Source organism: Brevibacterium sp. UCMA 11752, assembly GCF_021532235.1.
In the GTDB taxonomy this organism is placed as follows: domain Bacteria; phylum Actinomycetota; class Actinomycetes; order Actinomycetales; family Brevibacteriaceae; genus Brevibacterium; species Brevibacterium antiquum.
In genome coordinates, this window is sequence record NZ_JACBOS010000003.1 from 573,649 (window position 1) to 804,334 (window position 230,686).

The 230,686-nt window shown below is 64.1% G+C and carries 205 protein-coding genes and 1 tRNA gene (2 of these 206 running past the window's edge); 90 read left to right on the top strand and 116 right to left on the bottom strand.

Annotated features, from left to right (window positions below):
- From phnC to HU144_RS02620, 7 genes are all read left to right on the top strand, one after another.
- Positions 1-89, top strand: the final stretch of a protein-coding gene (phnC, locus tag HU144_RS02590; protein ID WP_235350008.1) for a phosphonate ABC transporter ATP-binding protein. Its footprint begins 781 nt before the window's first position; only the last 89 of its 870 coding nucleotides appear in the window; its start codon lies beyond the left edge, outside the window; its stop codon occupies positions 87-89.
- A complete protein-coding gene (gene phnE / locus HU144_RS02595) occupies positions 89-1,768 on the top strand; it encodes a phosphonate ABC transporter, permease protein PhnE (protein WP_235350009.1) in 1,680 nt (559 codons plus the stop codon). The genes phnC and phnE overlap by 1 nt, the downstream gene beginning before the upstream one ends.
- Positions 1,769-1,830: 62 nt before the next feature.
- Complete coding sequence (locus HU144_RS02600; RefSeq protein ID WP_235350010.1) at positions 1,831-2,538, top strand: phosphonatase-like hydrolase; 708 nt, start codon at positions 1,831-1,833, stop codon at positions 2,536-2,538.
- Entirely contained in the window at positions 2,535-3,653 is a 1,119-nt protein-coding gene (locus tag HU144_RS02605; protein ID WP_235350011.1) for an alcohol dehydrogenase catalytic domain-containing protein, read from the top strand. The genes HU144_RS02600 and HU144_RS02605 overlap by 4 nt, the downstream gene beginning before the upstream one ends.
- 92 nt (positions 3,654-3,745) lie before the next feature.
- The gene (locus HU144_RS02610; RefSeq protein ID WP_235350012.1) at positions 3,746-4,624 is read left to right on the top strand and encodes a LysR family transcriptional regulator; all 879 of its coding nucleotides are present in this window, start codon (positions 3,746-3,748) and stop codon (positions 4,622-4,624) included.
- Positions 4,625-4,730: 106 nt separating this feature from the next.
- Positions 4,731-5,678: a 5-dehydro-4-deoxyglucarate dehydratase gene (kdgD, locus tag HU144_RS02615; RefSeq protein WP_235350013.1), complete on the top strand. Its 948-nt coding sequence runs from the start codon at positions 4,731-4,733 to the stop codon at positions 5,676-5,678.
- A 118-nt stretch (positions 5,679-5,796) separates the two neighbouring features.
- Complete coding sequence (locus HU144_RS02620) at positions 5,797-7,950, top strand: aldehyde dehydrogenase family protein (RefSeq protein WP_328284267.1); 2,154 nt, start codon at positions 5,797-5,799, stop codon at positions 7,948-7,950.
- 160 nt (positions 7,951-8,110) lie between these two features.
- On the opposite strand, the gene HU144_RS02630 is transcribed toward HU144_RS02620, so the two are convergent.
- From HU144_RS02630 to HU144_RS02665, 8 genes are all read right to left on the bottom strand, one after another.
- The gene (locus tag HU144_RS02630) at positions 8,111-9,760 is read right to left on the bottom strand and encodes a M24 family metallopeptidase (RefSeq protein ID WP_235350014.1); all 1,650 of its coding nucleotides are present in this window, start codon (positions 9,758-9,760) and stop codon (positions 8,111-8,113) included.
- Positions 9,761-9,902: 142 nt separating this feature from the next.
- A complete protein-coding gene (locus HU144_RS02635) occupies positions 9,903-10,682 on the bottom strand; it encodes an ABC transporter ATP-binding protein (protein WP_232488535.1) in 780 nt (259 codons plus the stop codon).
- 13 nt (positions 10,683-10,695) lie between these two features.
- Positions 10,696-11,715, bottom strand: a complete 1,020-nt coding sequence (locus HU144_RS02640) for an ABC transporter substrate-binding protein (protein ID WP_235350015.1) — start codon at positions 11,713-11,715, stop codon at positions 10,696-10,698.
- A gap of 20 nt (positions 11,716-11,735) precedes the next feature.
- The gene (locus HU144_RS02645) at positions 11,736-12,593 is read right to left on the bottom strand and encodes an ABC transporter permease (RefSeq protein WP_235350016.1); all 858 of its coding nucleotides are present in this window, start codon (positions 12,591-12,593) and stop codon (positions 11,736-11,738) included.
- A gap of 271 nt (positions 12,594-12,864) precedes the next feature.
- Positions 12,865-13,623 (bottom strand): HpcH/HpaI aldolase family protein, encoded by a 759-nt coding sequence (locus HU144_RS02650; protein WP_235350017.1) that lies wholly within the window; start codon positions 13,621-13,623, stop codon positions 12,865-12,867.
- A 70-nt stretch (positions 13,624-13,693) separates the two neighbouring features.
- A complete protein-coding gene (locus HU144_RS02655; protein WP_235350018.1) occupies positions 13,694-16,600 on the bottom strand; it encodes an FAD-binding and (Fe-S)-binding domain-containing protein in 2,907 nt (968 codons plus the stop codon).
- A gap of 11 nt (positions 16,601-16,611) precedes the next feature.
- Positions 16,612-18,213 (bottom strand): GMC family oxidoreductase, encoded by a 1,602-nt coding sequence (locus HU144_RS02660; RefSeq protein ID WP_101557391.1) that lies wholly within the window; start codon positions 18,211-18,213, stop codon positions 16,612-16,614.
- Positions 18,213-18,788, bottom strand: a complete 576-nt coding sequence (locus HU144_RS02665; protein ID WP_092104744.1) for a hypothetical protein — start codon at positions 18,786-18,788, stop codon at positions 18,213-18,215. Before HU144_RS02665 ends, HU144_RS02660 begins: the two co-directional genes overlap by 1 nt.
- A gap of 150 nt (positions 18,789-18,938) precedes the next feature.
- Between HU144_RS02665 and HU144_RS02670 the strand changes: the two genes are divergently transcribed.
- From HU144_RS02670 to HU144_RS02680, 3 genes are all read left to right on the top strand, one after another.
- The gene (locus tag HU144_RS02670) at positions 18,939-19,709 is read left to right on the top strand and encodes an IclR family transcriptional regulator (protein WP_235350019.1); all 771 of its coding nucleotides are present in this window, start codon (positions 18,939-18,941) and stop codon (positions 19,707-19,709) included.
- Positions 19,710-19,818: 109 nt separating this feature from the next.
- Complete coding sequence (locus HU144_RS02675) at positions 19,819-20,604, top strand: acetoin reductase (protein ID WP_235350020.1); 786 nt, start codon at positions 19,819-19,821, stop codon at positions 20,602-20,604.
- 73 nt (positions 20,605-20,677) lie between these two features.
- On the top strand, positions 20,678-21,007 hold the full coding sequence (locus HU144_RS02680) for a putative quinol monooxygenase (RefSeq protein WP_092104748.1): 330 nt from the start codon (positions 20,678-20,680) through the stop codon (positions 21,005-21,007).
- Positions 21,008-21,056: 49 nt separating this feature from the next.
- Here HU144_RS02680 and HU144_RS02685 read toward each other — a convergent pair whose 3' ends face one another.
- The 12 genes from HU144_RS02685 to HU144_RS02740 all read right to left on the bottom strand — a co-directional run bounded on the left by HU144_RS02685 (position 21,057) and on the right by HU144_RS02740 (position 34,010).
- Positions 21,057-21,569: an NADPH-dependent FMN reductase gene (locus tag HU144_RS02685; RefSeq protein ID WP_235350021.1), complete on the bottom strand. Its 513-nt coding sequence runs from the start codon at positions 21,567-21,569 to the stop codon at positions 21,057-21,059.
- A 206-nt stretch (positions 21,570-21,775) separates the two neighbouring features.
- Positions 21,776-22,525 carry a helix-turn-helix domain-containing protein gene (locus HU144_RS02690; protein WP_235350022.1) on the bottom strand — a complete coding sequence of 250 codons (750 nt, stop codon included), beginning with the start codon at positions 22,523-22,525 and terminating at the stop codon, positions 21,776-21,778.
- 11 nt (positions 22,526-22,536) lie between these two features.
- Positions 22,537-24,051 carry a tripartite tricarboxylate transporter permease gene (locus tag HU144_RS02695; protein WP_235350023.1) on the bottom strand — a complete coding sequence of 505 codons (1,515 nt, stop codon included), beginning with the start codon at positions 24,049-24,051 and terminating at the stop codon, positions 22,537-22,539.
- 9 nt (positions 24,052-24,060) lie between these two features.
- Positions 24,061-24,663: a tripartite tricarboxylate transporter TctB family protein gene (locus tag HU144_RS02700; protein WP_235350024.1), complete on the bottom strand. Its 603-nt coding sequence runs from the start codon at positions 24,661-24,663 to the stop codon at positions 24,061-24,063.
- Complete coding sequence (locus HU144_RS02705) at positions 24,660-25,721, bottom strand: Bug family tripartite tricarboxylate transporter substrate binding protein (protein WP_235350025.1); 1,062 nt, start codon at positions 25,719-25,721, stop codon at positions 24,660-24,662. Before HU144_RS02705 ends, HU144_RS02700 begins: the two co-directional genes overlap by 4 nt.
- Before the next feature lie 121 nt (positions 25,722-25,842).
- Complete coding sequence (locus HU144_RS02710) at positions 25,843-27,096, bottom strand: CaiB/BaiF CoA transferase family protein (RefSeq protein WP_235350026.1); 1,254 nt, start codon at positions 27,094-27,096, stop codon at positions 25,843-25,845.
- Positions 27,089-28,009 (bottom strand): hydroxymethylglutaryl-CoA lyase, encoded by a 921-nt coding sequence (locus HU144_RS02715; protein ID WP_235345503.1) that lies wholly within the window; start codon positions 28,007-28,009, stop codon positions 27,089-27,091. Before HU144_RS02715 ends, HU144_RS02710 begins: the two co-directional genes overlap by 8 nt.
- A 263-nt stretch (positions 28,010-28,272) precedes the next feature.
- The gene (locus HU144_RS02720) at positions 28,273-29,520 is read right to left on the bottom strand and encodes a CaiB/BaiF CoA transferase family protein (RefSeq protein WP_204235522.1); all 1,248 of its coding nucleotides are present in this window, start codon (positions 29,518-29,520) and stop codon (positions 28,273-28,275) included.
- A 418-nt stretch (positions 29,521-29,938) separates the two neighbouring features.
- Positions 29,939-30,553 carry a hypothetical protein gene (locus tag HU144_RS02725; RefSeq protein ID WP_235350027.1) on the bottom strand — a complete coding sequence of 205 codons (615 nt, stop codon included), beginning with the start codon at positions 30,551-30,553 and terminating at the stop codon, positions 29,939-29,941.
- A 15-nt stretch (positions 30,554-30,568) separates the two neighbouring features.
- Positions 30,569-31,420: a fumarylacetoacetate hydrolase family protein gene (locus tag HU144_RS02730; protein WP_235350028.1), complete on the bottom strand. Its 852-nt coding sequence runs from the start codon at positions 31,418-31,420 to the stop codon at positions 30,569-30,571.
- A 230-nt stretch (positions 31,421-31,650) separates the two neighbouring features.
- Positions 31,651-32,565: a universal stress protein gene (locus tag HU144_RS02735; RefSeq protein ID WP_235350029.1), complete on the bottom strand. Its 915-nt coding sequence runs from the start codon at positions 32,563-32,565 to the stop codon at positions 31,651-31,653.
- The gene (locus HU144_RS02740; RefSeq protein WP_235350030.1) at positions 32,562-34,010 is read right to left on the bottom strand and encodes an APC family permease; all 1,449 of its coding nucleotides are present in this window, start codon (positions 34,008-34,010) and stop codon (positions 32,562-32,564) included. The genes HU144_RS02735 and HU144_RS02740 overlap by 4 nt, the downstream gene beginning before the upstream one ends.
- Before the next feature lie 324 nt (positions 34,011-34,334).
- On the opposite strand from HU144_RS02740, the gene HU144_RS02745 reads away from it, so the two are divergent.
- From HU144_RS02745 to HU144_RS02755, 3 genes are all read left to right on the top strand, one after another.
- Positions 34,335-34,706 carry an ArsR/SmtB family transcription factor gene (locus HU144_RS02745; protein WP_235350031.1) on the top strand — a complete coding sequence of 124 codons (372 nt, stop codon included), beginning with the start codon at positions 34,335-34,337 and terminating at the stop codon, positions 34,704-34,706.
- 1 nt (position 34,707) lies between these two features.
- Positions 34,708-35,205: an SRPBCC family protein gene (locus HU144_RS02750; RefSeq protein ID WP_235350032.1), complete on the top strand. Its 498-nt coding sequence runs from the start codon at positions 34,708-34,710 to the stop codon at positions 35,203-35,205.
- 71 nt (positions 35,206-35,276) lie between these two features.
- Positions 35,277-36,401, top strand: coding sequence for a PLP-dependent cysteine synthase family protein (locus HU144_RS02755; RefSeq protein WP_235352643.1), 1,125 nt, complete (start codon positions 35,277-35,279; stop codon positions 36,399-36,401).
- Positions 36,402-36,424: 23 nt separating this feature from the next.
- Here HU144_RS02755 and HU144_RS02760 read toward each other — a convergent pair whose 3' ends face one another.
- Genes HU144_RS02760 through HU144_RS02785 form a run of 6 tightly spaced genes read right to left on the bottom strand, consistent with a single transcriptional unit; the run spans position 36,425 to position 44,130 of the window.
- On the bottom strand, positions 36,425-37,156 hold the full coding sequence (locus tag HU144_RS02760; RefSeq protein WP_235350033.1) for a GntR family transcriptional regulator: 732 nt from the start codon (positions 37,154-37,156) through the stop codon (positions 36,425-36,427).
- On the bottom strand, positions 37,149-38,846 hold the full coding sequence (locus HU144_RS02765) for a dipeptide ABC transporter ATP-binding protein (RefSeq protein ID WP_235350034.1): 1,698 nt from the start codon (positions 38,844-38,846) through the stop codon (positions 37,149-37,151). Before HU144_RS02765 ends, HU144_RS02760 begins: the two co-directional genes overlap by 8 nt.
- Positions 38,846-40,651: a gamma-glutamyltransferase family protein gene (locus HU144_RS02770; RefSeq protein ID WP_235350035.1), complete on the bottom strand. Its 1,806-nt coding sequence runs from the start codon at positions 40,649-40,651 to the stop codon at positions 38,846-38,848. Before HU144_RS02770 ends, HU144_RS02765 begins: the two co-directional genes overlap by 1 nt.
- Before the next feature lies 1 nt (position 40,652).
- A complete protein-coding gene (locus HU144_RS02775; protein ID WP_235350036.1) occupies positions 40,653-41,567 on the bottom strand; it encodes an ABC transporter permease in 915 nt (304 codons plus the stop codon).
- Positions 41,564-42,520, bottom strand: a complete 957-nt coding sequence (locus HU144_RS02780; RefSeq protein ID WP_235350037.1) for an ABC transporter permease — start codon at positions 42,518-42,520, stop codon at positions 41,564-41,566. Before HU144_RS02780 ends, HU144_RS02775 begins: the two co-directional genes overlap by 4 nt.
- Entirely contained in the window at positions 42,517-44,130 is a 1,614-nt protein-coding gene (locus HU144_RS02785; RefSeq protein WP_235350038.1) for an ABC transporter substrate-binding protein, read from the bottom strand. Before HU144_RS02785 ends, HU144_RS02780 begins: the two co-directional genes overlap by 4 nt.
- Positions 44,131-44,327: 197 nt before the next feature.
- Between HU144_RS02785 and HU144_RS02790 the strand changes: the two genes are divergently transcribed.
- Positions 44,328-45,023: a YoaK family protein gene (locus HU144_RS02790; RefSeq protein ID WP_235350039.1), complete on the top strand. Its 696-nt coding sequence runs from the start codon at positions 44,328-44,330 to the stop codon at positions 45,021-45,023.
- A 38-nt stretch (positions 45,024-45,061) separates the two neighbouring features.
- Here the strand turns inward: HU144_RS02790 and HU144_RS19340 are convergent, their stop codons facing one another.
- The 3 genes from HU144_RS19340 to HU144_RS02805 all read right to left on the bottom strand — a co-directional run bounded on the left by HU144_RS19340 (position 45,062) and on the right by HU144_RS02805 (position 48,744).
- Positions 45,062-46,099: an FUSC family protein gene (locus HU144_RS19340; RefSeq protein ID WP_235350040.1), complete on the bottom strand. Its 1,038-nt coding sequence runs from the start codon at positions 46,097-46,099 to the stop codon at positions 45,062-45,064.
- A 92-nt stretch (positions 46,100-46,191) separates the two neighbouring features.
- Positions 46,192-46,740, bottom strand: a complete 549-nt coding sequence (locus HU144_RS02800; RefSeq protein WP_235350041.1) for a MarR family winged helix-turn-helix transcriptional regulator — start codon at positions 46,738-46,740, stop codon at positions 46,192-46,194.
- Between the two features lie 381 nt (positions 46,741-47,121).
- Positions 47,122-48,744, bottom strand: a complete 1,623-nt coding sequence (locus HU144_RS02805) for a M20/M25/M40 family metallo-hydrolase (RefSeq protein WP_235350042.1) — start codon at positions 48,742-48,744, stop codon at positions 47,122-47,124.
- 114 nt (positions 48,745-48,858) lie between these two features.
- On the opposite strand from HU144_RS02805, the gene HU144_RS02810 reads away from it, so the two are divergent.
- The 3 genes from HU144_RS02810 (at position 48,859) to HU144_RS02820 (ending at position 51,735) form a co-directional block, all read left to right on the top strand.
- Positions 48,859-49,767 (top strand): LysR family transcriptional regulator, encoded by a 909-nt coding sequence (locus tag HU144_RS02810; protein WP_235350043.1) that lies wholly within the window; start codon positions 48,859-48,861, stop codon positions 49,765-49,767.
- A gap of 73 nt (positions 49,768-49,840) precedes the next feature.
- Complete coding sequence (locus HU144_RS02815; RefSeq protein ID WP_235350044.1) at positions 49,841-50,740, top strand: IclR family transcriptional regulator; 900 nt, start codon at positions 49,841-49,843, stop codon at positions 50,738-50,740.
- On the top strand, positions 50,737-51,735 hold the full coding sequence (locus HU144_RS02820; protein WP_235350045.1) for a PCC domain-containing protein: 999 nt from the start codon (positions 50,737-50,739) through the stop codon (positions 51,733-51,735). Before HU144_RS02815 ends, HU144_RS02820 begins: the two co-directional genes overlap by 4 nt.
- A 42-nt stretch (positions 51,736-51,777) precedes the next feature.
- On the opposite strand, the gene HU144_RS19345 is transcribed toward HU144_RS02820, so the two are convergent.
- The 14 genes from HU144_RS19345 to HU144_RS02890 all read right to left on the bottom strand — a co-directional run bounded on the left by HU144_RS19345 (position 51,778) and on the right by HU144_RS02890 (position 69,232).
- A complete protein-coding gene (locus HU144_RS19345) occupies positions 51,778-52,563 on the bottom strand; it encodes an MOSC domain-containing protein (protein ID WP_235350046.1) in 786 nt (261 codons plus the stop codon).
- Entirely contained in the window at positions 52,560-53,327 is a 768-nt protein-coding gene (locus HU144_RS02830; RefSeq protein WP_235350047.1) for an SDR family NAD(P)-dependent oxidoreductase, read from the bottom strand. The genes HU144_RS19345 and HU144_RS02830 overlap by 4 nt, the downstream gene beginning before the upstream one ends.
- Before the next feature lie 44 nt (positions 53,328-53,371).
- Entirely contained in the window at positions 53,372-54,949 is a 1,578-nt protein-coding gene (locus HU144_RS02835; protein WP_235350048.1) for a TRAP transporter large permease, read from the bottom strand.
- Positions 54,946-55,509 carry a TRAP transporter small permease gene (locus HU144_RS02840; RefSeq protein ID WP_198397305.1) on the bottom strand — a complete coding sequence of 188 codons (564 nt, stop codon included), beginning with the start codon at positions 55,507-55,509 and terminating at the stop codon, positions 54,946-54,948. The genes HU144_RS02835 and HU144_RS02840 overlap by 4 nt, the downstream gene beginning before the upstream one ends.
- 1 nt (position 55,510) lies before the next feature.
- Complete coding sequence (locus HU144_RS02845; protein WP_235350049.1) at positions 55,511-56,563, bottom strand: DctP family TRAP transporter solute-binding subunit; 1,053 nt, start codon at positions 56,561-56,563, stop codon at positions 55,511-55,513.
- A 123-nt stretch (positions 56,564-56,686) separates the two neighbouring features.
- Positions 56,687-57,553: an SDR family NAD(P)-dependent oxidoreductase gene (locus HU144_RS02850; RefSeq protein ID WP_235350050.1), complete on the bottom strand. Its 867-nt coding sequence runs from the start codon at positions 57,551-57,553 to the stop codon at positions 56,687-56,689.
- On the bottom strand, positions 57,550-59,373 hold the full coding sequence (locus tag HU144_RS02855) for an AMP-binding protein (RefSeq protein ID WP_235350051.1): 1,824 nt from the start codon (positions 59,371-59,373) through the stop codon (positions 57,550-57,552). Before HU144_RS02855 ends, HU144_RS02850 begins: the two co-directional genes overlap by 4 nt.
- Positions 59,373-60,536, bottom strand: coding sequence for a thiolase domain-containing protein (locus tag HU144_RS02860; RefSeq protein WP_235350052.1), 1,164 nt, complete (start codon positions 60,534-60,536; stop codon positions 59,373-59,375). Before HU144_RS02860 ends, HU144_RS02855 begins: the two co-directional genes overlap by 1 nt.
- A gap of 205 nt (positions 60,537-60,741) precedes the next feature.
- A complete protein-coding gene (locus tag HU144_RS02865; RefSeq protein WP_143924383.1) occupies positions 60,742-61,083 on the bottom strand; it encodes a DUF1330 domain-containing protein in 342 nt (113 codons plus the stop codon).
- A 147-nt stretch (positions 61,084-61,230) separates the two neighbouring features.
- On the bottom strand, positions 61,231-62,436 hold the full coding sequence (locus HU144_RS02870) for an MFS transporter (RefSeq protein WP_235350053.1): 1,206 nt from the start codon (positions 62,434-62,436) through the stop codon (positions 61,231-61,233).
- Complete coding sequence (locus HU144_RS02875) at positions 62,436-63,284, bottom strand: hypothetical protein (protein WP_235350054.1); 849 nt, start codon at positions 63,282-63,284, stop codon at positions 62,436-62,438. The genes HU144_RS02870 and HU144_RS02875 overlap by 1 nt, the downstream gene beginning before the upstream one ends.
- 418 nt (positions 63,285-63,702) lie before the next feature.
- Positions 63,703-66,291, bottom strand: a complete 2,589-nt coding sequence (locus tag HU144_RS02880; protein WP_235350055.1) for a GcvT family protein — start codon at positions 66,289-66,291, stop codon at positions 63,703-63,705.
- A gap of 110 nt (positions 66,292-66,401) precedes the next feature.
- A complete protein-coding gene (locus HU144_RS02885; protein ID WP_235350056.1) occupies positions 66,402-67,931 on the bottom strand; it encodes a flavin reductase family protein in 1,530 nt (509 codons plus the stop codon).
- On the bottom strand, positions 67,928-69,232 hold the full coding sequence (locus HU144_RS02890) for an aromatic ring-hydroxylating oxygenase subunit alpha (RefSeq protein ID WP_235350057.1): 1,305 nt from the start codon (positions 69,230-69,232) through the stop codon (positions 67,928-67,930). Before HU144_RS02890 ends, HU144_RS02885 begins: the two co-directional genes overlap by 4 nt.
- A gap of 119 nt (positions 69,233-69,351) precedes the next feature.
- Between HU144_RS02890 and HU144_RS02895 the strand changes: the two genes are divergently transcribed.
- Together HU144_RS02895 and fdhA are read left to right on the top strand one after the other, a co-directional pair.
- Positions 69,352-70,293 carry a LysR family transcriptional regulator gene (locus tag HU144_RS02895; RefSeq protein ID WP_235350058.1) on the top strand — a complete coding sequence of 314 codons (942 nt, stop codon included), beginning with the start codon at positions 69,352-69,354 and terminating at the stop codon, positions 70,291-70,293.
- A gap of 194 nt (positions 70,294-70,487) precedes the next feature.
- Positions 70,488-71,702: a formaldehyde dehydrogenase, glutathione-independent gene (fdhA, locus tag HU144_RS02900; RefSeq protein ID WP_235350059.1), complete on the top strand. Its 1,215-nt coding sequence runs from the start codon at positions 70,488-70,490 to the stop codon at positions 71,700-71,702.
- A gap of 251 nt (positions 71,703-71,953) precedes the next feature.
- On the opposite strand, the gene HU144_RS02905 is transcribed toward fdhA, so the two are convergent.
- Complete coding sequence (locus tag HU144_RS02905) at positions 71,954-73,168, bottom strand: M20 metallopeptidase family protein (protein WP_235350060.1); 1,215 nt, start codon at positions 73,166-73,168, stop codon at positions 71,954-71,956.
- A 166-nt stretch (positions 73,169-73,334) separates the two neighbouring features.
- Between HU144_RS02905 and HU144_RS02910 the strand changes: the two genes are divergently transcribed.
- A complete protein-coding gene (locus tag HU144_RS02910; protein WP_235352644.1) occupies positions 73,335-73,880 on the top strand; it encodes a dihydrofolate reductase family protein in 546 nt (181 codons plus the stop codon).
- Between the two features lie 6 nt (positions 73,881-73,886).
- Here the strand turns inward: HU144_RS02910 and HU144_RS02915 are convergent, their stop codons facing one another.
- Positions 73,887-74,243, bottom strand: a complete 357-nt coding sequence (locus tag HU144_RS02915) for a VOC family protein (protein ID WP_235350061.1) — start codon at positions 74,241-74,243, stop codon at positions 73,887-73,889.
- Between the two features lie 297 nt (positions 74,244-74,540).
- Between HU144_RS02915 and HU144_RS02920 the strand changes: the two genes are divergently transcribed.
- From HU144_RS02920 to HU144_RS02935, 4 genes are all read left to right on the top strand, one after another.
- Positions 74,541-75,335 carry a SurA N-terminal domain-containing protein gene (locus HU144_RS02920; protein ID WP_235350062.1) on the top strand — a complete coding sequence of 265 codons (795 nt, stop codon included), beginning with the start codon at positions 74,541-74,543 and terminating at the stop codon, positions 75,333-75,335.
- Between the two features lie 224 nt (positions 75,336-75,559).
- The gene (locus HU144_RS02925; RefSeq protein WP_235350063.1) at positions 75,560-76,933 is read left to right on the top strand and encodes an L-lactate MFS transporter; all 1,374 of its coding nucleotides are present in this window, start codon (positions 75,560-75,562) and stop codon (positions 76,931-76,933) included.
- A gap of 19 nt (positions 76,934-76,952) precedes the next feature.
- Complete coding sequence (locus tag HU144_RS02930) at positions 76,953-77,123, top strand: hypothetical protein (RefSeq protein WP_193078751.1); 171 nt, start codon at positions 76,953-76,955, stop codon at positions 77,121-77,123.
- Between the two features lie 95 nt (positions 77,124-77,218).
- Complete coding sequence (locus tag HU144_RS02935; protein ID WP_193078750.1) at positions 77,219-77,959, top strand: TVP38/TMEM64 family protein; 741 nt, start codon at positions 77,219-77,221, stop codon at positions 77,957-77,959.
- Between the two features lie 27 nt (positions 77,960-77,986).
- Here HU144_RS02935 and HU144_RS02940 read toward each other — a convergent pair whose 3' ends face one another.
- The gene (locus HU144_RS02940) at positions 77,987-78,490 is read right to left on the bottom strand and encodes a CueP family metal-binding protein (protein WP_235350064.1); all 504 of its coding nucleotides are present in this window, start codon (positions 78,488-78,490) and stop codon (positions 77,987-77,989) included.
- Positions 78,491-78,589: 99 nt separating this feature from the next.
- On the opposite strand from HU144_RS02940, the gene HU144_RS02945 reads away from it, so the two are divergent.
- Positions 78,590-79,183 carry a YdhK family protein gene (locus HU144_RS02945; protein ID WP_235350065.1) on the top strand — a complete coding sequence of 198 codons (594 nt, stop codon included), beginning with the start codon at positions 78,590-78,592 and terminating at the stop codon, positions 79,181-79,183.
- A 33-nt stretch (positions 79,184-79,216) separates the two neighbouring features.
- Here the strand turns inward: HU144_RS02945 and HU144_RS02950 are convergent, their stop codons facing one another.
- The 9 genes from HU144_RS02950 to paaA all read right to left on the bottom strand — a co-directional run bounded on the left by HU144_RS02950 (position 79,217) and on the right by paaA (position 87,102).
- The gene (locus HU144_RS02950) at positions 79,217-79,993 is read right to left on the bottom strand and encodes an enoyl-CoA hydratase/isomerase family protein (RefSeq protein WP_235350066.1); all 777 of its coding nucleotides are present in this window, start codon (positions 79,991-79,993) and stop codon (positions 79,217-79,219) included.
- A 67-nt stretch (positions 79,994-80,060) separates the two neighbouring features.
- Positions 80,061-80,957: a 3-hydroxyacyl-CoA dehydrogenase family protein gene (locus tag HU144_RS02955; RefSeq protein WP_101557331.1), complete on the bottom strand. Its 897-nt coding sequence runs from the start codon at positions 80,955-80,957 to the stop codon at positions 80,061-80,063.
- Positions 80,954-81,829 carry an enoyl-CoA hydratase/isomerase family protein gene (locus HU144_RS02960; protein WP_235350067.1) on the bottom strand — a complete coding sequence of 292 codons (876 nt, stop codon included), beginning with the start codon at positions 81,827-81,829 and terminating at the stop codon, positions 80,954-80,956. The genes HU144_RS02955 and HU144_RS02960 overlap by 4 nt, the downstream gene beginning before the upstream one ends.
- Positions 81,826-82,992 carry a thiolase family protein gene (locus HU144_RS02965; protein ID WP_235350068.1) on the bottom strand — a complete coding sequence of 389 codons (1,167 nt, stop codon included), beginning with the start codon at positions 82,990-82,992 and terminating at the stop codon, positions 81,826-81,828. The genes HU144_RS02960 and HU144_RS02965 overlap by 4 nt, the downstream gene beginning before the upstream one ends.
- 102 nt (positions 82,993-83,094) lie before the next feature.
- Positions 83,095-84,213 carry a 1,2-phenylacetyl-CoA epoxidase subunit PaaE gene (paaE, locus tag HU144_RS02970; RefSeq protein WP_235350069.1) on the bottom strand — a complete coding sequence of 373 codons (1,119 nt, stop codon included), beginning with the start codon at positions 84,211-84,213 and terminating at the stop codon, positions 83,095-83,097.
- Between the two features lies 1 nt (position 84,214).
- Entirely contained in the window at positions 84,215-84,730 is a 516-nt protein-coding gene (gene paaD, locus HU144_RS02975) for a 1,2-phenylacetyl-CoA epoxidase subunit PaaD (protein ID WP_235352645.1), read from the bottom strand.
- 74 nt (positions 84,731-84,804) lie between these two features.
- Positions 84,805-85,773 carry a 1,2-phenylacetyl-CoA epoxidase subunit PaaC gene (gene paaC, locus HU144_RS02980; protein ID WP_235350070.1) on the bottom strand — a complete coding sequence of 323 codons (969 nt, stop codon included), beginning with the start codon at positions 85,771-85,773 and terminating at the stop codon, positions 84,805-84,807.
- Positions 85,774-85,786: 13 nt separating this feature from the next.
- A complete protein-coding gene (paaB, locus tag HU144_RS02985) occupies positions 85,787-86,098 on the bottom strand; it encodes a 1,2-phenylacetyl-CoA epoxidase subunit PaaB (RefSeq protein WP_235350071.1) in 312 nt (103 codons plus the stop codon).
- Complete coding sequence (paaA, locus tag HU144_RS02990) at positions 86,095-87,102, bottom strand: 1,2-phenylacetyl-CoA epoxidase subunit PaaA (RefSeq protein WP_235350072.1); 1,008 nt, start codon at positions 87,100-87,102, stop codon at positions 86,095-86,097. The genes paaB and paaA overlap by 4 nt, the downstream gene beginning before the upstream one ends.
- 482 nt (positions 87,103-87,584) lie before the next feature.
- Between paaA and paaI the strand changes: the two genes are divergently transcribed.
- The 3 genes from paaI to HU144_RS03005 all read left to right on the top strand — a co-directional run bounded on the left by paaI (position 87,585) and on the right by HU144_RS03005 (position 90,244).
- Positions 87,585-88,037: a hydroxyphenylacetyl-CoA thioesterase PaaI gene (paaI, locus tag HU144_RS02995; protein ID WP_235350073.1), complete on the top strand. Its 453-nt coding sequence runs from the start codon at positions 87,585-87,587 to the stop codon at positions 88,035-88,037.
- Between the two features lie 140 nt (positions 88,038-88,177).
- The gene (locus tag HU144_RS03000) at positions 88,178-89,473 is read left to right on the top strand and encodes an AMP-binding protein (protein ID WP_235350074.1); all 1,296 of its coding nucleotides are present in this window, start codon (positions 88,178-88,180) and stop codon (positions 89,471-89,473) included.
- A gap of 69 nt (positions 89,474-89,542) precedes the next feature.
- Positions 89,543-90,244, top strand: coding sequence for a TetR/AcrR family transcriptional regulator (locus HU144_RS03005; RefSeq protein ID WP_235350075.1), 702 nt, complete (start codon positions 89,543-89,545; stop codon positions 90,242-90,244).
- A 17-nt stretch (positions 90,245-90,261) separates the two neighbouring features.
- Here the strand turns inward: HU144_RS03005 and HU144_RS03010 are convergent, their stop codons facing one another.
- The 3 genes from HU144_RS03010 to HU144_RS03020 form a co-directional block, all read right to left on the bottom strand.
- The gene (locus HU144_RS03010; RefSeq protein ID WP_235350076.1) at positions 90,262-91,104 is read right to left on the bottom strand and encodes an SMP-30/gluconolactonase/LRE family protein; all 843 of its coding nucleotides are present in this window, start codon (positions 91,102-91,104) and stop codon (positions 90,262-90,264) included.
- Positions 91,101-92,519 (bottom strand): glucose-6-phosphate dehydrogenase, encoded by a 1,419-nt coding sequence (locus tag HU144_RS19350; protein ID WP_235350077.1) that lies wholly within the window; start codon positions 92,517-92,519, stop codon positions 91,101-91,103. The genes HU144_RS03010 and HU144_RS19350 overlap by 4 nt, the downstream gene beginning before the upstream one ends.
- 145 nt (positions 92,520-92,664) lie before the next feature.
- On the bottom strand, positions 92,665-93,294 hold the full coding sequence (locus HU144_RS03020; protein WP_235350078.1) for a TetR/AcrR family transcriptional regulator: 630 nt from the start codon (positions 93,292-93,294) through the stop codon (positions 92,665-92,667).
- Positions 93,295-93,361: 67 nt separating this feature from the next.
- Here HU144_RS03020 and HU144_RS03025 point away from each other — a divergent pair, with 67 nt between their 5' ends.
- From HU144_RS03025 to HU144_RS03035, 3 genes are read left to right on the top strand one after another with little or no spacing between them, the layout of a single operon-like run.
- The gene (locus HU144_RS03025; RefSeq protein ID WP_235350079.1) at positions 93,362-94,927 is read left to right on the top strand and encodes a glycerol-3-phosphate dehydrogenase/oxidase; all 1,566 of its coding nucleotides are present in this window, start codon (positions 93,362-93,364) and stop codon (positions 94,925-94,927) included.
- A 5-nt stretch (positions 94,928-94,932) separates the two neighbouring features.
- Positions 94,933-96,585, top strand: coding sequence for an FAD-binding oxidoreductase (locus HU144_RS03030; protein WP_235350080.1), 1,653 nt, complete (start codon positions 94,933-94,935; stop codon positions 96,583-96,585).
- Positions 96,582-97,493 carry a diacylglycerol/lipid kinase family protein gene (locus HU144_RS03035; RefSeq protein WP_235350081.1) on the top strand — a complete coding sequence of 304 codons (912 nt, stop codon included), beginning with the start codon at positions 96,582-96,584 and terminating at the stop codon, positions 97,491-97,493. Before HU144_RS03030 ends, HU144_RS03035 begins: the two co-directional genes overlap by 4 nt.
- A gap of 115 nt (positions 97,494-97,608) precedes the next feature.
- Here HU144_RS03035 and paaZ read toward each other — a convergent pair whose 3' ends face one another.
- A complete protein-coding gene (gene paaZ, locus HU144_RS03040) occupies positions 97,609-99,645 on the bottom strand; it encodes a phenylacetic acid degradation bifunctional protein PaaZ (RefSeq protein ID WP_235350082.1) in 2,037 nt (678 codons plus the stop codon).
- 291 nt (positions 99,646-99,936) lie between these two features.
- Here paaZ and HU144_RS03045 point away from each other — a divergent pair, with 291 nt between their 5' ends.
- Together HU144_RS03045 and HU144_RS03050 are read left to right on the top strand one after the other, a co-directional pair.
- Positions 99,937-101,289 carry an MFS transporter gene (locus HU144_RS03045; protein WP_235350083.1) on the top strand — a complete coding sequence of 451 codons (1,353 nt, stop codon included), beginning with the start codon at positions 99,937-99,939 and terminating at the stop codon, positions 101,287-101,289.
- A 138-nt stretch (positions 101,290-101,427) separates the two neighbouring features.
- A complete protein-coding gene (locus tag HU144_RS03050; protein ID WP_235350084.1) occupies positions 101,428-102,438 on the top strand; it encodes a threonine/serine dehydratase in 1,011 nt (336 codons plus the stop codon).
- Positions 102,439-102,450: 12 nt separating this feature from the next.
- Here the strand turns inward: HU144_RS03050 and HU144_RS03055 are convergent, their stop codons facing one another.
- The 3 genes from HU144_RS03055 to HU144_RS03065 form a co-directional block, all read right to left on the bottom strand.
- A complete protein-coding gene (locus tag HU144_RS03055) occupies positions 102,451-102,630 on the bottom strand; it encodes a hypothetical protein (protein ID WP_235350085.1) in 180 nt (59 codons plus the stop codon).
- A gap of 70 nt (positions 102,631-102,700) precedes the next feature.
- The gene (locus HU144_RS03060; protein WP_235350086.1) at positions 102,701-103,531 is read right to left on the bottom strand and encodes an ABC transporter ATP-binding protein; all 831 of its coding nucleotides are present in this window, start codon (positions 103,529-103,531) and stop codon (positions 102,701-102,703) included.
- 278 nt (positions 103,532-103,809) lie between these two features.
- Positions 103,810-104,391, bottom strand: a complete 582-nt coding sequence (locus HU144_RS03065; protein ID WP_235350087.1) for a dihydrofolate reductase family protein — start codon at positions 104,389-104,391, stop codon at positions 103,810-103,812.
- 239 nt (positions 104,392-104,630) lie between these two features.
- Between HU144_RS03065 and HU144_RS03070 the strand changes: the two genes are divergently transcribed.
- Entirely contained in the window at positions 104,631-105,521 is an 891-nt protein-coding gene (locus HU144_RS03070; protein ID WP_235350088.1) for an IclR family transcriptional regulator, read from the top strand.
- Positions 105,522-105,838: 317 nt separating this feature from the next.
- Here HU144_RS03070 and HU144_RS03075 read toward each other — a convergent pair whose 3' ends face one another.
- Complete coding sequence (locus HU144_RS03075; protein WP_235350089.1) at positions 105,839-106,753, bottom strand: LysR family transcriptional regulator; 915 nt, start codon at positions 106,751-106,753, stop codon at positions 105,839-105,841.
- Between the two features lie 74 nt (positions 106,754-106,827).
- Here HU144_RS03075 and HU144_RS03080 point away from each other — a divergent pair, with 74 nt between their 5' ends.
- Positions 106,828-108,423, top strand: coding sequence for an aminotransferase class I/II-fold pyridoxal phosphate-dependent enzyme (locus HU144_RS03080; protein ID WP_235350090.1), 1,596 nt, complete (start codon positions 106,828-106,830; stop codon positions 108,421-108,423).
- Positions 108,424-108,467: 44 nt separating this feature from the next.
- Entirely contained in the window at positions 108,468-109,457 is a 990-nt protein-coding gene (locus HU144_RS03085; protein ID WP_235350091.1) for an Ldh family oxidoreductase, read from the top strand.
- A gap of 172 nt (positions 109,458-109,629) precedes the next feature.
- Here HU144_RS03085 and purU read toward each other — a convergent pair whose 3' ends face one another.
- The 6 genes from purU to glyA all read right to left on the bottom strand — a co-directional run bounded on the left by purU (position 109,630) and on the right by glyA (position 117,232).
- Positions 109,630-110,484, bottom strand: a complete 855-nt coding sequence (gene purU / locus HU144_RS03090; RefSeq protein WP_235352646.1) for a formyltetrahydrofolate deformylase — start codon at positions 110,482-110,484, stop codon at positions 109,630-109,632.
- A 120-nt stretch (positions 110,485-110,604) separates the two neighbouring features.
- Positions 110,605-111,267 (bottom strand): sarcosine oxidase subunit gamma, encoded by a 663-nt coding sequence (locus tag HU144_RS03095; RefSeq protein WP_235350092.1) that lies wholly within the window; start codon positions 111,265-111,267, stop codon positions 110,605-110,607.
- Positions 111,260-114,226: a 2Fe-2S iron-sulfur cluster-binding protein gene (locus tag HU144_RS03100; protein ID WP_235350093.1), complete on the bottom strand. Its 2,967-nt coding sequence runs from the start codon at positions 114,224-114,226 to the stop codon at positions 111,260-111,262. Before HU144_RS03100 ends, HU144_RS03095 begins: the two co-directional genes overlap by 8 nt.
- Positions 114,223-114,585, bottom strand: coding sequence for a sarcosine oxidase subunit delta (locus tag HU144_RS03105; protein ID WP_235350094.1), 363 nt, complete (start codon positions 114,583-114,585; stop codon positions 114,223-114,225). The genes HU144_RS03100 and HU144_RS03105 overlap by 4 nt, the downstream gene beginning before the upstream one ends.
- 26 nt (positions 114,586-114,611) lie before the next feature.
- A complete protein-coding gene (locus HU144_RS03110) occupies positions 114,612-115,829 on the bottom strand; it encodes a sarcosine oxidase subunit beta family protein (RefSeq protein ID WP_235350095.1) in 1,218 nt (405 codons plus the stop codon).
- Positions 115,829-117,232, bottom strand: coding sequence for a serine hydroxymethyltransferase (gene glyA / locus HU144_RS03115; RefSeq protein ID WP_328284269.1), 1,404 nt, complete (start codon positions 117,230-117,232; stop codon positions 115,829-115,831). The genes HU144_RS03110 and glyA overlap by 1 nt, the downstream gene beginning before the upstream one ends.
- Positions 117,233-117,338: 106 nt before the next feature.
- On the opposite strand from glyA, the gene HU144_RS03120 reads away from it, so the two are divergent.
- Positions 117,339-118,001, top strand: coding sequence for a GntR family transcriptional regulator (locus tag HU144_RS03120; protein WP_235350096.1), 663 nt, complete (start codon positions 117,339-117,341; stop codon positions 117,999-118,001).
- Positions 118,002-118,010: 9 nt separating this feature from the next.
- Here the strand turns inward: HU144_RS03120 and HU144_RS03125 are convergent, their stop codons facing one another.
- The 3 genes from HU144_RS03125 to HU144_RS03135 form a co-directional block, all read right to left on the bottom strand.
- Positions 118,011-118,787 (bottom strand): IclR family transcriptional regulator, encoded by a 777-nt coding sequence (locus HU144_RS03125; RefSeq protein WP_235350097.1) that lies wholly within the window; start codon positions 118,785-118,787, stop codon positions 118,011-118,013.
- Positions 118,788-118,894: 107 nt separating this feature from the next.
- Positions 118,895-120,145, bottom strand: coding sequence for an aminopeptidase P family protein (locus tag HU144_RS03130; protein WP_235350098.1), 1,251 nt, complete (start codon positions 120,143-120,145; stop codon positions 118,895-118,897).
- Between the two features lie 80 nt (positions 120,146-120,225).
- Positions 120,226-121,539, bottom strand: a complete 1,314-nt coding sequence (locus HU144_RS03135) for an MFS transporter (RefSeq protein WP_235352648.1) — start codon at positions 121,537-121,539, stop codon at positions 120,226-120,228.
- Between the two features lie 261 nt (positions 121,540-121,800).
- Between HU144_RS03135 and HU144_RS03140 the strand changes: the two genes are divergently transcribed.
- Positions 121,801-122,484 carry a haloacid dehalogenase type II gene (locus HU144_RS03140; protein WP_235350099.1) on the top strand — a complete coding sequence of 228 codons (684 nt, stop codon included), beginning with the start codon at positions 121,801-121,803 and terminating at the stop codon, positions 122,482-122,484.
- A gap of 184 nt (positions 122,485-122,668) precedes the next feature.
- Entirely contained in the window at positions 122,669-123,406 is a 738-nt protein-coding gene (locus tag HU144_RS03145) for a mycothiol-dependent nitroreductase Rv2466c family protein (protein ID WP_235350100.1), read from the top strand.
- A 387-nt stretch (positions 123,407-123,793) separates the two neighbouring features.
- Here the strand turns inward: HU144_RS03145 and HU144_RS03150 are convergent, their stop codons facing one another.
- The 3 genes from HU144_RS03150 to HU144_RS03160 are packed head-to-tail and all read right to left on the bottom strand — an operon-like array spanning position 123,794 to position 128,119.
- Entirely contained in the window at positions 123,794-126,343 is a 2,550-nt protein-coding gene (locus HU144_RS03150) for a cytochrome b/b6 domain-containing protein (protein ID WP_235350101.1), read from the bottom strand.
- Between the two features lies 1 nt (position 126,344).
- Positions 126,345-127,331 (bottom strand): electron transfer flavoprotein subunit alpha/FixB family protein, encoded by a 987-nt coding sequence (locus HU144_RS03155; RefSeq protein WP_235350102.1) that lies wholly within the window; start codon positions 127,329-127,331, stop codon positions 126,345-126,347.
- 11 nt (positions 127,332-127,342) lie between these two features.
- Complete coding sequence (locus HU144_RS03160) at positions 127,343-128,119, bottom strand: electron transfer flavoprotein subunit beta/FixA family protein (protein ID WP_235350103.1); 777 nt, start codon at positions 128,117-128,119, stop codon at positions 127,343-127,345.
- Between the two features lie 390 nt (positions 128,120-128,509).
- Between HU144_RS03160 and HU144_RS03165 the strand changes: the two genes are divergently transcribed.
- Entirely contained in the window at positions 128,510-128,968 is a 459-nt protein-coding gene (locus tag HU144_RS03165) for an Lrp/AsnC family transcriptional regulator (protein ID WP_198397359.1), read from the top strand.
- Between the two features lie 24 nt (positions 128,969-128,992).
- Here the strand turns inward: HU144_RS03165 and HU144_RS03170 are convergent, their stop codons facing one another.
- The 3 genes from HU144_RS03170 to HU144_RS03180 form a co-directional block, all read right to left on the bottom strand.
- Complete coding sequence (locus HU144_RS03170; protein ID WP_235350104.1) at positions 128,993-130,006, bottom strand: ABC transporter substrate-binding protein; 1,014 nt, start codon at positions 130,004-130,006, stop codon at positions 128,993-128,995.
- A 78-nt stretch (positions 130,007-130,084) separates the two neighbouring features.
- Positions 130,085-131,944: a siderophore-interacting protein gene (locus HU144_RS03175; protein WP_235350105.1), complete on the bottom strand. Its 1,860-nt coding sequence runs from the start codon at positions 131,942-131,944 to the stop codon at positions 130,085-130,087.
- 204 nt (positions 131,945-132,148) lie between these two features.
- Positions 132,149-132,799, bottom strand: coding sequence for a TetR/AcrR family transcriptional regulator (locus HU144_RS03180; protein ID WP_235350106.1), 651 nt, complete (start codon positions 132,797-132,799; stop codon positions 132,149-132,151).
- Positions 132,800-132,995: 196 nt separating this feature from the next.
- Here HU144_RS03180 and HU144_RS03185 point away from each other — a divergent pair, with 196 nt between their 5' ends.
- The 6 genes from HU144_RS03185 to HU144_RS03210 all read left to right on the top strand — a co-directional run bounded on the left by HU144_RS03185 (position 132,996) and on the right by HU144_RS03210 (position 139,338).
- The gene (locus HU144_RS03185; protein WP_235350107.1) at positions 132,996-133,556 is read left to right on the top strand and encodes a YqeB family protein; all 561 of its coding nucleotides are present in this window, start codon (positions 132,996-132,998) and stop codon (positions 133,554-133,556) included.
- Positions 133,557-133,689: 133 nt separating this feature from the next.
- Positions 133,690-134,796, top strand: coding sequence for a pyruvate dehydrogenase (acetyl-transferring) E1 component subunit alpha (gene pdhA / locus HU144_RS03190; protein WP_235350108.1), 1,107 nt, complete (start codon positions 133,690-133,692; stop codon positions 134,794-134,796).
- Positions 134,793-135,812 (top strand): alpha-ketoacid dehydrogenase subunit beta, encoded by a 1,020-nt coding sequence (locus HU144_RS03195; protein ID WP_235350109.1) that lies wholly within the window; start codon positions 134,793-134,795, stop codon positions 135,810-135,812. The genes pdhA and HU144_RS03195 overlap by 4 nt, the downstream gene beginning before the upstream one ends.
- The gene (locus HU144_RS03200; RefSeq protein WP_235350110.1) at positions 135,812-137,374 is read left to right on the top strand and encodes a dihydrolipoamide acetyltransferase family protein; all 1,563 of its coding nucleotides are present in this window, start codon (positions 135,812-135,814) and stop codon (positions 137,372-137,374) included. The genes HU144_RS03195 and HU144_RS03200 overlap by 1 nt, the downstream gene beginning before the upstream one ends.
- Before the next feature lie 114 nt (positions 137,375-137,488).
- Positions 137,489-137,839 (top strand): DUF3311 domain-containing protein, encoded by a 351-nt coding sequence (locus tag HU144_RS03205; RefSeq protein WP_235350111.1) that lies wholly within the window; start codon positions 137,489-137,491, stop codon positions 137,837-137,839.
- Positions 137,836-139,338 carry a sodium:solute symporter family protein gene (locus HU144_RS03210; protein WP_235350112.1) on the top strand — a complete coding sequence of 501 codons (1,503 nt, stop codon included), beginning with the start codon at positions 137,836-137,838 and terminating at the stop codon, positions 139,336-139,338. Before HU144_RS03205 ends, HU144_RS03210 begins: the two co-directional genes overlap by 4 nt.
- A gap of 418 nt (positions 139,339-139,756) precedes the next feature.
- Here the strand turns inward: HU144_RS03210 and HU144_RS03215 are convergent, their stop codons facing one another.
- From HU144_RS03215 to HU144_RS03240, 6 genes are all read right to left on the bottom strand, one after another.
- Positions 139,757-140,383: a DUF4238 domain-containing protein gene (locus HU144_RS03215; RefSeq protein WP_235350113.1), complete on the bottom strand. Its 627-nt coding sequence runs from the start codon at positions 140,381-140,383 to the stop codon at positions 139,757-139,759.
- Positions 140,384-140,528: 145 nt separating this feature from the next.
- The gene (locus HU144_RS03220; protein WP_235350114.1) at positions 140,529-142,160 is read right to left on the bottom strand and encodes an amidohydrolase; all 1,632 of its coding nucleotides are present in this window, start codon (positions 142,158-142,160) and stop codon (positions 140,529-140,531) included.
- A 262-nt stretch (positions 142,161-142,422) separates the two neighbouring features.
- On the bottom strand, positions 142,423-143,628 hold the full coding sequence (locus HU144_RS03225) for an acyl-CoA dehydrogenase family protein (RefSeq protein WP_235350115.1): 1,206 nt from the start codon (positions 143,626-143,628) through the stop codon (positions 142,423-142,425).
- A 69-nt stretch (positions 143,629-143,697) separates the two neighbouring features.
- Positions 143,698-145,062 carry a beta-ketoacyl-[acyl-carrier-protein] synthase family protein gene (locus HU144_RS03230; RefSeq protein WP_328284270.1) on the bottom strand — a complete coding sequence of 455 codons (1,365 nt, stop codon included), beginning with the start codon at positions 145,060-145,062 and terminating at the stop codon, positions 143,698-143,700.
- On the bottom strand, positions 145,059-146,582 hold the full coding sequence (locus tag HU144_RS03235; RefSeq protein ID WP_235350116.1) for a class I adenylate-forming enzyme family protein: 1,524 nt from the start codon (positions 146,580-146,582) through the stop codon (positions 145,059-145,061). Before HU144_RS03235 ends, HU144_RS03230 begins: the two co-directional genes overlap by 4 nt.
- 616 nt (positions 146,583-147,198) lie before the next feature.
- On the bottom strand, positions 147,199-148,140 hold the full coding sequence (locus HU144_RS03240; RefSeq protein WP_204233663.1) for a GlxA family transcriptional regulator: 942 nt from the start codon (positions 148,138-148,140) through the stop codon (positions 147,199-147,201).
- 107 nt (positions 148,141-148,247) lie between these two features.
- On the opposite strand from HU144_RS03240, the gene HU144_RS03245 reads away from it, so the two are divergent.
- The 6 genes from HU144_RS03245 to HU144_RS03270 all read left to right on the top strand — a co-directional run bounded on the left by HU144_RS03245 (position 148,248) and on the right by HU144_RS03270 (position 153,125).
- Positions 148,248-148,559: a putative quinol monooxygenase gene (locus tag HU144_RS03245; protein WP_075846768.1), complete on the top strand. Its 312-nt coding sequence runs from the start codon at positions 148,248-148,250 to the stop codon at positions 148,557-148,559.
- Positions 148,560-149,188: 629 nt separating this feature from the next.
- A complete protein-coding gene (locus HU144_RS03250; RefSeq protein WP_235350117.1) occupies positions 149,189-150,514 on the top strand; it encodes an ISL3-like element ISPfr2 family transposase in 1,326 nt (441 codons plus the stop codon).
- Positions 150,515-150,789: 275 nt separating this feature from the next.
- Complete coding sequence (locus HU144_RS03255) at positions 150,790-151,572, top strand: MFS transporter (RefSeq protein WP_235350118.1); 783 nt, start codon at positions 150,790-150,792, stop codon at positions 151,570-151,572.
- Positions 151,573-151,717: 145 nt separating this feature from the next.
- Entirely contained in the window at positions 151,718-152,377 is a 660-nt protein-coding gene (locus HU144_RS03260) for a TetR/AcrR family transcriptional regulator (protein WP_235350119.1), read from the top strand.
- Positions 152,374-152,715, top strand: a complete 342-nt coding sequence (locus HU144_RS03265) for a DUF6204 family protein (protein WP_235350120.1) — start codon at positions 152,374-152,376, stop codon at positions 152,713-152,715. Before HU144_RS03260 ends, HU144_RS03265 begins: the two co-directional genes overlap by 4 nt.
- On the top strand, positions 152,712-153,125 hold the full coding sequence (locus HU144_RS03270; protein ID WP_235350121.1) for a MarR family winged helix-turn-helix transcriptional regulator: 414 nt from the start codon (positions 152,712-152,714) through the stop codon (positions 153,123-153,125). The genes HU144_RS03265 and HU144_RS03270 overlap by 4 nt, the downstream gene beginning before the upstream one ends.
- 28 nt (positions 153,126-153,153) lie before the next feature.
- On the opposite strand, the gene HU144_RS03275 is transcribed toward HU144_RS03270, so the two are convergent.
- From HU144_RS03275 to HU144_RS03285, 3 genes are all read right to left on the bottom strand, one after another.
- Positions 153,154-154,347 carry an MFS transporter gene (locus HU144_RS03275; protein WP_235350122.1) on the bottom strand — a complete coding sequence of 398 codons (1,194 nt, stop codon included), beginning with the start codon at positions 154,345-154,347 and terminating at the stop codon, positions 153,154-153,156.
- Positions 154,348-154,603: 256 nt separating this feature from the next.
- Positions 154,604-155,998: an NAD-dependent succinate-semialdehyde dehydrogenase gene (locus HU144_RS03280; RefSeq protein ID WP_235350123.1), complete on the bottom strand. Its 1,395-nt coding sequence runs from the start codon at positions 155,996-155,998 to the stop codon at positions 154,604-154,606.
- A gap of 364 nt (positions 155,999-156,362) precedes the next feature.
- Complete coding sequence (locus HU144_RS03285; protein ID WP_235350124.1) at positions 156,363-157,433, bottom strand: 1-aminocyclopropane-1-carboxylate deaminase; 1,071 nt, start codon at positions 157,431-157,433, stop codon at positions 156,363-156,365.
- A gap of 204 nt (positions 157,434-157,637) precedes the next feature.
- Here HU144_RS03285 and HU144_RS03290 point away from each other — a divergent pair, with 204 nt between their 5' ends.
- From HU144_RS03290 to HU144_RS03325, 8 genes are all read left to right on the top strand, one after another.
- Complete coding sequence (locus HU144_RS03290; protein WP_235350125.1) at positions 157,638-158,291, top strand: GntR family transcriptional regulator; 654 nt, start codon at positions 157,638-157,640, stop codon at positions 158,289-158,291.
- Positions 158,292-158,413: 122 nt separating this feature from the next.
- Positions 158,414-159,367: an alpha/beta hydrolase family esterase gene (locus tag HU144_RS03295; protein WP_235350126.1), complete on the top strand. Its 954-nt coding sequence runs from the start codon at positions 158,414-158,416 to the stop codon at positions 159,365-159,367.
- Positions 159,368-159,425: 58 nt separating this feature from the next.
- Positions 159,426-160,172, top strand: a complete 747-nt coding sequence (locus HU144_RS03300) for a FadR/GntR family transcriptional regulator (protein WP_235350127.1) — start codon at positions 159,426-159,428, stop codon at positions 160,170-160,172.
- Complete coding sequence (locus tag HU144_RS03305) at positions 160,169-161,017, top strand: creatininase family protein (protein WP_235350128.1); 849 nt, start codon at positions 160,169-160,171, stop codon at positions 161,015-161,017. The genes HU144_RS03300 and HU144_RS03305 overlap by 4 nt, the downstream gene beginning before the upstream one ends.
- A 162-nt stretch (positions 161,018-161,179) precedes the next feature.
- A complete protein-coding gene (locus HU144_RS03310) occupies positions 161,180-162,712 on the top strand; it encodes an AbgT family transporter (protein WP_235350129.1) in 1,533 nt (510 codons plus the stop codon).
- A 403-nt stretch (positions 162,713-163,115) separates the two neighbouring features.
- Complete coding sequence (locus HU144_RS03315; protein WP_235350130.1) at positions 163,116-163,733, top strand: DUF6230 family protein; 618 nt, start codon at positions 163,116-163,118, stop codon at positions 163,731-163,733.
- Positions 163,733-164,413: a DUF6114 domain-containing protein gene (locus tag HU144_RS03320; RefSeq protein ID WP_235350131.1), complete on the top strand. Its 681-nt coding sequence runs from the start codon at positions 163,733-163,735 to the stop codon at positions 164,411-164,413. The genes HU144_RS03315 and HU144_RS03320 overlap by 1 nt, the downstream gene beginning before the upstream one ends.
- Positions 164,410-165,255 (top strand): hypothetical protein, encoded by an 846-nt coding sequence (locus HU144_RS03325; RefSeq protein ID WP_235350132.1) that lies wholly within the window; start codon positions 164,410-164,412, stop codon positions 165,253-165,255. The genes HU144_RS03320 and HU144_RS03325 overlap by 4 nt, the downstream gene beginning before the upstream one ends.
- Positions 165,256-165,402: 147 nt before the next feature.
- Here HU144_RS03325 and HU144_RS03330 read toward each other — a convergent pair whose 3' ends face one another.
- The 3 genes from HU144_RS03330 to HU144_RS03340 all read right to left on the bottom strand — a co-directional run bounded on the left by HU144_RS03330 (position 165,403) and on the right by HU144_RS03340 (position 168,802).
- A complete protein-coding gene (locus HU144_RS03330) occupies positions 165,403-167,148 on the bottom strand; it encodes an alanine/glycine:cation symporter family protein (RefSeq protein ID WP_235352650.1) in 1,746 nt (581 codons plus the stop codon).
- Between the two features lie 159 nt (positions 167,149-167,307).
- Positions 167,308-168,060: a type 1 glutamine amidotransferase gene (locus tag HU144_RS03335; protein WP_235350133.1), complete on the bottom strand. Its 753-nt coding sequence runs from the start codon at positions 168,058-168,060 to the stop codon at positions 167,308-167,310.
- A gap of 292 nt (positions 168,061-168,352) precedes the next feature.
- Positions 168,353-168,802, bottom strand: a complete 450-nt coding sequence (locus tag HU144_RS03340) for a DUF2871 domain-containing protein (protein WP_235350134.1) — start codon at positions 168,800-168,802, stop codon at positions 168,353-168,355.
- Positions 168,803-168,947: 145 nt separating this feature from the next.
- Between HU144_RS03340 and HU144_RS03345 the strand changes: the two genes are divergently transcribed.
- A complete protein-coding gene (locus tag HU144_RS03345; RefSeq protein WP_235345373.1) occupies positions 168,948-169,433 on the top strand; it encodes a hypothetical protein in 486 nt (161 codons plus the stop codon).
- Between the two features lie 86 nt (positions 169,434-169,519).
- On the opposite strand, the gene HU144_RS03350 is transcribed toward HU144_RS03345, so the two are convergent.
- Positions 169,520-170,899, bottom strand: coding sequence for an 8-oxoguanine deaminase (locus tag HU144_RS03350; RefSeq protein WP_235352651.1), 1,380 nt, complete (start codon positions 170,897-170,899; stop codon positions 169,520-169,522).
- Positions 170,900-171,466: 567 nt separating this feature from the next.
- Between HU144_RS03350 and HU144_RS03355 the strand changes: the two genes are divergently transcribed.
- The gene (locus tag HU144_RS03355) at positions 171,467-173,062 is read left to right on the top strand and encodes a nucleobase:cation symporter-2 family protein (protein WP_235350135.1); all 1,596 of its coding nucleotides are present in this window, start codon (positions 171,467-171,469) and stop codon (positions 173,060-173,062) included.
- A gap of 117 nt (positions 173,063-173,179) precedes the next feature.
- On the opposite strand, the gene HU144_RS03360 is transcribed toward HU144_RS03355, so the two are convergent.
- The 3 genes from HU144_RS03360 to HU144_RS03370 form a co-directional block, all read right to left on the bottom strand.
- Complete coding sequence (locus HU144_RS03360; protein WP_235350136.1) at positions 173,180-175,348, bottom strand: HNH endonuclease signature motif containing protein; 2,169 nt, start codon at positions 175,346-175,348, stop codon at positions 173,180-173,182.
- A 156-nt stretch (positions 175,349-175,504) separates the two neighbouring features.
- A complete protein-coding gene (locus HU144_RS03365; RefSeq protein WP_235350137.1) occupies positions 175,505-176,182 on the bottom strand; it encodes an HAD family hydrolase in 678 nt (225 codons plus the stop codon).
- A gap of 153 nt (positions 176,183-176,335) precedes the next feature.
- Entirely contained in the window at positions 176,336-177,085 is a 750-nt protein-coding gene (locus tag HU144_RS03370; RefSeq protein WP_235350138.1) for a M50 family metallopeptidase, read from the bottom strand.
- A 285-nt stretch (positions 177,086-177,370) separates the two neighbouring features.
- Here HU144_RS03370 and HU144_RS03375 point away from each other — a divergent pair, with 285 nt between their 5' ends.
- A complete protein-coding gene (locus HU144_RS03375; RefSeq protein ID WP_235350139.1) occupies positions 177,371-178,051 on the top strand; it encodes a LysE family translocator in 681 nt (226 codons plus the stop codon).
- A 134-nt stretch (positions 178,052-178,185) separates the two neighbouring features.
- Here HU144_RS03375 and HU144_RS03380 read toward each other — a convergent pair whose 3' ends face one another.
- From HU144_RS03380 to HU144_RS03410, 7 genes are all read right to left on the bottom strand, one after another.
- Entirely contained in the window at positions 178,186-179,199 is a 1,014-nt protein-coding gene (locus HU144_RS03380; RefSeq protein WP_235350140.1) for a sugar phosphate isomerase/epimerase family protein, read from the bottom strand.
- The gene (locus HU144_RS03385; RefSeq protein ID WP_235350141.1) at positions 179,196-180,143 is read right to left on the bottom strand and encodes a sugar phosphate isomerase/epimerase family protein; all 948 of its coding nucleotides are present in this window, start codon (positions 180,141-180,143) and stop codon (positions 179,196-179,198) included. Before HU144_RS03385 ends, HU144_RS03380 begins: the two co-directional genes overlap by 4 nt.
- 116 nt (positions 180,144-180,259) lie before the next feature.
- Positions 180,260-181,471 (bottom strand): substrate-binding domain-containing protein, encoded by a 1,212-nt coding sequence (locus tag HU144_RS03390; protein ID WP_235350142.1) that lies wholly within the window; start codon positions 181,469-181,471, stop codon positions 180,260-180,262.
- A gap of 16 nt (positions 181,472-181,487) precedes the next feature.
- Positions 181,488-182,609 (bottom strand): ABC transporter permease, encoded by a 1,122-nt coding sequence (locus HU144_RS03395; protein WP_235350143.1) that lies wholly within the window; start codon positions 182,607-182,609, stop codon positions 181,488-181,490.
- Positions 182,606-183,733: an ABC transporter permease gene (locus tag HU144_RS03400; protein ID WP_235350144.1), complete on the bottom strand. Its 1,128-nt coding sequence runs from the start codon at positions 183,731-183,733 to the stop codon at positions 182,606-182,608. The genes HU144_RS03395 and HU144_RS03400 overlap by 4 nt, the downstream gene beginning before the upstream one ends.
- Entirely contained in the window at positions 183,730-185,232 is a 1,503-nt protein-coding gene (locus tag HU144_RS03405; RefSeq protein ID WP_235350145.1) for a sugar ABC transporter ATP-binding protein, read from the bottom strand. Before HU144_RS03405 ends, HU144_RS03400 begins: the two co-directional genes overlap by 4 nt.
- The gene (locus HU144_RS03410) at positions 185,229-186,329 is read right to left on the bottom strand and encodes a Gfo/Idh/MocA family protein (RefSeq protein ID WP_235350146.1); all 1,101 of its coding nucleotides are present in this window, start codon (positions 186,327-186,329) and stop codon (positions 185,229-185,231) included. Before HU144_RS03410 ends, HU144_RS03405 begins: the two co-directional genes overlap by 4 nt.
- A 109-nt stretch (positions 186,330-186,438) precedes the next feature.
- On the opposite strand from HU144_RS03410, the gene HU144_RS03415 reads away from it, so the two are divergent.
- The 4 genes from HU144_RS03415 (at position 186,439) to HU144_RS03430 (ending at position 190,232) form a co-directional block, all read left to right on the top strand.
- Complete coding sequence (locus tag HU144_RS03415; protein WP_235350147.1) at positions 186,439-187,626, top strand: ROK family transcriptional regulator; 1,188 nt, start codon at positions 186,439-186,441, stop codon at positions 187,624-187,626.
- Between the two features lie 187 nt (positions 187,627-187,813).
- On the top strand, positions 187,814-188,653 hold the full coding sequence (locus tag HU144_RS03420) for a PhzF family phenazine biosynthesis protein (protein ID WP_235350148.1): 840 nt from the start codon (positions 187,814-187,816) through the stop codon (positions 188,651-188,653).
- Positions 188,650-189,768, top strand: a complete 1,119-nt coding sequence (locus tag HU144_RS03425; RefSeq protein WP_235350149.1) for a methyltransferase family protein — start codon at positions 188,650-188,652, stop codon at positions 189,766-189,768. Before HU144_RS03420 ends, HU144_RS03425 begins: the two co-directional genes overlap by 4 nt.
- Before the next feature lie 32 nt (positions 189,769-189,800).
- Entirely contained in the window at positions 189,801-190,232 is a 432-nt protein-coding gene (locus tag HU144_RS03430; protein ID WP_235350150.1) for a YdeI/OmpD-associated family protein, read from the top strand.
- A 113-nt stretch (positions 190,233-190,345) separates the two neighbouring features.
- On the opposite strand, the gene HU144_RS03435 is transcribed toward HU144_RS03430, so the two are convergent.
- Complete coding sequence (locus HU144_RS03435; RefSeq protein WP_235350151.1) at positions 190,346-190,714, bottom strand: VOC family protein; 369 nt, start codon at positions 190,712-190,714, stop codon at positions 190,346-190,348.
- Positions 190,715-190,787: 73 nt separating this feature from the next.
- On the opposite strand from HU144_RS03435, the gene HU144_RS03440 reads away from it, so the two are divergent.
- Positions 190,788-191,261, top strand: a complete 474-nt coding sequence (locus HU144_RS03440; RefSeq protein ID WP_235350152.1) for a MarR family winged helix-turn-helix transcriptional regulator — start codon at positions 190,788-190,790, stop codon at positions 191,259-191,261.
- Positions 191,262-191,282: 21 nt separating this feature from the next.
- Here the strand turns inward: HU144_RS03440 and HU144_RS03445 are convergent, their stop codons facing one another.
- Both HU144_RS03445 and HU144_RS03450 read right to left on the bottom strand, forming a co-directional pair.
- A complete protein-coding gene (locus tag HU144_RS03445) occupies positions 191,283-191,750 on the bottom strand; it encodes a VanZ family protein (protein ID WP_235350153.1) in 468 nt (155 codons plus the stop codon).
- Between the two features lie 73 nt (positions 191,751-191,823).
- Positions 191,824-192,429, bottom strand: coding sequence for a TetR/AcrR family transcriptional regulator (locus tag HU144_RS03450; protein WP_235350154.1), 606 nt, complete (start codon positions 192,427-192,429; stop codon positions 191,824-191,826).
- An 84-nt stretch (positions 192,430-192,513) separates the two neighbouring features.
- Between HU144_RS03450 and HU144_RS03455 the strand changes: the two genes are divergently transcribed.
- On the top strand, positions 192,514-192,966 hold the full coding sequence (locus HU144_RS03455; protein WP_235350155.1) for a DUF1772 domain-containing protein: 453 nt from the start codon (positions 192,514-192,516) through the stop codon (positions 192,964-192,966).
- Positions 192,967-193,056: 90 nt separating this feature from the next.
- Here HU144_RS03455 and HU144_RS03460 read toward each other — a convergent pair whose 3' ends face one another.
- Both HU144_RS03460 and HU144_RS03465 read right to left on the bottom strand, forming a co-directional pair.
- Positions 193,057-194,142: an NAD(P)-dependent alcohol dehydrogenase gene (locus HU144_RS03460; RefSeq protein WP_235350156.1), complete on the bottom strand. Its 1,086-nt coding sequence runs from the start codon at positions 194,140-194,142 to the stop codon at positions 193,057-193,059.
- Between the two features lie 165 nt (positions 194,143-194,307).
- Entirely contained in the window at positions 194,308-196,083 is a 1,776-nt protein-coding gene (locus HU144_RS03465) for a bifunctional 3'-5' exonuclease/DNA polymerase (RefSeq protein ID WP_235350157.1), read from the bottom strand.
- Between the two features lie 157 nt (positions 196,084-196,240).
- Between HU144_RS03465 and HU144_RS19110 the strand changes: the two genes are divergently transcribed.
- From HU144_RS19110 to fni, 7 genes are all read left to right on the top strand, one after another.
- A complete protein-coding gene (locus tag HU144_RS19110; protein WP_268825795.1) occupies positions 196,241-196,372 on the top strand; it encodes a hypothetical protein in 132 nt (43 codons plus the stop codon).
- Positions 196,373-196,494: 122 nt separating this feature from the next.
- Positions 196,495-196,878: a Cd(II)/Pb(II)-sensing metalloregulatory transcriptional regulator CmtR gene (gene cmtR / locus HU144_RS03470; RefSeq protein ID WP_235350158.1), complete on the top strand. Its 384-nt coding sequence runs from the start codon at positions 196,495-196,497 to the stop codon at positions 196,876-196,878.
- The gene (locus HU144_RS03475) at positions 196,875-197,564 is read left to right on the top strand and encodes a cation transporter (protein ID WP_235350159.1); all 690 of its coding nucleotides are present in this window, start codon (positions 196,875-196,877) and stop codon (positions 197,562-197,564) included. Before cmtR ends, HU144_RS03475 begins: the two co-directional genes overlap by 4 nt.
- Before the next feature lie 304 nt (positions 197,565-197,868).
- Positions 197,869-198,861, top strand: coding sequence for a mevalonate kinase (gene mvk / locus HU144_RS03480; protein ID WP_235350160.1), 993 nt, complete (start codon positions 197,869-197,871; stop codon positions 198,859-198,861).
- Positions 198,858-199,850 (top strand): diphosphomevalonate decarboxylase, encoded by a 993-nt coding sequence (gene mvaD, locus HU144_RS03485; protein ID WP_235350161.1) that lies wholly within the window; start codon positions 198,858-198,860, stop codon positions 199,848-199,850. The genes mvk and mvaD overlap by 4 nt, the downstream gene beginning before the upstream one ends.
- Positions 199,847-200,938, top strand: coding sequence for a phosphomevalonate kinase (locus tag HU144_RS03490; RefSeq protein WP_235350162.1), 1,092 nt, complete (start codon positions 199,847-199,849; stop codon positions 200,936-200,938). The genes mvaD and HU144_RS03490 overlap by 4 nt, the downstream gene beginning before the upstream one ends.
- On the top strand, positions 200,928-202,013 hold the full coding sequence (gene fni, locus HU144_RS03495; protein ID WP_235350163.1) for a type 2 isopentenyl-diphosphate Delta-isomerase: 1,086 nt from the start codon (positions 200,928-200,930) through the stop codon (positions 202,011-202,013). The genes HU144_RS03490 and fni overlap by 11 nt, the downstream gene beginning before the upstream one ends.
- A gap of 105 nt (positions 202,014-202,118) precedes the next feature.
- Here the strand turns inward: fni and HU144_RS03500 are convergent.
- A tRNA-Leu gene (locus HU144_RS03500) sits at positions 202,119-202,202 on the bottom strand.
- A 398-nt stretch (positions 202,203-202,600) separates the two neighbouring features.
- On the opposite strand from HU144_RS03500, the gene HU144_RS03505 reads away from it, so the two are divergent.
- From HU144_RS03505 to pknB, 7 genes are all read left to right on the top strand, one after another.
- Positions 202,601-203,443 carry an FhaA domain-containing protein gene (locus HU144_RS03505; RefSeq protein ID WP_204235377.1) on the top strand — a complete coding sequence of 281 codons (843 nt, stop codon included), beginning with the start codon at positions 202,601-202,603 and terminating at the stop codon, positions 203,441-203,443.
- Positions 203,440-203,958 (top strand): FHA domain-containing protein FhaB/FipA, encoded by a 519-nt coding sequence (locus HU144_RS19355; protein ID WP_235350164.1) that lies wholly within the window; start codon positions 203,440-203,442, stop codon positions 203,956-203,958. The genes HU144_RS03505 and HU144_RS19355 overlap by 4 nt, the downstream gene beginning before the upstream one ends.
- Positions 203,955-205,409 carry a PP2C family protein-serine/threonine phosphatase gene (locus HU144_RS03515; protein WP_235350165.1) on the top strand — a complete coding sequence of 485 codons (1,455 nt, stop codon included), beginning with the start codon at positions 203,955-203,957 and terminating at the stop codon, positions 205,407-205,409. The genes HU144_RS19355 and HU144_RS03515 overlap by 4 nt, the downstream gene beginning before the upstream one ends.
- Positions 205,409-206,995 (top strand): FtsW/RodA/SpoVE family cell cycle protein, encoded by a 1,587-nt coding sequence (locus HU144_RS03520; protein WP_235350166.1) that lies wholly within the window; start codon positions 205,409-205,411, stop codon positions 206,993-206,995. Before HU144_RS03515 ends, HU144_RS03520 begins: the two co-directional genes overlap by 1 nt.
- Entirely contained in the window at positions 206,992-208,461 is a 1,470-nt protein-coding gene (locus HU144_RS03525) for a peptidoglycan D,D-transpeptidase FtsI family protein (protein ID WP_235350167.1), read from the top strand. Before HU144_RS03520 ends, HU144_RS03525 begins: the two co-directional genes overlap by 4 nt.
- A gap of 20 nt (positions 208,462-208,481) precedes the next feature.
- Positions 208,482-210,305, top strand: a complete 1,824-nt coding sequence (locus HU144_RS03530) for a protein kinase domain-containing protein (RefSeq protein WP_235350168.1) — start codon at positions 208,482-208,484, stop codon at positions 210,303-210,305.
- An 83-nt stretch (positions 210,306-210,388) separates the two neighbouring features.
- Positions 210,389-212,317 (top strand): Stk1 family PASTA domain-containing Ser/Thr kinase, encoded by a 1,929-nt coding sequence (gene pknB, locus HU144_RS03535; RefSeq protein ID WP_235350169.1) that lies wholly within the window; start codon positions 210,389-210,391, stop codon positions 212,315-212,317.
- Between the two features lie 79 nt (positions 212,318-212,396).
- Here the strand turns inward: pknB and HU144_RS03540 are convergent, their stop codons facing one another.
- The 4 genes from HU144_RS03540 to HU144_RS03555 form a co-directional block, all read right to left on the bottom strand.
- Positions 212,397-212,909 (bottom strand): GyrI-like domain-containing protein, encoded by a 513-nt coding sequence (locus HU144_RS03540; RefSeq protein WP_235350170.1) that lies wholly within the window; start codon positions 212,907-212,909, stop codon positions 212,397-212,399.
- Positions 212,910-213,112: 203 nt separating this feature from the next.
- Positions 213,113-213,787, bottom strand: a complete 675-nt coding sequence (locus tag HU144_RS03545) for an anthranilate synthase component II (RefSeq protein ID WP_235350171.1) — start codon at positions 213,785-213,787, stop codon at positions 213,113-213,115.
- The gene (locus tag HU144_RS03550; RefSeq protein WP_186293079.1) at positions 213,784-213,957 is read right to left on the bottom strand and encodes a hypothetical protein; all 174 of its coding nucleotides are present in this window, start codon (positions 213,955-213,957) and stop codon (positions 213,784-213,786) included. Before HU144_RS03550 ends, HU144_RS03545 begins: the two co-directional genes overlap by 4 nt.
- A gap of 2 nt (positions 213,958-213,959) precedes the next feature.
- Positions 213,960-215,063, bottom strand: a complete 1,104-nt coding sequence (locus HU144_RS03555) for a class E sortase (protein ID WP_235350172.1) — start codon at positions 215,061-215,063, stop codon at positions 213,960-213,962.
- 380 nt (positions 215,064-215,443) lie between these two features.
- Between HU144_RS03555 and HU144_RS03560 the strand changes: the two genes are divergently transcribed.
- Positions 215,444-216,322 carry a cell division protein CrgA gene (locus HU144_RS03560; RefSeq protein ID WP_235350173.1) on the top strand — a complete coding sequence of 293 codons (879 nt, stop codon included), beginning with the start codon at positions 215,444-215,446 and terminating at the stop codon, positions 216,320-216,322.
- Positions 216,323-216,771: 449 nt separating this feature from the next.
- Here the strand turns inward: HU144_RS03560 and HU144_RS03565 are convergent, their stop codons facing one another.
- Both HU144_RS03565 and HU144_RS03570 read right to left on the bottom strand, forming a co-directional pair.
- Positions 216,772-217,479 carry a rhomboid family intramembrane serine protease gene (locus HU144_RS03565; RefSeq protein WP_235350174.1) on the bottom strand — a complete coding sequence of 236 codons (708 nt, stop codon included), beginning with the start codon at positions 217,477-217,479 and terminating at the stop codon, positions 216,772-216,774.
- A gap of 76 nt (positions 217,480-217,555) precedes the next feature.
- A complete protein-coding gene (locus tag HU144_RS03570; protein WP_235350175.1) occupies positions 217,556-218,095 on the bottom strand; it encodes a peptidylprolyl isomerase in 540 nt (179 codons plus the stop codon).
- Between the two features lie 172 nt (positions 218,096-218,267).
- Between HU144_RS03570 and HU144_RS03575 the strand changes: the two genes are divergently transcribed.
- Positions 218,268-219,155, top strand: a complete 888-nt coding sequence (locus HU144_RS03575) for a hypothetical protein (RefSeq protein ID WP_235350176.1) — start codon at positions 218,268-218,270, stop codon at positions 219,153-219,155.
- A gap of 168 nt (positions 219,156-219,323) precedes the next feature.
- Here HU144_RS03575 and HU144_RS03580 read toward each other — a convergent pair whose 3' ends face one another.
- Positions 219,324-220,595 (bottom strand): MFS transporter, encoded by a 1,272-nt coding sequence (locus HU144_RS03580; protein WP_235350177.1) that lies wholly within the window; start codon positions 220,593-220,595, stop codon positions 219,324-219,326.
- Entirely contained in the window at positions 220,592-222,316 is a 1,725-nt protein-coding gene (gene argS, locus HU144_RS03585) for an arginine--tRNA ligase (RefSeq protein WP_235350178.1), read from the bottom strand. Before argS ends, HU144_RS03580 begins: the two co-directional genes overlap by 4 nt.
- A 36-nt stretch (positions 222,317-222,352) precedes the next feature.
- Here argS and HU144_RS03590 point away from each other — a divergent pair, with 36 nt between their 5' ends.
- Positions 222,353-225,778: a S41 family peptidase gene (locus tag HU144_RS03590; protein ID WP_235350179.1), complete on the top strand. Its 3,426-nt coding sequence runs from the start codon at positions 222,353-222,355 to the stop codon at positions 225,776-225,778.
- A 303-nt stretch (positions 225,779-226,081) separates the two neighbouring features.
- Here HU144_RS03590 and HU144_RS03595 read toward each other — a convergent pair whose 3' ends face one another.
- Complete coding sequence (locus HU144_RS03595) at positions 226,082-226,738, bottom strand: hypothetical protein (RefSeq protein WP_235350180.1); 657 nt, start codon at positions 226,736-226,738, stop codon at positions 226,082-226,084.
- A gap of 263 nt (positions 226,739-227,001) precedes the next feature.
- On the opposite strand from HU144_RS03595, the gene HU144_RS03600 reads away from it, so the two are divergent.
- The 4 genes from HU144_RS03600 to HU144_RS03615 all read left to right on the top strand — a co-directional run.
- Positions 227,002-227,829, top strand: coding sequence for an enoyl-CoA hydratase-related protein (locus tag HU144_RS03600; protein WP_235350181.1), 828 nt, complete (start codon positions 227,002-227,004; stop codon positions 227,827-227,829).
- A gap of 46 nt (positions 227,830-227,875) precedes the next feature.
- Positions 227,876-229,021: an acyl-CoA dehydrogenase family protein gene (locus HU144_RS03605; protein WP_235350182.1), complete on the top strand. Its 1,146-nt coding sequence runs from the start codon at positions 227,876-227,878 to the stop codon at positions 229,019-229,021.
- Positions 229,022-229,108: 87 nt separating this feature from the next.
- Complete coding sequence (locus HU144_RS03610) at positions 229,109-229,855, top strand: SDR family NAD(P)-dependent oxidoreductase (RefSeq protein WP_235350183.1); 747 nt, start codon at positions 229,109-229,111, stop codon at positions 229,853-229,855.
- Between the two features lie 69 nt (positions 229,856-229,924).
- Positions 229,925-230,686: the beginning of an AMP-binding protein gene (locus HU144_RS03615; protein ID WP_235350184.1), read on the top strand. It continues 936 nt past the right edge of the window; only the first 762 of its 1,698 coding nucleotides appear in the window; it begins with the start codon at positions 229,925-229,927; its stop codon lies off the right edge, out of view.

Genomic DNA, 230,686 nt, shown 5'->3' on the forward strand with positions numbered 1-230,686 from the left:
CGTCGACGATCTATTCGAGCGTCTCCGGAATGGACCTCGCCGAGGCGGCGGTCGATCCCCGAGCGGCCGCGTCAGGTGTGACTCGCTGATGCCCACGCTCGTCGAGATCCCGCCCGAGGCTCCGACGCCACCGGCGCGTCCGCGTCCCGCCGGGCACAGCATCGCCGCCGTCCTCGTGATGATCGCCTTGGTCATCGGGGGCGTGTGGTCGATCGGTTCTCTCGGCATCGATCTGGGCACCATCATCGACTCCGTCGACAACGCGGGACGCTTCCTTGCACGCGTCTTCCCTCTCGACTTCCCGCCTGCGTCAGAGACTCTCTCGCTGGTGTTCGAGACCTTGGCCATCGTCTTCCTCGCCACACTGCTCTCGGTCGCACTCTCCGTTCCGGTGTCTCTGGCCGCCGCCAGACCGACCCGCTGGGGAGTCACCTCGCAGTGGGTCGCGCGCGCTCTGACCGTGCTGGCTCGGGCAATCCCCGATCTGGTGCTCGCGATCATCTTCCTGCGCATGTTCGGCCTCGGAGCCACCGCCGGCATCATCGCCATGGGCATCCACTCGGTCGGCATGATCGCCAAGCTCTACGCCGATGCAATCGAGGAACTCGACGACGGCCCACGTGAGTCGATGGAGTCCCTCGGTGCCGGCCGTGCTCAGCAGATCATGGCGGCCATTCCACAGACACTGATGCCGCAGCTCATCGCGACGGCACTGCACCGGTTCGACATCAATCTGCGCACCTCGGTGCTGCTGGGCTACGTCGGCGTCGGAGGCATCGGCCTGGCGATCGCCGATTCCCTGCGGACTCTGGACTACCAGCGAGGCATGGCCCTGGCCGTGCTGGTCCTGCTGCTGTGCATCGGCCTCGAACTGCTCTCTGGAGCGATCCGGGCAGCGCTGATGAGATCGGCGGGACAGAGGATCACCGGCGGCACCTGGGTCGATCGCCTGTTCAACCGCGGTCGCGAATCTGGTGTCAACGATCTCCACCTGACACCGCCGTGGAGCTCGGCCCGGTTCAAGCGCTTCCTCTCAATTGCGCTCATTGTGATCTTCACTGTTGCGGCCCTGTGGCGCGTGGATGTGTCCTGGTCGGCACTCATGCAGGGGCTTCTCAGCCTGCCGAAGACCCTGGCGCTGTTCTTCCCACCATCGGCCGGCGGGTCCATGTCCAACCTCTTTGAACAGCTGTTGGTGACTATCCAGATCTCGCTCGCGGCCACCCTCATCGGTGCCGTCCTCGCGATACCAATCGGCATCCTCGCCGCCCGCAATGCCGTCGCGAACGTCTATGTGCACCAAAGTTTCCGCGTGATCATCGTGATCGTGCGCGGCATTCCCGAGCTCATTCTCGCGATCATCTTCGTCGTCATCTCCGGCCTGGGCGAGGTCGCCGGCACCCTGGCGCTATCCATCGGGGCGATCGGCCTGCTCTCGAAGCTCATCGCCGATTCGCTCGAGGAGACGGACACTCACGCGCAGGAGGCACTGCGGGCGACCGGCGCCAGCGAGGCGCAGGTGTTCTTCTCGGCCACACTGCGCCAGGCGGCCCCGGCGTTCGTTGCCCACACGATGTACCTGCTCGACAACAACATCCGCTCAGCCACACTCCTCGGAGTCGTCGGAGCCGGAGGCATCGGATTCCTGCTGCTCAACGCTTCGCGGGTCAACCAGTTCGATGTGGTCACCATGGTGCTCATCCTCATGGTCACCGTCGTCCTCGCGGTTGAAGCACTGTCGATGTGGCTGCGCCAGGCCGTTCGCTGACAGTCCCGTCATTTCACACATCCCACCTGCACGCATTGATCCACCACAGAAGGAGAAACACCATGATTGAACTCGCCGTCTTCGACATGGCCGGCACCACCATCGACGACCGAGACGAGGTCTACCGCGTTCTGCGGGAGGCCACGGAACGCGAAGGTGCGAACTACACGGACGAGGTGTTCCAGAAGTGGATGGGCACTGAGAAGAAGTGGGCGATCGAAAACCTGCTCCGGCTCGGCGGGGTCGACGTCGATGACGAACTCCACGAGAAGACCTGGGAATGGTTCCGACAGGAACTGCGCCGCACCTATACCGACAATCCGCCGAAGCCTCTGCCCGGGATCGAGGAAGCATTGACGACTCTGCGCGAACAAGGCATCAAGGTCGCCCTGACGACCGGGTTCGCCCGGGAGATCGCCGATCTCATCTTCGCTTCCATGGGATGGGAGCAGGGCGAGACCTTCGAGGCTTCTGCCTGCGGCGACGAGGTCGAGGCCGGTCGGCCGGCACCCGACATGATCGAGAGGGTCATGAAGGAACTCGGCGTGAAGGACACGGCAGCGGTCGTCAGCGTCGGCGACACCTCGGCGGATGTGCAGTCGGCCCTTCGCGCCGGAGTCACCTCGGTCGGTGTGCTCACCGGCCACCTGGGCCAGCAGGACTTCGCCGCCGAAGGTGCCCACCTCGTTCTCGATTCCGCTGCGGAGCTTCCCGACGCGCTTGCCGACCTGCCGTCGTCAGCCGCAATCTCAGCCGGGGTGAACCAGTGACGGCGCAGGTTCAATCGCGGGTTCAGCCACAGTCTCCGGTTCAAGCTTCCCCGGCAGACACCTCGGCGAAGGCGAAGGCCTCGGCGAATGTTGAGGTCGTCGCGGACACAGTCCAGGCAGTCGTCTGGCTCGGCGGGGATCAATTCGAGACCCGGTCATTCGACCGCCCCGACCTTGCCGCGGGCGAGAGCCTCATCCGCCTGAGCACTGCCACCGTCTGCGGCTCAGATCGGCACACCGTGCGCGGGCGTCGCCCCGGAGCATGCCCCTCCGTGCTCGGCCACGAGGGCGTCGGCGTGGTCGAAGATTCGCGGGCGGGCCTCCCGCTCGGCCAGCGCGTGGTCTTCTCTGTCACCTCGGTGTGCGGGGAATGCGAGAACTGCAGGCGCGGATTCAGCGCAAAATGCGAGTCGGTGGCCAAGGTCGGTCACGAATCCACCGACAGCGGCTGGGCACTGTCCGGCACCTACGCCTCACACATCCACCTGCCCAGGGGCGTGGCAGCCGTCCCGGTGCCGGATTCGGTGCCCGACGCCGTGGCCTCCACGGCAGGGTGTGCCGTCGCCACCGTCATGGCGATGCTGGAGGCCGCCGGGGATCTGCGAGGCCGCCGGGTCTTCGTCAACGGGCTCGGAATGTTGGGGCTCACGGCGGTCGCCGCCGCCCAGTCCCGGGGTGCCGCCGAGGTGCTCGCCTTCGACCCTACGCCGCGGCGACAGGATCTTGCTCTATTCGCAGGGGCGAGCACGATCATGGAAGACGAAATGCCTGCGGATGTCGATGTTGCTCTCGAGCTCTCCGGCACCCCCTCGGGCGTAGAGACCTGTGTTGCCAGCCTGGGAATCGGCGGAACCGCAGTTCTCGCCGGAAGCGTGAGCCCGGGACCGAACATCGAGATCAGCCCCGAACAGCTCGTGCGAGGTTGGCGCACCATCACAGGTGTGCACAACTTCGAACCCCACCACCTGCAGGAAGCCGTCGACTTCCTGGCGATTGACGGCGGTGATATGCCGTGGGAGAACATCCTGGGCGGCCCGATCGAGCTGGCCGAACTGGCTCAGGAGTTTGCAGAGCCGAGTCCGGGGCTGCGGACCGTGGTGCACATCGACGGGTGAGAGGCTGTGCTCGCAGCAAGGTGAGAGGTGGGGTCGGCGGATACACTGCAGAACAGCAGCGGCACGAGACCCCGAAAGAAATCGAGCGAGCAATGCAGTTCACCCTAGCCCAGGTCACCGGCTTCATCGCTGTGGCCGAAAATCTCCACTTCGGACGCGCCGCTGAGGAGCTCAATATGACTCAGCCGCCGCTGAGTCGGCAGATACAGAAACTCGAGAAGTCCATCGGTGTCCATCTCTTCGAACGCAACAACCGCACGGTGACCCTGACGCCAGCGGGGGAGGCCTTCCTCGCAGAAGCCTACGGCCTGCTTGCCTCTGTCGAACGCGCACCTCGGCGCGCACAGAAGATCGCCGAGGGATCGTGGGGGCAGATCACCATCGGCTGCACAGCAGTCTCGACCTTCGGCGTCCTCGGCAGTTTGGTGTCGACACTGGCGCAGCGGCTTCCGGGCGTCAGCGTCGAGATCGCTGAAATGGTCACGGCTGAGCAGATCAAGGCACTGTCGGAAGGTCGGATCGATATCGGCCTGGGCCGGGTGGGCAGAATACCGGAGACCATCGACGCTGCCCTTGTTCTCTCGGAACAGCTGGTCCTCGCAGTCCCATCGGATCACGAATTCGCCGCACGGGAGTCGATTGCGACGAAGGACATCTCCGGGCAGAGGCTGCTCATGCATGATGCCACGAAAGCTCGATACTTCTACGACCTCACCGTTCGCTACATTGATGTCGAGGCCAATGAGGTCGCCCATTCCCTCAGCCAGATTCTCACAATCGTCAATCTCGTGGCCGCTGGCCGAGGTATCGCCGTCGTCTCCGAATCCGCTGCGCACCTCGGCGTGGAAGGCGTGACATACGTGCCGCTGCGAGGCGCCCCACGTGATGTCGTGGAGTTGCACGCGATCTGGAATCCCGAGTCGCGCAACCCCGCGCTGAAGGAAGTCCTCAGCCTCATCCGCGACGAATAGAAGCGATACTTTTAGAGCATCAATGCATATATAAATAATCTTGGACAGGAATCACTCGGCGTTCCTACAGTGGGATCATCATCCCGACTAACAAGGACGTCATTCCGTGGCCAACTACCTGCCTCAAGAACTCGCCGACCACCTCAAGGACGGTCTCCTCTCCTTCCCCGCAACCGCCTTCACCTCCGATCTGACGATCGATGCCTCTGCCTACACCGACCACATCGCCTGGCAGTCAAGTTTCGATGTCGCTGGACTCTTCGCGGCCGGCGGTACCGGAGAGGGCTTCAGTCTCACTCCTGCTGAAGCCAAGGAAGTCGTCAGCTTGGCCGTCTCGACCTCCCGCCAGGAGGTGCCGGTGCTCGCCTCTGCCGGCGGGGCCACCGTCCAAGCTGTGCAGAACGCGATCGACGCTGAGGCGGTTGGTGCCGAAGGCCTCCTCGTCCTCCCGCCCTACCTCACCGAGTGCAGTCAAGATGGCCTCTTCGAACATGTGTCAGCCATCTGTGCGGCCACGAAGATCGGCGTCATCGTCTACAACCGAGCCAACGCCATCTACTCACCCGAGACCGTCGAACGACTCGCCGACACCCATGAGAACTTCATCGGCTTCAAGGACGCCATCGGTGACATCGAACAGCTGACCAAGGTCTACGCCCGCACCGGCGACCGCCTCTTCTATCTCGGCGGCCTGCCCACAGCCGAGGTCTACGCCTTGCCTCTGCTCCAGCTCGGGATGAGCACCTACTCGTCGGCGATGTTCAACTTCGCGCCTGAGTTCGCCCTTGACTTCTACTCCGCGGTCCGCCGCCAGGATCGTGCTGCAGTCACGGAAAAGCTCAATTCATTCGTACTCCCCTACTCGAAGATCCGAGATCGTGTCGCGGGCTACGGCGTCTCCATCGTCAAGGGCGGCCTCAAGGTCATCGGCCGAGACTGCGGCCCGGTCCGGCCTCCCCTGCAGAACCTCACACAGACCGACCTACGGGATCTCGAACAGGTGATGGCTGCTGCCGGAATTCAACTCGACCGCACCACCTCCGCGGTCGCCTGACCTGCACCAGACTGCAGGCACCAACTCGCCAACGCACCACAGCTACACAACCACAGATCGGCGCCGATCGGCTTGAGCCGGTCGGCGCCGACATCGCTCACACGAACAGAGGTCACTCATGACGACTCAGCTCACCGACACGAAGACCACAACAAATACCGATACCCCAACCTCAACCCCGCCGATCTTCGGCTCCTCGATCGTCGCCGGCACGAAGACACTTGGAGAGGGCGGGACCGCGCGCGCGGTCAATCCTGCGACCGGCGAGGAACTGGAACCCGCGTTCACGCTTCTGAGCGAGGAGCAGGTCTCTGCCGCCATCGCTGAGGCACACGCAGCCTTCGCCTCCTACCGGAGCATCTCCCCCGCACTCCGGGCGAAGTTCCTCACAGACATTGCGGTGAACATCGAAGCCGCTGCGGACGTCATCGTCGAACGGGCAGGCCAGGAGACCGGACTTCCCGTCGGACGATTGAACGGAGAAGTCACCAGAACGGCCAATCAGCTGCGCCTCTTCGCATCGGTCGTCCTCCTCGGCGATGCCCACGGTGTGCGCATTGATCCTGCACTTCCGGATCGCGCACCACTGCCTCGACCCGATATCCGTCAGCGTCAGGTGCCGCTGGGCCCGGTTGCCGTCTTCGGAGCCAGCAACTTCCCACTCGCGTTCTCCACGGCAGGCGGAGACACCGCTTCAGCACTGGCCGCCGGCTGTCCGGTCATCGTCAAGGCACACAACGCTCACCCCGGGACCAACGAACTGGTCGGAGCAGCGATCTCCCGCGCCGTTGTCGACAATGATCTCAACCCCGGTGTCTTCTCGCTTGTCTACGGTTCCGGCGCACAGGTCGGCCAGCAGCTGGCAGCCGATCCTCGGATCGCCGCAGTGGGATTCACCGGCTCCAGGACTGCGGGCCTGGCTCTGTCCGCCACCGCTGCCGCGAGGCCAGTGCCGGTCCCCGTGTATGCGGAGATGAGCTCGATCAACCCCGTCTTCGTGCTCCCCGGTGCGATCGCCGATGACGTCGCCGAGGTGGCTCGGGGGTTCTTCACAGCCGTGACCGGTTCTTCGGGGCAGTTGTGCACCTCCCCAGGGATTCTCTTCGTCCCCAATGGCGCTCGTGGAGATGTGCTGACCGCGCACATTGCAAAGGAGTTCTCGGAGGCCACGGGGCAGACGATGCTCACCCCGTCCATCGCCGAAGCTTGGCAGCGAGGCGTCGACCAGCTTGCGGCTCAACCTGGCGTCACGGCCTTAGCACAGGGGGCTGACGGCAAGACTCTCAACGCCCCAGGCCCCGCCGTCTTCACCGTCTCGGTCAAGGACTTCGCCTCGAACGCAGAGCTGCAGAATGAAATCTTCGGATCGGCCGCTCTCATCGTGCGCTACGAGACCACCGACCAGCTGGCTCTTGTCGTCACGGAACTCGAAGGACAGCTGAGCGCGACGCTGCAGATGAGCGAACAGGACATCGAAACCGCGAACGCGTTGGTGCCAGAGCTCGAGCTCAAAGTCGGTCGGATCATCGTCAATGGCTGGCCGACCGGCGTCGATGTGGGTCATGCGATGATCCACGGCGGACCGTTCCCTGCGACTTCGGCTCCCCAGACCACCTCGGTGGGTGCCACCGCGATCGAGCGCTTCCTTCGGCCTGTTGCCTATCAGAACATTCCCGATGCGATTCTGCCGTCAGTTCTCCAGCAGTCGAATCCCTTGAGAATCGGTCGCGCCGTGGACGGCAAGTACACCACCGGGCAGGGTGGGGACCAACAAGGGAACTCCCTTGCGAACGCTGCGAGGGAGTCGATCTCCGACAGAGTACGTCGTCGCCTCGGCGATCTCGGCTTCGACCTTCCCGAGGCGAATCCGGCCAGCTACAGTTACAAGACGGTCACCGTCGCGGGAGATCTCGCCTTCGTTTCAGGTCAGATCGCCAAACAAGGCGGCGTGGTCCCGGTCCAAGGTGTCGTCGGTGATGACCTGAGCGTCGAGGACGGTATCGCAGCGGCTCAGCTGTGCGCGGTTAACCTCATCGCTCAACTGGAAACGAACCTCGGTCTTGAGAACGTCGAGAGCATCGCCAAACTCAACGTCTATGTGGCCAGCCCAGCCGACTTCAGCAAGCATCCGATCGTCGCGGAGGGTGCGTCGAAGCTCCTCGTCGACGCACTCGGTGAAGTCGGCAGGCACGCAAGGACCGCACTGGGAGTTCCCCGCCTCCCTGCGAACTCACCGGTCGAGATCGAAGCAGTCATCAAACTCAAAGGCTGAGAGCACAACAGCACAGCGGCCCGGTCGATGCCACGGCCGGGCCGCTTCATTTGTGCCTTGGTACCTGGTGACAGGTCTTCCTCTGCACATTCTCAACGCAATAGGGCGGGCACTTCCTATTCGGAAGTACCCGCCCTATTGTGCCTGCGAGGAGCCTGTCTCAGCGCTTCGAGAGGATATACGTGCGATCGTTGCCGACGTACCAGAGATCCTCTGTGCCGATTGCGACGTCGCCATAGCGCCATGGAATCTCCGCTGCTCCGAAGGATCCGACCTGCAGCACGTGCTTGTACCCGGGCCGCAGTTCATTGGCGAACGATTCCTGCTTGCCCATGAGGTGTCCGACATTGCGCTTGCGGTACTCCGTGTTGAAGTCCACGTCTTCTCCGAGCATGCCGATTTCGACCATGCGCTCGAGGTGAGGTGCCAGGTAGTCCAAGGTCCCTTCGTGGACGTCTTCGCAGACCACCCCGGGCTTCAGTTGACCGATGATGCCCTCACGCACGACATCGAAGAAGAACTCATAGGCCTGTATCGCACCCTCGGTGCGCGGCAGCGAGCGTGCCATGTCAGATGTCGCAACGGTGACACCGTCGAAGGTGATGCGCACACCGGCGTCGAGCTGAATGCACTTGGTGTCGTCGTTGATCGGGAAATCGACCGGAGGCCCAGGGAAGAGCATCCGGTTCGATGAGTGCAGATTCGTGAAATAGGGCTCGATCGCGAAGGGAATCGCATTGTCCGTCCGGAACTCGACGATCTTATCGACGTAACGCGCATAGATGTCCAGCTCGGTGAATTCCTCGCCTGCTGCCAAAGAGTCCTTGGCCCAACTCAGCGCCTCCTCGATGGCGAAGACGCTGCACCTGGCAGCGACGACCTGGAATCCCAGATCTTCGTGATCGCGGATGTCCCGCCAGTGTCCGAGCGGAGTCGAGAGCTCGCTCACGTCGGCACCTTCGGATTCCAGTTCCAGCACCAGTCCGGTCGGAATCCATTCTTCCTCGACGCCGATCTTAGTGCCGTGTGCAAGTGCCACAGCGCCGGCGCCGTACCCGGCGAACCGACCAACCGGAGTGCCTCCCACGCCATGAGCGGTTTCGGGTGCGAGCACATAGAGCTTTTCATCGCGTGCAGACCATAGGGCCAGCTGGTCCCCGCCCTGCCGAGCCCCGACGACTTCGCTGAAGTTCGGGGGCGCTGAGATGAGGACGGCGTCGAGACTCTCGTTCTTCGCCAGAGACTGCAATGCCTCATAGCGTGTATCGGTCTCTGATTGGATCTCCTTGGCGAGATCCGAAAGATGGTCGACGTCCTGGATGAGCCTCTTGGCGGTCTCGGCTCCGAGCCTGCGCCACTGTGCGAACCGTTCGAGCACAGCCTCGGTGTCAACCTCATAGGCCACGACCGGAGTGGTCGGCTGCTTGTCGGCAACGACGTCGAGGCTCTTCGATAGGGCCGAGTAGTGCTTCATGACGACATCGGACGCAAGACCGACCTGTTCGCCATCAGCCAGCTCGCCCACCAGGGTTGTCAGTGATGCAGATGCGGGGGTGTCGGCGACGATCCGCGGATCGATCGTCACCCATGGCGCATAGAACCTCATTCGATCCTTCGGAACTCCGGCGGACAGCGCATTTCCCTGTTCCTGCTGACGTACGAGCAGAACCTCACCCTCGGAGGTATCAGCGACGATCGGGGCGACCAGAGGGCTCGAATCAAGCCGAATCGCAGAGAACAGCAGACTCTTCTGGGCATTCAGTCCGAAGGAATCCGCCAGGCGCGCCTTGTCTGTTGTCAGTTTGATCATTGTGTATCCAACTCCATATGTTTTTCGTGAGACTCGTTCGTCTCTTGCGGTGCGAATGGCATCCGAAGTCGAATGGATTTCGGGCGGTCGGCCATCCGTCAGGTGTTTTCGTCGAGCTGAGAAGGCTGAGCGGGCAGCCCGCTCAGCTGATTCCTGCCGTCACTCCGATGTGTGATTCGATTTCCGCGACATAGTGGGCGAAGTCCTCCGAGAACTTGTGCTCCTTCGCGCGCGGACGTTCGATGTCGATCTTGACGTCGGCGATGATTCGTCCGGGCCGGTCTCCGACAACCACAACGCGGTCTCCCAACCACACCGCCTCGGAGATGCTGTGGGTGACGAAGAGGACACTGCAGCCCGTGCGGCGCCAAATGCGTTGGATCTCGAAATTCATCGAATCTCGTGTCATGGCGTCGAGGGCGCCGAAGGGCTCGTCCATGAGCAGGATCTCCGGGCGCGAAACCAATGCCCGGCAGATAGCGACTCGCTGCTGCATGCCACCACTGAGTTCGTAGGAGTATCGGGTCGCCTTCTCCCCAAGTCCGACCATGTGCAGCAGTTCCATGGCATGCTCCTTGGACTCCGGAGTGACGGAATCACGAAACTCCAGGGGCAACAGCACGTTGTCGAGGTTGTTGCGCCATGGCAGGAGCACCGGGCTCTGAAACACCATGCCGATATCCTTGAGAGCCTCGCTGATCTCGCGACCACGGATGAGGATCTCTCCCTCCGTGGCGTCTTGGAGTCCGGAGATGGTGTTGAGCAGTGTGGTCTTTCCACTGCCTGACTGCCCGACGATCGAAACGAACTCTCCGGGGTTGACGTGGAAATCGAGATCTTTGAGGACCACGTTCTCCTGACCGTCTCGGGAGGTGTAGGTCTTGCCGACGTTATTGACTGAAATCGCGTAATCAGCGGTCATGGTCATTCTCCATTCACTTGGTGGGGGCCGCTACGTCTTCGTCGTGGCGAATCGGATCGATGTAGTCATTGGAATAGATGTCATCGACCGTGAGCTCGGTCGAATCCTCGAGGCCCAGGAAGTCGGTGGCCACGGTAAGCATCTGCTGGACGCCGTCGTCACTCATCGTGCCGAACTGATCATCGGCATCTCCGGTGGCCCAGTTGAGTTCGCACTGAGACTTGAGCGCATAGGTCACAGTGTCTGCTTCATAGCCCTGGACTTCCTTTGTGAAGTCTTCGGCGGTCTGATCTGGGTTCTCACATGCCCAGAGGAAACCCTTCTGCATGGCCCTGTTGAACCTCTTAACTCGGTCAGGGTCGTTGCCGAGAGCCTCGTCTGAGACCACGATTCCGTTGCCATAGAGATCAATTCCGACATCGGACCACTTGAGTATGTTCGCCTTCTCACCGAGCGCCATGAGCGCTGGCTCATCCGACACGTAGAGGGCAAGGTTCGCATCCCACCGGTCTGCCAGGAGTCCGGGTATCTTCGACTCACCTGTTGCGTGGACGACGTTGACGTCTTCCTCTTTGAGTCCACTCCGTTCGATCGCGAGTGGCCACATGGCCGTCATGGCTCCGGCACCTTCGGTGGCTACGGTTTTGCCCTTCATGTCCTCCCAGGATTCGATGCCTGAGCTTTCGAGGGCAATCGTCGCGTAGGCCGAGCGCGCCTGGAGCAGGTTCACCTGTTTGACCTGTGCCCCTTTGCCTTGGCTGAGGATCGTGGCGCCGAAGTCGGCCCAACCGGCATCGACTCGCCCCGTCTCGACCGAGGTCACCGTGTTCGTCGAACCCGACCCGGGCATGAGCGAGACGTCGAAGCCTTCTTCTTCAAAGAACCCCTCCGCCTCGGCGGCGAAGAACGGTGCGTGCTTGGGCAGATAGGCGACGTCGACCATGAGGTTGAAGTCATCGAGACCGTCCTCCGGTGCACAACCTGCCAGACCCACGACGGAAAGGAGGAGCGGAGCAACAAGAAGCTTCTTCATGATATGCATCGTTCCGCGCCTCATTTCGTGTAGTTCTTCCACGGCAGCAACTTCTTCGACACGAGGTCGATGATGAAGAAGAGCAGAAGAGCAATGGCTGCAAGGACAATGAAGGCTGCGAACATCGACGGCAGGTCCACCTGGGCGTTGGCCAGCAGAATGACGTAGCCGAGTCCCTTGGAGCCCGCAATGAACTCACCGACGACTGCACCGCCGACGGCAAGCGAGATTGAGATCTTCGCGCCAGTGAAGATCGAGGGGAGCGCATAGATGAAGTCGATCTTCATCATCTTCTTCAGCTTCGATGCACGGTTGATACGCGCCAGATCCTGAAGTTCGTGGGGTACCGAGTTCAGCCCGTCGAATGTATTGATGACGAGCGGGAAGAATGCGATGGCCATCGCCACAAAGGCCTTCGATTCGAAGCCGAAGCCGAACCACACGATGAATAGGGGCGCCAGCGCGACCTTAGGAATCGTATCGATGGCGATGAGTGCCGGGTAGAGGAAGGGCCGCAGGAACGAAGCATAGTAGAGCAGCGCCCCGCAAAGAACACCCAGTGCTGTACCGAGAGCGAAGCCCGCGAGCCCCTCTTGCAGTGTGGTCAGTGCGTTGAGCGCGAAATAGCCGGGATTAGTGAATAGTTCTTCGAATGCAGAGACCGGACCGACGAGCAGATACTTCGGGAATTTGAAGATGAAAACCACTAGTTCCCATAGCGCGAACAGCGCGACGAGTCCCACAACTGCCTTGATGCCTGCAGAGACTGACTCAGACTTGATCAGTGACTGCTTCGGTTGTTTCCGCGGACTCACCGGAGGAGGGCCGGCCTCCACGTGTCGAACTGCATCGGCTTCGATGCGAGGTGTGGTGGTCATCGGCGATCCCTCCATTGGGTCGTGGTCCATGAACAAAATTGGCAGTGCGTATGTGACGTGGAACAACTGTGGTGCGTTCCAGTATTCGTGAATTAGTAATGCCTGTCCAAGATTGTTTTCGCATGTTTCAATACCCTGAAGGAATCACTGAGTGCCGACTCCTCACCACGAATGCCGCCTTTTCATCGACGAGACAGAAGGTCGGGGAGCTCGAACTGTGCCCCGAGATCCCCGACCTTCTGCTGACGTTATGCATAAGACGCCATTAGGCTCAGCCCCGCGCTGTCGCCAAGTCCTCCCGGAAGGCACGGCCGGCTGCGCCGATGTCCCCCGCCGAGGTGATGAAGCGGAAACCCTGTTCCTTGCGAGTCCTGGCCTCCGCACCATCACCGCAGTGGATGCCTGGGATGATGCCGGCTTTGTCAGCTGCCGTGCGGATCCGGGCGACCGCCTCGGCGTGGGCGTCATTGGGCTGACCGGGCAGAGCATCGACGGCGAAGGCGAGGTCTGCGGGGCCGACATAGACGCCGTCGATTCCGGGAGTCTCACAGATCTTCTCGACGTTCGCCAGGCCTTCCTTGTTCTCGATCATGACGATGAGCAGTGGCCGCTCGTCGCGGGTGTCCTGCACCGCGTTGTGCATGAGTTCAGCGGTCGGGCCCCAGGAACGGTCGCCTCCTCGGCTCGGGTAATCGAGGGCGGCAACGGCAGCCTCCGCATCAGCGACTGAGGACACCAGCGGCACGATGACCGCCTCGACGCCGGCGTCGGCGAGCATCCCGATCTCGGTGAAGCGGTTCGCCGCAACTCGGGCAGTGACCAGGGCGGATCCGCTGGCACGGATGGCATCTGTGAGCCGCAGAACATCGGTGGCTCGGGTGAAGCCGTGCTGCATGTCGAGGCACACATAGTCGTAGCCTGCGGCCGATCCGATCTTCGCGAGCTCCTGGCTCGTCGACATCATCCACAGTCCGTTGTAGATCTCTCCGGCGGCGAGGCGAGCGCGGTGGGCTTCCAATGCTTCAGTCATATGTGCATCGAATCACACGCGGCTCGCCGTTGCCAGGGATGCCCGGCATCCGGATCATCCCGGTACTGCATCAAATACTCGACTGTCCCACGAGATCGTCGAGTGCTTCGAGGATGTGGCGATACGGCTTCCCTGTCGCCCGTGTCATCCCGATCTCACACGTCCGATTCGTCGAGGCGTGGACGTCCGCGCTGATCGATTCGACCTCGGCTGCTTCGTCCTTCGTCGCCGAGGCGGTGAGTTCGGGATGGAGCATGCCCCGATCCCCGGCGAAGGCACAGCACCCCCAGGAATCGGGCACGCTGACCTCATCGGCGATGGACCCGGCGAGCGCGCTCAGGTCCTCGTTGATTCCCAGCTGGGTCGACGAGCATGTCGGGTGGAGGATGATCGACGGCAGACGATGCCCCGTCGAGAGCACACCTCGGTCCTGCAATGCAGGGAGCAGCGTCTGCTTGGCGAAGGCCACCGCATCGATGATCTCGAAGTCCTCCGTCGCGTCGCCACCATCGCCGCTTACGTCGCCATCGCCGCTGTCGGTCGACCCGGTCGAGTCGCCGAGGAGCACGCGCAACCCCTCCGTGCATGAGGACGCATCACAGACGACGGGGATTCGTCCACCGTCGGTGGCCTCCCACAGCTCTCTGCGGACGTACTTGCGCATCGTGGCAAATCCCTCGGCCATCCCCTTCGACTTCCACGGGGTGCCGCAGCACAGGGAGGGAATGCCCCGCGGCGTGCGCAACGAGATCCCGGCTCGTTCGCACAGGCGACGGAAGGCACCGGCAACCCCATCACCTCTGCCGCCGTCTTCGGGCCCGAACATCGTGTTCGTGCAGCTGGAGAACCACACGACGTCCGGATTCGACGCCGAGACGGCCACACGCTTAGACCCTCCGGCCGGAAGATCAGCGGAGTAGCTGGGCACAGTGTCATCACCCAGAAGTCTGCGACCGATGCCCGTGGCCGTCGCGGGAAGCTGCGCAGGCATCGCCTTCGCGGAGCTCAATGCAACTCCCCCAACAGAGCTGACCAGCCCCCACGCTTTGGCGGCAGTGTTCCAGCCCGTCTCTTCGATCGCGTTCGTGTTCTCCTGCCGCAGCCTGCGCACAAGATCCCCGGTGTTGATGAAGACCGGGCACGCCGTTTGGCACATGCCGTCGACGGCGCAGGTGTCGACCCCGTCGTAGTCGTATTCACTGCGCAGGGTCCGGGTCAGCTCCTCGTCCCCTGCCGCCTCGGCGCGGGCGATCTCGCGTCGCAGAACGATGCGTTCGCGCGGGGTCAGCGTGAGATCGCGGCTGGGACACACGGGTTCGCAGTACCCACATTCGACGCAGCGGTCGACCTCCGCCTCGGTGGTCGGTGTGGTCTTGAGATCGCGCAGATGCGCCTTCGGGTCGTCGCTGAGCAGGACACCCGGGTTGAGCAGGGACTGCGGATCGACCAGCTCCTTGACCCGTGTCATCACTGCGTAGAGATCGTCACCGACCTGGCGCCTGACGAACGGTGCCATGATCCTCCCGGTGCCGTGTTCGGCCTTGAGCGTTCCCCCACGTGAGAGGACGAGGTCGACCATCTCCTCGGTGAATGCCGCGTACCGACCGAGGTCGAAGTCCTCGCCGCCGGTTCCACTCCCGAATTCCTCGGTGATCATGAAGTGGATGTTGCCGTCCTTCGCGTGCCCGAAGATCACGGCATCGGCGTAGTCGTACTGGTCGAACAGCTCGCTCAGAGCAGTGCAGGTCTCGCCGAGGCGGTCGACCGGAACCGCGATGTCCTCAAGCAGTGCAGCGGTGCCCGAGGGACGGTTGCCGGCGACTGCTGTGAACAGCCCTTTGCGGGTGTGCCACAGCGCCGATCGCCGTCGCGGATCGATCGTGAGCTCGGCTGGTCGGCTCAGTGAGAATGTGTCGAAGACCGGAAACGCCGCAGACACGACCCGGCCGAGGCCTTCCTCCGTCTCTTCCTGGAATTCGACGAGCAGGGCGCAGTGCGAGTCCACGTCGAGGTCCCTGATCTCCTCCGGACATTTCTCGTCTCGTTGGGCGACCCGCAGACTCGTGGCGTCGAGGAGCTCAACGGTGGCAGCACCGGTGGCGATGATCTCCGGGAGCACCGAGGTGGCCGTGGGCAGATCGTCGAAGACGAGCAGACCTGTCGAGGCGTGGGCCAGCAGCGGCACGGTGCGGAAGGTCGCCTCGGCGACGAAGGCGAGTGTCCCCTCGCTGCCGATGACCAGATGTTCGAGGATGCGCACCGGGTCATCATGGTCGAGGAACGAGTTGAGGCCGTAGCCCATGGTGTTCTTGATGGAGTGGAGCTGCGTGATCCGCGCGACCGCCTCGGCGTCGGCCCGGATCCGATCTCGGAGTTCGGCCAGACCCGCGTGGATAGCTGGTTCCCGTCTCCGCAGCAGCTCATCAGCGTCTGCCGCCGAGGTGTCGAGAACGGTTCCGCCGGGAAGGACGAGCACGGCCGAGTCAAGCGTCTGATAGGTGTTCGCTTCGATCCCGCAGGCCATGCCGGAGGAGTTGTTGGCGACGACTCCGCCGATGGTGCAGGCGATCTCGCTGGCCGGGTCCGGCCCCAGTTTGCGCCCATGCCGCAGCAGCCGCGCGTTCACAGCCCTGACCACGGCCCCGGGCCCGCAGCGGACCCGGGCACCGTCGTCGAGGACGTCGATGTCCCTGAAATGCCTTCTCGTGTCGACGAGCACCCCGTCCGAGACGGACTGCCCGGACAGGCTGGTCCCACCCGAGCGGAAGGTCATCGGCACCCCGCTCCGCCGTGAGGCCGAGAACAGTGCCGCCACCTCCTCGAGGTTGCACGGCTTCACCACGGCCTGCGGTGTCAGCAGGTAGTGGGAAGCGTCGTGTGCGGCGGCCAGCCGGTCGCTGGCGCGGGTGCCGACCTCATCGGCTGCGGCCCGCAGATGATCGATGAGTCCCGTGTCGGCGGGAGAAAGCAGGGACATGTGGTTCCTTCCTAAAGCTGCTGAGTCCGCAGCTGTTCGGCGATGTATTCGGCCTGCCGGATCGCCAGTGCGACGATGGTCAGAGTCGGATTGGCCGCCGCGCTTGAGGTGAAGACCGAACCGTCGGAGATGAAGAGGTTCTTCACATCGTGGGAGCGACCCCATTTGTCGACCACGCCGTCCTCAGGTCGTTCGCTCATTCTCGCGGTGCCCAGATTGTGCGTCGACGGATACGGCGGTGTCCGATGCGAGGTCTGCGCCCCGACCGCCCTGTAGACGCTCTCACCTGCAGCGTAGCCGTGTTCACGCATTGCCAGGTCGTTGACGTGATCGTCGTAGTGGACGTTCGGGACGGGAAGACCATGCTGATCCTTGACCGTGGTGTTCAGTGTGATCCGGTTGGACTCCTGCGGCAGGTCCTCTCCGACGATCCACATGCCGGCCGTGTTGAGGTAGCGATCCATGAGCGCGGCGAAGTCAGGACCCCAGGCGCCGGGCTCGACGAATGCCGACATGAAGGCCGGGCCCAGTGCGATCGTCTCCATGTAGTAGCCTCCTGCGAATCCGCGGTCGGGATCGTGGATCGACTCATCGGCGATGACGCCGGCCATGGTCTCGCCCCGGTACATTCGCACAGGCTTGTCGAAGTGCCCCCACACTGTCCCGGTGAGGTGGCGCATGTAGTTTCGCCCCACCTGTCCCGAGGAGTTCGCGAGCCCGTCGGGGAAGCTCGGTGTGCCCGAGAGGAGCAGCAGCCTGGGCGTTTCGATCGAGTTTCCGGCCACGCACACCAGCTTGGCGGCCTGACGCTGCAGATTTCCTTCCCCGTCGAGGTAGAGGACGGCGTCGGCGTTCCCTTCTGAATCATGGGTGATCTGGACAGCCTGAGAATCGGGACGGAGATCGAGCAGGCCCGTCTCCGCTGCTCGTGGAATCTCTCTGACCAGGGTCGACCATTTCGACTTGTTCTTGTCTCCCTGGAAGTTGAAACCATCCTGGATCGAAGCGGGACGCCCATCGTATTCCTCGGCATTGGTGGCATAGGGGCCAGTGGCGTAGTAGCGGTACCCGACCTCTTTCGCACCGTTGGCGAAGACCTTGTAGTTGTTGTTCGCCGGCAGGGGCGGACGTCCGTGGACGTGAGTCGAACCCATCGATTTCTCGGCTCGGTCGTAGTACGGAGCCATCTCTTCGAGCGTGATCGGCCAGTCGAGGAGATTGGCTCCCTCGATGCGTCCATAGGCGCTGCGGGCACGGAACTCATGATTCTTGAAACGCGGGGTGGCTCCGGACCAGTGGGTCGTCGTGCCTCCGACGGCCTTGACGATCCATGCCGGCAGGTTGGGGAAGTCCTGCGCGATTCGCCATGATCCTGTCGTCGTCCGCGGATCCAGCCAGGCCATCTGGTTGAACGCTTCCCATTCGTTGTTGACGTAATCGTCATGTCCCAGATGGGGACCTGCTTCGAGGACGACGACGGGAATTCCCTTGGCCGTCAGCTCATACGCGAGGGTGCCACCTCCGGCGCCTGACCCGATGATGACGACTGCCTCGTCGTTCTGGTCGATGCTGTAGCCGGTGACACTGCCACCGGACGCTGGTTTCGCTGCCATCATCTCTTCACCTCGCCCATGTCGGCCTGCTCAGCGCTCGGCTGATTCGTCGATTCGTCTGCCACGTTGACCGTCTGCGGTCCCAGGTGCGCACCCGGGCCGAGTTCCGGCAGGTCCTCGCCTTCCGGATAGAGGATGCGCGGTTCGGGCAGCCAGTCCAGATCGTTGAATCCTCGATTGACATAGCCGCCGAGGTCGAACGACGGTCCTTGGTATCCCAGGATCTCCCACACCTCTTCGTCGTCGTAGAGGCCGAGTGCCGCGGTGCGGCGAACGAATCCGAAGAACTCCGTGCCTTCGACCCGGCGCAGCACCCGCAGGGCTTCGTCGTCATTGAGTGAGCAGAAGCTCTTATCCGAGAGCTGATCAAGTGACTGCAGACCCTGGATCAGTGCCACCCGGAACCAGGTCTCAGCGTCGGCTTCGACGAGGATCTTGTCGGCGGTCCGTTCATAGGGTCCATCGGGAAAATTCTCATGTGGAAACGCCACACGCAGAACTCTGACGAGTGTTCGCCGAGCTTCATCGGTCATCTCCATCGCATTCAGCGACGGAAATTTGGCGGGGAATGCCATCTGGTGCTCCTTTGCTCCTCTTCTGGTGTCCCGGTGCTGATGTCTCGCTGGTCCCGGGCACCTTTGCCGAACCGGTCACAAGCAACCTATGTGATCCGTAACACCAGCCGCTATCCTTATTCTCGCGAGGCGATAATCATAGGAGCGCAAATGTCGAACAGTGCAGTCATCCATCGGACCTTCTCCGTGCTCGAGGCGGTGTCCGCTTCCGGCAGCGCCTCGGCGAAGACCGTGGCCGACCGTCTGGAGATCCCTCTTCCCACGGTGTATCGCCTGCTCCACGAACTCGAAGACTGCAACTACCTCGTCTATCTCAAGGAAGACAAGTGCTTCGAGCTCGGGCCGAAGTGCTTTGAACTCGGCCTCTCCTTCCAGCAGCGTCTCGTTGCACCGCACCCCATCCGCCAGATCACCGATGAGCTGCATCGCAGCTTGGGCACGGCCGCCTATTTCGCGATCTATCGCGGGTCGGACATTCTGCTCACCTACTCCTCCGACTGCGAGAAGCATCCGCGGCTCCGTCCCTTGCGCTTCGGCTTCCATGAGGCTGCCCACGCGACCGCCTTCGGCAAGATCCTGCTCTCGGCCATGCCCGAGGCTCAGCGCACCGAGTACCTGGACGCGCGTGGGATGCAGGTGCTCACTCCACATACGATCGTGCGGCGAGATCTTCTCGACATCCATCTGGAAGAGGTGGCCACCAGAGGCATCGCGTGGGAACACGACGAGTTCCTGCCACGGCAGACCTGCGCCGCGGTTCCCGTCCGCAACGGCACCGGCATGCAGGTCGGGGCGATCGCTGTGAGTACCCCGTCGAGCAAGGCGAACGGACGGATGAAGGTACTCGAGTCGACCCTGCGTCAGCATGCCGGGCTGTGTTCGAGGTATCTGCGCGGCGGCACCCATCGAGAGGCCTCCTGAGGCGCCCATTTCAGTTTCTCGTCACATGAGAACGCCTGTATTCTCTTCGGTCCGTTCCCACACAGACTGATCGTGCTCACTCAAGGACGAGACACGAAGGGGTACAACTATGAGCACAACCAACAGCATTGCCGTCGTCACAGGATCAGCACGAGGAATCGGACAGGGCATCGCACAGCGCCTCGGTGCCGACGGACATCACGTCATCGTGGCCGACCTTCCCACAATGCAGGAGGGAGTACAGGAGACGGTATCGACCATCGAAGCCGCCGGCGGCAAGGCCACCGGAGCCGAAGTCGACGTCACCGATCAGGCCTCGGTGGACGCACTCGTGGCCACCGCCGTCGAGGTCGGCGGAAAGCTCGACGTCTTCGTGGCCAATGCCGGCATCGCTCAGGTCGAACCCCTCATCGACTACTCGAAAGAGGATTTCGAGAAGATCCTCAACGTCAACATCACCGGCGTATTCCTGTCCTACCAGGCCGCTGCCAAGCAGATGATCGAACAGGGCAACGGCGGAAAGATCATCGGCGCGGCGTCGATCGTCGCCTTCCGCCCGTTCGCACTGCTCTCACCCTATTCGGCCACCAAGTGGGCTGTGCGAGGACTGACGCAGGGCGCCGCGATGGAATGGGCGAAACACGGGATCACCGTCAACGCCTACGGACCAGGCATTGTGGGAACCTCGATGTGGGATCTCATCGATGAGAAGCTCGGAGAACAGGAGGGATTGGCCAAAGGGGAAGCAATCAAGAAGTACGCGGGAGACATCCTCCTCGGACGTGTATCGGTTCCCGAGGATGTCGCGAACCTCGTATCGTTCCTCTCCAGCGAGGACTCGGACTACATCACCGGCCAGACCATGCTCGTCGACGGCGGCATGCAGTTCTCCTGAGACACACCGCACCTCAACCAGCACCAGTGTCGGCGAAGACCCCGCCGACCCAATCAGCTACGAAAGGATCCACATGATTTTCATCGTCGTCAAGTTCCAGGTCAAGCCCGAGAAGGCCGAGGAATGGCCGCAGATCACCAAGGAGTTCACCGAGGCGACGCGAGCCGAGCCGGGAAACAAATGGTTCGACTGGTCACGCAGCCTCGACGACCCCAATGAATACGTGCTCGTCGAAGCCTTCGATGACGACGCTGCCGAAGCGCACGTGAAGTCCGACCACTTCCAGAAGGCGACCGCAGACGGCGGACCGATGAACAGCGCCCTCGTGTCCACTCCGAAGATCATCTCTCGCCAGATCGACGGTGAGGGCTGGGACGAGATGGGCGAGCTTCAGGTCGACTGACCCCTGCTGGTCTCCCGGCACGGAGCCCCGACGCCCCTGTGTCGGGAGATCAGGCTCGGGCCTTCACCTCCGGCAGGTAGCCAGCTTGCTTCTCCACCCACTCATCGAGGATCGCAGCGCGCTCGTCGAATTTCGCCGTCGGGAATGAAAGACCAGCGGTGGGAACACTGGCGCCAAGTTCCACGAGGAGCGGCCTCAGTGTGAAATCCACGGCCAGCTGATGTGCGGGCGAACCGATGGTGAAGACCGGGATCGCGGTGACGCCGTGCAGTCCACCGGCGTCGTAGCGGTCAAGGAACGCCTTGAGCAGGCCGGTGTAGCTCGCCTTGTACGTGGGCGTCGCGATCACGGCGTAGGTCGAAGTCTGCAGCTGGTCGGTGAGCGCGCTCAGCTTGGACGACTCCCACTCGAAGATCTCGTCGGTCACCTCGGCGAGCTCAATGGTCGAACCGGTATCCGCGCCTGTCAGAGCCGCTATGCGCTCCGCAAGATCTTCGGCGATCTGACGCGTCCTCGATCCGGGATTGGGGTTGCCGACGACTGTTGTGATTCGCGTTCCCATGGGTATTCCTCGCCTCATATGCTCACCAGCTGGAGGTGATGATGAGCACAACACTAAGAGGGGCCGGCAGAGGCAGCGGGATCACTGTTCATCTGACGTCATGCGCGATGCTTCTCGCACCGTACTCGGACCCATCGCCGGATCGGGCATGGCGCTCTACTTGGCGGGGGCCGCAACCGCGCAGCACCTCACGCCCGTCCCGCCCCTCATTCAGACCGACGTGCTCCCAGGGCCAATCGCGCGATATCCCTGAGAACTGCGAACTCTTCGCTGTCCTCGAGCAGCCCTTTGAGTTCGACCGCAGCCTGGCCCAGTACGGCCCGGTAGGCGCCGGCGACATTGTCCGGTTCCCGAGTCAGCGGGTAGGACACGCACAAGGCAAGGATGGCTCCGCCGACGGTGAAGGCCACGCTCGCCGAGGCGGTTCCCTTCACCCGTGCCTGTTTCGTGGCGTAGAACTCCTGTGGGTTGCCCGGGCCGCACAACGCCAGTGCGGCAGAGCCGCCGTCGACGAGAGAGAGGACGGTGCCGACGCTGCGGGAGACGCGGAGTTCGTGGTCGGCTTCGACGTTGCGCACGCACACCCGGTCCTCACCGACACGGACCCACAGCTGCACCGACTCACTGGTCAGAGTTCGCAGATGCTCGAGCACCGAGTTCGTCGTTGCGATGCTGCGTCTGCCCGGGAACGGCCCCAGGCGCAGCAGCCCGTTGTTGTCGCGGACGATGAAGCGGTGAGTGCGCAGATCTGCCAGCAGCCGGTAGGTCGTGGACTTCGAATACCCCAGACGACGGCACACCTCGGCGGCGGTCATCGGTGAGTCCTGCAGTGCTGTGAGGATCGCGGCACTGCGGTCGATGACGCCGATCTCCTTCGACGAGGCGGTGCCACCAGACGAGGCAGACGCAACGGAAGAGACCTCGGAGCTGCCAGTGGTCGAGGAGTTATCAGTCATGGGGTTCTCTTTCATGCCACGCTCACATCGGCCAACAGCTGGCGGCGGCGCACCCACCAGCGGAAGATGATGGGTCCGACGATGCCCAGGATCATGAGCACGATGATCGACAGTGACACTGGTCGGGTCAGCAACGGCATGAACGATCCGCCCGAGATCTGGAGCATGCGCCGGAAGTTGTCCTCCAGCAGCGGCACCAGGACGAGGGCCAGGATGGACGGTGCCAGTGGGATTCCGCCCTTGTCCATGAGATAGCCGATGACGCCGAAGATGCCGAGCAGCATCAGTCCGAACAGGCTGAATTCGATCGCGTAGGCGCCGATGGCCACGAGGACGAGGATTGAGGAGAACAGGATCTCCTTGGGCATCTTCAGCAGTTTGACGAAGACACCCACGAGCGGCAGGTTGAGGATGATCAGGGCCACGTTGCCGATGTACATGCTGGCGATGATCGTCCAGATCAGGCCCGACTCGTCGCGGAAGATCAGCGGTCCCGGCTGCAGTCCGTACATGGTGAAGACGAAGAGCAGCAGGGCCGTGGTCGCCGATCCCGGGATGCCGAGGCTGAAGAGCGGAATCATGGCACCGCCGACTCCGGCGTTGTTCGCGGCCTCGGGTCCGGCGACGCCTTCGATGGCACCGTGGCCGAACTCGGACTTCCGCTTCGAGATCCGCTTCTCCATGATGTAGGACATGAACGAGGCCAGGGACGGGCCGACTCCGGGCAGGATGCCGATGATGAAGCCGAGCACCGAGCCGCGGGCCCAGGGCATGGCCGAGCGCTGCCAGTCCTGCTTCGTCATCCATTTGTCGTCTCCGAAGCTCTGAATCATGTCTTTGGCTCCGCGCCCCGATGCGAGGTTGCGGATCGCCTCGGGGATGGCGAAGAGTGCCATGGCGAAGATCGTGAAGTCGATGCCGTCGGAGAGCAGGCTCATGCCGAAGGTCTGGCGCGGCAGGCCCGTCTGGAAGTCGAGACCGACGAGGCCGACGGCCAGGCCGATGAAGATCGAGATCAGGGCCTTCGCCCGCGAGCCGGACGACATCGTCGAGGCCAGCAGGAGTGCTGTGGCCATGAGCAGGAAGTATTCGGTGGAGCCGAAGACGTTCGCCAGCTTCACGAGCACGGGAGACAGGAACGTCAGCCCGATGATCGCCAGGGTCCCGGCGAGGAAGGATCCGATTGCGGCGGTCGCGAGCGCGGCCTTGCCCCGACCTCGGCGAGCCATTTCATAGCCTTCGATGGCGGTCACCGCACTGGCGACCTCACCAGGGGTTTTGATGAGTGTGGCGGTGATCGAGCCGCCGTACATGGACCCGTAGTAGATGCCGCAGAGCAGGATGAGGCCGTGCACCGGCTCCATCCCGAAGGACACCGGGATGAGAATGGCGATGGCAGAGATCGGGCCGATGCCCGGCAGCACGCCGACGACGGTGCCCAACAAGACGCCGAGGAGGGCGAAAGCGAGGCTTGAGGGTTCGAGTGCCGAGGCGAAGCCGCCGCCCAGATCGATGAGTGTGTCCATGCCCGCCCCCTATCCCAGGATTCCGACGGGCAGGTACACGCCCAGCCCGTAGACGAATGCGACGTAGATGATGACGGCGAAGAGTACCGAGAAGATGAGGTTGCGTACCCATCGGTGCGGGGCATAGATGCTGGTCATCGTCATCAAGAAGGCCGCCGTGGCGAGCAGGAAGCCGACCGGGATGAGGATTCCGAGGTAGATGAAGAAGAGCGCGAACTGCAGCACGACCTGCTTCGACTTCGGTTCATCGGGAGCATCGATGACGATGCCCTCAGGCTCGACGTCCACCACCCCCTCGGACGCGTCAGTGCTGGCCCCGCCGTTGGCGATGCCAGCAGAGGCGGCCCCGCCGCTGACCGAGGCACTGCCAGCCGAGGCGGCCCCAGCTGGGACCACCTCGGCGAGCTTCCGACTCCGGTACAGAGCCTGTCCGAGAAGGAAGAGGCCGAGCACGATGAGCGCGATGCCCACGATCGCGGGGAAGGTCGCCGGCGTGACGATGTTCTTCGTGCCCTGGATCCAGAAGGTCGCAGTGTAGTAGACCGCGCCCACGAGCGTGACGGCGATGCCGGTGATGACATCACCCCTCAGCGCCGGAGTCAGCGTGCTCATTTGCTGTTGCCCAGATCGGTCTCTTTGACGCCCTCCTCAACGGTGGCGGCTGTGTCTTCGGCATACTTCTTGGCTTCCTCGCCGGTGAGGAATTCGGGCGCCCACTGGTTCTTGTCCAAGGTGTCCTTCCAGGTCTTCGTCTCGCTGACCTCTTCAAGCGTCTTGGCCCAGTAGTCGACGGCTTCCTGTGGCATGTCGGCCGGGCCGTAGACTCCGCGCCAGTTGCCAAGGGTCACGTCGTAACCGGAATCCGCAGCCGTGGGAACCGAGTCGTATGGGGCCTGCAGCGGCTCCTTTGCGAAGGTCACAAGTGGTTTGATGTCACCGGATTCCAGCACGGAGCGGAACTCGCTCAGCCCGGCGACGGCGACCTTCGCATCACCATTGAGCATGGCGGTGGTCTGCTCGCCGCCGCCTTCGTAGTTGACGAAGTTGATATCGGCCGGGTCGACTCCGGCTTCCTTGGCGAACAGTGCGAACGGCAGCGTGTCATCGCCGGATGCGGCCACAGTGACCTTCTGCGGGTCCTTCTTCAGCGCCTTGACCAGGTCCTCGACCGATTTGATGTCACCCTTGTCCGGGGAGACGACCATGAAGTCCTCAACGTACATGGTGGCGATGAGGGTGGTGTCCGCAGGGCCGAATTCGCAGAGTCCGCGAGCCTTCATCGTCTGGCTGGCCAGCGAGGTGATCGCGATCTGGTCGTCCTTGCCCTTCTCCTGCTGCATCATCGATGTCATCCACATGCAGCCCGTACCGCCGGGCTTGTTCTGGACCGGCAGCGGGGAAGAGACGATCTTCTCCTTCTGCAGAGCTTCCACCAGGGCACGCGCGGTGGTGTCCCACCCGGAGCCGGGTTCAGATGGGACGTTGACCGTGACCGGGCCCTTCGGGTAGTCGCTGCCCTCCCCCGGCGCCTGTGCCTTGTTGCCGCACCCCGTGGCGACGAGTGCCAGTGAGGCAAGCACCGCACCGACTGTGAGTGCGGGCTTCACCGCCCGATTCTTCCGACTCGCCGAGGTGGCCCGTCCTTGTCCTGTGATCGCCGTTGACCGCATTGCTTCTCCTTCGAATGCAACTGATATCTGCTGTTGTGGATTGTCTGTGCCGGTGGTCCCGGAAGTGCTGGTGAGGCCGAAAGTTCTGGTGAGGCCTGGGACGAGCCCGGGCACCGGGGTGTTACTGAGACTGTGTCTTCGATTCGCCGACATCGGCGTCGACGGGTTCGACTCTCGGATCCGACTCGAGGCCGGCCTTCCGCGCCGAGGCTTCGGCTGGACCATCCCGGTAGCGGGCGTTGTGCTCACCAGGTGTGGGCACATCGCTGCGCAGCCCCAATCGCCGACCGCCGAAGGTCAGCGGCAGCAGGGGAACATCGACTTGGTCTCCGCTGGGCAGGCCGGTGCTGGCCAGAGCCCCGGAGGCGACGAGGTGGGCGTCGGTGGTGAGGTCGGCGGGGGTATTCACCGGGGCGACCGGCAGTCCGCGCCGGGTGCACTTCTCCTCGATCTGAGCGAGGTCGAGCTGGGACAAGGCTGCCTGCAGCTCGCGGTGGATGCGATCGCGTTGATCGACGCGTCCCTGGTTCGTCTCGAGGTCCTGATCACCGGCCAGCTGTGTCAGGTCGAACTCGTCGCAGAGGTCATGCCATTGACCATCGCTGACGGCTGCGACGAAGATCTGGTCATCGTGCCTGTCGCGGAAGATGTCGTAGACGGCCCAGGTGGCTCGACGAGTGGGCATCGGACGCAGCGGTTCCCCGCTGAGTTGAGCCTGGGCCATGTGTGTGCCGACGAGGAAGGCGTTGTTCTCGAACAGGGCGGAGTTGATGACCTGTCCCTCGCCTGTGCGTTCGCGCACGCGCAGTGCCGAGAGCACGCCGATGACCCCGAACATTCCGCCCATGATGTCGTTGACGCTGGCTCCGGCGCGCAGCGGCTGTCCGGGCGGGCCGGTCATATAGGCAAGGCCGCCGAGCATCTGCACAACCTCGTCGAGGGCGGTGCGCTGGCCGTAGGGTCCGGCCAGGAACCCCTTGAGCGAGCAGTAGATGAGGCGCGGATTGCGCTTGGCGAGTTCCTCGTAGCCGTAGCCCATGGATTCCATCTTCCCGACCCGAAAGTTCTCGAGGAGAACATCGGCGGAATCGATGAGGGACAGAGCGACGTCACGGTCGGCCGCCTCGGCGATGTCGAGCTGGACGGACTGCTTGTTGCGGTTGAAGGCGGGGAACAGCCCGGACCCCGAGCCGGGCAGGTAACGGGTCTTGTCCCCGGCGCCGCGCGGTTCGACCTTGATCACCTCGGCGCCCAGATCGGCGAGGATCATCCCGCAGCTGGGACCCATGACCATATGGGAGAACTCGATGACGCGGATGCCCGCCAGCGGCAGTTCCTCCGCGCCGACGGTCGAGGATTCGCCCTGCTCAAGCATGGTAGGCCGCCGGAACAGCGGGGATCGCAGACAGACTCGACGTCAGCTCGTGGCCGACCGCTGCCGTCAGCGGTTCCCTGACTGCCGAGAGAGCGTCAACGTCGACTCCGGTGGCCACGCCTTCACGGTGCAGGAGGTGAACAAGGTCGTCGGTGCCGATGTTGCCGGCCGCACCCGGGGCAAAGGGACAGCCGCCCAGGCCGCCCATGGCCGCATCGAAATTCGAGATTCCCAGGTCGAGGGCCGCGATGACATTGGCCATTCCGAAGTTGTACGTGTCGTGCAGATGCAGGCTCACCGGTCTGTCCGGGAAGGCCTCCAAGACCGCCGAGGTGTTCCTGGACACCAACGATGGGTTGGCGTTTCCGATCGTGTCGGCGACCCCGATGCCGTGTGCCCCGGCTTCGACGAAGGGACGCAGAACCTCGACGAGGTGGCCGGCGTCGGTGATGCCGTCGAAGGGGCAGATGAAGCTGACCGCGGTGGTGATGTCGAAGCGCACACCGTTGTCACGGGCGAAGGTCGCGGCCTCGAGGAGACGCTGCGTGGCCTGGGCGATCGGGGCATCGGAGTTCGCCTGGGAATGGCCCTCGGAGGCGGAGAGGACGAGCTTGATGTTCTTCGCTCCGGCGTCGACGGCGCGTTGGGCGCCCTTGAGGTTGAACACCAGGGTGAAGAAGTCGATGCCCTCGGCCTCATACGGCTGGAGGCGCTGCAGGACCTCGCCGGTGTCGGCCATCTGCGGGACCTTCTTCGGATTGACGAACGATCCGACCTCGATCTCCTTCAGCCCCGCGGCGATGAGCTGCTGGCCCAGAGCGACCTTGGCGTCGGTGGGCACGATGGCGTCTTCGATCTGCAGACCGTCACGCAGCGTGGTGTCGAGAATCGTGACCGATGTTGGCCGAACCATGGTGAGAGCTCCTTCATTGATCTGCCTCATTCCCGGAGACCGGGACGAGAGCGGCACCACGCTCCTTTGCGTGTTGCCGTCTGCACCCAACATAGCCGTTCCCCACATCCCTGCGGTGAGCGCGGACGCGAAATGCTCGCTATATGAGAAGCGGCAAAGAAGTGAAGACAATCACTCCCATTAAATGGGACGAAGGATCTCGACAGTTCGGACGTGGGTGTTCGGTTCCGGCTTGAGGCGCCGCCCAATGCTGTTGTGTTTGTTCAGTCGCGCTCGGGCAGCTGTCCGCCGAGCTGCTCGAGCACCTCGTCGGTGTGCTCACCCAGGTCCGGGCCGAGGTGGTCGATCGGGATCGAGGAGCCGCCGATGACCGGGGTGATTCCCGGGAAGGCCACGTCGGGCAGCGTCTCTTCACCGGTCGAGACATCGAGATGTTGGATCATGCCGCGTGCGGCGAGCTGCTCGTCGGCCACAAGATCCTCTGCGGTGTAGATCGGCCCGGCGGGAACTCCGGCGGTCTCCAAAGTGTCGACAACCTCGGTGACATCGCGCTTCTCACACCAGTCGCCGATGGCTTCGTCGAGTTCCTCACGCCGATCCCAGCGACCGGCGTTGGTCTGCAGATCGGGATCCTCGCCCAGGTCCGGACGGTCAACGGCCTCCATGAGTCGCTTGTAGATTCCGTCGCCGTTGCCGGCGATGACCACGGATTTTCCGCCGGCGCAGAGGTAGCCGTTCGACGGGGCGATGCCCTCCATCCGGCCGCCGGTGCGAGTGCGCGTCTCACCGAATGCGGAGTAGTCGGGGACGAGGGATTCCATGACGGAGAACATGGCTTCGTTCAGTGCGACGTCGACGGTGCGATCGGCCAGGGACGCCCTGCCTTCGAAGCTGTGATCGGAGCCGGTAACAGCCTCGGCGGCACCGGCGATCTTCTGGCGCTGTCGATCGAAGAGCATCATCACCGCACCGAATGCGGCCTGCATACCGGCGATGGAGTCGCCGATCGAGATGCCCACGCGCACCGGCGGCCGGTCGGGGTCGCCGACGAGTTCGCGGAATCCGGAATAGCCTTCGGCGACGGCGGCGAATCCGGGACGCTCGGACATGGGCCCTGTCTGGCCGAAGGCAGAGATGCGCACGAGGATGATGTCGGGGTTGGCCTCTTCGAGGACATCGGGTCCGAGACCCCACTTCTCGATGGTTCCGGGGCGGAAGTTCTCCAGCACGATGTCGCTGCGACGCACGAGCTCGAGAGCCGAGGCCCTGCCTTCCTCTGAGCGAAGGTCGAGGACGACGGACTTCTTGTTGCGGTTGATGGTCCGGTAGAGCATTGAGGTGGTGCCCTGCTTGAGGCGCCAGTTGCGGAGCTCGTCACCCGTGCCGGGGCGCTCGATCTTGATGACCTCTGCACCGAAGTCGGCAAGCATGCGCCCGGTGGTGGGTGCCGCGATGTAGTTGCCGAGTTCGAGGACTCGCACACCGCTGAGTGGAAGACGACGTGCTGTCATGTCGATGCTCCTGTTCGTCGATCGGGCTCGGATCTGTCTACCGGACTGCGCCGGTCGATGCCGTACCGGTCTGTTCCGGTTTCTGTCTTTCTGCAATGGTGCCAGGTCAGCAAGATCAACAGCGACATTTCGAAATTCAGGACGCCCTCGGGTCGACGAATCCAGCGTCCATCCACTGACGGGGAGTAGTGACGGGAGGACTGACGGGAGGTGGAATCGATGACCCTATCTTGTTGAAACGTCATTCACCGCGACGGTTATCTCCGAGCTTCCTGTGAAGATCGGCGGGAAATGAACAGCCTCTGAGACTTGAGCCAATTTCACGCAATTTCCCTTGTTCCCCCTTGTGGCAGGACTGTTGATGTTTAAGACTGGCAACCAAGCCGCAAGACGCGGCCGTATGCCATCAACCAAGGAGCTAAACATGTCGGAAAACTTTGGACAGGACAACGAGAACTTCGGCGGCGGCGACCAGGAGCAGCAGGGCGGCGGCTTCGGTGGCGGCCAGGAACAGGGCGGCCAGCAGCAGGGTAACCAGCAGCAGGGTGGCGACCAGGGCGGCTTCGGCGGCGACAACGAGCGTAGCGAAGGTGGCCAGGGCGGACAGCAGTCCGAGCAGGGCGGCTTCGGCGGCGGAAACGAGCAGGGCAGCCAGTCCCAGGGCGGCCAGGAATCCGGCGGCTTCGGCGGCGGCGACAACGAGCGCAGCGAAGGCGGCCAGGGCGGACAGCAGTCCGAGCAGGGCGGCTTCGGCGGCGGAAACGAAGGCAACCAGGGCGGACAGCAGTCCGGTGGCCAGGAACAGGGCGGCTTCGGCGGCAACGAAGGCAACCAGGGTGGCGGCGACCAGCAGGGTGGCGGCTTCGGCGGCGACAACGAGCAGGGTAGCCAGCAGCAGGGTGGCGGAGACTTCGGCGGAAACGAAGGCGGCCAGGAACAGGGCGGCTTCGACCAGCAGCGCTGATTCCCTCAGCCTCACGCAGTAACTGAAGAGGGGCGGTTCTCCCGATCGGGAGTACCGCCCCTCTTTCATGCTTCTAGGCTGTCGTCACCCGGTGACGGCCACCGCCTGGCGGTGGCGACCGAGGCCGTCGATCTCCATCTCAACGACATCGCCATCGGTCAGGAACGGGAACTTCCCCGACATCGCCACGCCCTGAGGTGTGCCGGTCAGGATCACGTCTCCGGGCTCGAAGGGCATCGTCTGGCTGAGCTGATAGATGATCTGCCCGACGTCGAAGATCAGGTCGCTCGTCGACGAATCCTGACGAACCTCGCCATTGACCCAGCTGCGCAGCTGCAGGGACCCGGGGTCCACCTCGGCGGCGGGCCTGATCCAGGGACCCAGTGGAGTGAAGCCGGGAAGGTTCTTCCCCTTCGACCACTGGCCGCCGGATTCCTCGATCTGGAACCTGCGTTCGGACAGGTCGTTGGCCAGCACATAGCCGGCCACGTGCGAATATGCTTCCTTAGCCGAGGCGACCCTGAAGGCCCGGGTGCCGATGACCAGTCCCAACTCGACCTCCCAGTCGGCCTTCGTGGCATAGGGCGGCAGCTCGAGTCGGTCGTAGGGCCCGGCAATCGTCGAGGGCATTTTGAAGAAGACGACAGGCGCCTCGGGCGGCTCCGCCCCTGCCTCTCGAGCATGCGCTGCGTAGTTCATGCCCACGCACACCACGGCCGAGGGGCGCGAGAGGGGCGCTCCGATGCGCAGGCCCTCCGCTCCGTCGAGGGGCTCGAGGCCGCCGTCGTCCAGGGCGGCGCGGACCCTGCCGATGCCGTCCTCGGCGAAGAACTCTGGGTTGATGTCGGTGGTCAGGGGGCGCAGATCGTAGTGGACGTCGTCGTCACGCACTACCGGGATCTCGTGGCCGATGGGGCCCAAACGCAGCAATTCCATACGGTTCCTTCCATGTTCGACAGACTCCCGCATCCGGCCGTCGTTGGACGGACGCGCTATGTGAGTCTGTGGCACCACGGTAGCGGCGTCTCACATCCTAGGTTGGAATCGTTCAAGTATTGGATGTCTGTTTTGTGGAACATCGCACAATCTCTTCCGCACTGCGGAATTGCGGCCTGCCAACCCTTTCGACGCTGTACTTGTCCTTATCGCGGCCTACTCCCCGGCTGTCAGACGACCGCTGCCGTGTAGTCGGATTTGGCCCGCCGGGGGACGACGACGATGGGCACCGGGGAGTGCTGCAGGATCCGCATGGCGTGACTGCCCAGCGATACGCGCTTGATCGCACCGAGACCGGAGGAGCCGAGCATCATGGCTTCGGGATCTTCCCACTCCACTGCAGTCAGCGCACTGGCCCAGTCGGGTCCTGTCCCGATGGCCACGTCGGTCTCGCCGGGTTTGATGTGGAGATGATCGATCGAGCACAGTATCTCGTCGGTGTCTCGCCGGATCACGTTGGCCCATTCGTCGATGACGCTCGATTCGACGTCGAGTCCCACGCCAGCCGCCGAGATCACCCTCGATCGGGGAGCGAACGAGGCGATGCGGAAGGAGACGCCGGACTCGGCAGAGACCACTGCGGCACCGAGGATGAGATCTGCCGAGGTGGACGAACCGCTGTATGCGGCGGTGATCCTCCGCAGTCGAGCGCCCGGTGCGGCCCGGTATCCGACCGGGGCCAGTGCCACCGGCAGGCTGGCACTGTGCAGCAGTCCGGTGGAGACGGACCCCAGCGCGATCTGCCCTGGCTTCCCATCGTCCGCGGGGCCCACGACGAGGCGGAAGGCGTTCTCCTTCTGGCACATCTCAAGCAGTCCACGTCGCGATGAACGGGCACTGTGGATGACGCATTCGGACTCGATGTCATCGGGAAGGAGCACCCGAACCTCGTCCAGGGCAGCCTCGGCGACGCTGCGGAGTTTCTTCTGGTATTCGCTTTCGAACAGCACGGGACTCATCGGCCAGGCGGCGGAATCGATGGCCGCTGTGACGAGCCGGTGCCCGTAGGACCGGGCGAGCACGATTCCCAACTCAACTGCTGGTCGGTTGTCCTGACCTGGTGCGATGCCGACGACGATGCTCATTGCGTCCCTCCTGTGGAACCAGTTCCGTCAATGCTGTCTTGTGCTGCTCGCTGCTTGCCGAGCACCGAGGATCTGCGGCCGAAGACGGCGTACAGGCCGAGGACGACCGCGGTCCAGATGAGGAAGACGACGATCGTGATGGGCTGCAGGTTGCTGATGATCCACAGGCATCCGATGATCGCGAGCACCGGCAGGACCGGGTAGAAGGGCACCTTGAAGCCGCGCTCGAGGTTGGGTTCGCGCACGCGCAGGATGATGACGGCCAGGGACACGACGACGAAGGCGACGAGGGTTCCGATGCTCGTCATCTCGGCCAGGAAGTTCAGTGGGATGAAGCCGGCCAGGATGGCGATGACCACGGTCACGACGATCGTGCCTTTGACCGGGGTGAGCGTGCGAGGATTGACCTCGCCGAAGAGCTTGGGCATCATCCCGTCGCGCGACATCGTGAACAAGATGCGGGTCTGGCCGTAGATCGAGACGAGGGTGACGGAGAAGATCGAGATCACGGCACCGGCGGCGACAACGGTGCCGGGCCACTGGGCGCCGACGATGTTTTCGAGAATCGCCGACAGCCCGGCCGTCTGCCCTTCGAACTCCTGCCAGGGCTGAGCAGACAGGGCCGCAACGGCCACCAGCACGTAGACGGTGGTGACGATGATGAGGGCGGCGATGAGCGCCCGGGGCATGGTCCTCTTCGGGTTCTTCGTCTCATCGCCGGCCGTAGCCACGGCGTCCATGCCGACGTAGCTGAAGAAGATCAGACCGGAGCCGGCCACCACCCCGGAGAAGCCGAAGGGGGCGAAATCGGCGAAGTTGTCGACATTCCAGCCGGTGACTCCGACAAGTACGAAGAAGAGGAGGACTCCGATCTTCGTGCACACCATGATGGTGTTGATGACGACCGATTCGCCGGTGCCGCGAACCAGCAGGAAGCAGCACATGGCCAGCAGCAGGATCGCCGGAAGGTTGACGATTCCACCCTCCTCCGGGGCGTAGGCCAGGGCGTGTGGGATCTCGAATCCGAAGAGGTTGAACAGCAGCTGATTGACGTACTGCGACCAGCCGACGGCGACGGCGGCACCTGCGACCCCGTATTCGAGGAGCAGACAGGCCGCGACCCCCATGGCCGGCAGCTCGCCGAGCGTCGCATAGGCGTAGGAATAGGACGAACCGGAGACGGGCACGCTGCCGGCGAGCTCCGCATAGCAGATCACCGCGAGGCCGGCGACGAGACCGGCAATCACGAAGGACCAGATGACTGCCGGTCCTGCGACGGGCACGGATTCCGACAGGATGAAGAAGATGCCGGTGCCGATGGTCGACCCGACGCCGATCATGGTCAGCGAGAACAGACCGATTGTGCGCTTGAGATCGCTCTCCGTCTCCTCGCCCTGCTGCGGCACGGGTTTCACTCGGAACAGCTGTTGTCGCAAAGTTGCCATTGTCTTTCCCCAGACGTCGTCGTCTTTCCAGCAGATCAGTGCCAGCACCGTCGATTGTCAACGTTGACCGTCGGCCCGGATTCGGCACTGTGGATACTGCGACCATACGACAGTCTTGCCGCGCCGAGGTGATGCTGAGTGGAAATCATGACTTCGGAATCGGTTGTCGAAGCCAAATCGCAATGAAACCGGAACGCGTTCACCCCTATTCAGACGCCGACTCCGAGTCCTGCGAAAAACTTATTCAACCTAAGGGTTGAATAATGGGTCGCATCGTCTTAGAGTCGTATACAACCAAATGGTTGAATACAGGATGGAGGTTCAGTGGCAGACCAACTGACACAGGTGTTCGCAGCCCTGGCCGACCCAACTCGACGAGACATGGTTGCCAGGCTGTCCATCGCCGACGCCACGGTCAACGAACTCGCCGAACCCTATGAGGTCAGCGTCCAGGCCGTGTCGAAACATCTCAAAGTGCTCGAGGATTCAGGACTGGTCACTCGCACCCGTGAGGCCCAGCGCAGACCAGTCCACCTCGAAGACAATGTGTTCGATCTGATGACGAAATGGATCGAGAGATACCAGCGCCAAGCCGAAGAACGCTACCAACGCCTCGACGCAGTTCTGGAAACTATGGACGCGGACGAGGACTCCCCCACCTCAGACCACAGAGACACATCACGCAAAGGAGCATGACATGACCACCACGAACGACACCGACTACTCGACTCTGAAACTCGACGTCCCGGAGGGAACCCAGACCGTCTCGATCACTCGCGACTTCGCGGCCACCCCGGACAAGGTGTTCCGGGCACACACCGACCCAGAACTCTTCGGCAAATGGTGTGGGCCCGACACGATCACGAACACGATCCGCGAATGGGACGCGCAGACCGGCGGGAAATGGAGCTACGTCTCGACCGATGACAACGGTGAGTACGGCTTCTTCGGATCCTTCCACGAGGTGAGGGAGAACGAGCGCATCGTCCAGACCTTCACCTTCGAAGGTTTCCCTGATGCCGTGAACCTCGAGATCCTCACGCTCACCAACCTCGGCGATGGGCGGACCCGCCTGCAGTCGACATCGGTCTTCGACTCCCTCGAATCTCGCGACGGAATGGTCGCCTCAGGCATGGAGCACGGAATTCGCGAAGGCTACGACAAACTCGAGAAGATGCTCGCAGAAGGTGAATGAGCGCTGACAGCGCCGGACCATTCAGCGCCGGCGCTGTCGCATCGTCTCGGGTATCCCATAAGCTCAAGGACATGACTGACTCTCACGATCACACGAGCGTGCCTGCCGAAGAGGATACCGACCGCTACGATCCCGAGGCCCGCCAGTGGCTGGCCGGAGCCATCGGAGCGGTGAAGTCAGATGCCAACAGATCCTCGGACACGCACCTGCTGCACGTGCCGCTGCCTTCTGCCTGGGGAATCGACCTCTATCTCAAAGACGAGTCAAGCCATCCCACCGGGTCGCTCAAACACCGCTTGGCCCGCTCGCTCTTCCTCCACGCACTGTGCAACGGATGGATTCGCCCCGGTCGCCCGGTCGTAGAGGCGTCGAGCGGATCGACCGCGGTCTCCGAGGCGTATTTCGCCCAGCTCATCGGCGTCCCGTTCATTGCAGTCATGGCTCGGTCGACGAGCGCCCAGAAGATCTCCCTCATCGAGTTCTACGGCGGCACCTGCCATTTCGTCGACAATGCCAACGAGGTCTACACAGTCGCCGCTGATCTGGCTGCGGAGTCCGGCGGTCACTACATGGACCAGTTCACCTATGCCGAACGAGCCACGGACTGGCGCGGCAACAACAATATCGCCGAGTCGATCTTCGATCAGATGTCGAGTGAGACCTATCCTGAACCGTCCTGGATCATCGCCACCGCCGGCACGGGCGGCACCTCGGCGACCCTGGCCAGATACGTTCGCTACACCGGCCGGGCCACCGGCATCTGTGTGGCCGATCCTGACAATTCAGCCTTCTTCGCCGGATGGCGCGACCATGATCCGGCGGCGACGACCGATCAGGGATCCCGGATCGAGGGCATCGGACGACAGCGGGTCGAGGCGAGCTTCATCCCTTCGAGCATCGATCGGATGATGCATGTTCCAGATGCTGCCGCCATCGCCTCCATCCAACTGCTGGAGAAACTGATGGGGCGTCGCGCCGGGGCCTCGACCGGCACCGGCCTGTGGGCCGCATTCCGCATCGTGTCGCAGATGAAGGCGGCCGGGCAGAGGGGAAGTCTGGTGTCGCTGATCTGCGACCCCGGCGAGCGCTACCTCGACAAGTACTATTCGCCGGAATGGCTCGCAGAGGCAGGGATCGACACGATTCCCTACCGGGAACGCCTCTCGGAATTCATTGCCAGCGGTCGCCTTGGCTGAACTCGGCTAGGCGTGTTGAGCCGTTAGGCAGGCCTGTCGGCCATCATGGCGAAGTACGAGTCTCGGCTGCGACGGACGTGCTGACCCATCACCTCGGCGGCCCTGGACTCCTGTCCGGCGTCGATGGCCGCGATGATGTCGCGATGCTCGGGCCACGCCTGCGGTCCTCGGCGTGTGACGTTGAGGGAGTAGAGCCATTCGATCTTGCCCGAGATCTGGCGCAGGAGGCTGACGAAGGAGAGGCTGCCGCTGAGTTCGGCGACTGCGAAGTGGAAGCGCATGTTGAGCACCGCGAGATCTTCGTAGCGTTCCTGCCCGATGACGATGTCACCGGCGGCGAGGATCTCGTTGATCTCCTTGCGAATCATCCGCCAACGCTCGTCCGGGGCCTCACCGTTGCTCTGCTGCGCTGCGCGCTTCGCGGCTCTTTTGGCGGTCGCGGATTCCAGGACGATGCGAATCTCGAACAGATCCTCAGCGTCCTCGATCGGTGACGGGGCGACCATGCTGCCGCTGTAGGGCCGAGACTCGACGAGCCCCTCGGACTCGAGAGAGCGCAGCGCCTCTCGAATCGGGATCCGCGAGACGTCGTACTGCTTCGCCAGGGCCGCCTCGCGGAGCTTGCCGCCGGGCGGATGCACGCCTGTGATGATGTCGTGGCGGATCTTCGCCCCGACCGCGATGCTGTTCGAGGTCGAAGCCGCACTCGGCTTCGCGGTCGAACTCGACCGCGAGAGAGAACCGGACTCAGGCACTGAGCAGCCCGGAACCGGGCACAGCGGCCAACAGCTTCTGCGTGTACTCTGCGACTGGACGATCGATGACATCTCTCGTCGCGCCCGCCTCGACGACCTCTCCGTTCTTCATCACTACAACATCGTCTGCCAAGTTCGCGACAACTGCAAGATCGTGCGTGATGAACAGGCAGCTCACGCCGAGTCCTGACTGCAGCTGACGGAGAAGTTCGAGAATCTGCTCCTGCACCAGGACATCGAGTGCCGACACGGCTTCGTCGCAGATGAGCAGCTCAGGTTCGCTGATCAGCGCTCGCGCGATCGCCACCCTCTGTCGCTGTCCACCGGAGAGATCAGCCGGTCGACGCTCAAGCATCGACGTGGGCAGAGCCACTTGGTCGAGCACCTCGGCGACCTTGCCCTTCCTCTCGGCTCGTGTACCGATCTTGAAGACGTCGAGGGGTTCAGCGATGATCCGCTCGATGCCCCACATCGGGTTGAGCGAGGAGAACGGGTCCTGGAACACCGGCTGGCTGAAGCGACGCAGCATGCTGCGCTCGGCGCGTGAGGTGGCATCGACGTTCCGGCCGCCCGCCAGGACCTCCCCGCTGGTGGCCTTTTCCAGTCCGAGCACGATCTTCGCGATGGTGGACTTTCCCGAACCGGATTCGCCGATCACTGCCGTCGTCTGTCCGCGCTTGGCCGTGAAGCTCACACCATTGAGTGCGTGGACCTCTTTGCCGCGGCCGCGCAGCTTGTAGATCTTGTGCAGATCGTTGACTTCGAGAACATTCGCCGAGGTGGCACTACTCTCAACCGTGTCATCGCTGGCTGCCGCGGCAGTTGAGGCAGCTGAGGCAGCTGGGTCAGGTTCCTTCCCGTTCGTCGGGCTCACCTCTCGCTCGACCACAATGCTGGGCGCGGCTTTGACCAGGGCCTTCGTGTACTCGTCCTGAGGATTTCCGAGCACCTGCTGCGGTGTCCCGCGTTCGACGACGCGGCCTTCGTTCATGACGAGGATGGTGTCCGTCCGCTCCCCAGCGACGCCGAGGTCGTGAGTGACGAAGAGCAGCGAGGTTCCTCGCTCGGTGACGAGTTTCTGCAGATGATCGAGGATCTGCTTCTGCACCGTCACGTCGAGAGCTGATGTCGGCTCGTCGGCGATGATGAGATCGGGTTCGCCGGACAGGGCGATCGCGATGAGGATCCTCTGCCGCATACCACCGGAGAATTCGTGCGGATAAGACCGTCGCCGGTTCTCCGCGTCAGGGATTCCCGCTTCCGTCATCAGCCGCACGACATTGCGGGTCACCTCGGCGGAATTCGACATTCCGTATGTCTGCAGAGCGTCGGCGATCTGGTCGCCCACGCGCATGCTCGGGTTGAGACTGGCCATGGGATCCTGCGGCACCAAGGCAATCGAACGGCCCCGAAGAGTTTGGAGTCGCTGACGATCGGCGTGGACGAGGTCCTCACCGCGGTACTTCACGGAGCCGGAGCTGACATGGCCTGCCCCCGGAAGGAGTCCGAGGACCGCGCTGATCGTCGTCGACTTGCCGGAACCTGACTGACCGACGAGTGCCAAACGCTCCCCCGGTGCCAGTGTGAAGCCCACATCGTGGAGTACCGGGTTCTCGTAGGAGACTTCGAGGCCGGAGACCTCGAGGACGAATTCTGACGGTTTCACACCGCCGCTGGTCGCAGTACTCATCATCTGCCTGCCGCGTAACCCTGGGCACCGCGCGGGTTCGCCCCCGCGGTGACGCGACCGGTTGCAGGATCCCGGGTCACGCAGGAGAGCCTGCCCAGTTCCCAGTCGCCGGTCTTGGTCACGACGTGGCCGCGTGCGATCAGCCCGTTGATGACATCCTCGCCGAGGCGGTCCTCGACGACAGCTCCGCCGGGGACCCAGGTGCGCGGCCAGAACGATCCCGCCAAGGCGGTGGTGTGCAGCGCGGGAGCATCGATCGCCTGCTGGGGCGCGTAGCCGCCGATGAGCATGCGCAGAATCATCAGCAGCTGCCACTGTTCCTGCTGGTCACCGCCGGGCGAACCGAGGGCGATGATCGGCTGACCGTCCTTGGAGATCAGAGTCGGAGTCAGCGTGGTGCGCGGGCGTTTCCCGGGGGTCAGCGCCGAGGGAGCTGTTTCGTCAAGCCACATCATCTGCAGACGAGTGCCCAGGCAGAATCCGAGCTCGGGGACGACCGGCGAGGACTGCAGCCATCCACCGGAGGGTGTGGCTGAGATGATGTTGCCCCACCGGTCGACGACGTCGATGTGGCAGGTGTCGCCGTTGTTGACGCCGTTCTTCTGCACGGTCGGCTCGCCGATGCCCGCCTTGGCCAAGGCTTCCTTGTCCGCGCCCTCGAGCACGAGCGGCGGCGTGAAGGTCGAGACAGAACCTGCCCGGTTCGTGCCGGGTCGGAACTCGAGGGAGGCAACATCTGTGATGAGGTCCCGGCGGCTGGCGGCGTACTCGTCGCTGAGCAGCCAGTCGAGGTCGACATCTCCGTCCCCGTAGTAGGTGTCGCGGTCGGCCATCGCGAGTTTGAGTGCCTCGAGGATCGTATGCGCACCGATCTCGGTCGAGGGATCGAGCCGGTCGTCGTCGAAGCCCTCGAGGATCTTCAGCGTCTGGAGCAGCACCGGGCCCTGCCCCCAGGCTCCGATCTTCGCAATCGAGTAGCCGCGGAAATCGACGGACACAGGTGTCTCGAAATGTGCGTCGAATCCGGCGAAGTCGGCGGCTGTCATCACTCCGGCGTGGTCACCTCCGGTCGAGTGCCGATGCGGGGTCGAGATGAACTTCTCGACCGCCTCGGCGACGAAGCCGGACTTCCATTCCTGACGTGCCGCAGCAACTCTGGCAGCGCGCCCTTCCGCACCGTCACCTGCAGCGATGAGCTTCCTCAGGACCTCGGCATAGGGGCGGTTGTAGATGAGATCACCGATCTTCGGGATCTGACCCTCTGGCATCCACTGGGCCGCAGACGTGGGCCAGTGTTCGGTGAAGAGCTCGCGTACGCGTTCGATGGTGCCCACGACTCGACCGAGGACGGGGTGCCCGTTCTCGGCGTAGTCGATGGCGAAATCGAGGACGTCGGCGAGCTCCCAAGAGCCGTGATGCTCGAGCAGATTGAGCCAGGAGTCGACGGCCCCGGGCACCGCAGAGGCGAGTGCCCCGGCGCCGGGGACCATGTCGAGTCCCTCATTGCGGTAGTGCTCGATGGTGGCAGCTGCCGGTGCCGGACCCTGCCCCATCATGATCTGCGGGTTCGCCGGGTCCTCGGCGGTGGCGAAGACTCCTGTCATGTCACCGCCGGGACCGTTGAGGTGGGGTTCGACCACGTGGAGGAGAAAGGCTCCGGCCACGGCCGCATCGAAGGCGTTGCCGCCCCGTTCGAGCACAGCCTGTGAAGCAGCAGTGGCCAGCCAGTGGGTGGAGGCGGCCATTCCGAAGTGGCCCTCCAGGGTGGGCCGGGTGGTGAAAGCTGCGGGTGGGGTGAACGACATATCAGTGTCCCTTCTTCGAATTGGGGTCGAGGGCGTCGCGCAGGGCGTCCCCGAAGAGGTTGAAGGCCAAGCAGATGACCAGGATCGCCAGCCCGGGGAACAGCGCGGTCGACGGTGCACGGAAGATGTACTGCTGCGCGTCGGAGAGCATGATGCCCAGGCTGGGTGAGGGCGGCTGGATACCCAGGCCGAGGAAGGAGAGGATCGATTCTCCGATCACGGCGGTGGGAATGATGACGGTGGCCTGTACGATGATCGCCGAAGCGATGTTGGGCAGGATATGCATGCCCAGAATACGTGTCTTCGACGCGTCAGTGGCGATCGCGGCCTTGACGAAGTCGGCAGATTTCAGCCGCATCGTCTCACCTCTGACCACTCTGATCATCGTGGGCACCTGGGAGATGCCCAACGCGATCGCGGCATTGGCCAGGCTGGGCCCGGAAATGGCTGCCAGCCCGACGGCGATGATGAGGAACGGAAACGCCAGGGTGACATCAGTCAGTCGGGAGATGACCGCGTCGAGGCCCCGGAAGTATCCGGCCAAGAGGCCCAGAGGTGTGCCGACGATGACGGCCAGCGCAACTGCCAGGAGCCCCACCTGGAGCGAGGCGCGAACACCGAATGCGAGCCTGGAGAGAACGTCTCTGCCGAGGTCGTCGGTGCCGAGGACGAAGCCGATCGTGCCCGGCACTTGAAATGGAGCGTGGAAGTTCGTCTGTGCGAATCCATAGGGAGCGATGAGTGGTGCGAAGATTCCGACGAGCACCACGATGGCGACCATGACGGATCCGATGAGCCCCATCGGGTTGGACAGGATGGAGCGCAGCAGCCACCAGGCCCGGTTGTTCGAGGCGTGGAATTCGGGGTCGAGCCCCTGCGTGTTCTTGTCGGTGTTCGTGACGATTGGGGTGGTCATGAGGCGTCCTCGCTGACTCGGATCTGTGGGTTGATGACCGAATAGAGGATGTCGACGGCCAAGTTGATGAGAATGTAGGAGGCCGTGATCACGAGGACAACCGCTTGGATGACCGGATAGTCGCGGGAGAATACCGCATCGAGGGTGAGTTTGCCGATCCCTGGCAGGGCGAAGATCCTCTCCGTGACCACTGCACCCGAGATCAGGCCACCCAGCTGCAGACCGATGATCGTGACGAGGACGATGAGTGAGTTGCGCAGTCCGTATCGGAAGAGGACCCGCGGTCTGGACAGTCCCTTGGCTCGTGCCATGCGCACATAGTCGGTGCCCATGCTCTCGATCATCGAGGCCCTGGTCTGCCTGGTGATGACCGCGGCCAGGCTGGTACCCAGGATCACGGCGGGCAGGGTGAGGTAGTAGATGCCGCGGATCGGGTCGGAGAGGACGTCGACGTACCCCGAGGCAGGGAACCATCCGAGAGTGACGGCCAGTACCATGATCGCGAGGAGGCCGAGCCAGAAGTTCGGAACCGACAGGCCGAGGAGAGCGAGGAAGTTGCTGCCCAGCTCCGGCCACTTTCCGCGGAAGCGTTCTGCGACCATGCCCAGGGTGATGCCGACGATGACGGCGACGAGGATCGCGTACAGCGACAGCCATAGGGTCACTGGCAGGGTGGTCGCAATCATCTCGGTCACGGCCAAGCCTGTCCGCGTGGATTCGCCGAGGTCGCCGGTGACGATATCGCCCAAGAACTTGACGAACTGGACGAGCAGAGGCTGGTCGAGCCCGAGGTCGGCGCGGATCGCGTCGAGTCGTTCAGGGGTCGCCTCTTCACCGGCCATGGCCAGAGCTGGGTCGCCCGGGAGCATGCGCACACCGAAGAAGATGACGATGCCTGAGAGTACGAAGGTGATGATGGCGTGGAAGATCTTGGTGAGCACGTATCGAGTCATCGCTGAGCGTCCTTCTTCAGAAATCCGGCTTCGGAGAGATGGACGACGCCGTCGGAGAACACATCGATGCCGGACACATCATCGGTGTAGGCCGTGAGGTTCTTCTGTCGGTAGAGATAGATGATCGAGTTGAGTTCGCCGGTCCGCTGTGAGGCTTCACCGTAGAGCTTCTTGCGCTCATCCATGTCTGTGGATTCACTGGCTCGGGTGAGCAGATTGCTGAGTGTGTCGTCATCGACTCCTGTGACGTTGTTGCCGGCACCCGGATAATGGAAGGTGTAGAGGTTTCCGTGCGGATCGACGCGTCCGGACCAGCCCAGTTGGAGGAGCTCGTAGTCGCCGCGGTCCTGGGCATCGAGCAGGGCCGTGTATTCCATCGGCTGGACCGTGATGTCGAAGCCTGCTTCCTTGGTGGCGGCCTGAACAGCCTGAGCGAAGCGAAGTGTGTCCTGAGTGTTCGAGACCTTCATATTCACCTTGAGCGGAAGCTCGACTCCGGCATCCTCGAGAAGCTTCTTCGCGCCAGCTGGATCGTAGTCGACGCACTCGTCGCTCGCCTTGGTTGCGAAGGGACTGTCCGGAGAGATGCCGGAGCAAGCCGGTGAGAACCATCCGTTGAATACGGTGTTGACCAATGCCTTGCGATCGAAGGCCATCGACAGTGCCTTGCGCACCTTCGGGTCCTGGCCCAGTGGCGTCTCGAAGTTCTCCGGATTGTCACCGAAGCCCATGTTCACGGTCAGTCCTTGATATCCCAGAGAGTTCGACTGCAGGAGTCCGATTCCGGATTCCTCTTTGAGAGCGTCGACGTCCTGCGGGGAGATCGTGTCCGCGACCTGCACATCGCCGGAGCGGATGTTCGCGGCACGAATGTTTGCATCCGACATGATCTGATAGGTGATCGAGTCGAGGTGAACCTTGTCGGCGTCGTAGTAGTTGGGGTCCTTGACGACCTTGATCGACGTCTGCGCGATGCGCTTCTCGAACTTGAACGGCCCTACGCACACCGGGTGGTCGCCGAAGTCCTCACCCGCCTCGTCCAGGGCCGCTGGCGACATGATCATCCCGGCGCGATCGGCCAGGGCCGCGGTGAATGGCGCGAAGGGTTCGTCGAAGGTGACCTCGACGGTCTGATCGTCAATGGCGGTCACATCGTTGATCGGGCCGAGTTCTGCAGAGCGGGATGACTCTTCGAGGTTGAGCCCGCGTTCGATGGTCGTCTTGACCGCCTCGGCGTCGAAGTCGGTGCCGTCGGCGAATCGCACACCGTCCCTGACCGGGATGCGCACGGTCTTTCCGTCCTTGGAGACATCCGGCAGCGAGGTTGCGAGCATCGGTGTGATCTCACCGTTCGCATCGATGTCGTAGAGCTTCTGGCACATCGTCTGCATCACGTATCGGGTGTAGAGAGAGGAGGATGTCGTCGGGTCGAGGCGATCCGGTTCCGAAGACAGCGCCATGACGAGATCTCCGCCTCCTTCGAAGGCACCGGCGTCGGCATCGACCGACTTCACGTCGGGTCTCTCGGGTGGTTCGCCGAGCGGTTGGACCGGCGTGCACCCGGCCAGCAGGACGACGCCGGCAAGCACCGCCATTATCCGTTTCTTCACGCGCACTCCTGTGTGAGCATCTCATCAAAAATCAATATTTGCATACAATCTATCCCGTGCTTATTGTTTTGTATACAAACTTTCAGTAAATATCGAATCCTGGGATCACGAGCAACCCCGAGGCTGCTCGTCGCCCGGGAACCACTCGAGTTCTGAGACCACCAGGGTTCGCAGGCGAGCTCGATGAAAGGGACGCAATGACACGTCGACTCGACTTGGCCATGCTGCTCGTACTGACATTCTCAACCGGAATGGTCGACGCGATCGGCTACCTGGGCTTCGATAAGGTCTTCACCGGAAACATGACGGGCAACGTCGTCATCCTCGGCATGGGCCTAGCCGGAGCTGAGGACACTCCGGTCCTGCGGCCCGCCTTAGCCCTCGTGTTCTTCATGGTGGGGGCGGCCCTGGGCGGGCGCATCCTCGGCCGCATCGGTGAGGACTGGCACGTGCGCACCACGATCATCTACGCCGGAGTGGCCGTCGGCTGTGCGGGCCTGGCCGTCTATGTCGCACTCATGCCCAACCCCGAGGTGGGCCTGGCCGGAACCATCTTCACCTCGGCACTCTCGGCCCTGATGGGCGCACAAGCCGCTGCGGCCCGGCGGATGAAGATCGCCGACGTCACCACCGTCGTCGTCACCTCGACGATCGTCGGCTTGGCATCTGATTCGCGGCTGGCCGGTGGCGACAGCGTCCGCTGGATCCGCCGAGCTCTGGCCGTCCTTCTCATCCTGATCGGTGCCATCGCCGGTGCCGCCACGTTGATGATCAATCAGTGGATCGGCATCGCCTTCGTCGCTGCGGCGATCGCCGTCGTGACCGTCATCGGTCACCGTGGGGCAAAGAAGCGGGCCCTCGTCGAGGCGGCCGCCTCCCCCGCGCACGCCTGATCAATCAGGTCGACTGAGAGCTCAGGTCGACTGGGCACTCAGGTCGACTGAGGTTTGGCCAATTCCCGTTCCCGCGCCCGCTGCTTGCGCGTGGTGAGCAGGATGACGAAGAAGGCGATGACCGCACCGATCGTCGTCTCAAGAGCACGGTCGGCGACGAGACTCCCGGCTGGTCCGGGTGCGACGAATTCGGTCATCATCAACGCCACGGGTGTCATGAAGATCAGCGCGATGCTGTAGTGGCTGATGACGAAGACCTCGCCGAGGAACTGCAGGACCGCGATCAGGATGGCAAGGCTCAGCGGCGGCCATTCGACGGTGAGCAGGGCAGCAGTGAGCAGGACTCCCGCGTATGTGCCGATGATGCGGTAGACGGCGCGGACCAGCCCACCGGAAGCGCCGACTGCAGAGATGGGTGCAGCGGCCGCGACCATGGCCCAGTAGTGATGCCCCAGACCGGACATCACCCCGATCGAACCGGCCAATCCGAGGGCGACGAAATAGCGTCCGGCCTGAGCAGAGATCCGCGACCACGGCGGCAGCGGGGTCTCCGCGAGCTGTCGATCCGGTTCGGTTCGGCGTGCCCAGAGTCGACCCATGAAGCCGAGGATGAGAGCGACACCGACGCTTGCGACACCGGTGACCGCAGCCTCCCAGAGCTGTCCCGCGAAGGGTGCCGAGGCTGTGGCCATGAACGCGAAGATGTAGAAGAGGGGCCCAGAAGGGCGCAGTCGGAGGACGTCGGCGACGATCGACAGGACTCCAGCCATGAGTGTGCCGATACCCACGAGCGGCCAGCCGTTGATTCCGAGGCCGCCGCAGATGACGCCGCCGACGATGCTCAGGCTCATGAGCAGTCCGGCGAGGCTCTGGTGCTTCAGCCGCAGCCAGTGGGGTTCGACTCGGCCGAAGACACCGGTGAGTGCGCCGAAGACGGCGAAGATGGTGAGGTCGGTACGGCCGATGAGGACGAGCACGATGAGTGGAATGCCGATGCCCGCTGCGACCCTCAGAGCTGGGGTGCGGTGTCCGCGAGGGGAAGGAATGCGGAAGAAGTCGCGGGCATAGGTCTTCACAGTGTTCGGGTGCCTCCTGGGCTGAGGTGCTGATGGTCGCTGGTGCTGCTGCTGGCGTTCTGGTTGGTGCTGAATACTGACCGGCTCGCCTGTCAGCTGTCGGCGGAGCCGCTGGTGTCTCTGGCGTCGGTGGCGTCTGCCTCGATACTGAGCAGAAGTTCGCGCAGATTGCCTGCAAGCTGCTCCTGGACGTCCGGAGCGATGTCGGCCAGCAGTCGGCCCTCGAAGCCGAGCACGGACTCGAGGACAGGACGCAGCAGATCCCATGCCTCGGCGGTCAGCTGCACGAGTGAACCGCGCCCGTCGGCTGGATCGGGGATCCTGGTGATGAGCCCGGCACTGGCCAGGCGCTTAAGTCTTTTGGTCACGCCGGCACCAGAGATGATCAGTTCCGTCGACACCCGTGTCGGAGACAGTGTGCCTCCGTGTCGAGCAAGCAGAGAGATGACGTCGAACTCTCCGCGGGTAATTCCCTGGGCGGCGAGGACCGCATCACTTCGGGCTTGGACCACCTGCGCGATACGGGAGATTCGCCCCATCAGCGCCACCATCGACGTGTCGAGGCCGGGGAAGATCGCGTCCCACTGACCCCTGACCTCGTCAATGTAGTCACTCTCCGGGCGCTCGCGAGCATCGGTCATCTCGCACCTCCCCCCTCGTCTCGCAGTGACAAAGTTCCGTCGTCGACAGGCATGCCGACATCAATATACTTTACCAGCTAAGTATATTGAGTTCAGCCGATCACCACATGAGACTCCTCACCACCTGAGCCCAGCACCGAATAACGGGATGCACGTCGAGACACGCCAGTGCGCATAAGGGTTTTGACGTGCATCCCGTTTTTCGACGAACTGCGTCTTCAGGATCGTCGCCATCGCCTGCGAGGTGGACTGCTAACTGGCAGCGAAGCCCTGGATAAGACGGGCGGAGAATGAGCAGCGGGGCGGCCAGGCCGATGGCATGAGCCGGGCCGATGGCATGAGCCGGGGGCATGACGACAATCATCAACATGCCCAGGAACATCAACCAGATGGTGAGTCAGTGCCGGCTTCCGGCTCCTTGCCCGATGTGGTCTCCGTAGGTTCGTCCGGCGTCGTCTTTTGTGACGCATCCGGCGTCGTCTTTTGTGACGCATCTGGCGTCGCCTCTTTCGAGGTGAACCAGTCGTCGGGGTTCTGCCCCATGTCCCAGAACATTCCAGCCATGATCTCGGCGCCCTGCTGAAGGATCGAGGTCAGGGCATGTTCGTCGGGGGCGTGCTGATTGCATCCGGGGTAGGAATGCGGGACCCATACGGTGGGCAGGCCCAGCACCTCGGCGAATACGTCGTTGGGGATGGTACCGCCCAGGTTTGGTTCGATCGCGGCCTCGAGCCCGGTCGTCGTCCTGACCGACTCAGCGGCAGCCGCGACGACGCGGGCGTTCGGGTCGAGTCGGGTCGCCGGCATGCAGTGCTCGAAGACGACATCGACTCCGTGGATCCCTTGGCCTTCCAGATGGGCCCGCACCTTGCTCTCGAAGTCGTCGACGTCGGTGCCGACGACGTATCGCAGCTGCATGTGCGCTTCGGCCCTTCCCGGGATCGCGTTGACCACTTGGGCAGGATTTCCGGCGTCGAGGGCGAGGACCTCGATGACGTTGAAGGCGAAGACCTTCTCCGCCGAGGTGAGCCCTGGCTCTCCCCAATCGAAATCGACTTCGGGTGATCCGGCTTCGATCACCTCGGGCAGCTTCGCAACGGCTTCGAGCACCGAGGCGGGCGGGTCTTCGGGGCGCAGCGTGGGAATCCTGATGACGCCGTTTCCATCGACGAGGGAATTGACGGCGGCGGCGAGGACGGTCGCGGAGTTGCGCAGCTTCCCGCCCCAATTGCCCGAATGATGGTCGCCGTCGCGATCGTGGACGACGAGCTTGAACCCCAACGCCCCGCGGGAACCGAGGAAGAGGGTCGGGTATTCGGCGGCGATCCGGGGACCGTCGGAGGCGAGGAAGAGATCGGCGTCGAGTTCGGCCCTGTGTGCGGCTGCGAATGCCTTGAGGCCGAGCGAACCGGCCTCTTCGGCTGTTTCCATGAGGACCTTGACGTTGTAGCCCAGAGCGGCTGTGCCGGGAGCGTCGAGTGACTCGAGGACGGTCTTCAGGGAGAGGGAGTTCACGGTGTGCTGGCCTTTGTTGTCGGCGCTGCCTCGACCGTAGAGACGGTCGCCGTCGCGGGTGAGCACCCACGGGTCGAGGTTGTCAGACCATTGCGAGTCGTGGGCGAACTGCACGTCGCCGTGACCGTAGAGGAGGACGGTCGGCAGCTGCGGGTCCTCGATGCGTGAGGCGATGAGCAGCGGGTGCTCATCGGATTCGGGATTGTCATGGATCGTCGTCGTGAAGCCCAGGGCCGTGAGCTCGGGGGCGATCTCCTCGGCAAGGTAGGCATGAGCGGCGAGGCCATTGCCCGGCGCCTGACTTTCGGTGCGTTCTGCGACACGCGTGGCCAGCAGATCGAAGAAGGTTTGGCTGCGGACGAATTCGCCCGCTGCCCGGGTGACGGACTCCCGGGTGACGGACTCCCGAGTGACGACTTCGCGGATTTCATTCGGCGCTGTTCGTCTCGGTGCCGTTTCGCCTTGGCCGGGGCTGTGATCTGGTCTCATATGTTCAGACTGTCGCAGTCCGGCTCAGATTGGAAGACCGATCTGTCCATATGCCGGTGCGTTTCTCGCAAGGCGGCTGTGCATAATATGCACCATCCCTAGTACCATAATCGCATGACCGACCTGCGCAGCCTGAAGACCCTGCTGGCAGTCGTCGAATACGGCTCCATCCACCTCGCCGCGCGAGCTCTGTTTGTCTCCCATTCGACCGCCAGTCGCCAGATCAAAACATTTGAGGAGCACTACGGCACGACCCTGTTCGATCGCTCGGCGAACGGAGTCGTTCCCACTGGACAGGGCCTGGCTCTCGCAGACTTCGCGCGGCGGATGATCGCCGAATCCGAGCTCCTCTCCGACTCGTTCGGAAGCTACTCCCGCGAGGTCGAGACCATCACTATCGTCACCAGCACCGGGCTCGGCCAGACCGTCGTCGCCGACGCCATCAACGATGTCATGACCACCACCGACCGGGTGCAGGTCTCGATCATCGACACCACGTCGCTCGAGGCTGTTCAGGTGTTGAAGAACCGGCAAGCGGACCTGTGCGTGAACTTCTCCGTATACGGCCATGATCTCGTTTCGGTTCCCGGCGTCCGGCGGATCGATCTGACCCCGGCCCGGAATTTTGCAGTCTTCGACAAGAAGCACCCTCTTGCCCAGCGAGCCACCGTCCGCATCCGGGACCTGGTCGACTTCCCGATCGCCACGCTGCCGTCGGGAAACACCGCTCGGATGAGGATCGAACAGGCTGTCCGCGCTCAGGGACAGGTATTCTCCCCGACGATCGAAGCCACGTGTCCCGTGCTCACGATGAGAGCCATCGCCGGAACGACGATGGTCGCAATGATGGCCGAGCGGACGATCCCGGACAATCTCGCCGAGGCGGGGTGCGCTGCCGTGGAACTCGACGACCCTGGCCTCGACGATCGTTCGATCCAGATCCTCGCCGCCGATCCGCTTCGGGAGTCAGACGGTCTCGACCTGATGATCGATTCCCTGCGCAGGAGCCTGGCGGCGAGGTAGTCCGCCCCCATCCGCGGTCCACATCATGGATCCGACTTCTGGCCTTGACCAGCAACAGCCGATAATCGTCAGCATGGGCAATGAAGCGCAGACACACGATCTCGACCGGATGAAGATGCGCGGGCGGATCATGCGCCGTTCCGCATCATTCAACGTCGCTCACGCCGTCGACGACCTGGGGCCGGGCAGTGGAGCCCAAAGCATCCAGCGTGCCCTGTCCCTGCTGGGGCTCGTCGGCATCATCAGCAGCGAGAACCCCAACGGCGCGCCTCTCAGTGAGATCGTGGCCATCAGCGGTCGCCCCAAGGCCAGCGTGCATCGCATGCTCAACGCCCTCATCGCCATGGGATACGTCGAACGATGCGAGGACGGCGGCTACCGCCTCGGCGTGCAGTCCCAGATCATGGGACAGCTGGCCCAGAAATCTGCCGACCCCGCGATTGAAGAATCCGAGTCGAGTCTGCTCAGGCTCGCCGAGCTCACCCAGGACACTGCTTTCCTCACGATGCGCACCGGCAGCTACTCGATCTGCGCCCGCCGCGAGGACGGCTTCGGCCCGATCTTCAACAACGCCCTGGCCGTGGGCGATCGCCACCCCTTGGGCATCGGCGCCGGAAGTCTTGCCATCATGACCCAGTTCTCCGACGCCGAGGTGGACGCCTCCTTCGACGCCAACTCGAGAATATTTGCCGACCGTTACCCCGAAGTCTCTGTGTCCAGACTCAAGGAGATCATCCGCCGGGGCCGTCACGACGGGTTCGTCCACAACCCAGGGCTCTTCGCCCAGGGATCCTGGGCGATCGGCGTGCCGGTGCGGGTCAAGGGCAGAAAGCCGCGCGCGGCCCTATCGATCGCCAGCATCGAGGAGCGCATGACCGGGGCACGTGTATTCGAACTCGCCGAGCTTCTCCAACACGAAGCTCGCCAGATCGCCGAGGCTGTGAACAGCGCGAGCGGGGAGGACCAGACATGACCGACAACACTGTTCAGCCACACGGCACCACCAGCGCACACGAGACCACCAGTGCACACGATGTACCTGGCTATCGCCTCGGCGAGCCCGGTGACGTCGTCATCCATGCAGGGCCCCGGCAGAGTCCGAGAATCGTCTCGGTGCCGACCCGTCATAGCGAGCATCTCATCGATATCGCCGCCGGCGATGATCTCTTCGACTCCGTGACCGGCCTCCTGGAATCACTCGACGTCTCCGGGCTCATGGTGGAGTTCACCGACGGTGAGTTCGGTCGGATCAACTACGTCTATCCGGCCTATGGCCCCGACGCCGAGCACCCCATGTCCTTCACCTCCGAGTTCCACCACGATGGGGCAGCAGAGTTGAGGCATGCCTCGGCGACGGTGGGTAAGAAGGGCGGTGTTCCGTTCGCCCATATCCACGCTTCCTGGTTGACCGAGGAGGGCCTGGTCAAGGGCGGTCATCTGCTGCCCGGCACACTCGTCGGACCGAAGGGTATGCGCCTGCGCGTCTTTGCCTTCGCCGATGCGCAGCAGCTCAGCGAAGCCGATCCGGAGACCGGGTTCTTCGCGTTCGCGCCGACTGCGATGCGCTCCCCCGCCACGGAGTCGGCGTCGGCCTCAGCTCCGGGTTCCGAGTCGGCATCGGTTTCAGTGTCGGCGTCGACCGATGCGGTCATCTCCCGCGTCCGTCCCGGGGAGCTCATCGATGGCGCGGTCGTGGCCATCTGCCGTGCCGCCGGCTTCGACACCGCCGAGGTGCGGGCCAGTCTCGGCAGCACCACCGGCGCCGTCTTCATTGATGGAACAGCTTCATGGCCGGCCGTAGAGTTCACTCACCTGACGGGTTCCGTCAGTGACGCCCTGAGTGACAACCCGCAGGTCAGCCTCGCCGGCGAAGTCGTCGATGTCGCCGGCGAAGTTCACGCAGGAGAGTTGGCCCTCGACGCGAACCATGTGGCTGTGACCTTCGAACTCCTGGTGCTGTCGATGTGAACGGCTAGCCCCAAACATTTTGCAGGCACACTCGTTCTGCGGTCAGCTTCTGGGTGCGTCAATGACCTGCCCATAGACCCCGAAATGGGGTTCACCAGCGTCGTTTCTGGGTCGGTAGGCGGCAAGTGACGTCAGCAACCGCGAGCCGCGCGCACCGGTGACGGGATGCAGATCCATGACCGCACAGCGTGGGATCGGCCCTCCAACCCGAATGCGAATCTCGCCGAAAATCATCTCGCGGCCGTTCCACGTCCCCTCTATATAAGGGACGTCCGTCTCGACGAGCAGCGTCGCCCTGAATCGAGCCGCTTCGGCAAGGAGATCGGGATGCCCGAGTCTCTCGCCGAGATCGCGGATGGAGGCCGTGGTCACGATCGTGATCGGCTCCCCGAAGACGACGTCTCCGCGTGGAACGTGAGCCAGACGCACAGGCTTGCCCAGCCAGGATGACAGCAGCGCATCGTGGGGTCCTTGCATCAGTTCAGCTGCGACGGGTCTGCCCCAGTAATCGCATGTCAGCGTCTGTCCTGATGCCTCCGGTACAGTGCAGACCGACCGTCCGTCGGGCAGCGAGGTCTCCAGCTGGGCACCGTGAAACGCCGCAACGACCGCGACCAGCGAGGGGTTCTGCACGGTCCGCAGGACCCGCCGTGTGTCGGTGTCGACGAGGCAGTAGCGCCGGTCCCCCACGGGTCCGTGCTCGTCGAACGAGGCCTCGGGCTGCGACTGGTGCCGAGTCCCCTTGATCGGGGTGAACCCAATGGAGCAGACGTCGAGAACGCCGTTCGGGAGCGAGGCCGCCGACGGTGGTGAAGCTGGTGAGTTCACGACATCACGGCCCCACCGTCGATGCGCAAGATCTGACCGGTGGTGAATGCGGCGCCATCGCTGGCGAGGTAGGCGACCGCCTCGGCGATCTCACCGGGTGTGCCCATGCGATCCAGGGCCTGGTTCGAGGTGTCGTAGTCCTGACCCGCGGTGAGCGCGGACTCCACTGGGCCCGGAGCCACCGAGTTGCAGCGGATACCCTGCCGCCCGTACTCCTTGGCCACCCACTTCGTGAGCGCGATGATCCCGCCCTTGCTCGCCGCATACGCCGGTCCCGAACGCGCACCGGCCTCACCATCGGACATGGCGCCGCCGTTGATTCCCGAGATCGACGAGATGTTGACGATCGATCCTGCACCGGAATGAAGCATGTGCGGGTGCACTGCGGCCTTGATGAAATTGAAGGTTCCGCCGAGGTTGGTGTCGAGGTCCTGCTGCCACTGTTCGGCCGTCATCTCGTCGATCCCGATCCGGGCCGCCGTGCCTGCGTTGTTGACGAGGATGTCGATCCCACCGGAGGCTTCGACGAAGGATCCGACGGCAGCGGTGACCGCCTCGGCGTCGCGGACATCGAGTTCGAAACCGGTGAACGTCTGCTCCGGAAACTGCTGGGACAGACTTTCTGCGGCCACCTCGGCGCCCCTGAGATCGACGATCCCCACCGAGGCTCCACGCCTGGCCAGGGAGGTCGCAATGGCCAGGCCGATGCCCTGGGCGGCACCTGTGACCAGGGCCGATCTATTCGTCAGCAGATAAGGTTCCATGGTTCTCCTCAAGTATGTCAGTGGTGTGGTGGGCGGATCTTAAGCTAGCCGACGCCGAGGAGGTCGGGCAGCCAGTTCGAGATCGCCGGGATGTAGGTGATGAACAGCAGGGCGATGATCGCTGCGATGAGGAACGGCATGATCCCGCGGATCACTTCCTCGAGTCTGATCTTGCCGATGCCGGCTCCGACGTAGAGGTTGAGTCCCACGGGCGGTGTGAACAGGCCGATCGCGAGGTTGACGGTCATGAACACACCGATCGTCGTCATGTCCACGCCGACGGCCAGAAGGATGGGCACGAGGATCGGGATGAACAGGTAGAACGCGCTGATCGCGTCGACGAAGGCGCCGACGATGAGCAGGATGATGGTGATCACCGCGAGGATGACGAACTTGTTGTCGGTGACCCCGAGCACCGCCGATGACACGGTCTCGGCGATGCCTTCGACCGTGATGACGTAGGAGAAGAGGCTGGCCACGCCGACGATGAACATGATGACGGCCGTCGAGACACCTGACTCGAGGAACACCTTGGGCAGGTCAGGCCATTTCAGTTCGCGGTAGACGAAGAGACCCACCAACAGTGCGAACACCGACGCCACGGCACCGGCCTCGGTGGGCGTGAAGATTCCGCCGTAGATGCCGCCGAGGATGATCACGGGAATGAGCAGGCCCGGGATGGCCTTGACCAGTGCTGCGAGGAATTCGCCGAAGCTGCCTTCCGCGGGTGCGCTCGGGCCGGTCACACCCCCGGTTCCGTCTCCGGACCCGGTCGTCACACCAGTGCCCGCCGAGGTGGCCGGGCCGTTCGTCGAGACGGGCGTTCCAGCCGTGCCGGCTTTGAGCAGACGAGTCTTCGTCGCACCATTGCCGTCAGTTCCTGCCGCCGAGGCCGCCGCTGTCGTCGACGATGCGGTCGAGTCCGAGGACACGGCCGCCTCGGCGCCGGTGGTGGCTGCGGGCTCACGGCCTGCAGCCAGCAGCCCCTTGCCCGATTTCACGGGCAGGCCCGCGAGCTCACGAACACGGGGGACGAAGAGCGCGGCGATGAAGAAGGCCAGAGCCATGATCACACCGGGCACGATGCCGGCGATGAACAGACGCGTGATCGAGATCGACCCGAACTCGGAGGCGACGACGGCGAAGATGATGAACGCGATCGAGGGTGGAACGACGATGCCCATCGAGCCGGAAGCCGCGACGAGGGAGACTGCGTGCTTCTTCTGGTATCCGTTGCGGATCAATGCAGGGATGAGGATCGCACCGATCGCGGCCACCGTGGCCGGTCCCGATCCGGAGATCGCGGAGAAGAAGAACGCGGAGATGATCGTGACCGCGGCCAGACCGTGGCTGAAGCGGCCGAAGACTAAGAACGCGAGGTCGACGAGGCGCTGGGAGATGCCGGTGTACTGCATGACGATGCCGGCGAGGACGAAGAACGGGATCGCCAGCAGCGTGCCCGAACTCAGCGACGGGAACATCACCGAGGGCACCACGTCCAGCACTTGGAGTCCGTCGGTGGTGATGAGCACGGTGACGGCGGACAGGCCAAGGGCGAACGCCACCGGGATGCCCAGGGCGAGGAACAGGAAGAAGCTTCCGAACAGCAGCAGCGTGATCATTTGCGGCCTTCCTGACGGTCAGTGGGAGGGGTTTTCAGCTCTGCAGCGTCGATGACGGGGGCGGCCTCCTGCGCCATGCGCTGCGCGACCGCCTCGGCGGAGGTGTCCTCATGCAGCGACACACGAGCGGCCTGCAGGGTGCGGACGATTCCGAGCAGCCCGGCCAGCGGGATGGACAGCGTGAACAGCCATTGCGGGATGCCCAGTGATGGGGTCGCGCGGCCACGGATGGCCTGGTGGATCATCATCTCGGAGCCCCAGATGAGGAGGACGGCGAGGAAGACGATCATCAGGGCCGCGCCGATGATGATGAGGGATCTGCGGATCTTCGGCTTCGCGTTCTCAACGAGGTAGGTGAAACCCAGGTGAGCGCCGAGGCGGATGCCCACGACCGCTCCCATCATCGTGAGCACGACGAGGAGGTTGATCGTGATCTCCTCACTGAAGGCCAGCGAGGCTTGGAAGGTGTAGCGGGAGACGACGTTGACGAAGGTGACGAGGACGATCACCATGAACGAGGCGATGACGACCCAGTCTTCGAACCATTTGACGATTTTCATCTCAGAGTCCTTCCGGAATGAACGCTTCGGACATGTCCTGGCCCCAGATCTTTCGGTATTGGGCGTACAGCGGTTCCAGGGTGGTGCGGAACTCGTCCTTCTCGGACTCGGTGAGTTCGTTGACCTCCATGCCGCTGTCCTTGAGCTCCTTGATCAGCTTCTCCTCGCCATCGCGGTTCTCCTTGATCTGGAACTCATTGGTCTCCTTGGCCAGGCGGCTCACGAGTTCCTGATCCTCGGCGTCGAGGGAATCGAAGAGGTCCTCGTTGACGCCGAAGACCAGCGGGTCATAGGAGTAGTTCCACAGGGTCAGGTAGGGCTGGACCTCCTGCAGGTTCGAGGAGTAGATCACGTCGATCGGGTTTTCCTGGCCATCGATCGCGCCTTGCTGCAGTGCGGTGAACACCTCGCCGAAGGGCATCGTCGTCGGGTTGGAGCCCAGCGCCCGGTACAGGTCGGTGTAGAGACCGAAACCGGGGATGCGGAACTTGAGTCCGTGCAGGTCATCTGGAGTGTGAATCGGGTGGTGGGTGTTCGTGAGCTGACGCATCCCCGATTCGCCGAAGCCCAGCAGGTGGACGCCGTGCTCGGACAGGTAGTCGGAGTAGACGTCTCCGCCCTTGCCCGCCAGTGCTTTCTGCCCATCTTCGACGCTGTCGAAGATGAAGGGGGCGGTGACGGTACCGAAGCGCGGGTCGACGGCCGAGTAGATGATCGGAGAGTTGTAGGAGAAGTCCTTCGCCCCGTCCATGAGCTGCTCGACGCCCGCTGTGGCCTCACCTGCGGAGAGTCGCTCGTTGCCGAAGACCTTCAGGGTGATGCGGCCGTTCGTCTCCTCTTCGAGGTCCTTCGCGAACTTCTCGGCCGCGATGTACCAGGTGCTCGTGGAACCGGTCGTGACCGTCATCTTCCACCGGTACTTCTGCTTCCCGTCCTCGGTCGTGCCGAAGTTCGTTCCGCACCCGCTGACCAGTAGGACGAGCGTGACCAGCACGGCGAACCAGGCGAGCATGGTCCTCTTCGTCGGTGTTGTCGGCACCCTTGCCTCCATCATTGAGTTGTTCCTGTCTGTCTTCATCGCCGCGACTGCGTCGTCACGGCTGGTTCTGTAGATCTGTTCAGGCCCGGGATCTGATCAGGTCTTCGGGGTCAGGTCTTCGGGGTCAGGTCGTCCGGGTCAGGTCTTCGGGGTTCCGGCGAAGTGGACGAGCCCACCGTCGACGGGGATGAGTGTGGAGTTGATGTAGGACGAATCGTCCGAGGCGAGGAACACCGCGAGCTTCGCAATGTCCTCCGGCTGGCCCATCTTCCCAGTCGGGGAGAGTGCGTGCCGGGCAGAGAGCATGTCTTCGACCGAATCGTAATGGTCGCTGATCGAGTTGTGGATGAGCGGTGTCTCGATGAGTCCCGGTGCGATGGAGTTCGCACGTATCCCCTCGGACGCGTATTGGGCGCCGATGACCTTTGTGAGTTCGATGAGCCCGGCCTTCGATGCCGCATAGGCCGGGTAGTCATAGCCCATGTAGCGCATTCCGCCCACCGAGGAGACCGTGATGATCGACCCGCCGCCGGCCCTGCGCATATAGGGCAGCGCCTGCTTCATCGCGGCGAATGCTCCGGTGAGGTTGATGTCGAGGGCCTTAGCGAATGCTGCCGTCTCGAGAGAATCGAGGCCGCCGTTGACGACGATGCCGACGTTGTAGTGCAGCACAGTGGGTTCGCCGAGGCTGCTCGCACAGTGGTCGAAGGCCGCAGACAGGGAGTCTTCGTCTCCGACATCGGCGACGACTGTGGTCACAAAGGAGTCCAAGTCAGCAGGGGACTCGGCCTCGCCGAGGTGGTGCCCCGTCGCGTGCGCACCGTCGCCTCCGGTTCCGGCGAGAGCAGCCTGTGTGTGGTCGAGGGCGTTCGCGTCCCGGTCGACGATGCAGACCTTCGCACCTGCGGCAAGGAACGCCTTCGCTGCGGCGAAGCCGTTGTTGACCTGCCCGTCCGGCGTGCCGCAGCCGATGGCCATGACGATTTTGTCCTTGAGATCGTTCATCGTGCGCTCCCCCGCCCTTGTGAGTATTCGGCTTTGAGTTCCTTGCGAGCCAGCTTCCCGTAGGCGGTGACGGGCATCGCCGCGACGAAATGGATCTCCTTCGGCACCTTATACGCCGCCAGCGTGGACTTGCACAGCGCACGCAGACGCTCGCTCGGGTCATTTCCCGCGCTCGCGTCGGCAGCTGGGTCAGCGCTCGCACCTGGCTCAGCGCTCGAGCCAGCGCTGGCATTCGCCGCACTACTCGACGCTGGTTCGATGATGGCGATTCCGATCTCTCCCCACTGCGGATCCGGCACTCCCACGACCACGGCCTGAGCCACCTCGGCGTCGGTGAGGAGGAGTTCCTCGATCTCTCGCGGGTAGACGTTCGACCCGCCGGAGATGTACATATCGGATTTGCGGCCGGTGAGGAACAGGAAACCCGACTCGTCGAGGTAGCCGACGTCGCCGGTGTGGAAGACGCCGTGGGCGAAGGATTCGGCGTTGGCGTCGGCGCGTCCCAGGTAGCCTGCGCAGACGGTGGGTCCGGCCACGCAGACCTCACCCTGATCCCCAGCTGGCAACTCGGTGCCCGACTCGTCGAGGATGATGATGTCGACTCCGGTGCGGGCTCGCCCGCAGGTGCCGATGCCGGCGGAGTCGACGGGAATCGTTCCGTGCTCCTCGGGGCGCAGGACCGTGATCGCACCGGTCACCTCGGCGAGGCCGAAGTACTGCACCAGGCAGGGACCGAGTCGTTCCAGGGCACGTGACTGGTCGGCTGCGAGCATCGGGGCACCCGCGTAGACGACACGTTTGAGGCTGTGATCGTCCGCCCCGCGATGAGCCGGGTAGCCTGCGACGATGCGGTTGAGAATGGTCGGGACGGTGAAGGCGTTGGTGATCTGGTAACCGTCGATCGAGTCCCACAGGGTGGCCGAATCGACCTTGCCACCAGGGTGGATGACCGACGGTGTGCCGCCGAAGACCTGCGCGAGCATATGGATTCCCGCCCCATGTGACAGTGGCGCGAGCACGAGCGAGGCCCCGTTCTCGTCCTCGGTGGGAAAGAGATCGCAGCGATGATTCATGAGCACGGCGCCGAGGTGGCGGTGCGTGAACGTCGCGGCCTTGGGTTTGCCCGTGGACCCGGAGGTGAAGAAGTACCAGCAGGGGTCATCCTCCTCGACCGCGAAGTCTCCGATCTCGTCACGTGCCGCAGCCGCAGCAGTCGGCGACGACGCGTCGCCCTGGGTATCCGAGCCCGAGCGGACCCCTTCTCCGTTCGCTTCCGTCGAGCGGACCACTTCGCGTCGAGAGGACCCTTTATAGCCTGCTCGTTCGACGCTAACTGGTCCGCTCGATGAGGGCAGTTCATGTGGCAGCTCGCCGATCCACAGCACGGCACCGGTGAAGCCTGCCTGCTTCAGCGCTTCAACGAAGTCAGCGTGGGCGCGGTCGACGATGACGGCTGCGGGTGCGACATCGGACGAGATGCTCAGCAGTTCCTCGGTCGACAGGGCCGCATTCGGTGGGGCGATGACGGCACCGGCACGGATGATGCCCCAGAAGGACTGGATCACCTCGGCGTGGTTGGCCGAGACGAGGAGGACGGTGTCACGCCTGCCCACTCCCCCGTCTTGGAGGGCCAGTGCCAGTGCCTCTGCGCGATCGTCGAGTTCGCTCCAGGTCCAGCGCACTGAGTGGTCGTCGTCGATGACTGCGGTGCGGTCGGGGATCCGCCGAGCAGTCTGAGTGAGGAAGCGGGAGACGTTGACCCCTCGCCGAGGTGTGGGTGTGAAGTCCTTGGCCGGTGAGGTCTGGGAGATGGCGCGCATCAGCGTGCGCGCTCGAGGATCGAGGCGAAGTTGGATACGGCGGCTCCGCCCATGTTGAAGACTCCTGCCAGTTCGGGATCACGGATCTGGATGCCTGGTGAGCGGCCCGTGAGCTGGGCGGCGGCGAGCGCATGCATGGAGACTCCGGTGGCACCGATCGGGTGGCCCTTGGCCTTCAGTCCGCCGGAGGCGTTGACCGGCAGCCGCCCACCGACCGCAGAGGTTCCGTCGTCGAGGAGACGATGACCCTGGCCGGGTTCGGCGAGTCCGAAGGCCTCGTATTCGAGGAGCTCGGCGATGGTGAAGCAGTCGTGCGTCTCGAGCAGGTCGAGGTCGAAGATGCCGATTCCAGCGGCGTCGAGCGCCTGGGCCATGGCGCGGCGGGCTCCGGCCATCTCCAAGGGGTCGCGCTGGGACAGGGGAAGGACATCATTGGCATTGCCCATGCCGCGCCAAGTCACCGCTTGTGGGGCCGAGGCGGCGACATCCTCGGCGGCCATGACGAGTGCAACAGCCCCGTCGGAGACCATCGAGCAGTCGGTGCGGCGCAGCGGTTCCGCGACGTAGGGGTTCTTCTCCGAGACCGTGTTGCAGAACTCGAAGCCGAGGTCCTTCTGCATGTGGGCAAGCGGATTGCGGGCACCGTTGGCGTGGTTCTTCGCGGCGATCGTCGCCAGGGCCTGTGAGTGATCGCCGTAGCGTTCGAAGTACTGGCGGGCGATCTCTCCGAAGACACCGGCGAAAGACTTGAAGTGCTCCTCTTCTTCCCGGTAGCTGGCACTGAGCAGGACTTCGTTGACGTCATGACCAGATGCCTGGGTCATTCGTTCTGCCCCGATGACCAGGGCAGTCTTATGCCGGCCGGCGGCAATGGAATCATGGGCGGCAAAGACCGCAGTCGAGCCCGTGGCACAGGCATTCTCATGCCGGTGCGCAGGTGTGAGGGCCAGTTCGGGGAAGACGACCCCGGGAAGCGCTGCCTCGAATCCCTGCTTGGACAGACCGTTGTTGTAGACGCCGACGTGGATGACGTCGATGTCAGCCGGTTCGAGGCCCGCATCGGCAATGGCCCCTCTGGCGACCTCGGCCATCATCTCGGGAAGAGGCGATTCGGAGCGGCCGAACTTTCCGTGGGACCAACCGATGATCGCAGGCTTGGGCATGGACACTCCTTCGGGTCCGCCACCGAGGTGGGGCAGTCGACAGTAACTCTTGCTGTCATACTTTCGTCAGTCCCAGTTATCGGTCAATACGAATCCACCATATGGAACAAGGAGTGCCTCGGCCGCAGTCGGCGGCACTACGTTGCTAAAGTTGTCCGGTCGCCGAAGCGGCTGCGTGGCCGCCGAAGCTGCGCGGTCCTCGGAGCTACGCGGATCCGCCGCGCATCGCCCGCGCGGTCTCTGCCGGGTCATAGTCCACGGGCACACCGTCAACGAGGATGATGTCACTGGCGATGTGCCGTGACCGCAGCGGAGAGATCTCCTGATAGGCCGGAGAGTCCCACCATGCGCGGGCCTGGTCGAGGCTCGGAAATCCGATAATGACGACGTGCCCGGGCCATGTGCCTTCCCTGACCTCGTGCGGAGTGCCATGCACGAGGAAGCGGCCGCCGAAGGGCTGAAAGGTTCCGCCGATCCTCTCGATGTATTCGAGGACATCGGGATGAGGTTCGGCCTCCTGCAGATGGGCGATCGCGTAGGCGGTCATCAGGGGTGTCCTCCAGTCATCAGGCAGTCGGTCGAAAGCATCGTGCGGGTCCTCGGGAGCGTCTGGCAGGTGACCGGTCCACAGCCCAATTCGGCCCGAATCGCGTCTTGCGACGTCTCGTTTCGTTCTCGCATGTCGTTCCTCTCCTCATTTCTCGTTCCTCATCTGTGTGGACTGCGACCGAGGTGGGTCCACGCAGCGAGAATTCGACTGGCGGGAGACCAAGAACAGCAGGAGTGATCCGAGGACGAAGACGGCCGACGCCAACGGCAAGGCCCCCGGACCGACTACGGACAGCGCGACTCCGCCGATCGCCGCACCGCCGGAGACTCCCAGGTAGGTGCTGGAAGTGTTGAGCGCCAGCGCCTGCCCAGCCAGCGGGCCAGCCATCGAGGCCAGACGCGACTGGACGGCAGGCGAATTCCCCATCGCCATCCCACCCCAGAAGGTCATTGCGATGAGGATAAGCCACAGAGGCACGGGTCTGCTCATCCATATCACCGAGAGTCCGAGCATCGAGGCGACGATGGCACCGACGCCGATGGCCAGGGTGCGGTCTGCTCCCCATCGGTCGACGGCCTCCCCTGCCAACCAGATACCGAGGATCCCCGCCACTCCAGCGAGGCCGAAGGCGAGCGCACGATCATCGACGTCTGCGCCGGCGACTGCGCTCAGATAGGGAGCGAGATAGGTGAGCATCATCATCGATCCGGTCATCAGCGAACAATTCGCGATCAGGCTCAGGGAGATCCGTCCCTGCAGGAGGACGCGCAGCTGGTCCCGCACCCCGGTGAGCGTGTCTTCCGCGCGGGCCTGCGGCAACGTGATGAGGACGGCGAGCAGCACCACGATTCCGCAGACTCCCATGGTCAGGAATGTCGCGCGCCACCCGAAGACTCCACCGATCCACGTGCCCAGCGGCACTCCGACGGCGATCGATCCTGTCACTCCAAGCGAGATGACCGCGATGAAGCGCCCTGCCTTGTCAATCGGTGCCTGCCGCGCGGCGAAGGCAAAGATCGCCGGGGTCGCAATTGCAGTGGCCAAGGCGGCGACGATGCGCAGCAGCAACAGCGCACCAAATGAGCCCACGACCGCGGCGAGAAGATTCGCGGCGGTGAAGATCAGCAGCGCGATCGCAAACAGGAGGCGACGCGGAAGGCGTGACGTGACGACGGCCGCGAGAGGCGCGCCCACCGCGACCGTCACGGAGAACGCCGTGACGAGCTGGCCCGCCTGCCCCTCGGTGACGTCGAGGTCACGGGCGATTTCGGGGAGTATGCCGGCGATGACGTAGTCGTCGGTGTAGAGGACGAAGGCGGCGGCCAGCAGTACGAACAGCCATCTGGGCATCAGACCGGACTCACTTGATCTGGCGGAGATGGATTCTGCCCGCGCCGGGCAAGGACAGCAGAATCGGGGTTCGGACGCGACTGCAGATACCTGCGCATCACAGCCAGACCGTAGATGCTGCCTCCGGGGACAGCTGCAAGGGCGAGCACGACCACCAGCGGCTGAACGACTGCGTCTTGAGCGAGAACGATCTGAGTCGGGCCCTGGAGGACGACGACACAGCATCCTGTCCACGTCACCAGCCAGGCCGTCCGCGGCCAGCGCGCCAGATGGCGGGAGATCAGTGGGATGACGAACGCGGACACGCCGAGCAGGGCTGTCACCACCAGCACGGTCCGCTGCGCCGGCAGGTCCATGCCCTGCGGTCCGAGACTTCCTGGGCCCATCACACCCCAGTAGGCCATGGCACCGGAGACGGGAAGCATCCCGACTGCGCCACAGGCCACCGCGAAAGCAGAAGGTGCGGACGGTGGAGCAGTCAGCAGGTGTCCCCAGCGATCGACCACATGCGCACCCACGGAGATGGCCATCGCCACGGCCAGGACGCAGAATCCGGCGTAGACAAATCCGAACACCCAGGGGATCAATCCTTGATCGGCTGGCTGCGTATCCGCGCCGGTGAGTGACTGAATAACGACGCCGAGCGGTAGCCCCAGCAGAATCGGAGCCAGGAGCCCGGCAGCCCCGGCACCGAGGATGAAGATCACCGCCCCGGGAACTCGCCGAGCCCACCTGCAGGTCAGAGCCATGACAAGACCGACAGCGACGAGCACCATTGCGACGGTGACGGTGTTGCCGATGAGGTAGCGGGTCCCATGCATCTCTCCGGCGTCAGCCGCCGATGTCATGCCAACGGTCGAGCCTGATAACCACAGGACCTTAAAGAATAGGTACGGTACCGCAGCCGCGACTGCGGCCAACACCGCGAGTTGCTGCACGAGGCGGGGCAGTCGGGACAACTGTGTCGCCGGCATGAGGACTCCTATAGATATGCGTCTCTAGATGATGTCCTCCAGTCTGTGGCTCTGCTGCAGCCCGAACAATCCCCCAAAGGAGGGAATATGAATGCGTCCGGGCCACCTCGGCGAGGGTCACGGTCTACACGTCTCTCGGCCGCGGTCGCAGAGGTCCCCATTCTGCTCCCGCCTGCAAACGGGTGGCCAGCACTCATTCTCATCGAAACAACGGCGCCCTGCCGAGACACACATGTCTGCACAGGTGCCTCGACAGGGCGCCGTTGGTTCGATGATGTCGGTGCGGGTTTGCTCAACCCTTCAACCGCGTCATCTCCGGGTCGAAGATCGGCTCAGCGGTGACAGTCGCAGGCAGCCTGCGTCCCAAGTACTCGATCTCGACACCGTCTCCGACACCCAGCGTGTTCGGCAGCCACGCGTAGGCGATGGTCGCTCCGATCGAGTATCCATAGGCCGCCGAGGTGACGTAGCCGTCGGCCTTGCCCGCACCGCTGCCAGCGCCGCCGGTTACACCGCCTGACACTGCGCCATCGGGCCCACCGACGCCCCCAGCCACATACACGGGTTCGCTCCCCAACACGACATCCTCCCGACGATCGAGCGTGAGGCACGTCAGCTTCTGAGTCGCAGCTGCGGCCCGGTCCGCCAGCGCAGCTTTGCCGCGGAAGTCATCGGTCTTCGAGGCCTTGACCGCGAAGCCGAGTCCCGCCTGGACGGGCTCGTGCTCGCTGGTCATATCGGAGCCGAAGGAGCGGAACCCCTTCTCCAGGCGCATCGAATTGAAGGCTTCACGACCTCCGGCGATGAGTCCGAATTCCCGACCGGCCTCCCACAGCACGTCCCAGAGACGGTGTCCCAGATCCATCGAGGTGTAGAGTTCCCAGCCGAGCTCACCGACATAGGACAGGCGCATCGCCGTGACTGGAATGCCGCCGATGGTGATCTGCTTGGTACGGAAGTATTTGAGCCCGTCGTTGCTGAGGTCGTCGTTGCTGACCTGGCCGATGACCTCACGGGCGAGCGGACCCCAGAGGCCGATGCAGCAGGTTCCCTGCGTCGTCTCGCGCACTGTAGCCCACTTGCTCGGATCTGCCGCCGACTGTTCCCGTGCCGCGCGGGTGATGGTGGCGAAGTCGATATTCGAGTTCGCGCCCACCTGGTAGGTCTGCTCGTCGAGGATCGCGACGGTGATGTCGCTGGTGATGCCGCCTTCGTCATCAAGCAGAAGGGTGTAGCTGACAGCTCCCGGCTTGCGCAGCATCGACGAGGTGGTCAGCCCGTGCAGCAGCTCGCCGGCACCCGGGCCCTTGACCTCGAAGCGCTTGAGAGCGGTCATGTCATACATGGCCACGTTTGTCCGCGTCTTCCACGCTTCGACCGCCGCGATCGGCGAGTGGAACATGACCGCCCAGCCCTCACGCTCAGGAGCTTTCCATTCCTCAGGCAGGTCGTTGAGCAGCGCAGCGTTGGCTTCGTACCAGTGCGGGCGCTCCCACCCGTTCGTCTCGAGGAAGAATGCCCCGAGCTCCTTCTGCCGGTCATTGAAGGGACTGAGCCGCACGTCCCGAGGCGAGACCCGTGGCTGCAGCGGGTGGATGACGTCGTAGATCTCGACGAAGTTCTGCTGGGAGGTCTCGCTGACGTATTCGGGGGTCGTCAGTGCGTCCTCGAAGCGGTTGAGGTCGATGCCCGACAGGTCCGTGTTCGAACGCCCAAGTGAGATGAGTTCGGCAACGGCCTTCGCGATGCCGGCTCCGTGGGTGACCCAGACTGCCTCGGCGACGAAGAAACCGTCGACTTCTCGGGACTGCCCCACGAGCGATCCGCCGTCGGGGGTGAAGGAGAAGATGCCGTTGAAGCCGCGCTGGACCTGAGTCTGGCGCAGTTCGGGCAGCAGTTCCTTGGTGGCTTCCCACTCTCGGGCGAAGTCCTCCGGGGTGAAGTCCAGGCTTGAGGGCATGACTTCGTCGGTGATCTCGTCGGGCGAATAGGTGCGCAGCGTGTCGAGGTCGACGGGCATCGGCCGGTGGGCGTAGGAGCCGATGCCGATCCGCTCGCCCCATTCGCGGTAGTACAGATCCTTGTCCTGGTAGCGAAGAATGGGCGCCGAGGCTCCTGCCGGCTGCTCGTTCTTGCCGACGAGACCGGGCACCTCGGTTGTCCAGGCGAACTGGTGCCCCAGAGGCAGCAGCGGGATCGTCGTGCCGACCATCTCACCGATCTTCGGACCCCAGAATCCGGCGCAGGAGACGACGATGTCCGCCGGGAACCTGTCGTCGCCGGCCAGCACTGCGGTGACCTTGCCACCGTACTGTTCAATACCGGTGACGGTGGTGCGGTCGCGGAACTCGACCCCGGCAGCCCGGGCCCGGTCCATGACCAGCTGGGTGCCACGAGCGGCGAGCGCCAGCCCATCTCCCGGAGTCAGAAGCCCGCCGAGGACCTTGTCCGGATTGAGCATAGGGAACAGCCGCAGGCACTCCTGCGCATCAACCACCTCGGCGTCGACACCCCAGGACCGATTCCAACCGGCACGACGGTGCAGATCCTGGAGCCGGTCGTCCTGGGTGGCGATCTCAAGGCCACCGACGGGCAGGAACGAACCGCGACCATCAGGCCCGGTCAGCGAAGTCAGCTTGTCGATCGTGTACTGCGCGAACTCGGTCATCGACTTCGAACCGTTCGAGGAGAACACCAGGCCGGGGGCATGCGAGGTCGAACCACCAGGGATATTCAAAGGCCCCTGTTCGAGCACAAGTGTGTTGGTCCAGCCCAACTGGGCGAGTTCGTCGGCGAGGTTGGCTCCGACGATGCCGGCTCCGATGATGACGACCCGAGGTGAAGATGGTGAGGATGACGAGGAGGGTGAGGAATTCGGCACTGTGTACTCCTTTGTGTTGCAGCTGAAATCTGGGGTGGGTGCGAAATCTGTGGTCGTGCGAATGGTGCAGATGGTGCGATCAGAGAGGGCTGTGCGCCCAGCCCGTCGCGTCAGGCGTCGATGACCAGGTCACTCAATGCGGTGGAACAGCAAGGCAGGAACTTGCCGGCGTCGATCTCCCGTGCGCGGATGCCGCCCTGATGGTTCATGTCGACGTCACCGTCGAGCTTGACGACCTTGCAGGACCCGCACATGCCCTCCTGACAGTTCGCCCCGATCTTCACTCCCGCGCGCCTGGCGGCGTCGAGGACGAATTCGTCGGAGGCGACTCGGACGTTGAGCCCGGAACGCACGAACGCCATCGTGTGCTCGCCCTCGCCCACCGTAGCGAAGCTCGCCGGGTCGACAACCGCAGTTTCGTCACCTGGCTCGACAGCGGCTACCGCAGCCTCTCCCGCCGAGGCGGTTGTCGGGTCACCCGCCGAGGCTGCTGTCGGGTCGGTCTCGACCGCCGCCCCCGCCCCGGCGTCAGGCACGATCAGTTCGATCTCCGGTTCGACGGGAACCTCGGCCAAGGCGTCGACGGCCTCCAGCGGGGCACCGGTGACTTCGACGGGACCGTCGGCGGTGTACTCCGGTTCGTACATCTCCAAGGCCGCCGGCTGCGCTTCGTAATACTCCTCGGTCGAGGACGCGATCTCCTCGGCGATCTCGCCTGCGATTGCGACCTCCTCGGCGTATTCGGCACGGGTTGCGCGGTCGCCGGAGAAGAACTCCATGAACACCGAGGTGTCGTCCACGCCGACCTCGCGCAGACAGTCCGTCGCTGTGTTGAGGTAGCCCTCGGGACCACAGGCGAACACTTGGCGCCCATTGGCATCGGGGACGACCTCGTCGAGGAGCGCCGTCGAAAGACGGCCGGTCTTCCCGACCCATGTGCTGGCGGCACCGCCCGGCTCCTCCCCCTGCGCCCGGTCCCCCAGTGTGTAGATGACCTCGATCCGAAAATCGGCCTTGGCTAAGAAGTTGAGCTCCTCGGAGAAGGCGAAGCGATCCGGCGCAGAGCCGTGATAGAGGAGAACGACATCGGCCTGACCCGGCAGGGAATGGATCGTACGCACCATCGACATGAGCGGGGTGATGCCCGCACCCGCTGCAAGCAGGAGGTAACGGGCTCGCCGATCATAGTCGGCGAGGTGGAAGGCTCCCACCGGCCCCAGCATCTCAAGCGTGGCGCCGACCCGAAGCGACTCGTGCGCCCAAGGCGAGACGAGTCCCTTCGGGTCGCGTTTGATCGTGATGGAGAACGTCCACGGTTCCGTCGGCGCGCTCGAGATCGAGTAGCTCCTCGACACCGGCTCGGCATCCGGACCATGCACGGGAAAGTCGATGTTGATGTACTGACCAGACCGGAATGCCAGTGGAGCACCGTCCATACGCCGGAACACGAAGACCATCATGTCGCCCGCCTCGGGGATGGTCTCCACGCATTCGGCCCAGAATTCCTGCGGATGCCAAGGGCCCAGAGCCGTGGCGGCTCCGGCAGGTCCGGTGGTGGAAGAAAGGACCCGATTCCATGGCATTTCGAGGCCCCTGATCCGCTGTGCCAGCGGAGTCGTGGGGTCGGCGAAGCGCTTCATCCCACGTGCTCCCGCATCCGAGTCACGTACCAATTGATGAAGGCCTCGACCTGATATTCGCTCTTCATATAGGGCCCCTGCTCGTAGAACGGGCTCCTCGCGCCCTGCTGGCACAGTTCCACGAAGTTCTTGTCCTGCAGGTTCGTCTGCTTCCACGTGTGCGTCAGCGTCTCGAGATCATAGTCGACACCTTCGACGGCATCGTCGGCGACGAGCCAGGTGGTGCGCACCTGAGTCTGGTGAGCATTGATCGGGAGCACCGTAAAGGTCACGACATGATCGCCGAGGAGGTGGAACCAGCTGTTGGGCTGCAGGTGCATCGAGCAGCGACCCAAGCGAAAATCGGGAAGATCGCCGAGGAGCTTCTTCGACAGTCGTCTGCCGTCGGCTGAGAACGACTCCCCCTGCCCATCGAGGGATTCGCGTGAGATCCGGATTCCGGCGATGCGGGTGTCGAGTTCTTCGACGACTTCGTAGGGCAGTCCGTAGCGGCGGCACCGGTACTCCAGTGAGGCCTGCGCCTGCTGATTGCGGTCCCAGACGTCCTCGAGGTGGGCCGGGATCGTGTCATCGGTCAGCCCCCAGGTCGGGAACAGGGCGCAGGCAAGCTCCGGGTGACCGTCGCAGTGGTAGCACTCGCGGTTGTTCTCCATCACGAGTTTCCAGTTGGCTTCCTCGATGATGTTCTGCTGATACGCCACCTTCGTCTTCGCCAACTCGTGCGGTCCGACGTAGGGTGCGAAGATCGCGGCGGTGTCGTCGAAGTCGGCCGGGGGCTCATCGGCCAGGCACAGGAAGACGAGTCCCGCGACGATCTTCCCGTGCGCGCGCTTGAGCGAGTAGCAGGCCGTGTCGAACTCCATCTCACCCGGCGCCGAGGCGTGGATGAGCTGTCCATCGGGCGAATACGTCCACGAGTGGTACCCGCAGACCAGATTGGCTGTGGTGCCCGCGGCCTCGGTGAGGACGCGGGCACCGCGGTGGCGGCACACATTGTGCAGAACGTTGACTCCGCCGTCGTCGGTGCGCAGCACGAGAAGGGAGTAGGGGCCGTAGTCGAGGGTGACATAATCCCCGGGCTCTGGAATCTCTGCAACGCTGCAGGCGAAGACCCAGTTCTGTCCGAAGATGGCCTGCATATCGAGGTTGAAGAGATGGTCGTCGGTGTAGAACGGAGCCTCGAGTGAGAAGCCGGCACGACGCGTGTCGAGCAGTTGACGGATCTCATCGAGTCGCTCTGCGCTGAAGCCGGCAGGGAAGCCCTTCTTCGTCGGCGCCAGATTCACTACGGTCAATTCCATCTCCCTTGATGTCTGCTGCTGTCACCGACGACATTAGCGAGAACAACACTGCAGAAAAAGCGCGAGATTCTGACATATTCCGTGCGGAATCTCCGTATGATCCAGGGCACAATAGTGCCATGATCGATCCTCGCCTCATCACGCTGCGCACGTTCGCCGCCTGCGGCACCGTTTCCGCCACTGCCGAGCTCACCGGCTATTCCCCTTCGGCCGTGTCCGGGCAGCTGCGCGAGCTCCAGCACTCCCTGGGTATGACGCTGCTCGTCAAGGACGGACGCGGGCTGCGGCTGACTTCGAGTGGGCGCTATCTGGTGCGACGTTCGGACGCGCTCATGGCCGAATGGGAGGACATTCGGGCGGCGTCGCTGACTGCGGGAGACCAGGCTCCGTCCCAGTTCGGCATCGGCGGATTCTCCACCGCATCGTCGAACCTCCTCGCACCCTTGGCGGCACAGCTTCGTGGTGGACATCCAGACGTCGGTGTCCACGTCATCGAGGCGAGCCCTTCACGGTGCTTCGAGCTCCTCGTCGCCGAACGCATCGACCTCGCCGTGGTCGTCGCGATGCAGGGTGAGGTCCAAGTCGAGGAGGATCCCCGGTTCGAGAAGATCGATCTGCTCGACGATCCGCTCGACGTCATGGTCCCCTCCGATCACGAGGTGGCTGAGCGGGAGTCGGTCTCACTGGCAGAACTCGCTGGTGAGGAATGGATCAGCGCCGGGCCGGGCTCGCCGTATCACGCACTCTTCGTCGCGGCCTTCACCGCAGCCGGCGTCACCCCGACGGTCTCGCACGAGACCATCGAGTGGGAGACCTCGGCGGCCCTCGTCGGAGCCGGAGTCGGCGTCAGCCTCATCCCCCGCCTGGCGAGCTCGCTGGGCGAGGCGAACGTGACGAGGGTCAGGCTGAGCGGATCCGGTCGTCTGAGCCGGAAGATCATCGCGGCCGTGCGGGCCGGCAGCAGGGATTCCCCGCTCATCCGGGAGTCACTGGCCCACCTGCGAACGACGGCACGTCACATACTGTCCACCCGCCTCGGCGAGGCTCCGTCGTCAGCATGATGACTGCGGTCTCAGCGGTCGGACCTGGGCTATTGACAGAAGTCTTCCGCGACGGCGAGACTGCTCGTAAGTCTGAGAGCAGACTGATATTTCAGGAACCGGCGGCGCTTCCTGAACACCCTTCGCCTACCGATCACAGTTAACCGGCGCTTCCTGAGAATCAACAGTGGTGCGATACGAATGGAGACTCAACGATGAGCAACAAGGCAATCAGCTACGCAGGTCCCGGCAAGGTCGAGGTCGTCGACACCGCCTATCCCGAATTCGTCCTCAAGGACGGACCCGGCGTCCATCCTGCCAATGTCGGCCGGAAGGTCGATCACGGCGTCATCCTCAAGACCGTGGCCACGAATATCTGCGGCTCCGACCAGCACATGGTCCGGGGCCGCACCACCGCGCCCGAGGGGCTCGTCCTCGGCCACGAGATCACCGGCGAGGTCGTCGAAGTCGGCCGTGATGTCGAATTCGTCAAGGTCGGCGACCTCGTCTCCGTGCCGTTCAACATCTCCTGCGGTCGCTGCCGGAACTGCATCGAACGCCAGACCGGCATCTGCCTCAACGTCAATCCCGACCGCCCGGGCTCGGCCTACGGCTATGTCGACATGGGCGGATGGGTCGGCGGACAGGCCGAATACGTCCTCGTCCCCTACGCCGACTGGAACGTCCTGAAGTTCCCGGACAAGGACCAGGCAATGGAGAAGATCCTCGATCTTGCCATGCTCTCCGACATCTTCCCCACCGGCTTCCACGGTGCGATCGGTGCCGGCGTCACAATCGGCTCGACGGTCTACGTCGCCGGTGCAGGTCCGGTCGGAATCGCAGCGGCCACCTCGGCGCAGCTCCTCGGTGCATCGGTCGTCATCGTCGGCGACCTCAACGAGGACCGCCTGGCACAGGCACGCGCGTTCGGATGCGAGACCGTCGATGTGTCCAAGGGCGACCCGAAGGATCAGATCGAGCAGATCCTCGGCACGCCCGAGGTCGATTCCGGCATCGACGCCGTGGGATTCGAGGCTCGTGGACACGGCAAGGACGCAGCCACCGAGGCTCCGGCCACCGTGCTCAACTCGCTTATGGATATCACTCGCGCCGGCGGCAGCCTGGGCATTCCCGGGCTCTACGTCACCGGCGATCCGGGGGCTGCCGACAAGGCGGCCCAAGAGGGATCGCTGTCGATGCGCTTCGGGCTCGGCTTCGCGAAGTCCCACGTCTTCGTCACCGGCCAGTGCCCGGTCATGAAGTACAACCGCGGGCTGATGCACGCGATCCTCAATGACAAGGTGACGATCGCGAAGAACGTCAACGCCACCCCGATCGCCCTCGACGACGCCCCGCAGGGCTACGCCGACTTCGACTCAGGTGTCGCAAAGAAGTTCGTCCTCGACCCCCACGGCATGATCAAGGCCTGAGCCCAGTACCGCGGGCCGCGGGCACGGCCTCGGACGTACGACTTCAGGCCACGAGGGAGCCACAACCCTCCGCCCGGCCGGCAACGGTTGGTATCTTCTGGTCGAAGAATTGCAATTTTTCGACCAGAAGTCACCAACCGTTCGCTGCCATCACGTGCCACCACACCGAGAAACGGGTGCTGCGTAGAGACACATGGGTACACGCCCGGGCGTTGACGCAGCATCCGTTTCTCGATGCCGGGGCGGGCTGCTCAGTCGAGTTCGTCGCTCAGACGTGTGAACGCGAGGTGGGCCAGGGCTGCCGCCTGATCCCCAAGCAGCCCGTCGTCGAAGACCACCCTCGGCGAATGGTTCGTCTCCGCGTTCGGGTCCACACCCTCTGGAGTGGCTCCGAGGAACACGAATGTACCCGGCACATTCTGCAGCACATAGGAGAAGTCCTCGGACCCCATCCGCGGGGCAGCCATCTCCTGAACATGGTCCGAACCGAAGACCTCGCCGAGGCGGTCGATGGCCAACTGAGTCTCCGCCGGGTTGTTCACGGTCACGGGGAAGCCGATCCGGAAGTCCACCTCGGCGGTGCACCGGTGTGCCCGGGCAATGTTCTCAGCGAGCTCAGGCACACGTTCCTGCAGCAGAGCGATCGAATCGGCTGAGAGATAGCGGACCGAGGCGGTGAGCTTCGCGGTGTCCGGGATGATGTTGCTGGCCTGCGAGCCTTCCAGCTGGGTCACGGACACGACGACCGGGTCGAAGATGTCGAATGACCGCGACACCATCGTGTTCAGGGCGAGCGCGATCTCGGCAACGGCAGGTACGGGATCGCGAGTGGCCTGCGGTTGGGAGCTGTGGCCGCCGGCGCCGTGGACCTTCAGATTGAGATCGGCGAACCCAGCCATGAGCGGTCCACCCTTGGTGGTGAATTTTCCGCGCTCGTCGGCCTCGACGTGGATTCCGTAAGCGGCGACCAGCGGCACGCCTGCAGCGTCGAGAAGACCTTCGGCGATCATCGGCTCGGCACCTCCCTCAACCTCCTCGGCGGGTTGGAACATGAACACGATCGACCCGGGCAGCTCGTGTCGGTGCGCGGCGAGCAGACGGGCGGCGCCGACGAGTCCGGCGGTATGCATGTCATGGCCGCAGGCGTGCATATTGCCGTTCGTCGAAGCGTAGTCGAGTCCGGTGTCCTCGACCACCGGCAGCGCATCCATGTCCCCACGCAGCAGAACTGCGGGCCCGGGACGTCCACCCTTGAGCACTGCCACGATCGAGGTTAGCGAGTCCCCTGTCGTGATCTCGAGGCCCAGATCGGCGATCTCATCGAGGACGGTATTCTGGGTGAACGGCAGCTGGTACCCGAGCTCGGGATGGGCGTGCAGTGTCCGGCGCAGTCTCACAAGTTCGTCCTGCAGGCCCTGAGCCTCGGTGCGGAAATCTGGAATGGATGCGGATGGTGATGCGGACATGGACGCGGTTCTCCTTCGGGCCAAATGAGCTGTGAATCCGACTCTACTGAGATTCCGGCCCGAGCGCCTCGAGACCGGAGGTGAAGCTGGTCGTCCCAACTATGGATCTCGGGTCGCGCCGTGCGTACCGTGGACGGTGACGCCACTACTCGACGAGGAGCCCATCGTGCGCATCATCATCACTCAGAACCAGACCCTTGACGGTCGAATCGAAATGCTCGACGACTGGTTCGACCCGCAGGCCCAAGATGAGGAGTTGTCCAGCGAGCTCATGCGTCAGTCGGCCAACGAGGATGTACTGCTGCTGGGTCGGCGGACATTCGAGGACTTCCGGGGCTACTGGCCGCTGCAGACCGACGACACCACAGGGGTTGCCGAGCACCTCAACCAGGTCGACAAGCGGGTGGTGTCGACGACGCTGGCAGACCCGGATTGGCAGAACTCAACCGTCATCGGCGAGGATCCGCTCAAGGCTGTGGCCGCCCTGCGCGAGGAGCCAGGTCGCGACGTCATCCTCACCGGAAGCATTACCCTGGCGCATTCACTGATCGGCGCCGGCCTCGTCGACGAGTACCGAATGTTCACCTATCCGGTGTGGCAGGGACGTGGTCGCGGCTTCTTTCCCGAAGACGCCCGGCCCCGACTGCAGCTGCTCGACTCGAAGTCATTCGTCAGCGGTGTCGTCTATTCGGCCTACAGCCCACAGCAGTGAAGCCACTCACGCCGTGCCGAACATGACCTTCCGCCCGTCGGGGTCTTCGAGGGTGACGACGACGTCATCGACCTCGACGAGTGGCGCACCAACGCTCTGCACGTGATCAAGAAACGCCTCCAGATCGGGGATCCGGAAATAGAGGTGGGTGAGATTGGACGCCGGGTTGGGCGGATAGCTGTAGTCGGCGAACGCCTTCGCGTCATGCAGAGCAATCTGGACACCGTCGATATCCAACATCCAGTAGGTGTACTCGTGGCTGCTGACGGCTTCCAACGGCACCCCGGCAACGTCCCTGTAGAAGTCAGCTGTCACCTCGGCGTCGTCGCAGGTCAGGAACACTCCGCGAAATTTCGATTGCATCCGTGGACACCTCCGCCCGCAGCCCGGCCTCCGGTGGGGGCCGACCGCACATCCGATTCATCTGAGTCTATCCGCAGTCGCTGACTCGACATAGGAGCATCGCTGACTCGACGGAGGGGTATCGCGAACTCGACATAGGGGTAGCACGAAGAAGACCCGAGGCATTGAGCACCCCCATGGGCGCCTTCATGCCCAACCGCCGCAATCCGGCTTGCCAAGCGACATTCATACTCCACACATACTTCGGTGAATCGCGGCTGTTAGCCTGACAGGCTGATCCCGATTTCAGGAGTGAATGTGCAGAAGAGCAAGTGGCTGCTGGGCCTCGCCTTGTCCGTATCCGTGGTGTCCTTCGCCGCTTGCGGTTCAGCCGAGGACAAACCAGCTGACGAGCAGACATCCGCCGCGGCTGAGCAGAAGCAGGGGCAAGACCAAGCCCAGGGACAAGGCCAGGGCAAGAGCCAAGAAGGCAAACCGAACACCGATGGTATCCCCAAGGTCGTCGCCGAGGTCAACGGCAAGAAGATCACGAAGGATGACTTCGTCCCCCTTTACGAGACTCAGTACCAGCAGATGCAGATGCAGTCACAGCAGTCGGGCCAGCAGGTCGATGATAAGCAGCTCAAGACGCAGACCGCTGAGAACCTGGTGAGCACCGAGCTGCTCAGCCAGGAAGCCGACAAGCGCGGCATCAAGGTCTCGGCCAAGGACGTCGACAAGGGTCTCGAAGAGTCCGCCAAGTCCAGCCAGATGAGCAAGAAGGACTTCCTCGCCGCCATGAAGAAGCAGGGCATGGGCGAGAAGAAGGTCCATTCCGAGCTGAAGACCCAGCTGTCGATCGAAGACCTCATCAAGGACGAATACGGCGAGTTCAAGGTCAGCGGCGAAGAGATCGGCCAGGCCTACCAGCAGGCGAAGACGCAGCAGGAGCAGATGGCGCAGCAGGGCGGCCAGCAGGCTCAGGAAGTCCCGCCTCTTGAGGAGATGCGTCCCCAGCTCGAGAAGCAGGTGAAGAGCCAGAAGTCGACCGAAGCGACTCAGAAGTTCGCCAAGAAGCTTCGCAAGCAGGGCGACGTCACCATCAACCTCTGACCGGAGCACGACAGACTCGAGCCATCGAGCTCGGACCACCACAGACTCGGGCCGCACAGGCCCGAGTCTCATTCTTGGGGAATTCCTGAGTGTTCCTCGCCAAATCCTTGCGTGCGCTCTAACCTGTAGGAGAACAGAAACGTGTCGTCCTGACACGCTCGCCCTCACAGCACGTGCGACCGATGACGGTCGCACGCAGAGCACACCAATCTAAGGATCCCTCCATGGCTTCCGTCCTCACGCGATCAGCGATCGTCGCGCCGAAGAACTTCAACCGGTGGCTGATCCCGCCGGCCGCGCTTGCCATCCACCTGTGCATCGGACAGGTCTACGCGTTCAGTGTGTTCAAGATCCCCTTCATGACGCACTTCGACGCCGGTGAGGTCTCGATCGGCTGGATCTTCTCCCTCGCGATCCTCATGCTCGGCATCTCCTCGGCCGTCTTCGGTCCCTGGGTGGAGAAGAACGGCCCGCGCGCCTCAATGGTCGCAGCGGGCACCTGCTGGGTGGTCGGCTTCTTCATCGCGTCACTGGGAATCATGACCGGACAGCTCTGGCTCGTCTACCTCGGCTACGGCGTCATCGGCGGCATCGGCTTGGGCATCGGCTACATCTCCCCGGTCTCGACTCTGATGAAATGGTTCCCGGACCGCCCGGGCCTGGCCACCGGCCTGGCCATCATGGGCTTCGGAGGCGGCGCACTCATCGCCAGCCCGATGTCGAACCAGCTGATGAGCCTCTACGGAGGTGGGCCGGAACCGGAGAATCTCGTTGCCGGTCTGACTCCGACCTTCGTCACCCTCGGCATCGTCTACGCCGTGGTCATCGCCGCCGGTGCCTTCGTCATCCGCGTGCCCCACCCCGAGTGGTTGCCCAAGAACTTCGACCCCGCCAAAGCGACGACCAAGCCCATGCAGACCACGGGCAATGTCTCGGTGCGCAATGCGATCCGTACACCGCAGTTCTGGCTGCTGTGGGTGGTCCTCTTCCTCAACGTCACTGCCGGCATCGGCATCCTCGAAAACGCCGCTCCGATGATTCAGTCCTACTTCGGCATCACGGCTGCAGCAGCTGCCGGCTTCGTGGGGCTGCTGTCGATCGGCAATATGGGCGGCCGCTTCATCTGGTCGACGACCTCGGACTACCTGGGCCGGAAGAACAACTACATGATGTACCTCGGCGTCGGACTGCTGCTCTACCTGGTCGTAGCGCTCTTCGGGGGCAGCTCCATCGTCCTGTTCATCCTCGCAACGCTGGTCATCATCTCGTTCTACGGCGGCGGGTTCTCGACCATTCCTGCCTACCTCAAGGATCTCTTCGGCGTCTACCAGGTCGGAGCCATCCACGGTGCCCTGCTCACCGCATGGTCCGCGGCCGGCGTGGCAGGCCCCCTCATCGTCAACTCTGTCGTCGAGGCAGGAGAGAAGGCCGGAAAGACTGGCCCCGAGCTCTACACACCGGGCATGTACATCATGGTCGGTGCACTCGCCATCGGCTTCATCGCCAACATCCTCGTCCGCCCCGTCAGGGAGAAATTCTTCGAACGGGAAGCCGACGTCAAGGCCAAGCAGGCCGCCGCGCTCGAAGACGACAACTGAAAGCAGGGAAGGACATCTCATGAGCAGCTCCACTCCAACAGCACACGTCCCGCCCGAGGGCTCACCACAGTCCCCTGTCGGCGGCACCTATAAAGCGGTCGGTTCGACCTTGACCGTCGTCGTGGTCGGCGGTCTCGTTTGGGGCCTGACCCTGACTGTGATCAAAGCCGTCGCAATCTTCACCGGCTGATATCAACCCGATCCTCACCGAGGCGGCCCGTCGACGTCACGTCGGCGGGCCTCGTCGATTCATCACCTGCCGGGGCCGACACGTAGGATCGTCCCATGCCGAATGATGAGAACTCCGCACCGCAACCGAGCTCTCACAGCGAATCTCGAGTGCCGTGGGGATCGATCCTGCGCAATGTGGCTTTGGCACTGGCTGTGCTCGCCGGATTGTGGCTGGTGTTCAACGTGCATCTGCCCTCACTCGACGGAATCCAGAAGCAGATTGCCGAGGCCGGTTTCTGGGGCTTCGGCATCTTCATTCTTCTCTATGCACTCGTCGCAGCCACGCCGATCCCGGTGACCATCATGGCTGTGGCCGGCGGCCTCGCCTTCGGTCTCATCTTCGGCACGATCCTGTCGATGATCGGGGTTGTAGCCGGCTGCGTAGGTGGCTACTGGGTCGCACGCGGCCTGGGTCGCGACACCGTGATGAAGCTGTTGGGCTCTCACGCAGAGGCGATCGAGTCGCGGCTGACCAACGGCGGGTTCTATGCGGTGTGCATCCTTCGCCTCATGCCAGGATTTCCTTACTGGCCGGTGAACTACGGCAGCGGGGCACTGGGGATCAGGAGCCGCACGTTCCTCATCGCTACCGTGATCTCGGCTCTGCCGGGTCAGCTGTCCCTTGTCGCGGTCGGCGCGTTCATCGGCAATCCCGGCATCATCACAGGCACCGCTGTCGGCATCTCGTGGGCGCTGGTCATCGTGCTGACGATCCTCACCTTCCGCCGCTGGAAGTCGGAGCAGAAGGACCCGGCGACGACAGAGAACGAGCCTGAAGCGAACCCCGAGGACTGATCAGACCCGGATAACCGAGGCTTCAGATCAGGAGAGGCGCAGATCGGTGATGCAGGTCGCACCCTCTTCCCCGGTCGAGAAGTCAACAGAACCGGACTTCCCCTCGTGAGTGATGGAGATGGTTCCTTCGATGTCGCTTGGAACCCAGAAGCCAGCGAAGCCGTTGTCGAACGTGGTCGCCCGATCGTCGACGACCACTTCGCCGGAGGCGCTGTCAGTGATCTTCACGTCAAGCTCCTCGTTGCCGAGCTCTCCACGACAGGTTGTCAGACTGTGATAGAAGCAGTCGTGAGTGGTGTCCACGTAGGGAGCAATCGAGACATACGCCTTCTCCCTCGGCAGTTCGATCGTCACTTCCTGCGCTTCACCGGCCAACACAAGCTCATCGGGGTAGACCGATGCCATGAGATCATTCGGGCGATCAGTCACCGCCAGTCGGTCAAGATGGTCAATGGCTTTCACCAAGGTCAGGGCCACAATGGAGATGGTTCGCCTGAGCTTCGACGCAGGCGCCGTCTGAGTCTGAATCACGTTGACAACTATACCCCCTCTAGGTATAGCGTCGGCATCGGGCTACTTCGTGCAGCCCGCGATCGGACCGCCATTGCCAGGGATACTCCAGGAGAGAAAATGAACACATCCACTCCATTGACGACCATCGCTGCGGTCGCAGCCGCATCAGCGTTGCTGCTGTCGGGATGCGCCAGCTCTGAAGGCGACGAGGCTGCTCAGCACTCACAGCATGAGAAACAGTCCGAGTCGGCATCGGGTGAGGACCACGGCGAAAGCCATGAGCACGCCTCGGACGGCGGCCAGCCGCCCAAGGGCATCGAAAAGGAATCCGATCCCACATACGCCGTCGGAGATGAGGTCACTCTCACCGCTGACCATATGCCCGGAATGAAAGGGGCGAAGGCGACGATCTCAGGTGCCTTCGAGACCACCACCTATTCGGTCAGCTACACGCCCACCGATGGCAGCGACCCGGTCAAGGACCACAAATGGGTCGTCCACGAAGAACTGAAGAACCCCGGCAAGGCTCCACTCAAGGACGGGGCGAAGGTAACTCTCAACGCAGACCACATGCCCGGGATGAAGGGCGCGAAGGCAACGATCGACGGCTCGACCGATGAGACCGTCTACATGGCCGACGTCGATACGGGTGATATGGCGATGACCAACCACAAGTGGGTCACCGAGGACGAGGTCCAGCCGGTCAAGTGATCTCAGCGTCGGAGACCAAGGCCCAACGGCAGCTCAATCGAACTGCGGCGCGCGGCGCTCCTGAAAAGCCTTGAATCCCTCGGCGTAGTCCGGAGTCTGTCGGGCGGTCTCCTGCAGATTGGCCTCTTCCGCGAGCACCTGCGCCAGGGTCGGGCGGTCGTCGGCAAGCTTCTGCACGAAGCCCTTCTCCATCGCGAACGCGTCTGCTGGGCCGGTCACGATCTTGGCCAGCTTCGACTCGACGAACTCAGAGAGCTCATCGGCTGGGACCGCACGGGACACGATGCCCGCAGCGGCCGCCTCGGCGCCGGTCATGAAGTCACCGGTGATGATGAGGTCCATCGTCCGGTGATAGCCCACCCGATCGAGGAACACGTGGTGGGCGCCCGAGTCGAGCATCGCACCGATCGCGGCGAACGGCGAACCGAACTTCGCATCGTCGGCGGCGATGATGATGTCAGCGGCCGCTGCAACCCCGAAGCCCAGGCCGAGGGCGGCACCTTGGACCTGCGAGATCACGGGGATCGGCAGTGCCCGGATGGCCTGGAAGACGGGGGTGAACGCCTCGGCGAGGAATGCGTGTGCGTCATCGGTCTCGACGTCGACGGCCGAGATGTCACGACCGGAGCTGAAGACCTTGCCCTCTCCCCTGATCAGGAGCACGCGAACACTCGGGATCGCCTCGGCGACCTTGGCCACTGCCGCCGCGAGGTCGCGGAGGTTGTCAGCGTCAAGGGCGTTGCGGGAATCTGGGCCGTCGAGGACGATCTCTGCGATGTTTCCCCGGTTGGACAGTTGGATCTCGGTCACGTGTGCTCCCTTGCAGCTGACGGTGTTGCTGATGACGGTGTAACAAGCAGGCTTGTTGCCTGCCTGGTCACCAAGTATAGAATCCCTGACCGGACTTTCGACCCAGCTGACCGGCTGCGACCTTGTCCTTGAGCAGCTGAGGCGGTGCAAATCTGGGTCCTAGCTCTGCTTCCAGATGCTCGGCGATCCCGAGGCGGACGTCGAGGCCGACGATGTCGGTGGTCTTCAGCGGTCCCGCCGGATGGCGGTAACCCAGGGTCATCGCGTTGTCGATGTCCGCAGGCTTCGCGACTCCTTCCTCGACCATCCGCATCGCTTCGAGGGCCAGGGCCACGCCGAGGCGGCTGGAGGCGAATCCCGGTGAGTCCTTGACCGTGATCGCCGTCTTCCCCAGACCCGCGACCCAGGACTTCGCGACCTCAACGAGCGCTGGCTGCGTATGAGTGCCGACGACGACCTCGACGAGGTCGCTGACGGGAACAGGGTTGAAGAAGTGGAGCCCGATGAGTGCGTGTGGCCGTGGCAGTGCGGCGGCGAGCTCATCGATCGACAGGGCCGAGGTGTTCGTGGCGATGCTCGCAGCCGGCGCGTACTTCGCGATGGCCGCCAGGATCTCCTGCTTGAGTTCGACGATCTCGGGGACGGCTTCGACGACGAGAAGAGCCTGGTCGAGCAGGGTCGGATCGCGTACGACCTCGACGCTGCCCGTGACCTCGAGGCCCTTGGACTTCGACTTCTCGATCGAGGCGTCCACGCGCTCCTGGGCCGCGGCCACGGTCTCATCGGTGTTCTCGATGATGATGACGCGTGCTCCGGCGCTGGCGAAGGCATGGGCAATGCCTGCACCCATCCGGCCGCCGCCGTAGACACCGACGGTCTCTGGGACCAGGGGGCCGCTGCTTGAGTCCGTTGTCGAGTTCGGGGTGTGAACTGCGTCAGGTTCGCGCGCGGCCTGCTCGCTCATTCGGTGTCGCCTTTCTGTTCGGTTCCCGGCACGGGCTGTTCGTCGATGGCTTCCGTCGCCACCGCTCCGGCCTTCTTCCGCTTCTTGGCTTCTCGTTTCGCGAGGAACGCATCCATCCGCGCGTACTTCTCCTCGGTCTCGAACAGCACTGCCTGGGCCACGTTATCGATGAGCGGGTGGGCCTCACGGGGTGCGTGGAATGCGGATTTGCTCAGTCTCACGGCCAATGGAGCAAAGCTCGCGATCCGGTCGGCAAGTGCCTCACCGGCGAGTTCGAGATCCTCGGGGTCGACGACGTCATTGAGCAGTCCGATCGACTTCGCCTCGTCGGCCTGGAGGGTGCGACCGGCCAAGAGAATCTCCTTGGCTCGCGGCTCTCCCACGAGTTCGCGCAACCGCCAGGCGGCTCCGGCCGAGGCGATGATGCCGAGTCCCGGCTCGGGGTTGCCGATCTTGGTCGTGGGAGTGCCGATGCGGAAGTCACACGCGAACGCCAGTTCCGCCCCGCCGCCCAGAGCGTAGCCCTCGACGAGGGCGATGACGGGCATCGGCAGTTCCTGGATGCGAGAGAATACCTTCGAGTTGATGCCGGCCAGGGCCTCCTCGCGGCCACGATTGCGCATCTGCCCGATGTCTGCGCCGGCAGCGAAGACTCCGTCGGAGCCGGTGATGACCGCGACCTTCGGCTTGGCCTCGAGTTCGGCGCACACCGAGTGGAGGGCTTCGACCATGTCGAGGTCGATGGCGTTGCGCACCGTGGGCCGATTGAGCCGGATGATCGTCCGATCCTCGAGGCGCTCGATGAGCAGCGGGGAGTTCGACCCTGCGCTCTCGGAGCTGCTCGCCGCGCCCTCGGCGCCGGCCGCGCTCATGCCCGCTCCAACAGCAGTGCCGAACCCTGGCCGACGCCGACGCACATCGTCGCCAGTCCGCGCTTGGCATCGGTCTGTTCGAGGCGGTTGAGCAGGGTCAGAGTGATGCGTGCGCCCGAGCAGCCCAGTGGGTGTCCCAGCGCGATCGCACCGCCGAAGCTATTCACGGTCTCCGGGTCCAGGCCCAGGTCGCCGATGCAGGCCAGGGACTGGGAGGCGAATGCCTCGTTGAGTTCCACTGCCTCGAGCTGGTCCACGTTCCAGCCGACGCGGTCGAGGACCTTGCGGGTGGCCGGAACTGGCCCGATGCCCATGATCTCCGGGGAGACGCCGGCACTGGCACCCGTGACGACTCGTGCCCTGGGGCTCAGACCGTGCTTCTCGGCATAGCGTTCACTGACGAGAATCATGACGGCGGCACCGTCGTTGAGGGAGGAGGAGTTGCCGGCGGTGATGACGCCGCCGGGTCCGTGGATCGCGCGCAGTTTGGCGAGCTTCTCCACAGTGGTGTCCGCCCGAGGCCCCTCATCGGCGCTGACGTCGCCGATGGGCAGAATCTCGGGATCGAACTTGCCGGCCTCCTGCGCCGCGAGTGCCTTCTGGTGAGAGGCGTAGGCGAATTCGTCGAGCGCTTCGCGGCTCAGCTTCCACTGTTCGGCCACACGCTCGGCGGTCTGGGGCATCGACAGGGTCGTGTCCTCGCCGAAGGCGGGGTTGGTGAAGCGCCAGCCGATCGAGGTGTCCCAGGACTTGCCGGGTTTCGCCCAGGCACGTGAGGGCTTCTCGGTCACCCAGGGTGCGCGGGTCATCGATTCGACTCCGCCGGCCACAACTATGTCGGCGTCGCCGGCGGCGATCATCTGCCGGGCCGTCGTGATCGCGGTCAGCCCCGAGGCGCACAGGCGGTTGACGGTGAAGCCGGGAACGGACTCGGGCAGACCGGCCAGCAGCACGGCCATGCGGGCGACGTTGCGGTTGTCCTCACCGGCCTGGTTGGCAGAGCCGAGGATCACCTCGTCGATGTCGGACGGGTCGATTCCCGACCGGTCCACGACGGCCTTGAGCGTGGTCGCGACCAGATCGTCGGGTCGCTGATCAGCGAGGACTCCGCCGTAGCGGCCGATGGGTGTGCGCAGTCCGTCCAGGATGAATGCCTCGGGCATGGGTCTCCTCAGGTGTGATGTGTGGTGCAGCGTCGCTGGTCCTCAAGCCTAGCGACCGAAAGCGTCAGACGCTCGGAAGTCTCGGCGCTCGCGAAACTTCGTTCACGAGTCGTAGTCGACCGTGACCTCGTCGCTGACGGGGAAGGTCTGGCAGGTGAGGACGAAGTTCGCCTCCACCTCGGCGTCTTCGAGGGCATAGTTGCGCACCATGTCGACCTCGCCGCCGCAGACCTTGGCGCGACAGGTACCGCAGACCCCGCCCTTGCAGGCAAACGGCAGATCCGAACGCGATTCCTGTGCGGAGTCGAGGATCGTCTGGCCCTGCGACATCGCCGAGGTGGTCCGTCGTCCGTCGAGGATGATCGTGACGTCGCTGGTGGCGCCCTCGACGATCTTGTCCGCGTGGACGACCTCTGGTGGCGGTTCGTCGACGTAGAAGAGTTCGAAGTGGATCTTGTCCTTGGGCACACCGAATTCGGCGAGCACGGCGCGAGCATCGCTGAGCATGCCGAATGGGCCGCACAGCCACACGTGGTCCATATCGCCGATGGGCACCAGGTTCGTCAGCAGTGCGCGCAGCTTGTCCTCATCAAGTCTGCCGGAGAAGAGTTCGACCTCCCGGGGTTCGCGGGAGAGGATGTGGATGAGGTCGAGCTGCTGGTTGCGTGAGTCCTTGAGGTCGGCGAGCTCCTCGGCGAACATGACGGTATTCGTGGTGCGGTTGCCGTAGAGCATCGTCACCGAGGCGTCGGGGTTGGACAGCACGGTTGTGGCGATCGAGAGCATCGGGGTGATGCCCGATCCTGCGGCGATGCACAGGTGCCGTCCGCCGAGGTCAGGGTCGGCCTGGAAGCTGCCGCTGGGTGGCTGGACTTCGATGGTCTCACCAGGGCGGACGTCACGGACGAGCCATCTGGAGAAGAGGCCGTCGGGAATCTCACGGACACCGATGCGCGGGTCCGTTCCGGCCGGGGCGCAGATGGAGTAGGAGCGGCGGTGCTCGGCACCGTCGATCATCCGGCGCAGAGTCAGGGACTGCCCTGCGGCGAAGTCGAAGAGCTCTGCGTATTCGGCCGGAACGTCGAAGGTCACTGCTGCCGAGTCCTCGGTGAGGTGGTCGACGGACTTCACGGTCAGCGGGTAGAAGCTCGACCTGGATGCGCCCGCACCTGTAACGCTCGGCTCGGCCGCCTCGGCGCTCTGATTGATCGTCTCGGTCATCTCAGATCTCCTTCACGTGTTGGAACGGTTCGAGGCAGTCGAGGCATTGGTACATCGCCTTGCACGCCGTCGGTCCGAATTCCGAGGACAGCTTCACATTGGCCGATCCGCACAAGGTGCAGGTCAGGGCCCGCTTCGTGGGCATCAGGGTCAGAGCCACAGGTCCCGTGTGCCGAGGCGCCTGCCCGGGTGGGGAGATGCCGGCACCCTTCAGGGCCTTCCGTCCTTCTTCGGTGATCCAGTCGCTGGTCCAGGCCGGAGTCAGGGATACCCGCACCTCGGCGTCGGGGAACCCTGCGTCCTGGAGCTCACGCTGCAGATCATCGCGCATCGTCGCCATCGCCGGGCACCCCGAGTAGGTGGGGGTGATGGTCGTGACGACGCGCCCGTCTTCGATCGCGACATCGCGGAGCACGCCGAGGTCGACGAGCGTGAGCATCGGCATCTCCGGGTCGGTCACGCGGGCAGCGGCGACGCGGGCACGATCGAGCGCCTCGGCGTCGGTGTGGGTTGCCATCGATCGAGTGACGCGGTCGTCGCGGTCGTCACTGTCTCCGCGGACGGTGGACGCGTGGGGCTGAAGTGTTGCGGTCACCATTGTCCTTTCGGGTATTGGCGGGCGACGACCTGCATGTCGGCGAGCATCTTCGAGAGTGCTTCGGTGTGCAGTCCGTCGCGGCCCTTCTTTCCTCGCACTCCGGCCAGTGCACCGCGTTCGGGACGCTCGATTCCGGCTGCTGCGAAGACCTGGTCGAGGATGACTCCGGCCTCGTCGGCCACCTCGGCGGGATCGACTCCGATTCCGGCGGTCGCCACCGAGGCTTCGACTGGGTGGGTCTCGAAGAGTTCGTCCCACAGTGGCCAGAGACCCTCAAGTGCGGTGAGCAGACGAGACTTCGACTCTTCGGTGCCGCGGGCCAAGGTGAGGACCCAGCGACCAGCGAAGTCGCGGTGGTAAGACATCTCTTTCACGCCCTTGACCGCAATGGCCGAGAGCACGGTGTCTCTGCTGGACTGGAGGCGTTCGAAGATCGCCAGGCGCCACGTGGAGTAGATGAGGATCTTCGCGACCGCCTCGGCGAAGTCACCGTTGGGCACCTCCGCAAGACGGACATTGCGGAACGCCAGGTCCTCGCGGAAGAACGCGAGACGGTCCTCATCGGGAACCGGCGAGCCTTCAGGCAGCTGTGGCACGAGGCTCGGATCCGCGGCTGCGCTCCGGGCGAGCAGAAGCCGGGACTGGCCCAGCAGATCGAGGGCGATGTTGGCCAGTGCGATGTCCTCTTCGAGGTCAGGTGCATTGGAGCACCACTCCGAGATCCGCTGGGAGAAGACGAGAGCATCGTCGCCGAGCATGAGGCAGTAGGCCGCGAGGTCCTTCGGGTCGACGCCGGAAGGAACGGTCGTGTCGACGCCGGCCAGCGGGTTTTCGAAGTCGGTGCCGAAGGCCCAGTGCTCGTCATTGATGAGCAGGCCCGAATAAGCGTTCTCATGGTCGCCGTGCTCGATGCTGGCTCCGGCTTCGTCGTGGTCGACGTGGATGGAAGGTTCGTTCGTCATGATCGCCTTCTCCTCACATGTGGGGGACATCGTCGGGGATGTCGTAGAAGGTGGGGTGGCGGTAGACCTTGTCGCCGCTGGGGGCGAACATGGGGTCCTTCTCGTCGGGGCTCGAGGCCGTGATCGACGAGGAGCGCACGACCCACAGGCTCACGCCTTCGTTGCGACGGGTGTAGACGTCGCGGGCGTGGTGGATGGCCATCTGGTCATCGGCGGCGTGCAGCGATCCCACGTGGACGTGGTTGAGTCCGCGCTTGCCGCGCACGAATACCTCATAGAGGGGCCATTCGCCGCGAGTCGCCGATGTCTGTGTCTCTGCGCTCATTTGGCGGCCTCCTCGGCGGTGATGTTCGTGATGTCGGCGGTGTTCGCGGTGTCAGTATCAGCTGCGTCCGCGGCGGTGTTCTCGGCGAAGGCGAGCGCGGCTTCACGCACCCAGGCTCCCTCGTCCCAGGCGCGCTTGCGGTGGGCCACACGCTGTTCGTTGCACGGACCGTTGCCCTTGACGACGGCCCAGAATTCGTCCCAGTCCGGGGTGGAGAAGTCGTAGTGGCCGCGCTCTTCGTTCCACTTCAGCCCCTCGTCGGGGAAGGTCACGCCCAGGGCCTCGGCCTGCGGGACGGACATGTCAACGAACTTCTGACGCAACTCGTCATTGGTGTGGGTCTTGATGCCCCACTCCATCGACTGCTCGGTGTTCGGTGAGTCGTCATCGGGCGGGCCGAACATCATGAGTGAGGGCCACCAGAAGCGGTTGACCGATTCCTGGACCGAGGCTCGCTGCTCCTCGGTGCCGCGCATCATCGTCATCAGCAGCTCGAAGCCCTGACGCTGGTGGAAGGACTCTTCCTTGCAGACACGGATCATTGCGCGGCCATAGGGACCGAAGGAGGTCCGACACAGGGGCACCTGATTGCAGATCGCGGCACCATCGACAAGCCAGCCGATCGTGCCGACGTCCGTGTAGGCCAGCGTCGGGTAGTTGAAGATCGAGGAGTACTTCTGCTTGCCGGCGATGAGTTTCTCGGTGAGCTCATCGCGAGAGGCACCCAGGGTTTCAGCGGCCGAGTAGAGGTAGAGCCCGTGACCGGCCTCGTCCTGGACCTTGGCCAACAAGATCGCCTTGCGGCGCAGCGAAGGCGCACGAGAGATCCAGTTGCCTTCGGGCTGCATCCCGATGATCTCCGAGTGAGCATGCTGAGCGACCTGCCTCACGACAGTCTTGCGATACTTCTCCGGCATCCAATCGCGCGGTTCGATCCGGTCCTTAGCTCCGATCGTCGCGGCGAACTGCGCCTCGAGTTCTGTTTCGTTGACTTTCGTCGTCATGACCACTCCACCCTTGGATGCGCCCTTCCTGGCAGTGCGCTGCTTCAAATGCTGCACCGCTGAGGACTGTGCGTTCGGCTCGACCATCCTCAGACCGCCGACCCAGGACAACCATTTACTGACCATTTGTTCTGTATTGTTCACTATCAGTGTGGCACACCCCACGCCGAGGTGCAACGCACAGAGGCTTGGGCAGCGGTCCCGAAGTCTGCACGGTGCACACAGTCCGGCCGCTCAGGTTCCACAGCCGGGCCGCCGGGGTGCGCGTCCTGGGCGTATTCCTCGGGGCGCTCGGAGGTGCGGGCCTCGTCACCGGTCGGATCCGGTACCCGACTTGACAGCGACGCCGATCACAACGATATTTATTGACCAGATGGTCGTTTAATCTCCGACGTCGCTCCACAGGGATCGCCAGGGGAACAGATCGCCATCATCCACGTGCATCAGGCGCAGCAGAAGTACGACTCGATGAGGAGCGCAATATGGAAGAGTCAGGCCAGCAGACAACGGAGAACACGAACGCTGAGCCGGAAACCGGCGCCGCTGCGATGTTCGCCAATGACCGCGCCTCCCAGCACCTGGGCATCACAGTCGACGACCACGGCCCCGGCTGGGCGCAGTGCTCGATGACGATCACCGAGATCATGGCCAACGGGCACCTGATCACCCACGGCGGCTACCTGTTCCTCTTCGCCGACACCACCTTCGCGATGGCCTGCAACTATCCCGGCTCGATCACCGTCGCCTCGGGCGGTGACATCGACTTCCTCAAGCCCACCTACGTCGGCGACGAACTCGTCGCCCGCGGCAAAGAGATCGTCAAACAGGGCCGCTCAGGCATCTACGACATCGAAGTCACTCGCGGAGACGAGATCGTCGCGACCTACCGCGGCCGCTCCCGCACCCTGCCAGCGCGAAAGCCCGCAGCCACCTAATACGGCGGCCGTCCGATACAGCCCAACCGCGGCCCAACCGCGGCCCCTGTAAGGCGCGCTATAAGGCCCCCTATAAGGCGCGCTCCACCTCGGCGCCCCACGAATTGCTCAGCACAACAAGATTCACCAAGGAGACAACGATGACTGCCAATGATCTCGACGCCGGACAGCGCATGAGCCTCGACGAGCTGCGCTCCGATCAGCTCGCCAACCTCAAGTCGAGCGTCGCGAAGGTCTACGAGAAGGTGCCGTTCTATAAGAAGGCCTTCGACGACCTCGGCGTGACCCCGGCAGACATCACCAGCCTCGACGACATTGCGAAGCTGCCGTTCACGAACAAGCAGGACCTGCGCGACAACTACCCATTCGGCATGTTCGCCGTTCCACGCGAAGACGTCGCTCGCATCCACGCGTCCTCGGGCACGACCGGGCTGCCGACCGTCGTGGGATACACGCTGGGTGACCTCGACAAGTGGGGCAGCCTCATCGCCCGCTCGATCCTCGGCGCAGGCGGCAGACGGGGCCAGATGATGCACAACGCCTACGGCTACGGACTGTTCACCGGCGGACTGGGCGTCCACGGTGCCGAGCGCCACGGCTTCACCGTCATCCCGATCTCCGGCGGTCAGACGCAGCGGCAGGTGCAGCTGATCCAGGACTTCCAGCCCGACATCATCACGGCCACGCCCACCTATCTGCTCACGATCCTCGACGAGTTCCACAAGCAGGGCATCGACCCCACGACCACAAGCCTGCAGACCGCGATCTGCGGTGCCGAACCGTGGACCGATGAGATGCGCAGGGAGATCGAGAAGTCCTTCAACATCAACGCCGTCGACATCTACGGCCTCTCCGAGGTCATGGGCCCCGGCGTCGCCTGCGAATCCGCGGTGACCAAGGACGGCCCGACGATCTGGGAGGACCACTTCTATCCGGAGATCGTCGACCCCTACACCGGCGAGGCCCTGCCCGACGGCGAGGAGGGCGAACTGGTCTTCACCTCCCTGACGAAGGAGGCGCTGCCGATCATCCGCTACCGCACACATGATCTGGCGAGCCTGCTGCCGGGCACCGCGAACCCGAATTTCCGCCGCATCTCGCGCATCACCGGCCGCTCCGATGACCTCATCATCATCCGCGGCGTCAACGTCTACCCGGCCAATGTCGAGTCCGTGCTCTTCGAGTTCGAACACTTAAGCCCCCACTTCCAGCTGGTGCTCACCCGTCCCGGCCGCATGGACGAGGTCACCGTCGAGGTCGAGTCCCGCGAAGGCGTCGGAGCCATCGAGCTCGACGGACTCAACGGTCTGGTTGCCGCGCGGATCAAAGAGCGCCTGGGCGTCTCATCGACCGTGTCGGTGCTCCAGCCCGGCGATCTGCCCCGCTCGGTCGGCAAGCTCAAGCGCATCATCGACCGCCGCGAGGGTCTCAGGTGATCACTCTCGTCAAGTGGGCTGCGCTGCCGAACACGGCAGCCGCAGTGCGGGCTGGTTAGACTGGTGCGCATGCCGAAAACGACTTCACCTGTGCCGACACCTGACCTCGAGTCCGGGGTCGACCCGGCCGTGGACGCACAGACTGAACCCGCCGACGCCGAGGCGGGCGCACCGGACCAGCCCAAGCGCACCCGTCGTGGACGCCCCGGTTACGACCGAGAGACGCTGATCAACAAAGCCACAGAGGTCTTCGTCACGCGGGGATACGACGGCACATCCATGGACACGGTGGCGCGTGAGCTCGGCATCACGAAGTCTGCGATCTACCACCATGTGAAGTCGAAGGAAGAGCTGCTGCACCTGGCGATCAACCGCGGCATTCGCGCCCTCGACTCCGCGGTCGAGGCCGAAAGTCAGCGGCCTGGGCTGGGCGCCCTTGAGCGCCTGCGGGCGGCAGTGCATGCCAGCGTGGTCATCCTCATCGAGTACCACCACTCCGTGACCCTGCTGCTGCGGGTGCGCGGGAACTCGGCCGTCGAGATCGAGGCCCTCGAACAACGCCGCAAGATCGACGATAAGATCCGCGTCCTCGTCGCCGCGGCGATCGAGGAGGGCGGGCTGCGCTCGGACTTCACACCCGGCCTGGTCACGCGCCTGCTCTTCGGCATGGTCAACTCCATCACCGAGTGGTACCGGCCCGGCTACCCCGCCGCCCCAGAGAAGATCGCCGACGCGGTCACCTCGATGGCGTTCAACGGTCTCGAGGTCTGACGGTCGGGCGCACCTAGCTAACCCGCGAACTCGCGCAGGGGCAGTCCGGTCACGCCCACCTCGGCGACGAACAGCGCACCTGCCAACGGATCCGCCGCGGTGTCCACATTCTCCTGCGACGTGGTGATGAAGAGCCGATCGAGGTTCTCCCCACCGAGGGTGCAGGCGGTGACTCTGCCGGCTGGAACCTCGATGACTCCATCCAGGGTGCCGTCGGGCCGGTAGCGATGAACCATGCCCTGGTTGATCACGGCCGTCCACACGCAGCCTTCGCTGTCGACTGTGAGCCCATCGGGACGACCGCCGTCAGGGAGTTCAGCGAGGACCCGACGACTGCGCAGTCCCTCATCGGGATCGAAGTCGAAGACGGCAACCTGCCCTGTGGGTGTGTCGTTGTAGTAGACGAGTGAACCGTCGGGGCTCCATTCGAGACCGTTGGAAACTGTCACGCCCTCGAGCATGATATCGACCCTGCCCGCGGGACTGAGACGATAGAGCGATGCCGCACCGGGGCTTTGGTCATAGGCCATCGATCCGCACCAGAAGTTTCCCTGCGGATCGCAGCCGCCCTCATTCATGCGGATGCCCGGCGAGGCCCAGACCTCAGGCAGGGCAGTGACCTGACCATCGGGACCTTCGAGGGCGAACCCGCGCTCGATTCCGATGACCGCGCCACCTCCTCGGCGAGGACGGACCGCCGCGGCGACCTCGGCGACGTGCCTGCGTTCGACTCGGTCGTCACGCAGCGTCAGGATGTCGCCGGAGAGCATGTCGGCCCAGCGCAAGCCGCCCCAGGACGGCGACCACGCGGGCCCCTCACCGTGGTAGACGATCGGATCGGTGACCTGTTCTGCCCTCATGGCTGCGCCCCTGTCGGCGGTTCCGATTCCGGGCCGGGGCTGCCTGCGGGATAGTCCTCCATCGGCGCAGACCCTGCCTCCCATGCTTCGAGGACCGGGGTGAGGATCTGCCAGGCCAGCTGCGATTCCTCCGGCCCTGCCGCAAGATCCGACTCTCCTTCGAGGGCGCTCTTGAGCACGTGCCCATACGGTGAGAACTCCGGCCTCGGCTGCTCACCGATCAGGCTCATCGGGGTCAGCCTGTCTCTGGAGCTGCTCGAATTGAGAGCGAGTTCGACGTCGAACGGCCCGTCGAGGCCGATCCACAGGCGCGCTCCCTGCTGGGCGGCGCCGACCGGGCGGAAGAGGATCTCGATGCCCTTGCGTGTGTGGGCGAGCGCCTTTGCCGTGCGCAGACGGAACCGGGTGCCTGCCCAGCGGGGAGAGTCGATGTGCAGGACAACCTCGGCGAAGGTCTCGGTATCGCGGTTCCCATCGACACCGTCTTCCTCGATGTAGTCGGGCACCGTCTTCCCCGCGGCCTCCGGCTCATCGGCGAGCGTGCCCGCTGTGTAGCGGGCCCGACGGGTGGAGGTCGGAACGTCAGCGGCAGACAGCGGTCGAACGGCGGACAGGAGTTCGGCTTTTCGGGCTCGCAGCTCTGCCGCACTCGGCCATCCTGATTCGATCCCCTCGGGCCGCTCCATGGCGCTCATCGTCAGCACCTGCATCAGGTGGTTCTGCAGGACATCCTTGAGCGCCCCCGTGCTGTCGTAGAACCGGGCTCGCCCCTCGAGCGCGATGGCTTCGTCCCACAGCACCCGGAACTCCTCGATGTGTTCGCTGTTCCAGACAGCTTCGGGCAGCGGGTTGGCGAATCGCAGCGCCAGCATCGCCTGCACTGGGGCCATACCGAGCGCATGGTCGACGTTGAAGACGATCGCGGCGGCCTCATCACCGAAGAGCTCGCCGAGGAGGTCGTCCAGTTCGTTCGCACCGCTGAGATCTTCACCGAAGGGCTTCTCCATCGCAATCCGGCTGCCTGACGGAAGGTCGGCGGCGGCCAGGGCGCGCAGCGCATCGGGCATGAGGCCGGTGGGCAGGGCGAGGTAGACGGTGACCGGCGCATCCTGTCCGCGGCCGGTCTCTGCCAGAAGTTCGGCCATATCGGCAGTGTCGGTGACATCCGCGGGCCTGTACTGCGTTCGGTCGAGGATCCACCGGCGGGCGCTCTCCGGACTGTCTGCGCCGTGCTCGTTCAGCTTCCCCTCGGCATGGTCACGGAAGTCGTCCTCGCTCATGTCCCGAGTGCCCGAAGCCACAAGTGAGAAGCCCTGCGGAAGCGCATCGACGGCGGCGAGTTCCGCCAGTGCCGGGAGCAGGAACCGTCCCGCAAGGTCACCAGTGGCTCCGAAGATGATGAGGGTGGTGTTCACTGTGCACTCCTGTCGACGGGCTTCAGCTCTTCGGCGCGGGCCAAGTCCGACACCGAGTCACATGGCCCACGCTACCGCGTCAGCGCCAGGCCGGCTGGTGGCGCTGAAAGGCGTTGACGAAGGGCCCCGCGGCTCGACAACCTATTCAGCCCAGCGCTGCCAGGCCGGCAGCGAGGACCCAGCCCAAGGTCGCATCCATCTGATCAAGCAGCTCATCGCGTGGGGGCTGATAGTCGCTGATGACCCAGTCGACGACCATCTGCACACCGGCTCCCACGAGCACGTCACCGAGGACTTTCTGCTGGCCGGCGGTGAGCTGGGGGCCGGCTACCGTCGCGGACAGGCGACTCGCGAGTTCGTCACCGATCGCTCGTCCCTGCCAGCGATACAGTTCGTCGACGCGCGCACTGACTCCCAGGACCTCGAAGAGGTGGACTCGCGCCTGCACCGGGTTGGCCTGGGCCCAGGTGAGAAAACCCGCCATGAATCCGCGCAGCACCATTGCGGCATCCTCGTCGTCGCCGGCGAGGACCGAGGCGCGCAGGTCGGCGACCACGCGCTCATAGACTTCGCAGAGGAGGTCCTCCAGCGTGGCGAACGACTCGTAGAAATAGCGTTTGTTGAGACCTGCTTCCGCACAGACTGCACCGACCGTCGCAGACCGATAGCCCTGGGTGCCGAAGAGCGAGATTCCAGCCGTGACGAGCTGCTCGCGACGCGCACTCTCACGCTCTTCGCGGCTGGCACCGGCATACGGACGTCCCTGATCACTCACACTGTGATCTTGACAACATCGGACCGCAAATGCAAACTGGTACGCACTCGTACCAGAAAGGTCGCTGATGAAACCCAGCTCTTCAGGACACCCCGCGCTCAACGCCGCACGACGCACCCAAGACCTCGCCGAGACAGTCGCCGCAGACGAACCCGTCGACCTCGCCGTCATCGGCGGTGGGTTCACCGGTGTCGGCGTCGCCCTCGACGCGGCGGCCCGTGGACTCAGCGTCGTCCTCATCGAACGCAAGGACCTCGCCTCGGGCACCAGCAGTTGGAGCTCGAAGCTTGCCCACGGGGGTCTGCGCTACTTGACCAAACTCGACTTCCCGATCGCGTGGGAGTCAGCCGTCGAACGCGGCCACCTGATGAGTCGGATTGCGCCCCACCTCATCCGCCCGATGCAGATGATCTTCCCGCTGCACAACGGCGTCAGCCGCTTCGACGCGGCTCTGACAGGCACCGGCTTCCTTGCGGGAGACGTCCTGCGGATGTTCGCGAAGACACCCAGATCGCTGCTTCCCCACCCCAGCCGGATATCCACCGCCGACGTCAATCAGCTGGCGCCCGCCACCGCCAAGTCCGGCCTGCGCGGCGGGCTGCTCAGCTGGGACGGACAGCTCGTCGACGATGCCCGTCTCGTCGTCGCCATCGCCCGCACCGCGGCGTCCCACGGGGCGCGCATCCTCACCTACGCCTCCGCTGCAAGTGTCGAACCGGGACAGGTTCACTTCACCGATGAGCTCACCGGCGAGGGCCATACGATCCGGGCGAAGCAGGTCGTCAATGCCGCCGGCGTCTGGGCCGACACCCTGTCAGACGATGTCGAGCTCGCCCCGAGCAAGGGTTCGCACCTGTTGGTCAGGGCCGAGAGCATCGGCAGCCCGTCCGCAGCTGTCACAGCGCCCGTGCCCGGCCACTTCGGTCGGTTCGTCTTCGCGGTGCCGTGGCCCGACGGACTCGTCATGATCGGCCTCACCGATGACCCGCACTCCGGGCCGATCCCGGAACGGGCCCGCCCGGACGAGGACGAGCGCACTTTTCTGCTCAAGATCATCAACGCCGTGTTGGAGAAGCCCCTCACGCCGGACGACATCGTGGGCACCTACGCCGGCTTCCGGCCGCTGCTCAAGAGCAAGGGCGACTCCAGCGCAGACCTCTCACGCAAGCACGCACTGCTGCGCGACCCACACAACGACGTCCTCACGATCGTCGGCGGCAAGCTCACGGGATACCGTCGCATGGCCGAAGACGCCGTCGACGAGGTGGTCAAGGCGGGCGGGTTGACGGCTGAGCCGTGCCGCACCACGACCCTCAGCCTCGTCGGTGCCGGAACCCCGGAACCCGGACTCTCGGAGCACCTGGTTCGGCGCTACGGCACCGACGCGGCCACGGTCGCGGCATATGGTGCCAACGATCCCGAACTGAATGAACCCGTGAGGGCGGGAATTCCTTTGAGCGGTGCGGAGATACGGTTCGCCGTCGAGCACGAACTCGCCGTCACCGTTGACGACGTGGTCGATCGCCGCACCCGCTGGGGCCTCGTCGACGCCGACCGTGAGGACCTGGCCGCTGCCGTGCGCAGGCACGCTCCGGAACTGATCGAGAACCCATACACACAGGAAGAAGGCTGACTCACATGGACAACACACAACCGCGGATGCGCTGGTGGGGCTGGGGCGAGGACGGCAACGACGGTCCGGTCAAACCCGGTGCCAAGAAGATGCTGACGAAGACATGCGGCTGGCCCAAGGGCGTCAACCGTCCGCCGGTCGACCTCGATGCCGTCTCTCTGCCCGAGGCCGTCCTTCCGGAGAGCTCGCGCGCCCGCTTCGAGCAGCTGCTGGGTGCCGAATTCGTCCGCGGTGACCACGCCACACGTGTCTCCCACGCCGCCGGCCGCAGTGTCCCCGACCTGATCCGACTGCGCAGCGGAGAGGTGCCCTTCGCGCCCGACGTCGTCCTCTACCCGAGTTCGGATGCCGAGGTCGATGAACTGCTGGCCATCTGCCAGCAAGATCGCATCGCGGTCGTTCCCTTCGGCGGAGGAACCAGCGTCGTCGCCGGCCTCGATGCCTTCCGCCGCGACTTCAGCAGCTGTGTGTGCATCAGCCTGGCCCGCTTCGATGAGATCCTCGACCTCGACGAGGAGTCACTCACGGTGACCGCTCAGGCCGGCGTCTTCGGCCCGGACCTGGAGAAGAAGCTGCAGGCGGAGGGCTTCACCCTCGGACACTTCCCGCAGTCGTTCGAGTTCAGCACCGTCGGCGGCTGGGTGGCCACACGGTCGGCCGGACAGCAGTCGACCGGATACGGACGAATCGACGAGAACGTCTTCGGTCTGCGCTGCTCCACTCCCAGCGGTCCGGTCGAGCTGCGAACGTCTCCAGCCTCGGCGGCCGGACCCAACCCGCGCCAGATGTTCGTCGGCTCCGAAGGCACACTGGGCATCATCACGCAGGCCACGCTGCGCATCAAACGTCTGCCGGAGACGACACTGCCCGACGCCTGGTTCTTCCCCGACTTCCACTCGGGCTCGGCCGCCCTGCGCGAGCTGGAGCAGGACGGTCTGCGGCCAGACATCGCACGACTCTCCGACGTCAATGAGACCGCCTTCGGTCTGGCTCAGCTCGGCAGCGACACTCAGCGCAGGGGCCTCCTGACCTATCTGCGGGCACGGAAAATCACGACCCCGTGCATGCTGGTGCTGCGCTACGACGGGCATAAGGCCGACGCCAGGGCGCGGCGGGCCGCCGGACGCACGATCGCCAGGAAGCACAAGGGCGTGAGCATCGGCGGCTCCCCGGAGACCATGTGGGAGAAGCACCGCTTCTCGACACCGTATCTGCGTGACCAGCTGCTGACCGAGGGCGTCGTGGTCGAGACCATGGAGACTTCCGCACCCTGGAGCACCATCGAGGAGCTCCACGACACGATCAAGTCCGACATCGAGGAGGCGATGGCCGATCGCGGGACCCCTGCGTTCGTCCTCTGCCACGTGTCGCATCTCTACACCGCCGGCTGCTCGCTCTACTACACGGTCTTCGCCCAGCAGCAGGAGGGACAGGAGATGGAGCAGTGGAAGGCGCTGAAGACTGCGGCCAGCAACGCCATGATCGCAGGCGGCGGAACGATCACTCATCACCATTCGGCCGGTGCGGACCATGCCCCCTGGCTCCCGAAGGAGCACGGCGAGCTGTGGATGCGGATGCTGCGCGCGGCAAAGGGCGAGGTCGACCCGGTCGGAATCATGAACCCCGGGAAGCTCATGAATGGGCCGAGGTCACTGTGAGCAGCGCGTCACTGACACCCGTCCCGGTCATCCTCAACCCGGCGGCACGCAATGGTGCCGTCGCGAAGCGGATCGGCCCGCTGCGGAGCGCCTTCGCGGCCAACGGCCTGGAGGCCGTGCTGGTCGAGAGCACCAGCGAGCAGAATGCGACCGACCTCGCCGCCGAGTTCGCAGCCCGGAACGAGCCCATCGTCGTCTCCCTCGGCGGCGACGGGATGGTGCGCTCGGTCGCGGCCGGTCTGGTGGGGTCGACAACCTCTTTGGGCATCATCGCCGGCGGTCGCGGCAACGACTTCATCGGCAAGGTCGGCATTCCGAAGGACATCGCTGAGGCCGCTGCGATCATCGCCGACGGTCACGACCGCTCGATCGACGTCCTCGACCTCGATGGGCAGATCTGCGTCGGCAATGTCAGCCTCGGTCTGGACACCGCCGTCCACAACTACGCCAACGAGGTCCGGCGCATCAAGGGCCACTGGGTGTATCTCTACGGGGTGGCGCGGGCGATCATGCAGCCCAGGCGGATCGAGCTGGAGCTCACCGTCGATGGTGAACGCCTCGACTTCCGTGGTCTGTCAGCCGGCTTCGCCAATTCCGGTCGCTACGGAGGCGGCCTGAAGCTCTCACCCGAGGCCGAGCTCGACGACGGTCTCATCGATGTGGTCCTGCTCAAGGACACGTTTCTGCCGAAGCTCGGGGCGGAGCTGGTGTCATTCACCCTGGGACGCCACAACAGCCACCCGAACATTCACTTCAGTCATGCCCGCGAGATCCACATCGCCACGCCCGAGGGCGCAGAGCCGGTCGAGATCCACGCCGATGGTGATGCGGTGGCGCACACCCCGGCGCGGGTCACGATTCGCCCGGAGTCGCTGAAGGTCCGCGTCTTGGCAGACAACGCGAAATAGCCGATCACCCCTGCCGACGGCGTGAGGGTCGCGCCCGACCGTGGAGCTTGCGTCCGGCCGGGGAGCTTGCGGCCGAACGCGCAACCCGGGGCCGACCGCGCGGCCTGGGCGGGCTCTACTCCTTCGCGACCAGGGTCAGCACGTCGTACTTCGCGACCGGCTCGTCGTTCTGGTTGACGACCTCGGCGTCCCAGCAGACCTCGCCGTACTCATCGGTCTCACGCGGGGTGATGCGCTTGGCGGTCAATGTGACCTTCAGCGAATCCCCTGGTGAAACCGGTGTGATGAACGTGAGCCCCTCGAGGCCGTAGTTCGCGAGGACCGGGCCGGGGTCCGGCTGCACGAAGAGGCCCGCGGCGAAGGACACGATGAGGTAGCCGTGGGCGACACGGCCCGGGAAGAACGGGTTCGCGGCCGCAGCTTCCTCGTCGGTGTGGGCGTAGAAGGTGTCGCCGGTGAACTCTGCGAAATGCGAGATGTCATCGAGGGTGACGATTCGCCGCTCTGATTCGAGGGCATCGCCGACGCGCAGGTCGGCCAGGGTCTTCGTGAACGGGTGCACTCCGGTGCGGCGCTGCGCTCCGGCGACCCATTCGCCGCCGATGGCGGTGAGCATGTCCGGGGAGGCCTGAATCGCGGTGCGCTGCATGAAATGCTCGACGCCGCGCAGCCCGCCCATCTCCTCGCCGCCGCCGGCACGTCCGGGGCCGCCGTGGATGAGGTTGGGCAGGGGTGAGCCGTGCCCGGTCGACTCCTCGGCGTCGTCGCGGTCGAGGACGAGGATGCGTCCATGCCAGGGCGCGACCTGGCGGACGAATTCGGTGGCGAACTGCCGGTCGTGGGTGACGACCGAGCCGACCAGGGAACCACGCCCGCGAGCGGCGAGCTTGACCGCCTCGGCGGTGGAGGAATAGGTCATCAGCGAGGTCACGGGACCGAAGGCCTCCACATCGTGGACGGCGTCGACCCAGGGGTCGTCGGCCTGGAGCACGGTGGCCGCGACAAAGGCCCCGCCGAGATTCTGCGCCAGTTCGTCAGAGGCCTCGCGACCGCCGGTGAGGACATGCGCCCCCGCTGAGGTGATCTCATCGATGGCATCGAGAACGTCGGTCCGCTGCTTGTCAGACACGACCGGCCCCAGCCGGGTGGACTTCTCACGTGGGTCGCCGACGCCCTGAGTCTCCAGTTTCGCGACGAGTGCCTCGGCGACGGCCTCTTTGTGCTGCTCGGGGACGAAGGCGCGACGGATCGCCGTGCACTTCTGGCCGGCCTTGATCGTCATCTCGGCGACGACGCCGGAGATGAAGAGGTCGAACTCCTCGGTACCCGGTCCGGCATCGGGGCCGAGCAGGGAGAAGTTCAGGGAATCCGCCTCGGCGAAGAAGCGCGTTCCGCGATCGCGCACGCAGTCCAGGCCGCCGAGGTGCTTGGCCGTAGTCGCGGAACCGGTGAAGGCGATCGCATCCTGTTCGGCCAGATGGTCGAAGAGCGGGGTGACATCACCGGCGATGAGCTGGATGGAACCGGCCGGCAGCAGATCGGATTCGATCATGTCGGCCACGACTGCACGGGTCAGATGGGCGGTGTCGGTGGCGGGTTTGACGACGACGGGGACACCGGCGACGAACATGGGACCGAACTTCTCGAGCATGCCCCAAACGGGGAAGTTGAAGGCGTTGATCTGGACTGCCAGGCCCTGCCGGGAGGTCAGGATGTGTCGGCCGAGGAAGGTGCCGTTCTTCGACAGGCGCTCGATTCCTCCGTCGAGGTGGACGGTGGAGTTGGGCATCTGACGGCGGGCGACACCGGAGTAGGTGAAGAGAGTGCCGATGCCGCCTTCGATGTCGACGAATCCGTCGCGCTTCGTGGTGCCGGTGGAGAAGGAGATCTCGTGGTAGTCCTTCGCGCGTTCCATGAGGTAGGCGCCGAGCTTCTTCAGAATCACACCACGCTGATGGAAGGTCAGCTTCTGCAGTTCGGAGACCCCCGTGCTCCGGGCGTAGTCGTCGACGGCGGCGAAGTCGATGCCTGCCGAGGAGACGTGGTGGAGGAGCTGGCCGTTCGTGGCATCGTGGACGGCTCGGGTGCCGTCAGTGCTCCCGCTGGGTGTGTGCCAGTCGCCTGCAGCATACGAACTGAGAATTTCGGTCATGTCGCCTCTCCCTGTACAACGATGTCTCCCGGTGCGCGGCGGCCGACTTCGGCACCGCTGCCGATTCCTGACTGCAATACTAACCACTTGGTCGGTTATTGTCATTGCGCACGATGACCCCGCCGGCAGGTCGACCCTCGCTCACGTGACAGCAATCACCATCTGCACTATGCTCGAAAGCAATTACTGACCATTCAGTCACTCGCGCGGAAGCGTCGGCGATCACTCAGAGTCGAGGACCGCCGCATCCGCAGCGCATCACCCGGCACAACTCCCGAGGAAAGTTCTCTCATGACTACAGCTTCGCCTGCTGCGGCGGCACCCTCTTCGATCACTCGCGAGGAACGCAGGGTCCTGGCCGGGACCCTCGTCGGCACCACCATCGAGTGGTACGACTTCTTCATCTACGCACAGGCCGCGGGCCTCATCCTCTCGGTCCAGTACTTCGGTCCCCTGGCGTCTGACAATCCGGCGCTCGGGCAGATCATGGCCTGGGCCTCTCTCGGGATCTCCTTCCTGTTCAGGCCACTGGGCGCGATCATCGCCGGCCACCTCGGCGACCGCATCGGACGCAAGAAGATGCTCGTCCTCACGCTCATCCTCATGGGCCTGGCCACCTCGCTCATCGGACTCCTGCCGAACTATGCGGCCATCGGAGTCGGCGCACCGATCCTGCTGACACTGCTGCGGATCCTGCAGGGATTCTCCGCAGGCGGAGAATGGGGCGGCGCCGCGCTGCTCTCGGTTGAACACGCGCCGGTGAACAAGCGCGGACTCTTCGGTGCCTACCCGCAGATCGGCGTGCCTGTCGGGATGATTCTTGCCACCGGCGTGATCTGGATCCTGACGACCACCCTCACCCCCGAACAGTTCGCAAGCTTCGGCTGGAGGATTCCCTTCCTGTTCTCCGTCGTCCTCGTCATCGTCGGCTACTACATTCGCCGCCAGGTCGAGGAGTCCCCGGTCTTCGCCGAGCTCGCCGAGCGCCGCGCCGAGTCCTCGGCTCCGCTGTCGACCCTGTTCAAGAAGAACACAAAGGAAGTCGTCCTCTCCGCGCTCATCTTCATCGGCAACAACGCCGTAGGCTACATGATCATCGCGTTCTTCGCCGCCTACGCCTCCAGGCCACTGGACCAGGGCGGCACCGTCGGCCTCGACCGGGCGCCCGTGCTTCTGGCCACCACCCTGGCCAGCTTCGGCTGGCTGGTCTTCACCATGTGGGGCGGGGCGCTGTCGGACAAGCTGGGCCGCGTGCGCACCTTCCAGATCGGCTACGTCCTCCTCATCCTGTGGCTGGTCCCGACGTTCATCATGATCGATCAGGCCAACATCTGGATGTACGGCATCGGCATCTTCGTCCTCACCGTGGGCATGGGCCTGTCCTACGGTCCGATGTCGGCGATGTACGCGGAGATGTTCCCACCGCAGGTCCGCTACTCGGGCGTGTCCATCGGCTACGCTCTGGGCGCGATCCTCGGCGGCGCCTTTGCTCCGACGATCGCGGAGACCCTGCTGGCACGCACCGGCTCTTCATTGTCGATTGCGGCCTACATGATCGTCGTCTGCATCATCTCGCTGGTCGCCGTCAGCCTGGTCAAGGAGCCCAAGGGCGCACCACTGGGCATCGTCAAGCACACGAACTGAACGCGCATGCCCGTAGGGTGGAGTCGGAACCGATCACTTTTGGTGCAGCAGGCCAGTCTGCAGACTGGCTCGTTGCATCAAAGGTGATCAACCTGTCCATTCTCAACAACTGAGAGTGCACAATTCGAGGAGGCACCGATGACGCAGTTGTCCTATCCCGATATCGAAGCAGCCGCCGCCAGGATCTCCGGACGGGTGCGACCGGTCACTGTGGCCTCCGCCCAGCCTGGGAATGCGCCTGCGGCTCCGACTCCCACGGCCGCGACGTGGAGTGCCCCGCCGAGCAGCGACCCGACTGGTTCGGGTGTGCACTTCGCTTTGGAGTTCATGCAGTACACGGGCACGTTCAAGGCTCGCGGGGCGCAGAACTTCATCCAGGCCCATCTGGCCGAGGGTACGTTCCCTGAGGCTGGAGTCACGATCGCCTCGGGCGGCAATGCGGGTCTGGCCTGCGCCTGGGCTGCTCGGGACGCCGGGGTTCCGGCTACCGTGTTCCTGCCAGCCGATGCTCCCGCGGTCAAGGTCGAGCGCCTGCGCAGCTATGGTGCCGAGGTGCGTCTGATCGGTTCCGAATTCGCCGAGGCGGCCCTGGCCTGCGAGGAATTCGTCGAGTCATCCGGCGCCTTGGCCTCACATGCCTATGACCATCCGCTCATCGCCGCCGGTGCCGGCACGATGATGACGGAGATCCTCTCGCAGATCCCCGACCTCGACACCATCGTCGTCTCTGTCGGAGGAGGGGGCCTGTTCGCGGGTGTGGCCACGGCCGCCACGTTCCACGGGGTGCGCACCGTCGCTGTGGAGCCGAAGAACTGTCGGGCGCTGAATGCGGCTTTGGAAGCGGGGAATCCTGTCGACGTCCCGGTCGATTCGGTGGCCGCAGATTCACTGGGCGCCAGGCGGACCACTCCCCTTGCTGTCGCGGCGGCGCAGAACGACCTGGTCACCTCGGTGCTGGTCGATGACGAGCAGATCATCTCCGCACGCCGGCATCTGTGGGCCGAACACCGCCTGGCAGTCGAGCATGCGGCGGCAACGGCGCTGGCGGGAATCCACGGTTCCGAGGACTCCGGAAGCTATGTTCCGGCACCCGATGAGAAGGTCTGCGTCGTCCTCTGCGGTGCGAACACCAGCCTCGGCGACCTCTGAAGCGCCTGCGCGCTACTTGTCCTTGGACCGGAGGGACTGTTTGATCAGGGCGAAGATGGCGGCTGCGACGACGACTGCGATGATCGCCTTCACGAGGAACCACGCGATTGAGAACGCGACGTTGACGACCCACCACGCGATGATGATCGCGATGATCGCGCCGACGATGCTCCATACGGTACTCATCTTCATGTCTCAAGATTAGGCGGCGCGGTGTGAGCGCGCAATGACGCGGATAGCGACACCGCGTCAGGGCTGAGGCTCAGACCGCCGCGGCTCGTTGCCGGATCGCCCGAGCCGACCAGCGTCCGTCGGCGAAGCCGACGTCGATCGGGTGCTCGAAGGCCGCGCTGACCTGGTCGGTGCTGAGTACCTCGGCGATCTCACCTGCAGCGGTGAGCCGCCCGTGGGAGATCAGCATCGCGTGGGATGTGGACTCCGGGATCTCCTCGAGATGGTGGGTCACCAGCAGCGTCGTGAGCTCCGGCGAGGTCACGGACAGCGAATCGATGGTCTCCAGCAGCTGTTCGCGGGCGGCCACGTCGAGGCCGGTGGTCGGTTCGTCGAAGAGGAGGAGCTGCGGCTCGGCGATGAGAGCTCGAGCCACCAATGCGCGTCCCCGTTCCCCCTGTGACAAAATCTTCCAACCTGCGTCCGCACGGGCGCTCAGCCCCACCTCGGCGATGAGGTCATCGGCCCTCGAGATCTCGTTTGGGCTGGGTTCCCAGCGCAGGGGACGTTCGATCGTGCCGGTCAGGCCGGTGAGGACGACCTCGCGCACGGACAGGTTCGAGCGCAGAGGGTGGCGCGGATTGACGTGCCCGATGTGGCGGCGCAGAGCCTGGAGCTCGACCCGCCCCATACGGTCACCGAGGATGTCCACGGTTCCGGAGGTCGGGAAGACCTGCGCCGAGGCGAAGCTGAGAATCGTCGACTTCCCCGCTCCGTTGGGGCCGATGAGGACCCAATGCTCACCGCGCGCGATGCGCAGATCGATGCCGTGGAGGATCTTCGTCTCCCCACGTCGGAACGTCACTTCGCTGAGTTCAAGGACCGTCGTGCCCACCTTGTCCACACTCACTTTCCTCGTCATGATCGTGTCGCTGCAGCAGGAAGCACCTGCGCCAGTCGGGGCCGGCTCCCGGTTGGGGCCGATCCGATTCTAGGTCGATCGCTCGCCGAGGTGGGCGTTCCCGGGCACGACGATGTTCCACATCATGGATAGCTCGGTTGCAGCGGTCCACCGCGGGCCCGAGTCCAACGCCCACGATGCGTCATCGTCGGAGCCCAGGACGCGTCATCGTCAGGGCCAATGGTGCGCCGCCGCCGGCGCCCACTGTGTTTCATCGTCGGTGCCCATGGTGCGCGTGGTCAGTGCAACGTCGGCCGGTAGACGAGCTCCTCGACACCGCCTCCCAGCGACGTGCGGTCGAGTAGCTCGAGATCAAAATCCTGCGATCCGGCGAAGATCGGCTGGGTCCCGGTGCGTCCGGTGATCACCGGATAGATCGTCACCTGCAGCCGGTCGACGAGGCCGGCGCCCATCAGCGCACGGTTCGTCGACAGACTTCCGTGCGAACGAATCGGCACATCAGACTCCTCTTTCATCTGTGCCACCACCTCGATTGCGTCACCGTCTGCCACAGTGGCCTGCGGCCAGTCGAGCGGCTCGCTCAGCGAAGTTGAGATGACGGTTGTCGGCAGATTGCGCATTGCACTGACCCAGGGATCGAGAACATCAGGGAAGTCCTCGGCGTTTTCGAGCATGGCGGCGAACTCGCGGAAGGTCCTCGCACCGAGGACGAGCCGATTGGGTCCGCTGTAGAGCTCGAGCCTGTGGTCGAGGAGTTCAGGCCCCTGCTTGCCCCAGTAGCCTCCCCAGTCGCCGTCGGGACCGACCGAGGCGAACCCGTCAAGGCTCGAGAACACGTCGAAGGTGTATGTGGCACTCATGATTGCTCCTCCCAGAGCGGATGCGGTGCCATCAGTGTGCGCCCTCCCCGGACCGTTGACCAGTCCTCCCTGACTGTTGACTGGGCCAGGGCTGTCGACCAAGCCACGGCTGTTGCCGGGCACCCAGCGCGGCCCTCCGCTCTAATGAGTATCCGTCAACCGGCACTGATCGAGCATCCGTCGACAGGCACCGATACGGCGGGTACCGCGTGCGCGCGCAAGCCGACCATAATGGAAGCATGCACAACGGCGCCGACCCCTATGACGAACACCGCACGAAGATGCGCGGGAAGATCCTGCGACGGTCCGCGTCATTCAACGTCGCTCATGCCGTCGACGATCTGGAACCCGGCACCGGCGCCCAGAGCATCCAACGCGCTCTTTCGCTGCTCAACCTCGTCGGGCTCATCGCCGGCGAGCGCAGCAGCGGGGCCAGCCTGTCCGACGTCGCCTCGATCAGCGGCCGCCCCAAGGCCAGTGTCCACCGGATGCTCCAGGCGCTCATCGCCATGGGGTACGTCGAACGCTTCGAGGAGGGTGGCTACCGCCTCGGCGTGCAGTCGCAGATCCTCGGCCAGCTGGCTCAGAAATCTGTCGATCCGATGGTCACAGAGTCGGAGTCGAGCCTGCTGCGCCTGGCCGAGCTCAGTCAGGACACGGCTTTTCTGACCCTGCGCACCGGTAGCTATTCGATCTGCGCCCGCCGCGAGGAGGGCTTCGGCGAGATTCTGAACAACGCCCTGTCCGTGGGCGATCGCCACCCGCTGGGCATCGGCGCGGGCAGTCTCGCGATTCTCTCCGAGCTCTCCCCAGCCGAGGTGGACGCCCAATTCGAGGCCAATGCGCAGATCTACGCCGAACGGTATCCCAAGGTCTCTGTCGCACAATTGCGCGACATCATCGACCGGGCCCGAGTCGACGGCTTCGTGCACAATCCCGGCCTCTTCGCCCAGGGGTCGTGGGCGGTGGGCGTGCCGTTGCGGATCCGCGGCAGCCGCCCCCGCGCGGCCCTGTCGATCGCGAGCATCGCCGACCGCGTCACCGGCCCCCGCGTCGAACACCTCGTCGCGCTGCTCCGTCGCGAGGCCAAGGCCATCGCCGAGGCGCTGGGCACGCAGGCCGATCCCTGATCACCCCGCAGGCACCAACAGTTGCCCTCGCACCGACACCACCACTCATCCCGCCGAGGCGGCCTCCAGTCGCGTGGCCACCGCACTCAGGATCTCGCCCAGCCAACCCACGGCCGCAGGAATCGGGCCCGAACGGGTCACTCGACACCAATTGTGCACTCGAGCTGACGCCCCCGACATCGCGCGGTCACCTTAGCGTCGAGGGGCTAGGATACACAGTGACCCGTCGACGCTAAGGTGTCCGCGCGATGAAGACCGCGAGCTGAAAATTGCCATTTGCCCCGCGCGGCTCACCGCCCTCGCACCGACACCACCACTCACCCCGCCGAGGCGGCCTCCAGTCGCGTGGCCACCGCACTCAGGATCTCGCCCAGCCAGCCCACAGCTGCAGGATTCGGGCCCGAACGGGTCACGAACGAGACCCGACGCTGACCCAGATCCTGTTTGGCTGGCCGCAGCACCACGTCGAAGTCGGTATCCACGGCCACCTCGGTGGTCAATGCGCATCCGAGCCCTTCGGCCACGAGCCCGTGGATCATGTAGAGGTCGTCGCTGCGCATGAGTTCACGCAGCTCGTATCCCAGTCCCCGGGAGATCCGCCGCAGCACCCGCACCGAGGCTTCCGATTCGTTTCGGCTGAGGACCCAGTCGACGTCGCTCATCGTCGCGAAGTCGAGGACCTCGTGGCCCGCCAACTCCCCGCTGCTGGCGACCATGACCCGGTAAGGCTCGTCGAGGAGGGTGCGCAGCCGCAGCTCGGGGCCCGCGAATTCAGGCAGTTCGGGGATGTCGTAGATGAGGCCGGCGTGGACCTCACCGCTGTGGAGCATCCGCACGACCTCGCTGGGTTCGGCTTCGACGACCTCGACGCGCACGGACGTCCGCTGCTGGAGCTCTGCGATTGCGGCTGGCAGCAGTCGTGAGCCGATCGAGGAGAACGACCCGACGCGCAGGGACACCACTCCGGCATCGCGCTGGGCGGTGACGAGCTGCTCGGCCCGATCGATGCGTGCCAGCACCGGTTCGATCTCCTCGGCAAAGGACTCGCCCAAGGGCGTGAGTCGAGTTCCGTTCCGCGCCCGGTCGACGAGCTTGACCCGCAGATGGGATTCGAGGGTACGCAGGTGATGGGTCACGGTCGGGACTCCGTGTTCGAGCACCTCGGCGGCACGGTTGAGACTTCCCTCGTCCCTGATGGCGAGGAGCACTCGGAACTGCTGCAGATTCATCATGACATAGACGCTATGCCACTGTGAACGATTTCTTGCTATATCCTAGACAGCTTTCGACGCCTAGCGTGGGACTCATGCTCGCCGAAACTCATCTGCACCCAGACACCGCGACGACCTCTGCGACCGCGAACGACGCAATGTCAGCCGCCCACGAAACACCAGCCTCGCGCCCCACCGCGGCCACCTTCATCAACCCGCGCCAGCACACCGCACCGTATGCCGAAGCACTGCGCTCCTTGGCCGCCGAGGACTGGCAGCGCCTGCATGTGCCCGCCCACCAGGGCAGCCGCGACCATGCACCGGGACTGGCCGAGGTCGTCGGCGAGGCCGGCATGGGCATCGACTTCCCCATGCTCTTCAGCGGTGTCGACCAGGACAACTGGCGCATGATCAACCACGATCGCGTGACTCCGATCATGGCCGCCCAGCAGCTCGCCGCCGAAGCCTGGGGCGCAGCCCGCACCTGGTTCATCACCAATGGCGCCTCCGGAGGCAATCACATCGCAACGACCGTCGTGCGCGGCTTGGGGCGCGAATTCGTCCTCCAGCGCAGCGTCCACTCTTCGGTCATCGATGGCGTCACCCACGCTGAACTGCGCCCGCACTTCATCCACGGTCGCGTCGATCCTGGCCTCGGTTCCTCCCACGGCGTGACTCCGGCCCAGGTCGAGTACGCCCTGACCGAGCATCCGGAGTCCGCCGCCGTCTACCTCGTCTCCCCCAGCTACTTCGGTGCCGTGGCCGATATCGCCGCCATCGCCGAGGTGGCCCACGCTCACGATGTTCCCCTCATCGTCGATGAAGCCTGGGGCTCTCACTTCGGCATGCACCCGAAACTGCCCGTCAACGCGGTCCGCCACGGTGCCGATCTCGTCATCTCCAGCACCCACAAGGGCGCCGGATCTTTGGCGCAGTCAGCGATGGTCCACCTCGGCCACGGACGGCAGGCACAGCGCATCGAGACCCTGGTCGATCGGGTCGTGAAGTCCTACCAGTCGACCTCGTCCAGTGCCATCCTCCTGTCCTCTCTCGACGAGGCACGCCGTCATCTCGTCACCCACCCGGAGGCGATCGACGAAGCGCTGGCCACCGCCGAGGAGATCCGAACTCGAGTTCAGAACGACTCGAGGTTCCGCGATGCGACCCCTGACATCCTCGGCGGCCATGATGCGATCGCCAACGATCCGTTCAAGGTCGTCATCGACACCCGCGGTGCCGGGATCACCGGCGCCGATGCCCAGTACCAGCTCATCCGCGACCACCGGATCTACTGCGAGCTGGCGACCCCCTCGGCGCTGCTGCTGCTCATCGGTGCGACATCTCCCGTCAACGTCGAACGGTTCTGGACCGCGTTGCAGGAACTGCCGCGCTCTGAGTCCGAGCCGGAGCGTCCCATCGTTCTGCCCGGCAGCTGCGAGAAGCGACTGGAGATCAGCGATGCCTACTTCGCGGCGCCGCAGACCGTTCCCTTCGCTGAGGCTGTCGGCATGGTCTCGGCCGATGCTCTGGCCGCGTACCCGCCCGGTGTGCCCAATGTTCTGCCTGGTGAGGTGCTCAGCGACGAGGTCGTCGACTTCCTTCGTGCCACTGCCGCTGCTCCCTCCGGGTATGTCCGCGGAGCCCAGGATTCGAGGATGGACACCTTCAACGTCGTGGCCGAGACGAGCTGAGACCTGCTGAAACCGGCTATTCCTCCTGCTGTAGCGTGAGGAGCATGCCCGTTGCCGACGTATCCCCGACTGTGTCCCTGCCCGCAGAAGAGCTGGAGCGCTTGTGCTTCGCTGCGATTCTCGCCGCGGGAGGCTCGGATCGACTGGCAACATCTCTGGCAGCTGCCACGGTGGCGGCGGATCGGCGCGGCAAACTCCAGGTCGGTACGGCACACCTCTTCGACTATCTCGACGGTCTCGAGTCTGGTCGGATCAACGGTGCCGCCACTCCGAAGCCGGTCAACAGACTCCCGGCGACCCACCTCGTCGACGCCGATGGGGGCATCACCCAGCTCGCCTTCGACGAGGTGTTCGATCGCTTCGCGGAGTCGGCGGCGAACCTCGGCATCTCGATCCTCAACGTCATGAATGCGTTTCCCGCCGGCGAGCTCGGCTATTACACGATGCGCTTGGCCGATCGTGGTCTCATCGCCCTGGCCGGGGCGAATTCGCCGGCGCTCATGTCGCTCTTCGGCAGTCTCGACACGGTCGCCGGGACGAACCCGTTCTCCTTCGCGCTCCCCCACTCGCAGAGTCCGCGCATGTTCGATCAGGCCAGCAGCGCCACGGCCTGGGTGAATGTCCGCGAGGCTGCCGAACGTGGGGAGTCGATCCCCGAGGGTTGGGCGCAGGCACCAGATGGGACTGCGACAACCGATCCTGAGCAGGGACTCGCCGGCTCGCTGCTTCCCTTCGGCGGGGTCAAGGGCAGCAATCTCGCCCTGATGATCGAACTTCTCGCAGCCCACGGAGGCGCGAACTTCTCGGTGGACGCCCCACCCATCGATGAGGGAACGACGACTCCCGGAACCGGACTCTTCGTCATCGCGATCAGCGCTGATGCCTTCGACCCGGACTACACGCTTCGGGTCGAAGAGCATCTGGCGAGACTCGATCGCGACTTCGGCATCGACTTCGGGCGCAAGCGCGATGACGCGGTCATCGACCTGCCCCAGAACATCCACGCTGCTCTCGTCGAACGCGGACGTCGCTGAATCACTGAGGACAGTCAAGCACCCAGGGGATCACATAACGTCGAGAGCACACCTTAGCCTCGAGAGCACACTCCCTGGAGTCTGCTCTCGAAGCTGAGGTCGCCTCGCGATGAAATGCAGCGGTGCTGCGACCCGGCACTGCGCCCCGGCGCCGCGACCCGGCCCCACAAACTCACCGCAGGACGACGGTGCGCTTCCCGGAGAGGAACACGCGGCCGTCGCAGTGCCACTTCACAGCATTGGACAGAGCCTTGCACTCGGCGTCACGGCCAGCGGCGACGAGGTCTTTGGGCCCGAAGGAGTGGTCGACGTCGACGACCTGCTGGGCGATGATCGGGCCCTCGTCGAGTTCGCTGTCGACGAAGTGCGCGGTCGCCCCGACGGTCTTGACTCCCCGCTCCCATGCCTGGTGGTAGGGCTTGGCGCCCTTGAACGAGGGCAGGAAGGAGTGGTGGATGTTGATGGCCTTGCCCGTCAGCTCACGCGCCAAGTCATCGGAGAGGACCTGCATGTAGCGGGCGAGGACGACGAGGTCGATCTCGAAGCGGTCGACGAGTTCGAGCAGCTTCGCCTCTGCCTCCGGCTTCGTCTCCTTGGTCACCGGGATGCGGAAGAACGGGATATGGTGCCATTCGACGAGTTCACGGTGATCGGGGTGATTGGACACCACGGCCGCGATCTCGATGGGCAGCTCACCGATCTGGGACCGGAACAGCAGGTCATTGAGGCAGTGCTCGAACTTCGAGACCATGATGAGGACCCGACGCTTCTCCCCTTGTGGCCACAGCTTCCACGTCGCCTCGAACTCGGAGCCGATGCTTTCGAAGTCCGTGCGCAGAGCATCGATCGAGGCACTCGACTCGTCCTGGAGACTGAAGTCGATCCTGAGGAACAGGCGCTCGGCGAACTGGTCGTCGAACTGCTTGAGCTCCTTGATGTCACCGCCGTGAGTGAGGAGCGCTCCGGTGACGGAATGAAGAATTCCCGGCCGTTCGTCGCATTCCAGGGTGAAGACGTAATCCTGCATATCCACTGCTTCCTTGCTCGATGGGTGTACTCAATCATTGGGTGCGAGGCTCACGTCGGTCAACTTCGAACTCTCCGGTCGCGCGCGAGGCGCCCACGCCGACCCCGCTCCCTCCCGGTGTCAGTCGGTGAGGAATTCCGCCATGCCGTCGAGCAGCCAGCGGACCGCGAAGTCCGCGAAGCTCGCTCGCGGGTAGACCCGGTATTCGAGCTCCGATGAGTGGTGGACGATCACCGGCACCGGACCCATCTGGGTCGAGATCGCCTGGCCGACGCCGAAGGCACGAGGGTGCAGATCGGCGCGGACGCTCTTCTCCAGCACCTCCCTGGCTTTCGTCCCGGTGAGTTCGAGGATCGTGCGGTTGGCCGAGAGATCCACGGCCTGCCCGGGCAGACCTTCGAGGGCCGCCTCGGCGACGAGGGTCTCCCCGGGCTGCTGCTGTCGGGAGACGTCGACGGTGAGGAATTCATCGGGGCTCAGCCACAGCGTGTGCTGGCTCGCGGCGTCGCCGGTGACCTCGCCCACCTGCTGCGGCAAGGTGATTCCGAGCGCAGATTCGAGCGCCTCCGCCGAGGCGGTTCCCGGGGTGGCGCGCAATCCGAGCTGGACAGCGAACTGTCGTTCCTGCAGGCCAACGGCCTGTCCGCCGGTGGCAGCGGCGGTGGCCATGTCCTCGGCGAGGTGGGCTGCCGGTGAGATGCGGAGTGCATCGAGCACCTCGGCGGGGGTGTCGAAGTTCTGCTGCTCAGTGGTGGTCTGTGTGCTCTGGGTGGTGTCAGCCATCGCGACGGTTCCCTTCTGGATCGTAGAAGACGGGTGAGGTGATCTCGACGTCGACGAGTTCGCCGCCGACCGGAGACTGGGCGATCTCGCCCATCCGGTTCCGGCCGTTCTCGACGAGCGCGAGGCCGAAGGGTCGGTCCATGCTCGGTGAGATATAGGAGGAGGTGACGTGCCCGATCATCGGGACCGGTCCCGACTCGGGGGTGACCGGGGTGCCGGAGGTGATGAGCTGCGCGCCCTCGGCCAGGCGGGTCGTGCCGTCGACCGGGAGCACGCCGACGAGGTGCTTGCGGTCCTCGCGGGATGTATCGACCCGTGAGTAGGAGCGTTTGCCGATGAAGTCCTTGAGCTTCGAGACGATCCAGTCCATGTCCGCGTCCTGCGGGGTCACGGTCCCGTCGGTGTCCTGGCCGACGATGATGAAGCCCTTCTCCGCGCGGAGAACGTGCATGGTCTCGGTTCCGTAGGGGGTGATGCCGAACTCGGCACCAGCCTCGGCGACGGCTTCCCAGACGGAGAGCCCGTAGAAGTTCTCGACGTTGACCTCGAAGGCGAGCTCCCCGGAGAACGAGATTCGACAGATGCGCGCCGGAATGCCGCTCGCCAGGGTCGTCTCGCGGAAGCCCATGAACTCGAAGGCCTCATTGGACACGTCCAGGTGCGGGGCGAGCTTCGCAATGACCTCACGGGACTTCGGGCCGGCGACCGCAACGGTCGACCATTCTTCCGTCACCGAGGTGAAGACGACGTCGAGCTCGGGCCATTCGGTCTGGTGCCATTCCTCGAGCCATTCGAGGACGGTGGCAGCGCCGCCGGTGGTCGTGGTCATGTAGTAGCGGTCCTCGGCCACACGCAGGGTCACACCATCGTCGAAGACCATCCCATCGGGCTTGCACATGAGCCCGTAGCGGCCCTTGCCGATCGCCAGCTTTTTGAACCCGTTGGTGTAGATCTGGCCGAGGAACGTGCCGGCGTCGGTGCCGCGGATCTCGATCTTTCCCAGGGTTGAGGCATCCTGGAAGCCGACCGATTCGCGCACAGCCTTGCACTCGCGCAGCACCGCCGCGTCCATGTCCTCCCCGTTCTGCGGGTAGAACCAGGGCCGCTTCCACTGGCCTACGTCCTCGAATTCGGCACCGTGGTCGACGTGCCAGGGGTGGATCGCAGTGACCCGGGCGGGGTCGAAGAGCACGCCCTTGCGCCGACCGGCCAGTGCCGCGAAGGGCACGGGGGCGAAGGGTGCGCGGAAGGTCGTGTGGCCGACCGAGCCCAGGTCGTCCTCGCCCAGCACCTTTGCGATCGCGCCGATGGCGTTGACCGCACTGGTCTTGCCCTGGTCATTGGCTGTCGAGATCGAGGTGTAGCGCTTGATGTGCTCGACCGAGCGCATGCCCGCGTTCATCGCCCGCTGCACGTCAGCAACGGACTGGTCACGCTGGAAGTCGATGAAGTGCGTGGTCAGCGCCGTGTGGTCGTCGTTCGCCGAGGTGACCAGCCACAGCGGTCGGGTCTCGGCAGGGGGCACCGACGCTGCCGTCGGAGCACTGAGCAGGGCGAAGAATCCTGTACGTTCAGCGGCAGCATTGCCAGCTTCCGCACCCTGGCGGAGGGCTGCATCCAGCGAGTAGTCACCGTTGATCGCGCCGGCTGTGAACTGATCGCGCACGGGCCTCGTCGGGACGAAGGCGGCGATGTCGCTCCGCCAGACGATTGGCCCCTTGCGTTGCCCGTGCAGGTGGATGACGGGAGAGAATCCGCCCGCCACGGCCAGCAGATCCACGTCGATGACCTCGGAGTCGCCGGTGGCCACACCGTCGTCGTCGAGGCCCGAGACCGTGATCGCACTGATGCGTCCGGCAGGCCCCTCCGCTGCGGTGTCGCTGACCGCAGAACCGAGGATGAGCCGGGTTCCGGTTTCCCGGGCAACGTATTCCGCCATCGCCGAGGCGGTGGTCCGGGAGTCGATGATCGCGGGCACCTCGATGCCTGCCGTGTGAAGATCGGCGAGCAGTTCGTAGGCCGAGTCGTTCGTCGCGGATATCGCGACGGACTGACCGGCGGCGACGCCATAGCGATTGAGGTAGGTGCGCACGGCAGAGGCGAGCATGATGCCCGGTCGGTCGTTGTTGGCGAAGACGATCGGGCGTTCATGTGCTCCGGTGGCCAGCACGACCTGCTTGGCCCGGATATGCCAGACCCGCTGGCGGGTGCCCGGACGGGAAGTGCCGCTGGCTGCGGAGGCACCGTTGTCTGTTTCGCTGTCCTGCGCACCCGCTCCCCCGTTTTCAACGAGCTCAAGAGTGCGGTCTTCGAGGGCGACGAAGTAGTTCGAGTCGTAGCTGCCGAAGACGGTCGTGTTCGCTCGGTAGGTCAATTCCTCCGCCTCGGCGAACGAGGCGACGGTGGACTCGATCCACTCGGCTGCGGGCACCTTGTCGATGCTGTCTGCCGAACTCGACAGCAACGACCCACCGGGAGCGGACCTGTCGTCGAGCAGCAAGGTCCGGGCTCCGGACTTTCCTGCCTCACGTGCCGCAGCGAGTCCCGCGGGACCGGCGCCGATGACCAGCACATCGGTGTGGACGTGCTTGTGTTCGTAGACCAGTTCGTCCTGGCCGGGATCGAGGATGCCGAGACCGGAGAGGTAGTCGGCTTCGAGTCCTTCGGTGATCGGCACGCGGGTGGCAGGCAGCATGGATTCGCTGACGTCGCCGGAGATCCGTCCTTTGACGCGGACGAGTGCGTTGGACTCTTCGATTCCTGCACTCAGGATGCCACGGGCCCGTCCCAGGTAGGTCGAGTTGCCGCAGTCGATGCGTCCGGCGGCGATGAGCGCGCTGGCGATCGTGTCACCGGCGAAGCCGGAGTACGGCTGGCCGTCGACGCTGAAGGAGATGGGGCGCGATCGGTCGATGCCGGTCGTGTTCTCGAGGCGGGAATTCGTATCTGCGGAGGTCATCGTGCACCCTCACCTTCTGCTGGAGTCGGGTCCGCTTCGGCTGGAGGCGGTTCCGCGGTCACCGGTTGCTTCGTCGCAGCCTCCGCGGTCGTCGGACGGGCCTCGCCCATGGGGTAGATGGCTTTGAAGTCATAGGTCACGGTGTCGCGGATGGCGTTGAACCATTTGCGGCAGCCGAGGCTGTGACTCCACCGTTCGGCGTAGGCACCGCGGTCGTTGTCGCGGTAGAAGAGGAATTCGGCCCACTCTTTGTCGCTGAGCGCGTGGGGGTCGGCCGGGTAGGCGACGTGTGCCTGGCCGCCGTAGTGGAACTCGGTTTCGTCGCGTGGCCCGCAGTACGGGCAGCTGATGAGAAGCATGGCAGGTCCTTCTGTCTCGTATTCGCTCAGTGCGCCACGGCTGCGGCGCCGTGCTCGTCGATGAGGTGGCCGGTTTCGAACCGGTCGAGGGCGTAGGGGGCGTTGAGCGGGTGGGGTTCGTCATTGGCGATGGTGTGGGCGAAGGTCAGTCCGGCGGCGGGCGTGCCCTTGAAGCCACCGGTGCCCCAGCCGCAGTTGGCATAGAGGCCCTGGACTTCGGTCTTCGACACGATGGGCGAGGCGTCGAGGGTGACGTCGACGATGCCGCCCCAGGTGCGCAGCACGTGGGCGCGGGCGAAGATCGGGAACAGTTCGACAGCAGCGGCCAGCTGTTCCTCGATGACGTGGAAGCCGCCTCGTTGGCCATAGCCGTTATAGGAATCAACCCCGGCACCCATGACGAGTTCCCCCTTGTGCGCCTGGGAGACGTAGACGTGGACATGGTTGGACATGACCACGGTCGGGTGCACGGGTTCGAAGAGTTCGGACACGAGCGCCTGCAGCGGGTGGGACTGGATCGGCAGACGGATGCCGGCCATGTCTGCGAGCACCGAGGAGTCACCGGCCACGCACATGGCGACCTTCTCGGTGGCGATGTGGCCGCGGGTGGTTTCGACGCCGACGACCTTGTCGCCGATGCGTTCGATCCCGGTGACCTCGCAGTTCTGGATGATGTCGACGCCCATCTCATCGCACTTGCGGGCGAATGCCCAGGCAACGTGATCATGCTTGGCGATGCCGGCGCGCGGCTGATAGGTCGCGCCCATCACCGGGTAGCGCAGGTCGTCGCCGATGTTGATGATCGGGCAGACTTCCTTGACCTGCTTGGGGTCGAGCCACTCGGCGTCAACTCCGTTGAGTGCGTTCGCATTCACCCGTCGCTGAGACTCGCGCACGTCTTGCAGGGTATGGGCGAGGTTGAGCACGCCGCGCTGGGAGAAGAGGAAGTCGTAGTCGAGTTCCTCGGGCAGCTGCTCCCAGAGCTTGAGCGACTTCTCGTACATGGCTGCGGACTCGTCCCACAGGTAGTTCGAGCGGATGATGGTCGTGTTGCGGGCCATGTTGCCGCCGGCCAGCCAGCCGCGTTCGAGGATCGCGATGTTGGTCATGCCGTGGTTCTTGGCCAGGTAGTACGCAGTGGCCAGACCGTGCCCGCCGCCGCCGATGATGACGGCCTCGTAGGACTTCTTCGGTTCCGGGTTGCGCCACAGGAAGTCGGGGTGTTCGGGGAGTTGATCAGCCATCAGCGTGCTCCGATTTCGTTCATGGTGGGGTAGAGCGGGTGGGCGGTCGCCAGAGCCGACACACGGTCGCTGAGCTCGGCGATGACCTGCGGTTCGGCACCGGCCTCGGCAGCGCCGGCCTTGAGCACCTCGGCGATGATGCCGGCCACTTCGGCGAAGGCAGCGGAACCGAACCCGCGGCTGGCCAGGGCCGGGGTGCCGATCCGCAGGCCGGAGGTGACCATCGGCGGGCGCGGATCGTTCGGCACAGCATTGCGGTTGACGGTGATGCCGATCGAGGCGAGCAGGTCTTCGGCCTGTCCACCGTCGAGGACGGAGTTGCGCAGGTCGACGAGGACGAGGTGGACGTCGGTGCCGCCGGTGAGGACGGTGATCCCGAGGTCGGCGACATCGGATTCGCCGAGGCGTCGAGCGAGTTCCGCTGCACCGGACAGGGTCCGCGCCTGCTTCTCGATGAAGGTCTCGGTGGCGGCGAGACCGAAGGCCACGGCCTTGCCTGCGATGACGTGCTCAAGCGGCCCACCCTGCTGACCGGGGAAGACTGCGGAATTGACCTTCTTCGCGATGTCAGCGTCGTTGGTGAGGATGATCCCGCCGCGTGGACCGCCGAGGGTCTTGTGCGTCGTCGAGGTCACGACGTGGGCGTGTGGGACCGGAGAGGGATGCAGCCCTGCCGCGACGAGCCCGGCGAAGTGTGCCATGTCGACCATGAGGTAGGCACCGACGGAATCGGCGATACGACGGAACTCGGCGAAGTCGAGCTGGCGGGAGTAGGCCGACCAGCCGGCGACGATGAGTTTGGGCTGGTGCTCCTGAGCGAGGCGATCGACCTCGGCCATATCGATGCAGTTGGTGTCCTCGCGCACACCGTAGGCGGCGATGTTGTAGAGACGACCGGAGAAGTTGATCTTCATGCCGTGGGTGAGATGCCCGCCGGCGGCGAGGTCGAGACCGAGCACGGTGTCGCCTGGTCGGATGAGTGCGTGCATGACAGAGGCGTTGGCCTGAGCGCCGGAGTGGGGCTGCACGTTGGCGAATTCGGCGCCGAAGAGTGACGTGACGCGGGCGATGGCGAGGCGCTCGACCTCGTCGACGTGCTCGCAGCCGCCGTAGTAACGACGCCCGGGGTAGCCCTCTGCGTATTTGTTGGTCAACACCGATCCCTGCGCGGCCATGACGGCGGAGGCGGTGTGGTTCTCCGAGGCGATCATCTCGAGTCCCTCGCGCTGACGAGCAAGCTCCGCATCGATGAATCCGGCGATCTCGGGGTCGAGTTCGGCGAGGGAAGTGCTCAGCTCGACGGGCTCTCTGCTGGCGAATTCTGCGCAGGGCCGACTCGATGACGGGCCTGTGGCCTGCGCCGACGTCGCAGTTTCGCAACGTTCCGCGAGTTGTTCTGTCATGTGATCTCCTTCGACCATTTGATCGTCAACTAATATATCAGATGCGTTCCTGTAGTCTATGACGAGAAAACACGAAAGTGCAATGGGTGATTTCAGGAGATTGATAATGTCGTCGTCGGCTACCGTGAGCTCACCGAAGGTTTCCCTGGCCGAACGCGCCTATGAGATTCTTCGACACCGCCTCATCATGCTCGACATCGCCCCCGGTGACCCCATCAACGAGGCGGCCCTGAGCGCAGAGCTCGAGGTCGGACGGACCCCGATCAGGGAAGCGCTCAAGCGTCTGGAGAGCGACCATCTCGTCGTCTCCTACTCCCGACGCGGAACCTTCGCGAGCAATGTCGACCTCAAAGACCTGTCGACGATCTCCGAGATGCGAGAGGTCCTCGAACCTATCGCCGCCCGCAAGGCCGCCCGCAACCTCACTCCTGAGCGCCGCCGCGAATTCGAGGCGACAGTCGCCGACCTGCGCGAGCTCAGCGCCGACGATGAACCGCGCGCCCTCATGGAGCGTGATCTCGAAGTCCATCGCCTCATCTACAGCTCGGTCGACAACCCCCACCTGATGGAGACCCTCGTGCGCCTGGACGACCTGGCCACCAGGATCTGGTGCCTTGTCATCCCTCGCATTCCAGACCTGATCGGCCACATCCGCGAGCACATCGACCTCCTCGAGGCGATCCTCGAGGGCAAGGAGTCGGCTGTCGAAGCTCACGCGGCCGAACACGTCCGCGAATTCGACAAGACACTGCGCTCCGCCCTGCGCTGAGTTCTGAGGTCAGCGTCCCCCCAGACGCTGTGAGACCCGACGAGCAGTTTCCACACACCGCTCACCAAGACTCGTAATCTGCTCCGCATCGGTGCGGAATTTGGGAGCGGCGATGAGAACGGCTGCAACGAGCGCTCCCCGATGGTCGTGGACACCTGCTGCGATGCCGACCTCATTCGGTGACGTTTCAGCGTCGTTGAGCGCGTAGCCACGATCGCGATTGCTCTCCAGGAGGTCACGGTACTTGTCGAAACCGCCGGAGCTGGAGTCCAGCCCCTGGAGTGTGCCGCTGTCGACAAGGGCGTGTATCTCTTCGATTTCTTCGAAAGCAAGGAAGACCTGCACCGATGCGCTGTAGGCGGTCTGATACCGCGATCCCAGACTCGAGGTGTGCTTGACCTGCTGGGGACTGGGGATCTGCTCGACGGTGATCGCCTCGGCCCCGTTCCACACGATGAGTGCACTGGTCTCCCCGGTTTCGCGGGTCAGGTCCTGAAGCATCGGATAGGCGGCCCTTCTGACATCGAGATCGGCGAGCAAGGGCCCGGCGATCGCGAGGATTCCGAGACCCAGTCGGTAGCGGCGAGACGATTCCTGCTCGACGATGCCCTGGGCCTCGAGTGCGGTGAGGATTCTGGACACTGTGCTCTTGTGCAGACCCACTCGCGGCGCGATCTCCGTGACGCCGAGCTCCTGCCGATCCGGGGAGAAGCAGCGGAGGATCGACACAGTGTTCTCGATGACGGAGGCACCGCGGTGGGAGGTGTCGGAAGACTGTCGAGGCATGGTGTCAGTGTATTCGTCCGCGGGCACCGACTGACGATGCCCGCGGACGTTACCGGGATCCAACCCGGTCCTTCCTGTTTCAGTTCCTGCGTGAGTGGTCGTCCCGCTCAGGCAGGGATGATGTTGTGCTCGGGTCCGAAGGGGAACTTCGTGATGTCCTCGGACCCGGACTCACCCACAACGCAGATATCGTGCTCGCGATAGCCCCCGGCTCCCGGCTGCCCTTCGAGAACGGTGATCATCGGCTCCATCGACACGACCATGCCCGGCTCGAGCACGGTGTCGATGTCCTCGCGCAGTTCGAGACCGGCTTCGCGGCCGTAGTAGTGGCTGAGTACACCGAAGGAGTGACCGTAGCCGAATGTGCGGTTCGGGAACAGTCCGTGCTCGAGGTAGATCTCGTTGAGCTCGGCAGCGATGTCCTTGCAGACTGCTCCCGGCTTGATCAGTTCGATCCCCCGCTTGTGCACCTCGACGTTGACGTTCCACAGGTCGAGCGAGGCCTGGTCGGGCTCACCGTAGAACAGGGTGCGCTCGAGAGCGGTGTAGTAGCCCGAGGGCATCGGAAAACAGTTGAGACTGAGGATGTCGCCTTTGCGCACCTTCCGCGTCGTCGCCCAATTGTGCGCTCCGTCGGTGTTGATGCCCGACTGGAACCACACCCAGGTGTCGCGGATCTCCTGGTCAGGGAACGTCTTTGCGATCTCGTGGACCATCGCCTCGGTGCCGATGAGGGCAACCTCGTACTCGCTGATGCCTTCGGTGATCGCAGCCTTGATCGCCTCTCCACCGAGGTCTCCGATCCGGGCGCTGTGCTTGATGACCTCGATCTCCTCGCCCGACTTGATCATGCGCTGACGCATCGCAGGCTGTGAGATATCGACGAGACTCGCGGATGGGAACGCCGCCTGAATTTTATTGCGATTCTCCAGCGGCAAATTGTCGTCCTCGACCCCGAGGCGCTTCGGAGTATCGATGCCGCGCTGACGCAGGCCCTCCCGAATCGCATAGAGGTAGTTGTCGCGACGCCAATCCGTGTAGACGATGTTCTCGCCATAGCTCGTCCGCCAAGGCATGCCCGCGTCGATGTTGGCCGTAATCGTCACCGAGTCATCTGACGTGACGACCATCGCGTAGGAGCGACCGAAGTAGGTGAAGAGGAAGTCCGAATAGTACTTGATGTTGTGATAGGAGGTGAGTACGACAGCGTCAAGCTCCTTCTCGGCCATGATCGCCCGCAATCCGGTCAGCCGACGCTCCATCTCTGCGTCAGAGAACGTCAGCTTCGACTTGGAGCCGTTGTGGAGGACCTTGAGGCGCTCGAGATCGGCGACAGAGGCGGTGTTGGTGGTGGTCATGAGATCTCCTTCTCGTGTGGGTGAACCGTGGGTGAGTCGGGGTGCGTTGCGGGTGAGCAGGGAGCGGTGCGTCTGCGCGATCAGACGTCGCGCAGAGGTTTGTGGAACGTTTCCTTGGCACAGAGGACTGCGCCCAGGCAGACGACGGCGGCAGCCATGAGATACCAGCCGGGCGCCAGCGCCGAATTCGTCATGCCGATGAGCAGAGTGGCCATGAACGGTGCTGTGCCGCCGAAGAGGGAGTTCGAGAGGTTGAAGCTGACGGCGAATCCGCTGTAGCGGATCCTCGTCGGGAACATCTCGGCGAGGAAGGTCGGCAGCGTCCCGTCGTTGAGGGTGAGCATGCCGCCCAGCGCGATCTGGACGAGGACGACGACGGTGAAACTGCCGGAGCCGAGAAGCATGAACGCCGGGACCGTGAAGATGATGAAGACGATGGAGGCGATGAAGAGCATCCGCTTGCGCCCGAACCGGTCCGAGGCCAGCCCTGTCAGCAGGATGAAGCCGATATACGTCAGCAGCGCGATCGTCGTGGCGACGAAGGATTCGGTGGCACCGTATCCCAATTCCGTCGTGAGGTAGGTGGGCATATAGGTGAGCACCACGTAGAAACCGACTGCATTGAGCAGAACCGCGCACATGGCGATGATGAGGGGTCGCCAATGGTCGCGGAACATTGCGAAGACCGGCGCCTTGATGACTTCGTCCTCTTGTGCCAGTTCACGGAAGGCCGGGGTGTCTTCGAGTCGTGTGCGTATATAGCGGCCGATGAGACCCATGGGAGCCGCGAGGAAGAACGGCAGCCTCCACCCCCAAGTCTCCAACTGCACGTCGGTGAGCACAGAGGTCAGGATCGCGGCGAGCACGGAGCCCAACAGGAGTCCGGAAGCGGTGCTGGCCGGGACCACTGCCCCGTAGAGACCACGCCGGCCTGGGGGTGCGTATTCGACGAGGAATGCCGAGGCGCCCGCGTACTCACCCGCCGCGGAGAAGCCCTGCACGAGACGGACGAGCAGGAGGAGAAGCGGCGCGAACAGACCGACCATGGCGTAGCTGGGCAGCAGTCCGATGGCGAAGGTCGAGACCGACATGATGAGGATCGACACGGACAGCGCCGATCGACGACCGATCTTGTCACCGATGTGGCCCCAGATGAACCCGCCGATCGGACGGACGACGAAGGATACCGCGAAGACCGCGAAGGTCGAGAGCAGGGCGATGTTGCCCTCGGAGGCGGGGAAGAAGACGAGTGCGATCGTGGCCGCGAAGTATCCGTACACGCCGTAGTCGAACCACTCGACGAAGTTGCCGATGAAGCTCGCCGAGATGACACGGCGCAGGACGCGTTTCTGTTTGACCGAAGGGGACGTGGCGGCAGCCGAGATCTGAGACATGGTCACACCGCCGATCTCATGGGAGCGAATATCGACATCGTTGTCTTCTCCATCATCGTGACTGATACGAAGGTGTTGCATTCCTTGCAACCCTGTTGCATAAACACTAAGGGGCCGGAGTGACAGGGTCAAGGGTGTCTACCAAGAAGAACTTTCATCGGGCCGCCCGAATCGACTCTTGTGCACGGTGCCTGTTCCGCATCCCGAGGTTCGGGCAGAATGGACTGACTGAACTTGACCCGTGCTGTGAAGGAGAGCGTTGTGAGCACCAGGCCCTCAATCATCGTCTTCGACGTGAACGAAACCCTTTCGGACATGTCACCACTGGCCGGGGTCTTCGAGGAGGTCGCGGCGCCCGGGACGATGGCCGAGCTCTGGTTCACCACCCTGCTCAGAGACGGATTTGCCCTGACCGCGGCAGGCGACAACGTCGGATTCTCCGAAGTGGGCACCGAAGCACTGCACAGATTGCTCAGCCGCGTCGACCTCAACCGGGATCGGAATCAGGCGGTGGAACACATCATGGTCGGCATGGCATCGTTGGGGGTGCATCCTGACGTCCCCGGAGGGGTCCGCAGTCTGAGTCAGGCCGGGTTTCGACTGGTCACCTTGTCCAACGGCTCCACTGCGATTGCTGAGAGCCTCTTCGAGCGGGCTGGGATCGGCGACTCGTTCGAGTCTCTGCTCTCGGTCGAAGACGCCCCGGCATGGAAACCAGCCCCGGCTGCCTACCACTACGCAGCTCGAATGAGCGGTGCCGATCCTTCGGAGATGATGCTGGTCGCCGTCCACCCTTGGGACATCCACGGTGCAGCCAGGGCGGGCCTCCAAACCGCTTGGATCAGCCGCTCGAGCACCTCCTACCCCGGCTGCTTCTCTCCACCGGACCACATCGTCACCGACTTGACCGAGCTGCCTTCCGTCCTGGCTTCCCGGAACCCGTGAGCCGACGTCAGCGGCCAGGCGAGTAACGATCATCCCTACGGCTGTCCATGGGCTCATCGCCGATGCGGCATGTAATCCCGCGGAACAATGGATGTGCCGACGATAGCTGACAGGACCAGTAATGCAGCGCTGCGCCACATCCCAGGCTTGACGCTGGTCGTCCGACGGTGCAAGCGTTGGCCGCATGAACGCCGACATACGCTTCTATTTTGACCCGGTCTGCCCATTTGCATGGATGACGAGCAAATGGGTACGGCAAGTGCAAGCCCAGCGCGACTACACCGTGGACTGGAGATTCATCTCATTGCGTGTGATCAATGCCGATGTTGACTACGATGCGCAGTTTCCACCCGAATACGAGGCCAGGCATACGGCCGGACTTCGGCTTCTGCGAGTGGCAGCTCGGGCACGAGCGGAATTCGGGCGCGAGTCCGTGAGTGCCTTGTATGCAGCGATGGGGAGGCACATCTTCGATGGCGCGGCTGATTGGCCGAACCACCGTTCTGAAGACCAGGTGCGTGACGAACGCGGGACACAGGAGTTCGCGGAAGCGATCCTCGCCGAGGCTGGCCTGCCCGTGGAGTTGGCGCAGGCCCTCGACGATGCAACCTGGGACGCTGAGATTCGCCAGGAGACAGGTGAGGCACTCGCGCTGACAGGGAAGGACGTGGGCACACCGATCATCCACTTCTCGCCGCCCGAGGGTGTGGCCTTCTTCGGGCCGGTGATCAGTCGGCTGCCGGACGAGGACGCGGCCGTCGAGCTGTGGGACCATGTCATCGGACTGGCAAGCTTCCCCGCCTTCTCAGAGCTCAAGCGCAGTCTGCGGGAGCGACCGCAGCTTGCTGCTTTCGGCGTCGACACCGATTCAGTCGGTCAGCAGGAGGATTGGCACGGCGGCAGCCGTCGGCAGAAGATGTGATCGGCCTGCGCCGAATGCCGTTGGGTCGACGAAGACACCGCTGGCGAAGTCGGTGCTCGACTCACCGGAGGCCATGAGCTCCCACCTCTGTCGTGAGAGACACGGTGCTTGTTGGCGAACAAGGTTGCCAGGTCACTTGAGTCGCAGGTGACAGCCTCGTCCGCCGGTGCTATCAGCGGACGAGCAGATTGCCGAACGCTCCGGGCAGGCGTTCGACGGCATCCCAAGAGCGCTCACCGAGAATTGACGTCGACGATGACGCACAAGTGCCGGTACACGCCTCGTCAAAGCGAATGGGCCCCTGCAGGACGCTATCGTCCTGCAGGGGCCCTCCTCGTCCCGCGCTTCCAGCTGCGCCCCGGAGTCGTTCCTCCGCTGCGAGCCCCGCTACCGGCTGGAGACGCGACCGAACATATTGGCGATCGGCGCCAGCAGCATCGGTCTGGCGGCGAACCAGCCTCCGACGACGACTGCCAGTGAGACCACGAACCAGATGAATCCGACCCAGTTGTCCGCGTGCGTGCCTGCGAACATGTGGTTGAGGTTCTGCAGGATACCGGTCGTGAACACGAGGAACACGTGGATGAGGACGAACACGACGAAGAAGATCATCGTCGGGAAGTGGATCGCACGAGCCAGCGGTGCCGGGTAGAACTTGTTGAGCTTCGTGGCGTCCTTCGGCCACCATTCGCTCATCCGCACACCGGTGATCGCAGCCAGTGGAGCCGCGATGAAGATGACGATGAAGTACATGAGTTGCTGGAGCGAGTTGTAGTTGACCCACGCGTTCTCGGCAGGCCACTCGAGAGTCATGTACTGCAGCATCGCGGATACAGCATTCGGGAAGACTTCCCAGCTGGTCGGCACGATCCGCGCCCAGTGTCCGGAGATGAACAGCAGGACGACGAAGACAACACCGTTGGCCAGCCACAGCAGATCCAGGCTCGTGTGCAGCCATAGGTTGATGCTGACCTTCTTGCCACCCTTCTTCGGGGTGTAGAAGGCCGGCGGCTTCTGCTGGTGACGTACCTGCAGACCCGAACGGATGATGAGCACGATGAAGAAGATGTTGAGGAAGTGCGTCCAGCGGGCCCACGCGGGGAACCCTGGGTCGACGAACTCGGGCAGGTGGTATTCGCCCGGGTAGCGTTCGAGGAACTCGGGCACACCGGGCAGAGTCGTGACTCCACGGGCCGCGAGGACGATGATCCCTGCAGCCACGATGAGTCCGCCGAGTCCGAGGCCACCGAGCTTCGCCCACTGACCCACGGACTTCGAACCGATCATCGTCGGTTCCTTCTTCTTCGCGGCAGCAGGTTTGGCCGCCGCCGAGCTCGAGGCAGAGGCCGATTTCGCCGGTGCGGAGCTCGCCTTCGCGGCAGGCTTGTCGGCCTGCTTGGCAGCCGGCTTCGCGGTCGCCTTGTCCGTGGCCTTGGCAGCAGGCTTGGCCATCGGCTTCCGCTGCGCCGGCCCTGCGGACTTCGGCAGTCCGGATCGGGAAGGCTTGTCTTCCGCCGAGGCGGCTGCTGGCTTCTCGTCCGAGCTCGACGAGGCAGCCACGGCACCGGCCGCACCTGCATCGACGGCCGCGGCTCCCGCTGCGGCAGCCGGAGCTGCCGACGAGGAGTCGGAACCCGCCTGTGCGGAGGTGTCTGTCTGTGCCGAGGAGTCCGCTGCTGGCTTCTCAGCCAGGGCAGCGGTGTCCGCCTCTGTGGCAGCGGGCGTCGAGGCGGCGCCGGTCGACGTGCTGTCGGACGAGCCTGCACGTGAAGCGTCCGCTTCGGTCGAGGCAGATATCGAAGCAGAGGTGGCGCCGGCACTCGCCGGAGCGAAGCCCTCGGGCGGCCATGGGTCGCCACCGGCGACGCGAGGCAATCCGCGGCGAAGCGGTGTGTCGCTGAGTTCGCCGGAGGATTTCTTCCCGGACGCGGCAACCGCCGCACCAGCGCCGACAGCTGCGCCGGCGACACCGGCAGTTGCTGCAGCGGCTGGAGCTGCCGATGACTTTTCCGTCTCGGCAGGCTGTTCACCCGCAGTTGGAGCTTCTTGATCAGTCGATGCGTTTGAGGCTTCGGCGGCCGGAGCAGCCGCAGCTGCCGGCGCCGATGAGGACGCAGAAGTGGTCGAGGCGGCTTTCGCACCAGCCGGAGCCAGACCTTCTGGTGGCCACGGATCGCCCCCGGACACGCGAGGCAGTCCCCGACGCAGAGGAACGTCACCAGCAGATGCAGGCTCAGTCGCTGCGGACTCAGCCGGCGCAGTCTCAGCTGCAACAGGTTCTTCCGAAGCGGTTGTGTCCTGGGCGTCGGAGTCTGATGCCACTGCGGCTGTGCCCACAGCGGCTCCTGCACCCGCGGTCGCGACTGCGGCGGCAGGAGCAGCAGAGGACTCGGAGTCGGACTGAGCTTCCGGTTCGCTCTCGGCATCCGAAGTGCTCGAAGGAGCCTTCACACCGGCAGGCGCGAGGCCTTCCGGCGGCCACGGCTCGCCGCCTTCGACACGGGGCAGACCACGGCGCAGCGGAACCTCACTGCTCGCCTCGGCGGCAGATTCGGACGATTCAGACGGCTGCTCGAGCGCCTCAACGGACCCTGAGCTCTCAATGGACCCTGAGCTCTCAACGGCTCCTGAGCCCTCATCGGAGTCATCTGCTGAATCCGCATCCTCATTCGAATCTGAGGCAACAGCGGTCGTGCCCGCCGCGACGCCAGCCGCGCCGACGGCAGCCCCAGTTCCAACGGCAGCACCGGTCCCGACGGAGCCGGATTCGTCGACGGACTCGTCCGGGGCAGCCGAATCTTCCGGCTCGAAGGACCCTTCCGACACAACTGAGGCGCCCGGCTCGAGCGGCTCACCGATGACGCCTTCAGGTGGCCATGGCTCACCGCCCTCTACTCTGGGCAGGCCCGAGCGCAGCGAACTGGAGTATGTGGCCATATCAGGACTGTTTCGCTTTCAAGGTCTCGATCGACTGCGGGACGACCTTGAACAGGTCACCGACTACGCCGTAATCGGCGATGTCGAAGATCGGCGCTTCGCCGTCCTTGTTCACAGCGACGATGGTCTTCGAGGTCTGCATGCCGGCCTTGTGCTGGATCGCACCCGAGATGCCCAGTGCCACATAGAGCTGCGGCGACACGGAGACACCGGTCTGTCCGACCTGGTGGGACTGGGCGATGTAGCCGGCGTCGACGGCCGCACGTGAGGCACCGAGAGCAGCACCGAGGACATCGGCGAACTCACCGACGAGCTCGAAGGACTCTTCCGAGCCGACACCGCGGCCACCGGAGACGACCTTCGAGGCACCGCGCAGCTCGGGACGAGACGAGGTCTCGACGACGGCATCGAAGGAGTCGATCTGGGCCGATCGCTTGCCGGAATCGGCAACCTCGAGGGCCTGGGCGTTCGCGGACTGAGCTTCGCCACGGGTCTCGATGGATCCCTGACGGACGGTGATGACCGGGGCGCCGAAAGTCGGTGCCGAGGATGCGGTGTAGCCACCACCGTAGACGGAGTGGTTGGCCACGATGCCCTCACTGTCACGCTCGACACCCAGGGCATCGACGGACAGAGCCGAACCGCTGCGCACTGCGAATCGTCCGGCGATGTCGCGCCCGTCGATCGAGTGCGAGAGGAGGACGGCGTCGGGGGCGACAAGATCGCTCGCGGCACTCAGAGCGTCGACTGCGAAGGTTCCCAGCGCAGAGTTGCCCTCTGGAACCTCGGCAGTGAGAACCTGGGCAGCACCAAATGATGCGGCCTGTTCGGCTGCCGCCTCACCCTGACCAGCAGGTGCGAGGACCAGCGCGACGGGCGAACCGATCTCACCGGCGCCGCCGAGCAGCTCAGCCGCCGGCTTCTCCAGCTGACCTTCGGCATCGGCGGTCAGGACGGCGAGAATGGAGTCTTGTGGGAATTCGGACATATCGATTCTCCTTAGGCCAGTTTGTTCTTGATGAGGTATTCGGCGAGCTCTGCTCCGCCGTTTCCTTCGTCGACGATCTTCTCTCCGGCTTCACGCGGCGGCTTCTCGGCCACCGTGACCATGATCGATCGTGCTGTGGACTGGTCGTTGGCATCGACCTCGAGGTCGGACAGGCTGATGACCTCGAACGGCTTCTTCTTGGCCGCCATGATGCCCTTGAAGTTCGGGAACCGGGCCTCGGGAAGCGCCTCGGTGATGGAGATTACGGCTGGAAGCTCGGCGTTGACTTCCTGCTTGCCGGCCTCGACTCCGCGGGTTCCTGCTACCTTGCCGTCGCTGATCTCGACCGAGGTCAGGCCAGTCACGTGAGGGAAGTCCAAGTGCTCGCCGAGCATCGCGGGAATCATGCCGCCGTTGCCGTCGGTGGAGACGTTGCCGGTCACGACGAGGTCGAAGCCGCCACGGCGAATGGCTGCTGCCAGGACTTCGGCGGTGAGGCCGAGATCGGCACCTAGGAGCTCCTCGTCAGACACGTGCACGGCGTTGTCCGCGCCCATGGCCAGGCCCTTGCGGATCGTGGCGGTCGCGGTGTCGGGTGCCATCGAAATGACGGTCACCTCGGTTCCGTCGCTGCCATCCTTATAGGAGAGAGCCACTTCGAGGGCACGCTCGCCGATTTCGTCGAGGACCGCTTCCGAAGCGGAACGATCCGCCAAACCGGTCTCCAAATTCAGTTTCCGATCCCCGTATGTATCCGGGACCTCTTTGACCAACACCGCGATCTTCAAGGATGACTCCTATTCCGTGAGGCAATTCATCTGCAAATGAGACTTCTGCCTCATAATCTACAGTCAGCACGTTCTCGTCCGACACCCGGGTCCGCGAGGAAGCCCGGAAAAGTACTCAGTCAGACATCTTACTTCCTGTGTGCTGCAGCTAACATGCTTATTGTACGAACGTTCGAACAAATTCTACCTGCGCAGACCGATTGCGCCTACATCGTGGCGACTCAAGCGGACCTCACCGTGGCGACTGAAGCGATTGCGGAAGGAGTGAGAGCGCGCTCAAGAAACGGGCCCTAGAATGGAGCCACCGACCGTGACCAGGCAACGACCGCCCTTGGAAACGAAAGTGACCCGGTGAGTCCGACGCCCGCATCAACGTTGAAGGAGCGCCTCGTGGCATTCGACCTCGACGACATCGACCGCAGCATCATCGCTGCCCTTGTCGACGACTCGCGCCTGAGCGTCCGCCAGCTGGCCGAGCAGGTGCACATCTCGCGATCGGCCGCCCACAAGCGCTTCTCCGTTCTCGTCGAATCCGGGGCGATCAGGAAATTCACCGCCGAGGTGGACCGCAGCGCCCTCGGAATGACTGTGACCGCGGTGGTCGTCGTCAAAATCGGCGATCGGCCCTGGCCCGAAGTCAGGGACGACCTCGCCGAGTTGCCGTTCGTCGAGAAGGTTCAGGCCGTCAGCGGTGACATCGATGCTCTGGTGACCGTGAATGCTCCCGACAACACGGCACTGTCACAGGTCATCCTGCGCAGAATCCACGAAGTCCCCGGCGTAGTGTCCTCCCGCTCACTGCTCATCCTCGATGAGGCGGAAGGACACCGTCCCGGTTCGGGTCACTGATCCTCGGGTCACTGATCCTCGGGCTTAGCCCTTCTGGTAGTCCCGGATCGCCTTCTCGGCCATCTCGACCCCGTACTTCGCATCGGCGTATCCGGCGATCGTGGCCTTGCCGTGCGGGTAGACGTGACCGGCCTTGACCGCAGGCAGATCCTTGAAGACCGCCGATGCCATCATCGCCTTCGTCAGTTCGTCGTACTCTCCGCGCATATTCGAGGTGACGAAGATGATGTCGGCATCGGACAGGCTCTTGTCGAGGACCTCGATCGAGATCTGTGCCTCCGGTTCTTTGATCCCCGACCTATTTCCGCCCTGACTGGCTTTCGCGTACTTCTTGATAGACGCATCCTCTTTGGCCGACCAGTCGAATCCGAGCGGTGTGAACAGGGAGCCGACCATGTTCTGACTGCCCCACAGGTAGGCGGAGTTGTCTTCGTAGGAGGAGACGACTCCGAGCTTCGCACCCTTGGTGACGTCGCCGTACTCCTCTGCGATCTCCTTCTGCTCCGCCTGGAAATCAGCAGAGAGCTTCTCGAGCTCATCGGTCTGGTTGACGGCATCGGCAACCTCTCCGACTCGTTGCTGCCAGTCAGCCCGGTCGCCGCCGCGCAGCGTGAATTGGTAGACCGGTGCGATCTCCTCCATCTGCTTGATCATGTCCGGCTCATAGATGTTGGGGGCGAGGATGAGGTCGGGAGAGGCCTCGGCGAGCTTCTCCAGGTCGGGCTCCTCCTGGGCCACGATCGGAATGCCGCCGAGTTGGTCGACCCACTCCTCGGGGACTGCGGGGTCCTGGAACTCACCCTGCCCGACAGGTGGAAGCTCAAGGTCCATGAGGGTCTCGGTCGCGGCATAGTGCAGGCTCGCGACGCTCTTCGGATCGGCGGGGACTTCAACCTCGGCACCACTGGAATCAGTGACAGTCCGGGTCTCGGACTCCCCCGAGGCCTCGGCGTCACCACCGCCGCTCGAGCACCCGGCCGGGAGCCCGAGGCTCGCTACTGAAGCGATCACAGCTGTGGCGATGCGATTGAGTTTCATGTGTTCCTTTCAACGTCGAGCCGGCGGCTCGCGGCTGATGAACCCTCCTGGTCAGAGGAAAGAGTGAGGTGAGAGCGCTTAAGATCTTCGGGCGATGACAGCACGGCGGAAGCGCCCGAAGCCCCACCCGATGTCGACGACCTCGACCGACTCGGCCCCGAGCTCGGTAAGGCAGATACGGACCTCGTGGCTGGTCCACGATGAGTTGCCGGTCGTTGCGAAAGTGGCGACGAGCTCCTCGGCCTGGTGGTCATCGACCTCTGCGTCGTCGGTGAAGGGCTCGACGATCACGAGGCTGCGACTGGATGCGAGGATTCGCGTCAGGAGTGAGCTCGCGTCCGCTCGTGACAGGCCAGTCAACCCCGCAAGCACGAGGGTGGTGTCGACGACGGGCCAGGACTGCTCGCCTGCATGGGCGCGGAGCCCCGGGGTGTGGAGACTGCGCGCCGGGGTGTGGATGCTGCGTCCGGTCTCCGGTGCCCTGCGTGTGAGGGCCGCGGCGATCTCGGCTCCGGCGTCACCGGCCAGGGCGATGCTCGAGGCAGTGGCGATGGGGTCGAGATCGAGGATGATGTCGAGGACGTACTGCAGATGCTCGAGTGTGCGGTTTCGGTGAGCGGCGTCGAGATCGGCGTCGACGGCCCGCCGTTCCGCCCAGACGAGGGCTTCTCTCGCCGAGGTGGCTGTGGCCCTGGACCTGCCACCGCCCCTGAGGAGGTCGAGGAGGTTGACGATCGAGAACAGATCCCGCACCGCTGGATCGTCGAGGTTGAGTCCGTCCCCGGCCCCGTCGCCGATGAGCACGGCCCCGGCCTGCGTGTTGCGGTAGGTCTCGCCCTCGCGTTCGAGGAGGCCGAGTGCACACATTGCGGTGAGGACAACGCGTGCACCATCGGCATCGATGCCCGCCTGGGCGGCGATCGCCTCGGCGGTGGCGGCTCCCCCTGCAATGAGATCGCCGATGCCGAGGGTGACTGCGATGCGGGTGATGATCGGGGGCAGGATCTCGGTCATCTCGTGAACGTCGCTGACGACGTTCTGGCTGCTTTCGGGGGCATCTGGGGAACCGACGGATTCGTCCGCGGCAACCTCGGCATTCTCGTGCCCTGTGACCTCGGAGTCCTTCACGGCGGAGACCTTGCGCCAGTAACCGAGAACCTCGACGTCTTCCTTGGGCAGTCCGAGGTCACGTCGCAGGTGACGCCGGATGGGTGCAACGGTCAGCGCCTCGCCTGCGCACCACGCGTATGTTCGGCCTGCCGGCAGGTCGACGTTCTGGACGGCTTCGTACAAGAGGGTGGACTCCCCCGGCGGGGTGGAGCCCCGGACCAGCCAGTCGATCTCGACTTCGGCGGCGGTGGGGATCTGCTGAATGTCTTCGGCGGTAGGAACTTCGACGATGATGTGTCCACGCGTGCCGGCAGGAGCATCTTCAAGCCAGCGGCCGACAGCAGGCAGTGCGGTCTCGTCAGCGACGAGCAGATGGAAGTCGATCCCTTCGCTGATGCCGGCACAGGTTTTCGGGCCAGCGAACTTCAGCGAGTCCCCGACGGCGGCGCTGAAGGCCCAGTCGGAGGCGAGCCCCGATTCGTGCCGGACGACATCGAAGGCGAAGGAGTCGGCGTCCGGATCGACGCTTCGAACCGTGTAGTCGCGGGTGAAGTTCAGCGCCTCACGGTTCCAGTTGAAACGAAACTCTCCCTGCTCGCCTACGTCGAGGGATTCAGTTTCGGGTGTCGGGATGACGAGTTTCACGTGATCGTCGAAGCCCTCGGAGCGGAATTGCGGCCGCGGCATCCCGTTCACCATGCCCACCGACAAGTCTTCGCCTGCCACTGTCAGGCGTCGCATGTGCGGCGTGATGTCCGTGATGTCCGTGACTTCCACCTCGCGCAGGATGATCGGCAATACCTGCATGGGCCTGGAAGTTCGCGGCATGGATTCAGCTCCGAGGGTCTCTTGACGGATGAAACGTCGAGACCAGGAGTTCGCCACTTCAAGCAAGCGTGTCAACCGCCTGAGGCATACGATTGCTCCCACCGTCTCAAAGGTCAGCCTAACCTTAGTCGCCGTCGGTCGACAAGCGGATCTATTCAGAACCGCCTGAGGCCAGCATCGCCGCCGGAAGGCGCCGAGGCGGCCCTACGCTGGGCGCAACGTCTTCCTGACCGCCCGGATCGTCAGATCAAGAGCGGCCGCGCGATTGCCCGGGTCGCGACTGCCGGAGCGTGAACTCACGTCATAGAGATGCCCCGAGCCGATCGTCAGGAAGACGTACATCGCCGCCCAAACGACCGGCACGTCCTCAGCGATTGAGCCGTCGGCCTGCCCCCTGCGGATGATCGCTTCGACCGGGTCTCCATCGCCCGAGTCGCTTTCACCCATCATGTCGCCGTCGCCAGTCGATTCGACCCTGAGCTCAGCGCGCCGCTCACGCTCGAGCTCGTCGAAGACATCGTCGGTGATGATCGGAATGTCGGCGAACAGGAGCGTGAGGACATCGGGAACGGTGAACAGCTGCACGCAGACCCGTTCGACGGCGTCGAGCCCGAGGCCAACCTGCGGGCGAGCGCCCAGCAGTGCGTCGGTGAACATGCGAGCCCCCTGTCGGGCCACCTCAGCGATCAGGGCCTCCCGGTCACCGAAGCGCCGGTAGAGAGTCGTGCGCCCGACGCCGGTGGCACTCGCGATCTCGGACATCGACGCCCCCGAATTCTCGGCGAGCACAGCCATGGCCTCCGTGACCAGGGCATCTCTCCGCAGCTGACGCATACCGCCATTCACCTCATCCATCAACGCCCCACTCCTTCGACTGATCGTCCTCTGCTGCCAATCATGCCCGAACACAGTGCCCGTGGAACACTACTGTACCGTTTTGGTACAGTAGTGTTCCGTCCAGTTTCTTGACAGCTCATCCTCGTCATCGACACTGACACGATCGCCCGACGATTCACCACCGAACGTCACCACAGCAAGGTTCGGAGAGACCATGGCAGACAGGGAACCCAACACCGACCGCAAATCGACACCCAGCGCCTCCGGGCCGACAGGCGCCTCGACAACGAGCGCCACCAACGGCAGCGCCGCCTCGGTGTTCGCCCTCGGCAGGGCCGATATCGTCGTCATCGGCGCCATCTGCGTCGGGGTCGGCATCGCCCTTGGCTTCTTCCTTCCCGCGCTGGGCGCGTTCGCGGCGAAATTCCCGATCCCCTTCGGAGACGTAGTCGAGAAGCTCAGCCAATTCGACCAGGCATGGGTGGTCATAGCTCGCCCGATCGTCGGTGCGGTTCTCGGCGCAATTGCCACGTTTGTCATTACCGCCTCGACCACACCACTGCACATCAGCAACGACGAGATCATCATCGGCCGGCCCGATGATCATCCGCTGAGGATCTCCCGAGCCTCGTTCTCCACCGCCTATTTCGACGGGAACGACCTGACGATTCTCACCGAGGGCGGGCATCAGGCATACAAGGGTGACGTCGAAGGGAAGAAGGACAAGGTCGCCGAGGCGTTCACCTCGCGCGGCTACCGGTGGGGCGAGATCTGAGTCCGGGCCAAACGTCCCTCCGCTCGCGCGGCAACCGAACACTTCGTCCACTGTTCCCAAGACAATCGGCACCCCCGTCCGGACCTGCCGGCAGACCCTGGATCGGTGACTCGGCTCACGCCACCATGGGGCCATGACCATTGACGTTCCCACCTCTCACCGTTCATTGCCCCAGCTGCAGCCAGTCAGCTTCATCGGTGCAGACGGCCAGCCCACCGATGTTCCCACCGATGGGCTGAGGATCCCGAGCGATCGCACCCTCCTGGGTCTCTACCAGAAGATGGTGCAGGTCCGACGGTTCGAGGCTCAGGTCACCCACCTGACCAGGCAGGGGCGACTCGCGACCTACCCGTCCGCCGCCGGCCAGGAAGCCATCGAAGTCGGAGCCACCACCGCACTGGCACCGAATGACTGGCTGTTCCCCACCTATCGCGATTCCGCGTCACTGCTGACCCGCGGCGTTCCCGTGACCGAGATCCTCTCCGCCTTCCGCGGCGACTGGCACTGCGGATTCGACCCGAACGAATATCACACCTCACCCGCGGCGACACCGCTGGCAACGCAGACTCTGCACGCGACCGGCTACGCCATGGCCGCCAAGCTCAAGGGCGAAGACGCCTGCACCCTGACCTTCCTCGGCGACGGTGCCAGCAGTGAGGGTGACACCCATGAGGCCTTCAACTTCGCCTCGGTATGGCAGACCCCGACCGTCTTCGTGCTGGCGAACAACCAGTATGCGATCTCGACTCCGCTGCGTGAACAGTCGAATGCGACGATGCTCGCCGACCGCGCCGCCGGATACGGAATGCCCGGCATACGGGTCGACGGCAACGACATCGCCGCCGTGTTCGCCGCCGTCACGGCAGCCCTCGAACGCGCCCGCAACGGCGAGGGCCCGACCCTCATTGAGTGCCTGACCTACCGGATGGAGTCGCACACGAACTCCGACGATCCCACGAAGTACCGTGACGCCGAGGAGGTCGAGCATTGGAAGCAGTTCGATCCCATCGATCGCCTCGAAAAGCACCTGCGCACAGCCGGGGTCCTCGATGACGCGACCGCCGCAGAGATCACGGCGAGCGCCGAAGAGCTTGCCACCTCCGTCCGTGACGCCATGAATACCGATGCCGAGGTCGATCCGAGCGAACTCTTCGCCTACGTCTATGCGAACCCGCGCGCGAACCTTGCCACACAGCAGGAGAAGCTCGAGGCCGAGCTGGCAACGGCGGCACAGCCATGACCGTCACCACTGCCACCACGGCAGAAGACGTTCCGACGCCAGTTTCGGTGACGATGACCAAGGCGCTCAACCAGGCCCTGCGCGACAGCCTGAGCGACGACGAGAACGTCCTGGTCTTCGGTGAGGACGTCGGCCGCCTCGGCGGGGTATTCCGTGTCACCGAGGGCCTGCGGAAGGAATTCGGTCCCGAACGCGTCTGGGATTCTCCGCTGGCGGAGTCCGGGATCGTCGGCACCGCGATCGGCATGGCGATGGCCGGGATGCGCCCGGTCGTCGAGATGCAGTTCGACGCCTACGCCTACCCCGCGTTCGAGCAGATCGTGTCCCACGTGGCGAAGATGCGCAACCGCACGAAGGGCAAGGTCAGCCTGCCGTTGACGATCCGAATTCCCTACGCGGGCGATATCGGCGGCGTCGAGCACCACTCCGATTCGTCCGAGGCCTATTGGTGTTCGACCCCGGGCCTCACCGTCGTCACCCCGTCGAACCCGGCCGATGCCTATTCCCTGCTGCGCGAATCCATCGCCTCCGAGGATCCGGTGATCTTCATGGAGCCGAAGTCGCGGTACTGGATGAAGGACGAGCTCAGCTTGCCCGTGCAGACCGCGCCGATGGATCGAGCCCAGGTTGTACGCGTTGGGTCGGACGTGACTCTTCTGGCCTACGGACCCACCGTGCGCACCGCCCTGGCCGCGGCCGAGGAAGGCGCCGAGCACGGACTGTCGATCGAGGTCATCGACCTGCGGTCGCTCTCACCCTTCGACGATGAGACCGTGTCCACATCGGTGCGCAAGACGTCCCGTGCCGCGATCATCCATGAGGCCGCCCAGTTCGGAGGCTACGGCGCCGAGGTGGCCGCCCGGGTCACCGAAGCCAACTTCACCCATCTGTCTGCCCCGATCCTGCGGATCACCGGATTTGATGTGCCCTACCCGTCCCCGAAGCTCGAGGAGTACTTCTTGCCGACCGCCGAACGCATTCTCGATGCTCTCGAATCCTGGGATTGGGAGCTGTGATGAGTGCCGAGACGAGTGTGTCCGGTGCTGCCGATACTGGGAATTCCCCACGCACGACGAACGCCCGCGATTTCATCCTCCCCGACCTGGGCGAAGGACTGACCGAGGCCGAGCTCATCAGCTGGCTGGTCAATGTCGGCGACGAGGTCCACGTCGACCAGATGGTCGTCGAGGTCGAGTCCGCCAAGTCCGTCGTCGAGCTGCCGTGTCCGTTCGCCGGTCGGATCGAAGCACTGCACGCGAACGCCGGTGACACCGTATCCGCCGGTCAGCCCCTGCTCTCCGTCGCCGAGGCGGGTGCTGGTTCGAGTGCGAACACGGACTCTGGTGCCGGGCCGAGTGCGGACGTGGACTCCGGTGCCGGCCCTGTCTCGAACGAGGCATCAGTTTCGGCGGCAGAGACTGACAGCGGCGGTGCGAACCTCATCGGCTACGGCACGTCCGAGCCCAAAGCACGGTCGACGAAGCAGCGGTCATTCGGTGCGAAGCGCGGTGGGGCGACGAGCAGTGAGGCGACAGCGCCCTCAGCTGCGAAACCGTCCTCACCGGGCCCGACGACACCACCGTCGGCGGCCACTCCCCCGGCCTCCGATTCCGAGCCCGCAGTCAACGCTGCTGCCGAACCCCCAGTCGAGGCGCCGACCTCTCCGGTGTCCTCTCCCATCGTTCGCAAGCTTGCGAAGGACAATGGACTCAGTGCCAAACATCTCCTTGGCACCGGATCTGGCGGCATTGTCACCAGGGCAGATGTGCTCAAAGCCATCGAATCAGGCCCGGCGACTCCGGTCGCGAACAATGCCGCCCTGGCCAGTGGCGACCACGTCGGCACCACCGCCTCGGCGAGCGTGGCCCATTCCGGGGAATCTGCCGACCGCGATACCCGGACCCCGATCACGGGACTGCGCAAGGTCGTTTCCGAACGACTGTCGAAATCGCGACAGGAGATTCCCGAGGCCACTATCTGGCTCGACGTCGACGCCACCGACCTGCTCAATACGAAACGTACCCTCGAGGCCCGCACCGGTGAGAAGTACTCCCTGCTTTCACTCGTGTCCAGATTCGTCGTCGCCGGCCTGAAAAAGTTCCCGATCATCAACTCCTCGATCGACACCGCGGCCAACGAGATCGTCACCCACGGAGACATCAACCTGGGCCTGGCCGCGCAGACCCCGCGTGGCCTCATGGTTCCAGTCGTGCACGGTGCCGATCAGATGAGCCTGCGGAAGTTGCGCGACTCCGTATCCGAGACCGTCGGCAAGGCTTCGACAGGCAAGTTCAGCTCTCAGGAGCTCACCGGCGGCACGTTCACGCTCAACAACTACGGTGTGTTCGGAGTCGATGGCTCTGCGCCGATCATCAACCTGCCTGAGGTCGCGATGCTCGGCCTGGGACGGATCAAGGACCGCCCCTGGATCGTCGACGGCGAGCTCACCGTTCGCAAGGTGATGTACCTGTCATTCGTCTTCGACCACCGCGCCTGCGACGGTGCCGAGCCGAGCCAGTTCCTCACCTTCGTCGCCGACTGCATCGAGAACCCGATCTCGCTGTTGCCGGAGCTGTGACGACGGCCCGCCGATTCCACATTTCGGACTGATCTCCACCTTCCGTGACACGCACCACTAGCCTGGCGCAGGCCGCTCACCTGCGGTGTCCATTCGAAGAGGAAGAGGTCGCCCATGTCGGGAGTTCACGATTCACCACCGCCGTCGAGGCCACCTCGGCGGCGGTACTCATTGCTGCTCCTCATCATTCCCGTCGTGGGCTACCTCCTGACGCCCTTCGTCGCCAATTCGATCGAGCCACGCATCTTCGGGATGCCGTTCATCCTCACCTACACGATCGTCGTCACGATCCTCACCTGGTTCTTCGTGTGGATGGCCGCCCGGGGTGATCACTACTACCGCGGTGACAAGGCCGAATACGTCCCAGCCGATGTTGCCTTCGGTGAGGATCACCCGATCGGGGAGGCCGCAGAGACGGCCTCAGCAGACGCAGCCTCCGCAGACGGATCGGAGGCCGAGAAATGAGCACCTCAGCGATCATCGCCTGCATCATCTTCGGCATTGCCATGCTCGCGACCATCGGCATCGGCATCTGGTCGGGCCGCGGGCGTGAGAAGTCACTCGACGAATGGTCAGTCTCCGGACGCGGACTCGGGTTCGTCTTCATCCTCCTGCTCATGGCAGGAGAGACCTATACGAGCTTCTCGTTCCTCGGCACAGCCGGCTGGTCGTATTCCTATGGTGTGCCGATCCTCTACCTCATCGGCTATCTCAGCGTCGGACTCGTCGTCGCCTACCTCGTCGGCCCGCTGTTCTGGACCTATGCGGCCAGGCACAAGCTCGTCAGCCTCTCCGACATCGTCGAGCACCGCTTCCGCTCGCGGGGTCTGGCGATCCTTGTCGCCGTGCTCGCGACCGTGTTCATCGTTCCCTACATCCAGCTGCAGATCCAGGGCATGGGTGCCGTCGTCAACGCCATGAGCTTTGGGGCGATCGACCTCAAGGTCGCCGCCATCATCTCCTTCATCGTCGCCGAGGCGTTCATCCTCTTCTCCGGTCTGCGCGGTTCCGCGTGGGTCAGCGCCCTCAAGGACGGCCTCGTCATCCTCGCCGTCGCCTTCCTCGCCATCTACGTGCCGCTGCACTACTTCGACGGGTTGGGTGAGCTGCTCGATAAGCTCGTGGTTGAGAAGTCGCAGTGGCTGACGTTCCCCGGTGCAGGTGAGGGGACGTATGGAAGCGCCTGGTTCATCTCGACGATCATCCTCAACGGGATCACGATCACCGTCTTCCCCACCTCGATCGCCGGATACCTGTCGGGTACCTCGGCGAACACCCTGCGCCGCAATTCCATCATCCTGCCCTGGTACCAGTTGCTGCTCCTCGTGCCGATGATGGTCGGCGTCGCCGCGCTCTTCGTCATTCCCGCCCTCAAGGACACGGATCTGGCGCTGTTCTCCGTAGTCATCGACTCGCTGCCGGCCCCACTTGTCGCCGTCATCGGAGTCGCGGGTGCACTGTCAGCCATCGTGCCGATGAGCGTGTACATGCTCTCGATCGGTTCGATGTGGGGTCGCACGGTTCTCGGCGGCGGGCTGTCCGGCCCGAAGAGCTCCGCGTCGATGACGAAGGAACAGCTGGCCGCACGTGGTCTGCGGCAGAAGACGCTGTCCCAGTGGGTGTGCCTCATCGTCGGTGTGATTGCGCTGGTGATGAGCCTGCTCATGCCCGACGCCCTCGTCGAGCTCTCCGTGCTCAGCTACGAGGGTCTGGCACAGGTCGTGCCCGCCGCGCTGCTCGCACTCTACTGGCCGCGGATGAGCAAACAGGCCGCTGCCGCCGGCCTCATCGTCGGCTCGGTGACCATGGTGGCCCTGCACTACACGGGCCACGATCCGCTGTTGGGCATCAACGGCGGCCTGTGGGCAATCGCGGTCAACCTCATCATCGTCGTCATCGTCACCCTGGCCAAGCCGGACCCGCGGTGGGTTCCGGCAGCGCAGCGAGCGAAGGTGAACGTCTGAGACGTGCTGACTCAGCCCCGGAGTAAGTCAACAGTTGCCGTCCGGAACACTGTCGACTCGATCAAAGTCGAAATTGGCTCCAGAAGTTCGAATCGCAGACGACTGTGGATCGGGCAGCGGGCTTGGAAGTAGGTGCTCGTCGTCTGGGTGGAAATAGAGCCATTCTGAACTATTGCGGGCTGTGCTGAAATTGAGCAGCTTCGCCATGGCGGTACTGGCAGGCGCCTCGAGGTCGTATTTCCCTAGAGCCACTTGATCGAAAGTTGTATTCTGCGCAACAGTATCGATATCACCGTAAAGTATGGCGTCTCGTCTGCTGAGGGGAAACGAGACCCCCACGCTGTACGAAAACCTACGCCTTGAAGTGGTTCGAGGAGTTCTTCTCCCCTTGGGATAAGCCCAACAGGCGAATCAGACGTCAACAATGAACGCCTTCAAACCGAACGTGCAAAATGGGTCGACCGACGAGATAGGTCCAGAGTTCTTCGACTATTTCGCTTAACTGGGAGATGTGTTCGGCAGGAGAGACCCTTGTTGGAGGTCCACCGGGTCTCGTTGCCTCATCCCAGATCTGCTGGATCGTCTCCTCTGAAGCGTTTGTCAGCCCCAGGTTCTCTTCTGCCCATGATGCCGTCTGATGCCGCCCGCCAAACCCAACTTCAAGGCGAATCATTTCTGCACGGATAGATTCCATGGAACGACGTTGATTTGGGCTCCGGGCGTATTGCAATGCTGAAAAAAATGCGAGTTCACTGCGTTGTCCGGGGGAGAGTGACCTTATGCCTTGGCCTGAGGCTTGGGCAATAACTTTTGCGGCGCTGCTTTCGACCTTGGAGAGCACTTTCTCAAAAGCGTCTGTACCCTCGGGGTGCCCTGGCAAGGAATGAAAGTCATTGACGGATGCCGCCTTGCGCACCACCTGTGTGAACACCTTTCTACTTTGAAGATTCGCGCTGCCGATCTTTCCGTCCCTCGCGAAATTCCTCAAGTAGAACTGCGGCACAAAATGATGCCGACGTGCCTCATTGCCCTTCGCCGGAGGCATCCCGTTCGCCTGCATGTTTCGCCCCAATTACTCTCTGTCTGATCTAACCGAAACAGCGCCCCAACACACCAACGACTAGTGACGATCATCCTACGACGGATTAGCCTGGTGCCGCCGAACTGATAGTAGAGAACAATGCATAGGTTCAGGGTGCGCCCCGGTACACCTCATCACCACCGACATACGTCGCGCGCACGTCGATGTCCGCAATTCCGTGGGGGTCGATGGTCAGTGGGTTGTCTCCGAGGACGGTGAAGTCGGCGAGGTATCCCGGCGCCAGTCTGCCCTTGTAGGACTCCTCCCCTGAAGCCTCGGCGGATCCGAGAGTGAAGATCGACAGCGCCTCGGCTGCTGTGACCTTCTGCGAGGCTCCGACGGTGACCCCGTCGTCGACGCCGGTCCTCGTCACCAGCGACTGCAGTCCGAACAGCGGCTGGTAGGGCCCGCACGGATAGTCCGATGATCCTGCCACCGTGACCCCAGCGTCGAGGAACGAGCGGTGCGCGAACATCCGCTCCGTCCTCGCCTCGCCGTACCAGGAGTTCAGCGCCGAACCGTGATAGCCGGGATATCCGGCGAAGGGGACAGCAATGGCGCCGAGGCGGTTCATCCGCCCCAGGATGTCGTCGTCGATGAGGCTGCAGTGTTCGATCCGGTGCCGCAGACCCGGGCGCGGGATCCGGGCAGCAACGTCGTCGAAGGCGTCGAGGACGAGGCGGATCGCGGCGTCGCCGTTGGCGTGGACGCCGATGCGGTTGCCGTCGGTATGGACGCGTTCGACGTTGGCTCGCAGCTCATCGGTCGAAGTGGTCTGCACGCCCTGATAGTTCGGGTCGGTGAATGGTTCGGAGAGCAGGCAGGTCCGCCCGCCGATCGCTCCGTCGAGGAAGGCTTTGACGCCGATGAGCTTGAGCCGATCATCGCCGAAACCGCTGCCGATTCCGAGCTCGGCGGCCTTGTCATAGTGGTCGATGGACAGAAGCATGCCGATGCGCAGGCCGAGTGCATCGTCGGCGCGCAATGCTGAGAGGATGCCGATGTCCTGGGGGCTGATGAGTGCGTCGCAGATCGAGGTCAGGCCTGCGGCATTCCACTTCGCGATCGTCCGCGCGGCACCGAGCTCCAGGTCCTCGACCGTGTCCCCGGGAATGAAACGGTCCCCGCGGGCTGTGGCCGGCATGAGGACGTTCATCAGCGCCCGTTCGATGAGCTTGCCATTGAGCCGACCGTCGGAATAGCGGTCATAGCGGCCGCCGTCCGGGTCGGGTGAGGACTCGTCGATGCCGAGGAATCGCAGTCCGGCGGAATTGACCACGCCCCAGTGCCCCGCGACGTGGTTGACGATCACCGGGACCTCTGGTGCGATCCGGTCGAGTTCGTCGCGGAGGACGATACCGGTCTTCTCATCGTCGTAGCGGCTGCCCTTGACCCATGTCCTCGCCGAGGTTGTCCCCACCTCGGCGGCGATCGTGTCCAAGAGGGTGGGAACGTCTCCCACCGCTGCATGGGACAGGTCGAGGTGGAGGGCGTCGCCGGCGGTCATGGCCAGGTGGATGTGGGCGTCGTTGAGGCCGGGGATGATGGTCGAGTCACCGAAGTCGAGCACCTCGGCGGTGGGGAATCTGTCGCGCAGTTCAGTCAGCGTTCCGCTCGCGCTGATGATCTCACCGGTGATCGCGAAGGCCTCCGGTTCGAGAGCCGAGCTGGCGCCTGGCCGCGTCCGCGCCTGCGACACGATCGAGTTCGCCCGCACGATCGTGGGTGTTCTCTCCTCCATAGGAAACTCCGTCCTTGCAGCTCGTATAGGTGCGGCCATGGTGCCACGTCCAGCCGTGCCGTGCCCGGCCGACTCGGAGCCTGAGACTCTCGTTCAACGTTGAGTCAGGTTTTCACTGCGAGGCACCATCGAAAACCTGACTCAGCGTTGAACGAAAGGCCCGTACCGAACGAGAGGCCCGTACCGAACGAGAGACCCGTACCGAACGAGAGACCCGTACCGAACGAGAGACCCGTACCGAACGAGAGCCGATGACCACCCTTCAGTCGTCGAGGAGGGCTGCCGCGTACATGGGGCGGGCGGCGTCGGCGCTCGGCGGGTGGAACAGACCGGCGGTCGCATCCCGGTACAGGCGCGAGAGTTCGTGGCTATTGTCGAAGCCGCTGCCGCCGGAACACATGAGAGCCGTCTCGGCCGCGTTCCTGGCCGCATCGGAGGCCTTGATCCGGGCTCCCACCAGCCGCAGCGGCCAACCGGACCCGTGGTCGACCAGTGCGTCGAAGTCCCTGGTGTAGGCGTCGAGCATGGCGGGGACGGCGAGGTAGTCCAGGTGCGCGTCGGCGAGGCGTGCGCGAGTCTCGGGCACCTCGGCGAAGGTGGTTCCGGCTTTCGCGGACTTGCGCTTCTTCAGACCGGCCGCGCCGAGTTCGAGCGCTCGGGCGGCGACGCCGGCATAGACGGAGGCGATGAGCAGCTGGAAGTTGCTGGTGATCGCGAAGGTCAGCGGGTCGGGGTGCTTGCCTGCCGGGATGGTGCGCGAGACCCGTTCGGGGCGCATGGGTACCTGGTCAAGCATCGTCGCCCGCGACTGGGAGGCCCGCATTCCCATGACGTCCCACTGGTCGGAGACCGTGATGCCCTCGGCGTTGCGTTCGATGAAGCCGTAGACCAGCTGGCCCTCGGCTGGCTGGTCTGCATCGGGGCCGGCGATTCCTTCTTCAGCGGAAGCGATCTCTCCGTGGACGATCAGCCGCGTCCACACGGGGGAGAGCGAGGTGAAGATCTTCACGCCGGTGAGCAGGTAGCCTCCGTCAGAGGTCGGTTCAGCCACCGTGTTCGACCCCTGCATGACCCAGTCATTGGAGGGTTCGGAGATGCCGAAGGCGAAGATCTCCCCCGCCATCGCCTCCTCGAAGACCCAGTTCAATGAGGCATCGCCGCGGTCGTTGAGAGCCTTGACGACGCCGGTGCACATGAGATGCATGTTGATCGCCAGGGCCGTGGCCGGGGCCGCCGCGGCCAATCGCTGCTGCAGACGCGAGACCTCGTGCAGGCTCAGCCCGGGACCGCCGTAGGCGTCCGGAACGAACAGAGTGAGGTAGCCCAGAGACTTCAGCTCCTCGAGGTCCTCATCGAAGAAGCGGTTCTCACGGTCGTAGACGCCCGCACGTTCGCGGAAACGTTCGAGCACCTCGGCGGGAAGGTACTTCTCGGCCAGTTCGCCGAGGCGGGTCTCACGGTCGGTCATCATGTCTCCTAGCGGATGGGGTCAGATTCCCGATTGGATCGGGGGCAGCGAGTCGACGTCCCACGTTGATCAGCGGGGCCGGCGCAGAATAACCGCACCGTTGTGCCCGCCGAATCCGAACGAGGTCGACAGGACTGTGTCAATCGGTGCATCGTCGAAGCCGCCACGGCCGATGTTGCGTGCTTGACCTGCAACGATGTCCCATCCCTCGAATTCGCAGGTCTCGAGGTTGAGTGTCGGAGGCAGCGTCTGCTCCATCATCGTACGGACGGCGATCATGGCCTCGATGACGCCCGAGGCACCAAGCAGGTGACCCGTCGACGACTTCGTGGCGCTGATCGGAATCGAGTGGGCGGTGGTGCCGAGCGCGGCGTCGAAGGCCTTGAGTTCCGCCGCATCACCGGCGGGAGTGCCGGTGGCGTGGGCGTTGATGTGGCCGATGTCCTCGGGATCCAGTCCGGCGTCGGCCAGGGCCTCACCCATCGCCGAGGCGGCACCTCGGCCATCGGGATGCGGATTCGTCGGATGGTGAGCGTCGCTGGCGGCTCCGAATCCTGCGAGTTCCGCGAGCGCGGTAGCCCCGCGGGCGGCGGCTCCGGCCTCGGATTCGAGGAGGATCGCACCGGCGCCTTGGCTCATGACGAATCCGGATCGCGCACTGTCGAAGGGTCTGCTGGCGGATGTGGGATCATCCTCGAAGCCGGCGGCGAGCGCCCGCATGTTCGCGTTCGAGGCGAGGTTGACCGCGTTGAGGCAGTCCTCCATCCCGACGACGAGCACCGCGTCGGCGTATCCGTGACGGATGCGGCGCATTGCCTCGCCGAGGGCGATGGCCCCGCTGGCGCAGGTGGCCGAGACTCCCTGCCCGGGCCCGCGGAAATCGTAGCGCTGGCTCAGCAGCGCTGCGGCCGAGTCGGGTGCGCCGTGGATCGCCAATGTCAGGGGAACCGAGCGGGGGCCGCCGTCGAGGAGTGAGCGTGTGGCGTTCTGCATGGCGTCGACGGGGCCGGAGCCGGTGGCAGCGATGACGGCGACGCGGGATCGGCCCCACGGGAGGGAGTCGGGGGCAGCGTCGTCGGTCTGCGCGCCTGCATCCGTTTTCGCCCCTGTGTCCGGGCGTGCGATCCCGGCCTGCGTCAGGGCCTGGTCTGCGGCGGCGATGGCCCAGTGCTGGACTGGGCTGAGTCGGCGAGCGAGAGAGCGGGGCAGGATCGCCTCGGCGTCGAAGTCTCTCACCTGGCCGCCGATGCGCACGGCCAGATCCGCAAACTGCTCCCCCTCGAGTCGACCGATCGCGCTGCGGCCGGTGACCACGGAGCCCCACAGTGCGTCGACATCATTGCCGCTCGGCGTGATCGCGCCCATTCCGGTGATGACGACGCGGCTGTCTTCGGTGTTCGGTGCGTCCCGGCTCTGGGAGACCTGTCCGCTCACAGTCGCTGTCCTTGTCCGTCCATGATGAGGTCAACGGTTTCGGCGCGCCGAATCTTCCCGCCGACCGTCCTGGGCAGGTGCTGGAGTCGATAGATGCGACGAGGAACGAACTGCGGCGCCAGGCGGGCCCGTGCATGGTCGAGCAGCTCTGTCTTGCCCAGTCCTTCGTGCGTACCGGCACCGGCCTCGATGACGAGGGCGATGAGGCTGCCCAACGCCGGGTCCTCGAGGGCGATGGCGCAGACCTCGCCGAGGTTGTCGTACGTTTCGAATGCCCGCTCAACTTCCGGCAATGAGACCTTGTGACCACCGGTGATGGCGATATCGCCGGCCCGACCGGCCAGCTGCAGCCTGCCGTTGACGATCCTCCCCTGGTCATCGACGGTGGCCCAGCCGTCTGCCCCGCGCAGCACCGCATCGGTGGTGCCGGTGACGTAGCCGTACGAGCAGGCCGCGGCCCGGATCCACAGCGTCCCGAGTTCTCCCTCGGGAACTTCGGCGCCGGACTCGTCCCGGATCTGAGCTCCGATGCTCGGATAGACGGTGATCCAGGTGCCATCACCATCGCGGCTGTCACCGATGAAACCGATCTCTGCGGCACCGTAGTAGCTGAGCAGCCGTGTTTGCGGGAGGATCTCGGCGAGGCGGTCGCGGATGCTCGCCGGCAGATTGGCTCCGCCGGTGACGACGAGGTCGAGGTGAGTGAAACGTTCGGGGTCACGGCGGGCCGCCTCGGCGAGGGCACGGACTACCGCGGGAACCGCGACGACACGGGAGATGGCCTCGGATTCGATGCGCCGACCCATCGTGATCGGGTCGGATTCGTCGGCGACGTGCACGCTGCCCCCGGTCGCGAGACTCTCGACGACCGCGTAGAGCGTGAGGCTGTAGGACACCGGGCCCGGTGCCAGTGTCGCGACTCCGGGCAGCGGTTCGAGGTGGGCTGAGGAGACGCCGACATTGTCGCGATACTGCTGCCGCGTCTTGATGAAGGCCTTCGGGTTGTTCGTCGTGCCCGAGGAGAAGAGCATGAGAAAGGGCTCGGACGCATCGCGGACACTCGGCAGCGGGGCAGGCTCGACGACGGCGGCTTCGCGAGTTCGGAAGTCGGCGAGGCCGATGACAGTGCCGGTCCAGGAGGAGGCGAGCGCCTCGGCGAGTTCGCTGTTGTCGCTGATGACGACTCCGATTCCGGTAGTACGGATGACGCCGAGCTGATGGTCGAGCGGCCAGCGCGGATCGATGGTCGTGGATACGGCTCGGTAGCCAGCAAGCCCGGCAATGATCCGCGAGGCGTGAAACGCCGAGATGAGGCTGACCGCGGTGATGGGGATGCCGTCTGTCTCATGGGCGGGGGTCGGCGGGTCGGACTGCGCTCGGTGGAGTTCGTCGACGACGGCGAACATCCGGCGAGAGCCTTCGACGAGCTCGGAGTAGGTCAGCCGCTCGTCGGCTCCGACGAGGGCGAGCTGCTCGGGATTGTTCCCAGCAACGTTGAGAACCGTCGAGGTGATCGGCACGTATGACCTCCAGATAGCTGCGGCACGGCTGGATCCGGGTGCGCCCTCAGCCTGCCTGTGGGCCCGGTCTGGGCCGCTTCCCCAGTATAGGAGTCGCCGGAGTATAGGAGTCGCCGGTTTCGATTCTTAATCTGTAATCATTCAATTATCGGGCTTCGGTCGACTGGCGCGAAAACACGCAATTGTCTAACGGGAGACGACAATCCGAATTATCGCATTAGAGGCTCTTCCCAGATGAGGGTGTAGGTCGGCCGGGCGCGTCGGTCCGCAGATAGACGTCGAGATCTCCCGACGACGGAGGTTCCTACGCCATCCATCCGAAAGACCTCGACGTGTCCGACGCTACCCCGCCGGCCGGCTTCGGCCGCCCTGACCTGACCGCCTTCGCGTCTTATCCCAATCGACTCTGATCGGGTCTGCTGATCCTCTCGACGAGAACGCAGCGACATCACAGCCACCCAACCCCGACCGTTCGGGAAGCCGGGACACGTCACATGGCCTGTGCTGCGGGCGTGTCGAGTTGGTCGTCCAGGGGCGACGCAGGAGTGTCGACGCGACGTGCTGAGAGGTGGTTCCAGTCGAGCACTAGCACACCGGCTACAGGCATGGCGATGGGTCAGGAACGGCGTCGCTCCCTACGCAGGAGGGAGCGCAGAGTCTCGGCGTTCGCGTAGCCGACCCGTAGCGCGATCTCGGCGGAGGTGAGGTCCGTGGTTGCTGAGAGGTGTCGAGCTCGTTCGGTGCGAAGCCGTTGGACGAAGCCGAGCGGAGTGAGGTTGAGCGCCGCACGGACTCGTCGTTCGAGGGTGCGCCGGCTGGTGCCGAGCGACTGCGCGACGAAGGCGACGTTGAACGGTTCGTCCAGTCGGGCGCGCACGAAGCGTTCGAACTCGACGACGATCGGGTCCTCGTGCCGGAGATGTTCGTAGGCGACGAAGGCCGCCTGCGACGGGCGCTCGTCGATGATGAGGAGCTTGGCGACGTGTTGGGCCAGGTCGGGGCTGATCGATCGCACGAGTGAGAGCGCGAGGTCGATGTGGGCGAAGGCGGCGCCGGCGGTGACGAGGTTCCCGTCGACCACGACCATGGTGTCGAGATCGAGGGCGACGGTCGGATAGCGCTTCAGGAACTCCGGCCCCAGGAACCAGCTGGTCGTCGCCCGCCGATGATGCATCCGTCCGGTCTCGGCGACAGCGAACACGCCGGTGCACGCCGCGGCGATCCGGGTGGTCGCCTCGTCGAGGCGCCCGAGCGAGGCGATGACCGAACGAGCATCTCGGCTCTGGAGGGCGTCGTTGGTAGCGGCGGCCGTAAGGGTTCCAAGCGCAGGGACGACGACCACGTCGAACTCTGCGGACTCCGACAGCGGGTGGTCCACCGACAGGGTCATCGATGCCGTCGTGGTCACTCGCCGTTTCGGTCCGAGGATGGCGAGTTCGATCGGGTCGATCCGTGGGTCGACATCGCCGCGGGCTCCGTCGGCCACCCGCACGATGTCGATGATCGACGCGATAGCCGAACCGAAGCAGCCGTCGATCGCGATCAGTCCGATACGCATGACGTAAACAATAGCAATACTGCCGTATACGCCACTACCCACCGGCCCTCGCTCGTCATACGCTGAACTCGTCACACGAAGAATCACGACTTCAAGGAGAGTCCCTCATGTCAACACCCGCATCACTTCCGTATGCCTTCGTCGCCAAGATCGTCGCGGCCGATGGACAGCACGACGCGCTCGCCGATCTGCTCGCCGGCGCTGTCGCACTCGCCAACGAAGAAGTAGGAACGATTGTCTGGTTCGCGGTCAGGACCCACGCCGACACCTTCTGGATCTTCGATGCATTCCACGACGAGGCCGCTCGCGACGCCCACGCCAACGGCGCCATCGTCGCAGCCCTGATGGCCAACCAGCACCTCCTCAGCGCAGCACCCGAGATCCTGGCGGCCGACGTCCTCGCGTCCAAGCTCCCGTAGTCCGCCAACGCACGAGACGATCGTGCCCCGCCGAGCCGTCGCCAGGTCGCGACGCAACGCCAGGCTGCGTTGCCGAGCGGTGCGAGGCCTATCGGCACACGGACAGGATGCCGGCCGCGAGCGCTCAGCCGGCGAGGGGTCCGTCGCAGAGGAGAGCGACGTCGGTGTCGGGCAGAGCCGTGAGGCCAGCGCATCGCGCGACCACCAGAACCGAACAGCCCCTGCCCTGCGTTTCCGCAGGGCAGGGGCTGTTCGCCGGAGCCGCCTGTCGGAATCGAACCGACGACCTAATCACGTCGGCTTTGCGTCTATCGCTTGATGCGCCCACTGGGCGAACGAGCCGCTGACCTGAGCAAACGCCGAGCGTGGGGGACGCCGCCATCCGGTGGTGACCGACGACGACCGACCAGTACCGACCGTTTCACCGGAGCTTGCGGCGGCGTCGAAGCCGAGCAAGCTCCATTCCTTTAGCTCACCGCGCCCTCCTCCTCGCCGGTCCCGTCGTCGAAGACGTTTCAGGGGTCTTCTCAGATGACGGTGTAGGTCGGCCGGGCGCGTCGGTCCGCAGATAGGCGTCGAGGTCTCCCGACGACGGAGGTTCCTACGCCATCCATCCGAAAGACCTCGACGTGTCCGACGCTACCCCGCCGGCCGGCTTCGGCCTCCCTGACCTGACCGCCTTCGCTCGACTCGACGGCCTCGGTCTGAGCGTGACCGGACAACGACTTGAACCGGATCGTGCGGTCCTCGCGTGCCGCGTGGTGGAACCAGATCAGTGGTGCCGACGGTGCGGCAGCGAAGGCGCTGCTCGTGACACCGTGACCCGGCGGTTGGCCCACGAGCCGCTGGGCTGGCGACCGACCGTGCTGGAAGTTGTAGTGCGCCGCTACCGCTGTGCCGACTGCAGACACGTGTGGCGCCAAGACATCAGCGCCGCGGCGGAGCCACGCGCGAAGCTCTCGCGCACCGGGCTGCGGTGGGCGCTGGAAGGGATCGTGGTCGCACACCTCACCGTCGCCCGTGTCGCCGAGGGACTCGGGGTCGCGTGGGACACCGCCAACAACGCGGTCCTGGCTGAAGGCAAGCGGCTGCTGATCAACGACCCCACGCGGTTTGAGGGCGTGAAGGTCATTGGCGTCGATGAGCACGTCTGGCGCCACACCAGGCGTGGCGACAAGTACGTCACCGTGATCATCGACCTCACCCCGGTCCGCGATGGCGCCGGCCCAGCAAGGCTGCTGGACATGGTCGAGGGCCGGTCGAAGGCGGCGTTCAAGACCTGGCTCGCCGACCGCGACGACGCCTTCCGTGACGCGGTCGAGGTGGTCGCGATGGACGGCTTCACCGGGTTCAAGACCGCCGCTGCAGAGGAGATCCCGGACGCGGTCACGGTGATGGATCCCTTCCACGTCGTGCGCCTGGCCGGTGACGCCCTCGACAGGTGCCGGCGCCGGGTCCAACTCGCGATCCACGGGCACCGTGGGTTCAGGGACGACCCGCTCTACAAGTCGCGGCGCACGCTGCACACCGGCGCGGACCTGCTCACCGACAAGCAGAGCGACAGGCTACGCGCGCTGTTCGTTGATGACGCTCACGTCGAGGTCGAGGCGACCTGGGGTGTCTACCAGCGCATGATCGCCGCCTATCGCCACGAGGACCGGCAACGTGGCCGCGAGCTCATGGAGAAGCTGATCACCGACCTCAGCGCCGGCGTCCCCAAGGTGCTCACCGAGCTCACCACCCTGGGCCGGACCCTGAAGAAGCGAGCCGCCGACGTGCTCGCCTACTTCGAACGACCCGGCACCAGCAACGGGCCGACCGAGGCGCTCAACGGACGGCTCGAACACCTGCGCGGCTCCGCACTCGGGTTCCGCAACCTGACCGACTACATCGCCCGAAGCCTGCTCGAGACCGGCGGCTTCAGACCCCAACTCCTACACCCCCGATTGGGATGAGCCGCATTAGATTTCGGACTAACCCCGCTACCTGCGCAGACGAGGCGTATCATCCATTTTCCCTTGCTTTCGGCAACCACCCGGAGCAACTCGGCAAAGTTGACTCTTTGACATTCCGCTAACCGCCGTTATACGTTGACTTGGCTCTACCGAAATACCATTTCCATATCGTGGAATCGTGGGTGTTGTCGCCCGGAGTCCATTCCCATGTCGCTCGATCATCGGCGACCGAGACACCAATACCGAGATACCGGAGTCTCCTCAGCCTCGCCTATGTGTTCGTCTTCTTCTGGAAGTACCGCGACCCCAAGGAGATGAATCGCCTCGGCAAGCTCAAGGACTCTGAGCTCGAATACATCCGCGAGGGCGGCGCTCAGGACGAAGACGCACCTCGCCCGAACCCGCTGGCCAATCTCGGCTACATCCTCAAGCAGCGCAAGGTCTGGGGCATGTCCCTGGGCCTCGGTTGCGCCGGCTATACGCAGTGGATGCTCCTGACGTGGCTGCCCGGCTACCTGCAGTCGGAGATGGGCATGAGCGTGATGTCCTCGGGCATCTTCACAGCCCTGCCCTGGCTCGTCGCCGTGGCCGTCGAGTTCATCTTCCCCGGCTGGCTGCTTGACCACCTGATGCAGATCGGGAAGTCGGGCACGGCTGTCCGCAAGACCTTCATCGTTGCGGGGATGCTCCTGGCCATGACGGTGATGGGCGCGGCCTTCACCGAGGACCCGGGCTGGGCCCTGTTCTGGATCACCCTGGGCACCAGCGGGATCACGGTCTCCTTCTGCGTCACCAACTCCCTGCCTGCGCTCATCGCCCCCGAAGGCGGGGTCGGCGCGACCGGCTCGATCATGAACTCGGTGAACAACCTCATCGGTGTCTCGGCGCCGATCGTCACCGGCTTCGTCGACCAGGCGACCGGCGGCTTCGGTGCCACGTTCATCGTCTGCGGAGTCATCCTGGGCATCGGCATCTTCTTCTACACAGTGGTGCTCGGCCCGATCATTCAGATCCCAACCGCCGAGGAGCGCGCCGCTGCGAAGACAGCCGGAATCTGAACAGCTCCTCGACGAATCCCCCGCGCGCCACCCCCATACGCCCGTGCCCTGAGATCTCGAGGCACGGCAGAGGCCGCGCCGGTAACCAGCGACTTCACTTTCATATACTTTTAAGTATCTGGATACTCTAATGTATCCTGAGTGAATGGCATCATCATCCGCCTCCACGCGCCCCCCGGTTCGCCTCACCCGCAGAGAGAGCCAGGAGAGAACTCGCAGCGACCTCATCGCTGCGGCAATCGACCTCTTCGCCGCGAATGGCGTGGCGGGCTCCCCGCTCAATGCGGTGGCCGAGCACGCGGGCTTCAGCCGGGGCGCAGTGCATGGGAATTTTGCCGACAAGGCCGAACTTGCCAGCGCCGTCGTCCACTCGGTCGCAACCGACCTCGGCGCACAGCTTGCTGAAGTCCTCTCCCGCCCCACCTCAAGCAGAACAAGGCTGGCGGACTACATCACCACCTCGATGGACTACTCCCGTGCCAAACCGGCCTCGGCCGCAGCCATCGTCGCCGCGGTCGGGTACCTCAGCCGCAGCGGCGCGGAATCTTATGATGATCGTGCCAAGGACTCCGCCGGCGATCTGGTCGCGCTGTTCGAGGAGGGACAACGGCTCGGGGAGATGCGCAGTTTCGATCCGCTCACGATGGCACTGGCACTCCGCTCGGTCCTCGACACGACGTCCGCGAGCCTGAGCCGCAGCAGAGCATCCGCCCGCGCAGATGCCGTGACCGCTGAGTTCGTGGCGCTCTTCGACCACGCCACCCGCAGCACCGCAACCACAGCTCCACAAGGAACACAATCATGAATCGCACCTACCGCACCACAGTCCGAGGCCGCTTCGCCGACCTCGACGACACCCGGCGCGCAACCCTGCGAGCGGCACACGAGGACCACGACATGTTCTCCGCGCGCTTCACCTCGGAGGGCACGTTCCTCTACACACCCGAATTGGTCACCTATCAGCATCGGTTCGAGATCGTCATCGAGGAGGAGTCTCCCGAAGACGCCGAGGTGCTCGCCCATATGCGTGCCGAAGAGCTCGCGAAGGCCGACCTCGACAAGCGGGGCCTGAGCGGGAGAACTGTCGGCGTCTCATCGGTCTGTGTCGAAGACGTCAAGCTGCGTCGAGGGGTAAGGCGATGAGTCTCGCGGCTGCGCTGCTTATGTCCCGAGCAATGAGCGGGCTCGACGCGCGCATCTCTGAAGTGCTCGAACGCGTAGGGCTGTCGTTCGAGGACCTGCGACGTCTGCGGGCCATCGGCCGGTGCGACGAGGGATCGGCCTCGCCGGATCAGGGGCTGACCCGCTCCGAGCTAGCAGAGGCGATGGATGAGGCAGCTTCACAGGCTCTGCGCGCGGTGCGGCCCCTGGAGAAGCTCGGCTGGGTCGAGCGATCCGAGAGCGGCACCTTCGTCCTCACTGAGAGCGGAGCCTTCCTCATCGACCAGGCAGAGGGGCTCGCCGAGGCGGCGGCACAGAGATGGTTCGCCGACACCAGCATCGATCCTACCCAGGTGACGACAGTGCTCGCCGCCCTGGTCGAAGAGGATTAGAAGTCCGACGGCTGACCGCACTCTTCTCTTACCGCACCGGCACCAGCTGACTTTCCCGTGCCCGCCGACTCATGTCGAGACAGATGAAGGCGGCAATGAGCATCATGACTCCGGCTCCTGCCATCAGGGCTCCGGTGTCCATCCCAGCCAGGACGGCGAAGACCGTCACCCCCACAGCCCCGCCGAGGTTGCGGGCAGTGCTTCCCGCGCCCGAGGCGAATCCTGGCCTTTGCGGCAGGGCATGCATTGCCGCTGTCACAATCGCGGGCGTGAGGATCCCGACCCCGATCGCCCACACGACGAGGGCGATCCACAGTCCCCACAGACCTGATCCTGACACTGTCAGACCCATCAGCCCGAGGCCCATTCCGGCCACAATGAGGCCCATCGCGCTTGTTCTCCAGACGCCGAGGCGATTGCTGACCGTCCCCGACAGCGCCGCGACGAACGGAAGCGGCAGCAGAGCGGGCAGAGTGGCCAGCCCAGCTTGGAACGGACTCAGCCCTCGATCGCCCTGGAAGAACTGGGTCAGAAGAAACAGAGAGCCGAGGACGCAGAAGTTCATCAATCCCGCGACGATGCAGGCAGTCAGCAGTCTCATCCGCGATGATCCAGAAGATTCGACGCGCCCAGCGCCCCGGGCGAGCCCACCACTTCCCAGTCTCGCCGCCCATGCCGGTGATGAATAGACAATGATCGGCACGAGCGCCACGAGGATGACCGGCAGGTTCAACCAGAACGCTGCCCTCCAGTTGCCCAGCTCGACAAGCAGCCCTCCCAGCAGAGGTCCCACCGGAAGCGCGACCCCACCCAGCGCCGCCCACAGCCCGACGAGCTTGTTTCGCTCACGGTCATCGGCAGCCGACTCCGAGAGCATCGCCAGGGTGCCGGTCATCGTTGCGGCGGCGCCAACACCCTGCAGAGCACGTGAGGCAACGAGAACCTCGATCGTCGGCGACAGCGAGCAGGCCAGCGAGCCAAGGAAGAAGCAGAGGAAACCGAACACCACGATCCGGCGATGACCCCAGCGGTCCCCGATCGCTCCGAAGGCAAGCAGCAGTGCGGCGAGGACGAAGGTGTAGGCGTTGATGACTCCTGCCATCCCCGATTGGCCCGCCTGCAGATCAGCATTGATCTGCGGCAGTGCGACGTTGACGACTGTCACATCGAGGAGAACGAGGAAGTACCCGGCGCACAGGCCGAGTACGAGCAGTTTCGGCATCCATTGACGCTATCGACCCAGTGCCTGGGAGTCGAGGGTTCGACGAGACTCACATCGTGCCCGCGAGACGCTTCGCTCCCGCTCTCACCTGCACACTCGCCTTGGCACAGCGAAACGCGGGCGCTGTGCCGAAGAATCGGGTTCTCCCCGTCATTCTCGACGCAACGCCCGCGTCTCGATGTCGCTTCAGACTCGGCGGCAGTGCCTCGGCAGGACGCCCGTGTTTCGGTGTCCAGCTGGGACTGCCCAGTCAGAGTCAGTCAGCGACGTAGTACATGCGCTTGTTGACGAACTCGTCCATGCCGTAGGGGCCGAGCTCGCGGCCGAAGCCCGAACGCTTGGTGCCGCCGAACGGAATCTCCGCACCTTCGCCACCTGGAGTGTTGACGTTCGACATGCCCACATCGAGACGCTGAGCCAGCTTCGCAGCACGCTCTTCGTCCTTCGAGAACACGGCGCCGCCGAGACCGAAGCGGGTGTCATTGGCAAGCTTGAGAGCTTCGTCGTCGCTGGTCACCTTGTACACGGTGGCCACGGGTCCGAAGAGCTCCTCGCGGTAGGCGTCCATGTCCGAGGTGATCCCGGTCAGCACGGCCGGCGATACGTAGGCGGAACCGTCGCTGGCGAGCTCGCCGCCGACGAGTTTCGCTCCCTGCTCGACTGCACGGTCGAGCTGCTTGCGCAGGTTCTCCGCAGCACCACGTGAGGACATGGGCGAATACTTGCCGTCGCCTGCCTCGTCGGGGGTGCCCTTCGTCCAATCCTGGGCGCGCTTAGTCAGTCCGGACACGAAGTCATCATAGATGTCATTCATGACGATCATCCGCTTGTTCGCGTTGCAGACCTGGCCGGTGTTGTAGAGGCGGGTGCCCCAGGCGGTGTCCACGGCTTCGTCCATGTTGTCAGTGTCGAGGACGATGTAGGGATCGGAGCCGCCGAGCTCGAGGACAGCCTTCTTCAGGTTCTTGCCTGCAGTGGCGGCCACGGCCGAACCGGCACGCTCGGAGCCTGTCAGCGATACGCCTTCGACACGGTCATCGGCGATGACGGTCTCGATCTGCTCATGCGTGGCGTAGATATTGTTGTACACGCCCTCAGGAATGCCGGCTTCCTTCATCATGTCGGCGATGATCGCCGACGAACGGGGGCAGATCTCCGCATGCTTGAGGATGATCGTGTTGCCCAGCACCAGGTTCGGCGCAGCGAAGCGGGCGACCTGGTAGTAGGGGAAGTTCCAGGGCATGATGCCCAGGAGTGCTCCGACGGGTCGGCGCTGGATGAATGCCTTGCCGCCCGACATCGATTCGATCGGCTCGTCCGCGGCGAACTTCGGGCCGTTGTCCGCGTAGTAGTTGAAGATGGCCTCGCAGAACTCGGCCTCCTCGATGCCTTCCGCGACGGGCTTTCCCATCTCTTCTGCGATGATCTTCGCGAGTTCTTCCTTGCGCTCACCGAACAGTGCGGCGACCTTGTTCACGATCGCAGCGCGCTCCTCGATCGTCTTCTCGCGCCAGCTCAGGAAGCCCTTGTGAGCTGCGTCGAGGGTCTCCTCGATCTGCGCGTCGGTGGCGTTGTCGAACTTCTCGACGACCTCGCCCGTGGCCGGGTTCTCGACACGGTAGCCGCCTGCAGCACTGCCTACATTGCTCATTCCAGACTCCTTTGACTAGTGGCGCCCTGGTGGCGCCGGATAAGGCGTTTGCATCGCTGTTCACCGCCGAAATCGACGGATCGCGTATGTCTGCCTCTCACGCTATCAAGACGTGACGTGCGCAACAAGTGGCGGAACCTGGGGGAATCATCAGTTCGCGACAGCCCGGACCACCCTCACCGAGGTTGTGCGGATTTCGCGGGTGATGTCACGAAATCCGCATCCACGGCCAGACGCACTCACGATATCTGCACCGCGTAGCGGCGCTCATTCAACGCTGAGTCAGGTTTTCGCCTCAAGGCAACAGCGAAATTCTGACTCAGCGTTGAACGAGGCGGCCTGTTCTCCGTTGTGACGGAACTCCTCAGAAGATCGAGCTGTAAGCATTGAGGGCCAGCTGTCCGCCGAGGTGGGCATAGAGAACCGTCGAATCCTTCGCCACTGCGCCCCGGTCTCCAGCACCAGGCTGGCCTTCGACGTCAGCCCGACCGTCGACATCAGCGCGTCCGACGAGGTCGAGGAGGCCGGCCATCGACTTGCCCTCGTAGACAGGGTCGAGGATGACACCTTCGAGCTCCGCGGTTGTGCGGATCGCGTTGATGGTCGATTCATCGGGGATGCCGTAGGCCGGGCCTTCCCAGCCGGGACGGATATCGACATCAGCATCGGTGATCTCCCGTCCGAGTCCGATGAGACCTGCTGCGTTGTTCGCAATGCGTTTGACCTGATCACGGGTCTTGTCCAGGGTCGCAGAGGCGTCGATGCCGATGACCTGGCGCTGTGGACCTCCGGCCGCCTCGAGCGCGGCGAAGCCTGCGATCATTCCGGCGTGGGTGGAGCCGGTGACCGTGCACACGATGATCGTGTCGAAGAAGACGCCGAGCTCCTTCTCCTGCTCGGCGACCTCATAGGCCCAGTTGACGAATCCGAGTGCACCGAACTTGTGCTCGGAGGCACCGGCCGGAATGGGGTAGGGCCTGCCGCCCGCGGCCTCGACCTCGGCGATGGCGTTCTCCCAGCTGGAGCGGATGCCGATGTCGAATCCGGCCGAGTCGAGGTGCACATCGGCACCCATGATGCGGGAGAGTTCGATGTTGCCGACCTTGTCGTTGACCGGGTCGTCCCAGTCGACCCAGCGCTCCTGCACGAGGCGCGACTTCAGCCCCAGGTGCGCCGCGACGGCCGCGACCTGCCGGGTGTGATTCGACTGGTAGCCGCCGATCGAGACGAGCGTGTCCGCCCCGGAGGCGAGGATGTCGGGAACGATGTATTCGAGCTTGCGGGTCTTGTTGCCCCCGAACGCGAGACCGGAGTTCACGTCCTCCCTCTTGGCCCACACCCGAGCCCCGCCGAGGTGGTCGCTCAGTCGCTTCAGCTCGTGGACCGGGCTGGGCCCGAAGGTCAGTGGATAGCGCTCGAAATCGGTGATTGGCATGGTGTCCTCTTCGTCTGGTGGAGCTGGAAGCTGGAGAGCAGTTGCTTCAAGCCTGATGATAGGCCCCGGCGATATGCAATATATTGCATTCCGGTGAGGACTACAATGGCACAAGCGCTACGTCCCACATGCCAGCACAACTGGATGCGATGCCAGGACTGCCCAGTGAGCCAACCCAGCCGCGAGAACCCAGAGAGGTCGAGAGTGCCGATTCCCACGAATGCGCCGATCCCCCAGCGAAGGCTGCTGCGCGATGACGTCTATCGTTCGATCCGCGATGCCATCGTTCGAGGCCAGCTGGCGCCCGGGGAACAGCTGCGCGACCAGGAGCTGGGCGCATGGCTGCAGGTCTCGCGCACTCCCGTCCGCGAGGCTCTTCAGCGCCTGGGGCAGGCCGGATTGGTCGTCGCCGAGCCGGGGCGCATGACCCGCGTGGCACCAGAGAATCCCGAGGCAGTCATCCACGCCCGCCAGATCGCAGCTCAGCTGCACGCTCTAGCCATGAGCCTCGCATTCCCGCACCTCAACGCATCCGATGTCTCCGAAATGGAAGCCGCCAACGAAGAGCTGAGATCAGCCCTGCGCAATGCCGATATCGACGCGGCCATCACCGCCGATGATGCATTCCATGAGGTCGCCCTGGCTCGCAGCGGCAATCCGCTCATTCCCGATCATCTTGAGGTCGTCACGGCGACACTGCGGCGAGCCGAATACCTGCATTTCGACTCCGTCAAGGGATCCGCCTCGCCCGAGCAGCACGCGGAGATCGTTGCCGCCGTCCGCGCCGACGACGCCGACCGGGCCATGGCGCTCACGTGCGAGAACTGGTCAACACTCACCAGCCACAGGGCCGACTGAGCCCACCTGCTGACCCGACCGCGACAGTGCGCGCTCGAAATAATTCATCAAGTGATTAGATGACTCGTGTATTGTATTGCCCACGATCACCGACGATCAAAGGAAGAACATTGCATTCGACGATGAAACGCACACGGCCCATCAGCCTGGTCCTGGCCCTCGTGTTCGGCCTGGCACTTGCACTCACACCGCGAACCGCCGCCGCTTCCCCGCCCAGCCAAGTCGAGAGTCGGCCCTCGGCGGGGTGCGGGGTCGAGAAGAAGTCTGGGAACGACCAGGGCACGATCACCTCGGCGGGCGACGAACGAACCTACCGAGTCAACATCCCCCGCGACTACGACTTCACTGACCCGCTGCCGCTGATCCTCGGCTTCCACGGCAGGGGCTCCGACGGAGCGGAGTTTCAGAACTACACCGGACTCCCCGAACTGCCTGCCATCACGGTCTTCCCCGATGGCATCGCTGAGGACGGAAAACGTGCCTGGCAGGGCGCGCCGTACGCCAGCGGAGCCGACGACGTGCGCTTCGTCGCCGATCTGCTGGATTCGATCGAGAGCGAATACTGCATCGATCTCGATCGCGTCTTCGCAACCGGAAAGTCCAACGGCGGTGGGATGGTCTCGGTCCTCGCCTGCCAGCTGCGGGACAGATTCTCCGCCTTCGCCACCGTCGCCGGTGCCTACTACCCGCAGTCCTTCGCGGGATGTGACTACTCCGAGCCGACGCCGATGCTCTCCATCCACGGCACCGGCGACGCCACCATGCACTACGAGGGAGGCGAGCGCCAAGGTGAGACCTATCCGGCAGTGCGAACCTGGCTGGAGCCGTGGACAGAGGCCGCAGGGTGCACGGGTTCGAAAGACAGGAAGGTCGGCAAGAAGGGCGAGAAGGTCGTGCGCACCCAGTGGCAGAACTGCCAGGACGGAACCGATGTCGAACTCTATTCTGTTGCCGACGGCGGGCACGTCTGGCCAGGTGAAACCATGTACAGCGGAGGCGGTTATGTCACCGAGCACTTCTCCGCCACAGAGACGATATGGACCTTCTTCGAGAGTCACCCACGCATCGATGAGTGACCCTTGACACTCGATTCACTAAGTGATTAGATGACTTAAACACTTGAAGGAGAGTGCCATGACAGCACCCATCGGACTCGTCGAACGTCTCACTCGTGAGATCGTCGAGACCATTCGCTCACAGAATCTGCAACCCGGCCAGACCCTGCCCTCGGCCAAAGCTCTGGCTGAACGCTTCGAGGTCACAGTCCCCACCGTCCGCGAGGCTCTGCGCCGCCTCGAGGCCACCGGATCGGTCGAACTCAAGCACGGTTCCGGGACCTATGTGCGGGAGGCGATCAACCGTCGGATCCTCGACAACCCGCACTATGTGCCCGTCGACCTCGCCGCCGCCATCGAGCTGCTCGATGCGCGCATCGCCATCGAACCCGGCATCGCGGAACTTGCGGCGAGCGTCCAAGGCAAGGATGCCGTGCAGACGATGGAGACCGCGGTCGACAATGCTCTGCAGCTGCACACCGAGGTGCCTGCGGGGCACTTCCACGTGGAGCTGGCCAAGGCCTCGGGGAACCGGGCCCTGCACGAGATGCTCGTCTCGCTGCTGGCCATCCACTCCCGCACTCAGCAGGCGGCTCGGTTCACCTACGACCGCCTCCGCGACCACGATGAGCACGCCGACATCCTCGATGCCATCAAGCGCGGCGACGGACTCGAAGCCTCACATCGGACCCGCAAGCATCTCGAGAGCATCAGGGCCGCCGTCCTCGCCGATTGGTCGGAACGCACCGACGCTGAGGGGGCCACGGCCGCCGAGTCCCTCGCGGCGACCGAATCGCCCGCACTCACCGAAGGAACCGAACAGTGACTCGTCAGAGCGTGACCGAGATCCGACCACAGGTGCGCACGTACGGGCAGTTGACCTCGCTCGAGGTCGAAGTCGCGAAGGAGGACAACGCTCTCCTCATCCTGCCGGTCGGTGCCTGCGAGCAGCACGGCGACGGACTCCCCCTGAGCACCGACAGCATCCGAGCCGACCATGTGGCCATGGCAGTAGCCGAAGAACTGGCAGCGGCCAAAGAACCAGCAGTGGCCGAAGATCTGGTCGGCGGTAAGAGAACCGCGCCTGGCCGGGCGTTCGTCCTCCCGAGCATCGACTACGGAGTGTCTCCTCATCACGGGAATCTGCCCGGCACGGTCAGCCTCGATCCGCGGACCTTCGTCGACATCGTCACCACGGTCGCCGGCCAGCTCTGCGACTCCGGTTTCACCCGCATCCTGGTGATCACCGGCCACGGGGGCAATATCGCCGCTCTCGGCGTCGCCCAACAGGTGCTGCTGAGCTCCCACCCGAATCTCGCGTTCGCCTACTCACCGGTCAGCGGCCTGGCCACCGAGACCACCGCTGCACTGCCCCGCACCGAAGTCAGCGGGCATTCCGGGGAATCAGAGACCTCGCAGATGCTGGCCATCGATGACCTCCTCGTCGACTCCGCCCATCTGAGCGCCGGAGCCACAGCTCTCGACGACCTGTCTCCGCGGGCGCGACTGACCCGGACCAAATCGCCGTCGAGTGCCGTCACCTTCGACCAATACTCCGACAACGGGGTCCTCGGGGATCCACGGACCGCCACGGCCGCGGCCGGGCAGGACATCCTCGGCGAGGTCATCTCTTCACTTGTCGCCTACTCCCGGGAGATGCTGCGCCTATGACAGCCCTCGCCGCCTGATCTCGGCGCTCGTCTGCCCCAACAGACTTCCGCCTCCGCCACATCTTCCCCATCTCAGTCCCACCTCTCTGACCAATGGAGTTCACGGGTAGCGCCGAGTCGTGCCCAAAGGCTCCTTCATCACCTGGACACACAGGAGCCAGCCATGGAAACGACCACCACAGACAAGCCCACTCAGGAACGACTCCCGGGCGTCATCCGATTCCTCAACGTCATCGAGAACGTCGGCAACCGACTCCCGCACCCGTTCTGGCTGTTCTGGATCCTGGCAGGAATCCTCGCCGTCCTCAGCCTCGTCCTGGCCTCCATGGGAGTCGGGGTCAACGACCCCGGCACCGGGGAATGGACACCGGTGAACAACCTGCTCAGCGGTGACGGGATCGCGATGGCGGTGAGCACCTCGCTCGATGCCTACCAGTCCTTCCCACCGCTGATCACGATCATGGTCGTCATCATGGGCGTGGCTCTGGCCGAGCGCACCGGACTCCTGTCCACGGCGATGAAGGTCTCGATCGCGAGGGTCCCAGCATCCCTCATCGTCTTCACCGTCGCGTTCATGGGAACGGTCTCCCACGTTGCTTCGGCCGCGGCCTACGTCATCCTCGTCCCGCTCGGCGGCATGGTGTTCAAGGCGGTCGGCCGCTCCCCCGTCCTCGGCGTCATCGTCGCGTACACCTCGATCGCCTCGGGATATGACGCCAGCCCGATCCCGACTCCCAATGATGCGATCTTCGCGGGAATCACCTCGGCGGCGGCCCACATCATCGATCCCGACTATCTGGTCACCCCGATCGGCAACTGGTACTTCAACATCGCCAGCTCAATCCTGTTGGCCATCGTCATCACCATCGTCACCGAGCTCGTGCTTACGAAGCGGCAGAACCTCGAGGCCGACGAGGACGCCGAACACGAAGACCTCGTCATCACGGACAGGGAACGCTCGGCCCTGCGGTACTCGATGTTCGCAGTGATCGCGATGCTCCTCTTCGTCGTCGTCCTGGTGGTCCCGGACAATGCTCCCCTGCGCGGAGACGGCCCCATCGGAGAGTCACCGTTCCTGACCGGCATCGCGTTCATCATCGCCATGCTCTTCGGTGTCGGCGGCATGGTCTACGGGTTCCGTGAGGGCGCGATCGAGAAATTCGCCGACGTCCCCAAGCTCATGAGCCAGGGCATCGTGTCCATGGCCCCGGTCCTCGTCCTGTTCTTCGCGATCGCGCAGTTCCTCGAGTACTTCGAGTGGACGAACATCGGCATGCTGGTTTCCGTGTCGAGCTCGGAACTGTTCACCGGCCTCGGACTGCCCACATGGGTCATCTTCATCCTCGTGCTGCTCGTCCTCTCCGTCGTCAACGTCCTCATCACCTCCGGATCGGCCATGTGGGCGATCATGGCCCCGGTCATCGTGCCGATGCTCATGCTCCTCGACGTTCCGCCTGAGACCTCGCAGGCGATCTTCCGCATCGCCGATTCGGGCTCGACTGCGATCACCCCGATGAGCCCCTACTTCATCCTTGCCCTCGGCTTCATGCAGCGTTATCAGAAGTCCGCCGGCATCGGCACCCTTGCCTCCCACACCCTGCCGCTGGCGGTGTGCATGACGATCATGTGGAGCCTGCTCTTCTTCCTCTGGTGGGGCCTGGGCATCCCGCTGGGCCCTGACGCTCCGGTGCGGTGATGCGTCATCACGCCATCCGCACCTGCCCTGGCCGCGGATCCCATTGAGACCAGTGCTGTTGTTGCGAAGGTGCACTGCGGCGGCGCTCGGGCACCGAACATCATCGCAGCGCGCGAAACACCGCGGACGACATTCGCTCGCCACTCGTCTACAGGTTGGCCTGCGCAATGGTTCCCTGAAATGGGTTCATCTGCTGGTGAGGCCCCTTGTTTCTGATCTCAGCACCGATAGCACAAGGGGCGTTTCCACCGGCGATGTCCGAAGAACGTCGAAGAAAGTTATTGACTCGACACAATCGACCGATATACTCGTCGGTAATACCCCGCAGTAACATACATCACAACGCGACGAGATACGTCACGATGCGATGCTGACATAGCTGTCGGCATCCGGAGGAGGATCAATGAAGTTCCCAAAGCTCGCCAGCAGCATCAGCGCGGTCGGCAAATCCCACGCAGGGCGGATCGCTTTGGTAGCGATTCCTACCGGCGTTGTCTCCGCCATCCTGATGGGCGGGGTTGCTCAGGGTGCAGTACCTGTTTCATTCGCCATATCGGGAAGCCAGTTCAAGATCAGCTCCACACAGCTCGAGGGAACAGATTTCTCCCAGTACAGCGGGTTCGCCAAGGACGCAGAGGGTGCAAAGCACTCCGTCGTGACCGCCAACATCGGCAACGCCACGCTCGAAAATCTCTGCCAGTCTGCAGTCGCGGACACCCCGATGGGCAAGGTGGGCGTTCTCATCAAGGCTGGCGGAAAAGGCGAGCCGGCATCGGCCAAGAACCTTCAGATCGGCATGACGGGACTCAAGGGCGACGCCGAGTTCAAGAACATCCGCATCGGCGTGGACGCTTCCGACGTCAACACCAAGGAAAAAGGGTCCAAGGGTGACTTCGCCCAGGACGCCGACACGGTCTCGATCAAGGACTTGAAACAGGACTCGTGGAGCACCACGGCCTCGGTGTTCACCCTGAAGGACATGGAGCTGAAGCTCACTGACGGATCCGAGAAGTGCTTCTGATGAAGGAGGCCGCAATCCACGATCAGCAGACCGACAAGCAGGAGAGCGCCGAGCAGCGAACGAGCCTGCTCGCGCTATCCCGCCGGTCGCGCCGCAACAGTGAACGCGAGGAGGCCAAGCCCGAATCGACCGTTGAGACGGCCGAATTCGACGCTGCAACAGCCGGTCGCGTGGAGGCCGGTCGTGACGATGCCAGTCGTGAGAATGCGGCGCGCGAGGGAGCCGGTCGCGAGGATGCCCCAAAGCGTCACCGCTTCCGGAACTGGCGTCGGCAGCGCCCCTTCATCGGCGGTGTGCTGGCCGTGCTCGGAGGAATCGAGCTTTTCTTCTCCGGGCAGCTCGACACAGGCAACCTGCAGGTCCAGTTCGGCATCGAAGGGTTGCAGGCCACGGTCATTCCGATCGCTCTCGTGGTGCTCGGGCTCTTGGCGATCTTCAAGCCCACGCATCACGTGTTCTACGGGATCATCGCCCTCGTTCTTGCTGTCTACTCACTCATCGGGGTCAACCTCGGTGGGTTCATCCTCGGTATGCTGCTGTCCTCCATCGGATCGATCCTCGTGGTCGCCTGGATGGGACCTCGGGCGCCGAAGTCCGACGCTCAAGGCTCGGACGCTCAGGCACCAGCTGCCGGGCGGAGGGAAGACACTCAATCCGCAGGTGAAGAGGGCGCTGCATGAAGGCGCCCAGCCGCCGCACGGTGTCGCTCTTGGCGGCAGCTGCCCTCATCGTCCCCTCGGCTGTGGGAGTGACAGCGGCAGCTCCCGCTCAGTCTTCGCCGCTGTGCACTCCGCTGCTCGGATGTGATAGTTCGGATTCGACTGAGCCGGGCCCGGATGAGAAGAAGCCCAAAGCACCGATCTCTCCGGAGATTCCTGTGAAGCCGAAGACCCCGGAATCGCCGGGGCCCACGGACGAACCGACAGAGACGCCTACAGACGGACCGTCCGAGACACCTACGGACGAACCGACTGAGACGCCGACGGATGAACCGACGACGGAGCCCACCGATCCTGGTGGGTTGGGAGTCAAAGACCCGGACGAGAAGTCGGATGAAGAGCTCAACGGCGACTTCCCGAAGGATGCGCAGCTCGATGAGAAGGCTCCGATCTTCACGAAGACTCCCGCGGCAATGGGCTCTGAATCACTGTCCTTCAAGGGGCTCAAAGGGATCTCGTTCGCCGCTGTCCCCACGGCCGACGGCGGAAAGATCACCACGCTGAAGATCCAAGCCGAGGAGATCAAGATCTCCGGGTTCTCGCTGACGGTGCGACCGCCCGAGGAGAAAGAGGGCCTGTTGACCCTGGCCGATACGATGACGCTCAATGGCGATGTGACGGTGTACATCGGTTCGATCACCGCCACGACGAAGAACGGCGACTCACTGACTTTGGGTCCCGAGACGCCGCCGACCATGGACGATGTCGAACCAGGACTCCTGCGAGTCACGATGGGATTGGTCGGTTCCACAGCCGATTCGATCACCTACTCGAACACAGACCAGGAGCTCAAGGAAGCCTGATACACCTGCGTCGACTCGTTCGTCGCAGGCGCGTCACCCAACAGAGGCCCGTCGTTTCCCAGCATTGCGTACTGCTGGGAAACGACGGGCCTCTTCGGTGCGAGGATATTGGTGTCGGGATACGCGGAACTTTTCAGCTGCCGTTCTTCAGCTGCCCTTCTGGGCACGCTCCAGCTTCTTCGCCTTGAGGGAGTCCCGGACCTCACGCAGCTTGTCGCGCTTTCGCCGGCGGCCCGCCTCAGCGGCTCTGATCTGATCGGCTGTCGGCTCATGATCGCCCATGCCGACCTGCAGCTCTTCGGGAGTGATCTCCCGCATCACACCGGCGTCGATCTTCTTCCGCAGGCGCAGAATCTCAAGCCGCAGGATCCGCGACAGGAAGTAGAGTCCCAGCAGGTTGGGGAAGGCCATGAGGAAGAAGATCGCGTCGGAGAACGCGATGACGGACTCAAGCGACATCGAGGCGCCGACGATCACTGCCAGGATCCAGAAGACTTGGTAGGCCTTGTCTGCCTTCTTCGAGTTCCCCGTCAGGTACCCCAGGGCCTGTTGGCCGTAGTACCCGTAGGCGAGGATCGTTGAGAAGGCGAAGAGGACCACGCAGATCGTCAGCAGGATGGGGAACCAGCCGGCCACCGTGCCGAACGCTTCGGAGGTCAGTCCGATCCCGTCCTCGGATGTCGACTCGTAGAGTCCTGTGGTGATGATCGCCAGGGAGGTCAGGGTGCAGATGATGACGGAGTCGATGAGCGGCTCCCACATCGCCACGAAGCCCTCGGTCGCGGGTTTCGTCGTCTTCGATGCGGCATGGGCCATACCGGCCGAGCCGACGCCTGCCGCATTTGAGAACAGGGCACGCTGGATGCCGACGATGGCGACGCCGATGAGTCCCCCGGTCACCCCGTCGGGGCTGAATGCCCCGGTGAACATCAGCACGAATGCGTGCGGGATCTCGCTGGCATTCATGGTCAGGATGACGACGACGCTGAGGAAGTAGAGGATCGCCATCATCGGGGTGAGCTTCGAGGTCCACTGCCCGATCTTCTTGATTCCGCCGAGGATGACCAGGGCCGTCAGTGCTGCGATGACTGCGCCGATGAGCCACAGCTTGTCGTCGAAGAAACTGTTCTCACCGCCGGTGGCCTTGACGAGGATCGACGCCGCCTGGTTGGCCTGGAACAGGTTGCCCGCACCGATCACACCGATGACGGTGGTCGCGGCGTAGAAGACTGCGAGGAACTTGCCGAGCTTAGGCCGCCCGATCTCGGCCAGCCCGTCTCGCAGGTAGTACATGGGTCCACCAGAGACAGTGCCGTCGGCGTGGATCTTGCGGTATTTCACCCCGAGCGTGGCTTCAGCCATCTTCACCGACATAGCGAAGAATCCGAAGATGATGATCCAGAGGGCAGCACCCGGCCCGCCGATGGTGATCGCGACGGCTACACCGGCGATATTGCCGAGTCCCACAGTGCCGGAGAGCTCTGTGGCGAGCGCCTGGAAGCTCGAGACCTGACCAGGATCGGTCTTGCGGGTGAAGCGTCCGCGGATGATTCCGAGTGAATACTTCAGCCCCCTGACCGGCTGGAACCTCAGGTAAATGGTCAGGAAGACCGCGGCCGCCATGAGCCAGACGACGATGAGGGGTATACCGAGCCCGCCGATGTTGAGTTCGAAGAACACGATGTTGCTGAAGGCCTGTGCAATCGGGCCGAAGAACGATTCGATCGCCTGGTCGACACCGGAGGCGGCGGTGATGTCGGAGGCGGTGATGTCTGCAGTCGCAGAAATATCGGCGGCTGGTGAGGTGGGGGTCATCCGATCTGCGCTGATCGGAAGGGCATCCAGGACATCGGTGTCGTGGATCTGGGCAGAGTTTTCAATTATGGGATTCATTCTCACGGGCGCTTGCTAGCGATTCGTCCGGAGGATCGGTCCGGCACCGGCGCCTGAAGACAACCTAGCAAGAACGCCGCAAGCTGTCAGCTGATATTCAGCTTTCAACGAGGCCTAGGCCACTGTGCCGTTTCAGAAATCACCGCGCTCTTCCACAATTCACTGCCGTCCGCGCAGGAAGTGAACGAAGCTGTGCGCAAGTGTCTGGTTGATCCGGATCAGATCGGCGTCCGCCTCGGCTACCTCCGTCTTGATGGACTCGTTGGTTTTGCCGTCGGGCAGCCGCAGCGGGTCCGAGCTCAGCCACTGCTGAACCTGCGCGGCGTCGGATTCGGGATGGAACTGTGTCCCCCACGCGAATTCCCCTGCCCGGTAACCCTGGATCGGAGCATCGGACCCGGTGACCAGGAGTTCACCGCCGTCCGGCAGCTCCATCTCCTCCTGGTGAAAGAGGACGGCCGGAAATGTCTCCCCTGCAATTGCGCAGAACACTGGATCCTCCTCACCCGCCGAGGTGGTATGCAGATTGTAGATCCCGATCTGCGGGTGGTCCCGGCGGATGATCGTCGCCGAGGTGGCCGCGGCCAGGAGCTCCCCGCCGAGGCAGATGTTGAAGCTCGGGAACTCCCCCGCCGCCGATCGCTGCAACAGGTCCCTGACCTGGGGCAGCCATGGATTGACGGTGTCCTCGAGTGGCCCGGCAGACCCGCCGAGGACGAGAAGAGCGTCATAGCTGCCACTATCAGCGGAGCCGACAGGCGCAGGCGAGCCGTCGAGAGCGGAAGGAATATCATCGCCGAGGTAGGGACGAAGGACAACCACCTCGGCGCCAGCTTCGGTCAGCCACTCGCCGAACCTCTTCGGGCCAGCGCCGCTCTCGTGTTCGATGACCAGGATTCTCACTTCGCTCATGCCGCCATTGTCACCGATGCGAACCGGCGCCGTCGACAGGGTCTCGAAACCGAGACTGCCTTGAAGCCGACACTGGTTTGAAGCCGACAAGGTCTCGAATCCGACACTGCATTGGAACCGACACTGCGTTGACGCCGACAGAGCCGTGAGTATGTCACCGTGACACATAGGCACACGAAACTGGGCCCGTACTCAACGATGACGTCGTTGAACACGGGCCCCGTCACCACCTCGGCGGCGGTGTTTGAGTGGTTATTCCGAATTGAGATCTGAACTGAGATCCGAGGGGTGGTCAGCCGGCGATTGACCGGGCTGTGGCCGTGGTGACGGCCTTGTCGTCGACGATGGCCTTGCGCAGTGACAGGAAGAGCAGAACCATGCCGACGGAGAGTGCGATGTGTCCGAGTCCGGCGATGCCGGAGATCATGGCGCTGGACTCCTGGCCGAGGACGGTGAGCATGCCGTGCCAGACCATGGTGCCTGAAGTGAGGATGATGCCGGCGTTGTAGGTCCAGAAGAACCAGGAGAACATCTTGGTGCCCGAGAGGCCGAAGACCTTGTCGAGGACGAGGACGATGAGCAGGACGATGAAGCCGAGCGTGAGCAGATGGGTGTGGACGACGCTGAGCTGGGTGAAGCCTCCTTCTGGGAAATCGTTGGCCTTGGTGAACTCCCGGTAGAACAGGCCGGAGAGGACGCCGATGATCATGTATGCGAATGCCGCGTTGAATATCTTCTTCATGCTTCTACTTCATCAAGATCCGGCATTCGAATCCTGACCCAGAGGATTGAACTCTTATCCCAACTTTTGATTGATGTTCGGCCTCACACGGCCAAAACCTCCTGTTTCACGGAGCTTCGGGGCGTTCGGAGGTTAGCCTGAAAGCATGTCCATGGAGAATCTGTTCGCAAAGATCGACCGCATCGCTGGTGGCAGCAAGGCAGGACTCATCGTTCCTGCCGAAGGCCTCGCCCACCCGAAGACGAAGCGCGCATTCGCCTGGATCACAGGGCTGCTCGCCTTCGAGCTGGTCCTCGGCGTCGGGGCGGTCGTCTTCGCTGTCATCATCGCCCGCGCGGGCGAACCCGTGCCGTTCGCAGTCTGGATGCGTACCGTCGTCGTTCTCGGAATGACCGCCACCCTGTTCTACTTCTTCTGGCGCTCGACGAAGGGCTATTACTGGGGCTACCAGCGACTGCGCCTCTTCGCCCAGATCTTCCCGGTGATCACCCTCGTCATGGCGGCCATCCCCGGCCTCTATCCGGTCTGGATGATCACCGAGCAGATCGTCTTCAGCCTCATCATGATCGGCGTCGGTGATTTCCTCACCAGCGATCATATGCGCGAAGTGTTCCGGAAGCCCGAGAGCTGAGGTTGTGGGTGGGCTGGGGCGGGCTGGGTTGAGCTCGGGCCGTGGGCTGGGGCGGGCTGGGCTGAGAGCGGGCCGTGGGCTGGGTCTCAGCCGGCCACGAGCTTGCGCGCCTCCTCCTGGTGGGCCGCGATGAGCGCTTCCTTGTCGAGCTGCACCCCGTTGCTGCCGATCGCGTTGCCGTCGAGCACGCGCCACTGACCGGCGACCATGACTCTGTCCGCCTTCTCCGCTCCGCAGAGCACGAGGGCAGGAATCGGATCGTGTGAGCCGGAGAAGGCAAGACCGTCGAGGCGGAACATCGCCAGATCCGCCTGCTTGCCGACCTCGATCCGACCGATGTCATCACGGCCCAGCGCCGCCGCGGATCCGCGAGTGGCCCAGTCGAGCACGCGGGCGCAGGTGACATCAACCGAGCCGTAGCGCAGGCGCTGGATGTAGAGTGCCTGCCGGACTTCACGGATGAGGTTCGAGGCATCGTTCGACGCCGAGCCGTCGACGCCGAGGCCGACGTTGACACCGGCGTCCTCGAGCTCGACAGCTCGAGCGATGCCCGAGGCCAGGCGCATGTTCGACGTCGGGCAGTGCGCCACGGAGGCACCGGCCTCGCCGAGGCGGGTGATCTCATCCGTATCGAAGTGGACACCGTGGGCCAGCCACGATCGGTCACTCAACCACCCCACGGACTCGAGATAGTCGACGGTGCGCAGCCCGAATCGTTCCCGGCAGAACTCCTCTTCGTCGAGGGTCTCTGCAAGGTGCGTATGGAGTCGGACGTCGAGTTCCTCGGCGAGGATCGCGCTGTCGCGCATGAGTTCGGTGGTCACGGAGAAGGGCGAGCAGGGGGCGAATCCGATCTGCACCTGCGCCCCGGCACCTCGTTCGTGATAGGCCTCGACGAGGCGGCGGGAGTCGGCAAGGATGACGTCGGCATCCTGCACGGTCTGCTGCGGCGGCAGCCCGCCGTCCTTTTCGCCCAGGGACATGGACCCGCGGGTGAGCATGGCGCGCATGCCGAGCTTCCTGGTCACCTCGACTTGGATGTCGATCGCATCGTCCATTCCGGTCGGGAACAGATAGTGGTGGTCGGCGGCTGTCGTGCACCCGGATTCGAGGAGTTCGGCCATGGCCACAGTCGTGGCCAGCTCGAGGGCCTTCGGCGTCAGTCGGGCCCAAACCGGGTAGAGATTGGTCAGCCACCCGAAGAGTGGCAGGTCCGCCACGGGAGCCCACGCTCGTGTCAGGGTCTGGTAGAAGTGATGGTGGGTGTTGATGAGCCCCGGAGTGATGACATGCGCACTCGCATCGACCACCTCGGCGACGGACTGCGCTCCTCCGGTGGGGTCTCCACCTGCGGGAACAAGTTCGACGATCGTCCCGGACTGTGTGTCCACGACGATTCCGCCGGAAGCAAGAGACGGATCCGTGTCGCGGCCGAGGTGGACGGCCATGGGATTGCGCAGCCACATGGTGGAGCCATTCGCAGCGCCGGCTGTTCGGGTGCTGGCTGCCGGGTTGCCAGCTGCAGTCGTACTGGGTATTGGGGATTCAATACCTGTGGTCATATCTGCCGCCTTTCAGTGCTGATTCGGCCGAAACATCACATCGACCGTTGTGCGGCGACACGACTGGGGGCGAATCGCCGCCAGCTCAGGTTTCTCGGCGTCTGCTGCTCCGCCGTCCGGTGAAGATGCACGGGACGCAGGTCCGCGAGTGAGTTCTGCACTCGAGGTGATACCGCGCTCTGTCCCCTAGCTCCAGGCTCTACCGCCTAGCTCCAGGTGCTGCACCTCAGGTGGGACTTATTTGTCCTCCGAGGCATCCACCGGCAAGACTGCACTCTAGCATGTGCGGCAGATCACGAAATGAGTTTGCCATCCTTTCACCATTCACCTAGCATTTTGCGATAAGGAAATATACTTTCACATCTTGGAAGTATTCAAACGGATCCCTCACATTCAGTCGACCACCCGAATCGCCCATTCAGGCGAGGGCCCCGAGGCTGTTACTCAGGGAAGAACTCAACGGAGAGATAGATGTCGACATCAAAGCAGGCGCCCAAGGATTCCCGGGCAGAAGCGGCCCGTCCGGAGGATGAACGGCTTCCGGTCGGCACCTCATTCGCCTACGGTCTTCAGCACGTTCTGACCATGTACGGCGGCATCATCGCTGTCCCCCTGATCATCGGCAAGGCCGCCGGTCTCGATGGTGCCGGAATCAGCGTGCTGATCGCATCATGCCTGTTCGTGGGCGGATTGGCCACGATTCTGCAGTCGTTCGGCGTTCCGTTCTTCGGCTCACAACTGCCGCTGGTCCAGGGAGTGTCATTTGCCGGCGTCGCCACCATGACCTCGATCCTCGCGGGAGGCGAAGGGCTCCCGGAGGTCTTCGGCGCGGTCCTGGTCGCCTCGGTGATCGGCCTCATCGTCGCCCCCGGCTTCGCGCTCATCGTGAAGTTCTTCCCTCCAGTCGTCACCGGCACCGTCATCACGACGATCGGCTTGTCCCTCATGCCAGTGGCCGCAGGTTGGGCCATGGGCGGAAACGCAGAGGCACCCGATTACGGCAGCGGTCGCAATATCCTCATCGCTGTCGGTACCCTTGCCGTCGTCCTCATACTCAGCCGAATCCCCGTGGCCGCGATCTCCCGCCTGTCCATCCTTCTGGCAATCGTGGTCGGAACAGTCATCTGCCTCATCTTCGGCTGGGCCGACTTCTCTCACGTGCTCGATCGGGGCATCTTCGCGTTCCCCGAACCGTTTGCCTTCGGAATGCCGACCTTCTCTGCCGCGGCGATCATCTCGATGTTCATCGTCATCATCGTCACCTTCGCAGAGACCACTGCCGACATCATCGCGGTGGGCGAAATCGTCAAGACCAAGGTCGACTCCAAGCGGATCTCCAATGGCCTGCGCGCGGACATGCTGTCCTCGGCAGTGTCACCGATCTTCAACTCCTTCACCCAGTCAGCCTTCGCCCAGAACGTCGGACTTGTGGCGATCACCGGGGTGAAGTCTCGTTTCGTGGTCACAGCCGGCGGTGTCATTCTCGTCGTCCTCGGCCTGCTCCCGGTCATGGGAGGAGTCGTTGCCGCGATTCCCTCCCCCGTCCTCGGCGGCGCAGGCATCGTCCTCTTCGGCACCGTGGCTGCTTCGGGCATCCGCACCCTGTCGAAGGTCGAGTACGAGGGCAACCTCAATATGATCCTGGTGGCGGTGTCCTTGGCGTTCGGCATCATTCCGGTCGTCCAGCCCGACTTCTACAACTCCTTCCCCTCGTGGGTCGGAATCATCCTGCACTCGGGAATCTCCTCGGCCACTCTCATGGCCGTGCTGCTCAACCTGGTCTTCAACCACATCGGCGTGAAAAACAAGGACCGCACCGAACGTTCGGTCTTCGTTGCAGGCACCGGCCGAGTCATCCGCAGGGACGAGCTCGAGCGACTCATCAATCATGAGGCGCTGCTCGCCGAGGGCGACACAGTCAAGGACGGGAAGATCGTCGACTGCAACGGCGAAGAAGTTCCTGTCGTCTCGGAGCAGCAGCACGAAAAGGTCGTGGAAGCGATCAAGAAGGGCGAGGCGCAGACTCAAGACGATATACGTCGAGTGATCAGAGAAACCGAAGACTGACGCTCTCCGACTGAGCAGGCGGTTCCGTCCAGAGATTTCGCCGAGACCCTCAGTCCCAGCCGTCGGTGGTGGTGCATGCGCGCCCACCACCGGCGGCTTTCTATTGGGACCGGATGTTCAGAATGGCGGTGGACCACCGGCGTCCCAGATCCATTCGTTGTCCTTCGCGCGGTCGTTGAGCATTGAGGTGTTCTTCACCCACCCGGCCTGACCGTCGGCGGCAGGTGGCCCCGGACATTCCTGAGAGATTCGCTTGTCGCCATGCCACGGCTCATCTGCCGCACGTCTTTTCGTCTTCGGTGGATCAGATGTGCGGGCAGCCTGTCGCTGCATCTCATCGAACACCTTCGCATGGGCGGCATTGATCGGATGGTCTCCAGCCGCCACCTCGGTTCTCATTCCGTGTCGAAAGACGTACTGCAGGAATCCTGCGCGGTTCATGCGAACCGAGTATTTGCGATCAGTTTTCGCCTGATGATGCAGTTTGCACAGCGGGTGGAGATTGCCGAATCGGGTCAGCCCGCCCTCTGCCGGATGATCATGGTCGAAGGGCACGATGTGGTCGATCTCTGTGCTCTCTGCCCTGCGTGTGCAACCGGGAATCGTGCAGGCCTGCCATTTGGCAATCAAAGTCTGACGGACATTCTCGGGTATTTGGTAGGTCGTAGCCTTGGCATCGACCGGTGTGCCGCTGGCAGGGTCTGTGAGAATCCGCGTCCAGGACTTCGCATGTCTGGCGACGCGACGCGCAGTTTCTGCTGGGATCGGTGAGCCGTCGGAGAACGTGCCAGGAAGTTCTGAGGAATCAGCGAGTGTGAGGAAGGGGACTGTGGTGATCATCTTGGCCTGCGAGCCCAGCCACTGCTCGTGAGTGGGCATCGTGAGAACGACTTCCACTCTGTTCGCCTCTTCGTTGGCTTCCGAACTGGATCCGCTGGCGCTGGCAGTGGCCGCGCTGGCAGTGGCCGCGCTGGCCGTGGCGCTGGCGTCACCAGCCTCGGTGATACGTTCGTTCACGGCGTCGATGACAGAAGCCGGGCTCAGCGGCTGCTCAGCGGGCACTTCGAGAGGAATGTCGCGTGTTGACGTCTCCCCCGTCGTCGTATCGGTCGCAGTGACCTGAATGCTGAGCTGGGGGATGGTTCGCGTGAGAATGTCGAACATGAGTGCGTCAATTCCCCGGTCATCGTCGATCTCGGTGCCCGGCGCCAATTGGTCGCTGAAGGCCGCGATGTTCCCGGACCGTATCGCTCGCGCAAAGGCCGCTATTCGCAGATAGCAGGCCTGAAGTTCGGGCGCTGGTCCAGCCAACGTGAGGAACGCCGTTCCATCGGCGGTCGTCGTTATATCGACACGTCGACGTTTGCTCGCCTCTTCCACACGTTCCTCGAGAGGTTCGACGACTGCGATCTTCATGCCCAAAGACTTCTTGAAGGTCTCGAGCGTGATGTCCGCACGACGATCCGCAAGGTAATCGTCGATGAGAGGGAGGTTCTCGAACTTGATGTCCCTGCAGGCATGAGCAGTGGCATGGACGTGTTCGATCGTGAACTCACCGGCGAGGCAGCGCGCAAAGAACTTGGGCAAGCCATGCAAGAGAATCATCGCCGAGGTTATCTGCGAATATGCCCGCGCGGTCGTCGTCCCCAGAACTGTCGTGAACTCCGCGATGTCTTCGGCCTGGGAGACTTCGTGAACCCAGCCGTAGAATGTTTGGTCCAGCCTGAATCGAGGAGAGGACGGGAGTTGCTTCCTGCCCTTCTTGGGGCTCTTACCCTTCTCGGAGTTCTTTGACTTCACCGCTTCAGAAGAGCGGCGGTCACGCTGGAACCGGCGAACGGTCTCGGCTATCGTCGCGTGAGCATAAGGCTGCCCAGGATGAGGATTGTAGAGGCGCAGATTCTCTACGGTTTCGTTGAAGAAGAGTTCAGCAGAGACGTCCAGTGCCGACAGCTGCGCCTGATCGCTCGCGGCGAATACTTTCGCAGCGTCAGCAAATGGTGAATCCGCATCAATGCGGAGGCGGCGAGAGGAATTTGTCGGTCCGCGGGCCTCTCCGCCAGCATCAGCACCTGTATCGGCGCCAGCACCCGTACCCGTATCGGTATCGGCGCTGGCGGTAGATGCCGGACCAGTCTCGTCGCGCGAAGCAGGCCCATTGGAGTTTGAAGTCGCATTGGGCTGAGGCTTCTCAGCGGAATGAGAGGTTCCAGCAGAATGTGAGGTTCCATCGGAGTCACGAGCAGGTTCGGAACCGGTGCTGTCGGATTCGGAGGGGAACTTCACTGGTGGTCACCTGATCTTCACGTCGATGTGAGTGCCTACCTCAATTCTAGTCGTGATCGTCAGTGATTAACATCACGATTCGATAACAAATGACAGTTTAGTTCGATCTTTATTCGAGCATTAAGCCATGATGAACGTGATAGAGAAGAGCACACCTCAGCGCAAGAGCAGTCCCGGCAACTGCTCCATCGCGGTGAAGATCTCATGGGCTCCCACGCCTTCGAGCGCCTCGGGCTTCTGATGGACTGGCGAGTCGGGGCAGAAACCGAGCACGTGTGCGCCAGCCGCAACGCCTGCTGTCACGCCGGTCGGCGAATCCTCGATCACTGCTGTCTCCACAGGATCGACGCCGAGAGCATCGGCGGCCGCCAGATACACGTCCGGCGCCGGCTTCGACTGAGGCAGCTCCATTCCGGAGAAGATCCGACCGTCGAAGACGTCGAAGAGCCCGATCCTCTGCAGCTGCAGGTTGATCTTGGGGCGGTCAGCGCTCGACGCGCACGCGAGCCGACCGGGGTAAGCCGCGTCAAGGGCGCGGACAGCCTCGGCGACTCCCGGTATTGCTTCCAATGAAGCCTCGAGAGCATCATTGCGACGCCCACGGAACACACTCAGCCACTCAGCATCGATACGGAAACCGGAATGCTCCTCGATGACGTCCACCTCGTCGCGGAGCATCTTCCCGACGAACCGGGACACACATTCCTCGCGCGAGATCTGCCACCCCAGCTCATTGAGCATTTCCCAGAGAACTGTGTTCGTAAGGCGCTCAGAATCGACGAGCACCCCGTCGCAGTCGAACAGCACAGCAGCATACTTCGGGCTCGGATTCATACTCCGATTCTGCCATCCGGCACTGACCCGACTGCCCCCGGCCCTGGGCGCGGGCTGCTTCCAACCCCGACCCAGCTACCGCCACCCCACCCCCGGCCCGACTGCTTCCACCCCAGATCCGAACTGCCCCAAATGACCCTGCGTGACCTCAGATCAGCCGATCGCAATCGTGGACGCCGAGTACAGGATGTATGCGGAGGCGAGCGCGCAGACGATGATGACCAGCGCGAACAGGCTCAGCCAGGCTCCCGCCGGCAGGCTCGAACCCTGGGCGAGGATGTAGGCATCCGACTGTTGGATATGGCGCCTGCGGGTATGGACGCGAAACACCTTGACGAGGTCCTTGAGCGAGCCGATCACCAAGGCCGTTCCCAGGCCGGCGACGAACACGGCGAGCCATTCGATCGGCAGGAATACGACGACGAGCTGCGCGGCCACGGCCGTGACCACTGCGATCATGGCACCAGCGAGGTTCCGGATGAAGATGAGCGCAACCAGAAGAATGAGCGCCCCGACCGACAGCGCCAGCGGCGCCCACCCCTGAGTCGCCGAGGTGATGAGGACCAGTCCGAGGACGCCGGGTGCCGGATATCCCCAGAAACCCGACCACGTCGCCGAGAATCCGACCTTGCCGAAGGAGTTCATCTGGCCGGAATGGTCGAAGTTCAGCGAGATTCCCTTGACGACCCGACCCGTCATCAATGCGGCGAAGGCGTGGCCGAGTTCGTGCACGAAGGTGACGAACATGCCGAAGAATCGCCAGATTCCCGGCGTCAGCGTGACGAGAAGAGGAATGCCGATGACAAGGAGCAGCTGCACGGCATCGGGTTCCAGCCCGTCCTGGCGACCGAACCCGGACGTGATCGCCTCCCACCAGGTTGAAACTCCCTGCTTCAGGTCCATGCACGCACCTCCGTCGTCAATTGCTCACTCATAGCGGCCCAGTCTATGAACCGACCCTGAGTGACGTCCTCAGGGTCCGTTCCGAGAATCCGTACGGGTGCTTCCAAAATCCGTGGGGGTCGGTTCCAAGAGTCCGTACGGGTCCGTTCTCATGGTCGGCTCTCAGTGCGATGCCGGCACCCCAGCAGTGCCAACCTGCGGACCCGCACGGGTCGTCGGTCATGTGATCGAACTCTCCGCGTCGGACCCTTACCTGCGGTTGAGTCGCGACCATAGAATTCTTCTGTGCCGACCACCGACGCTCTTCTCGCCTTTCTCGCCGCAGCCCTCGTCATCATCGTGATTCCCGGGCCGACGGTGCTCTTCGTCGTCGGCCAATCACTCTCCCACGGCAGACGCTCAGGCCTGACGAGCGTGCTCGGCGGCAGCGTCGGCATCATCCCGATCATCGTGGCCGTGGCCTTCGGTGTGGGCACCATCGTCGCCCAATCGGTCGTCATCTTCACGATCGTCAAGATCCTCGGCGCCGGCTACCTCGTCTACTTGGGCGTCCAGGGCATCCGACACCGCAAGGTCGGCAATGAGGTGCCCGAGGACCCATCAACGGCGCTGGAGGCTGAGACCGAAGCGGATTCCTTCATCCCCGCTGGTCGTGAAGTCACCTATCGCTCGATGTTCATGCAGGGCTTCATCGTCGGCATCTCGAACCCGAAGACCATCATCTTCTTCGTCGCGGCTCTCCCCCAGTTCGTTTCGATCGAGGCCGGGCATGTGCCGTTGCAGATGATTGTCCTCGGTCTCCTCTTCCAGGCACTTGCCTTGTTCTCGGACGGATCGTGGGCCTTCATCGCCGGTACCGCGCGCAGCTGGTTCGCTCGCTCGCCGAGGCGGATGTCGCGCATCCGTGGAATCGGCGGCGGCATGCTCATCGGCTTGGGCGGAACGCTGGCCTTCGCCAGCCAGTAGACGGACACCGCTGCGCGGGCTGGTCCGGGTCACCTACTGGTACGAGTCGCTGCCCCCGCTGGTCCGAGTCACCCCTGCTGGTCCGAGTCACCCCTGCTGGTCCGAGTCACTGCGCCCAGTCATCCGAGCAGCACCTACTGGTTCGAAAACGCTGCGTCGAAGGAGGCGTCGGGCTTCTTCCACAGCAGTTCACGGATGCGCACGACCGCCTCGGCGGCACCGTGGAGACGATCCATCCCGACATCTTCCCATTCGATCGAGATCGGCCCGGTGTAGCCGATCGACCTCAGCGCTCGAAACGCATCCTCCCAGTGCATGTCCCCATGCCCCGTCGACACGAAATCCCACCCTCGCCGAGGATCGCCCCAGGGCAGATGCGAACCGAGGATGCCGCTTCGCCCGCTCGCAGGCCGAAGTCGTGTGTCTTTGCAGTCGACGTGGTAGATGCGATCGGCGAAGTCGGTGATGAAGCCGATCGTGTCCAGGCCCTGCCACAGCAGGTGGCTCGGGTCCCAGTTGAGGCCGAAGGCTTCCCGGTGTTCGATGCACTCCAATGCCCGCACCGTCGTCCAGTAGTCGTAGGCGATCTCGGACGGATGAACCTCGTGAGCAAAGCGCACCCCCTCGCCGTCGAAGACGTCGAGGATCGGATTCCACCGAGTAGCGAAGTCCTCGTAGCCGGCATCGATGACCTCGGCAGGCACAGGTGGGAACATCGCCACATACGGCCAGATCTTCGATCCCGTGAACCCGACGACGGTGTCCACGCCGAGCTTTCGGGCCACCCGGGCTGCCCGCTTCATATCTTCGGCGGCTCGTCGGCGCACCCCTTCCGCATCGCCGTCACCCCAGACATAGTCACGCACGATCGCCTGATGGCGGAAGTCGATCGGGTCGTCGCACACGGCCTGGCCTGCCAGGTGGTTCGAGATCGCCCACACCTTGAGACCGTGCCTGTCCAGAACATCGAGGCGTGACTGCAGGTACGCAGGATCCTCATCGGCCCTGGCGAGGTCCAGATGATCGCCGGAACACGCGATCTCCAGCCCGTCATAACCCCAGGACGCCGCCAGCCGAGCCACCTCCTCGAACGGCATATCGGCCCATTGACCAGTGAATAGAGTGACTGGATGAGATGAATCGGTCATTGCTGCTCCCTTGCAGTCGTATTCGCTGCCCTGTCCGACGGGCCCGTCTCCGCCGTCCCCGTGCCCGCCGGACCCGTGCCGGAAGCCCGCGAAAGCTGCAGTTCAGTGAGGAATTCGGCGCTGGATCTTGCCAGTTCGTCTTGGGTCCTTGCCAGGGGACGCCAGATGGATGCAGCCACGGCGATGGTGTCGTTGCCTGCGGTGAAGCTCTCCAGCGTCAGCGGTCCCGCGTAGGCGATGTCATCGAGGGCATCGAAGAAGGAGTCCCAGTCGGTGTGGTCCCCACCCACGGGCCCGCGATCGTTGCCGCATACCTGCACGACCCGACAGTGCTCCCCGGCGGCCCGGATCGCGGCCGCCGGCGAGCGCTCCTCGATGTTGAGGTGATAGCTGTCCAGCGCCAGCCCGACTCCACGGTCCAGCAGGGGTTCGAGAACATCAAGGGCCTGGTCGACCGTGTTGATGATGCTCGTCTCGTACCGGTTGAGCGGTTCCACAGCCAGGGCCACGCTGCGTTCAGCGGCATAGTCGGCAACGGGGCGCAGTGCCTCGCGAAGTGTCTCCACGACCCGGCTCCGCTCGCCCGCATCCATCCTCCACACTCGGCCGGTCGCGGCCGTGAACGGACCGGCTACGGTGGGCGACCCCACGGCGAGAGCCACATCCACACAGTGCCGGAGGTAGTCCTGAGTATCCGCACGACACAGCGGGTCGATGAGGTCACGACCGGGACCCATCGCCCCCACGATCCGCGCACCCATTTCATACCCGGCCAGCACCTCGGCGGCGGTGTTCGGGTTCCAATCACCCGGGCTCTCCACGGGCAGTTCCAGCAGACCGAACCCGAATCGTCGGGCTCGGTCCGCCAGATCGCCGAGGTTCGCCGTCCTCAGCGGAGACGTCCACACCCAGGTGTTGACGCCGATCTCACGGGGTCCGATCATGTTCTCACTCCCGTCATGTTCTCACTCCCGTTCATCCACGCACGCCGAACATCCGCGCACGCCGTCCGTCCGCAAACGCCGTTCATCCGCACACGCCGCTCATCCCCATTCCCCAATCAGGGGATGACTCGGTCCTGCCACACCTGCGGATATCCGGCCATGTCCTCGCCGCCGAACTTCGCATAGTGGCCATCGGGCATTCCCTCGTTCCGGTCAAGGTACTCATCGAGGTCCTCGGCCGTGATCGGGCTCTGGGGCAGCACCCATTCGGTCGGGACTTCCTCACCCTGGAAGATCTTCTCCGCGGCCAGCAGCGGGGTCCGCCACTGGAAGTTCGTGTACACGGGAGCCAGAGCGGTCATCTCGGTGTCCTTCCACTTCCGCAGGAAGCTCAGCTCGTCCTCACCGGTCATCACCGGATAGTCCTTGCCAGCATCCTCGAATGCTTCGACCGCGGACACGGCACCATCTCCCGCATCCATCCAGATGCCCTGGACGTCGCCCTTCGCGAGCTCATCGGAGACGACCTTCTTGATCTCGGCCGGGTCACCTTCGGTGAAGTAGTCGACGACCTCGATTCCGGCCTCGCCGAAGAGCTTGTCCGCTGCCGCCCAGCGCTGTTCGAGCACGTCGACACCGGGCAGAATCCGCAGCGCCACGACCTTGTCGCCCTCGCTGAGGTTGTCGATGAGGAACTGCGAGGTGTCGATGCCCCAGGCGAATCCGCCGATCGGGTGGATGAACGTCACAGCGCAGTCCGTTTCGACACCACGGTCGAAGACGATCACGGGCTTGTCTGTCTTGCATGCCCGTTCGACGGCCGGTGTGATTGCGGCCGTCGAGTTGGGCGAGATGATGAAGCCATCGCAGTTGCCTTCGGCGATGAAGTAGTCGATGTCCGCAATCTGCGTATCATCGTTGTCCTGAGCATCACGGGTCTCCATCTCAGTGATGACGCCGTTCTTCTTCAGCTCCTTGAGCTGCTCGTTCATCGTGATCCACCCGGTCTGGCGCCAGGGGTTGGAGATCGATGCGTTCGCGAAGCACATCTTCTTGCCACCATCGGACTTGAACTCCGAGGTGTCGCCCATCTTGGGGTTGATCATCTGCAGGTAGGGCTTGTCCTCCGGGCCATCCGGATCGACCTCACGCTGCTTGAACTGCTGGTCGTAGAGCTCCTGGTCGAACCATTCCTCGGCCGGTGCCTCCTCCTGCGCACCATCGCCTTCGTCCGCCGGCTCCACAGACGGGTCGGTCGTGCACCCCGCCAATGCGATGAGAGCGGCGGCACTGGCAATGCCGAGCGCGCTCCTCAGTCCTCTTCTCATGGTGTTCTCTCCCTTGTCATTTCCGTGCGGCTTCGTCGCCGCCGGTGAGTTGGATCGGCGAAGGTGTCCCCGCCGAGGTTGTGCTTGGGTCGGTCTGGTCATTCGTCGGGCTCGTGGTCGCCGAGGCGGCAGGTCGTCTGCGCTTCTTCGCGAAGACCACACCGGAGTAGGCGACCGCAGCGATGATGATGGCTCCCTGGATCGCATCGCGCATCGTTGCCGGCACCGAGGTGAAGTTGAGCAGGGTGAACAGCGACTCGAGAGTGAAGGCTCCGATCAGTGCACCGAGGACGGTTCCCCGTCCGCCGCCGAGGACCACGCCTCCCAGAACGACTGCCGTGATGGCGGTGAATTCGTAGCCCTGGCCGACTGAAGGATGGACCCCGGCATAGCCGGCGAGGAGCACTCCTGCCACTGTCGCTGCGAGAGAGGACAGGACGAAGGCGAGCGTCTTCGTCCTCCACACGTTCGCTCCGGCGAAGGCCACCGCCTCTGCGTTGTCGCCGATGGCGACCACTGTCCTGCCGAATGGTCGCCGTGAGATCCAGACGGCGAAGACGATGACTGCCACCAGAATCAGAACGGCATAGGGCAGGAGGCCGAGGATCGGAATCCCCTCGATCCCGCCCCGGCCGAGTTGCCGGAAGGATTCGGCGGGGTTGCCTGTCGCCGCTCCGCCCGTCCACCACATGACTGCGCCGTGGATGACGAGCATCGTGCCGAGGGTGACGATGAACGAGGGGACCTTGAGCAGCGTCGTGGCCAGCCCGTTGACGATGCCGACGACGACGCCGATGACCAGCATGATGATGAGCACCGGTACTGTCTTCGAGTCGTCTTCGCCGATGAGATGGCCCGCTGTCATCACCTGCGCGGTGACCACTGCTCCCATCGACAGGTCGAATTCACCGCTGACGATGACGAAGTACTGGCCGATGGCGACGATGGCCACGGGCGAGACCCGCTGGATGAAGCGCATGAGCGCTCCCGGCTCTGCGAAGCTCGGGTTGAGGACGACGATGGCGATCAGGATGACGATGAGGAGGACCACCACAGCTCCCCGCGGATCCGCAGCCCGTTCGATCAGTCGACGAAGTCCCCCATCGCCGAGGCGGGCCTCGGGAGTTCTCGGAATCATCCTCGGCTCCCTTCACGGTCGGTCTCGGAGTCACGGTCGGTCTCGGAGTCACGGTCAGTCTCGGGGTCAGGCTCAATCTCGGGGCCACGATCGGTCTCGAGGTCAGGCTCGGGAACAGCCCCGGTGGAGATGTTCGGTCCTGGTGGCGCATCGGCGAAGCGGATTCTGCGGGCGATGACTCGGCGGCGAGCGTAGAGCGCCACGGCGATGATGATGACGAGTCCGCGGATGACGTCCTTGAGGAAGGGATTGAACTGCATGACGCTCATGAGATTGTCGAGGACTGCGAAGATCGCGACACCGCCGATGGTTCCCCAGATCGAACCGCGTCCGCCCATGAGAACCGTTCCGCCGAGGACCACCGCGGCGATCGAGAGCAGATCGTAGCTGCCCTGTGAGCCGACGGTCGGGCTGCCCACACCCAGGCGACTCGCCAGCAGCAGCCCCGCCAATCCTGCACAGACGGAGCTGCCGATGTGAGCGCCGATGAGTGGCAGGCGCTGCCGGACGCCGGAGAGTCGGGCGACCTCCGAGTTGCCGCCGACGGCGAACAGGTGGTGGCCGAATCTAGTCCGGACCAGGAGGAATGCCACGAGGCCTGCCAGGGCGAGCATGACGATCGTCGAGATCGGCACCGGTCCGACGCCGGTGGCGCCGAAGAGCTGGAACGACCAGGGAACGCTGCCCTCTGTGCCCTGGTAGTTAGTGTCCAGATACCCCTTGAGGATGAGACCGACTCCCAGGGTCGCAACGAAACCGTGGACTCCGAGGACGGTGACGATGAGACCGTTGGCCAGACCGATGCAGGCCGTGACGACCAAGGTCAGCAGCACCGCGGGGAGGACCATCGCATCGCTGCCGTTCATCGTCTGCGCTGCGACCAGACTGGCCAGGCTCATGACATAGGGAACGGAGAGGTCCAGGGATGCTCCGAGGATCACGAGTGTCTGTCCGATGGCGACGAATCCCAAGACGCTCATTCCGGTGAGAATGTCGCGGACATTGCCCGGGCTGAAGAAGTTGCGACCGGTCGTGGCCACAAGGACGGCACCGATGATGAGCACTCCGATGAGCGCGAGATAGACGAGTGCGGTGGTATCGAGGCGACGCAGCTGGGTTCTCATCGGTCCCCCACCACCTGGGCCTCGGTGCCGGTGGCCAGGGCCAGGACCTCTTCCTCCGTCGAACTCGGAGGCAGCTCCCCGGCGATTCGGCCATCCGACATGACGAGAACCCGATCGGACATTCCCAGGACCTCGGGAAGTTCGCTGGAGACGAGGACGATCGCCACACCTCGGCGGGCGAGGCTGCGGATCAGCTTGTAGACCGCGACCTTCGCGCCGACGTCGATTCCTCGGGTCGGTTCGTCGAGCAGCACCACACGTGGGGAGGTGGCCAGCCATTTGGCCAGAACGACCTTCTGCTGGTTGCCTCCCGACAGCGCTCGGACCTCCTGGTCCGCATTGCGGCTGATGACCTCGAGAGATTCGAGGATCCCCGGGATCTCGTCGCGCATGCCGGAGGTGCGGGAGGGGAAGACAGCGCGGATCGCCAGCAGCGCATTGTCGAGAATGGATTGGGAGAGCACGAGGCCAGTGCCCTTGCGGTCCTCAGTGACCAGAGCCAGACCCCGCCGGACACCCTGTCGGGCGGAGGCGATGCGCACCGCCTCGCCGTCAAGGTGCAGCGTACCGCGGGTGAACGGCTCGGCGCCGAAGATCGCGGACAGCAGCTCCGACCGCCCCGAACCCTGCAGGCCGGCCAGCCCGAGGATCTCACCGGCGCGCAGCTCGAGGGCGATGCCGTCAAGCTGTTCGTTGCCTCCGCCGGTCACCGAGAGCACGGTGACACCGATCTCCGTTCCCGTCTCGGCCTCGGGAAAGAACGTGCTGATGGGCCTGCCGACCATGGCGCGCACGAGCCCCGCCTGATCCATCTGGGACGCTGGTTGACTGGTGACGAGAGCACCGTCCTTCATCACGGTGATCGTGTCGCAGAGGTCGAATACCTCCTGCAGTCGGTGCGAGACGTAGATGATCGCCACGCCCTTGGATTTGAGAGTCTCGATGACTCGGTAGAGGACCGCGACCTCATTGTCCGACAGCGCCGCGGTGGGTTCGTCCATGGAGATCACCCGGGCATCGACGGAGAGTGCTTTGATGATCTCGACGATCTGCTGTTCGGCCACAGTCAGCCAGCCGACCTTCGCCTCGGGGGTGATTCCCTCCACGTCGAGTTCGTCGAGGAGTGCCTGGGTCTTCGACCGCATCGTGCGCACATCGACAAGGCCGCGTCTTCGGGGCTCTCGGCCCAAGAAGACGTTCTGCGCGACGGTGCGATCGGGCAGCAGATTGAACTCCTGAAAGACCGTGGCCACGCCTGCCCGGCCGGCATCGACGGGATGGGAGAAGTCGACGATCTGCCCATCGATGCGCACCTCGCCGCCGTCCCTGCGGTAGACACCGGCGATGATCTTCATCAGCGTGGACTTTCCGGCTCCGTTCTCCCCGACGAGGCCGTGGACCGTTCCGGCGCGCACCTCGAGCGCGATATCGTGCAGCACTTCGACTCCGAAGAACTGCTTGCTGATCCCCGTGGCGCGCAGCACCGGTGCATCGGTCATGGCGCTTCGACCTCGACCCATGTGCGCTCGGCCGCCGATTTGAGCACGGCCTCTGTCACGAATGCCGCGCGAACGCCATCGGCCAGGATCGGCACACCTTCACGCTCCTCACCGGCGAAGACGGCGTAGGAATCGGCGACGAACGCATTGAATGCATCCTGATAGCCCTGCGGGTGTCCTGCCGGGACTCTGCACAGCCGGGCGGCATCGGCCGACAGGACCTCGGGGTCGCGCACCAAGAGCAGACTGCCGCCACGACTGCCCACCCACAGCTCTTCCGGCTGCTCTTGGGCGAATCGCAGGGTTTCCTTGGATCCCGCGACCTCGATGACGAGGCTGTTCTTCCGTCCCGGCGCGAGCTGGGAGATGAGGACCGAGCCGATTCCACCGCCGCTCATCTCGACCGTCATCGCAACTGTGTCTTCCGTGGTCACCGTCGCTCCGCCTCGGCGGGAGTGGACGGTTCTCGTCGTTGCGACCAGGGACACGATGCGTTCGTCGGTGATGAACTCGATGAGATCGACGAGGTGGGAGCCGATGTCCGCGAAGGCCCGGGAGGGACCTCCGGAGCCGGCATCGACACGCCAATTGTCGTCATCGGCGCTGAGCATCCAATCCTGAAGATAGCTGGCATCGATCGTCAGCAGAGCCCCGGCGTCTCCTCGCCGGATCCGGGCGCGGGCTTCACGCACCATCGGGTGATAGCGGTAGACGAACGGAACGGTTCCGCCCAGTCCCAACGATGTCGCATGCTCGAGGATGGAGCGCGCGGTGGCTGCATCAACGGCCAGCGGCTTCTCGCAGATGATGTGGGACCCGGAGTCGAGGGCTCGCCGTGAGTATTCGGCGTGGGTGCTGTTCGGGGTGCAGACATGGACGACGTCGAGCTCGTGGTCGAAGAGATCGTCACCGGTCGCGGCTGCCCGGTAGCCGAGTTCAGCTGCGGCGCTGCGGCTGCCGGCTGCGCTCGAGCGTGCGATCACCTCGAGATGAGCTCCGGCGGCGCGAGCGGCACGGGTATGCGTGCGGGCCATGAAGCCACCACCCACCATCCCGATTCGAGGTGGAGGGGCGGAAGCCTGGGCGACAGTGTCCATGAATCATTCTGATGCCAGCTTGCCTACTTCTGTCAAGTCTTTTTTAAAAGTAAGTTATCAATCGTCACCTTTGGGCAATGCGCTTTACCGAATGTGCTTTACTGAAGGGATGAGCCAGGTGACAGTTTCGCAAGCCCCCGACCTGTCGCATGCCGGCGGGCTCTTCCAACTCCTGCGCGACGGTCAGCCGCGGACTCGGGCCGATCTGGCGAAGTCGACCGGCCTCTCACGTCCCACCATCGCGCAGAGAATCGACCAGCTGCTCGGCCTCGGGCTCATCACCCCCGTCAGCGACGCCGTGTCGACAGGCGGCCGGCCGAGCTCGCAGTTCGCCTTCAACCCTCGGGCCAGAGTGGTCGTCGCCGCGGACTTCGGCGCCTCACACGCTCGGCTGGCAGTGACGGATCTGACCGGCACCGTCCTCGCGGAAATCGGCGAGGAACGCGAGATCTCCGATGGCCCCGTCAGCGCCATCGAGTGGCTGACCACTTCGGCGCAGCGCCTGCTCGCCGAGGCTGATCGCAGTGCCGTGGATGTCGTCGGGGTGGGCATCGGCCTGCCCGGTCCGGTCGAATTCTCGTCGGGTCGCCCGATCAATCCGCCGATCATGCCCGGTTGGGACCGGTTCGATCTGCCCGGCGCCCTCAAGGAGACGTTCTCCGCCCCGGTCCTCGTCGACAACGACGTCAACATCATGGCCCTCGGCGAGCGCAGCTCAGCCTGGCCCGACACCACGGATCTCATCTTCGTCAAGGTCGCCACGGGAATCGGAGCAGGCATCATCTCCGGCGGCTCACTGCGCCGCGGCTCGCACGGAGCCGCAGGCGACATCGGCCACGTCGCCCTGCCTCGCGCGGCCGACATTCCGTGCGCCTGCGGCAATCGCGGGTGCCTGGAAGCGGTCGCCTCGGGGCGCGCGATTGCGCGCGAGCTCGCCCGGTCGGGGTTGGCGACGGGGACTCCGGCCGACGTCGTGGGGCTGGTCAAGGCCGGCGATCTGCAGGCGATACAGGCCGTCCGTCAGGCCGGCCGCGACCTCGGCGAGGTGCTCACCACATGCGTGAGCCTGATGAACCCCTCCCTCATCCTCATCGGCGGGACCATGGCGCAGGCGGCCGAGCACCTCGTGGCCGGTGTTCGCGAAGTCGTCTATGCGCGCTCCATCCCTTTGTCGACCGAACACCTGACGATCGCCCCCTCGCGCGCAGCCGGCGATGCCGCCATACTGGGCGCGGCCCACCTGGCCATCGATGCGGCCCTGTCCCCCGACCGGATCGCTGCCGCCCTCAACCGGTGACGACAACTCGACATACGAGCACCACCCCAGTTAGAACGGCAGGCTATCTTGCCACACGCGATGCCCACAGCGGTTCTGACACTCCGATGCAGCAGGGCCTGATCCCCCACCTGGAGCTTCACCCCACTACCATGGGAAGTGCGCACCCCCAAGAAACAGCGCCCTTTCAACGAAGGAGTTCCCCCTCTTGCCTCATAATCGAGCATTCGCCCAGGTCGATGTCTTCTCCAGCGAGCCCTATCGCGGCAACCCTGTGGCCGTGATCCTCGACGCAGAGGGGCTGGCCGACGAGGACATGGCGCGGATCGCGAATTGGACGAATCTCTCGGAGACCACCTTCGTCCTCCCACCCAGCGACCCACGCGCCGATTACCGTCTGCGAATCTTCACACCTGCCCGCGAACTCCCCTTCGCCGGGCACCCCACACTCGGTTCGGCGGCCGCGTGGCTGGAGGCAGGAGGCGTCCCGCGCAGCGAGGGGACCGTGGTCCAGGAGTGCGGTGCCGGACTCGTCAACCTTCGCCGAGGTGGCCAGACCCTGTCGTTCGCCGCTCCCGACCCGATCCGCACCGGTGACCTCGACGAAGGATTCGTCGAGCAGATCGCCTCCGCCCTCCACATCGACCGCGCAGAGATCCTCGGTCATCAGTGGGTCGACAACGGACCAGGCTGGGCCGCAGTGAGACTGACGAGTGCGCAGCAGGTCCTCGATCTCGAACCTGACTTCTCGCAGATTCCCGACGCCAAGCTCGGCGTCCTGGGTTCCCACCCGGATGAGAGCGAGCATGAGTTTGAGATCCGAGCGTTCGTCCCCGGCGCAGGCGTGGCCGAGGATCCCGTGACGGGCAGCCTCAATGCCTCAGTCGCGCAGTGGCTCATCGCTTCCGGCCTTGCGCCGGAGAAGTACACCGTCACGCAGGGCACCGCGCTCGGACGAGCCGGTGTCGTCTCGATCTCCCATGAAAACGATGAGGTCTGGGTCGGCGGACCCACGACCGTGTGCTTCCGAGGGACGGCGTTCGCATGAGCCGATCAATGAAGATGCCGAGCAGGCACAAGAAACCCACCGCACAGAACAAGCCGCTGCGGATCTTCCACGGCCGAATGTACTTCGCCCTCCAGTCGCTCGCCGGCGCCGCGTGGTGGCTCGGCACCATCATGCTTCCAGCGCTGCGTGAGTCCACGCTGGGTGGTCTCAGCCCACTGCTCGTCGCCATCGTCGACATCCCGCTGTTCGTCATCGGCTCGGCTCTGGCGGCACTCAACCTCCGCTGGGCTGTCTGGTTGGCCACTGCCTGGACGACCCTCGTCGCCCTCTGCATGGTCATCTATGCCACCGTCACCACCGAGGCGGGCCTGGGCGCCGTCCTCATGGTGGCAGCCGCAGTGGGCAGCATCCTCGCCGGGACACTCATGATCCTCGGCAGGATCCCGTCCGAACGCCTCGTCACCGGCCCATTCGCCTTCCGCAGCTCTCACACACGCGTGAGGTCTCAGCTCCTGATCAGAACCACGATCCAGATCATGGTCTTCTGGGGCGTGTTCCTGATCGTCATTCCGGGGATCATCAATTCGTTCGAGGAACGCTGGAACCTGACCGTGAAGTTCCCTATTCTCGTGATCGTCGCCGGTTTCGCCCTTCTCGCCTTCGGCACCGTCCTCGGCGTGTGGTCTGCACGGGCGATCGCGAACTTCGGTTCCGGTACCCCCCTGCCCGCCGCGATGGCCCACCATTTCGTCAAGAGGGGACCTTACGCCTTCGTTCGCAATCCCATGGCCATCGCCGGCATCGTCCAGGGTGTGGCGATCGGGCTCTTCATCGGTTCATGGATGGTCATCGCCTACGCCATCGCCGGTTCGCTGCTGTGGAACTGGCTGATCCGCCCGCACGAGGAAGCCGACCTGCATGAGCGCTTCGGCGCCGAGTACGACGACTACGCCGCACAAGTCTCCTGCTGGATCCCGACGTTCTCACAGGCCGACGAGGACTATGACGATGAGGACGAGACCGAGGCCGATCGTGCCGAGACCGATGCGGACCACGCCACGGTCGAACATGACCACGACGCGGACGCACAGGGCCGCGCCGCGAACATCAACGTCGACGCAGACGGGGCCCGCGCCGACCGCAACGACTACTAGAGCACGCGCCCGCCTGGGCGTAGGATTCGGCCATGGTCACCTTCACAACGACTCTCCTGCAGCTGGGCAATAATGTCGGCATCGAGGTGCCCGAGGACATCGTGCTCGGCTTCGGAGTCGGAAAACGAGTCCCGGTCATCGTCACGATCGCCGAGCACTCCTATCCCTCCACGACCGCGGTGATGGGCGGAAAGCTCCTCCTCCCGTTGGCCAAGGAACATCGTGAGGCGGCGGGTGTGTCCGGCGGCGAGACCCACGAGGTCACACTGACCCACGACACCTCGTCACGCGAGACCCCGGTTCCCGATGACCTCGCCGAGGCGCTCGACAGTGCCGGCGTCCGTGAGGTCTTCGATGGGTTGGCCCCTTCGAAGCGCAAGGAGCATGTGCGTCAGGTCGAATCGGCCAAGGCCGAGGCCACGCGGGAGCGCCGGATCGCGAAGGTCGTCGATTCCCTGGGGTGAGCGGGCAACTGCTTCCCTGACCGGCACCTCGCCGAGGTGGTCGATCGTCGACGGTCGACCCGCTCAGATTCCAACGGCTCAGCTCGTTTCGGCTTGGTTCGGCTCAACTCGCCTCAGCTCGCGTCGTGCATGGTCACCGCGTAGCCCTCGGGATCGACGAAGGTGAACGTCAGGCCGAAGGGACTCGGTGCCGGGGAGCGCAGGATCTCGACCCCTGATTCGACGAGGCGGTCGTGCAGAGCCTGCGCATCATCGCAGTTGAACCACAGCGCAACCCCGATTCCAGGACGATCGATCGAGTCGAGATCAACGTCGGGCAACGGCTCACGCACGGCGAACGGTATCGGAGAGGTCGCGAAGACCACCGCTCCGGGCGGCCCCGCAGGCGCCCGTGTCAGGCCGATCGTCCCCTCGTAGAATTCGGCCGACTTCTCCAGGTCTCGCACCTGCAGTGCGAGGAAATCCGGTCCTGTCACAGTCATGATCGTTCCCATCTCTTGCTGCTGAAATATATGTCAGTATTCTGACATAAACAATGTATGTCAGAATACTTACATGAGCCAAGAGCCACAGCCACCAAATGCACTCGAATCCCTGATCGGATATCAGCTCAAGCACCTGCAGTCGGTGTTGCGCTCGCGCATGGACGGGGCGCTGCGGCCGCTGGGCATCTCAACACCGCAGTACGCTTGCCTCGAGCTGCTGCGCAGGGCTCCAGGAGCATCGAACTCGGAACTCGCCCGCGGGGCCTTCGTCACCCGGCAGACGATGAATACACTGCTGAAAGGCCTGCAGGACCGGGGTCTCGTGACGCGGGCGACGAAAGCCGAAACCGGCAGGGCACTGCCGACGACCCTGACCGATGAGGGAGGGAGGACCCTCGACCAGGCCGTCGAACGGGTCGAGAAGATCTCGGCACTCATGGTCTCCTCGCTCGACGAGGAACTCAAACGCCACCTCGGCGAGGCCCTCGATCTGTGCATCGGCGCCCTCAAGAATGAGGACACGAAGGGCGCACCCGAGAGCTGAGGTCGCCGAGGTGCGGGTCCCTCAACGCACGACGCGATCGACCTCCTCCGGTTCATCGCGAGGAGGCAGCAGGATCATGAGGACCAGCGCAAGGACGGCACCGATCACGGCACCGAGCGTGTTCGTGACGAGATCGCTGATCGTGCCGTAGCGAGTGGGCGAGAGCAGAGTCACCTGAGCCCCCTCGATCAGGCACGTGAAGGCCGCGCCCGCCGCCGCGCCGACCCACCAGCGCCGACGCCCCATATGCAGAGCGAGCAGGAATCCGAACGGGACGAACATGGCGACATTGGCCAGCTTCTCGACGAGCGTATAGGTCAGCCATGACGTCACCTGATGATCGGCGAAGAACTGGAGCAGCCTGCCGATCGGACCCCCAGGGCTGACGTCGAGCTGATAGGGGGTCAGCGTCATGAAGCCGATGAAGACGGTGTAGAGGATCAACAGCACCAGGGGCATATCGCCCATCTGCCTCTGCCGACTCGTCATGCGGCTCAGACTACCGCCGATCCCTGACGACAGCGCCCGGATTGCGGTATCCCGCAGCCCAGGCCCAGGCCGTTCAGCCGACGAATCGGGCACTGAGTTCGTCGATCCTCTTCTCCCGCTCCTCGAAGCGCATGCGACCGGCTCGCTCGAGCAGGCCGATTCCGTGCAGTGCGCCCCAGAACACCTCCGTGCTGATGGGATCGCCGATGACGACGGCCAGGGCGTCGAAGGCGTCGCGAAGCTCCTCTTCGTTTCCCTCTTCCGCAAAGCGGGCTTCGATCGGCTGTCTGAACATCGCCTCATAGACCGCCGGGTGCTCATCGGCGAAGTCGAGGTAGGAGTGCGCCACGGCCGCGATCGACTGCTTCTCTGCTTTGCCGGCGACGACCGATCGGCATCGATCCGTGAGCTCGACGAAGCCGTCGAGCGCAACCGTCCGCATGATCTCCGACTTGCCGCCGGGAAAATGGCCGTAGAGCACCGGTTGGGAATAGCCGATGGCCTCTGCGAGGTGACGGGTCGTCACCGCCGCCCATCCGTCCCTGTCGGCGCGTTCTCGAGCTGCCGCGAGAATGTTCAGGCGCCTCTCTTCGGTGCGCGTGCGCTGTTTCGCCGGCGACTGCAGGTAAGTCGGCGACTGCTTGTAAGTCTGCGACTGCCGGATCGACTGATCTGCCATGAGCCCCTCTTGTGCTTCGCTGTTCTAGGGCATACTCTAGCACTGCTAGATATTCTAGCAACGCTAGAAGAGAGAAGATCATCGATGATTCCCGTTCTCGCCGTCATCACCACGACAGTTCTCGGCCTCATGGTGGGAGTCGAAATCGCGGTCGCCTTCGTCATCAACCCGGTCATTCTTCGCCTGCCCGCAGGAGCTTCATTGGCTGCTCGCGCTGACGGTGGACGCATGCTCGGACGCGCGATGCCCTTCTGGTACATCGGCTCGCTCGTCTTCACTGTCGGTCTGGCCGTCATCGCCTGGGGCACGCTCATCACCACCCTGGCGCTCATTTCCGCGGGGCTACTCGCCGTCAGCGTGATCATGTCGGTCCTGTTGCTGGTCCCGATCAACAACCGCTCACTGACGTGGACAGCGGACGACCATCCCGAGAACTGGCGTGAGCAGTTCCAGCGCTGGGACAGACTGCATTACGTCCGCTTGGCAATCATCCTCGCCGCGTTCGTGCTCATCGCGGTCGCGGCCACAGAGCTATGAAGCGAATAGGCTCCCCACTCCCGACTCTCGAGCACAGAAAAGGGGCCGCCTCGCTGAACAATCAGCGAAACGGCCCCTTGATCTCACCAATCAGGCGAGCGCGGTCACCTCGGCGCCCTCGAATGTGGCGGTGTCGATGACGGCACGGAAGTAGACGTCGCCGACGACGACGCGGTCATAGGTCGCGTCCGCCTCGTCGATGCTCACGGTCTCGATCTTTGCCGCGATGTCGTGCTTCGCGCAGAAGTCGAGCATCTCCTGGGTCTCGGCGATGCCGCCGATCATCGATCCGGCCAGCACCTTGGCGCCGCCGATCACGGAGGCGAAGGACAGCTGCTGCTTCTCCGGAGGCATTCCGACGACGGTCATGACTCCTCGGGCCTTGAGCAGACTCAGGTACTTGTCGACGGGAATGTCCGCGCTGATCGTATTGAGGATGAGGTCGAATTCTCCGCGATGCCTGCTGAAGAAGTCTTCCTCTGTCGTCGCGAGCATCTGCTTCGCGCCGAGCTCGAGCGCCGCCTTCTCCTTATTCAGGGTGCGGGAGAGGACGGTGACGTCCGCGCCCATGGCGACGGCGATCTGGACGCCCATGTGGCCGAGTCCGCCGAGTCCCAGAATGGCGACCTTCTTCGGTGCTCCGTCCTTGCTCTCACCTGCGCCCCAGCGGTTGAGCGGCGCATAGGTGGTGATGCCGGCGCAGAGCAGCGGGGCCGCGACGTCGAAGTCGAGAGCGTCGGGGATACGGCAGACGAAGCGCTCGTTGACGACGACCTTCTCGGCGTAGCCGCCCTGGGTGATGGTGTCGTCGACGTCGGTGGAGTTGTAGGTCCCGACCTGGCCGTTGAGGCAGTTCTGCTCCTGCCCTGCCCGGCATTCCTCACACTCTCCGCACGAGTTGACCATGCAGCCCACGCCTACGCGATCGCCGACCTTCCAGTCGGTGACATCGGAGCCGACGGCCTCGACGACGCCGGCGATCTCGTGGCCGACGGTCAGGGGGAAGTGCGCCTCGCCCCATTCGTTGCGGATGGTGTGGATGTCGCTGTGGCAGATTCCGGCGGCCTTGATATCGATGACCACGTCATCGGCCCGGGGGTCGCGGCGTTCGATGTTCGCGACCTGGAACGGCTGGTCGGGGCCTGTCTTCTGCAGTGCCTTGACGGTGAAGGTCATGGAAACTCCTCTGTGCTGTGACGACTCCGAATGTTCTGGCGGCTCCGTGACGGGACCGCCGATACCCTACATGCAGCACCACTTATCTGTCGCTTATTCCGGGCTCTTCCGTGATCTCTGCAACAGACGCACCTTCTGTATCGGCCTGCGCCCCTTCGCCAACCCCTAGCCCTTGGCGGCCCGCTCGGAGATCGTGAGATCGAGAGGAAAGTCGACCGGTGCATTGCCGAACAGGAGCTTCCCCGCCGAGGCGGCCGCTTCCCTTATCGCCTCGGCAGCGGCTTCGGCCTGCTGGGCCGGGGCATGCACGATGACCTCATCATGGAGGAAGAACACCAGGTGAGCCCGTCGTGAGAACACCGGTCCCGAGGCAGTTCCAGGGCTGCGGTCATCGACGGTCGGCAGCCGTGACAGCCGCAGTCTCAGGTCGGCCAGCCAGGCCAGTGCCCATTCAGCGGCGGTTCCCTGGACGACGAAGTTGCGGGTGAAGCGTCCCTGGTCACCGGCGGCGCGCCGGGCCCGGTTCTCGTCCTGTGAGGTGGCGTCGAACTGGTTCGCCGCCGACTGGACTCGGCGCCATCCAACGCCGGGCACCGGTGACGTCCTGCCCAACCACGTGGACACGACCCCTCCACGTGAACCCTCCTCGGCGGCGGAATCGACCAAGCCCATGGCGGCGGGAAAGCTCGTGCGCAGGCGGGGCACGAGTCTGCCGCTGTCACCGGTCGTGGCACCGTACATGGCGCCGAGCACGGCGATCTTCGCCTCCTGTCGGGTGCCGACGATTCCTTCGTCGACGAGGCCGGAGTACAGGTCACGACCACGACCGGCCTCGGCCATTGCTGCGTCCCCGGACATGGCGGCGAGCGCCCGTGGCTCCAGCTGGGCGACATCGGCCGAGATCAGCCGCCAGCCGGGGTCCGCGCGCAGGGCCGGTCGCAGCTGACGAGGAATCTGGAGAGCACCGCCGCCGCTGGCTGCCCAGCGACCGGTGACGACTCCTCCGGGCACGTAGACGGGACGGTACCGGCCCTCGGAGACCCATTCGTCGAGCCAATGCCAACCGTTGGCAGTCAGCAGACGTGACTGCTTCTTGTACTGCAGCAAGGGCGCGATGGCGGGGTGTTCGCTCTGCTCGAGCTCCCATTTCGACGTCGAGGCGACATTGATTCCGGCGGCATGCAGGGAGTGGAGGAGTTTGACGTGGGAGTCGAGATTGGCCCGCGGGTCGTCGAGGGCGGCCCGGACCTCCTCGGCGACGGCGAGCATCTTCGCGGGCTTCGCATCCCGCGCCGGTCGGGGACCCAGTTCCTCAGCGAGGATCCGGTCGTGTTCGGCGACGTCCCAGGGCACCCCGGCCGCCTGCATTTCCGCGGCCACGAGCCCACCGGCGGACTCCGCGGCGAGCAGCAGACGCAGCCGGCCGGGATCGGAGGCAGTCTGCAAGGCGGTGGACTGACGGGAGAATTCGGCGAGCGCAGACTCGATGTCGTGCGGGACCGTCTTGATGTGGCTGCGTCGTTCGGTGACTTCGAAGAGCGCCTCCGCCTCGGGCGCGGTCGGTGCACTCACGGGGCCCGCGTCCCACTCCTGCGCAGCCACGACGGCACCGTGATCCGTGACGAGTTCCGAGCGCATGAGTATCGCGTGGGTCAGCCGCAGGTCATAGCAGCGTTCGATCTCCACCCCGGCGGCCAACAGGGCGGGGTACCAATTCGGAGTGTCGCTGAAGACCCACCGCGGCCGGCTCTGTGCTTCTCGGCTTCGCACGAATTCCGGCAGCTCATCCGCGCCGAGGTGGTGGCTGCCGATCCGCTGCCTGGCATCGTCGAGGTCGACGACGGCGATCATCGAACCCATGCCCCGAACGCCGCCAAGAGCGCGATCGGGCGCACGGCCGATCACACACCACGCAGCGGGGGCGGAATCGGGTGAGGTCATGGAACCAAACTACTGCCTGTGCAGGACAGAGTGAGATCTGGCCCGGAAATGTCGTGTTCTGCGCTGTCCGAAGCCGGTGAAATCCGTTGTCATGCCGCAATTCTCGCGATAATCTTCACGTACGTGTCGAATCGGCGCGATCTCGGTCGTCTCAATGATGAGCGACCGAAACGCGGCCGCTCATGAGGAGGCCCAGCGGGCCTATCGCCGCGCCATCGAGCTGACCACCGACCCCGCCGAACGCGCCTATCTCGAGACCCGGTCACTCGAGCCCAGATCAGGAAGGTGACCCGGTCACGTGAGGCCCGGTCACTCGAGGCTCGATCAGGAAGGTGATCCGGCAGGCCGACACAGCCGACACATATGTGCAGCCCTGTCGGTATAGGTCAGCGCATACTGTATGGTCAGTATATGCTGACCATTGCTTCTCGCGTCGACGTGATGAACCGTCTGGGTCGAGCCATGGCCGATTCAACCCGCTCGCGAATCCTGCTCTCACTGTTGGACACTCCCGGATATCCTGCGCAGCTCGCGCGCGATCTGGATCTGACCAGGACGAACGTCTCAAATCATCTCGCCTGCCTGCGCGGATGCGGAATAGTTGTGGCCGAGGCGCAGGGGCGACAGACCAGATACGAGATCGCGGATCCCCACATCAGTTCGGCCCTCAACAGTCTGCTCGACGTCACTCTCGCAGTCGACGAGAGCGCCCCCTGCCTCAACCCCTCCTGCACCGTGCCCGGCTGCTGCGATCGCGAACCTGCCGACGACCGTGTCAGTGGGGCCAAGGCATGAGCAACACGGCCGTTCCCACAGCTCCACCGCGCGGACAGGTTCTGCGTCGACGCATCAGGATCGTCGTGGCCATCACCATCACGTGGAATGTCATCGAGGCCGTTGTGGCTCTCATCGCAGGTGGGGCAGCCTCGTCGGCGGCTCTCATCGGGTTCGGGCTCGACTCGATCGTCGAAGTCCTCTCTGCGGCAGCCGTGGCATGGCAATTCGCAGCGCCCGACCCCGAGCGGAGGGAGAAGACGGCCCTGCGCGTGATCGCGGTATCCTTCTTCGCCCTGGCAATCTACGTCAGCGTCGATGCGATCGCCTCCCTGACTGGTTGGCGAGATCCAGAGCATTCCACCGTCGGCATCGTCATCGCCGCGCTGAGCCTTCTCGTCATGCCGTTCCTCAGCTGGTTCGAACGTCGCACAGGTCGCGAACTCGGGTCCGCCTCGGCGATCGCAGATTCCAAACAGACCCTGATCTGCACGTATCTCTCTGCCGCTCTGCTCGCAGGATTGCTGCTCAACAGCATCCTCGGGTGGGCATGGGCGGACTCCCTCGCTGCTCTCGTGATCGCCGTCTTCGCCATCAGAGAGGGCATCGAGGCGTGGCGCGGGGATGCCTGCTGCGCCGCACCAGTGTCTGTACTCACCGGCGAGCACGAGGCCGACGGCTGTGCTGGCGATCGCTGTCAGGATTGACCTCGGCAGATTGTGTTCCCAGGACTCAGGGCGACATCTCACTTCACCGACAGCCCCACCCTGGTCAGCGAGCAAAGCACCTATCTGTCGGCCCCCTTGCTGATCGGGCTGGTGCTCAGCAGTCTGCTCGGACAGGCATAGGCGGATTCCGTCGCCGGTCTCGTCTCCGTGCCCTCGCCCGGCAGCAGAACCGGATTACGGCATAGGATGGAACCACCATGACCGAAACACAGAACCATGCCCCTAGCATGAGGCCATCAGCGATCAGCCTCGTCCGCGACGACACCCACTGACTTCGCGCCGCATGCACAATTCCTCTCCAACCGAACCGAGCGCCACTGCCAATACGCGAGGCGCTGGGCCGGGAAATCCCGCACAGGGCTGCGCCCATGCGAAGGCGATACTCTTCGGCGAACACGCCGTGGTCTACGGAGCCCCTGCACTCGCCGTCCCTCTTCACGGACTCGGGGCACAGGCCGACATCCGCCTCACCCCAGGACGGGAGACGCGCATCGACAGCCAACTGTTCTCCGGCACTGCCCAAGCAGCACCACCTCAGATGGGGCCAGTGGTCGCCGGACTGTGCGCGGCCCTCGAGGCCACAGGTGATGAGACCGCCGAGGTCCAGGTCGGCATTCGCAGTGCGATTCCCCACAGTCGCGGCCTCGGATCGAGCGCCGCAGTTGCCACCGCGATCGCACGGGCAGTGGCTGATCTCCGTGGGAAGGTCCTCGACCGTGACGCTCTCCACGCCGTCGTGGCGAGAGCGGAATCTGTTGCGCACGGTCGCCCCAGCGGAATCGACGCATGGGCCGTCGCAACTCAGGTTCCCATCAGGTTCCAAAGCGGTCGGGCCACAGGGATCGACGTCGGCAGGCGACTGATCTTCGTGGTCGCAGACTCCGGCCAGCAAGGCTCCACCGCCGAGGCGGTCACCGCGGTTCGCGAACTTCGCGCCGCACAGCCGAAGATCGTTGAGACCGCGATCTCCCACCTCTCGGAACTCACGGAGCACGCGGTCGATGACGTTCGGTCCGGCGACCTCGCCACGCTGGGGTCGCGAATGCTCGACGCACACAGGTTGCTGTCAGGTATCGGAGTCAGCAGCCCGGCCCTCGATGCGCTCGTCGAGGCGGCCCTTGGAGCCGGAGCGCACGGCGCCAAACTCACCGGAGGCGGCCTTGGTGGCTGCGTCCTCGGTCTCGCCGACTCGGACGAACAGGCCGAACGCTTGGCGCTCGCGCTTCGCACCGCCGGAGCACCGCGCACCTGGACAACGGAGGTATCCACGACATGAGAACCACAACCGCCCGCGCCTATCCGAACATCGCCCTCATCAAATACTGGGGCAAGCGCGACGAGTCCCGCATTCTCCCGGCGGCGGGCAGCCTGTCGATGACGCTCGACGCCTTCGAAACGACGACCACGGTCGTGCCGAATCCTGACGAGGATGCCGACAGCTTGGAACTCGACGGCCAACCCGCCGACGAGGAGCAGACACGACGCACTACCGCGTTTCTCGACCACGTCCGTTCCCTCGCAGGCTCCGAGCAGCCGGTGATCGTTCGCTCGCGCAACTCTGTGCCCACGGGAGCTGGCCTCGCTTCATCTGCATCCGGGTTCGCCGCCCTTGCGACTGCGGCCGCTGCTGCCTTCGAGCTCGACCTCGACACCCGCGCTCTCAGCCGGCTCGCCCGGCTCGGCTCGGGCTCGGCCTGCCGCTCCGTCGTGCCCGGGGTGGCCGTGTGGCACGCGGGTGATGATCAGGCTTCGTACGCCGAGCCCGTCGACGCTCCGGATATGCGGATGGTGGTCGTCACCGTTGACCGGGGTCGAAAACCGGTGTCGAGTCGGGCAGCCATGCGCCTGACCGCCGCCACCTCTCCCTTCTACGATGCTTGGGTGAGTTCGACCGAAGACAGCCTGGCGGCAATGATCGAGGCCTGTCGAGAAGGCGATTTCACGAGAATCGGTGAGATCACGGAGTCGCACGCGCTGAGAATGCATGCTCTCATCCAATCGACGACTCCGCCCATCCGGTTCCTCCGGCCTCAGAGCGTGGCCATCTTCGACGCGGTCGAGAAATTGCGCGAGAACGGACTTGAGGCCTACTCCACAGCAGATGCTGGGCCCAATGTCGTCGTCCTCGTACGACCCGAGAACGCCGAGGCCGTGGCAGAGGCCCTCGACGGGCTCGGTGAGATCCGAATCGTCGGCCCCGGCCCCGGAGCTCATCTGCTGCCCGAGGGTTCCGAAGTGCCCGCAGCGACAGAGGGGATCTCATGATCGAGACTCGTGCACCAGGCAAGCTCTTCGTCGCAGGCGAATACGCCGTCGTCGAACCCGGCCAACCGGCCGTGCTCGTCGCCGTGGATCGGTATATCACCGTCCGGCTCACCGAAAGCCGAGATGCCGGCCGCATCCACTCCAGCGAATACGGTCAGACCCCGCTGGTCTGGTTCCGCGAGGCAGACAGTCAGAGCATCGTGCTCGACCACCGGCCCTCAGACTATGTGCTCGCTGCGATCTCGGTCGTCGAAGAGCTCCGGGCAGAGATGGGGACACCGCCACGGTACTTCGACCTCGACATCTCCAGCGAGCTCGACGATGCCAGCGGACGGAAATTCGGTCTCGGCTCTTCGGCCGCGGTCACGACTGCCACGATCGCCGCCCTCGACGAGTTCTACACATTGGGCCTGACTCGGACCGAACGCTATAAGCTCGCTCTTCTGGCCACGATCGCCATCTCTCCCAACGCCTCGGGCGGGGATCTCGCGGCGAGCGCCTTCGGAGGCTGGATCCGCTACTCCTCACCCGACCGCACGGCCCTGAATCTCCACCGCGAAGTCCACGGAGTCGCCTCGGCGCTGCACTGCAGCGAATGGCTTGGGTCAGGGGTCACCCGCATCAGCCCACCCGAATCCCTGCATCTGCTTGTCGGCTGGACCGGTTCCCCGGCCTCGACAGACCATCTCGTCAAACGCGTGCACACCCCGGGCAGGGAGAAGGCGCGCCCCTTCGAGTCGTTCACCGACGAGAGCCGGCTCGGGGTCAATGCACTCGTCGCCGCCTTCGATGACGATGATGCGATCGGCGCCCTCGACCGCATCAGACAGGCACGCCGACTGCTGCAGCGACTCGGCGAGTCCTCCGGCAGCCAGATCGAGACCGAACAGCTGGCCGCGCTGTGCGATATCGCCGAAACCTACGGTGCCGCGGCCAAACCCTCAGGCGCCGGCGGAGGAGACTGCGGCATCGCCCTCTCCGACGCCGAACTGCCCACGATCGACATCCTCCGCGAGTGGGAGCGCCACGGCATCCGCCGGCTCAGCCTGACCCCGCACCGACCCGAAGGCAGCATCGATGACTTCTGAGAGCCCCCAGGCCCGTTCCGCCCGCGCGACACGCAAGGACGATCACGTCCGGCTGGCCTCCGAGCAGCAGTCCGAAGCGCCGCGGCGCACCGATTTCGACGATCTCGAGTTCATCCACCATGCCCTCGGCGGTACGAACCCGGAACGGGTCGACCTCAGCGTCCGCCTCGGCGAGTGGACCTGGCCGACGCCCTTCTATGTCAATGGCATGACCGGAGGCACCGACACGACGGCGGCGATCAACCGCAACCTTGCGATCGCGGCCGCCGAGACCGGGCTGCCGATGGCCTGCGGTTCGATGAGCGTGGCTCTCGACGATTCGGACGCGGCGAAGGGCTTCACGATCATCCGCGAGGAGAACCCGAACGGCTTCGTCATGGCCAACCTCGGTGCTGGTCGCAGCGCCGAGGATGCCCGCCGTGCCGTCGACCTGCTGCAGGCCGACGCCCTTCAGATCCATATCAACCCGGTGCAGGAGACCGCGATGTCCGAGGGCACCCGCGACTTCTCCGAATGGGCACACGGGCTCGAACAGATCGTCGCATCCTGCCCCGTGCCGGTCATCGTCAAGGAGGTCGGATTCGGGCTCAGCCGTCGCACGCTGGAGCTGCTGGCCTCGATCGACGTGCGCTTCGCCGATGTCAGCGGTGCCGGCGGCACGGACTTCCTCCGTATCGAGAACGACCGCGCCGGCGCCGAGGACTTCTCGATGCTCACCGGATTCGGCCAATCCGCCCTGGCCTGCCTGCTCGATTCCCCCGTCCAGGGGCCCGTGCTCCTCGCCTCCGGCGGGGTGCGCAACCCCTATGACGTCGTCAAGGCCCTTGCCTGCGGTGCGCGGGCCGTCGGGGTTGCCGGCACGTTCCTGCAGGCCGTGCTCGATGGAGGCGCGGACCGTCTCGTTGACGTGGTGAACACGTGGCAGTCTCAGACCAGGGCGCTATTCGCCCTGCTCGGAGCCGAGACGGCAGAAGACCTCACCCGCACAGACCTGCTCACACGGGGCCGCCTCGGCGAATTCTGCCGTCTGCGCGGAATCAACGTCGAGGAACTGTCCCGACGCTCGGGAAGCTGACCCGAGGCTCGGGGAGCTGAGGCCCAGGCCTCCAAACGTTTCCACACACGAAACAGCCCTCCACCTCGGCCCCGAAGGGTCCCGGTGAAGGGCTGTTGTTCACTGTGCGCGAGGGGGGACTTGAACCCCCACGACCTTGCGATCACTGGCACCTGAAGCCAGCGCGTCTACCAATTCCGCCACTCGCGCGAACAAGAGAAAACTCTAGCATCGCGGACCCGAAGAATGAAACCGAGGACAGCGGAAACGCCCGAAACGTGTCGACGTTCACATTCACTGCCCGTCGGTCTCGCGTCTGAGGTGACGCACGCCTCATCTCCCATGACATCGGCGCTCGTCAGAGGCTCAAGGAGTACTCAGCGACAACCCCTAAGCTGGACGACCGCCGGGAATCTGAGCAGACCTCGGCCCCGAAATACCCAGTGACGTGAGTTGAGAGCTTCACCGCGTTAGGATTGGGTGTTGGTGTCTCCATCTCGGTGTCCTTTTCCGAGCGTGGACTCACCTAGACAGACTCGCTCGGACGCACAGTCCGGGCTGGTGGCGAAACGTTCGTCACGCGCACGACACCTGGATGAGGAGGTGCCATGGGGATTCTCGATCGTTTCGAGAAGGGATTGGAGAATGTCGTCAACGGCGCCTTCGCCAAAGCGTTCCGCTCACAGGTGGAACCGGTCGAACTGGCCGGCTCACTGCGACGCGAGGCCGATAACAAGGCCGCAGTCGTCTCGCGCGGACGGACACTGACCGCCAACCACTACAGCATTGAGCTCTCACCCACAGACTTCGACCGGCTCTCGGGCCTCGAGAACGAACTCCGCTCGGACCTGCGACAGGTGATCGGTGATCACGCGGTCGAGCAGGCCTACAGCTTCGTCGGTCCCGTCTCCGTCGAATTCGTCGAAGCAGAAGACCTCGACACCGGAATGTACCGTGTCGTCTCAAGCACCCAGCGTCCCGACGGATCGCCCGCAGCCCAACCGGCCAACCGCGGCGGCTACGACCCCGTGTCCCGCTCACACAACATCGTGGGTGAAGGACAGGCCAACTCCGGTTCCCGTCCGGTCCCGCCCAGGCGCACCCCGGAGCCCACACCAGCGCCAGTGCGCCAGGCCGCACCGTCCAGGTCGCGCACGATCGATGCGAGCGTGACCATCCACGGCCAGGACTACGCACTGCACCAGGGCACGAACGTCTTCGGACGGTCCTCATCCAGCTCCGACTACGTCATCGACGACCCCGGCGTCTCCCGCCGACACTTCGAGATCACCGTCGAGCGCGATCACGCGGTCGCCAACGACCTCGGATCGACCAACGGAACACTTCTGCGCGGCCGCAAGCTCACCTCGGCGAACCTCTCCGACGGTGATGTCCTCATGGCCGGAGATGCAGAGGTGCGCTACCACGAGATCGAACAGGACGCCCAGTGAGCGAATTCACCGTCACCGTCTTCCGGTTCGCCTTCTTCATCATCCTCTGGCTCTTCGTCCTCGGAGTGGCCGGTGTCCTCAGGCGCGACATCTTCGGTGCCAAAAAGGCCCCCAGGAAGTCTCGCCGAGGTGGCAGGGCCTCCCGTAACGCAGCTCCGAGTCCGGCACCGAGCAGACCAGCACCGGCCCCCGCGCCGACGCCTGCTCCCGCGAGGTCTCACGCGCATCCGGGATCTGTCCGCGTCACCGGTGGGCCCTTGACCGGGACCTTGATCACTCTCTCCGGGGCGCCGGTGACCTTCGGGCGTGCACCGGACAACTCGATCGTCATCAATGACGATTTCGCCTCCAGCCATCATGCGCGAATCGTGGCCGCCAACGGCTCCTGGGTCCTTGAGGACCTGGGCTCGACGAACGGGACGATCGTCGACGGCTCGCCTATGCATTCGCCCATCAGTCTGCGGATCGGCACCCAGATCACCATCGGCCATACGACGCTGGAGACCCAATCGTGACGACCGACGGTACGATCACCCTCCGTTCAGCAGCCCGGTCTCACACCGGGCTGGTGCGTAAGAACAACCAGGATTCCGGCTATGCGGGTCCGAACTTCTTACTCATCGCTGACGGAATGGGCGGTCACGCAGGCGGAGACGTCGCCTCGGCGATCACCGTCTCCCGCCTCGCCGACCTCGATCGCGAACCCAGCGGCGAAGACGCTCTGGAGATCCTGCGCACCTCGATCCTCGAGGCCAATGACCGCATCTGCCGCGGTGTCGCCGAACAGCCCGAGCTCGCCGGCATGGGCACCACGGTCACCGCTCTGCTGAGGGCACCGGGCAACCGGTTCGCACTCGCCCACATCGGCGACTCCCGCGGCTACGTGCTGCGCGACGGGGAACTTCAGACCGTCACCCACGACCACACCTTCGTCCAGATGCTCGTCGACGAAGGCCGCATCACCGCTGACGAGGCGGAGACCCACCCGCAGCGATCGGTCGTCATGAAGGTCCTCGGCGACGTCGGAGCCTCCCCCGATCTCGACCTCACCCTGCGCGAAGCCCACGTCGGCGACCGCTGGATGCTGTGTTCGGACGGGCTGACCGGCTTCGCGGACATCGATGACATCGCCCGCATCCTCGCCGAGGTCTCCGATCCCGACGAATGCTGCCGTCAGCTCATCGACCTGGCCCTGGCAGGGGGCGGTGCCGACAACGTCACCGTCGTCATCGGCGACGTGCTCGAGGGCACCGTCGACACCGTGCACGGCAGCTCCGTCGGTTCCGTCCACCTCAACCCGAAGTACGCCACGATCGGCATGAACCCCGACGTCGACGAAGCCACCACGGAGACACAGCCCCACTACGGCCACGGGGACACCCCCACCGACACCGTTCCCCTGCAGGCGGTGTCCGACTCCGATAAGCAGGAGCCCACCGCCGAGGTGGTCCCCCCTTCCCAGCGCACCGACACGGAGACGTCCGACAGGGACGAACCCACCGAGGAGGATGACCTCGACGCTGACGACGACGAGGTCGAAAAGCGGTCCTACCTGGGTTGGATCATCGCTGCCATCGTCATCCTCGCGATCGCCGTAGGCGGATTCTTCGCCTACAACTACATGAACAACCACTACTACCTGACGAATCTCGACGGGAAAGTCACCCTCTACCGGGGGCTCGACACCACCTTGGGACCCATCGAACTCAGCCAGCTCGAGGACACCACCGACATCGAGGTCGGCACCCTCAACAGCTTTTCGCAGGATCGTCTGCGCGGCTCCATCCAGGCTGACTCCCGCGACGAGGCCGATCGCATCATCGAGAACCTGCGTCAGGAAGCCGACAAGTCCGGCACTGTCTCGGGCAACGCCGAAGACGCCGCGAGCCCCAGCGATCCCGCACCGTCACCACCGAGTTCCCAAGCGGTCGATCCCAGTGATGCCATCACTGAGGAGTCACAGTAATGTCCGCGAACCCCAACCAAGGCGCGCGGCCACGGCCTTATCGCTTGGCTGAACTCGGCCTCCTCATCCTCGCAATCGCCGTATCCACGAGCGCCTATGCCCTCGTGGGACTCGGCACCGAGGACACGATCCCCGCCAATGTCTACCAGTACGCGGCGTGGTTGGCCGCGCTCGGCCTCATCATCCACATCGTCGTGTGGTGGAAGGCCAAGTACGCCGACCCTGTCCTCATCCCGATCGCGGTCCTGCTCAACGGACTGGGCCTGGCGATGATCTACCGGGTCGACCTGGGCCGCGACGAATACCAGAACAGCGGTGTCACCCAGCTGATCTGGATGACCCTGGGCGTCGCTCTGGCCGTCGGCATCATCATCTTCTTGGGTGACCACAGGTGGCTGCGCCGCTACACCTTCCTCTCGGGGTTCGCTGCGCTGATCTTCCTCATGCTCCCGCTGATTCCCGGCCTGGGCAAGACGGTCAACGGTGCGCGCATCTGGATCGGCGTTGGTCCGATGTCCTTCCAGCCCGGTGAGATCGCGAAGATCCTGCTGGCCATCTTCTTCGCCGGCTACCTCGTGTCCTATCGGGACCAGTTGGTTCTGGCCGGCCCGAAGATCCTCGGCATCCGCTTCCCGCGCCTGCGTGACTTCGGTCCCATCATCATCGCTTGGGTGGCCAGCGTCGGCATCCTCGTATTCGAGAGGGACCTGGGCACCTCGCTGCTGTTCTTCGGCCTGTTCGTCGCCATGCTCTATGTTGCGACGAGCAAGGTCTCCTGGATCATCCTCGGACTCGGCTTCTTCGCTGCCGGCGCGGTCGCAGCGACCTTCCTCTTCTCCCACGTCGGGCAGCGTGTCGACGGTTGGCTCAATGCACTCACTGCCGAGGAGTACAACAAAACCCCTGGTGGTTCGTACCAGCTGGTCCAAGGTCTGTTCGGCATGTCCAACGGCGGGCTGACCGGAACCGGACTCGGTGAGGGCCGACCCAATATGGTCCCCTATGCCGAATCCGACTTCATCTACGCCAGCCTCGGCGAAGAACTGGGCATGGCGGGACTCTTCGTCATCCTGCTCTGCTACCTGTTCATCTTCCAGCGCGGCATCAAGACCGCTCAGCAGCTGCGCGACGGTTTCGGCACCCTGCTGGCCACAGGCCTGAGCTTCACGATCGCCCTGCAGGTCTTCGTCGTCGTCGGCGGCGTCACCCGCCTCATTCCGCTCACGGGTCTGACCACGCCGTTCCTCGCTCAAGGCGGGTCGTCTCTGATTGCGAACTGGATGATCATCGCGCTGCTCCTGCGCATCTCCGACAATGCCAGGCGACCGGTGGAGGAGTTCCACACCGGTGTCCTCAAGATCACGGAGGATCCCGACGACGCCACCGCCTCGGCGCGGGCGGCCGGGAATCGCAACGACACGAGACGTGTCGAGGGAGCACGCGAGCACGCGGCCGGCGGTCTCGCCACGGATCGCGCCACCAGCGACGATGCGCCGACGACCAACCTCGGCGCCGCCGATCTCGAGACAGACCGGCCAGATGAGGACCCAACGACGAATCTGGGCACTACCGGAGGTGAACGATGAAGAAGCCACTGAAGCACATCAGCATCGTCGGGTTCGTCATGTTCGCGCTCCTATTCAGCTCCACCAGCTGGGTTCAGTTCGTCACCGCCGACTCGCTGAACAACAATGCGCTCAACAACCGGAAGGTCCTCGACCAGCTGGCTCGCGACCGGGGTCCGATCCTCGTCGACGGCAAGAAGATCGCCTATTCCGAACCAGTCGACGACAAATACAAGTTCCAGCGCAAGTACGGCTCGGAGGGCCTCGACCCCCGTGCCTACGCCTCCATGACCGGGTACTACTCCATCGTCTCGGGAGCTTCAGGCATGGAGCGTGCCTCCGGCGAGTACCTCTCCGGGGACTCCGATGCTCTGTTCTACGACAAGGTCGGCAGCCTGGTCACAGGCGAGCAGCCCCGCGGTGCGGCCGTGGAGCTGAGCATCGACCCGAAGGTGCAGAAGGCAGCCTGGGACGGACTGGGCAACCAGAACGGTGCAGCGGTCGCACTCGATCCGAAGACCGGCAAGATCCTCGCCATGGCCTCGACACCTGGCTGGGACCCCAACCCCATCGCCAGTCATGACCCCTCGACGGCGCAGTCCGCCTTCGAGACTCTCAACAACGCTGAGGACAAGCCTGCCTATAACCGCGCCATCGGCGGCAACCTGTACCCACCGGGCTCGACGTTCAAGGTCCTCGTGGCTGCGGCCGCGCTGGAATCAGGCGATTACAAGCCGGATTCGACACTGAACGGTCCGGCTGAGCTCGACCTGCCCCAGACCACCTCCACGATCGGCAACTCCCATCCTGGTGCCTGCCGCAACGGCGGAAGCCCGACCCTGGCCGATTCGCTCGCAGAGTCCTGCAACACCTCATTCGCCTCACTCGGAATGGATCTGGGCGAGGATGCGATCAAGGAACAGGCGGAGAAGTTCGGATTCGGCCAGAAGATGGAGATTCCGCTCAACGTCAGTGCGTCCACGTTCCCGGAGGACCTCAACCCACCCCAGTTGGCTCAGTCCTCACTGGGGCAGTACGAGGTCAGGTCCACGCCGATGCAGATGGCGATGATGACGGCGGGAATCGCCAACGGCGGCAAAATGATGAAGCCGCAGCTCGTCGACCGGGTTCTGAACGCGAACACCCTCGAACCCATCAAAGAGATGCGCCCTGCGCAGATGTCGCGGCCCGTTTCGGGTAAGACCGCCGATCAGCTGACCACGATGATGGAAGGCGTGGTCGAGGACGGAACCGCCTCGGTGGCCAAGATGAACGGCACGAAGGTCGCCGCGAAGACCGGTACCGCACAGCACGGACCCGGTGCGGCCCCGCACGCGTGGTTCATATCATTCGCCCCAGCCGATGATCCGAAGATCGCAGTAGCGGTCGTCGTGGAGAACGGCGGAAACGCGGGCAACGAAGCTTATGGAGCGACGGTCGCAGGACCGATCGCCAAGGACATGATGGAAGCGGTGGTCGAAAAATGAGACCCGTCGAAGGAACCCTGTTGGGAAACCGATACAAGCTCACCTCTCGCATCGCCGTGGGCGGTATGGGTGAGGTCTGGAAGGGCGTCGACTCCGTGCTCGGCCGTGAGATTGCGGCGAAGATCCTCAAGGACGAATACCTCTCGGATACGACCTTCCTCGCGCGGTTCCGCGCCGAAGCGCAGAACATGGGGCGCGCATCGGATCCTGGAATCGCCGGTGTCTTCGACTACGGCGACGAGCAGGGATCCCCTTATCTCGTCATGGAGTACGTGCCAGGTGAAGCACTGTCGGCGATCATCGAGCGCAGCGCACCCCTGTCGGAGACGGACACTCTGAGCATCGTCTCGCAGTCCGCGCAGGCGCTGGGAGCGGCCCACAAGGTCGGAGTCATCCACCGCGACATCAAACCCGGCAACATCCTCATGACCCCGGACTTCAGGGTCAAGATCACGGACTTCGGCATCGCCCGCGTCACCGACCAGGCCCCGCTGACGAAGACCGGCCAGGTGATGGGCACAGCCCAGTACCTGGCACCGGAGCAGGCCACAGGCAAGGGTTCGGGGTCCGGCTCCGACCTCTACGCTCTGGGCATCATCGCCTATGAGGCATTGGCCGGGCAGCGTCCGTTCACCGGTGACTCGCAGGTCGCGATCGCCATCGCCCAGGTCAATCAGCAGCATCCGCCCCTGCCGGACACGGTGTCCGAACCTTTGCGCCGCTTCGTCGACTGCCTGCTTGAGAAGAAGCCCGAACGCAGGCCTTCGGATGCCATGGCGGTGTCCCGGGCCGCCGATGCGCTGGCCGCAGGCGATGTCGCAGGTGCCGAAGAGATTCTGCCGCAGATGCGACTGGGCAGCGCCGCCTCCGATGCACTGACCCAGGTCTTCAACAGCCCCGAACCCGTGCCGACGACAAAGGCGATGCCGGTCACGGCGTCCAACGAGGAGACTCGTGTCTACCCGGGTGCAGCTGCCGCAGGTGCTGCTGGTGCTGGTGCGGCCGGTGCAGCAGGCGCCGGTGCTGCGAACGGCAGCGAACTCGATCCGGAGAACGCAGAGGACAGGGAACTCGACGAGAAGCAGTCGAAGAAGGGCCGCGCCCTCATCTGGATCCTCGCGATCGTCGCACTCATCGCCGTCGGTTCGCTGCTGTGGTTCTTCCTTGGAGGAGGCAACGCCGAGCCCGAGCCGGACCCCAGCACCAGCGCCCCCACGACTTCGCAGGCAGCGAAGACGATCGAAATCGACAAGAGCGATTACATCGGACTGACCGAATCCTCGGCGACTCAGAACCTCGAACGGCAGGGGCTGGAAGCCGAGACCCAGACCATCGAGTCCTCCCGCGCAGCGGGCACGGTCGCCGATGTGGGTGAGGGCGAGAACGGCTACACCTTCGAAGAGGGCGACACCCTTACGCTCTACATCTCCTCTGGCCCGGCCGAAGAGCCGGTGGAGACGGAGGAACCTGAACCTTCGAGCACTCCCACACCGTCAGAGACCAGCGGCGACGATGGTTCGGGCTCGAGCAGCAACGACGACGGGGGCTCTTCGAGCAACGACACCGGCACTGCCGATGCCGACAACGGTTCGAGCAGCGATCCGAATGGTTCGGACCAGGACAGTGGCAACCAGAATGGTTCGGACCAGGACAGTGGCAACCAGAACGGTTCGGACCAGGACAGCGGCAACCAGAACGGCGGGCAGAACGGCAATGACAACAGCGGTTCGAACTCGAACAGCGAGTCCAACAGCTCCGACGACGACGGCGGAAACTCGTCCGGAGGCGGCACCAACGACGATCCCAGTGCCGGCACAGACTTGGACGAGTCGATCTTTGGCTGACACCATGCGCTGAGAAGACGAGTAATCTACTTGACATGCGGAGTACTTTCCCACGACGTGGGTGAACCAAGCGGAGGACCAGAATGAATGAACCCAAGGTGCTGTCGGGGCGGTACGAAGTTCGTGCGCTCCTCGGCCGTGGGGGCATGGCAGAAGTGCACGAGGGCGTCGACAACCGGCTCGGCCGGCGCGTCGCGATCAAGCTTCTGCGGTCCGATCTCGCTCGTGATCCTTCGTTCCACACCCGTCTCAAGCGTGAGGCGCAGTCCGCGGCAGGACTGAACCATCCGGGCATCGTCGCTGTCTACGACTCGGGCGAAGAGGACTTCGTGGAGACCGGAGGCTCCAGCGTCTCCGTGCCCTTCATCGTCATGGAGTACGTCGAAGGCCAGACCCTGCGCGAGGTCCTCAACGAACACGGCACCCTGACCATCGACGAGGCGCTCAACGTCGTCGCCGGTGTGCTCGCCCCACTCGAGTACTCCCACCGCAACGGAATCGTCCACCGCGATATCAAGCCCGCCAACGTCATGCTCACCCCCGAGGGTGACATCAAGGTCATGGACTTCGGCATCGCCCGCGCGCTCAAGGACAACAGCGGGCTGACCCAGACACAGTCGGTCGTGGGCACCGCCCAGTACCTGTCCCCCGAGCAGGCCCGTGGTGAGGTCGTCGACGCACGTTCCGACCTGTATTCGACGGCCTGCCTGCTCTATGAACTCCTCGTCGGTCGGCCCCCGTTCGTCGGGGATTCGCAGCTGGCGGTCGCCTACCAGCACGTGGGCGAGACGCCGAAGCCGCCGAGCTTCTACAATTCGAATGTTCCCCCTGAGGTCGATCGCCTCCTCATGCATTCGCTGCTGAAGGACCGTGACGAGCGCTACCAGGACGCCTACATCTTCCGTGAGGATGTCCTCGCGGCCCGTGACGGCCGTCCCCTGAGCTTCGACGACGACATGGATCGCACCCAGGCGTTCCCGATGGCAGGGGCCATGATGGGTCCCCCGCAGTATGCTCAGGATGCCGAGGCGGAACCTGAGACGGGTGCCGTGTCGACGATCATGGCCAAGCAGGATGAACCACCGCCGCCGAGGCGTTCGCGCGCCTGGATCTGGATCGGCAGCATCTTCGTGCTGTTGGCTCTGGCCGCCATCGCTCTGTGGGTCTACGAGATCAACAAACCACCGGACATCATCCAGGTCGAGGTCACGGACGTGGCCAATATGGATGCCGATGAGGCCGAGTCCGCCCTCATCCAACAAGGCCTGAGAGTCGACAGAGACGAGTCGTACAGCGAGGACGTCGACGAGGGCAAAGCCATCAAGACCGATCCCGCCGGCGGCCAGCGAGTGGAGGAGGACAGCGTCGTGAAGCTGGTCATCTCCTCCGGCCCCGAAAGCGTCAAGGTCCCCGATGTCTCCGGCAAATCCGAGGAAAGCGCCCGCAAGATCCTCAATGACGCCAAGCTCCAGGCAGGCACGCACATCTCCCAGAACTCTCCGGATGTGGAGAAGGGTGTCGTCATCGAGACGAAGCCCGGCGCCAGCTCCGAGGTGGATGTGGACTCGAACGTCGACCTCGTCGTGTCCTCGGGAATGGTCGAGGTCCCGGATATGACGGGCAAGTCCGCGAAGGAAGCGTGCGAGATCCTCGAGGGCGACGACTACCAGCTGGGGTGCAAGACCGAAGAGGTCGAGACCGCAGACGAACCGGCGAAGAAGGTCTTCGAACAGTCATCGGCTGGCGGCAGCGAGGTCAAGCAGGGCACGGAGATCACGGTCAAGGTGGCCAAGAAGCCGCCCGAGGAGCCATCGTCGCCGAGCATTCCGTCCATACCCGGCGGGGTCCCCACGTCGCCGTCTGACGACGGCGGCAGCGACGACAGCGGCGATGACACCGGCGGCGAGAAGGACAAAGACAAGGACAGTGACTCGGACGCCGAGGCCATCGGCGGAGGCGGAGGCAACTGGTTCGACGGCTACTCCGACACAGGCGCCGACGGCAACCGCTGAGTGAGTCCGACCAGGCCGACGGTCTGAAACGGCTGGGGCCGCCATCGAGAAGTCTCGGTGGCGGCCCCAGTTCGTCTTCTCAGGACAGGGTGAGGAAGAGGTCGGTGCGCAGATCCGCCGGGTCCATATCGGGATTCGGCTCTGTCACGTAGACCTCGAAGAACGGCAGGTCCGGGTGGTGTCCGGCCTCGACGACTGCCTTCATCAACCCCGCCCAGGCCTCACCCAGTCCGTCATATCCACCGGCATGGGTCAGTGCGGCGATCGATCCGCCGGGCAGCTGAGACGGGATCGCAATGAGACCTTCGCCCAGAGGCAGAGCCTGCTTCAGCCCCGAAGTGAGCGGAAGGCCGATCTCCAGGTCGACGGTGTCGCTGGGTTGGCGCGTGTACAGCGCGAATGCGGGACCAGCGATTTCCTGCTCAGCCTCGGCCAAGGCAGGGAACAGCCCGGAATACACGGCGTCGAAGTGGCTTGGAAGGTCCTCCATTGCGACATTCCTGACCTCTACGACGGCGGTGGGCACCGACGTCGCCTCGAACACGGTGAGTTCGGGGAATGGTTCGATCCGGTTGATACTCGACTCTGACATCAGTAGGTCCTCTCGGTGTGTGTCCCGATCCTAATATGCCGAACAGGGCCACCGGAAGAGTCTGAGCACGATTGCCCAGCTGTCGCGGCCGTCTGAGCCTGAGTGGCGGTTCAAGCCGGAGTGACGGTTCAAGCGGAAGTGGCGGTTTAGGCCGAAGCAGCCAACTGAGCCGGAGTGGAGGCTGCGTAAGCCGGAGACGCAGCTTAGGCCGGAGTGGCGGCCGGGACGGGCTTCGCCGCGATCGCCGAGGCCATCGGAGACATCGCGGCAGCCTGCGCGGCGGCACCTTCGATGCCGCAGACCTCGAGCCAGTTGCCCAACATCAGATAACCGCATTCCGTGAGCACGGACTCCGGGTGGAACTGAACACCGAACAATGGCTGCTCACGGTGTTCGATGGCCATCACGACTCCATCATCGGTGCGGGCGGTGACCAGGAACTTCTCGAGATCGATGGTCTCATCGACGATCGCCAGCGAGTGATAGCGGGTCACGGTCAGCGGGTTCTTGCAGCCGAAGAAGATGCCCTGACTGTCGTGGGTGATGACCGAGGTCTTTCCGTGCATGAGCACCGGCGAGTGGGTCACTGTGGCGCCGAAGACCTCTCCCAGCGCCTGATGGCCCAGGCAGACTCCGAACACCGGGGTGCCAGACGTCTCCGCCCAGGCGATGAGGTCCGGGCACACTCCCGATTCGGCCGGCACACCCGGGCCCGGTGACAGCAGGACACCGTCGTACTCCGAAGCCAGGGTCACGACAGCCTCGGCGGTCATATCGTCATTGCGGATGACGTGCGTTTCGGCTCCGAGCTCACGGACGTAGGACACGAGCGTGTAGACGAAGCTGTCGTAGTTGTCGACGACGAGGATCTTTGTCATTGGCCACCGCTTCCATCAGTCACAGTTGCGTTGTTGAACGGCATGTAGGGGGCGACGACCGGGAAGACGTACTGCATGAGCAGCAGCACCACGGCCGCGATGAGGATGAGGGCGAAGATGAGTTTGATGAACCAGTTGCCCGGAAGCAGTCGCCAGATCAGACCGTACATTCTCAGGCACCACCGTTCTTGCTGACCTTGTCGTAGGCTTTCGAGTCCTTGATGTTATCCGGTGCACCGTCGCCGGCCGGAGTCCAGTCGGTGAGCTCGGCGTAGGCGACGTAGCGCTCTCGGGCCGAGAACATCGGGTTGCAGGCCGTCATCGTGAGGATCCGGTCCTTGCCCTTGAATTTCGGTTCGCTGGGGACCGGTGCGAGCACCTCGACGGCATCGGGGAGGATGATGTCGAAGTTGCGGAACGTGTAGGTGTAGAAGCCGTCCTTGGTCTGGACGATGATCTCATCGCCGGGACGCAGCTTCGCGATCTGGTTGAGCGGTTTGCCGTAGGTGACGCGGTGGCCGGCGATCGAGAAGTTGCCGACTTCGCCCGGCATCGCTGAGTTCGGGTATCGACCCACGCCCATCCGGTTGAGGACGGGTTCGAGATCGACGCCCTCGGCGACCGTGCGGTAGTAGTCGTCGCCGAAGCGGGGAATGTAGAAGATGCCGAACGCCTCGTTCTTCCCCACCGGATCCGCTACGACAGGTTCGTCCGGGTCGTCCGGAAGCTCGTTGGGGTCCTGGTTCTGCCAGTCATCGGTGAGCTGGTCGGCCAGCACCTCGTTGTCGCGGTTGGCTTCGATATCGGTCCACCACAGCTGCCAGACCACGAACAGGATGAGCACCATTCCGGCGGTGATGCAGAGCTCGCCGAAGGTGCGGATGGTGCCGCGAACTGGGCCCAGCGGCTCACGCTCCGGCTTCTGCCTCCGACGGTTGGTGCGACGACCTCCGTCGTTGCGTCCGCTGTCGGTCTGTGGGCTGTAGTTCTGTGCACTGTAGTTCGCAGTGCCCGCACCTGCACCCGCATGGGCGCCGAGGTTGGGGTCCGTTCCGCTGTTGACCGCGGGCATTACCTGGGTCGAGTCCGAGTAACCGAGGGGCGCATCGGTGTAGACGGCGGTCGGAGCCCCGTTGGCGGCCGCAGCTTCAGCCTCGCGACGCCGGAGTTCACGGCGGCTGGGAAGTGGTTGATCGGTCGCTGAAAACGAGCCGGATCCGGGGTTCGAACCTGAGCCCGAATTCGGCGCTCCGCCGAGGTCGGGTGCGGAGGTCATAGGCTCTGTGGACGGGTTCGCTTCGTGGCCGCCGTATCCACCCTGCGACTGGTGTCGCTCATTGGCCGGGTGATGCGCGGAGTTCTGCCTCTGAGCAGGACGAATAGTGGGTCGCGATGACGCGTCTGCGTCTGATTCGTTACCCGGGAAGGGACCATTCACCACTGCTGCACCGTGCCTATTGTTTCGAATCCGGGGCTCGCCCAGAGGACAAGCGGGGACACCGTATTGCACTTTATCGCATGAAACTGCACAAACAGGTCGTTCTCAGGGTAGTTGGAGTTTTTAAAACTGCTGGATGTCACGAGTAGACTGATGTCCGATTGTCCCTATTCATCAATCGGTGACCTCAGCAATGGTCGGCCGTATAAGGAGTACTCGTGGCCAAGTCCAACGGACGGACCCAGCGCCCCCAGCGCACTTCTCGCAACTCGTCGAAGGCCAATGTCGAAACCACGACCCAGCCGAACGACGATGTCGAGGCAGTAGAGGACTCGCAGGTCGAGCAGACGGAGGATCTGGAGGACGAGAGCCTCGAGGGCGACCTCCTCAACCTGGATGACCCCTCCGACAAATCCGACGTGCTTGCCGACGATGATGTCATCGACGGCGACGCTGAAGTCACCGACGCCGAAGTCACCGGTGGCGACGCCGATGCCTCCGCTGTCGGCGACGACGACGCTGCAGACGACAACGCTGCAGATGACAACGCTGCAGATGACGAGACGGCCAAGAAGTCCACGGCAGCCGCGGCCACCGGCAAGAAGGCCACCTCGAAGGACTCCGGGGCCAAGAAGGCTGCCGCCGCTGATAAAGCTGATGCAGCCGACACAGCCGACGAGTCCACCGCCGATGCCAAGAAGACTGAGAAGTCTGAGAAGGTCGACAAGGCAGCCAAGTCCGACAAGGACAGCAAGTCTGCCAAGAAGAGCGAGACCACCAAGGGTGCCGCCGCCAAGGGCTCTGCTGCCAAAGGCTCATCGGCCAAGCGCACCTCGCGTTCGGGCAATCCGGCCAAGCGCCCCCAGGGTCGCAAGACCGCCTCTTACACCTCGCAGTCCGGTCAGCAGACGATCAAGCCGAATCCTCGCTGGTTCCTGCCGGTGCTCATCGGCCTCCTGCTCATCGGCCTGATCTGGCTCGTGACCTTCTACGTCTCGCAGGGCGCGTTCCCGGTCGAGGCTTGGCAGAACTGGAACATCCTCATCGGCTTCGCCTTCTTCGTCGCGGGGCTGATCATGTCCACGCGCTGGAGGTAGTCGGCAGGCACCACCCTTGCTGACGAATGACGGGGGTTGCGTCGACCACCGGGTGTGCGCACCCGCAGGTCGACGCAACCCCCGTTTTTCGTTGGCGTTGCCGCCGTCAACGCGTGACCTGCCCCGTCAGTGCGCGTGACCTGCCCCGTCAGCCCATGCTCACACGGCGGTCGCCTGCGGGTGGGGTGATGGCCCCCTATTGACGTTTCAACTGCCTTGGCGTGCACTTGTCCACAGGGTCGAAGTTATACCCAGGCCGGGAGCGTCGCTTGTGCATAACTTATTTTGGGCCTGTGACCTGGGAAAATACACACATGTAAGTTATCCACCATGTGGATAAAGGTTGTGGACAACTAAATTCAGCCTCCGAACACGCCAATTATTCACGGAAGTCTGATACAAGCCTGAGAGTCGTTGCGGACACCTCAATGAATGGTCAGCGCTGCTCTTCACATGGCGGCGATCTGCCAGGCGTCGTTGATCTGCCAAGCGCTGGCGGCGAGCATCAGGAGAAGCAGCCCGAGGGCCGCGAGTGCGAACATCAGCGTCGACTGCTTCTTCGGCACCAGCAGAGCACCGCAGCCGAGCACGAACCCGGCGATGAGCCCGCCGAGGTGGGCCTGCCAGGACACTCCTGCGACGAGGAATCCGTATCCGAAGTTGAGGGCAACGAACAGCACGACCCCCGTGATGTTGCGGTCGAGCTTCCGTGTCGGCACCAGCAGCACGCCGATGATCGCAAAGACCGCACCGGAGGCACCGATGTTGTTCGTCACCCAATCCACAGAGAACGGCTTCGCGAGAACGAGGACCATGACTGATCCACCGATCGTCCCCAGCAGATAGACGACGAGGAATCGCCAGCGGCCGAGAGCTCGCTCGACGAATGATCCGAAGAAGAACAGGCCGATCATATTGGCCAAAAGATGGAACGGTGAGGGCTGTTCGTGCACCAGAGCCACCGTGAGGACCCGCCACGGCTGTTCAAGCACGAGGGCGGGTACGAAGCTCAGCCGATGGGTGAGATCCAGGCTGGGCAGCAGCTGGGCCAGGAAGACCACGCCCGTGAGGATCATGATCACACTGGTGACCAGCGGAGGGGTCACAGAAAGGGCCCGGCCGGTCTCCCGGGCCGAGCCCTCCTGAGGTGTGTCCATCACACCATGGTACTCAGTTCAGTGAGTCTTCAGTGCTGCAGGACAGCAGGTACCGATGCTCACCAGCGAATCAGAGTCAGCCGTTGATCTCGACCGATTCCAGGACGACTGGTTCGACTGGCTTGTCCATGGCAGCGGTGCGGACGTTGTTGATCTCGTCGACGACCTTCTGCGAGGCCTCGTCGGCGACCTCGCCGAAGATGGTGTGCTTGCCGTTGAGCCATGGGGTCTCGGCGGTGGTGATGAAGAACTGCGAGCCGTTGGTGCCGCGTCCCATCTGCTTGCCGGCATTGGCCATGGCCAGCAGGTACTTGCGATCGAACTGGAGTTCCGGGTGGATCTCATCATCGAATGTGTAGCCGGGGCCGCCGGTGCCGGTGCCCAGCGGGCAACCGCCCTGGATCATGAAGTCCGAGATGATGCGGTGGAAGTTGAGGCCGTCGTAGAAGGGGCGCTTGGTGGGTTCGCCGGTGGCAGGATCGGTGAATTCGCGCTCACCCTTGGCCAGTTCCACGAAGTTGGCAACAGTCTTCGGCGCGTGGTTGCCGAAGAGGTTGATGGTGATGTCACCATGGTTGGTGTGCAGGACTGCTGTATGCGTAGAAGCTGTAGTCATATGGCCATTCTTCCACGCCCCCGCGGCTTCCGCAGATTCCGCCGGGTCGGTTTGCGGACTCTGTCAGTGTTTCTGCAGACAATTTCATGACAGCCTGATGTCCGGCGGCTTGCACCTAGGCCGTAGACTGAGACTGATCAATTGACCCCGACAAAGAGGATTGGGAATGTTCATGTCGAAGAAGTCAGCTCGAGATCCGTTCACTTCGAAGCTCGATTCCGCGAAGAAGACGTCACTCCGAGTCCTGGCCGATGCCAGCGGGGCCGCAAGTCCAAAACTCCGCGAAGCCGCTGACAAGGCACGCCCTCAGGTCGAGGCGCTTGCAGAGAAGGCACGCCCCCAGGTCGAGGCGCTAACAGAGAAGGCTCGGCCGCAGGTCGAAGCACTGGCCGATCGGGCCGAAGGTCTTGCCGTCAGGGCCCGCCCTCAGGTCGAAGCATTTGCCGACAAGGCCAATGACCAGGTTCACGCCTGGGCCGACAAGCTCGATGCCTACCGCCCCGAAGCCACCGAACGTGCCGGCAAGTTTGCGAGCAACGCCGCCAACTCGCTTGCAGCCGTTGAGACCCCCCAGCTCGTCGACGATCTCGCTGTGCGCCTGACCGGCGACAAGAAGGCCGTGAAGAAGGCCCGCAAGGCCCTCACGAACGCCGGAAAGCGGATCCAGAAGGACACCGCACGCAAGTCCGGTGGCGGCAAAGCCGCAGTCGTGTGGACCTTGGTCATCGGCTCGGCAGCCGGAATCGGCTACTACGTGTGGAAGAAGGCGCAGCCGGTCGAGGACCCATGGTCGACACCGCTGCCCAACAACCGTCCCGAGGATGCTCGTCCGGTGGGCTCAACCCCCGCTTCCCGCCAGGGAACAGCACCCGAGGTCTCGCAGACCGCAGTGCCCGAGTCGAAGACTGCCGAGGCCACCGCCACGACAGCAACAGCACCGACTCCGAAGCCTGCGACCGAGGCCAAGGACACCAAGGCGACGCCGGCGACCATCGTCAAGCCTGCCGAGGATTCGAAGTCAGCCGCCGAGACGGTGGAAGATAAGAACGCCAAGCACTGATCTGTTCGCCAAGCTCTGATCTGTTCGGCAAGCATTGACCTGTTCGGGGAGGTCGACTGACAAGGTCAACTGACCGGTCGATCGCCTGATCCAGACAGATAGAACGGCTCCCGCCGCTGAAGTTCACCCACGTGAAGACGTGAGAACAACAGCGACGGGGGCCGTTCGTCATTCACCCAGAACCTCGCGCCTGTTCGCCGGCCCACCGCCCCGGAAGCGACCGGAGATGCGGACCGCCAGCAGCCCCGCGATCGTGAAGGCAAGAGTCGCTGCGAGGATGAGCAGAATCGGAGCAGTCCACCCATCGGTGACGTTGCCCAACCAGCCCGCGAACGGCGGCGCCAGCGTGGCGGCAAGGTAACCGCCTCCCTGCACCCGTGCCGAGGCCGAAGCGGTTTCCCTATCACTGCCGGCGGTGCGGGCGATGATGGAGAAGATCGCAGTGAATCCGCCGCCTTGGGCGACGCCGCCGGTGATCGCCCACAGCACGTATGTGCTCGGAGCGAGCAGCAGTCCGACAGGCAGCGAGAGCCACAGTGCGGCGATGATCGCCACCGGCACCCAGGGCTTGGCTCGGGCCGCCAGCAGCGGCACACCGAATGCGCCGAGAATGGCAGCGACCTGGAACAGCGAGGCGGTGCCGCCCGAGGCTGCCGAGTCCAGCCCTCCTGTGTCGGAGAGGATCGAAGGCAGCCACGTCGTGGTCGTGTAGTAGGCAATCGACTGTCCGCTGAAGGTGATCACGAGCAATGCGATGATGCGACGGAACTCGGGAGGTGCCTCGCGCCAAGGACGACGTGCCGGTGTGGGCTCTGGTGCCGGTGACGATTCGGCCGATGCCGCGAAGATCGCAGTGCGGCGGATCCGCAGCCGGATCATGAACAGCCAGTAGATGAGTCCGATCACGGCCAAAGCACCCCAGATGGCGACGGCCCACCGCCACCCGAGAGCTTCGGCCAAGGGGCCCGTGCCGAGCAGTGTGATCATGGAGCCGACGTTCATGGTGGCCGAATACAGGCCGGTGACCATCGACACCTGGTTCCAGGGGACCTCGCGCCGGATGATCACCGGCACCGCGATATTGCCCAAGGTGATCGCGATTCCGATGATTCCGGTGCCCACGAGCACGAGCCAGGGTGGACCCAGGGAGCGCAGCACGGTTCCGAGAAGGACTCCGGTGAGGCACGACAGCACCGCTGCCTCGGCACCGAAGCGTCCGATGGTCTTCCCCGCAACAGGAGTGACGAGGGCGAACAGCAGCACTGGCAGACCGGTGAGGAGGCCCACCCCGGCGGCGCTCAGCCCGGTGTCGTGCTGAATGTCACCGAGGACGGCGGTCGGTGCGATGATCGGTGCTCGCAGGTTGATCGCCAGAACGACGATGCCCACGACCATCCACGGCAGCATCCGCCGGGCGACGGAAGGGTCAGGCTGGTTCACATGCGCTCGGGCACGCGAATGCCCAGGACGCCGAGGCCGGCCTCAAGCACCTCGAGGACCGTCTGGCTCAGCCGCAGCCGGGAATCGCGCACTTCGGCGGATTCGGCGATGAGAACCGGGCACTGCTCGTAGAACGAGGTGAACGATTGGGCGAGGTCGAAGAGGTACGTGCACAGCCGGTGCGGCGTGGAGCCGGCGACCACCTCGGCGAGGACATCGGAGAACCCGAGGATCGCCAAAGAAAGCTCACGCTCGGCAGCCTCGCCGAGGTGGATCGGCGCAGCCGTGAACGCATCCCCGTCCGCCTTGCGCAGGATCGAGCGGATCCGGGCTCCGGCGTACTGGAGGTAGGGCGCGGTGTTGCCGATCGGGGCGAGCATCCGGTCGAGGTCGAAGGCGTAGCTCGTGTCGTGGGCGACGGAGAGGTCGGCGTACTTCACGGCGCCGATACCCACGATCTGTGCGACCTCGGCTTCCTCTTCGGGGCTGAATTCGGCGTTCGACTCCTGCAGTGTGGTCTTCGCGCGGGCGACGGCCTCATTGAGGAGTTCGGCCAGGCGCACGGGGGCACCGCTGCGGGTGCGCAGGATCTTCCCGTCGTCACCGAGCACGTTGCCGATCTTCACGTGCTCGACCGCAACCTCCTCGGGCAGCCAGCCGGCGGCTCGAGCGATGGAGAAGACCATTTCGAAGTGCATCGCCTGCGGGGTGCCGACGACGTAGAGGGCACGATCGGCCCTGAGGGTGCGCACCCGATGACGGACAGCCGCGAGGTCCGTCGTGGCGTAGCCGTAGCCGCCGTCGGATTTGCGGATGATGAGCGGCAGAGGTTCGCCCTCACGCCCGGTGAAGCCCTCGGGGAAGACGCACAGGGCACCGTCGCTGATGCGGGCCAGGCCCTTCTCCTCGAGCTCGGCGCAGACCGCGGCAAGGTCATCGTTGTAGATGCTCTCACCTGCCAGGTCCTCATCGGTCAGGGTGACGTCGAGGAGTGAGTAGATGTGGTTGAAGTAGATCCGTGAGAACCCGACGAGGCGCTCCCAGAGTTCGAAGGTCTGCTCGTCGCCGCCCTGCAGCGCGACTACGCGGGCACGTGCGCGGGTGGCGAAGGCCTCATCGCTGTCGAACTTCGCGCGCGCGGCCTGGTAGAAGGCATTCGGGTTGGCCGAGATGTCCTTGGCCGTCTCCGATTCGATGCCGACGTCGAGGAGGTGTTCGATGAGCATGCCGAAGGGAGTGCCCCAGTCGCCGATGTGGTTCTGGCGCACGACCGTGTTGCCGACGTATTCGTGGGTCCGGGCCAGAGCATCGCCGACGACGGTGGTCCGCAGGTGACCGACGTGCATCTCCTTGGCGACATTGGGCGCCGAATAGTCGATGACGATCCGCGCTCCGCTCGTCTCTGACTCGACCTCGGTAGCGGTTCCCTGGTTCAGGGTCGATGCCAGGAACTCGGGGGTGAAGGTGAGGTTGATGAAGCCGGGACCGGAGATCTCCGGGGTCTCACAGATCCCCTCGAGATCGAGGTTGGCCACGATCGTGGTCGCGATGTCGCGCGGTTTGGACTTCAGCTCCTTCGCCAGAGGCAGCGCCACGTTGGCCTGGAAGTCGGCGAACTGGCTGCTCCTGATCACAGGGTCGCGTCGCGTGAAATCCTCGCCGAAGGACTGTTCGAGGGCGAGTGCGAAACGATCGTTGAGAAGCGAAGTCAAAGATGGCATGCCACCATTCTATTGGTCAGAGCCCGACTGCGCCGCATGGGCCGCGTCACCTCGGCGCCCAAGCCCGAGCACCTGCGCCGACGAGAACTCGCAGAGCGTGCAAATTGGCTGGGCATCCTCCTCTTCCACAGCGCCGGGTCCGTGCATGCTTGTAATGTGGGTCACGTGAATTCCAACACTTACCTCCGGTATCCTCACATCCACGGTGATCTCATCACCTTCGTTGCCGACGATGACGTGTGGCTCGTCGCCGCCGAGGGTGGGCGTGCTTGGCGTCTGACCTCGGATCATGCTCCCGCGCGCAGCCCCAGATTCTCCCCTGACGGATCCCGTATCGCCTATGTCTCGCACCGCGATGGTCACCCTGAGCTCATGCTCGCCGAGGTGGCTTCCGGTTCTCTGCACCGGCTCACCTGGCTGGGGTCGACGGCGATGACGATGCTCGGTTGGGCCGACGATGAGCGCATCCTCATCGGCTCCAACGCCGGCGAGTTCGAGTCACGCAATCACGTGGTGAGGTCAGTGGGAATCGACGGCAGCGTCGAACGCCTGTCCTGGGGCAGAGCCTCGGGAATGGCCCACCACCACTCATCGGTGACCGCCCTGGCGACTCCCTACAGTCGTGAACCCGCGCACTGGAAGCGCTACCGAGGGGGAACCGCGCCCCGGCTCTGGCTTGATCGCAGCGCAGACGCCAGGGGCAGCGGAGTCCAGTGGCAGCGGCTGCTGCGCGACGAAGAGGCGTCGCTGACCGATCCGCTGTGGGTGGGAGACTCACTGGTCATCACCTCTGACAAGGCCGCGAGCTTCCCCCATCATGCCAACGAGCAGGCCAACCTCTGGATCTGGGACGGTCTGGCCACACGCAGCGATGGGGATCCGGGTGAGCCCAGGCAGCTGACGTTCCAGACCGAAGCCGAAGGGTACGTCCGCAATGCGACGACCGACGGGACGCGCATCGTGTGGCACAGCCGCGGCGAGATCCGCATCCTCGACAGCCTCGATGCCAGCATACGGACCCTCAAGGTCCAGCTTCCGGGCACCCAAGTGCAGCCGCTCAACCTCGACTCGAAGTCCAGGATCGGCGCCATCGCCCCAGATCACGAAGGTAACGCCTCCCTCATCGAATGGCGGGGAAAGACTTTCTGGTTGGCTCATCGTGAGGGCCCCGCACGAGCGTTGTGCGCGGACTCTTCGATCCGCACACGCCTCCCGGTGGTGCTCGGACAGACTGGACAGGCGGCCTACGTCACCGACGTCGAAGGCGAGGATGCCATCGAAGTTCGCGCCACCTCGGCGACGGCTTCAGAACGTCGGATCGGAGCGGGCGCTCTCGGACGAGTTCTGCACATGACCTCCGATCCGTCCGGAAAGACCTTAGCCACGATCTCCCACGACGGAAGCGTCCGTCTCGTCGAGGTCGGGAACGGCAAGACCCGGCTGGTGGGGCATTCGGGCTTCGGCGAGGCCAGGTCTCCCGAGTTCTCACCCGACGGACGGTACCTCCTCTGGTCACAGCCCACTCAGGGTGAGGAGCAGCTGGCGCAGCTCATGCTCGTCGACACCAAATCAGACCGCGAGGCGCTGGCGCTGACCAGCGGGAAGTACAACGACTACTCCCCCACATTCACCGCCGACGGCAAATACGTGGTGTTCCTGTCTGACCGGACTTTCGATCCTGCCTACAATCAGCACTCCTTCGATCTGTCGTTCAACGGTGTGACCAGACCGTGGCTGCTGCCGTTGAGCGCCACTGAGCCGGCTCCATTCGGACCGACCTCGAGCGGTTGGGCGATCAGCGAACTGACCGATGAGGCCTCGAAGGCAGAGAAGGCCAAAGCGGAGAAGTCCAAGGTCACCACCGTCGAGTTGGATGTTGAGGGCGCCGAGGAGCGGATCCTCGCGTTCCCCGTCTCTGCCGGTGTCTTCCGGAAGCTTGAGGCTGCTGTCGGCGGTGTCCTGTGGATCCGTGCCGGGGAATCGGAGGACGGCGTGCTCGGCACCGACCTTGATGCCCCTCCCACAGAGTCGATTCAGTACTTCGACTTCGCCAAACGCAAACTCGTCACCATCGTCGACAAGGCAGATGCCTATTGGGTGAGTGGGGATGGCAAGCTCATGGTCGTCTACGATGACGGCGATGTGACGGTGCGTCCGAGCAACCGCAAGGTCGAAGACGACGATGACGAGTGCGTCGCGGTGGATCTCTCCCGGCTGCGCTTCGAACTCGACCAGCGTGCCGAGTGGCTGCAGATGTTCGAAGAGAACTCGCGCATCATGCGCGATCACTATTGGCGTGCAGACATGAACGGCGTGAACTGGGAAGGGGTCACCCTGCGGTGGCGCCGAGTCGCCGCGAAGGCACTGACCCATGATGATCTCGTCGATGTGCTGTGGGAGACGGTCGGGGAACTCAACACGTCTCATGCCTATGTCACGCCCTCGAATGCCCTGGGCAACCCGTCGAAACGACTCGGCTTCCTCGGCGCTGACCTGGAACGGACACCGAGCGGATGGCAGATCGCACGGATTCTGCCCGGTGAGAGCAGCGAACCCGCGGCCAGATCGCCATTGCGTCAGGCAGGTGTCGGAGCTCAGGAGGGCGACATCATCCTGGCTGTCGATGGCCAACGGGTCGATGAGGTACGCGGCCCCGCCGCCCACCTGCAGGGAGCCGGCAACAGGATCGTCGAACTCACCCTGCGCCGTGGTCGCAAGGACCGCGTGGTGGCAATCGTGCCGCTGACCAGCGAGGAGAAGCTGAGGTACCAGGACTGGGTGCGATCGAGGCGGGAGTATGTGAGGTCGAAGTCCGAGGGACGTGTCGGGTATGTGCACATCCCGGATATGATGCCCAACGGTTGGGCGCAGCTGCATCGCGACCTCAGACAGGCGATGTCGGCCGACGCTGTCATCGTCGATGTCCGATTCAACCGCGGCGGTCATACCAGCGCCCTGGTGGCCGAACGCTTCGCCGATCGTGTCATCGCCTGGACCGCTGTGCGCAGCTACGATGCCATGATCGCCGACCCCGAAGACGCACGACGAGGGCCCGTGGCCTTCGTCGCGAACGAGTTCTCAGGCTCCGACGGTGACATCATCAATGCCCGTGCTCAGGCCAAGGGCTTGGGCCCCGTCATCGGTGTGCGCACCTGGGGCGGAGTTGTCGGCATCGACGGCCGCTACGACCTCGTCGACGGCACCGGTGTGACTCAGCCGCGTTACGCCTTCTGGCTTGAGGGCAAAGGCTGGGATGTGGAGAACTACGGTGTCGAGCCTGATATCGAGGTCGAGCATGATCCTTCACAGCTGTTCAGTGAGGACGATCTGCAACTCGATCGTGCCATCGCCGAGGTGCTCTCCAGCCTGGAGAAGACCCCTGCGGCCACGCCCCCGGACTTCCCGGCCCCGCGCGTGCAAACACCCCCGAAGCCCCAGGCCCCAGCCGCGCCCACGGAGTAACCCCGGTGGCGCCCACGGGCTAGCCTCAGTCGCACTCACAGGCTAGTCCCGGCGGCGCTCACGGAGTAGTCTCGGCGGCGCTCACGGAGTAGTCTCGGCGGCGGAGCCAGCCCTCCGACGAAGCACCAGGGCCTGGGTTCCCCGAAGCGGTCCAGCCTCCGGCCCGATCTACTCGTCATTGTGGGCTCGCGTTCGATTTTTCGCTTGGAATCGCACGCGAGCCGACAATGACGCTCGCGCGATGGGCCCGTGGCCCGTGGCCCGTGGGCGCTGTGGCTGCGGTGGGTGCGGGGGTGAGCAACGTCAGCGGTCGTCGACCGCGACGAGGGCCCAGAGTCCGAACGCCAGGAGCACGAACCCGGAGATGATCCCGCTGAAGATGGGGATGAACGCTGGGATCGAGGCGAAGAAGGCGATGAAGCCGGCAATGCCGCACAGGGTGACGACCGTGGCGAGAATATGGAACCGGTCGAGTTTGAACACGTGGCCGAGTGCATAGAAGTGGGTGCCGACGACGAACGCCACCCAGGCCACGCCGAGTTCTGGATGTCCTAAACCGCTCAGCAGGCGCGTGCCTCCGAAGAGCGCAAGTGCTTCGATCCCGACGATGATCCAGTAGCTGCGTCCGAAGGGAACGGTCCGACGCGGTCCGGCCGCAGCCTGCCCCTCAGCGATCGCAACCTGCCCCTCGGCTGGCTCGGCTGGCTCAGCGGACGCGGCCGATTCGACGGACGTTGCCGAGGAGACATGGGCGCGCTTCATGCGGCCCAGTGAACGAATCGCGAAGAACACGATGACCGCGAAGGCCGCGATTCCCATGATGAGCACGAGGATACGGCCCAGGGTCGAAAACGATGCACTGTTGATGATGAGGAACACCAGGCCGAATGCTCCGCCGATGAGGGAGCCGATCTCCGCACCGGCAGCCGGCTGCGGTCTGGTCTCACGGGGTTGAGTCATCACTGCCCTCTCGAAGGTGCACGGATACCACGGGGATACGAGGATCGGTTCTATCATTACATTCTCACACTCCGCACCGGGTACTCCCGCGAACCCGCAGAAGCGATAGCGATTCGCCACTCTGGCTTCATCGACTCAGACGTCACCGACTCAAGGGTATTGACCTCGACACTGAACTAGTGTTCACTTGGTGTGAACATAGATTCATTTTCTTGCGGGATCGGCTGCCGCCGCCCGCAGGACATCAGCTTGAGGAGGCAAAGATGCCAGATACACACGGATCCGCGGCCGCTGCGCAGGAGTTCGCCGACATCCTCTACGAAGTCGAGGAGTCCTATGCGGTCATCACCATCAACCGCCCAGACTCGTTCAACTCCTTCCGCTCACAGACAGTCGACGAGCTTATCGAGGCTCTGACACTGGCCTGGGGCGACAATCAGGTCCGCTCAATCATCCTCACGGGATCCGGGCAGAAGGCATTCTGCGCCGGAGGGGACGTCAAGCAGAAGGCGAAGACCGGCGACTACGGTCCCAGCCGCTACGGGATGTTCCGCATCTCTGAACTCCACAAGACCATGCGATCCGTGCCGAAGCCCATCATCGCCGCCGTCAACGGCGTCGCCGTCGGCGGAGGCAACGTCCTCAACACCTTGTGCGACATCACGATTGCCGCCTCCCATGCCCGCTTCGGACAGGCCGGACCCAAGGTCGGATCCTTCGACGCCGGCTACGGCACTGCGTTCCTCGCCCGAGTCGTGGGCGAGAAGCGAGCACGCGAGATGTGGTACTTCTGCGAACTCATCGACGCCCAGAAAGCCGAGATGTGGGGCTTGGCCAATGAGGTCGTCGAAGCCGAGCAGCTCATGCCCCGAGCCAAGGAGCGAGCCCGAGCACTGGGTCTCAAGGCGCCGACCGCCCTGCGCTTCCTCAAGCAGTCGTTCAATGCCGACTCCGAGATGCAGACCGGTTTCACCAATCTGGCAATGAGCGCCCTCGACCTGTACGCGCACTCTCCCGAGTCGCATGAGGGCGCTGCCGCCTTCGCCGAGAAGCGCGATCCCGACTTCAGCAGCTTCGACAACGCGTACTGAACCGCAGGCAATCAGGCCGACCAGCCCACCAGAACAGAGGACCACAGTGGACTTCGCAATCACCCCAGAGGCCCAGTCGCTGCTTGACACTGCAGCGAGCTTCGAGGAGCGCCTCATCTCCGAGGCACGTGACCGGGAGAATGCCGGGAAGATCGGCACCGATCTGACACTGGAGATGGGCAGCGCCGGTCTCATCGCCCCCGAACTCTCGCCCCACCTCGGCGGACAGGGCCAGACGAAGGTGACCGCGGGACTGGTCACCGAGGCGATAGCTCGCGGCGACCTCAACGTGGCGTATCTGCAGGTGGTGGGCTCACTGATGGGTCAGGTCATCGCGCGCAATGCAAGCGCCGAGGTGGCCGAACACTATTGCCGCCTCATCACCTCCGGTGCCGAAACAGTGGCCATCGGCCTCTCCGAGCCCGACGCCGGCTCGGATGCCGGCAATCCCCAGAGCACCGCCAAGCGTGACGGTGGGGATTGGATCATCAACGGCACGAAATCGATGTCACTGGCGCTGACCTCGACGGCCACGGTCATCTTCGCGAGGACCGATCCGGACGCGAAACGAGGGAAGGGCATCTCCGCCTTCCTCGTCGACCTCGACGCCCCAGGAGTCACCCGCACCCCGATCACCGATATGGGACAGTCCGCGGTGGCCCGAGGCTCGGTGGACTTCACCGACGTCAGGGTCCCCGGCGATCACCTCCTCGGCGCGGAGGGAGCAGCGTTCTCCCAGGTCATGCAGGGCTTCGACTTCTCCCGTGCTCTCATCGGCCTGCAATGCACGGGCAGTGCCACCCGAGCGATCGAGGATGCCTGGGACTATGTGAAGGGCCGGGAGGCATTCGACCAGCCGCTGTCGACGTTCCAGGGCGTCTCATTTCCCCTCGCCGAGGCGGAGACCAAGATGGCCGCCGCCAGGCTGCTGTGTCTGAACACTCTATGGCTCGGCGACGAAGGCCTGCCCCACACCTCACAAGCGGCGATGTGCAAGTGGTGGGCACCCCTGGAGTCCTATCACGCCATCCATCAATGCCTCCTTCTGCACGGCCAGAACGGCTACAAGCAGGATCGCGACGTGGAGAAGCGCCTACGCGACGTGCTCGGCATGCAGATCGGGGACGGGACCGCCCAGATCATGAAACTCGTCATCGCCAGGGAATCGGCCGGACGCGCCTTCGCCCCCTGACCAGCACACATCTGGGCCAGCACACATCCGACGAAGGCAACTGACCAGCACATCTGACAACATCACCATCCGAAGGGACCACACATCATGTCTGCACTGGACAATCGCATCATCATCGTCACCGGCGCCGCCTCCGGGATCGGCAAAGGCATCGCCACCCGCCTGGCCGCAGACGGAGCCACCATCGTCGTCGCCGACCTCGACGCGGCGAAGTCACAGGAAACCGCCTCGGCGCTGGGAAATGATTCCATCGGCGTCGCCGTCGATGTCACCGATCGGACCAAGGTCGATGCCATGACCGCCAAGGTGGTCGAGACTTTCGGCCGCATCGACGTCCTCGTCAACAATGCCGGCTGGGACAAGGTCGAACCCTTCATGGACTCAACGGCCGAGACCTGGGACCGAGTCATCGCGATCAACCTGATCGGCACCCTCAACTGCACGCAGTCGGTCGCCTCCCACATGATCGCCGCCGAATCCGGGGCCGTGATCAGCATCGGCTCCGATGCCGGACGCGTGGGCTCGAGCGGTGAGGCCGTGTACTCGGCGGCCAAGGGCGGCATCATCTCCTTCTCCAAGACCTTCGCCCGCGAGGTCGCACGGCACAACATCACCTCCAACTGCGTGTGCCCGGGACCGGCCGACACCCCGCTGTTCGCTGAGATCTCCGAGGACAACCCGAAGCTGCGCACCGCACTGGAGAAGGCGATCCCGATGCGCCGCCTGGCACAGCCTGACGATCTGGCAAATGCCGTTGCCTTCTTCGCCAGCCCCGAATCCAACTACGTCACGGGTCAGACGCTCTCCGTCTCCGGCGGACTCACCATGGCCTGACCCTCACCCACCGAGTCTCCACAACGATCCTCCATCACCGGCACGAGACCAGAGCAAAGGAGCCCTGACATGCCAACCCGATTCGACACGATCCTCACCGACTCCCTCATCGACAAGCACACCTCGACAGGTGCCTGGAAGAACAAGACGCTGCTCGATCATCTGGACCACTGGACGAGCGAGACTCCCGATTCGGTCGTGTCGCGAGACCCCTATGGAAGCCACACATACCGACAGCTCTCCGCCGACGCCGAGGCATGTGCCAGGGCCCTCGTCGACCTCGGTGTGCAACCGGGTGAGGTGGTGGGCATCCATCTGCCCAATTGGTACGAATGGTTGGTCATCCACCTCGGCGCTCTCAAGGCGGGGGCGGTCACGAACGGTCTCATCCCCATCTACCGCGACCGCGAGATCGGATACATGGCGAAGAAGGCCGCAGTCACGGTTCTCTTCGTCCCCAACCGGTTCCGCAAGTTCGACTACCCGGATATGGTCGACCGTCTCAGGGACAAACTGCCTGATCTGCGGCATACGATCGTCCTCGACGCTCCCGGAGAAGATCCGTTCACCTCCCGCGAGGGCTTCGAACGATGGACGGACTTCCTGGATCGCGGGACCCGAGGCTCACCGGGGTCAGCTGGTTCGCCAGGTTCGGCCGAGGCGGCGGCGAGCATCGACTGGGAGACGCGCAGGCCCGATCCCAATGATGTCGGTCTGATCCTCTTCACCTCGGGGACCACCGGTGATCCCAAGGGGGTCATGCACACACACAATTCGGTGCTCTCCGCGTCACTGCCCTGGCCTGACCACCTTGGCCTCGGGAATGGCTCC

What these genes read in the sequence shown, in the direction of transcription:
- HU144_RS02680 (WP_092104748.1), top strand. Translation starts at nt 20,678, where the DNA reads ATGATTTTCATCGTCGTCAAGTTCCAGGTCAAGCCCGAGAAGGCCGAG.
- HU144_RS02960 (WP_235350067.1), bottom strand. Translation starts at nt 81,829, where the DNA reads ATGAGCGCGGCCGGCGCCGAGGGCGCGGCGAGCAGCTCCGAGAGCGCA.
- HU144_RS03010 (WP_235350076.1), bottom strand. Translation starts at nt 91,104, where the DNA reads ATGAGGGCAGAACAGGTCACCGATCCGATCGTCTACCACGGTGAGGGG.
- HU144_RS03575 (WP_235350176.1), top strand. Translation starts at nt 218,268, where the DNA reads ATGTCGAAGAAGTCAGCTCGAGATCCGTTCACTTCGAAGCTCGATTCC.
- HU144_RS03220 (WP_235350114.1), bottom strand. Translation starts at nt 142,160, where the DNA reads ATGGAGGAGAGAACACCCACGATCGTGCGGGCGAACTCGATCGTGTCG.
- HU144_RS03525 (WP_235350167.1), top strand. Translation starts at nt 206,992, where the DNA reads ATGAAGAAGCCACTGAAGCACATCAGCATCGTCGGGTTCGTCATGTTC.
- HU144_RS03310 (WP_235350129.1), top strand. Translation starts at nt 161,180, where the DNA reads ATGGAAACGACCACCACAGACAAGCCCACTCAGGAACGACTCCCGGGC.
- HU144_RS03205 (WP_235350111.1), top strand. Translation starts at nt 137,489, where the DNA reads ATGTCGGGAGTTCACGATTCACCACCGCCGTCGAGGCCACCTCGGCGG.
- HU144_RS03105 (WP_235350094.1), bottom strand. Translation starts at nt 114,585, where the DNA reads ATGCTTCTCATCAGCTGCCCGTACTGCGGGCCACGCGACGAAACCGAG.
- HU144_RS03545 (WP_235350171.1), bottom strand. Translation starts at nt 213,787, where the DNA reads ATGACAAAGATCCTCGTCGTCGACAACTACGACAGCTTCGTCTACACG.
- HU144_RS03145 (WP_235350100.1), top strand. Translation starts at nt 122,669, where the DNA reads ATGAACGCCGACATACGCTTCTATTTTGACCCGGTCTGCCCATTTGCA.
- HU144_RS03175 (WP_235350105.1), bottom strand. Translation starts at nt 131,944, where the DNA reads ATGCCGCGAACTTCCAGGCCCATGCAGGTATTGCCGATCATCCTGCGC.
- HU144_RS02850 (WP_235350050.1), bottom strand. Translation starts at nt 57,553, where the DNA reads ATGAACGATCTCAAGGACAAAATCGTCATGGCCATCGGCTGCGGCACG.
- paaB (WP_235350071.1), bottom strand. Translation starts at nt 86,098, where the DNA reads ATGAGCGCAGAGACACAGACATCGGCGACTCGCGGCGAATGGCCCCTC.
- HU144_RS03320 (WP_235350131.1), top strand. Translation starts at nt 163,733, where the DNA reads ATGAAGGAGGCCGCAATCCACGATCAGCAGACCGACAAGCAGGAGAGC.
- HU144_RS02685 (WP_235350021.1), bottom strand. Translation starts at nt 21,569, where the DNA reads ATGGGAACGCGAATCACAACAGTCGTCGGCAACCCCAATCCCGGATCG.
- HU144_RS03390 (WP_235350142.1), bottom strand. Translation starts at nt 181,471, where the DNA reads ATGAGAAGAGGACTGAGGAGCGCGCTCGGCATTGCCAGTGCCGCCGCT.
- HU144_RS03380 (WP_235350140.1), bottom strand. Translation starts at nt 179,199, where the DNA reads ATGACCGATTCATCTCATCCAGTCACTCTATTCACTGGTCAATGGGCC.
- HU144_RS02870 (WP_235350053.1), bottom strand. Translation starts at nt 62,436, where the DNA reads ATGCCCAGATGGCTGTTCGTACTGCTGGCCGCCGCCTTCGTCCTCTAC.
- mvaD (WP_235350161.1), top strand. Translation starts at nt 198,858, where the DNA reads ATGAGAACCACAACCGCCCGCGCCTATCCGAACATCGCCCTCATCAAA.
- HU144_RS03195 (WP_235350109.1), top strand. Translation starts at nt 134,793, where the DNA reads ATGACCGTCACCACTGCCACCACGGCAGAAGACGTTCCGACGCCAGTT.
- HU144_RS02800 (WP_235350041.1), bottom strand. Translation starts at nt 46,740, where the DNA reads ATGACCGATGCTCGCGAGCGCCCGGAGAGTGACTACATTGACGAGGTC.
- HU144_RS03590 (WP_235350179.1), top strand. Translation starts at nt 222,353, where the DNA reads ATGGGCCGCGTCACCTCGGCGCCCAAGCCCGAGCACCTGCGCCGACGA.
- HU144_RS03455 (WP_235350155.1), top strand. Translation starts at nt 192,514, where the DNA reads ATGATTCCCGTTCTCGCCGTCATCACCACGACAGTTCTCGGCCTCATG.
- HU144_RS02670 (WP_235350019.1), top strand. Translation starts at nt 18,939, where the DNA reads ATGTCGAACAGTGCAGTCATCCATCGGACCTTCTCCGTGCTCGAGGCG.
- HU144_RS03150 (WP_235350101.1), bottom strand. Translation starts at nt 126,343, where the DNA reads ATGGCCACATACTCCAGTTCGCTGCGCTCGGGCCTGCCCAGAGTAGAG.
- argS (WP_235350178.1), bottom strand. Translation starts at nt 222,316, where the DNA reads ATGCCATCTTTGACTTCGCTTCTCAACGATCGTTTCGCACTCGCCCTC.
- HU144_RS02875 (WP_235350054.1), bottom strand. Translation starts at nt 63,284, where the DNA reads ATGACATCGGCGGCTGACGCCGGAGAGATGCATGGGACCCGCTACCTC.
- HU144_RS03005 (WP_235350075.1), top strand. Translation starts at nt 89,543, where the DNA reads ATGCCGAAAACGACTTCACCTGTGCCGACACCTGACCTCGAGTCCGGG.
- HU144_RS02750 (WP_235350032.1), top strand. Translation starts at nt 34,708, where the DNA reads ATGACCACCACGAACGACACCGACTACTCGACTCTGAAACTCGACGTC.
- HU144_RS02780 (WP_235350037.1), bottom strand. Translation starts at nt 42,520, where the DNA reads ATGACTCGATACGTGCTCACCAAGATCTTCCACGCCATCATCACCTTC.
- HU144_RS03085 (WP_235350091.1), top strand. Translation starts at nt 108,468, where the DNA reads ATGCCCGTTGCCGACGTATCCCCGACTGTGTCCCTGCCCGCAGAAGAG.
- paaD (WP_235352645.1), bottom strand. Translation starts at nt 84,730, where the DNA reads ATGGCAACCCACACCGACGCCGAGGCGCTCGATCGTGCCCGCGTCGCC.
- HU144_RS03430 (WP_235350150.1), top strand. Translation starts at nt 189,801, where the DNA reads ATGGTCACCTTCACAACGACTCTCCTGCAGCTGGGCAATAATGTCGGC.
- HU144_RS03215 (WP_235350113.1), bottom strand. Translation starts at nt 140,383, where the DNA reads ATGCCTCCGGCGAAGGGCAATGAGGCACGTCGGCATCATTTTGTGCCG.
- HU144_RS02755 (WP_235352643.1), top strand. Translation starts at nt 35,277, where the DNA reads ATGACTGACTCTCACGATCACACGAGCGTGCCTGCCGAAGAGGATACC.
- cmtR (WP_235350158.1), top strand. Translation starts at nt 196,495, where the DNA reads ATGCTGACCATTGCTTCTCGCGTCGACGTGATGAACCGTCTGGGTCGA.
- HU144_RS03425 (WP_235350149.1), top strand. Translation starts at nt 188,650, where the DNA reads ATGAGCCGATCAATGAAGATGCCGAGCAGGCACAAGAAACCCACCGCA.
- HU144_RS02705 (WP_235350025.1), bottom strand. Translation starts at nt 25,721, where the DNA reads ATGCGGTCAACGGCGATCACAGGACAAGGACGGGCCACCTCGGCGAGT.
- HU144_RS03445 (WP_235350153.1), bottom strand. Translation starts at nt 191,750, where the DNA reads ATGACGAGTCGGCAGAGGCAGATGGGCGATATGCCCCTGGTGCTGTTG.
- HU144_RS02645 (WP_235350016.1), bottom strand. Translation starts at nt 12,593, where the DNA reads ATGACCACCACACCTCGCATCGAAGCCGATGCAGTTCGACACGTGGAG.
- HU144_RS03490 (WP_235350162.1), top strand. Translation starts at nt 199,847, where the DNA reads ATGATCGAGACTCGTGCACCAGGCAAGCTCTTCGTCGCAGGCGAATAC.
- HU144_RS19110 (WP_268825795.1), top strand. Translation starts at nt 196,241, where the DNA reads ATGAGCGACCGAAACGCGGCCGCTCATGAGGAGGCCCAGCGGGCCTAT.
- HU144_RS03295 (WP_235350126.1), top strand. Translation starts at nt 158,414, where the DNA reads ATGAAACGCACACGGCCCATCAGCCTGGTCCTGGCCCTCGTGTTCGGC.
- HU144_RS03370 (WP_235350138.1), bottom strand. Translation starts at nt 177,085, where the DNA reads ATGGACCTGAAGCAGGGAGTTTCAACCTGGTGGGAGGCGATCACGTCC.
- HU144_RS03335 (WP_235350133.1), bottom strand. Translation starts at nt 168,060, where the DNA reads ATGAGCGAAGTGAGAATCCTGGTCATCGAACACGAGAGCGGCGCTGGC.
- HU144_RS03365 (WP_235350137.1), bottom strand. Translation starts at nt 176,182, where the DNA reads ATGAATCCGAGCCCGAAGTATGCTGCTGTGCTGTTCGACTGCGACGGG.
- HU144_RS03050 (WP_235350084.1), top strand. Translation starts at nt 101,428, where the DNA reads ATGACGCAGTTGTCCTATCCCGATATCGAAGCAGCCGCCGCCAGGATC.
- HU144_RS02965 (WP_235350068.1), bottom strand. Translation starts at nt 82,992, where the DNA reads ATGCCCGAGGCATTCATCCTGGACGGACTGCGCACACCCATCGGCCGC.
- HU144_RS02955 (WP_101557331.1), bottom strand. Translation starts at nt 80,957, where the DNA reads ATGAGCGAGCAGGCCGCGCGCGAACCTGACGCAGTTCACACCCCGAAC.
- purU (WP_235352646.1), bottom strand. Translation starts at nt 110,484, where the DNA reads ATGCAGGATTACGTCTTCACCCTGGAATGCGACGAACGGCCGGGAATT.
- paaC (WP_235350070.1), bottom strand. Translation starts at nt 85,773, where the DNA reads ATGACGAACGAACCTTCCATCCACGTCGACCACGACGAAGCCGGAGCC.
- HU144_RS03440 (WP_235350152.1), top strand. Translation starts at nt 190,788, where the DNA reads ATGAGCCAAGAGCCACAGCCACCAAATGCACTCGAATCCCTGATCGGA.
- glyA (WP_328284269.1), bottom strand. Translation starts at nt 117,232, where the DNA reads ATGACAGAACAACTCGCGGAACGTTGCGAAACTGCGACGTCGGCGCAG.
- HU144_RS03315 (WP_235350130.1), top strand. Translation starts at nt 163,116, where the DNA reads ATGAAGTTCCCAAAGCTCGCCAGCAGCATCAGCGCGGTCGGCAAATCC.
- HU144_RS02710 (WP_235350026.1), bottom strand. Translation starts at nt 27,096, where the DNA reads ATGCTTGAGCAGGGCGAATCCTCGACCGTCGGCGCGGAGGAACTGCCG.
- HU144_RS02740 (WP_235350030.1), bottom strand. Translation starts at nt 34,010, where the DNA reads ATGGCAACTTTGCGACAACAGCTGTTCCGAGTGAAACCCGTGCCGCAG.
- HU144_RS03135 (WP_235352648.1), bottom strand. Translation starts at nt 121,539, where the DNA reads ATGTCTCAGATCTCGGCTGCCGCCACGTCCCCTTCGGTCAAACAGAAA.
- HU144_RS02855 (WP_235350051.1), bottom strand. Translation starts at nt 59,373, where the DNA reads ATGCGCGCCATCTCCCAGACCTCACCGGCCAAGGACTTCACACCCACA.
- HU144_RS03075 (WP_235350089.1), bottom strand. Translation starts at nt 106,753, where the DNA reads ATGATGAATCTGCAGCAGTTCCGAGTGCTCCTCGCCATCAGGGACGAG.
- HU144_RS02820 (WP_235350045.1), top strand. Translation starts at nt 50,737, where the DNA reads ATGACCGACAACACTGTTCAGCCACACGGCACCACCAGCGCACACGAG.
- HU144_RS03130 (WP_235350098.1), bottom strand. Translation starts at nt 120,145, where the DNA reads ATGACCACCACCAACACCGCCTCTGTCGCCGATCTCGAGCGCCTCAAG.
- HU144_RS03540 (WP_235350170.1), bottom strand. Translation starts at nt 212,909, where the DNA reads ATGTCAGAGTCGAGTATCAACCGGATCGAACCATTCCCCGAACTCACC.
- phnE (WP_235350009.1), top strand. Translation starts at nt 89, where the DNA reads ATGCCCACGCTCGTCGAGATCCCGCCCGAGGCTCCGACGCCACCGGCG.
- HU144_RS02835 (WP_235350048.1), bottom strand. Translation starts at nt 54,949, where the DNA reads ATGATCACGCTGCTGCTGTTCGGAAGCTTCTTCCTGTTCCTCGCCCTG.
- HU144_RS03395 (WP_235350143.1), bottom strand. Translation starts at nt 182,609, where the DNA reads ATGATTCCGAGAACTCCCGAGGCCCGCCTCGGCGATGGGGGACTTCGT.
- HU144_RS03415 (WP_235350147.1), top strand. Translation starts at nt 186,439, where the DNA reads ATGAGCCAGGTGACAGTTTCGCAAGCCCCCGACCTGTCGCATGCCGGC.
- HU144_RS03460 (WP_235350156.1), bottom strand. Translation starts at nt 194,142, where the DNA reads ATGACCTTCACCGTCAAGGCACTGCAGAAGACAGGCCCCGACCAGCCG.
- HU144_RS03385 (WP_235350141.1), bottom strand. Translation starts at nt 180,143, where the DNA reads ATGATCGGACCCCGTGAGATCGGCGTCAACACCTGGGTGTGGACGTCT.
- HU144_RS03565 (WP_235350174.1), bottom strand. Translation starts at nt 217,479, where the DNA reads ATGGACACACCTCAGGAGGGCTCGGCCCGGGAGACCGGCCGGGCCCTT.
- HU144_RS03170 (WP_235350104.1), bottom strand. Translation starts at nt 130,006, where the DNA reads ATGAAACTCAATCGCATCGCCACAGCTGTGATCGCTTCAGTAGCGAGC.
- HU144_RS03325 (WP_235350132.1), top strand. Translation starts at nt 164,410, where the DNA reads ATGAAGGCGCCCAGCCGCCGCACGGTGTCGCTCTTGGCGGCAGCTGCC.
- HU144_RS03225 (WP_235350115.1), bottom strand. Translation starts at nt 143,628, where the DNA reads ATGACCGACCGTGAGACCCGCCTCGGCGAACTGGCCGAGAAGTACCTT.
- HU144_RS02815 (WP_235350044.1), top strand. Translation starts at nt 49,841, where the DNA reads ATGGGCAATGAAGCGCAGACACACGATCTCGACCGGATGAAGATGCGC.
- HU144_RS03120 (WP_235350096.1), top strand. Translation starts at nt 117,339, where the DNA reads ATGTCGTCGTCGGCTACCGTGAGCTCACCGAAGGTTTCCCTGGCCGAA.
- HU144_RS03210 (WP_235350112.1), top strand. Translation starts at nt 137,836, where the DNA reads ATGAGCACCTCAGCGATCATCGCCTGCATCATCTTCGGCATTGCCATG.
- HU144_RS03285 (WP_235350124.1), bottom strand. Translation starts at nt 157,433, where the DNA reads ATGCCAATCACCGATTTCGAGCGCTATCCACTGACCTTCGGGCCCAGC.
- HU144_RS02925 (WP_235350063.1), top strand. Translation starts at nt 75,560, where the DNA reads ATGGCTTCCGTCCTCACGCGATCAGCGATCGTCGCGCCGAAGAACTTC.
- HU144_RS03100 (WP_235350093.1), bottom strand. Translation starts at nt 114,226, where the DNA reads ATGACCTCCGCAGATACGAATTCCCGCCTCGAGAACACGACCGGCATC.
- HU144_RS02895 (WP_235350058.1), top strand. Translation starts at nt 69,352, where the DNA reads ATGATCGATCCTCGCCTCATCACGCTGCGCACGTTCGCCGCCTGCGGC.
- HU144_RS02725 (WP_235350027.1), bottom strand. Translation starts at nt 30,553, where the DNA reads ATGAAAGAGGGGCGGTACTCCCGATCGGGAGAACCGCCCCTCTTCAGT.
- HU144_RS02770 (WP_235350035.1), bottom strand. Translation starts at nt 40,651, where the DNA reads ATGTCGTTCACCCCACCCGCAGCTTTCACCACCCGGCCCACCCTGGAG.
- HU144_RS03410 (WP_235350146.1), bottom strand. Translation starts at nt 186,329, where the DNA reads ATGGACACTGTCGCCCAGGCTTCCGCCCCTCCACCTCGAATCGGGATG.
- HU144_RS03045 (WP_235350083.1), top strand. Translation starts at nt 99,937, where the DNA reads ATGACTACAGCTTCGCCTGCTGCGGCGGCACCCTCTTCGATCACTCGC.
- HU144_RS03280 (WP_235350123.1), bottom strand. Translation starts at nt 155,998, where the DNA reads ATGAGCAATGTAGGCAGTGCTGCAGGCGGCTACCGTGTCGAGAACCCG.
- HU144_RS03070 (WP_235350088.1), top strand. Translation starts at nt 104,631, where the DNA reads ATGCACAACGGCGCCGACCCCTATGACGAACACCGCACGAAGATGCGC.
- HU144_RS02775 (WP_235350036.1), bottom strand. Translation starts at nt 41,567, where the DNA reads ATGACCACCCCAATCGTCACGAACACCGACAAGAACACGCAGGGGCTC.
- HU144_RS03200 (WP_235350110.1), top strand. Translation starts at nt 135,812, where the DNA reads ATGAGTGCCGAGACGAGTGTGTCCGGTGCTGCCGATACTGGGAATTCC.
- HU144_RS03095 (WP_235350092.1), bottom strand. Translation starts at nt 111,267, where the DNA reads ATGGCTGACACCACCCAGAGCACACAGACCACCACTGAGCAGCAGAAC.
- HU144_RS02650 (WP_235350017.1), bottom strand. Translation starts at nt 13,623, where the DNA reads ATGACTGAAGCATTGGAAGCCCACCGCGCTCGCCTCGCCGCCGGAGAG.
- HU144_RS03270 (WP_235350121.1), top strand. Translation starts at nt 152,712, where the DNA reads ATGAGTCTCGCGGCTGCGCTGCTTATGTCCCGAGCAATGAGCGGGCTC.
- HU144_RS03155 (WP_235350102.1), bottom strand. Translation starts at nt 127,331, where the DNA reads ATGTCCGAATTCCCACAAGACTCCATTCTCGCCGTCCTGACCGCCGAT.
- HU144_RS02805 (WP_235350042.1), bottom strand. Translation starts at nt 48,744, where the DNA reads ATGAGACCAGATCACAGCCCCGGCCAAGGCGAAACGGCACCGAGACGA.
- HU144_RS02665 (WP_092104744.1), bottom strand. Translation starts at nt 18,788, where the DNA reads ATGGCATTCCCCGCCAAATTTCCGTCGCTGAATGCGATGGAGATGACC.
- HU144_RS03055 (WP_235350085.1), bottom strand. Translation starts at nt 102,630, where the DNA reads ATGAAGATGAGTACCGTATGGAGCATCGTCGGCGCGATCATCGCGATC.
- HU144_RS03260 (WP_235350119.1), top strand. Translation starts at nt 151,718, where the DNA reads ATGGCATCATCATCCGCCTCCACGCGCCCCCCGGTTCGCCTCACCCGC.
- HU144_RS03505 (WP_204235377.1), top strand. Translation starts at nt 202,601, where the DNA reads ATGGGGATTCTCGATCGTTTCGAGAAGGGATTGGAGAATGTCGTCAAC.
- HU144_RS03060 (WP_235350086.1), bottom strand. Translation starts at nt 103,531, where the DNA reads ATGACGAGGAAAGTGAGTGTGGACAAGGTGGGCACGACGGTCCTTGAA.
- paaA (WP_235350072.1), bottom strand. Translation starts at nt 87,102, where the DNA reads ATGACGACGAAAGTCAACGAAACAGAACTCGAGGCGCAGTTCGCCGCG.
- HU144_RS02945 (WP_235350065.1), top strand. Translation starts at nt 78,590, where the DNA reads ATGAACACATCCACTCCATTGACGACCATCGCTGCGGTCGCAGCCGCA.
- HU144_RS03345 (WP_235345373.1), top strand. Translation starts at nt 168,948, where the DNA reads ATGTCCATGGAGAATCTGTTCGCAAAGATCGACCGCATCGCTGGTGGC.
- HU144_RS02865 (WP_143924383.1), bottom strand. Translation starts at nt 61,083, where the DNA reads ATGACCGCCTACGCGATCGCCCATCTGCAGGAGGCCGAACCTCATCCC.
- HU144_RS03065 (WP_235350087.1), bottom strand. Translation starts at nt 104,391, where the DNA reads ATGAGTGCCACATACACCTTCGACGTGTTCTCGAGCCTTGACGGGTTC.
- HU144_RS02885 (WP_235350056.1), bottom strand. Translation starts at nt 67,931, where the DNA reads ATGAAGCGCTTCGCCGACCCCACGACTCCGCTGGCACAGCGGATCAGG.
- mvk (WP_235350160.1), top strand. Translation starts at nt 197,869, where the DNA reads ATGCACAATTCCTCTCCAACCGAACCGAGCGCCACTGCCAATACGCGA.
- HU144_RS03030 (WP_235350080.1), top strand. Translation starts at nt 94,933, where the DNA reads ATGGACAACACACAACCGCGGATGCGCTGGTGGGGCTGGGGCGAGGAC.
- HU144_RS03355 (WP_235350135.1), top strand. Translation starts at nt 171,467, where the DNA reads ATGTCGACATCAAAGCAGGCGCCCAAGGATTCCCGGGCAGAAGCGGCC.
- HU144_RS02790 (WP_235350039.1), top strand. Translation starts at nt 44,328, where the DNA reads ATGACACGTCGACTCGACTTGGCCATGCTGCTCGTACTGACATTCTCA.
- HU144_RS03465 (WP_235350157.1), bottom strand. Translation starts at nt 196,083, where the DNA reads ATGACCTCACCCGATTCCGCCCCCGCTGCGTGGTGTGTGATCGGCCGT.
- HU144_RS02935 (WP_193078750.1), top strand. Translation starts at nt 77,219, where the DNA reads ATGCCGAATGATGAGAACTCCGCACCGCAACCGAGCTCTCACAGCGAA.
- HU144_RS02730 (WP_235350028.1), bottom strand. Translation starts at nt 31,420, where the DNA reads ATGGAATTGCTGCGTTTGGGCCCCATCGGCCACGAGATCCCGGTAGTG.
- HU144_RS03125 (WP_235350097.1), bottom strand. Translation starts at nt 118,787, where the DNA reads ATGCCTCGACAGTCTTCCGACACCTCCCACCGCGGTGCCTCCGTCATC.
- HU144_RS03340 (WP_235350134.1), bottom strand. Translation starts at nt 168,802, where the DNA reads ATGAAGAAGATATTCAACGCGGCATTCGCATACATGATCATCGGCGTC.
- HU144_RS03520 (WP_235350166.1), top strand. Translation starts at nt 205,409, where the DNA reads ATGTCCGCGAACCCCAACCAAGGCGCGCGGCCACGGCCTTATCGCTTG.
- HU144_RS02845 (WP_235350049.1), bottom strand. Translation starts at nt 56,563, where the DNA reads ATGATGGAGGCAAGGGTGCCGACAACACCGACGAAGAGGACCATGCTC.
- HU144_RS03550 (WP_186293079.1), bottom strand. Translation starts at nt 213,957, where the DNA reads ATGTACGGTCTGATCTGGCGACTGCTTCCGGGCAACTGGTTCATCAAA.
- HU144_RS02810 (WP_235350043.1), top strand. Translation starts at nt 48,859, where the DNA reads ATGACCGACCTGCGCAGCCTGAAGACCCTGCTGGCAGTCGTCGAATAC.
- HU144_RS03275 (WP_235350122.1), bottom strand. Translation starts at nt 154,347, where the DNA reads ATGCCGAAACTGCTCGTACTCGGCCTGTGCGCCGGGTACTTCCTCGTT.
- HU144_RS03450 (WP_235350154.1), bottom strand. Translation starts at nt 192,429, where the DNA reads ATGGCAGATCAGTCGATCCGGCAGTCGCAGACTTACAAGCAGTCGCCG.
- HU144_RS03245 (WP_075846768.1), top strand. Translation starts at nt 148,248, where the DNA reads ATGTCAACACCCGCATCACTTCCGTATGCCTTCGTCGCCAAGATCGTC.
- HU144_RS02890 (WP_235350057.1), bottom strand. Translation starts at nt 69,232, where the DNA reads ATGGAATTGACCGTAGTGAATCTGGCGCCGACGAAGAAGGGCTTCCCT.
- fni (WP_235350163.1), top strand. Translation starts at nt 200,928, where the DNA reads ATGACTTCTGAGAGCCCCCAGGCCCGTTCCGCCCGCGCGACACGCAAG.
- HU144_RS03080 (WP_235350090.1), top strand. Translation starts at nt 106,828, where the DNA reads ATGCTCGCCGAAACTCATCTGCACCCAGACACCGCGACGACCTCTGCG.
- HU144_RS02630 (WP_235350014.1), bottom strand. Translation starts at nt 9,760, where the DNA reads ATGATCAAACTGACAACAGACAAGGCGCGCCTGGCGGATTCCTTCGGA.
- HU144_RS03600 (WP_235350181.1), top strand. Translation starts at nt 227,002, where the DNA reads ATGCCAGATACACACGGATCCGCGGCCGCTGCGCAGGAGTTCGCCGAC.
- paaE (WP_235350069.1), bottom strand. Translation starts at nt 84,213, where the DNA reads ATGACCGAGACGATCAATCAGAGCGCCGAGGCGGCCGAGCCGAGCGTT.
- HU144_RS02735 (WP_235350029.1), bottom strand. Translation starts at nt 32,565, where the DNA reads ATGAGCATCGTCGTCGGCATCGCACCAGGTCAGGACAACCGACCAGCA.
- HU144_RS02655 (WP_235350018.1), bottom strand. Translation starts at nt 16,600, where the DNA reads ATGTCCCTGCTTTCTCCCGCCGACACGGGACTCATCGATCATCTGCGG.
- HU144_RS02915 (WP_235350061.1), bottom strand. Translation starts at nt 74,243, where the DNA reads ATGCAATCGAAATTTCGCGGAGTGTTCCTGACCTGCGACGACGCCGAG.
- HU144_RS02620 (WP_328284267.1), top strand. Translation starts at nt 5,797, where the DNA reads ATGACGACTCAGCTCACCGACACGAAGACCACAACAAATACCGATACC.
- HU144_RS02695 (WP_235350023.1), bottom strand. Translation starts at nt 24,051, where the DNA reads ATGGACACACTCATCGATCTGGGCGGCGGCTTCGCCTCGGCACTCGAA.
- HU144_RS02690 (WP_235350022.1), bottom strand. Translation starts at nt 22,525, where the DNA reads ATGACTGATAACTCCTCGACCACTGGCAGCTCCGAGGTCTCTTCCGTT.
- HU144_RS03110 (WP_235350095.1), bottom strand. Translation starts at nt 115,829, where the DNA reads ATGGCTGATCAACTCCCCGAACACCCCGACTTCCTGTGGCGCAACCCG.
- HU144_RS02635 (WP_232488535.1), bottom strand. Translation starts at nt 10,682, where the DNA reads ATGACCGCTGATTACGCGATTTCAGTCAATAACGTCGGCAAGACCTAC.
- HU144_RS03400 (WP_235350144.1), bottom strand. Translation starts at nt 183,733, where the DNA reads ATGAGAACCCAGCTGCGTCGCCTCGATACCACCGCACTCGTCTATCTC.
- HU144_RS03555 (WP_235350172.1), bottom strand. Translation starts at nt 215,063, where the DNA reads ATGACCTCCGCACCCGACCTCGGCGGAGCGCCGAATTCGGGCTCAGGT.
- HU144_RS02600 (WP_235350010.1), top strand. Translation starts at nt 1,831, where the DNA reads ATGATTGAACTCGCCGTCTTCGACATGGCCGGCACCACCATCGACGAC.
- HU144_RS02720 (WP_204235522.1), bottom strand. Translation starts at nt 29,520, where the DNA reads ATGACAGCACGTCGTCTTCCACTCAGCGGTGTGCGAGTCCTCGAACTC.
- HU144_RS02640 (WP_235350015.1), bottom strand. Translation starts at nt 11,715, where the DNA reads ATGAAGAAGCTTCTTGTTGCTCCGCTCCTCCTTTCCGTCGTGGGTCTG.
- HU144_RS03475 (WP_235350159.1), top strand. Translation starts at nt 196,875, where the DNA reads ATGAGCAACACGGCCGTTCCCACAGCTCCACCGCGCGGACAGGTTCTG.
- HU144_RS03610 (WP_235350183.1), top strand. Translation starts at nt 229,109, where the DNA reads ATGTCTGCACTGGACAATCGCATCATCATCGTCACCGGCGCCGCCTCC.
- pknB (WP_235350169.1), top strand. Translation starts at nt 210,389, where the DNA reads ATGAATGAACCCAAGGTGCTGTCGGGGCGGTACGAAGTTCGTGCGCTC.
- HU144_RS02930 (WP_193078751.1), top strand. Translation starts at nt 76,953, where the DNA reads ATGAGCAGCTCCACTCCAACAGCACACGTCCCGCCCGAGGGCTCACCA.
- HU144_RS03595 (WP_235350180.1), bottom strand. Translation starts at nt 226,738, where the DNA reads ATGACTCAACCCCGTGAGACCAGACCGCAGCCGGCTGCCGGTGCGGAG.
- paaI (WP_235350073.1), top strand. Translation starts at nt 87,585, where the DNA reads ATGGAAGAGTCAGGCCAGCAGACAACGGAGAACACGAACGCTGAGCCG.
- HU144_RS03435 (WP_235350151.1), bottom strand. Translation starts at nt 190,714, where the DNA reads ATGACTGTGACAGGACCGGATTTCCTCGCACTGCAGGTGCGAGACCTG.
- HU144_RS03405 (WP_235350145.1), bottom strand. Translation starts at nt 185,232, where the DNA reads ATGACCGATGCACCGGTGCTGCGCGCCACGGGGATCAGCAAGCAGTTC.
- HU144_RS02905 (WP_235350060.1), bottom strand. Translation starts at nt 73,168, where the DNA reads ATGTCCGCATCACCATCCGCATCCATTCCAGATTTCCGCACCGAGGCT.
- HU144_RS02675 (WP_235350020.1), top strand. Translation starts at nt 19,819, where the DNA reads ATGAGCACAACCAACAGCATTGCCGTCGTCACAGGATCAGCACGAGGA.
- HU144_RS03240 (WP_204233663.1), bottom strand. Translation starts at nt 148,140, where the DNA reads ATGCGTATCGGACTGATCGCGATCGACGGCTGCTTCGGTTCGGCTATC.
- HU144_RS02660 (WP_101557391.1), bottom strand. Translation starts at nt 18,213, where the DNA reads ATGGCAGCGAAACCAGCGTCCGGTGGCAGTGTCACCGGCTACAGCATC.
- HU144_RS02700 (WP_235350024.1), bottom strand. Translation starts at nt 24,663, where the DNA reads ATGAGCACGCTGACTCCGGCGCTGAGGGGTGATGTCATCACCGGCATC.
- HU144_RS02860 (WP_235350052.1), bottom strand. Translation starts at nt 60,536, where the DNA reads ATGCCCAAGCCTGCGATCATCGGTTGGTCCCACGGAAAGTTCGGCCGC.
- HU144_RS03330 (WP_235352650.1), bottom strand. Translation starts at nt 167,148, where the DNA reads ATGAATCCCATAATTGAAAACTCTGCCCAGATCCACGACACCGATGTC.
- fdhA (WP_235350059.1), top strand. Translation starts at nt 70,488, where the DNA reads ATGAGCAACAAGGCAATCAGCTACGCAGGTCCCGGCAAGGTCGAGGTC.
- HU144_RS03265 (WP_235350120.1), top strand. Translation starts at nt 152,374, where the DNA reads ATGAATCGCACCTACCGCACCACAGTCCGAGGCCGCTTCGCCGACCTC.
- HU144_RS03185 (WP_235350107.1), top strand. Translation starts at nt 132,996, where the DNA reads ATGGCAGACAGGGAACCCAACACCGACCGCAAATCGACACCCAGCGCC.
- HU144_RS02830 (WP_235350047.1), bottom strand. Translation starts at nt 53,327, where the DNA reads ATGGAACCTTATCTGCTGACGAATAGATCGGCCCTGGTCACAGGTGCC.
- HU144_RS03570 (WP_235350175.1), bottom strand. Translation starts at nt 218,095, where the DNA reads ATGACTACAGCTTCTACGCATACAGCAGTCCTGCACACCAACCATGGT.
- HU144_RS02840 (WP_198397305.1), bottom strand. Translation starts at nt 55,509, where the DNA reads ATGAAAATCGTCAAATGGTTCGAAGACTGGGTCGTCATCGCCTCGTTC.
- paaZ (WP_235350082.1), bottom strand. Translation starts at nt 99,645, where the DNA reads ATGACCGAAATTCTCAGTTCGTATGCTGCAGGCGACTGGCACACACCC.
- HU144_RS03000 (WP_235350074.1), top strand. Translation starts at nt 88,178, where the DNA reads ATGACTGCCAATGATCTCGACGCCGGACAGCGCATGAGCCTCGACGAG.
- HU144_RS03350 (WP_235352651.1), bottom strand. Translation starts at nt 170,899, where the DNA reads ATGTGGCTGCGCAATCCCATGGCCGTCCACCTCGGCCGCGACACGGAT.
- HU144_RS02765 (WP_235350034.1), bottom strand. Translation starts at nt 38,846, where the DNA reads ATGAGTACTGCGACCAGCGGCGGTGTGAAACCGTCAGAATTCGTCCTC.
- HU144_RS03180 (WP_235350106.1), bottom strand. Translation starts at nt 132,799, where the DNA reads ATGGATGAGGTGAATGGCGGTATGCGTCAGCTGCGGAGAGATGCCCTG.
- HU144_RS03300 (WP_235350127.1), top strand. Translation starts at nt 159,426, where the DNA reads ATGACAGCACCCATCGGACTCGTCGAACGTCTCACTCGTGAGATCGTC.
- HU144_RS02610 (WP_235350012.1), top strand. Translation starts at nt 3,746, where the DNA reads ATGCAGTTCACCCTAGCCCAGGTCACCGGCTTCATCGCTGTGGCCGAA.
- pdhA (WP_235350108.1), top strand. Translation starts at nt 133,690, where the DNA reads ATGACCATTGACGTTCCCACCTCTCACCGTTCATTGCCCCAGCTGCAG.
- HU144_RS03025 (WP_235350079.1), top strand. Translation starts at nt 93,362, where the DNA reads ATGAAACCCAGCTCTTCAGGACACCCCGCGCTCAACGCCGCACGACGC.
- HU144_RS02715 (WP_235345503.1), bottom strand. Translation starts at nt 28,009, where the DNA reads ATGGTTCGGCCAACATCGGTCACGATTCTCGACACCACGCTGCGTGAC.